The 230,686-nt window shown below is 63.9% G+C and carries 204 protein-coding genes, 3 tRNA genes and 1 other RNA gene (2 of these 208 running past the window's edge); 128 read left to right on the forward strand and 80 right to left on the reverse strand.

The window, feature by feature from the left end:
* The 13 genes from KIO74_RS01190 to KIO74_RS01250 all read left to right on the forward strand — a co-directional run.
* On the forward strand, window positions 1–864 hold the 3' portion of the coding sequence (locus KIO74_RS01190) for an FtsW/RodA/SpoVE family cell cycle protein (protein WP_213329736.1). It extends 318 nt beyond the left edge of the window; the window shows 864 of its 1,182 coding nt (coding positions 319–1,182); its start codon lies beyond the left edge, outside the window; its stop codon occupies window positions 862–864.
* Window positions 857–2,020, forward strand: coding sequence for an undecaprenyldiphospho-muramoylpentapeptide beta-N-acetylglucosaminyltransferase (murG, locus tag KIO74_RS01195; RefSeq protein ID WP_213329738.1), 1,164 nt, complete (start codon window positions 857–859; stop codon window positions 2,018–2,020). Before KIO74_RS01190 ends, murG begins: the two co-directional genes overlap by 8 nt.
* Complete coding sequence (gene murC, locus KIO74_RS01200; protein WP_213329740.1) at window positions 2,017–3,426, forward strand: UDP-N-acetylmuramate--L-alanine ligase; 1,410 nt, start codon at window positions 2,017–2,019, stop codon at window positions 3,424–3,426. The genes murG and murC overlap by 4 nt, the downstream gene beginning before the upstream one ends.
* A 364-nt stretch (window positions 3,427–3,790) precedes the next feature.
* Entirely contained in the window at window positions 3,791–4,726 is a 936-nt protein-coding gene (murB, locus tag KIO74_RS01205; protein WP_213329742.1) for a UDP-N-acetylmuramate dehydrogenase, read from the forward strand.
* 26 nt (window positions 4,727–4,752) lie between these two features.
* Window positions 4,753–5,676, forward strand: coding sequence for a D-alanine--D-alanine ligase (locus KIO74_RS01210; protein WP_213329744.1), 924 nt, complete (start codon window positions 4,753–4,755; stop codon window positions 5,674–5,676).
* Between the two features lie 77 nt (window positions 5,677–5,753).
* Window positions 5,754–6,617, forward strand: coding sequence for a cell division protein FtsQ/DivIB (locus KIO74_RS01215; RefSeq protein ID WP_349629124.1), 864 nt, complete (start codon window positions 5,754–5,756; stop codon window positions 6,615–6,617).
* On the forward strand, window positions 6,614–7,951 hold the full coding sequence (ftsA, locus tag KIO74_RS01220; protein WP_213323439.1) for a cell division protein FtsA: 1,338 nt from the start codon (window positions 6,614–6,616) through the stop codon (window positions 7,949–7,951). Before KIO74_RS01215 ends, ftsA begins: the two co-directional genes overlap by 4 nt.
* Window positions 7,952–8,058: 107 nt before the next feature.
* The gene (ftsZ, locus tag KIO74_RS01225; RefSeq protein WP_213329749.1) at window positions 8,059–9,762 is read left to right on the forward strand and encodes a cell division protein FtsZ; all 1,704 of its coding nucleotides are present in this window, start codon (window positions 8,059–8,061) and stop codon (window positions 9,760–9,762) included.
* A gap of 370 nt (window positions 9,763–10,132) precedes the next feature.
* Entirely contained in the window at window positions 10,133–11,113 is a 981-nt protein-coding gene (gene lpxC, locus KIO74_RS01230; protein ID WP_213329750.1) for a UDP-3-O-acyl-N-acetylglucosamine deacetylase, read from the forward strand.
* 189 nt (window positions 11,114–11,302) lie between these two features.
* On the forward strand, window positions 11,303–12,196 hold the full coding sequence (locus KIO74_RS01235; RefSeq protein WP_213329752.1) for an outer membrane protein assembly factor BamD: 894 nt from the start codon (window positions 11,303–11,305) through the stop codon (window positions 12,194–12,196).
* A 102-nt stretch (window positions 12,197–12,298) separates the two neighbouring features.
* Window positions 12,299–13,972, forward strand: a complete 1,674-nt coding sequence (gene recN / locus KIO74_RS01240; protein ID WP_213329754.1) for a DNA repair protein RecN — start codon at window positions 12,299–12,301, stop codon at window positions 13,970–13,972.
* Window positions 13,973–14,059: 87 nt separating this feature from the next.
* Window positions 14,060–16,183 (forward strand): NAD-dependent DNA ligase LigA, encoded by a 2,124-nt coding sequence (gene ligA / locus KIO74_RS01245; protein WP_213329756.1) that lies wholly within the window; start codon window positions 14,060–14,062, stop codon window positions 16,181–16,183.
* Window positions 16,184–16,462: 279 nt separating this feature from the next.
* Window positions 16,463–17,440: a 50S ribosomal protein L11 methyltransferase gene (locus KIO74_RS01250; protein ID WP_213329758.1), complete on the forward strand. Its 978-nt coding sequence runs from the start codon at window positions 16,463–16,465 to the stop codon at window positions 17,438–17,440.
* A gap of 288 nt (window positions 17,441–17,728) precedes the next feature.
* Here the strand turns inward: KIO74_RS01250 and KIO74_RS01255 are convergent, their stop codons facing one another.
* Window positions 17,729–17,923, reverse strand: a complete 195-nt coding sequence (locus tag KIO74_RS01255) for a hypothetical protein (protein WP_213329760.1) — start codon at window positions 17,921–17,923, stop codon at window positions 17,729–17,731.
* A gap of 280 nt (window positions 17,924–18,203) precedes the next feature.
* Between KIO74_RS01255 and KIO74_RS01260 the strand changes: the two genes are divergently transcribed.
* Window positions 18,204–20,030, forward strand: coding sequence for an aminopeptidase P family protein (locus KIO74_RS01260; RefSeq protein WP_213329763.1), 1,827 nt, complete (start codon window positions 18,204–18,206; stop codon window positions 20,028–20,030).
* 65 nt (window positions 20,031–20,095) lie between these two features.
* Here KIO74_RS01260 and KIO74_RS01265 read toward each other — a convergent pair whose 3' ends face one another.
* The 6 genes from KIO74_RS01265 to KIO74_RS01290 form a co-directional block, all read right to left on the reverse strand.
* Window positions 20,096–20,398: an AzlD family protein gene (locus KIO74_RS01265; RefSeq protein ID WP_213333950.1), complete on the reverse strand. Its 303-nt coding sequence runs from the start codon at window positions 20,396–20,398 to the stop codon at window positions 20,096–20,098.
* Window positions 20,399–20,412: 14 nt separating this feature from the next.
* Window positions 20,413–21,234 carry an AzlC family ABC transporter permease gene (locus KIO74_RS01270; RefSeq protein WP_213329765.1) on the reverse strand — a complete coding sequence of 274 codons (822 nt, stop codon included), beginning with the start codon at window positions 21,232–21,234 and terminating at the stop codon, window positions 20,413–20,415.
* Between the two features lie 259 nt (window positions 21,235–21,493).
* The gene (locus KIO74_RS01275) at window positions 21,494–22,216 is read right to left on the reverse strand and encodes an AzlC family ABC transporter permease (protein WP_291980201.1); all 723 of its coding nucleotides are present in this window, start codon (window positions 22,214–22,216) and stop codon (window positions 21,494–21,496) included.
* A gap of 176 nt (window positions 22,217–22,392) precedes the next feature.
* Window positions 22,393–23,280, reverse strand: a complete 888-nt coding sequence (locus KIO74_RS01280; protein WP_213329769.1) for an AraC family transcriptional regulator — start codon at window positions 23,278–23,280, stop codon at window positions 22,393–22,395.
* A 115-nt stretch (window positions 23,281–23,395) separates the two neighbouring features.
* Entirely contained in the window at window positions 23,396–23,581 is a 186-nt protein-coding gene (locus tag KIO74_RS01285) for a hypothetical protein (protein WP_213329771.1), read from the reverse strand.
* A 352-nt stretch (window positions 23,582–23,933) separates the two neighbouring features.
* Window positions 23,934–26,372 carry an ATP-dependent helicase gene (locus tag KIO74_RS01290; RefSeq protein ID WP_213329773.1) on the reverse strand — a complete coding sequence of 813 codons (2,439 nt, stop codon included), beginning with the start codon at window positions 26,370–26,372 and terminating at the stop codon, window positions 23,934–23,936.
* A 180-nt stretch (window positions 26,373–26,552) separates the two neighbouring features.
* Here KIO74_RS01290 and KIO74_RS01295 point away from each other — a divergent pair, with 180 nt between their 5' ends.
* From KIO74_RS01295 to KIO74_RS01305, 3 genes are all read left to right on the forward strand, one after another.
* Complete coding sequence (locus KIO74_RS01295) at window positions 26,553–26,873, forward strand: hypothetical protein (RefSeq protein ID WP_213329775.1); 321 nt, start codon at window positions 26,553–26,555, stop codon at window positions 26,871–26,873.
* Between the two features lie 159 nt (window positions 26,874–27,032).
* Window positions 27,033–28,445 (forward strand): FAD-binding oxidoreductase, encoded by a 1,413-nt coding sequence (locus tag KIO74_RS01300; RefSeq protein ID WP_213329777.1) that lies wholly within the window; start codon window positions 27,033–27,035, stop codon window positions 28,443–28,445.
* A gap of 289 nt (window positions 28,446–28,734) precedes the next feature.
* The gene (locus tag KIO74_RS01305; protein WP_213329779.1) at window positions 28,735–32,577 is read left to right on the forward strand and encodes an AsmA family protein; all 3,843 of its coding nucleotides are present in this window, start codon (window positions 28,735–28,737) and stop codon (window positions 32,575–32,577) included.
* 9 nt (window positions 32,578–32,586) lie between these two features.
* Here KIO74_RS01305 and KIO74_RS01310 read toward each other — a convergent pair whose 3' ends face one another.
* The 5 genes from KIO74_RS01310 to ssrA form a co-directional block, all read right to left on the reverse strand.
* Window positions 32,587–32,841, reverse strand: coding sequence for a ribbon-helix-helix domain-containing protein (locus tag KIO74_RS01310; protein ID WP_349629125.1), 255 nt, complete (start codon window positions 32,839–32,841; stop codon window positions 32,587–32,589).
* On the reverse strand, window positions 32,838–33,056 hold the full coding sequence (locus KIO74_RS01315) for a DUF4169 family protein (protein WP_213329781.1): 219 nt from the start codon (window positions 33,054–33,056) through the stop codon (window positions 32,838–32,840). Before KIO74_RS01315 ends, KIO74_RS01310 begins: the two co-directional genes overlap by 4 nt.
* A 119-nt stretch (window positions 33,057–33,175) precedes the next feature.
* Window positions 33,176–34,567 carry a class II fumarate hydratase gene (gene fumC, locus KIO74_RS01320; protein ID WP_213329783.1) on the reverse strand — a complete coding sequence of 464 codons (1,392 nt, stop codon included), beginning with the start codon at window positions 34,565–34,567 and terminating at the stop codon, window positions 33,176–33,178.
* A gap of 202 nt (window positions 34,568–34,769) precedes the next feature.
* Complete coding sequence (locus KIO74_RS01325) at window positions 34,770–35,381, reverse strand: SspB family protein (protein ID WP_213329786.1); 612 nt, start codon at window positions 35,379–35,381, stop codon at window positions 34,770–34,772.
* 43 nt (window positions 35,382–35,424) lie between these two features.
* Window positions 35,425–35,797, reverse strand: a transfer-messenger RNA (tmRNA) gene (gene ssrA / locus KIO74_RS01330).
* 392 nt (window positions 35,798–36,189) lie between these two features.
* On the opposite strand from ssrA, the gene KIO74_RS01335 reads away from it, so the two are divergent.
* The 7 genes from KIO74_RS01335 to KIO74_RS01365 all read left to right on the forward strand — a co-directional run bounded on the left by KIO74_RS01335 (window position 36,190) and on the right by KIO74_RS01365 (window position 42,842).
* Window positions 36,190–36,615 (forward strand): hypothetical protein, encoded by a 426-nt coding sequence (locus tag KIO74_RS01335; protein ID WP_213329788.1) that lies wholly within the window; start codon window positions 36,190–36,192, stop codon window positions 36,613–36,615.
* Between the two features lie 356 nt (window positions 36,616–36,971).
* The gene (locus KIO74_RS01340) at window positions 36,972–37,766 is read left to right on the forward strand and encodes a thymidylate synthase (RefSeq protein WP_213329790.1); all 795 of its coding nucleotides are present in this window, start codon (window positions 36,972–36,974) and stop codon (window positions 37,764–37,766) included.
* A gap of 157 nt (window positions 37,767–37,923) precedes the next feature.
* Window positions 37,924–38,439 carry a dihydrofolate reductase gene (locus KIO74_RS01345; protein WP_213329792.1) on the forward strand — a complete coding sequence of 172 codons (516 nt, stop codon included), beginning with the start codon at window positions 37,924–37,926 and terminating at the stop codon, window positions 38,437–38,439.
* A 305-nt stretch (window positions 38,440–38,744) separates the two neighbouring features.
* A complete protein-coding gene (gene hflK / locus KIO74_RS01350) occupies window positions 38,745–39,896 on the forward strand; it encodes an FtsH protease activity modulator HflK (protein ID WP_213329794.1) in 1,152 nt (383 codons plus the stop codon).
* A complete protein-coding gene (gene hflC / locus KIO74_RS01355) occupies window positions 39,893–40,828 on the forward strand; it encodes a protease modulator HflC (RefSeq protein WP_213329796.1) in 936 nt (311 codons plus the stop codon). The genes hflK and hflC overlap by 4 nt, the downstream gene beginning before the upstream one ends.
* A 140-nt stretch (window positions 40,829–40,968) precedes the next feature.
* Window positions 40,969–41,163, forward strand: coding sequence for a DUF2065 domain-containing protein (locus KIO74_RS01360; RefSeq protein ID WP_213329799.1), 195 nt, complete (start codon window positions 40,969–40,971; stop codon window positions 41,161–41,163).
* A 194-nt stretch (window positions 41,164–41,357) separates the two neighbouring features.
* Complete coding sequence (locus tag KIO74_RS01365) at window positions 41,358–42,842, forward strand: DegQ family serine endoprotease (protein ID WP_213329801.1); 1,485 nt, start codon at window positions 41,358–41,360, stop codon at window positions 42,840–42,842.
* 77 nt (window positions 42,843–42,919) lie between these two features.
* On the opposite strand, the gene KIO74_RS01370 is transcribed toward KIO74_RS01365, so the two are convergent.
* Window positions 42,920–43,834, reverse strand: a complete 915-nt coding sequence (locus tag KIO74_RS01370) for a lipid kinase (protein WP_291980192.1) — start codon at window positions 43,832–43,834, stop codon at window positions 42,920–42,922.
* A gap of 259 nt (window positions 43,835–44,093) precedes the next feature.
* Here KIO74_RS01370 and KIO74_RS01375 point away from each other — a divergent pair, with 259 nt between their 5' ends.
* Window positions 44,094–44,843, forward strand: a complete 750-nt coding sequence (locus KIO74_RS01375; RefSeq protein ID WP_249730822.1) for a phosphatase PAP2 family protein — start codon at window positions 44,094–44,096, stop codon at window positions 44,841–44,843.
* Here KIO74_RS01375 and yegS read toward each other — a convergent pair.
* From yegS to serB, 3 genes are all read right to left on the reverse strand, one after another.
* The gene (yegS, locus tag KIO74_RS01380; protein WP_213329806.1) at window positions 44,768–45,727 is read right to left on the reverse strand and encodes a lipid kinase YegS; all 960 of its coding nucleotides are present in this window, start codon (window positions 45,725–45,727) and stop codon (window positions 44,768–44,770) included. The genes KIO74_RS01375 and yegS overlap by 76 nt on opposite strands.
* A gap of 6 nt (window positions 45,728–45,733) precedes the next feature.
* The gene (locus KIO74_RS01385; RefSeq protein WP_249730823.1) at window positions 45,734–46,747 is read right to left on the reverse strand and encodes an Lnb N-terminal periplasmic domain-containing protein; all 1,014 of its coding nucleotides are present in this window, start codon (window positions 46,745–46,747) and stop codon (window positions 45,734–45,736) included.
* A 61-nt stretch (window positions 46,748–46,808) separates the two neighbouring features.
* Entirely contained in the window at window positions 46,809–47,741 is a 933-nt protein-coding gene (gene serB / locus KIO74_RS01390; RefSeq protein ID WP_213329810.1) for a phosphoserine phosphatase SerB, read from the reverse strand.
* A gap of 48 nt (window positions 47,742–47,789) precedes the next feature.
* Between serB and miaA the strand changes: the two genes are divergently transcribed.
* Both miaA and KIO74_RS01400 read left to right on the forward strand, forming a co-directional pair.
* The gene (gene miaA, locus KIO74_RS01395) at window positions 47,790–48,743 is read left to right on the forward strand and encodes a tRNA (adenosine(37)-N6)-dimethylallyltransferase MiaA (RefSeq protein ID WP_502762000.1); all 954 of its coding nucleotides are present in this window, start codon (window positions 47,790–47,792) and stop codon (window positions 48,741–48,743) included.
* 72 nt (window positions 48,744–48,815) lie between these two features.
* Window positions 48,816–49,751 (forward strand): metallophosphoesterase, encoded by a 936-nt coding sequence (locus tag KIO74_RS01400; RefSeq protein ID WP_213329814.1) that lies wholly within the window; start codon window positions 48,816–48,818, stop codon window positions 49,749–49,751.
* 10 nt (window positions 49,752–49,761) lie between these two features.
* Here KIO74_RS01400 and KIO74_RS01405 read toward each other — a convergent pair whose 3' ends face one another.
* Together KIO74_RS01405 and KIO74_RS01410 are read right to left on the reverse strand one after the other, a co-directional pair.
* Window positions 49,762–50,568: a transglutaminase-like domain-containing protein gene (locus KIO74_RS01405; protein ID WP_213329816.1), complete on the reverse strand. Its 807-nt coding sequence runs from the start codon at window positions 50,566–50,568 to the stop codon at window positions 49,762–49,764.
* 128 nt (window positions 50,569–50,696) lie between these two features.
* Window positions 50,697–51,650 (reverse strand): transglutaminase family protein, encoded by a 954-nt coding sequence (locus KIO74_RS01410; RefSeq protein ID WP_213329818.1) that lies wholly within the window; start codon window positions 51,648–51,650, stop codon window positions 50,697–50,699.
* Between the two features lie 679 nt (window positions 51,651–52,329).
* On the opposite strand from KIO74_RS01410, the gene KIO74_RS01415 reads away from it, so the two are divergent.
* The 3 genes from KIO74_RS01415 (at window position 52,330) to ilvN (ending at window position 55,617) form a co-directional block, all read left to right on the forward strand.
* Window positions 52,330–54,126: an acetolactate synthase 3 large subunit gene (locus KIO74_RS01415; protein ID WP_213329820.1), complete on the forward strand. Its 1,797-nt coding sequence runs from the start codon at window positions 52,330–52,332 to the stop codon at window positions 54,124–54,126.
* Window positions 54,127–54,347: 221 nt separating this feature from the next.
* Window positions 54,348–55,043: a glutathione S-transferase family protein gene (locus KIO74_RS01420; RefSeq protein WP_213329823.1), complete on the forward strand. Its 696-nt coding sequence runs from the start codon at window positions 54,348–54,350 to the stop codon at window positions 55,041–55,043.
* A 40-nt stretch (window positions 55,044–55,083) separates the two neighbouring features.
* On the forward strand, window positions 55,084–55,617 hold the full coding sequence (ilvN, locus tag KIO74_RS01425; RefSeq protein ID WP_213323475.1) for an acetolactate synthase small subunit: 534 nt from the start codon (window positions 55,084–55,086) through the stop codon (window positions 55,615–55,617).
* 248 nt (window positions 55,618–55,865) lie between these two features.
* Here ilvN and KIO74_RS01430 read toward each other — a convergent pair whose 3' ends face one another.
* On the reverse strand, window positions 55,866–56,411 hold the full coding sequence (locus KIO74_RS01430; protein ID WP_213329825.1) for a DUF924 family protein: 546 nt from the start codon (window positions 56,409–56,411) through the stop codon (window positions 55,866–55,868).
* Window positions 56,412–56,589: 178 nt separating this feature from the next.
* Here KIO74_RS01430 and ilvC point away from each other — a divergent pair, with 178 nt between their 5' ends.
* A complete protein-coding gene (ilvC, locus tag KIO74_RS01435; protein WP_213329827.1) occupies window positions 56,590–57,609 on the forward strand; it encodes a ketol-acid reductoisomerase in 1,020 nt (339 codons plus the stop codon).
* Window positions 57,610–58,026: 417 nt separating this feature from the next.
* Here ilvC and KIO74_RS01440 read toward each other — a convergent pair whose 3' ends face one another.
* Window positions 58,027–58,725, reverse strand: a complete 699-nt coding sequence (locus tag KIO74_RS01440) for a class I SAM-dependent methyltransferase (protein WP_213329829.1) — start codon at window positions 58,723–58,725, stop codon at window positions 58,027–58,029.
* 160 nt (window positions 58,726–58,885) lie between these two features.
* On the opposite strand from KIO74_RS01440, the gene KIO74_RS01445 reads away from it, so the two are divergent.
* A complete protein-coding gene (locus tag KIO74_RS01445; RefSeq protein WP_213329831.1) occupies window positions 58,886–60,022 on the forward strand; it encodes a DUF3095 domain-containing protein in 1,137 nt (378 codons plus the stop codon).
* Window positions 60,023–60,162: 140 nt separating this feature from the next.
* Here the strand turns inward: KIO74_RS01445 and KIO74_RS01450 are convergent, their stop codons facing one another.
* Window positions 60,163–60,687 (reverse strand): DedA family protein, encoded by a 525-nt coding sequence (locus KIO74_RS01450; RefSeq protein WP_213329834.1) that lies wholly within the window; start codon window positions 60,685–60,687, stop codon window positions 60,163–60,165.
* A gap of 134 nt (window positions 60,688–60,821) precedes the next feature.
* Here KIO74_RS01450 and KIO74_RS01455 point away from each other — a divergent pair, with 134 nt between their 5' ends.
* The 4 genes from KIO74_RS01455 (at window position 60,822) to KIO74_RS01470 (ending at window position 63,843) form a co-directional block, all read left to right on the forward strand.
* Window positions 60,822–61,220 (forward strand): hypothetical protein, encoded by a 399-nt coding sequence (locus KIO74_RS01455; RefSeq protein WP_213329836.1) that lies wholly within the window; start codon window positions 60,822–60,824, stop codon window positions 61,218–61,220.
* A 138-nt stretch (window positions 61,221–61,358) separates the two neighbouring features.
* The gene (pdxY, locus tag KIO74_RS01460) at window positions 61,359–62,207 is read left to right on the forward strand and encodes a pyridoxal kinase PdxY (protein WP_213329838.1); all 849 of its coding nucleotides are present in this window, start codon (window positions 61,359–61,361) and stop codon (window positions 62,205–62,207) included.
* Window positions 62,207–63,124 (forward strand): PhzF family phenazine biosynthesis protein, encoded by a 918-nt coding sequence (locus KIO74_RS01465; RefSeq protein ID WP_213329840.1) that lies wholly within the window; start codon window positions 62,207–62,209, stop codon window positions 63,122–63,124. The genes pdxY and KIO74_RS01465 overlap by 1 nt, the downstream gene beginning before the upstream one ends.
* Window positions 63,121–63,843 (forward strand): NUDIX hydrolase, encoded by a 723-nt coding sequence (locus KIO74_RS01470; protein ID WP_213329842.1) that lies wholly within the window; start codon window positions 63,121–63,123, stop codon window positions 63,841–63,843. Before KIO74_RS01465 ends, KIO74_RS01470 begins: the two co-directional genes overlap by 4 nt.
* A 21-nt stretch (window positions 63,844–63,864) precedes the next feature.
* On the opposite strand, the gene KIO74_RS01475 is transcribed toward KIO74_RS01470, so the two are convergent.
* Entirely contained in the window at window positions 63,865–64,209 is a 345-nt protein-coding gene (locus tag KIO74_RS01475; protein WP_213329844.1) for a hypothetical protein, read from the reverse strand.
* 395 nt (window positions 64,210–64,604) lie between these two features.
* Here KIO74_RS01475 and KIO74_RS01480 point away from each other — a divergent pair, with 395 nt between their 5' ends.
* Both KIO74_RS01480 and KIO74_RS01485 read left to right on the forward strand, forming a co-directional pair.
* The gene (locus KIO74_RS01480) at window positions 64,605–66,164 is read left to right on the forward strand and encodes a 2-isopropylmalate synthase (protein ID WP_213329846.1); all 1,560 of its coding nucleotides are present in this window, start codon (window positions 64,605–64,607) and stop codon (window positions 66,162–66,164) included.
* Between the two features lie 307 nt (window positions 66,165–66,471).
* A tRNA-Lys gene (locus KIO74_RS01485) sits at window positions 66,472–66,547 on the forward strand.
* 88 nt (window positions 66,548–66,635) lie between these two features.
* On the opposite strand, the gene KIO74_RS01490 is transcribed toward KIO74_RS01485, so the two are convergent.
* From KIO74_RS01490 to KIO74_RS01510, 5 genes are all read right to left on the reverse strand, one after another.
* Entirely contained in the window at window positions 66,636–67,694 is a 1,059-nt protein-coding gene (locus KIO74_RS01490) for a tyrosine-type recombinase/integrase (protein WP_213329848.1), read from the reverse strand.
* Window positions 67,657–67,935 carry a helix-turn-helix transcriptional regulator gene (locus KIO74_RS01495; RefSeq protein WP_213329850.1) on the reverse strand — a complete coding sequence of 93 codons (279 nt, stop codon included), beginning with the start codon at window positions 67,933–67,935 and terminating at the stop codon, window positions 67,657–67,659. Before KIO74_RS01495 ends, KIO74_RS01490 begins: the two co-directional genes overlap by 38 nt.
* Window positions 67,936–67,947: 12 nt before the next feature.
* On the reverse strand, window positions 67,948–68,481 hold the full coding sequence (locus tag KIO74_RS01500; protein WP_213329852.1) for a hypothetical protein: 534 nt from the start codon (window positions 68,479–68,481) through the stop codon (window positions 67,948–67,950).
* Window positions 68,482–68,492: 11 nt separating this feature from the next.
* Window positions 68,493–68,900 carry a hypothetical protein gene (locus KIO74_RS01505; RefSeq protein WP_213329854.1) on the reverse strand — a complete coding sequence of 136 codons (408 nt, stop codon included), beginning with the start codon at window positions 68,898–68,900 and terminating at the stop codon, window positions 68,493–68,495.
* A 78-nt stretch (window positions 68,901–68,978) separates the two neighbouring features.
* A complete protein-coding gene (locus KIO74_RS01510; RefSeq protein ID WP_213329855.1) occupies window positions 68,979–69,215 on the reverse strand; it encodes a hypothetical protein in 237 nt (78 codons plus the stop codon).
* Between the two features lie 466 nt (window positions 69,216–69,681).
* Between KIO74_RS01510 and KIO74_RS01515 the strand changes: the two genes are divergently transcribed.
* Entirely contained in the window at window positions 69,682–69,930 is a 249-nt protein-coding gene (locus KIO74_RS01515; protein WP_213329857.1) for a helix-turn-helix domain-containing protein, read from the forward strand.
* Between the two features lie 219 nt (window positions 69,931–70,149).
* Window positions 70,150–70,353: a hypothetical protein gene (locus KIO74_RS01520; protein WP_213329859.1), complete on the forward strand. Its 204-nt coding sequence runs from the start codon at window positions 70,150–70,152 to the stop codon at window positions 70,351–70,353.
* Window positions 70,354–70,667: 314 nt separating this feature from the next.
* Here the strand turns inward: KIO74_RS01520 and KIO74_RS01525 are convergent, their stop codons facing one another.
* Window positions 70,668–71,522 carry an XRE family transcriptional regulator gene (locus KIO74_RS01525; RefSeq protein WP_213329861.1) on the reverse strand — a complete coding sequence of 285 codons (855 nt, stop codon included), beginning with the start codon at window positions 71,520–71,522 and terminating at the stop codon, window positions 70,668–70,670.
* On the opposite strand from KIO74_RS01525, the gene KIO74_RS01530 reads away from it, so the two are divergent.
* The 6 genes from KIO74_RS01530 (at window position 71,499) to KIO74_RS01555 (ending at window position 77,701) form a co-directional block, all read left to right on the forward strand.
* Window positions 71,499–72,026, forward strand: a complete 528-nt coding sequence (locus KIO74_RS01530; RefSeq protein ID WP_213329863.1) for a hypothetical protein — start codon at window positions 71,499–71,501, stop codon at window positions 72,024–72,026. The genes KIO74_RS01525 and KIO74_RS01530 overlap by 24 nt on opposite strands.
* A 294-nt stretch (window positions 72,027–72,320) precedes the next feature.
* A complete protein-coding gene (locus KIO74_RS01535; RefSeq protein WP_213329870.1) occupies window positions 72,321–73,286 on the forward strand; it encodes a hypothetical protein in 966 nt (321 codons plus the stop codon).
* A gap of 416 nt (window positions 73,287–73,702) precedes the next feature.
* Entirely contained in the window at window positions 73,703–76,024 is a 2,322-nt protein-coding gene (locus KIO74_RS01540; RefSeq protein WP_213329872.1) for a bifunctional DNA primase/polymerase, read from the forward strand.
* A gap of 310 nt (window positions 76,025–76,334) precedes the next feature.
* Window positions 76,335–76,688, forward strand: a complete 354-nt coding sequence (locus KIO74_RS01545; protein WP_213329875.1) for a VRR-NUC domain-containing protein — start codon at window positions 76,335–76,337, stop codon at window positions 76,686–76,688.
* Complete coding sequence (locus tag KIO74_RS01550; protein ID WP_213329514.1) at window positions 76,685–77,368, forward strand: hypothetical protein; 684 nt, start codon at window positions 76,685–76,687, stop codon at window positions 77,366–77,368. The genes KIO74_RS01545 and KIO74_RS01550 overlap by 4 nt, the downstream gene beginning before the upstream one ends.
* An 81-nt stretch (window positions 77,369–77,449) precedes the next feature.
* Window positions 77,450–77,701, forward strand: coding sequence for a hypothetical protein (locus KIO74_RS01555; protein ID WP_213329517.1), 252 nt, complete (start codon window positions 77,450–77,452; stop codon window positions 77,699–77,701).
* 202 nt (window positions 77,702–77,903) lie between these two features.
* Here the strand turns inward: KIO74_RS01555 and KIO74_RS01560 are convergent, their stop codons facing one another.
* Complete coding sequence (locus KIO74_RS01560) at window positions 77,904–78,158, reverse strand: hypothetical protein (protein ID WP_213329519.1); 255 nt, start codon at window positions 78,156–78,158, stop codon at window positions 77,904–77,906.
* A gap of 214 nt (window positions 78,159–78,372) precedes the next feature.
* Here KIO74_RS01560 and KIO74_RS01565 point away from each other — a divergent pair.
* From KIO74_RS01565 to KIO74_RS01745, 39 genes are all read left to right on the forward strand, one after another.
* Window positions 78,373–78,460 (forward strand) — tRNA-Tyr (locus KIO74_RS01565).
* Between the two features lie 150 nt (window positions 78,461–78,610).
* Window positions 78,611–78,686, forward strand: a tRNA-Thr gene (locus KIO74_RS01570).
* 14 nt (window positions 78,687–78,700) lie between these two features.
* Window positions 78,701–78,823 (forward strand): hypothetical protein, encoded by a 123-nt coding sequence (locus tag KIO74_RS32120; protein WP_283772104.1) that lies wholly within the window; start codon window positions 78,701–78,703, stop codon window positions 78,821–78,823.
* Between the two features lie 143 nt (window positions 78,824–78,966).
* The gene (locus KIO74_RS01575) at window positions 78,967–79,257 is read left to right on the forward strand and encodes an HNH endonuclease (protein WP_213329877.1); all 291 of its coding nucleotides are present in this window, start codon (window positions 78,967–78,969) and stop codon (window positions 79,255–79,257) included.
* A 218-nt stretch (window positions 79,258–79,475) separates the two neighbouring features.
* The gene (locus KIO74_RS01580; protein ID WP_213329879.1) at window positions 79,476–79,865 is read left to right on the forward strand and encodes a hypothetical protein; all 390 of its coding nucleotides are present in this window, start codon (window positions 79,476–79,478) and stop codon (window positions 79,863–79,865) included.
* Window positions 79,865–81,409: a terminase large subunit gene (locus KIO74_RS01585; protein WP_249730824.1), complete on the forward strand. Its 1,545-nt coding sequence runs from the start codon at window positions 79,865–79,867 to the stop codon at window positions 81,407–81,409. Before KIO74_RS01580 ends, KIO74_RS01585 begins: the two co-directional genes overlap by 1 nt.
* Entirely contained in the window at window positions 81,409–82,659 is a 1,251-nt protein-coding gene (locus tag KIO74_RS01590) for a phage portal protein (RefSeq protein ID WP_213329883.1), read from the forward strand. The genes KIO74_RS01585 and KIO74_RS01590 overlap by 1 nt, the downstream gene beginning before the upstream one ends.
* A complete protein-coding gene (locus KIO74_RS01595) occupies window positions 82,656–83,264 on the forward strand; it encodes an HK97 family phage prohead protease (RefSeq protein WP_213329885.1) in 609 nt (202 codons plus the stop codon). The genes KIO74_RS01590 and KIO74_RS01595 overlap by 4 nt, the downstream gene beginning before the upstream one ends.
* Window positions 83,265–83,347: 83 nt before the next feature.
* Complete coding sequence (locus KIO74_RS01600; protein WP_213329887.1) at window positions 83,348–84,628, forward strand: phage major capsid protein; 1,281 nt, start codon at window positions 83,348–83,350, stop codon at window positions 84,626–84,628.
* 51 nt (window positions 84,629–84,679) lie between these two features.
* Window positions 84,680–84,862 (forward strand): hypothetical protein, encoded by a 183-nt coding sequence (locus KIO74_RS01605; protein WP_213329889.1) that lies wholly within the window; start codon window positions 84,680–84,682, stop codon window positions 84,860–84,862.
* Window position 84,863: 1 nt separating this feature from the next.
* Window positions 84,864–85,490, forward strand: coding sequence for a head-tail connector protein (locus KIO74_RS01610; RefSeq protein WP_213329891.1), 627 nt, complete (start codon window positions 84,864–84,866; stop codon window positions 85,488–85,490).
* Between the two features lie 14 nt (window positions 85,491–85,504).
* Entirely contained in the window at window positions 85,505–85,825 is a 321-nt protein-coding gene (locus KIO74_RS01615) for a hypothetical protein (RefSeq protein ID WP_213329893.1), read from the forward strand.
* Window positions 85,825–86,424, forward strand: a complete 600-nt coding sequence (locus tag KIO74_RS01620) for a hypothetical protein (RefSeq protein WP_213329895.1) — start codon at window positions 85,825–85,827, stop codon at window positions 86,422–86,424. Before KIO74_RS01615 ends, KIO74_RS01620 begins: the two co-directional genes overlap by 1 nt.
* 4 nt (window positions 86,425–86,428) lie before the next feature.
* Window positions 86,429–86,839: a phage tail terminator-like protein gene (locus KIO74_RS01625; RefSeq protein WP_213329897.1), complete on the forward strand. Its 411-nt coding sequence runs from the start codon at window positions 86,429–86,431 to the stop codon at window positions 86,837–86,839.
* An 84-nt stretch (window positions 86,840–86,923) separates the two neighbouring features.
* Window positions 86,924–88,399, forward strand: a complete 1,476-nt coding sequence (locus tag KIO74_RS01630) for a phage tail tube protein (RefSeq protein WP_213329899.1) — start codon at window positions 86,924–86,926, stop codon at window positions 88,397–88,399.
* 105 nt (window positions 88,400–88,504) lie between these two features.
* Window positions 88,505–88,960, forward strand: coding sequence for a phage-derived protein YdaY family protein (locus KIO74_RS01635; protein WP_213329901.1), 456 nt, complete (start codon window positions 88,505–88,507; stop codon window positions 88,958–88,960).
* A gap of 68 nt (window positions 88,961–89,028) precedes the next feature.
* A complete protein-coding gene (locus tag KIO74_RS01640; protein ID WP_213329903.1) occupies window positions 89,029–89,289 on the forward strand; it encodes a phage tail assembly chaperone in 261 nt (86 codons plus the stop codon).
* A 79-nt stretch (window positions 89,290–89,368) separates the two neighbouring features.
* Window positions 89,369–94,303 (forward strand): phage tail length tape measure family protein, encoded by a 4,935-nt coding sequence (locus KIO74_RS01645; protein ID WP_213329905.1) that lies wholly within the window; start codon window positions 89,369–89,371, stop codon window positions 94,301–94,303.
* Window positions 94,304–94,312: 9 nt separating this feature from the next.
* Window positions 94,313–95,848 (forward strand): hypothetical protein, encoded by a 1,536-nt coding sequence (locus KIO74_RS01650; protein WP_213329907.1) that lies wholly within the window; start codon window positions 94,313–94,315, stop codon window positions 95,846–95,848.
* A 5-nt stretch (window positions 95,849–95,853) separates the two neighbouring features.
* Entirely contained in the window at window positions 95,854–97,278 is a 1,425-nt protein-coding gene (locus tag KIO74_RS01655; RefSeq protein ID WP_213329909.1) for a phage tail protein, read from the forward strand.
* Between the two features lie 6 nt (window positions 97,279–97,284).
* A complete protein-coding gene (locus tag KIO74_RS01660; protein WP_213329911.1) occupies window positions 97,285–98,151 on the forward strand; it encodes a hypothetical protein in 867 nt (288 codons plus the stop codon).
* 13 nt (window positions 98,152–98,164) lie between these two features.
* Window positions 98,165–100,927, forward strand: coding sequence for a beta strand repeat-containing protein (locus KIO74_RS01665; RefSeq protein WP_213329913.1), 2,763 nt, complete (start codon window positions 98,165–98,167; stop codon window positions 100,925–100,927).
* Between the two features lie 509 nt (window positions 100,928–101,436).
* On the forward strand, window positions 101,437–101,838 hold the full coding sequence (locus tag KIO74_RS01670; protein WP_213329915.1) for a hypothetical protein: 402 nt from the start codon (window positions 101,437–101,439) through the stop codon (window positions 101,836–101,838).
* A gap of 97 nt (window positions 101,839–101,935) precedes the next feature.
* Window positions 101,936–102,256, forward strand: coding sequence for a hypothetical protein (locus KIO74_RS01675; RefSeq protein ID WP_213329917.1), 321 nt, complete (start codon window positions 101,936–101,938; stop codon window positions 102,254–102,256).
* Complete coding sequence (locus tag KIO74_RS01680; RefSeq protein ID WP_213329919.1) at window positions 102,256–103,080, forward strand: hypothetical protein; 825 nt, start codon at window positions 102,256–102,258, stop codon at window positions 103,078–103,080. Before KIO74_RS01675 ends, KIO74_RS01680 begins: the two co-directional genes overlap by 1 nt.
* Window positions 103,077–103,412 (forward strand): hypothetical protein, encoded by a 336-nt coding sequence (locus tag KIO74_RS01685; protein ID WP_213329921.1) that lies wholly within the window; start codon window positions 103,077–103,079, stop codon window positions 103,410–103,412. Before KIO74_RS01680 ends, KIO74_RS01685 begins: the two co-directional genes overlap by 4 nt.
* A 108-nt stretch (window positions 103,413–103,520) precedes the next feature.
* Window positions 103,521–103,643, forward strand: coding sequence for a hypothetical protein (locus KIO74_RS32125; RefSeq protein ID WP_283772105.1), 123 nt, complete (start codon window positions 103,521–103,523; stop codon window positions 103,641–103,643).
* Window positions 103,640–104,236 (forward strand): hypothetical protein, encoded by a 597-nt coding sequence (locus KIO74_RS01690; RefSeq protein WP_213329923.1) that lies wholly within the window; start codon window positions 103,640–103,642, stop codon window positions 104,234–104,236. The genes KIO74_RS32125 and KIO74_RS01690 overlap by 4 nt, the downstream gene beginning before the upstream one ends.
* Entirely contained in the window at window positions 104,229–104,522 is a 294-nt protein-coding gene (locus tag KIO74_RS01695; RefSeq protein WP_213329926.1) for a hypothetical protein, read from the forward strand. Before KIO74_RS01690 ends, KIO74_RS01695 begins: the two co-directional genes overlap by 8 nt.
* 40 nt (window positions 104,523–104,562) lie before the next feature.
* The gene (locus KIO74_RS32605) at window positions 104,563–104,997 is read left to right on the forward strand and encodes an HNH endonuclease signature motif containing protein (protein ID WP_366520184.1); all 435 of its coding nucleotides are present in this window, start codon (window positions 104,563–104,565) and stop codon (window positions 104,995–104,997) included.
* The gene (locus KIO74_RS01705) at window positions 104,994–105,395 is read left to right on the forward strand and encodes a hypothetical protein (RefSeq protein ID WP_213329630.1); all 402 of its coding nucleotides are present in this window, start codon (window positions 104,994–104,996) and stop codon (window positions 105,393–105,395) included. Before KIO74_RS32605 ends, KIO74_RS01705 begins: the two co-directional genes overlap by 4 nt.
* Before the next feature lie 174 nt (window positions 105,396–105,569).
* The gene (locus KIO74_RS01710; RefSeq protein ID WP_213329928.1) at window positions 105,570–105,881 is read left to right on the forward strand and encodes a hypothetical protein; all 312 of its coding nucleotides are present in this window, start codon (window positions 105,570–105,572) and stop codon (window positions 105,879–105,881) included.
* Between the two features lie 11 nt (window positions 105,882–105,892).
* Complete coding sequence (locus KIO74_RS01715; RefSeq protein WP_213329930.1) at window positions 105,893–106,531, forward strand: S1C family serine protease; 639 nt, start codon at window positions 105,893–105,895, stop codon at window positions 106,529–106,531.
* Window positions 106,531–107,784: a hypothetical protein gene (locus KIO74_RS01720; protein WP_213329932.1), complete on the forward strand. Its 1,254-nt coding sequence runs from the start codon at window positions 106,531–106,533 to the stop codon at window positions 107,782–107,784. Before KIO74_RS01715 ends, KIO74_RS01720 begins: the two co-directional genes overlap by 1 nt.
* Window positions 107,766–108,176, forward strand: a complete 411-nt coding sequence (locus KIO74_RS01725) for a DUF1937 family protein (RefSeq protein WP_213329934.1) — start codon at window positions 107,766–107,768, stop codon at window positions 108,174–108,176. Before KIO74_RS01720 ends, KIO74_RS01725 begins: the two co-directional genes overlap by 19 nt.
* On the forward strand, window positions 108,173–108,484 hold the full coding sequence (locus KIO74_RS01730; protein WP_213329936.1) for a DUF6378 domain-containing protein: 312 nt from the start codon (window positions 108,173–108,175) through the stop codon (window positions 108,482–108,484). The genes KIO74_RS01725 and KIO74_RS01730 overlap by 4 nt, the downstream gene beginning before the upstream one ends.
* An 878-nt stretch (window positions 108,485–109,362) precedes the next feature.
* Window positions 109,363–110,523: a glycoside hydrolase family protein gene (locus tag KIO74_RS01735; protein ID WP_213329938.1), complete on the forward strand. Its 1,161-nt coding sequence runs from the start codon at window positions 109,363–109,365 to the stop codon at window positions 110,521–110,523.
* A gap of 255 nt (window positions 110,524–110,778) precedes the next feature.
* Window positions 110,779–111,996 (forward strand): polysaccharide pyruvyl transferase family protein, encoded by a 1,218-nt coding sequence (locus KIO74_RS01740; RefSeq protein ID WP_213329940.1) that lies wholly within the window; start codon window positions 110,779–110,781, stop codon window positions 111,994–111,996.
* A gap of 102 nt (window positions 111,997–112,098) precedes the next feature.
* Entirely contained in the window at window positions 112,099–113,028 is a 930-nt protein-coding gene (locus KIO74_RS01745) for a hypothetical protein (protein ID WP_213329943.1), read from the forward strand.
* 86 nt (window positions 113,029–113,114) lie between these two features.
* Here the strand turns inward: KIO74_RS01745 and KIO74_RS01750 are convergent, their stop codons facing one another.
* The 3 genes from KIO74_RS01750 to galU all read right to left on the reverse strand — a co-directional run bounded on the left by KIO74_RS01750 (window position 113,115) and on the right by galU (window position 115,323).
* Entirely contained in the window at window positions 113,115–113,399 is a 285-nt protein-coding gene (locus KIO74_RS01750) for a hypothetical protein (protein ID WP_213329945.1), read from the reverse strand.
* Between the two features lie 138 nt (window positions 113,400–113,537).
* Complete coding sequence (locus tag KIO74_RS01755) at window positions 113,538–113,954, reverse strand: GIY-YIG nuclease family protein (RefSeq protein ID WP_213329947.1); 417 nt, start codon at window positions 113,952–113,954, stop codon at window positions 113,538–113,540.
* 448 nt (window positions 113,955–114,402) lie between these two features.
* Window positions 114,403–115,323 carry a UTP--glucose-1-phosphate uridylyltransferase GalU gene (gene galU / locus KIO74_RS01760; RefSeq protein ID WP_213329949.1) on the reverse strand — a complete coding sequence of 307 codons (921 nt, stop codon included), beginning with the start codon at window positions 115,321–115,323 and terminating at the stop codon, window positions 114,403–114,405.
* A gap of 347 nt (window positions 115,324–115,670) precedes the next feature.
* Here galU and kdsA point away from each other — a divergent pair, with 347 nt between their 5' ends.
* From kdsA to KIO74_RS01775, 3 genes are read left to right on the forward strand one after another with little or no spacing between them, the layout of a single operon-like run.
* Window positions 115,671–116,582 (forward strand): 3-deoxy-8-phosphooctulonate synthase, encoded by a 912-nt coding sequence (gene kdsA, locus KIO74_RS01765; RefSeq protein WP_213329951.1) that lies wholly within the window; start codon window positions 115,671–115,673, stop codon window positions 116,580–116,582.
* Complete coding sequence (locus KIO74_RS01770) at window positions 116,579–117,313, forward strand: 3-deoxy-manno-octulosonate cytidylyltransferase (RefSeq protein ID WP_213329952.1); 735 nt, start codon at window positions 116,579–116,581, stop codon at window positions 117,311–117,313. The genes kdsA and KIO74_RS01770 overlap by 4 nt, the downstream gene beginning before the upstream one ends.
* Window positions 117,313–118,320: a KpsF/GutQ family sugar-phosphate isomerase gene (locus KIO74_RS01775; RefSeq protein WP_213329953.1), complete on the forward strand. Its 1,008-nt coding sequence runs from the start codon at window positions 117,313–117,315 to the stop codon at window positions 118,318–118,320. Before KIO74_RS01770 ends, KIO74_RS01775 begins: the two co-directional genes overlap by 1 nt.
* On the opposite strand, the gene KIO74_RS01780 is transcribed toward KIO74_RS01775, so the two are convergent.
* Complete coding sequence (locus KIO74_RS01780) at window positions 118,280–120,850, reverse strand: glycosyltransferase (RefSeq protein ID WP_213329956.1); 2,571 nt, start codon at window positions 120,848–120,850, stop codon at window positions 118,280–118,282. The two genes, KIO74_RS01775 and KIO74_RS01780, sit on opposite strands and share 41 nt — an antisense overlap.
* A gap of 127 nt (window positions 120,851–120,977) precedes the next feature.
* Window positions 120,978–122,729 (reverse strand): tetratricopeptide repeat protein, encoded by a 1,752-nt coding sequence (locus KIO74_RS01785; RefSeq protein WP_213329958.1) that lies wholly within the window; start codon window positions 122,727–122,729, stop codon window positions 120,978–120,980.
* A gap of 290 nt (window positions 122,730–123,019) precedes the next feature.
* Between KIO74_RS01785 and KIO74_RS01790 the strand changes: the two genes are divergently transcribed.
* Together KIO74_RS01790 and KIO74_RS01795 are read left to right on the forward strand one after the other, a co-directional pair.
* A complete protein-coding gene (locus KIO74_RS01790) occupies window positions 123,020–125,353 on the forward strand; it encodes a glycosyltransferase (RefSeq protein WP_213329960.1) in 2,334 nt (777 codons plus the stop codon).
* A complete protein-coding gene (locus KIO74_RS01795) occupies window positions 125,350–129,162 on the forward strand; it encodes a glycosyltransferase family protein (protein ID WP_213329962.1) in 3,813 nt (1,270 codons plus the stop codon). Before KIO74_RS01790 ends, KIO74_RS01795 begins: the two co-directional genes overlap by 4 nt.
* Before the next feature lie 114 nt (window positions 129,163–129,276).
* Here KIO74_RS01795 and KIO74_RS01800 read toward each other — a convergent pair whose 3' ends face one another.
* From KIO74_RS01800 to KIO74_RS01815, 4 genes are all read right to left on the reverse strand, one after another.
* Complete coding sequence (locus KIO74_RS01800) at window positions 129,277–130,287, reverse strand: NAD-dependent epimerase (protein ID WP_213329964.1); 1,011 nt, start codon at window positions 130,285–130,287, stop codon at window positions 129,277–129,279.
* Window positions 130,288–130,304: 17 nt separating this feature from the next.
* Window positions 130,305–131,630, reverse strand: coding sequence for a nucleotide sugar dehydrogenase (locus KIO74_RS01805; protein ID WP_213329966.1), 1,326 nt, complete (start codon window positions 131,628–131,630; stop codon window positions 130,305–130,307).
* Window positions 131,631–131,739: 109 nt separating this feature from the next.
* Window positions 131,740–133,281: an HlyD family type I secretion periplasmic adaptor subunit gene (locus KIO74_RS01810; protein WP_213329968.1), complete on the reverse strand. Its 1,542-nt coding sequence runs from the start codon at window positions 133,279–133,281 to the stop codon at window positions 131,740–131,742.
* Between the two features lie 68 nt (window positions 133,282–133,349).
* Window positions 133,350–135,146 (reverse strand): type I secretion system permease/ATPase, encoded by a 1,797-nt coding sequence (locus KIO74_RS01815; RefSeq protein WP_213329970.1) that lies wholly within the window; start codon window positions 135,144–135,146, stop codon window positions 133,350–133,352.
* Window positions 135,147–136,219: 1,073 nt separating this feature from the next.
* On the opposite strand from KIO74_RS01815, the gene KIO74_RS01820 reads away from it, so the two are divergent.
* Entirely contained in the window at window positions 136,220–137,278 is a 1,059-nt protein-coding gene (locus KIO74_RS01820; RefSeq protein ID WP_213329972.1) for a hypothetical protein, read from the forward strand.
* A 56-nt stretch (window positions 137,279–137,334) separates the two neighbouring features.
* On the opposite strand, the gene KIO74_RS01825 is transcribed toward KIO74_RS01820, so the two are convergent.
* A complete protein-coding gene (locus KIO74_RS01825; protein WP_213329974.1) occupies window positions 137,335–137,784 on the reverse strand; it encodes an RrF2 family transcriptional regulator in 450 nt (149 codons plus the stop codon).
* A gap of 525 nt (window positions 137,785–138,309) precedes the next feature.
* Here KIO74_RS01825 and KIO74_RS01830 point away from each other — a divergent pair.
* A complete protein-coding gene (locus tag KIO74_RS01830; protein ID WP_213329976.1) occupies window positions 138,310–138,684 on the forward strand; it encodes a 4a-hydroxytetrahydrobiopterin dehydratase in 375 nt (124 codons plus the stop codon).
* Between the two features lie 25 nt (window positions 138,685–138,709).
* Here KIO74_RS01830 and KIO74_RS01835 read toward each other — a convergent pair whose 3' ends face one another.
* From KIO74_RS01835 to KIO74_RS01880, 10 genes are all read right to left on the reverse strand, one after another.
* On the reverse strand, window positions 138,710–139,594 hold the full coding sequence (locus KIO74_RS01835) for an aminotransferase class IV (protein WP_249730825.1): 885 nt from the start codon (window positions 139,592–139,594) through the stop codon (window positions 138,710–138,712).
* Window positions 139,595–139,596: 2 nt separating this feature from the next.
* Window positions 139,597–140,211, reverse strand: coding sequence for an anthranilate synthase component II (locus tag KIO74_RS01840; protein WP_213329978.1), 615 nt, complete (start codon window positions 140,209–140,211; stop codon window positions 139,597–139,599).
* Window positions 140,208–141,728, reverse strand: coding sequence for an aminodeoxychorismate synthase component I (gene pabB / locus KIO74_RS01845; RefSeq protein ID WP_291980049.1), 1,521 nt, complete (start codon window positions 141,726–141,728; stop codon window positions 140,208–140,210). The genes KIO74_RS01840 and pabB overlap by 4 nt, the downstream gene beginning before the upstream one ends.
* A gap of 89 nt (window positions 141,729–141,817) precedes the next feature.
* Window positions 141,818–142,225, reverse strand: coding sequence for a c-type cytochrome (locus KIO74_RS01850; RefSeq protein WP_213329980.1), 408 nt, complete (start codon window positions 142,223–142,225; stop codon window positions 141,818–141,820).
* A gap of 40 nt (window positions 142,226–142,265) precedes the next feature.
* Window positions 142,266–142,745, reverse strand: a complete 480-nt coding sequence (gene folK, locus KIO74_RS01855; protein WP_213329983.1) for a 2-amino-4-hydroxy-6-hydroxymethyldihydropteridine diphosphokinase — start codon at window positions 142,743–142,745, stop codon at window positions 142,266–142,268.
* Complete coding sequence (gene folB, locus KIO74_RS01860) at window positions 142,738–143,118, reverse strand: dihydroneopterin aldolase (protein ID WP_213329985.1); 381 nt, start codon at window positions 143,116–143,118, stop codon at window positions 142,738–142,740. Before folB ends, folK begins: the two co-directional genes overlap by 8 nt.
* The gene (gene folP, locus KIO74_RS01865) at window positions 143,115–143,987 is read right to left on the reverse strand and encodes a dihydropteroate synthase (protein ID WP_213329987.1); all 873 of its coding nucleotides are present in this window, start codon (window positions 143,985–143,987) and stop codon (window positions 143,115–143,117) included. Before folP ends, folB begins: the two co-directional genes overlap by 4 nt.
* Window positions 143,987–145,045: an SIS domain-containing protein gene (locus KIO74_RS01870; protein ID WP_213329989.1), complete on the reverse strand. Its 1,059-nt coding sequence runs from the start codon at window positions 145,043–145,045 to the stop codon at window positions 143,987–143,989. Before KIO74_RS01870 ends, folP begins: the two co-directional genes overlap by 1 nt.
* Entirely contained in the window at window positions 145,042–146,052 is a 1,011-nt protein-coding gene (locus tag KIO74_RS01875; protein ID WP_213329991.1) for a glucosamine kinase nucleotide-binding domain-containing protein, read from the reverse strand. Before KIO74_RS01875 ends, KIO74_RS01870 begins: the two co-directional genes overlap by 4 nt.
* Before the next feature lie 150 nt (window positions 146,053–146,202).
* Window positions 146,203–147,234, reverse strand: coding sequence for a cysteine synthase A (locus KIO74_RS01880; protein ID WP_213329993.1), 1,032 nt, complete (start codon window positions 147,232–147,234; stop codon window positions 146,203–146,205).
* Window positions 147,235–147,459: 225 nt separating this feature from the next.
* On the opposite strand from KIO74_RS01880, the gene lysM reads away from it, so the two are divergent.
* Complete coding sequence (gene lysM, locus KIO74_RS01885) at window positions 147,460–147,903, forward strand: peptidoglycan-binding protein LysM (protein WP_213329995.1); 444 nt, start codon at window positions 147,460–147,462, stop codon at window positions 147,901–147,903.
* 299 nt (window positions 147,904–148,202) lie between these two features.
* Here the strand turns inward: lysM and KIO74_RS01890 are convergent, their stop codons facing one another.
* From KIO74_RS01890 to KIO74_RS01905, 4 genes are read right to left on the reverse strand one after another with little or no spacing between them, the layout of a single operon-like run.
* On the reverse strand, window positions 148,203–149,873 hold the full coding sequence (locus tag KIO74_RS01890; protein WP_213329997.1) for an ABC transporter ATP-binding protein: 1,671 nt from the start codon (window positions 149,871–149,873) through the stop codon (window positions 148,203–148,205).
* Window positions 149,873–151,006: an ABC transporter permease gene (locus KIO74_RS01895; protein ID WP_213329999.1), complete on the reverse strand. Its 1,134-nt coding sequence runs from the start codon at window positions 151,004–151,006 to the stop codon at window positions 149,873–149,875. The genes KIO74_RS01890 and KIO74_RS01895 overlap by 1 nt, the downstream gene beginning before the upstream one ends.
* A complete protein-coding gene (locus KIO74_RS01900; protein ID WP_213330002.1) occupies window positions 150,999–151,919 on the reverse strand; it encodes an ABC transporter permease in 921 nt (306 codons plus the stop codon). Before KIO74_RS01900 ends, KIO74_RS01895 begins: the two co-directional genes overlap by 8 nt.
* 58 nt (window positions 151,920–151,977) lie before the next feature.
* Window positions 151,978–153,588, reverse strand: coding sequence for a peptide ABC transporter substrate-binding protein (locus tag KIO74_RS01905; RefSeq protein WP_213330004.1), 1,611 nt, complete (start codon window positions 153,586–153,588; stop codon window positions 151,978–151,980).
* 257 nt (window positions 153,589–153,845) lie between these two features.
* Here KIO74_RS01905 and KIO74_RS01910 point away from each other — a divergent pair, with 257 nt between their 5' ends.
* From KIO74_RS01910 to KIO74_RS01935, 6 genes are all read left to right on the forward strand, one after another.
* Window positions 153,846–154,175: a rhodanese-like domain-containing protein gene (locus KIO74_RS01910; protein WP_213330006.1), complete on the forward strand. Its 330-nt coding sequence runs from the start codon at window positions 153,846–153,848 to the stop codon at window positions 154,173–154,175.
* Window positions 154,176–154,384: 209 nt separating this feature from the next.
* Window positions 154,385–155,512 carry an efflux RND transporter periplasmic adaptor subunit gene (locus KIO74_RS01915; RefSeq protein ID WP_249730826.1) on the forward strand — a complete coding sequence of 376 codons (1,128 nt, stop codon included), beginning with the start codon at window positions 154,385–154,387 and terminating at the stop codon, window positions 155,510–155,512.
* A 142-nt stretch (window positions 155,513–155,654) separates the two neighbouring features.
* Complete coding sequence (locus tag KIO74_RS01920) at window positions 155,655–158,849, forward strand: efflux RND transporter permease subunit (RefSeq protein WP_213330010.1); 3,195 nt, start codon at window positions 155,655–155,657, stop codon at window positions 158,847–158,849.
* Window positions 158,850–158,869: 20 nt separating this feature from the next.
* On the forward strand, window positions 158,870–161,182 hold the full coding sequence (locus KIO74_RS01925) for a xanthine dehydrogenase family protein molybdopterin-binding subunit (RefSeq protein WP_213330012.1): 2,313 nt from the start codon (window positions 158,870–158,872) through the stop codon (window positions 161,180–161,182).
* 105 nt (window positions 161,183–161,287) lie between these two features.
* Window positions 161,288–161,722, forward strand: coding sequence for a c-type cytochrome (locus KIO74_RS01930; RefSeq protein WP_213330014.1), 435 nt, complete (start codon window positions 161,288–161,290; stop codon window positions 161,720–161,722).
* A gap of 127 nt (window positions 161,723–161,849) precedes the next feature.
* Window positions 161,850–162,773, forward strand: a complete 924-nt coding sequence (locus KIO74_RS01935; protein WP_213330015.1) for a c-type cytochrome — start codon at window positions 161,850–161,852, stop codon at window positions 162,771–162,773.
* A 62-nt stretch (window positions 162,774–162,835) separates the two neighbouring features.
* Here KIO74_RS01935 and KIO74_RS01940 read toward each other — a convergent pair whose 3' ends face one another.
* The 4 genes from KIO74_RS01940 to KIO74_RS01955 form a co-directional block, all read right to left on the reverse strand.
* The gene (locus tag KIO74_RS01940; protein WP_213330017.1) at window positions 162,836–163,453 is read right to left on the reverse strand and encodes a helix-turn-helix domain-containing protein; all 618 of its coding nucleotides are present in this window, start codon (window positions 163,451–163,453) and stop codon (window positions 162,836–162,838) included.
* Between the two features lie 78 nt (window positions 163,454–163,531).
* The gene (gene thiD / locus KIO74_RS01945; RefSeq protein ID WP_213330019.1) at window positions 163,532–164,341 is read right to left on the reverse strand and encodes a bifunctional hydroxymethylpyrimidine kinase/phosphomethylpyrimidine kinase; all 810 of its coding nucleotides are present in this window, start codon (window positions 164,339–164,341) and stop codon (window positions 163,532–163,534) included.
* A gap of 138 nt (window positions 164,342–164,479) precedes the next feature.
* Entirely contained in the window at window positions 164,480–165,148 is a 669-nt protein-coding gene (thiE, locus tag KIO74_RS01950) for a thiamine phosphate synthase (protein WP_213330021.1), read from the reverse strand.
* Window positions 165,149–165,409: 261 nt separating this feature from the next.
* Complete coding sequence (locus KIO74_RS01955) at window positions 165,410–166,381, reverse strand: DMT family transporter (protein ID WP_213330023.1); 972 nt, start codon at window positions 166,379–166,381, stop codon at window positions 165,410–165,412.
* Between the two features lie 336 nt (window positions 166,382–166,717).
* Between KIO74_RS01955 and KIO74_RS01960 the strand changes: the two genes are divergently transcribed.
* Complete coding sequence (locus KIO74_RS01960) at window positions 166,718–167,491, forward strand: UDP-2,3-diacylglucosamine diphosphatase (RefSeq protein ID WP_349629130.1); 774 nt, start codon at window positions 166,718–166,720, stop codon at window positions 167,489–167,491.
* On the forward strand, window positions 167,491–168,534 hold the full coding sequence (locus KIO74_RS01965) for a glycosyltransferase family 4 protein (protein WP_283772107.1): 1,044 nt from the start codon (window positions 167,491–167,493) through the stop codon (window positions 168,532–168,534). Before KIO74_RS01960 ends, KIO74_RS01965 begins: the two co-directional genes overlap by 1 nt.
* Window positions 168,535–168,615: 81 nt before the next feature.
* On the opposite strand, the gene KIO74_RS01970 is transcribed toward KIO74_RS01965, so the two are convergent.
* Both KIO74_RS01970 and dgcA read right to left on the reverse strand, forming a co-directional pair.
* The gene (locus KIO74_RS01970; RefSeq protein WP_213330025.1) at window positions 168,616–169,485 is read right to left on the reverse strand and encodes a hypothetical protein; all 870 of its coding nucleotides are present in this window, start codon (window positions 169,483–169,485) and stop codon (window positions 168,616–168,618) included.
* A gap of 108 nt (window positions 169,486–169,593) precedes the next feature.
* Window positions 169,594–170,574, reverse strand: coding sequence for an N-acetyl-D-Glu racemase DgcA (dgcA, locus tag KIO74_RS01975; RefSeq protein ID WP_213330027.1), 981 nt, complete (start codon window positions 170,572–170,574; stop codon window positions 169,594–169,596).
* Between the two features lie 201 nt (window positions 170,575–170,775).
* Here dgcA and KIO74_RS01980 point away from each other — a divergent pair, with 201 nt between their 5' ends.
* From KIO74_RS01980 to KIO74_RS01995, 4 genes are all read left to right on the forward strand, one after another.
* Window positions 170,776–171,909 (forward strand): ABC transporter permease, encoded by a 1,134-nt coding sequence (locus KIO74_RS01980; protein ID WP_213330029.1) that lies wholly within the window; start codon window positions 170,776–170,778, stop codon window positions 171,907–171,909.
* Between the two features lie 151 nt (window positions 171,910–172,060).
* A complete protein-coding gene (locus KIO74_RS01985; RefSeq protein WP_249731120.1) occupies window positions 172,061–172,765 on the forward strand; it encodes an ABC transporter ATP-binding protein in 705 nt (234 codons plus the stop codon).
* A 6-nt stretch (window positions 172,766–172,771) separates the two neighbouring features.
* The gene (locus tag KIO74_RS01990) at window positions 172,772–173,887 is read left to right on the forward strand and encodes an MlaD family protein (RefSeq protein WP_213330033.1); all 1,116 of its coding nucleotides are present in this window, start codon (window positions 172,772–172,774) and stop codon (window positions 173,885–173,887) included.
* A gap of 41 nt (window positions 173,888–173,928) precedes the next feature.
* Window positions 173,929–174,552: an ABC-type transport auxiliary lipoprotein family protein gene (locus tag KIO74_RS01995; RefSeq protein ID WP_249730827.1), complete on the forward strand. Its 624-nt coding sequence runs from the start codon at window positions 173,929–173,931 to the stop codon at window positions 174,550–174,552.
* A 457-nt stretch (window positions 174,553–175,009) separates the two neighbouring features.
* Here KIO74_RS01995 and KIO74_RS02000 read toward each other — a convergent pair whose 3' ends face one another.
* Window positions 175,010–182,023: an apolipoprotein A-IV repeat region-like domain-containing protein gene (locus KIO74_RS02000; protein ID WP_213330035.1), complete on the reverse strand. Its 7,014-nt coding sequence runs from the start codon at window positions 182,021–182,023 to the stop codon at window positions 175,010–175,012.
* Window positions 182,024–182,346: 323 nt separating this feature from the next.
* Here KIO74_RS02000 and KIO74_RS02005 point away from each other — a divergent pair, with 323 nt between their 5' ends.
* The 3 genes from KIO74_RS02005 to KIO74_RS02015 all read left to right on the forward strand — a co-directional run bounded on the left by KIO74_RS02005 (window position 182,347) and on the right by KIO74_RS02015 (window position 183,711).
* Window positions 182,347–182,721 carry an Hpt domain-containing protein gene (locus KIO74_RS02005; RefSeq protein WP_213330038.1) on the forward strand — a complete coding sequence of 125 codons (375 nt, stop codon included), beginning with the start codon at window positions 182,347–182,349 and terminating at the stop codon, window positions 182,719–182,721.
* Window positions 182,722–182,770: 49 nt separating this feature from the next.
* Window positions 182,771–183,091: a 2Fe-2S iron-sulfur cluster-binding protein gene (locus KIO74_RS02010; RefSeq protein ID WP_213330040.1), complete on the forward strand. Its 321-nt coding sequence runs from the start codon at window positions 182,771–182,773 to the stop codon at window positions 183,089–183,091.
* Between the two features lie 194 nt (window positions 183,092–183,285).
* Entirely contained in the window at window positions 183,286–183,711 is a 426-nt protein-coding gene (locus tag KIO74_RS02015; protein ID WP_213330042.1) for a universal stress protein, read from the forward strand.
* A gap of 90 nt (window positions 183,712–183,801) precedes the next feature.
* Here the strand turns inward: KIO74_RS02015 and KIO74_RS02020 are convergent, their stop codons facing one another.
* On the reverse strand, window positions 183,802–184,371 hold the full coding sequence (locus tag KIO74_RS02020) for a Spy/CpxP family protein refolding chaperone (RefSeq protein WP_213330044.1): 570 nt from the start codon (window positions 184,369–184,371) through the stop codon (window positions 183,802–183,804).
* A 428-nt stretch (window positions 184,372–184,799) separates the two neighbouring features.
* Between KIO74_RS02020 and msrQ the strand changes: the two genes are divergently transcribed.
* Window positions 184,800–185,687, forward strand: a complete 888-nt coding sequence (gene msrQ / locus KIO74_RS02025; protein ID WP_213330046.1) for a protein-methionine-sulfoxide reductase heme-binding subunit MsrQ — start codon at window positions 184,800–184,802, stop codon at window positions 185,685–185,687.
* A gap of 132 nt (window positions 185,688–185,819) precedes the next feature.
* Here the strand turns inward: msrQ and KIO74_RS02030 are convergent, their stop codons facing one another.
* Window positions 185,820–186,200, reverse strand: a complete 381-nt coding sequence (locus KIO74_RS02030; RefSeq protein ID WP_213330048.1) for a hypothetical protein — start codon at window positions 186,198–186,200, stop codon at window positions 185,820–185,822.
* Between the two features lie 180 nt (window positions 186,201–186,380).
* A complete protein-coding gene (locus KIO74_RS02035; protein WP_213330050.1) occupies window positions 186,381–187,700 on the reverse strand; it encodes a cystathionine gamma-synthase family protein in 1,320 nt (439 codons plus the stop codon).
* A 173-nt stretch (window positions 187,701–187,873) separates the two neighbouring features.
* Between KIO74_RS02035 and KIO74_RS02040 the strand changes: the two genes are divergently transcribed.
* Genes KIO74_RS02040 through KIO74_RS02050 form a run of 3 tightly spaced genes read left to right on the forward strand, consistent with a single transcriptional unit; the run spans window position 187,874 to window position 190,948 of the window.
* Window positions 187,874–188,410, forward strand: a complete 537-nt coding sequence (locus tag KIO74_RS02040; RefSeq protein ID WP_213330052.1) for a SixA phosphatase family protein — start codon at window positions 187,874–187,876, stop codon at window positions 188,408–188,410.
* A gap of 27 nt (window positions 188,411–188,437) precedes the next feature.
* Window positions 188,438–189,883: a YcjX family GTP-binding protein gene (locus tag KIO74_RS02045; RefSeq protein ID WP_213330054.1), complete on the forward strand. Its 1,446-nt coding sequence runs from the start codon at window positions 188,438–188,440 to the stop codon at window positions 189,881–189,883.
* 18 nt (window positions 189,884–189,901) lie between these two features.
* Complete coding sequence (locus KIO74_RS02050) at window positions 189,902–190,948, forward strand: YcjF family protein (protein WP_213330056.1); 1,047 nt, start codon at window positions 189,902–189,904, stop codon at window positions 190,946–190,948.
* Between the two features lie 24 nt (window positions 190,949–190,972).
* Here the strand turns inward: KIO74_RS02050 and KIO74_RS02055 are convergent, their stop codons facing one another.
* Window positions 190,973–191,845: an SMP-30/gluconolactonase/LRE family protein gene (locus tag KIO74_RS02055; protein WP_213330059.1), complete on the reverse strand. Its 873-nt coding sequence runs from the start codon at window positions 191,843–191,845 to the stop codon at window positions 190,973–190,975.
* Between the two features lie 417 nt (window positions 191,846–192,262).
* Here KIO74_RS02055 and KIO74_RS02060 point away from each other — a divergent pair, with 417 nt between their 5' ends.
* From KIO74_RS02060 to alaS, 9 genes are all read left to right on the forward strand, one after another.
* Window positions 192,263–193,633 carry an MBOAT family O-acyltransferase gene (locus KIO74_RS02060; RefSeq protein WP_213330060.1) on the forward strand — a complete coding sequence of 457 codons (1,371 nt, stop codon included), beginning with the start codon at window positions 192,263–192,265 and terminating at the stop codon, window positions 193,631–193,633.
* Between the two features lie 16 nt (window positions 193,634–193,649).
* Window positions 193,650–194,684: a hypothetical protein gene (locus KIO74_RS02065; RefSeq protein WP_213330062.1), complete on the forward strand. Its 1,035-nt coding sequence runs from the start codon at window positions 193,650–193,652 to the stop codon at window positions 194,682–194,684.
* 46 nt (window positions 194,685–194,730) lie between these two features.
* Window positions 194,731–195,801 (forward strand): hypothetical protein, encoded by a 1,071-nt coding sequence (locus KIO74_RS02070; RefSeq protein ID WP_213330064.1) that lies wholly within the window; start codon window positions 194,731–194,733, stop codon window positions 195,799–195,801.
* Window positions 195,802–196,000: 199 nt separating this feature from the next.
* Window positions 196,001–196,420, forward strand: coding sequence for an RNA polymerase-binding protein DksA (dksA, locus tag KIO74_RS02075; RefSeq protein ID WP_213323548.1), 420 nt, complete (start codon window positions 196,001–196,003; stop codon window positions 196,418–196,420).
* Between the two features lie 1,066 nt (window positions 196,421–197,486).
* Complete coding sequence (locus tag KIO74_RS31560; protein ID WP_249730828.1) at window positions 197,487–197,966, forward strand: hypothetical protein; 480 nt, start codon at window positions 197,487–197,489, stop codon at window positions 197,964–197,966.
* Between the two features lie 529 nt (window positions 197,967–198,495).
* On the forward strand, window positions 198,496–201,024 hold the full coding sequence (gene cckA / locus KIO74_RS02085; protein ID WP_213330068.1) for a cell cycle histidine kinase CckA: 2,529 nt from the start codon (window positions 198,496–198,498) through the stop codon (window positions 201,022–201,024).
* A gap of 35 nt (window positions 201,025–201,059) precedes the next feature.
* Window positions 201,060–202,148: an NAD(P)H-dependent glycerol-3-phosphate dehydrogenase gene (locus KIO74_RS02090; RefSeq protein ID WP_213330069.1), complete on the forward strand. Its 1,089-nt coding sequence runs from the start codon at window positions 201,060–201,062 to the stop codon at window positions 202,146–202,148.
* 332 nt (window positions 202,149–202,480) lie between these two features.
* Window positions 202,481–203,566, forward strand: a complete 1,086-nt coding sequence (gene recA, locus KIO74_RS02095) for a recombinase RecA (RefSeq protein ID WP_213330071.1) — start codon at window positions 202,481–202,483, stop codon at window positions 203,564–203,566.
* A 300-nt stretch (window positions 203,567–203,866) separates the two neighbouring features.
* Window positions 203,867–206,521, forward strand: a complete 2,655-nt coding sequence (gene alaS, locus KIO74_RS02100; RefSeq protein ID WP_213330073.1) for an alanine--tRNA ligase — start codon at window positions 203,867–203,869, stop codon at window positions 206,519–206,521.
* A gap of 267 nt (window positions 206,522–206,788) precedes the next feature.
* On the opposite strand, the gene KIO74_RS32130 is transcribed toward alaS, so the two are convergent.
* The 4 genes from KIO74_RS32130 to KIO74_RS02120 form a co-directional block, all read right to left on the reverse strand.
* Window positions 206,789–208,156 (reverse strand): YadA-like family protein, encoded by a 1,368-nt coding sequence (locus KIO74_RS32130; protein ID WP_213330075.1) that lies wholly within the window; start codon window positions 208,154–208,156, stop codon window positions 206,789–206,791.
* 329 nt (window positions 208,157–208,485) lie between these two features.
* A complete protein-coding gene (locus KIO74_RS02110; protein WP_213330077.1) occupies window positions 208,486–208,887 on the reverse strand; it encodes a response regulator in 402 nt (133 codons plus the stop codon).
* Window positions 208,888–209,384: 497 nt separating this feature from the next.
* On the reverse strand, window positions 209,385–210,599 hold the full coding sequence (locus KIO74_RS02115; RefSeq protein ID WP_213330079.1) for an NADP-dependent isocitrate dehydrogenase: 1,215 nt from the start codon (window positions 210,597–210,599) through the stop codon (window positions 209,385–209,387).
* A gap of 470 nt (window positions 210,600–211,069) precedes the next feature.
* Window positions 211,070–212,305 carry a TadE/TadG family type IV pilus assembly protein gene (locus KIO74_RS02120; RefSeq protein ID WP_213330081.1) on the reverse strand — a complete coding sequence of 412 codons (1,236 nt, stop codon included), beginning with the start codon at window positions 212,303–212,305 and terminating at the stop codon, window positions 211,070–211,072.
* A gap of 344 nt (window positions 212,306–212,649) precedes the next feature.
* Here KIO74_RS02120 and KIO74_RS02125 point away from each other — a divergent pair, with 344 nt between their 5' ends.
* From KIO74_RS02125 to rpsD, 3 genes are all read left to right on the forward strand, one after another.
* Window positions 212,650–213,486: an RNA methyltransferase gene (locus tag KIO74_RS02125; RefSeq protein ID WP_213330083.1), complete on the forward strand. Its 837-nt coding sequence runs from the start codon at window positions 212,650–212,652 to the stop codon at window positions 213,484–213,486.
* A 109-nt stretch (window positions 213,487–213,595) separates the two neighbouring features.
* The gene (gene murI / locus KIO74_RS02130; protein ID WP_213330085.1) at window positions 213,596–214,507 is read left to right on the forward strand and encodes a glutamate racemase; all 912 of its coding nucleotides are present in this window, start codon (window positions 213,596–213,598) and stop codon (window positions 214,505–214,507) included.
* Window positions 214,508–214,696: 189 nt separating this feature from the next.
* Complete coding sequence (gene rpsD, locus KIO74_RS02135) at window positions 214,697–215,314, forward strand: 30S ribosomal protein S4 (protein WP_213330088.1); 618 nt, start codon at window positions 214,697–214,699, stop codon at window positions 215,312–215,314.
* A 153-nt stretch (window positions 215,315–215,467) separates the two neighbouring features.
* On the opposite strand, the gene KIO74_RS02140 is transcribed toward rpsD, so the two are convergent.
* Together KIO74_RS02140 and KIO74_RS02145 are read right to left on the reverse strand one after the other, a co-directional pair.
* Window positions 215,468–216,181 (reverse strand): DNA helicase, encoded by a 714-nt coding sequence (locus KIO74_RS02140; protein ID WP_213330090.1) that lies wholly within the window; start codon window positions 216,179–216,181, stop codon window positions 215,468–215,470.
* Window positions 216,182–216,544: 363 nt separating this feature from the next.
* Window positions 216,545–216,832 carry a hypothetical protein gene (locus KIO74_RS02145; protein WP_249730829.1) on the reverse strand — a complete coding sequence of 96 codons (288 nt, stop codon included), beginning with the start codon at window positions 216,830–216,832 and terminating at the stop codon, window positions 216,545–216,547.
* 556 nt (window positions 216,833–217,388) lie between these two features.
* Between KIO74_RS02145 and KIO74_RS02150 the strand changes: the two genes are divergently transcribed.
* Window positions 217,389–218,096 carry an aquaporin gene (locus KIO74_RS02150; protein ID WP_213330092.1) on the forward strand — a complete coding sequence of 236 codons (708 nt, stop codon included), beginning with the start codon at window positions 217,389–217,391 and terminating at the stop codon, window positions 218,094–218,096.
* Window positions 218,097–218,178: 82 nt separating this feature from the next.
* Here KIO74_RS02150 and KIO74_RS02155 read toward each other — a convergent pair whose 3' ends face one another.
* The 3 genes from KIO74_RS02155 to rpe form a co-directional block, all read right to left on the reverse strand.
* Window positions 218,179–218,733 (reverse strand): RBBP9/YdeN family alpha/beta hydrolase, encoded by a 555-nt coding sequence (locus tag KIO74_RS02155; RefSeq protein WP_213330094.1) that lies wholly within the window; start codon window positions 218,731–218,733, stop codon window positions 218,179–218,181.
* 8 nt (window positions 218,734–218,741) lie between these two features.
* Window positions 218,742–220,049: an adenylosuccinate lyase gene (purB, locus tag KIO74_RS02160; protein ID WP_213330096.1), complete on the reverse strand. Its 1,308-nt coding sequence runs from the start codon at window positions 220,047–220,049 to the stop codon at window positions 218,742–218,744.
* Window positions 220,050–220,157: 108 nt separating this feature from the next.
* The gene (gene rpe, locus KIO74_RS02165; protein ID WP_213330098.1) at window positions 220,158–220,841 is read right to left on the reverse strand and encodes a ribulose-phosphate 3-epimerase; all 684 of its coding nucleotides are present in this window, start codon (window positions 220,839–220,841) and stop codon (window positions 220,158–220,160) included.
* Window positions 220,842–221,018: 177 nt separating this feature from the next.
* Here rpe and KIO74_RS02170 point away from each other — a divergent pair, with 177 nt between their 5' ends.
* Window positions 221,019–222,260, forward strand: a complete 1,242-nt coding sequence (locus KIO74_RS02170; protein WP_213330100.1) for an NAD(P)/FAD-dependent oxidoreductase — start codon at window positions 221,019–221,021, stop codon at window positions 222,258–222,260.
* 426 nt (window positions 222,261–222,686) lie between these two features.
* On the opposite strand, the gene KIO74_RS02175 is transcribed toward KIO74_RS02170, so the two are convergent.
* Window positions 222,687–223,691 (reverse strand): P1 family peptidase, encoded by a 1,005-nt coding sequence (locus tag KIO74_RS02175; protein WP_213330102.1) that lies wholly within the window; start codon window positions 223,689–223,691, stop codon window positions 222,687–222,689.
* Window positions 223,692–223,850: 159 nt separating this feature from the next.
* Between KIO74_RS02175 and KIO74_RS02180 the strand changes: the two genes are divergently transcribed.
* Together KIO74_RS02180 and KIO74_RS02185 are read left to right on the forward strand one after the other, a co-directional pair.
* Window positions 223,851–224,579 carry a cytochrome c biogenesis CcdA family protein gene (locus tag KIO74_RS02180; protein WP_213330104.1) on the forward strand — a complete coding sequence of 243 codons (729 nt, stop codon included), beginning with the start codon at window positions 223,851–223,853 and terminating at the stop codon, window positions 224,577–224,579.
* Between the two features lie 213 nt (window positions 224,580–224,792).
* Complete coding sequence (locus tag KIO74_RS02185; protein ID WP_213330106.1) at window positions 224,793–225,623, forward strand: hypothetical protein; 831 nt, start codon at window positions 224,793–224,795, stop codon at window positions 225,621–225,623.
* 126 nt (window positions 225,624–225,749) lie between these two features.
* Here the strand turns inward: KIO74_RS02185 and KIO74_RS02190 are convergent, their stop codons facing one another.
* The 6 genes from KIO74_RS02190 to KIO74_RS02215 form a co-directional block, all read right to left on the reverse strand.
* Window positions 225,750–226,880, reverse strand: coding sequence for a branched-chain amino acid ABC transporter substrate-binding protein (locus tag KIO74_RS02190; protein WP_213330108.1), 1,131 nt, complete (start codon window positions 226,878–226,880; stop codon window positions 225,750–225,752).
* A gap of 153 nt (window positions 226,881–227,033) precedes the next feature.
* Entirely contained in the window at window positions 227,034–227,408 is a 375-nt protein-coding gene (locus KIO74_RS02195; protein WP_213330111.1) for a DUF6867 family protein, read from the reverse strand.
* Between the two features lies 1 nt (window position 227,409).
* Window positions 227,410–228,180, reverse strand: a complete 771-nt coding sequence (locus KIO74_RS02200; protein ID WP_213330113.1) for an ABC transporter ATP-binding protein — start codon at window positions 228,178–228,180, stop codon at window positions 227,410–227,412.
* Entirely contained in the window at window positions 228,177–229,040 is an 864-nt protein-coding gene (locus KIO74_RS02205; protein WP_283772108.1) for an ABC transporter ATP-binding protein, read from the reverse strand. The genes KIO74_RS02200 and KIO74_RS02205 overlap by 4 nt, the downstream gene beginning before the upstream one ends.
* On the reverse strand, window positions 229,037–230,470 hold the full coding sequence (gene livM / locus KIO74_RS02210; RefSeq protein ID WP_213330115.1) for a high-affinity branched-chain amino acid ABC transporter permease LivM: 1,434 nt from the start codon (window positions 230,468–230,470) through the stop codon (window positions 229,037–229,039). The genes KIO74_RS02205 and livM overlap by 4 nt, the downstream gene beginning before the upstream one ends.
* A gap of 21 nt (window positions 230,471–230,491) precedes the next feature.
* On the reverse strand, window positions 230,492–230,686 hold the 3' portion of the coding sequence (locus tag KIO74_RS02215; protein ID WP_213330117.1) for an ABC transporter permease subunit. 723 nt of this gene lie beyond the right edge of the window; only the last 195 of its 918 coding nucleotides appear in the window; the start codon falls outside the window, past its right edge; the stop codon is at window positions 230,492–230,494.

A 230,686-nucleotide genomic window follows, 5' to 3' on the forward strand; every position in this document is an offset into this window, starting at 1 on the left:
GGCTCGCGTCGCTGGCTCAACCTGGCGGGCATGACCATCCAGCCGTCGGAGTTCGTGAAACCCGCCTTCGTCGTCCTGACGGCCTGGCTGTTCGCGGAGGGAAGCCGCCGGCGCGATGTGCCCGGCACGCTTCTCGCCATGCTGATCCTGCCGGTGACGATCGTCCCGCTGATCCTGCAGCCGGATATCGGCCAGACCATGCTGGTCTCCATCGTCTGGGGCTGCCTGTTCTTCACCGCTGGCCTGCACATCTTCTGGGTCGCGGGCATCGGCGGCATCGGCCTCTTCGGCCTGTTCGTCGCCTATGAGCTGATCCCCCACGTGCGCGATCGCATCTCGCGCTTCATGGACAAGGAAGCCGGCGACACCTTCCAGGTCGATACGGCGCTGGAGGCCTTCGCCCAGGGCGGCTGGCTCGGCAAGGGGCCGGGCGAGGGCACGGTCAAGCGCATCCTGCCCGACGCCCATACCGACTTCATCTTCGCGGTGACGGCCGAGGAATTCGGCATCCTGATCTGTATCGCGCTGGTCTGCCTCTTCGGCTTCATCGTGCTGCGCGGCCTCTATCTTGCCCAACGCAACGAGGAGCCGTTCTGCCGCCTGGCGGTGACCGGGCTCGTCACGCTGTTCGGCATCCAGGCCTCGATCAACATGATGGTGAACGTCCATCTCATTCCCGCCAAGGGCATGACGCTGCCGTTCATTTCCTACGGCGGCTCCTCGCTGCTGTCGCTGGCCATCGGCATGGGTTTCCTCATCGCCTTGACGCGCAAGCGCCCACGCGCCGAAATCCTCGATCGCATCACGCCAAACCACAGGCCGGCCAATCGGTCCTATGGCAGCAGGACGGCGCAAGATGTCTGAGGGAGCGATCTCCGGAGTAAAGAAGACAACCCGTAACGCGCGCCCGCTCGTGTTGCTGGCGGCGGGCGGCACGGGTGGCCACCTGTTTCCGGCGCAGGCGCTGGCGGGTGTTCTTGCGTCACGCGGCATCCGGGTGGAGCTCGCGACCGATGAGCGCGCGGCCGCCTACGCCACTGATTTTCCGGCAGACAAAGTCCACGTCATTCCATCGGCGACACCCTCGCGGCGGTCGATCCCCGTGGCAATCAAGGCGGCGCTCACGCTCGCCCGCGGCATATGGAAGGCGAGGGGGCTCGCCCGCGAGATCCGGCCCGCCGTCGTGGTGGGCTTCGGCGGCTATCCATCCGTGCCCCCCTTGCTCGGCGCATCCTTTGCCGGCACGCCGACGATCATCCACGAGCAGAATGCCGTGTTTGGCCGCGCCAACCGTTTCCTGGCGCCTCGCGCCACGGCGATCGCCACAGGCTTCGCCTCGGTGGGCGGGTTGACCGGCAGTTTGAACAGCAAGGCGACGCAGACAGGCAACCCGATCCGGCCGGCCGTGATCGAGGCGGCGCGGAAGCCGTTCTCGCCCCTCGCCGAAGGCGGCATGCTTCATCTCTTGGTCACCGGTGGCAGCCAGGGCGCCCGCGTGATGAGCGATATTGTCCCGGCGGCGATCGAAAAACTGTCGACGTCGGATCGTAGCCGGCTATCCATCGTCCAGCAGGCGCGCGCCGAAGATGTCGCGCGTGTCGAAGAAACCTATCGCGGGCTCGGCGTCCGCGCCGAGATCGCGCCCTTCTTCAAGGACCTGCCGGCGCGGATCGCGGATGCGCATCTGGTGATCGGGCGGGCGGGAGCCTCCACGGTTGCCGAACTCGCGATCATCGGTCGCCCGTCGATCCTTGTGCCGCTGCCTGGCGCGCTCGACCAGGACCAGGCGGCGAATGCCGCTACCCTCGGAAGCCTAGGCGCGGCAACGGTTATCCCGCAGGACGCCTTCACGCCCGAGCGCCTCGCCGCGGAGATTTCGGAGCGTCTTGTTGCGCCCGGACTCTTGACCCAGGCGGCCGAAGCGGCGAAGAGCGCCGGTATCCCTGATTCGGCCGACCGACTCGCCGACCTCGTTGTCCGCGTTGGCCATATCGATTCCGCACCGGAGACCCGCCCATGAAATTGCCTCGTGAGCTTGGCCCCATTCATTTCATCGGCATCGGCGGCATCGGCATGTCCGGCATCGCGGAGGTGCTCCTCAACCTCGGCTATACCGTCCAGGGATCGGACGCCGGCGACAACGCCAATGTCAAGCGATTGCGTGACAAGGGCGCGAAGACTTTTCTCGGCCACGCGGCCGACAATCTCGGCGACGCCGAGGTGGTCGTGGTGTCCACCGCCATCCAGCGCGATAATCCGGAACTCGCGGCGGCCCGCGAGAAGCGTCTGCCGGTCGTGCGGCGGGCGGAGATGCTGGCGGAGCTGATGCGGCTGAAGACCTGCGTCGCCATCGCCGGCACCCATGGCAAGACGACCACGACGTCGATCGTCGCGACGCTGCTCGACGCCGGCAATTTCGACCCCACGGTCATCAACGGCGGCATCATCAACGCCTACGGCACCAATGCGCGGCTCGGCGCGGGCGACTGGATGGTCGTGGAGGCCGACGAGTCCGACGGCACCTTCCTCAAGCTGCCGGCCGATGTGGCCATTGTCACCAATATCGATGCCGAGCATCTCGATCACTTCAAGACTTTCGATGCCGTGAAGGCGGCATTCCGCTCCTTCGTCGAGAATATCCCGTTCTACGGCTTCGCCGTGATGTGTATTGACCATCCGGTCGTGCAGGATCTCATCGGTCATATTCAGGATCGTCGGGTGATCACCTATGGCGAGAACCCGCAAGCCGACGTGCGCCTCGTCATCGATGACCTGACGGGGGGCAAGAGCCAGTTCATCGTGATCATCCGCGACCGCAAGACGGGCGCGCGGGTCGTCATCGATGACCTTGTCATGCCGATGCCCGGCCATCACAACGCGCTCAACGCCACGGCGGCGATCGCGGTGGCCTATGAGCTCGGGATGGAGCCGGAGGCGATCCGCAAGGCGCTCGCCTCCTTCGGTGGCGTAAAGCGCCGCTTCACGCGCACGGGCGAATGGAACGGCGTCACCATTTTCGATGACTACGGCCACCACCCGGTGGAGATCGCCGCTGTGCTCAAGGCGGCGCGCGCGTCGACCAAGGGGCAGGTGATCGCGGTCATGCAGCCGCATCGCTACAGCCGCCTGGCCTCGCTGTTCGACAGCTTCTGCACCTGCTTCAACGACGCCGACGCGGTCATCGTCGCGCCCGTCTACGCGGCGGGGGAGCAACCGATCCCGGGAGCCGATCGCGACAGCTTGGTGGCCGGCCTGAAGGCGCGTGGGCACCGGGACGTCGTGGCCCTCCCGGAGCCGGCCGCGCTCGCCGGCATGGTGCGTGAGCTCGCCAAGCCCGGCGACTACGTCGTCTGTCTCGGCGCGGGCACCATCACCGCCTGGGCCTATGCCTTGCCGGAAGAACTCGCGGCGGGGGACGCTGCGTGACGCCAGCCTCCCCCCACCCCTTACCCCTCCCCGCAAGGGGGAGGGGCGCGTCGGACGTTGAGGCTTGTCCGGAAAGTCCGGCGCTGATCCCTCCCTCTCAGGGGAGGGTGGCCTCGCGTCAGCGAGGTCGGGTGGGGTCGAGGTTGATTGTAATCAAGGAGGCACCCTCCGTTGCCGCGAGCAGCGTCCACCTCTCCCCAGCGGGGAGAGGTCGCTCGCACAGCGAGCGGGTGAGGGGGATTGCCTCCCGGCGGTTCGGTGCGATGCCCTCACCCTGTCCCTCTCCCCGCCGGGAAGAGGGAACGAAACCTTCATGGGGCCTCGCCCTGCTGCTTTGGAAGGCTGGGGAGAGAGGGGCCATGCCATGACATCGCCTGCCGCTGCGCCTTTCCCTGACATCACGGGGGATCTTCGGGCCATTCCGGGCCTGCGGGGCAGGCTGGAGGCCAATGCGCCGATGGCGCCCCTGTCGTGGTTCCGCACGGGCGGGCCGGCGCAGGTGCTGTTCACCCCGGTCGATGAGGACGATCTGGCGCTGTTCCTGGCGCAGGCGCCGCGCGAGCTGCCGCTCGTCGTCGTCGGGCTGGGATCGAACCTCCTCGTGCGCGATGGCGGCGTGCCCGGCATCGTGGTGCGGCTCGGCAAGGGCTTCGGCGAGATCGTGGTTGAGCCGGGTCACCATGTGCGTGCAGGTTCGGCCGCGCCGGACGTCAAGGTGGCGCGCGTGGCGGCGGAGGCCGGCATCGACGGGCTTGCCTTCCTGCGCGGCATTCCCGGTGCGATAGGCGGCGCGCTGCGCATGAACGGCGGCGCCTATGGCGGCGAGACGTCCGACGCCTTGGTCAGCGCGCGCGCGCTTGACCGGGCGGGGAACCGCCATGAGTTGAGTGCCGCGGACATGGGGTTTTCCTACCGCCACTGCGATGCCCCCGATGATTTCATCTTTGTCGAGGGTCTGTTCGCCGGGCGTCCCGGCGAACCTGCCGAGATCCTCGCGCGCATGAACGCCATCACCGAGGCGCGGGCTTCCTCGCAGCCGGTAAACACGCGCACGGGCGGATCAACCTTCAAGAATCCGGTCGGCGCCAAGGCCTGGGAACTCGTCGACCAAGTCGGCGGGCGTGGCCTCAGGCAGGGCATGGCGCAGGTATCGGAGATGCATTGCAACTTCCTCGTCAATCTCGGCGGCGCGACGGCGGCCGACATCGAGGGGCTCGGCGAAGAACTGCGTCGGCGCGTGCGTGAAACGGCGGGCATCGAGCTCGAATGGGAAATCAAGCGCATCGGGCTGGCGGCTTAGGCCAGACCGGACAGCGGAGGACAGTCATGACGCAACATGTCGCGGTGCTGATGGGCGGATGGTCGGCCGAACGGGACGTTTCGCTGTCATCGGGCAACGCCTGCGCAGATGCTCTCGAAGGCGAGGGCTACAGGGTCACGCGGGTCGATGTCGATCGTGACATCGCAGCCGTGCTGACCAAGCTCAAGCCGGACGTGGCCTTCAACGCGCTGCACGGCAAGGTCGGCGAGGACGGCACCATCCAGGGGATTCTGGAGGTCCTGCGGATACCTTACACGCATTCCGGCGTGCTCTCCTCGGCGCTCGCCATGCAGAAGGACAAGGCCAAGCTGATCCTCGCTGCGGCCGGCGTTCCTGTCGCGCATGGCCTCGTCGTCCACCGCCGCGACGCGGCCAAGGCGCATGTTCTGCCGCCGCCCTATGTGCTGAAGCCCGTCAACGAGGGCTCCTCCTTCGGGGTCATCATCGTGCGGGAGGACCGCACGCACCCGCCGCAGGAATTGTTAAGAGATGACTGGCCCTACAGCGACTATCTCCTGGCCGAGACCTTTGTCGCCGGACGGGAGCTGACCTGCGCCGTGATGGGCGACAAAGCCTTGGATATCATCGATATCCGCCCTGCCACCGGCGAGTTCTATGACTTCGACGCCAAATATACGAAGGGCGGATCAATTCACGTCGTTCCGGCACAAATTAAACCGAATATTTACCAACACGTTCAACAGTTGGCGTTAACGGCGCATCAAGCTCTCGGGTGTCGAGGCGTCAGTCGTGCCGACTTTCGCTATGACGACCGCCCTGAGGGGAGGGGAGAACTGGTGTGCCTGGAAGTGAATACCCAACCGGGAATGACGGCGACAAGCTTGGTGCCGGAAGCAGCGGCCTATGCCGGTTATTCCTTCGGTGAGCTTGTTTCATGGATGGTGAAGGACGCTTCCTGCGACCGTTAGCGGTCGCTGCGGAAAAAGGCGTCGCAGCAGGAAGTGTGGCCGGGAGTAGCAACGTGTCCGCGTCCATCTTTGGAGTGATGAGAGGTAGACGTCGCAGGTCTCGCGCGCGGGATGCCGCCGCGACCTCGCTCGAACAGTACCTGCCCCGTGGCACGGGCAGCGCGTTGACGATCGGCTTCCTGGCGGCCGTCAGCATCTATGGCATCGTGCTCGGGGGCCACATGGAAGACTTCCGCCAGGCCTACGGCGAGCCGCAGCATGCCGTCGCGCGGGCGCTTGGCTTTGGTATCAACCAGATCAATATTTCCGGCCTTGTCGAACTCTCCCCGACGGAGGTTCTTGGCGCGGCCGGCATCTCTCCGAAGATCTCGCTGGCGCTGCTCGATGCGGCGGAGGTGCGTCGTCGCCTCGAGCTCGTGCCCCTTATCAAGGAGGCATCGGTCCGCAAGCTCTATCCAAACGAGCTGTCCATCAGCATCACTGAGCGCCAACCGCATGCCCTTTGGCAGCAGAATGGCGAGCTGTTCGTGATCGCGACGGACGGCACCGTCATCGACATGCTGAATGATGCGCGCTTCGCGAGGCTGCCTCTCGTCGTCGGTGACCAAGCCAATGTGCAGTCGAAGGACTATCTGAAGCTGCGCGAGGAAGCGGGGCCGCTGAAATCTCGCATTCGCGCCGGTATCCTTGTCGCCGGCCGCCGTTGGGATCTCAAGCTCGACAACGGCGTCGACATCCGCCTTCCCGAGGAAGGGGCAGGAGCGGCGCTTAGCCGCCTTGCCGCCATGGAGCGCGACCAGCACATCCTGGACAAGGACATCCTGTCTGTCGACATGCGCATGGGCGACCGCCTCGTCGTGCGCCTGAGCGAAGAGGCAGCACAGATCCGGGCCGACCGGCTCAATAAGAAACCAAACAAGCAGAAGGGGCCGGAGATATGAGCTTCAGCAACGGTCTCACACCTCGGCTGAAGCCGCTTTCGGCTCGCAAGAGCGCCATCCTGTCCGTGCTCGACGTGGGCACGAGCAAGGTGGTTTGCCTGATCGCGCAGCTCAATCCGGTCTCGGAAGGCGAGGCGCTTCGGGGCCGTACGCATCTCGCGCGCGTCCTTGGTATCGGGCACCAGCGTTCGCTGGGGCTGAAGGGCGGCATCATCGTCGACCTCGAGGCCGCGGAACGTTCGATCCGCCAGGCGGTGGATGCCGCCGAACGGATGGCCAAGGTCGAGGTGCGTTCCGTTCTCGTCAACCTGACGGGCGGTCGCACGGGGTCGCAGAGCTACGCCGCGAATGTCGGCGTGCGCTCCGGTTCCGTCTCGAACGGTGACATCCACCGCGTGCTCGACGCGGCGAGCGCCTACAGCGTCCGTCCCGGCCGGGCGGTGCTGCATGCCCTGCCGACGGGGTTTTCCTTGGACGGCCAGACCGGGATCCTCGATCCCGCCGGCATGATCGGCCAGAATCTCGGCGTCGACATGCATGTCGTGACCGCAGACAGCGCTGCCGCGCGTAACCTGATGCTCGCGGTGGAGCGCTGCCATCTTGATGTCGAGGCGATCATCTCGACGCCCTATGCCGCCGGTCTTTCGGCGCTCGTGGACGATGAAGCGGAGATTGGCGCCACGCTCATCGACATGGGCGGGGGCACGACCTCCGTGGGCGTATTCGCGGGCGGACATCTCGTTCATGTGGATGCATTGGCCGTCGGCGGTCATCACGTGACCATGGATATTGCGCGCGGACTGTCTACGCGCGTCGCCGTCGCCGAGCGTCTGAAGACTCTCTACGGCGCGGCGATCTCGTCACCTTCGGATGAGCGGGAAATTATTTCTGTCCCGCAGGTAGACGAAGAAGAGCGCGATGTTGCTAATCATATGCCAAAGTCTAGTCTAGTGCGAATCATCAAGCCACGCGTCGAGGAAATACTTGAGCTGGTGCGTGATCGATTGCGGCGTGCGGGCTTCGCGGCGGGGGCGGGCCGTCGTGTGGTTCTCACGGGCGGGGCGAGCCAGCTCACCGGCATGCCGGAGATGGCGCGCCGTATCCTCGGCAGTGACAAGGGAGCGGCCCAGGTGCGTATCGGCCGGCCGCTCGGTGTGAAGGGGTTGCCCGAAGCGGCGAAGGGGCCGGCCTTCTCCGTGGGGATCGGCCTTCTGGTCTATCCGCAGGTGGCCCATGTGGAACATTTCGAGCCGAACACCGGGGGGGTGTACCTCGGCACAGGCACGGATGGGTATTTGGCGCGTATGGGGCGGTGGATCAAAGATAGTTTTTGACCGCCAACAGATTTGACCGAAGGCGGTGCGGCGGCCGCCAAGAGGTCCGGGACAGGCACGGAGAGGCGCGCAGCCGAGCGCCGTTCAGTACGAGAAGAGGCCACGACATGGCGATCAATCTGCAAGCCCCGGACATCCGGGAACTCAAGCCGCATATCACGGTGCTCGGCGTCGGCGGCGCGGGTGGCAACGCGGTCAACAATATGATCGATTCCGGATTGATGGGAGTCGAGTTCTGCGTTGCGAACACCGACGCTCAGGCGTTGTCGAGCTCGCATTGCGAACGCATCATCCAGATGGGCCTGGAAGTAACGCAGGGCCTCGGCGCCGGCTCGCAGCCGGAAATCGGCCGCGCGGCAGCCGAGGAAGTGATCGACGAGATCCGCGATCAGCTGTCCGGCGCGCATATGGTGTTCATCACCGCCGGCATGGGCGGCGGCACGGGCACGGGTGCGGCCCCGGTCATCGCCCGGGCGGCCCGCGACATGGGCATCCTCACGGTCGGCGTCGTCACGAAGCCGTTCCAGTTCGAAGGCATGCGCCGCATGAAAGTGGCGGAAGCTGGAATCGTCGAGCTGCAGCAGGCCGTCGATACGCTGATCGTCATCCCGAACCAGAACCTCTTCCGGGTCGCCAACGAGCGCACCACCTTCGCCGACGCCTTCGCGATGGCCGACCAGGTGCTCTACTCGGGCGTCGCCTGCATCACCGACCTCATGGTCAAGGAAGGGCTCATCAACCTCGACTTCGCCGACGTGCGCGCCATCATGCGCGGCATGGGCAAGGCGATGATGGGCACGGGTGAGGCTTCCGGCGAGCGCCGCGCCATCACGGCCGCCGAGGCCGCGATCGCCAACCCGCTTCTCGACGATGTCTCGATGCGTGGGGCCCGCGGTCTCCTCATCTCGATCACCGGCGGCAACGACCTCACCCTCTATGAGGTTGATGAAGCCGCGACCCGCATCCGCGAGGAAGTGGACCACGAGGCCAACATCATCCTCGGCGCCACCTTCGACGGCAGCCTCGATGGCGTGATCCGCGTGTCCGTGGTCGCCACGGGCATCGACCATGCGCTGCTCGAAGGCGCGCAGGACCCGTCCATCACGGAGCAGCGCATCGCCGAGGTGGCGGAGCGCCTGCGCACGGAAGCGCGCCAGCGCGTGACCCCCGCGATCCCGGCGGCGCCCCAGGCGGCTGCTCCGCTGCCCGAGCCGGCCTTCGTGCCTCCGGTGGCCGTGGAAGCCGCGCCGCAGGCGCCGGCCGCCGTGGTGCATCGCGATGTGACGATCGAACCGGCTCAGCCACGCCCGGCGATGGCTGCCCAGCCCACCGCCGCTCCCGCTCCGTTGGAAGCCGCGCCGCATCCGCAGCACTTCATTCCGCCGCAGGCCGAGCGGGCGACCATCCGCCCGACCCGCATGCCGCGCGTCGATGAGCTGCCGCTGCCGGCCCAGAACCAGATCCGCGCCACGCGTGGTGAGCCCGACAACCGTGCGGCCGCCGCTGACACGAAGCGCATGACCCTGCTGCAGCGTCTCGCTTCGGTCGGCCTCGGCCGTAAGGAGGAGCCGCAGCCCGAGCCGCGTCAGCAGCGTCAGGCGCCTCCCGCTGGCTACCAGCAGCAGGCTCCCGTGCAGCCGTCGGCCACCCATGCCGAATACGGCCGCCGCCCGGCACCGGCCCAGGCTCCGCAGGGCTACCGCCCGGCCCAGGGCAATCTCGATCAGCATGGCCGCGCTCCCGCGCAGCCGCGCCCGACGGAAGATGATCAGCTGGAGATTCCGGCATTCCTGCGCCGGCAGGCCAATTGATCGCTTCGTCGCTCAAGTTGCGCTGATCGCCAAGGCAATCAGCGCAAGGAACGATTCGTTAATGACGTGCGCCACGACCTGTCAAAGCTGTTGACGGGTTGTGGCGCAATTCATTTGGGGGGTGGATCGAGCGGGTTCGTTCGTAATTTGTAAACCATTGATTAATAGATTGAATTTTGAGAGCCTTATCACCAGCGCGTTGTTACAGAACGTAAGGAAGCGTGATTTGGCCTGCACAGGGGTGACGCGTATGGTGCGCCGGACATTGAAGATCGACGGGTGATTTTCTATCAGTTTGCCTACGATCGACATGTCATTAGTTGCTCATGAAACGAACCCTCGCACCGCGGGGCGCAGCCGGACACGAATGATGCCATCAAGCAAGCAGACGACCCTCGCAGCCGTAGTGACGCTCGATGGAATCGGCGTTCATTCCGGCAAGCCGGTCAGTCTGGTGCTTCACCCCGCCGATATCGGCCATGGTGTCGTGTTTTTGCGTACTGGCCTGCAGGGCAAGGCTGATCGCCTCATCGAGGCGAATCACCTGCATGTTTCCGCGACTGAGCTCTGCACCGTCGTCGGCGATGAGGCCGGCGGCGCGGTGGCGACGATCGAGCACTTGATGTCCGCCCTCTACGGATTGGGTGTTGATAACGTGCTCGTCGAGATCGACGGTGCGGAGGTTCCGATCCTCGATGGCAGCGCGGCGCGCTTCGTCGAGGCTATTCTTCAGGTGGGCCTTGTCCCCCAGAAGGCCCAGCGCCGTTTCGTGAAGGTGCTGCGGCCTGTCCGCATCGATCAGGGACGCGCGTTCGCGGAGCTGCGTCCTTACGACGACGGCTTCCAGCTCGATGTAGAGATCAATTTCGACCATCCCGTGATCGGTCGCCAGCGCAAGATTGTGGACCTTGATGAAGGGATCTTCCGCCGTGAGATCGCGAGCGCGCGCACGTTCGGCTTCATGCGTGACGTCGAGCGGTATTGGAAAGCCGGCTTCGCTCTTGGCTCCTCGCTGGAGAACACTGTCGCGATTGGAGATGATAGCGTCGTGAACGCCGAGGGCCTTCGCTTCCCGGACGAGTTCGTACGCCACAAGCTCCTGGATGCGGTGGGCGATCTCGCTCTGGCCGGCTATCCCATCCTGGGAGCCTATCGCTCTTACTGCGGCGGTCATCGCATGAATTTCGGCATTCTTCGCGAGCTCTTCAGCGATCGCGCCAACTACACCCTGGTCGAGGGGCCGAAGGTGGAGCGTGGCAAGGGCGAGATGGTCAAGGTTCGTCGCGATGGTGGCCACGCCGAGGTGCCGGCGGGGATGGCCGCCGTGGCTTTCGCGCCTGAGGTAAATTGATCCGCGTGGGCGATGAAAGCCGTTTCGCTTTCGTGCCTTGGAAAGGTCGTTTTCCTCCTGAAGTTTCCACAGCGTCACTATCCCGGTGATCCTTCGCGTCGCTTGGCGTATGCCCTTCGTTAGGGTAAACAGCCGAGGGGCGCGATTGATTGTGCTTTTGGATGCACCGACTTGGAGGACCTTCCAGGGATGTATTTCTCATATCTGTCGAAGATCGGGCGGTCTGGCTGCCGCGCCGCTCTCCTGAGGGGAACGGTGCTCGTCGTTGCCAGCATTCCGCTGGCGGGCTGCGATTCGCTGTCTTCGCTGAACCCGTTCGACAAGGCGGAAAAGTACAAGCCCGAGATCATTCCGGAAGTTCCGGGCGATCAGATCTACAATGAAGGGCTGGCGCATCTCGACAAGCGCAACTACAGCGACGCGGCGAAGAAGTTCGATGCGCTCGACAAGCAGTATCCTTATTCGCAATGGTCGCAAAAAGCGCTCATCATGAACACCTACGCCAATTATGAAGGCGGGGCTTATGATGATGCAGCCAACTCGGCGCGGCGCTATCTCGCGTTGCATCCGGCGAGCCAGGATGCGGCCTATGCGCAATACCTTTTGGCCATGTCCTACTATAAGGAAGTGCCGGACGTATCGCGTGATCAGGAGCGCGCGGAGAAGGCGCTCACCGCCTTACAGGAACTCGTCGATCGCTATCCGAAATCGGAATATGTCGCCGACGCCAAGTTCAAGATCCAGGTGCTGCGCGACCAGCTCGCCGGCAAGGAGATGGAAGTCGGACGCTACTATCTCAAGCAGCGCAACTACACGGCGGCGATCAATCGCTTCCGCATCGTGGTCAGCAAGTATCAGACGACCCGCCATGTCGAGGAGGCGCTGGAGCGTCTCGTGGAGGCCTATATGGCACTTGGGATCGTCGCCGAGGCGCAGACGGCGGCGGCCGTGCTCGGCCACAACTTCCCGGACAGCCAGTGGTATAAAGATGCCTATGCGCTTCTCGCCAAGGACGGGATCCAACCGCGTGAAGATACCGGCTCCTGGATCAGCAAGCTCTTCAGTAGCGGCCGGCTCGGCTGATTCGCCTTTCAGGTTGGCGGCCTTCACGAAGCGGGCCGTCAGCGTGACGCACGTGCGTTATTTCGGTTGCATTGATCGCTCCTGTTGCGTTGAGACTGGCTGATGCTGACCCAGCTCACGATTCGCGACATCGTCCTGATAGACCGCCTCGACCTGACGTTCGACGGCGGTCTCAGTGTTTTGACAGGCGAAACCGGGGCCGGAAAGTCGATCCTGCTGGATGCTTTCGCCCTGGCGCTCGGTGGCCGTGGCGATGGCTCGCTGGCGCGGCATGGCCAACCCCAGGGCCAGGTGACGGCTGTCTTCGATCTATCGAGCGACCATCCGGTGCGCCGGTCATTGGCTGGCTATGATATCGAAGCGGATGGCGATCTCATCCTTCGCCGCGTGCAATATGCCGACGGCCGTACCCGCGCCTTCGTCAATGACCAGCCTGTCAGCGTCCAGGTCCTGAAGGCCATCGGCGGCGAGCTCGTCGAGATTCACGGTCAGCATGATGACCGCGCGCTTGTTGATCCCGCACAGCACCGTTCCTTGCTCGACTCCTTCGGCGGTCTGAATGCCGATGCAGCTGCCTTGCGTGAGGCGCATGCCAGGCTCGCGGAGACGCGGAGCACCTTGAAGCGCCATACCGACCGGATGGAAGCTGCCCGCAAGGAGGTCGATTTCCTGCGCCATGCGGTGGAGGAGCTTTCACGCTTGGCGCCGGAAGCCGGCGAGGAAGAGCGGCTCGCCGAGCGCCGCCAGACCATGATGCAGGCCGAGAAGGTTGCGAAGGATATCGCCGAGGCCTTCGACGCTGTCGGCGGTCCCGCGTCGCCGGTTCCCCTGCTGTCGGCGGCGGTGCGGCGTCTCGAGCGGCGGGCGACCCAGGCGCCACAACTGGTCGAGCCCAGCGTGAAGGCGCTCGATGCCGCGCTGGTCGCGCTGGATGATGCCCGCGCGGTGATCGAGACGGCCTTGCGTGACGCTGAATTCGATCCGCGGGATCTGGAGATGGTCGAGGAGCGGCTTTTCGCCCTGCGCGCGGCGGCCCGCAAATATGATGTGCCGGCCGACGACCTCGCCGCCTTGTGTGAGCGCTACACGTCTGACGTAGCCAGCATTGATGCCGGCGAGGCGGAGCTTGCTACGCTTGAGGCCGCGGTCGTCTCCGCGGAAACGCTTTACGTGAAGAAGGCCGACGCGCTCAGCAAGGCGCGCCGCAAGGTCGCGACGAGGCTCGATGCGGCCGTCAATGCCGAGCTGCCGCCGCTCAAGCTTGAGCGGGCACGTTTCATCACGCGGGTCGATGTCGATGAGACGGCGCGCCTCGCGGAGGGTTTCGACCGGGTTGAATTCTGGGTTGAGACCAATCCCGGTACGAGGCCGGGACCGCTGATGAAGGTGGCGTCGGGCGGCGAATTGTCCCGCTTCATGCTGGCGCTGAAGGTGGTGCTCGCCGATCGCGGCTCCGCGCCGACGCTGGTGTTCGACGAGATTGACACGGGCGTCGGCGGAGCGGTGGCCGATGCCATCGGCGCGCGGCTCGGGAGAATGGCGGATCAGGTTCAGGTCATCGCCGTCACCCACGCGCCTCAGGTGGCCGCGCGCGCCGACAGCCATTTCCTGATCGCCAAGGAGGCCGTGTCAGCGAAGGACAAGCGCGTCGCGACGCGGGTGCTGCCGCTTGAGGCGGATACGCGGCGCGAGGAGATCGCCCGCATGCTGGCCGGAGCCACGATCACCGAAGAGGCCCGCGCCGCCGCTGCCCGGCTTCTGGAAGCGGCGGGGTGAAGGCTTTATAAGGCGGGCTTCGGGATTCTCTCCGTCATCGCCGAGCTAGCGCGCTACGCGATTCGGGGCGACAGGAAGAGACGAGCCATGTCACAGGATAATTCCCTCCGTACTGTCGCCGTCGCTGTGCTCACGCCACGAGAGGCCAAGCGCGAGCATGCGGATCTCCAGGAGGAGATCGCCGGCCACGATATCCGCTATCACCAGCAGGATGCCCCGACGATCTCGGACGCGGAGTATGATGCGCTGCGGAGGCGTTATGACGAGATCGAGGCTCGTTTCCCGGCGTTGAAGACGGAAGACAGCCTGTCGGATAAGGTTGGCGCCACCCCCTCGGAGAAATTCGCCAAGATCCGGCACCGCGTGCCGATGCTGTCGCTGGCCAACGGGTTCGCCGACGATGACGTGCGTGATTTTGTGGGCCGTATCCGCCGTTTCCTCGACCTCAAGGCCGATGCGGAAATCGCTCTCACGGCCGAGCCCAAGATCGACGGGCTCTCGTTGAGCCTCCGCTACGAAGCGGGACACCTTGTCAGCGCCGCGACGCGCGGCGACGGCGAGGTGGGAGAGGATGTCACGGCCAACGCGCGCACGGTCGATGACATCCCGCAGACGCTCGATGCAGCCGATGTGCCTGACGTCATCGAGGTGCGCGGTGAGGTCTATATGCGGCATGCCGACTTCGCGGCGCTGAACGAGCGCCAGGCGGCGGCGGGCAAGCCGGTCTTCGCAAATCCGCGCAATGCCGCGGCGGGGTCGCTGCGCCAGCTCGACGCCTCGATCACCAAATCCCGTCCGCTCGCCTTCTTCGCCTATGCCTGGGGCGATCGGACAGCCTTGCCGGCCGAGACCCAGATGGGCGTGATCGAGGCCTTCGGGCGCTGGGGCTTCCGCATCAACCCCTGGATGAAGCGCTGCGAGACGGTCGAGGACCTGATCGCCCATTATCACGCTATCGAGGCCGAGCGCGCCAATCTCGGCTATGACATCGACGGCGTCGTCTACAAGGTGGACAGTCTGGCGCTGCAACAGCGCCTCGGTTTCGTATCCAGAGCGCCGCGGTGGGCGCTGGCACACAAATTTCCGGCCGAGCAGGCGATGACGGAACTTCTCGCGATCGAGATCCAGGTCGGACGCACAGGCGCGCTCACGCCGGTCGCGAAGCTCAAGCCTATCACGGTTGGCGGTGTGGTGGTCTCCAATGCGACCCTGCACAATGAGGACGAGATCGCCCGCAAGGACGTTCGGGTCGGGGACACCGTCGTCGTGCAGCGCGCCGGCGATGTCATTCCGCAAGTGGTCTCCGTGGTCGCCGACAAGCGGCCGGCCGGCGCAGTCCCCTACGTTTTCCCGAAGACCTGCCCGGTCTGCGGCAGCCACGCCGAACGCGAGATCAACCCGCGCACCGGGCGCGAGGACGTGGTGCGGCGCTGCACCGGCGGCCTCACCTGTCCCGCCCAGGCGATGGAGCGCCTCAAGCATTTCGTCTCGCGTGATGCCTTCGATATCGACGGGCTCGGTGACAAGCAGATCGAGCTGTTCTACCGCGAAGGCATGATCCATGCGCCGCAGGACATCTTCGCGCTGGAAGCCCGCGATAAGGCGAACCTGCAAAAGCTGAAGGACCGCGAGGGCTTCGGCGACACGAGCGTGCGCAATCTCTTCGCCTCGATCGAGGCGCGGCGGCATGTACCGGTCAATCGCTTCATCTTCGCGCTCGGCATCCGCCATGTCGGCGAGACGACCGCTCGCCTGCTTGCCCGGCATTTCGGCTCTTTCGATGCGCTCCGCGAGACTGCGACCCGCGCCGCCGACCAGGCGAGCGACGCCTGGGCCGAACTCACCGCCATCGACGGCATCGGCATCATCGTTGCCGAGGCTATCGTGCAGTTCTTCGCCGAGGCGCACAATCAGGCGACGCTCGATGCCATTCTGGCGGAGGTCACGCCGGAGCCCATGGAGGCCGTGCAGACCGACAGCCCGGTCGCCGGCAAGACGGTGGTGTTCACCGGTTCGCTCGAGCGCATGTCCCGCGATGAGGCGAAGGCCATGGCGGAAGGGCTTGGCGCCAAGGTGGCCGGATCCGTCTCCAAGAAGACCGACCTCGTGGTGGCCGGGCCGGGCGCCGGCTCCAAGCTTGCCAAAGCCAAGGAGTTCGACATCGAGGTGATCGATGAGGAGACATGGCTCCGGCGCGTCGGGCGGTTGTGAGCCGCGGCGTCAGGTCCAGCGCTGCAGATAAGAGGGCGGATCGATCCCTCCCCCGAAGGGGAGGGATCAGCGCCGCAGATGAGAAATAGGTAGCTTGGTGCACCGCGCCTGACTCGATAGATCGGTGAATTTGGCTCGCTCCTGCGGGTGCGGCCTGTGGCCGAGCCTTCGGCGTGTTTCGGCCTAGTCAAATCAGCTTCCGGACGTGACATTGCCGCTCCGCTGTGGTCATTGCATCGGAAAGCCGCGTGCGACCCATGTTTCTTGTGATTGGTACCCATGCTTGAAGGTCTTCCTCCCCACGCCCCTACCCATGTGCTGCGCATCGAGACCGACGAGGCGTCCGCCCGGCGGTTGACGGATCTGCTCGGGGAGGTGTTCGACCCTGCGGAGACGGCGGTCGCCGCCTTCGAGATCGAGCCTGAGGACCCCAAGGAAGGGAATGCCACCGCGCAGCCCTGGCTGCTCGAGGCCTATTTCTCGCGTGAGCCCAATGAGGAGGCCATTCGCGATCTCCTGCGCCTGATCGTCGGCGAGAAGGTGGATACGGCCGTGTTCGACGCGGTTGCGGCGAAGGACTGGGTGAAGGCGAGCCTCGATGGGCTCAAGCCGGTGCGTGCCGGGCGCTTCCTTGTGCACGGCGGGCATGACCGCGAGGTCGTGAAGACAAACGATATCGCGCTCGAAATCGAGGCGGCGCTGGCCTTTGGTACCGGTCACCACGGAACGACGCTCGGCTGCCTCATGGCGCTCAAGGATGTTCTCAAGCAGCGCCGGCCCCGTCATGTTCTTGATGTCGGCACCGGCACGGGCATTCTCGGGATAGCGGCGGCCAAGGCCCTCAAGGCGCGGGTGGTGGCGGGCGACATCGATCCCATCGCCGTCGAGGTGGCACGGCGCAACGCGCGGCTCAACGCGGCCGCCGGTCATCTCGATCTCTATGTCGCGCCCGGCGTGCGCCATGCGCTCGCGGCGCGGCCGGAGCGGTTCGACCTTGTCTTCGCCAATATCCTGGCACGGCCGCTCAGGCGGCTCGCGCACTCCATCGCGGCGGTGCTGGCGCCCGGTGGGTTACTTGTGCTTTCTGGATTATTGCCCAGCGACGTGCCCGGTGTTCTCTCGGCCTATGCCGCGCAGGGGCTGCGCCTCATGCAGAAAAGCCAGCGCGACGGCTGGGCGACACTTCGCCTGCGCAAGGGCGGGGCGGCCGCCCGCAAAATGACACGCACACAAGCAAAAGCCCGCCCCTGGCTCTGACCGGGCGGGCTTGCGGACAACAACCACCGGTCCGATCACCCGGAAGGCCAGTGAAAGCTCCGGGCGGGATCGCGGCTGGTGGTCTTTAGATGTGTGGGTAGCGCTTCGCCATCTCGGCGCGCATTTCCATGGCTTCATTGATGACTTCATGGGCTGCGACGAGGAAACGGGCCACGCTGTTGAAGAGGGTCACCAGGATCATCTTGATGTTCCTTGCTGTGCTTCCCTGTGGAACCCCGTCATCGCGGAAGCGTCGACGACGGATAGAGGCCTTCAGGGCCTCGTCAATCAGTTCGCGGATTTATCCGCCTTGTGCATCGCGACCAGCTCGCGCGCCAACGAGGGATAGTGCTGCTCGAAATAGCGCTGGGCCTTCGCCATCTGCGCCGCTTCGATCCGCGCCCACAGCCGTTCAATAAGGCCGACTGCCTTCCGCGGCTTCTTCGCCGCTACGGCATAGCCGGACATTGCTACTTCTGCCATTGCCGCCTCCGTATATGGACGGCCATCGCCGTCCGTTCACGCATTGCAATATAGACAATGTTGCATGTGCGAAGAAGATGGGTCAGTGCATGTGACCTAACTGATATATGCAATGAACGCATGGCTCCTGCGGTGTCTGCCGCTGTCTGCACAGGAAATGCGCGTCGGCTGCATGTTTCGGTGACAAAGCGCGCAAAAACCATCCTCTCGCGTTGCGGCTTCGTTAACCCCTCATTAGTCTTGAACGCATTGGTTCGCGGATGAATGCGGTGGGATCTCAATGGCGTCTTGTGTTTTTCAGAGCTTCGACAAGCCCACGTCGGCATCGACCGGCGGCCCTCGGCTCAAAGCCCTGCGCGAGGAGCTCGTTCGCCGGGGTGTCGATGGCTTCGTGGTGCCGCGCGCCGACCAGCATCAAGGAGAATATGTGCCCCCGAGCGATGACCGTCTTGCATGGCTGACCAGCTTTTCAGGTTCTGCGGGCTATGCGGTCGTGCTGCCCCATGCGGCGGCGGTACTCGTGGATGGTCGTTATACGCTGCAAGTGCGAGATGAAATCGACCTCGATGCCTTCACGCCGGTCGCACTCGCGGACACGAGCCTTGAAGGCTGGATCGAGGCCAACCTGAAAATCGGTGGCCGGCTGGGCTACGATCCCTGGCTGCATACGGTGCAGCAGGCCGAGCGTCTGGCTGCCGCCGTGGATGCGGCGGGCGGGGAACTCGTGGCTCTCTCGTCAAATCCGCTGGACGCGGTGTGGAGCGATCGTCCGGCTCCGCCCGCCTCGCCTGTCGTCGTCCATCCGTTGGAATTCGCGGGCGAGGCCAAGGGCACGAAGGTCGCTGCCGTGCAAGAAGCGCTCGTCAAGGCGCGTGTCGGTGGGCTTGTCATCAGCGATCCGCACAATCTCGCCTGGCTCTTCAATATCCGCGGTGGTGACGTCACGCATACGCCGCTGGTGCTGGCCTATGCGCTCCTTCCCGCGCGGGGACGCGCGACATTCTTCATTGATTCCGCGCGCATTGATGAAGAGGTCAGCGCTCATCTCGCCGGCGTGGCCGATGTCGCAGCGCCGTCTTCCTTCACCGAGGCGCTTGCAACGGTCGCGGCCGGCGGCGCCCCGGTGCGCCTCGACGCGGCCACCGGCGCCATGGCGCTGAAACAGGCGATCGAGCAGGGCGGGGGCAAGGCGGATGTCGGCGCGGATCCGATCACGCGGTTGAAGGCCGTGAAGAACACCGTCGAGCAGCAGGGCAGCCGGAGCGCCCATCGCCGCGACGGCGTCGCCATGGCGCGCTTCCTCGCCTGGCTCGCGCGGGAGGCGCCCGGCGGGGAGCTCACGGAGATCGCCGCGGTCGAGGCGCTCGAGGAGTTCCGCCGCCAGACCAACGCGCTAATGGACGTATCTTTCCCGACGATCGCCGGCGCCGGACCGAATGCCGCGATGCCACATTACCGCGTGACCAAGGCGTCTGACCGGACGATCGGGCAGGGGATCTTCCTCGTCGATTCCGGCGGGCAATATCGCGACGGTACCACCGACATCACCCGCACTGTGAGCGTGGGCGCAGTCACCGAGGAGATGCGCGACCGTTTCACCCGCGTGCTCAAGGGGCATATCGCGATCGCGACGGCGATTTTCCCCCGCGGCACCTCGGGAGCCCAGCTCGACGCGCTGGCGCGGCGTGCGCTCTGGCAGGCGGGTACGGACTTCGACCATGGCACCGGCCATGGCGTCGGCTCCTATCTCTCGGTGCATGAGGGGCCGCAGCGGCTGTCGAAGCTCGGGACGGTGCCGCTCGAGCCCGGCATGATCCTGTCCAACGAGCCCGGCTATTACAAGGAAGGCTCTTACGGCATCCGCATCGAGAACCTTGTTCTCGTGGAGCCGCGGGATGTGACCGGGGGCGAGCGGCCAATGCTCGGTTTCGAGACATTGAGCTTCACGCCGATCGACCGGGCGCTGATCGACCCGTCGCTGATGACCGAGGATGAAATTGCCTGGCTCGACGCCTATCACGCCGACGTGCTCGCCCATATCGGGCCGCTCGTCGACGGAGAGACGCTGCAGTGGCTGCAGGAGGCGACGCGGCCGCTGCAGGCTTGAGCGGGGCGTACCTTCCGGAACGCACACGCAAGACCGCCCGTGGTCTTGCGTGTGGCCGAGGGGCCTCAGCCCGCGATGGCCCGGAGCCCGACAACGGAGAGAACGCCGATTGCGACCGTGGCGAGCAGCGGCAGGCGGGTCGCCGACAGGGCGGCGATCGCCGCCGCGACGGTCTCCGGCCAGCCGGTCGCCAATGCGCTTGGCGCGATCACCGCGACGAGAACCGCTGGCGGAATGGCGTCAAAAGCCGCCTTCGCGCGTCCTGAGAGCGTGAGCCGTCCGGCCAGCGCGATGCCGGCGATGCGTGTGAGATAGGTCACCGCCGCCATCGCGAGGATGGCCATCAGGGCGGAACTGTCAATATTCATGGCGTTTTCGCTATTCATGGGCGGCTTCCTGAAGGGCAGTCGAGCGGAGCGGCGGGATCGAGATTCGACAACGCGTCGCTGATGAGGTTGCGCTCGGCGGCTTCCGCGACACGGTCTCTCGGTGCCGTTACATAGGCGACCGTCAGTCCCACCGTCGCGCCGATGACGATATGCCAGGGTGCGCCAAGGGCCACATAGCTGAGTGTCGCGGTCACACAGCTCGCGAGAACAGCGGAAAGCGCTGTGCGTGTCGTCGTGAACCCGGCGATCAGACTGATCAGGAGGGCGGTAAAGGTGAAGTCGGCCCCGATCGCGCAGGGGTCGCCCAGGCAGTTCCCGAAGCGGGCGCCGATGTAGGTGCCCGCGCTCCAGACGACCGGGATGACGACCGCCAGTGAGAACCAGAACGTTGGCGTCAGCGGGTGGTTCAAAACGCGTCGCTCCGACAGAGCCCAGGCTTCGTCCGTCAGGAAGAAGAAGGCGAAGAACCGCTGCCGGGGGCTAAAGCCGTGGGTTTTCGGCGCGAGCGACAAGCCCATCAGGATATGTCGCGCGTTGATCAGGAAGGTCGAAAGCGCGATCGCCGCCACCGGCATCGGGTCGAGCCACAGGTCCATGGCCGCGATCTGGGCGCCGCCCGCGAATACCAGGATGGACATCAGCCCGGCCTCGAGCAACGTCAGGCCTTTCGCGCTGGAGAGCGCGCCGAAGAGCAGGCCGACGGGCATGACGACGGCGGCGACGGGCGCCACGGCTTTGAGCCCGTCACACCACTCGCACCTGGCTGCTCGATGCGTGACATGGATGGCCGCTGGCCCGTTCGATTCCGCGGTCATGTTAGTATCGCCAATGCGGATAGGCTGGTCCGGCGTAGGGCGTCGCACGCATTGATGGCTCGGACCATTTTGGCTGAATAACGCATCAATTTTCTCCTCACTTCCATTGTGTTGCGAGAAAAAATTGCCCTTCCAAGGGTGCGCGAAAGATAGTGAAACGCGTGTTCGGAACGATTAAAAAAATATCGGTACTTATGCGTCCGATCTATCAATTTATGTATATGATATTTCATCGTGAGGATGGGGAATTAATGCTTGTTTATTTGGAGTTTTGTCGGTCTATATTTTCATTTTCGGGGTTCATCGTTGGCGGGGATCCCGTTGTCGCGCTGAGGTGGGCCTCGCTGTCACTGGACTCCGGTGCGGTCATGTAGGCTGCGGCGATGCCGGCGATGGCGCCCGCGGCCACGTGCCAGGGTGGGCCGAGTGTGACATAAGCGAGCGCGGCTGCGCCTCCGCTCGCGGCGATGGTAACCGCCGTCGTGCGCCCCTTCCAGAAGCCCGCGATCAAGCCGATGAAGAGCGCTGTGAAGGCGAAATCGGCGCCGATACGCCTGGGGTCGCCGAGAAACGAGCCGACTACCGCGCCAGCGAGGGTCGAGCCGATCCACGCCGTGGGCAGCACCGTCGCCAGGGCGAACCAGTAGGCGGGGGTGAGGGGGGCGGCGACAGCCCGTCTCTCGGCAAGCGCCCAGGTCTCGTCCGTCATGAAGTGAAAGCCGAGGTATCGCTGCAGGGGCGAGAACAGCCCCGTCTTGGGGGTGAGCGACGCGCCCATCAGCACATGCCGGGCGTTGATCAGAAGTGTTGAGAAAACCAGTGCGGCGATGGGGACCGGCGTCGTCCACAGCTCCAGTGCGGCGAACTGGGAGCCTCCCGCAAAGATGAGGGCGGACATCAGCCCCGCCTCGGCGATTGTGAGCCCCTTGGCGCTGCAGAGGGCGCCGAACAGAAGACCGATCGGGATGGCGGCGATGGCCACGGGAACGATCGCCGCAATGCCCGCACGCCATTCGCGGCCCCGAGACGCTCGGTGCGATGGCTTTTGGCGCGATGGCTTTCCGTGCGGGGGCTCGTGATCCAGTTTCTGGGGCTGTGCGCGGTCCAGCATGGGTAGCCTCGAGGGTGTGACAGGACGAGGGTGGGTCGATGTCGCCGTCAGGATACCGCGGCGCGAAAGGCTCCCGGCGTAATGCCGATGCGGGCTTTGAAAGCGCGGGTGAGATGGGCCTGATCGCAGAAGCCCGTAGCGGCCGCGGCCTCGGCCGGGGTGGCGCCACGCCGCAGGGCCTGTTGAGCAGCGATGACACGCCGGTCGAGGATGAAGGCATGCGGGGTCATGCCGGTCTCGCGGCGAAAAGCGCTGATGAGACGGTGGCGCGGCAGCCCCGCTTCAGCCGCCAGGCGGCTGAGGGACAGGTCGTCGGCGTAATGTTCCTTGATCATGCGGCCGATCCGGGTGACCTGGTCCGCCTCGCGGCCGGTTGCCGGCTGAGACGTGACACGCGCATGGCGCACCAGGCAATGGGCATAGGCGCGATAGAGCAACTCCTCGCCGGCCCGCGCGTCTCCATGCACATCCATCGCGGCATGCGCGGCGACGAACAGCGCGACTCCCGCCGGATCGTTGACCACGGTTTCCGGAAAATAAGGCGTGGCCGTCACGTCCCTTTCGCGAAGCTCGCTCGCGATCTGGCGGAGCAGCTCTATGGACGGGTAGCTCATCCGATAGCAATAGCCACTGCCATGGGGGGCGCCGTCATGGACTTCCTGGGGATTGACGAAAACGAAGTCGCCGGGCCCGGCATAGCCGCGTATGCCACGCACCGTCCACGTTTCGCAGCCGGCGATGACGGAACCGATGACGAAAGTGTCGTGCGTGTGTGGGACGTAGCGATAGGTGCGGAAGGTCGCAGTCAGGCAATCGAGCGCGGCGAAATTCGGGCAAGCGAAGAAGCGCGTGCGCTCCCCCTTATCCAGGGCGAAGATGCCCATGGCTTCGTTGGTGGCTGGCTTTGGCCCGTTATGCGTCGCGTTTCCTTCCATGCGCGAATTCTAGCGCGGCCAATTCCGCTGTCTTGAAAAAAAGTTATGGCCGGCTCAGGCTCCGCCCGAACCGACCTCAGTTGCGCTGAGTCAACCTCAATGTGACGGTGTCAGCTTACTTCCGGGCGTGTTGGTCTTTGTCCTTACCGGCGCCGGGCGCGGACTGCGGGTTGTGCTGGCCGGGCGAGCCGGACGCGCTCTGCGTTCCGCTGCTCTGCGTATGACCCTTGGAGGGATGCATATCCTTCTGCATGTCCTTCTGGCCGTGCTTACCCGTGTCGTGTCCACCTTGGTTCGGCATGATCATCTCCTTATGACCGTATGCTTGACCGGATATGCCGGCGAGACGTCGACTATCCATGTCGTACCGTCATCGACTGCCGGCGCCATAAAGAATGGCTGGATGGGATCTTTGTTCCGCGTTTTTATGGTAAGCAAGAAAAGTAATCGATCGCGGCATTCAATATGTCGCAAATATGTTTTAATGTTGATTTTTAATCGACCCGATTGGGCAGAAGTAAATGCCAAGATTGCGCTTGTGGCGACCTGCAAAGATCAAGTTCGGTATTGACGTTATTTAAGCTTCGCTGCATGCGGCGGGCCGCCGTATAATGGCCCGTGCATGAAATCAGCGGTTGATGAATGGTCGCCGGTCAGCCCTGCCGCTGCACGAAGCTGTCGAGCACCATCTTGCGGCCGGCCTTGTCGAAGTCGACCGTCAGCTTGTTGCCGTCGACGGCGGCCACCGAGCCTGGTCCGAACTTGATGTGGAACACCCGGTCGGACGGCGCGAAGGCGGAGGCCGGTCCCGAGGACTTGGCGACGAGCTCCCCCTCGATCAGCAGGCCGCCGCGTCCCGGGCCGGAGGAGCCGCCGTAGCCACCACGCCCTTGCGCGAAACCTCCGCGGCTGCCGCCTCCGCCAAAGCCGCCGCTGCCTAGACCACCCTTGTTCTGGGCGCGTTGCCAGCCCGGCGTGGCATAGGATGAGGAAAACGATTCCACATCGTCAAAGCGGCTCTTGCCGTAACCGCCATAGGAGAAGGCGGCGGGCGCTTCCGTCACCTCGACATGGTCCTCCGGCAGCTCGTCGATGAAGCGGCTGGGGATCGTGGCGTTCCAAAGGCCATGGATACGGCGGTTGGAGGCGAAATAGATCTTCGCACGGCGTCGGGCGCGGGTAATGCCAACATGGGCGAGACGGCGTTCTTCCTCCAGCCCCGCGCGACCGCTCTCGTCGAGGGCGCGCTGGTTGGGAAACAGCCCTTCCTCCCAGCCGGGCAGGAACACGGTGTCGAATTCCAGGCCCTTGGCGGCATGCAGCGTCATCAGGCTGACGCGGTCTTCCGTGTCGTTCTCGACCGCGTCCATGACCAGCGAGACATGTTCCAGGAAGCCCCGGAGATCCGGGAATTCCTCGAGGCTTCGGACGAGCTCCTTCAGGTTCTCCAGGCGCCCGGCCGCTTCCGCCGACCGGTCCTTCTGCCACATTTCGGTGTAGCCGGATTCCTCCAGAATCATCTCGGCGAGTTCCGTCTGCGGCGTATTGTCGATCAGCGAGCTCCAGCGAGAGAACGCTGCCAACAGATCGCGCAGGGAACCGCGCGGCTTCGGCTTCAGCTCTTCCGTCTCGACGATGAAGCGCGCCGCTTCCATCAGGGGAATGCGCGCCGCCCGCGCATGGGCATGGAGAACCTGCACGGTCGCGTCGCCGAGGCCGCGCTTTGGCGTATTCAGGATGCGCTCGAAGGCGAGATCGTCGGCGGGCTGGGCGACGCAGCGGAAATAGGCGAGCGCGTCGCGGATCTCCATACGCTCGTAGAAGCGCGGGCCGCCGATGACGCGGTAGGGCAGGCCGAGCTGCACGAAACGGTCTTCGAGCTCCCGCATCTGCGCGGAAATGCGCACGAGGATGGCGATTTCGGAGAGATTGTGCCCCTTGGCCTGCAACGCCTCGATCTCTTCGCCGACGAGGCGGGCCTCTTCCTCCGAGTCCCACGCGCCGGTGATCGTCACCTTCTCGCCCGGTTCATCGTCCGTGCGCAGTGTCTTGCCGAGCCGGCCCTCGTTATGGGCGATGAGGTGGGAGGCAGCCGCGAGGATATGAGCATGGGAGCGGTAGTTGCGCTCCAGTCGCACCACCACGGCACCCGGAAAATCGTGCTCGAAGCGCAGGATGTTGTCCACCTCCGCGCCACGCCAGCCATAGATCGACTGGTCGTCGTCACCGACGCAGGCCAGATTGCGCTGGCCGGGCTCGCGCCCCTGGGCCAGCAGCCGGAGCCACAGATACTGCGCGACGTTGGTGTCTTGGTATTCGTCCACCAGCATATAGCGGAAGCGCTTCTGATACTGGGCGAGGACGTCCGGATGCTCGCGGAAGAGGCGGATGGTCTCGGTCAACAGGTCGCCGAAATCGGCGGCATTCAGGATCTTCAAGCGTTCCTGATAATGGCGGTAAAGTTCTGTGCCCCGGCCATTGGCGAAGGCGGCGCCCTCACCGTGCGGCACTTGGTCGGGGCCGAGTGCCCGGTTCTTCCAGCCGTCGATGATGCTCGCGAGCTGGCGGGCCGGCCAGCGCTTCTCGTCGAGATTAGCGGCCTGGATCACCTGCTTCATGAGGCGGATCTGGTCGTCCACGTCGAGAATGGTGAAATCGCTCTTGAGGCCGACGAGCTCGGCGTGGCGGCGCAGGATCTTGGTGGAAATGGCATGGAACGTGCCGAGCCAGGGCATGCCTTCGGCCGCCGGCCCGACCAGCATGCCGACGCGCGCCTTCATCTCGCGCGCCGCCTTGTTGGTGAAGGTGACGGCGAGAATGTCGGAAGGGCGGGCGCGGCCGATGGCGATCAGATGGGCGATGCGCGTGGTGAGCACCCTGGTCTTGCCCGTGCCGGCACCCGCGAGAACGAGCACCGGCCCCTCGGTGGTCTCCACCGCGAGGCGCTGCTCGTGGTTGAGACCGGCGAGATAGGCAACAGGCGCTGCCTGCGCTCGGGCGCGCTCGCTGAGGCTGCCGCCACGCGGCGCGGCCCGGGTGGCCTCGCCGTCGGCGTCGTGCTTCCGGGATGGGTGGTTCAGACCTTGATTCATGGGACGACCTTGGACCAAAACGCGAACGGCGTCGAGCTTTCCGGCGATGCGGATGGCGTTATGGGCACGCTGCCCACACTAAAGCCATGGCGCGCGACGGCTTCCATCCCATATAAATAGCGCGCTCTGATGTAGGTACGCGGGGCGCGGTATGGGAGGAGCGGTGCGATGTGTACCGAAATGCGTACGCGTGTTTCCTGGGGTCGGGAAAGACCTCAGTCTGGCAAAAGCGAGAAGGGCATTGCGCCGCGCGCCGTGGTCTCATTTGGTGCGATGATCGCGATCCTTGTGGCGACACAGGGGGCACTTGCGCAAACGAACAATCAGTTCCAGCGCGACTACCAGCAGCAGAACCGCGCTATCGAGCGCCAGTTGCAGGACAATAGCCAGCAGCAGCTTCAGCAGCAGCAGATGAATCAGCTGCGCAACCAGCAGATGCGCCAGCAGCTCACGCCGCCAGCCTATGTTCCGCCGCCGCCAGTGCAGAATTTCCGGCGATAGGACGTTGCCGTCAGTGGCTGGCCGATGGGTGAGAGGCTGTTTCCGGGGCTGATGTCCTGTTTTCGTTTCGACACCGGCCGCGCACGCAGCTAAAAGGGCCTTTGATCAGGCTGTGACGGCGCCTCGCGCGCCGTGGCACGAGAAGGGGGGTCGATCGAGATGTTGCAAGCCGCGCCAGCAGGTGTCCGTCCTTCTCCGGATGCGGTCGCAGCGGTCGTCGATGCCCTGGCCGCTAATTTCGGTTCACGGCTCGTGACAAGCCATGCGGTTCGCGAGCAGCACAGCAATACCCTGACCTGGGTGCCGAGCCAGGCGCCCGACGCCGTCGTCTTCCCAAAGACGACCGAGGAGGTGGTCGCCATCGTCAGGCTTTGCGCCGAGCACCGGGTGCCGGTCATTCCCTTCGGCACGGGCACGTCCTTCGAGGGGCATGTGAACGCCCCGCTTGGCGGCATCTCGATCGATACAAGTCTGATGAAACAGATCATCGCGGTGCATGCCGAGGATCTGAGCTGTGTCGTCGAACCGGGAGTGACCCGCAAGGAACTCAACGACTTCCTGCGTGACCAGGGCTTGTTCTTCCCCATCGACCCCGGCGCGGACGCCTCGATCGGCGGCATGGCGGCGACACGCGCCTCCGGCACCAATGCCGTCCGCTACGGCACGATGAAGGACAACGTGCTGTCGCTGACCGTCGTGACGCCCGAGGGCGCCGTGGTGAAGACCGCGAGCCGGGCCAAGAAATCCTCCGCCGGCTATGACCTCACGCGCCTTTTCGTTGGCTCGGAGGGCACGCTCGGCGTCATCACATCCATCACTCTCAAGCTGCACGGCATTCCCGAGGCCGTGTCGGCGGGCATCTGCCCGTTCCCCTCGGTGCATGCGGCGTGTGACGCTACCATCCTGACGATCCAGACCGGCTTGCCCGTGGCCCGGATCGAGCTTCTCGACCAGACCATGGTCAAGGCGGTGAACCTGCACTCGAAACTCGGCCTGCCGGAGAGCCCGCTGCTGTTGCTGGAGTTCCACGGCACGGAGGCGAGCGTGCGCGAGCAAGCCGAGCGCTTTGGCGAAATCGCCAAAGACCTCGGGGGCGGGCCCTTCATCTGGGAGACCAAGGCGGAGGATCGTTCGCGCCTGTGGCAAGCGCGCCATGACGCCTATTGGGCGACGCTCGCGCTTCGGCCCGGCGCGCGGCCAGTGCCGACCGACGTCTGCGTACCGATCTCTCAGCTCGCCGATTGTGTGGAGGAGACACGGGCCGACATCGCCGAGATCGGGTTGATCGCCCCGATCGTCGGGCACGTCGGAGACGGCAATTTCCACGTGCAGCCGCTCGTGAATACGGAAGACCCGGCGGAGATCGAGGTGCTGGAGGCGTTCCTGAAACGCCTGGTGATGCGCGCGCTCGCCATGGGCGGAACCTGCACGGGCGAGCACGGCGTGGGGCAGAAGAAGATGCATTATCTCGAGGCGGAGCACGGTGCCCCGGCTCTCGACCTGATGGCCCGAATCAAACGGGCGATCGATCCGCTGAACATCATGAATCCCGGCAAGATCGTCGACGTTTAATGCGCAGATGCCCTCGAAATGCCAACCGGGGGCGCTATCGTCTGGCATGTCGTGCGGCCAGATGTGTTCACTGCACGGTGTGTCGTCACCCCGCGCGGGCGACAGAACGCGTTTTGAGCAAAATACGTTTTGACCAAAATGCTTGCCACTCCTAGTCATTTTCTGCAGGGAAGTCGCTAGTATAGGTTCGACCCTAGTGGCCGCTTGGCCGCGTTCTCTCGCAACCGACCGCCCACGACAGACTGCCTGACCGACCGCCCATGACCGATCGATCCAAGAGCCCAGAAGCGTGCGCGATATCCTGACGATCATCGCTGGCCTGATTGTCCTCGTGCTCTGCGCGGCGCTCGCAGTGCCTTATTTCGTCGATTGGGACGCGCGGCGGGGGGACGTGGAGCTCGCGCTGTCACGGGCCCTTGGTCTCCCGGTGATCACGCAGGGTGATATCAATCTGCGGCTCCTGCCTTCGCCGCGGGTGATCTTAGGCCGTGTCACGATCGGTACTCCGGCCGCGGGCCGTCCTGGCATCACGGCGAACGAACTCTCGGTGGAGCTTGAAACCACCGCGCTGCTGTCGGGTGCGGTCCGCGTGGTCGAGGCGCGGCTCGTGCGGCCGGTGGTCACAGCTGTTGTGGGCGATGACGGGCGCGTGATGCTTCCCGAGCTCAGCAACTCGATCCCGATGCCGATCACCGCATTCGGCATCGAGAAGCTGGTGGTCGACGCGGGACAACTGCGCCTCATCGAGGCCGAGGGCGGTGTGCGCGACATCGGGCCGATCAGCGGGGAGATCCAGGCGGTGGCTCTGTCCGGGCCGTGGCGCATCGCCGGGCAGGTGGGGAACATACCGCTGCGCCTCTCGACCGGCACGATCGATGCCGAGGGGCGCCTGCGCGTCAAAGGCGGCATCGGCGAGCTCACTTCGCCGCATCTCGATATCGATGGCGATCTTCTGCTGACGACCGCCACGCCCGCCGGCGGCGGCTCGCGCGCCTTCGCCCCCGGCTTCAATGGCCGGCTTGGAGCGGTGATACCGTTGCCGCAGGCCGATACGGCGCGTGCCGACGCGGCTCAGGACGCGGCGCAACCGCCGTCCGCGTTGATGGTGACGGCGACTGTGACGACGGCGGGGCGCCGCCTGAAGGCGGAGACGGTGGAAGTCACGACCGCGAACGGTGGTTCCAGCCTCGCGCTGGCGGGCACCGGTGAGCTCGATTTCGGGCGCAGTGGTCCGGTCTTGTCAATGGCGCTGACATCGCGCCGGCTGGAGATCACGCAGGGTACCGACCTTGCCGGACGCGTCGGGGAGATCGGCGAGAGGCTCGTCACGACCCTGCCTTCGCTGAAGGCATCCATTGGTGTTCAGGCAGCAAGCTTCGCCATAGCCGGTGAGGAGTTTGGGCCGCTTGATCTTGCCGTTGGGCGGGAGAACGGCAAGGCCACGGTTGAGCGTTTCAATCTCGCAGGCGCCGGGGATGCCCGGCTGGAGGCGTCCGGCAGTGTCGACTTCGGAACGGAGACGGCCTTCTCGGGTCGGGTAGCGTTCGGCATCAGGGAGCCGGCGCGCCTCGCGCTGTCGCTTGGCCGCATAGGTCTTTCCCGGCCCCTGATCGAGGCGATCTCCGCCTTGCCGGCATCGCGCGCCGTCGCCGATCTGTCGATGTCATCCGCCGTGCTCGCCGCGCGCAACATCCGTTTCACGGCCGGCGACGCCACGCTGTCGGGCCTTTTCCGCTACACGCCGCCGACGGGGGCGGAGCGTGCCCGCTTTGATGCGCAACTCGCCGGCAAGGGGCTGGATCTCGCGAATATCCCCCTGCTCGATGCTGGCGTCGGTGGTCTGACGGGGGCGGATCTCGGCCTCTCGATCGATCTGGAGGCGCCCCGCTTCGGGACGATCGCCTCGCCGGGCGGGCGGCTGAAGGCCCGAGTTACGCGGGATGCTGAAGCCTTGACGATTGCCAGCGCCGAGATGACGAATGTCGACGGCGCGAATATGAAGCTTGCCGGTCGGATCGGCCGCGATGGTGGCCAGATCGATGGAGGCTTGACGGCTCCGCGCCCAGCGGTGATCGCGGCGCTGGCCGCGCGTTTCCTGCCGCCATCCTTCGCAGAAACGCTCCAGCGGGTTGCGCCGCTCGCTGCTCCGCTGACGCTTGCGCTGAAAGCGGAGCGGCGTGACGCGAGCGCGCCCGTGCTCGCCACCCTGGAGGGGCAGGGCGGCGGTACGGCGTTCCGCACGGCCCTCAGTCTGCCTGCACCCGGAGCGGGGCAGACGGCGCAGGGAAGCGATGCCAGCGTCTGGATGGAGCTCACCGCTCGCGATGGCGTCGATCTGCTGCGGCAGCTCGGCGTCGATGTCGTGCCACTTCCGGGCCTTGGCGAAGGCCGGCTTATCTTCGACGCGAAGGGCCGGACATTGGCCGATCTCGCCGGCACGGCGGAGTTGCGGGTGGCGGGAGCGACCTTGTCGCTCGCCGGACGCTTGGGTGGAACCGGTCAGGCCGGCGATCCGCCACCGCTTGCGCAGGGAAAGGTAAAACTCGCGACGGATGACCTCGCACCTCTGGCGCAGGTCCTCGCGCGATCGTTTCCCGGACTGTTGCCGGGGACGGGCGCGCATCTCGAGGCCGATGGCCAGCTCTCCGCACAGGGTGTGGTGTTTACTGGCCTCAAGGGCGAAGTCGCCGGCGCCCCGGTGGAGGGCCGCCTCGCCATCAATGAAACAGGCCAGATCGACGGCACGCTCAGGGTGCCGCGCCTGCGGCTCACGGATCTCACGGCGCTGGCGCTGGGGCCGGTTTCGCCACCCACAAGGGGACAGATCTGGTCGTCGCAGCGGTTCGTTCCGGCGATGCCGCCTGTCGCTGGCAAGGTTGAGCTCGGCTTTGGCCGGCTCGACGTCATCGAGGGGATAACGCTGGCGGATGGCAAGCTTGGTCTTGATCTCACGTCAGATGCCATCACCCTGCGTGATGTCAGCGGAGGTTTCGGCGGTGGCTCTGTGCTCGCCAATGTAAAGCTCCAGCGGCAGGGCACGCTTGCGGCGGCGACGGGTAACGTGGCGCTCAAGGACGTGGAGGCGTCCGCCCTGTTCGGAAAGGGGCCCGGCGGGCGGTTGTCCGGCCGCATGGAAGCGGGAAGCTCCGGCGAGAGCGTCGCGGCACTTGTCGCCAACATGTCCGGTGGCGGCGAACTGCGTAGCGTCGGCTCATTGATAGCAAGGCTTGATCCGGCGGGGATAGCGCGGGGCCTCGGTAAGCTCATGGCGCAGGACCCCATTCGGGCTGAAGCAACCGTGGTCCGCGACACGATCGCGCGTGAGCTCGATTTGGCGAACTGGCCGCTGACCGAAGTGGTGATGCCCTTGACCCTGTCGGGGGGAACGTTGCGTTTCGGGCCCGTCACGATCGACAGTCGGGATGTGCAGCTGCGGCTCGCGGGCTCAGTGGAACTCGGGTCGCTCACCCTCGACGCACGGGGGCTGATGGTCTCCAGGCAGTTGCCGGTGGGCTGGAGTGGAGCCGCTCCCGAGATTGCCGTGTCGTGGCGTGGGCCGCTGACCGATCCCGGCCGCAGTGTCGAGGCGGCCGCGCTCGCCAATGGTCTCGCGGTGATCGCGCTTGCCCGCGAGCTCGATCGTATCGACAAGCTGGAGGCGGACGCGAAGGAGCGCGCCGAGCGGATCCGTCAGCTGCGTCTTGAGCGTGAACGTCTGGCGGCGGAGAAGCGTGCCGCGGAACAGCGCGACAATCAGGAACGGAACAGTCAGGAACGCAATGGCCTGGACGGGGGCGGCTTGGACCCGGCGACAACCGGTGGCACCAATAATCTTCCGTCGCAGGCGCCACTGCCTCCCGCCGCTCCACCACCGGTCTCGCCGCGTTCGGAGATCCCGACGATCGTTCCGTCCTTCGCCGGCGATGAGAACACAGCGATCGGTGAGGGAGATGGCGCACCACAGGAACGTGCTTCGCTGAGCAGCCATGGCGTCAGGCCCGCCCAGCCAGCCCGCGTTCCGGCGCCGACTGCCATGGGACTATCGATTCCAACCGGCGCGCAACCCTCGCCGCGGGCACGGACAGGTGCGCCGCTCGACCTTACGCCACCGGGCTATGCTCCCCTGCGATAAGGGGAATATTCAGTTCACGGGGCGTTTGCGATAGTGCTCGAGGATCGTGACCCGGATAGCCGAGGATAGATTATTGCCGGCGCGGCCCGCATCGATCGTCGCGATGAATTCCGCGATAGGCTGCTTGTTCTCTGCAGCAATTTCCTTCAGCGCCTCCCAGAAAGGCTCTTCGAGGGAAACGCTGGTGCGGTGGCCTGCGATGACGACTGATCGCTTCGCGACCAGATTCTGCCCCGCGGCGGCTTTCTGATTGGTAGCCATCATGATGTGGGTTCGCCATCGGCGCTCCCTTCAACGCGGCGCGTCGGCTCCAGGCGGTGGCCTTCGAGCTGGCGCTTCTCGCGTTCGTCCTGAACGTCCCGCGCCCGGCGGAAAGCTGCGGGCTCTCCAAACCGGGCGCGGTTGGTGTTTGCTTCCGCCTCGCGCTCAGCGCGAAGCTTAGCTTTGCGTGCCTGCCTCAGGTTGACGATGTCCGCCATGGTAGCCCCGTCCCGTGGTGGCCGGATTTTTGTAGCCGGCTCACACTCTTCTCCGGCCGGCATCATATCGCAACTTGCGGCTTTCTGGAGGCAGCACCGTAAGTGGTAAACCCCCTATACTAATGAGGACTCAGCATATCCTGCGGCCGGACGATGGCATCAAATTCCTCAGCCGTCACAGCACCCGATTTCAAGGCCTCCTCGCGGAGCGTGGTGCCATTGTGATGAGCGGCCTTGGCGATGGACGCCGCCTTGTCGTAGCCGACCTTTGGCGCGAGCGCCGTCACCAGCATGAGCGAACGCTGCATGAGCTCATCGATGCGCGTGGTATTGGCCTCGATGCCGACGACACAATTGTCGGCGAAACTCACCGCCGCGTCAGCGAGCAGGCGGACCGACTGCAGGAACGCGTAGCCGATCACAGGCTTGAACACGTTGAGCTCCAGGTGGCCCTGGGAACCCGCGACGGAAATCGTCGTCTCGTTGCCCAGCACCTGGGCCGCGACCATGGTGATGGCCTCGCACTGGGTAGGATTGACCTTGCCGGGCATGATCGAGGAGCCGGGCTCGTTCTCCGGCAGTGACAGTTCGCCGAGGCCGGAGCGCGGGCCGGATCCGAGCAGGCGGATGTCGTTAGCGATCTTGTTGAGGCCGGCGGCGACGCTCGTCAGGGCGCCATGGGCAAAGACCATCGCGTCGTGGGTGGCGAGAGCCTCGAACTTGTTCGGCGCCGTGACGAAGGGCAGGCCGGTCAGTTCGGCGACCTTGGCCGCGAAGGCATCGGCAAATTTCGGGTGGGCGTTGAGACCCGTACCGACCGCCGTACCACCCTGCGCAAGACGATAGAGATCCTCAAGGGTCTTGTTCACGCGGGCGATGCCGTACTCCACCTGCTGGGCGTAGCCGGAGAATTCCTGTCCGAGCGTGACAGGCGTCGCATCCTGCAGATGCGTGCGACCGATCTTGACGATGTCCTTGAAGGCCTCGGCCTTGTCGTTCAGCGCCTTGTGCAGGTGGGTGAGCGAGGGCAGGAGATGCGCCGTGATCGAACGGACCGCGGCGATGTGCATCGCGGTCGGGAACGAATCGTTCGACGACTGGCCGCGGTTCACATGATCGTTGGGATGCACGGGCTTTTTGGAGCCGAGCTCGCCGCCAAGGATCTCGCTTGCGCGGTTGCCGATCACCTCGTTGGCATTCATGTTCGACTGTGTGCCGGAGCCCGTCTGCCACACGACGAGCGGGAAATGGTCGTCGAACTTGCCGTCCATCACCTCTGTGGCGGCGGTGGCGATCGCATCCGCAAGCTTGGGATCAAGGGCGCCGAGGTCCTTGTTCACCAGCGCGGCGGCGCGCTTTACGAGCGCCAGGGCGTGAACGAGCGGAAGGGGCAGCCGTTCGCCGCCGATGCGGAAATTCTGCAGAGAGCGTTGGGTCTGCGCACCCCAATAGCGGTCCGCATCGACATCGATCGGGCCAAAGGAATCAGTTTCGCTGCGGGTCTTGGACATCAAGCGCTCCCTGTCACGGTTCCGCGCAGGCCATATAAGCCTTGAGCCGGAGAGTCGAGAGGGACGCGCGGGAGAAATGCCGCAGCGGACGGCTTTTTCGCGCGGACATCATAGTCCGAGCGATAGTCCCCGCGCGATGAACGTCGAGACATCGGCGAGCGCGGGGCTTCGCTGCGGCTGAAGCCAGGTCAGCTTTTCTGGATCACGTTTTCTTGCGGAATGCGTCGAGGCTTACGACCTCGGCCCCGGTTTCCGCGCCGACTTCCGCCGGTTCCGAGGTCGCCGGAGCCTTGGCAGCTGGCTTCGCCTTCGCTGGCGTATCGCCAGTCTCCTCTGTCGCATCCGCTAATGCGGCGGGGCGCTTGGCGGGAGCGATGCTTGGCGTTTTCGGCTTGTCCGCTTCCGCCCTGGAGGCCGTGGTGGCGCCCGCGCCCTTGGCGTCGTCGCCCACGGCTTCGCTGTCCGTCTCGAACTTCAGCCCGAAATCAACTGACGGATCAAAAAAGCCTGTGACGGCTTCGAATGGCACGAGCAAGCGTTCGGATACGCCGGAAAAGGACAGCGAAACCTCGAAGGCATAATCCGTGACCGCAAGGTCCCAGAACTGGTGCTGAAGCACGATTGTCATGTCGTCCGGATAACGCTCGCGCATGCGCGCGGACAGCCGGACGCCGGGGAAGCGCGTTCGGAACGAGATGAAGAAATGATGGTCGCCAGGCAGGCCATCACGTGCGACTTCTGAAAGAATCTTGCGCACAGCGCCGCGCAAGGCTTCCTGAACATGGAGATCGTAGCGAATTTGATCCTGGGCCATCAGCTCGGAACGCTTGGGACAAACAACGGACGGACGAAAAGAAAGTGGAGGCTTCTGTTGCCAGGTGCCTCCGAACCCCGCCCGACGGGGCTAACCGCCGGGACTTTAAATCGGGTACCTAAACTGCGTTACGCAGCCTGGGCAACCGGAGCATAGTTGTCGTTGGCAACTATAAGTTCGGCCCGATAACGGCGGAACCATGCCGAGCAAAAGTCCACCCTTTACACCCTCGTCGATCCTATTTCGCCCCCGCCGAAAGACAGCCGCGCGCTCGAAATACGAAGCCGCTGCCCTTTGGTGGAGGCGCCGGGTACCGCCCCCGGGTCCGAAAGGTTTATTGCGATGGCCGTTTATCGCCATATCCGTCTTGCGACGGCACCGATAATATAGGGGCCTTGGACGCCGCTGGGAAGATCGTCTGGCGCCGCGATGCACAATCAGGGGCGCGCTCCCTGCATTTTTTTGACGCAGGCGGTTCCTGTCCGGCCTTGTCCCATGGAAGAGAGATAAGCTCCGTGCCATCCGGCGTCGGGAGCTTGAGCGGGGCGGCAGCGGTCGGGCCTGCCGGTTTTATTGCCAATCGCGACGGACGCCAGGGCGCAGGGGGAAGTGGACTCCCCGTCTTGACTACGAGGTCCCCACTATCGCGGTAACCAATCGGGATTGACGCCGGATGCGCCGTAATATTCGGAAATGCAAAGTATTTCTCGCATATACGCTCGCTATCCACGCATCGTGAAACCAAATGCATTCTCGAAATATTTCATATTCGATCAGCATTTTCTGATCGCGTTTGTGAGGTAGTGACATGTTGAAACGTGCATTGCTTGTAGCAGCGGCCGCAATTGCTGGCGGCATGATGGTCTCGGCTCCGGCCTCGGCGCAGGTTATCTTTGCCGGCGGCTATGTCTCGGGCGGACCGGTCTATTTCAACAGCGGATTCGCAGGTCCTTTCGTACCGGGCTATGCGTTGGCCTCCGGGGTGTTCGGTGAACGTGTCTACGTTCGCACGGCCCCGGTTATAGCCGCTCCGGTTGTCACCCACGTCGTTGCCGCCCCCGTCGTGCGCACCCGGGTCATCACCACCCGTTTGGTTTCGACCCCCGTCGTGACGACCCGCATCGTGCGCCGGCATTATGTCGTCGCGACGCAGCGTCAGGTGGTCCGTCGCGTGGTTCATCGCGCGGCCTACACGACCGTGTCTCCGTGGACGCATGCGGCTTATTGGTATTAATAATCTGAATTCGTTTGTCTTTTTCACACGCGTTCAAACTGGTTGCGGCTTGCGCAATGTGGCGTTTCGGATCGCGCGCAAATCTGGGATCCCAGGTCCGAACGCATCCGGTCGGGTGACGATCCAACCGGAGCATGGCATTGCGCCGGGGTATATGGCGGGGCAGCCGGCTAGCGGGCTGCCCCCCAAACCTTGTTGATGGCCGCAAATCGGCGGACAATCGGGCTCCGCTGACGTGATGCCTTCTGCTATGGGTAGGTTGAAGCTCAGCTCGCCGGACCCATTTCTCAAATGGGCTGGCGTCGATCGCGCCACGGCTGGCCCGGTGGCGCTTCGCCCCATGCGGCAGGTGGACCATGCAGGCCTATCACGATCTTTTGCGCCATATCCTCGACGAGGGACGCTCAAAATCCGATCGGACCGGCACGGGCACCCTGTCTTTGTTCGGTTATCAGATGCGATTCGACCTGACGGAAGGCTTTCCGCTGGTCACGACAAAGCGCGTGCACCTGAAATCCGTGGTGCATGAGCTGCTATGGTTCCTCAAGGGCGATACGAACATTCGCTACCTCAGGGAAAACGGTGTCTCGATCTGGGATGAGTGGGCTGACGAGAACGGTGATCTTGGCCCCGTCTATGGCCGCCAGTGGCGTTCCTGGGCCGCGCCGGACGGCAAGGTCGTCGACCAGATCGCCTGGGTCGTGAACGAGATCAAGCGCAACCCTGATTCGCGGCGCCTCGTTGTCAGTGCCTGGAACCCGGCCGATCTCGACAAGATGGCGCTTGCCCCGTGCCACTGCCTCTTCCAGTTCTACGTGGCCGACGGGCGCCTCTCGTGCCAGCTGTATCAGCGCTCCGCGGATGTGTTTCTGGGCGTTCCCTTCAACATCGCGAGCTATGCGCTGCTCACCCATCTCGTGGCGCATGAATGTGGCCTCGGCGTCGGGGATTTCGTGCACAGCTTCGGGGATGTGCATCTCTACATCAACCATCTCGAACAGGCGCGCCTGCAACTCTCACGGGACATCAGGCCGTTGCCTCATCTGAGGCTGAACCCCGCCGTCCGGTCGCTGTTCGAGATCAGCTTCGATGACGTCGTCTTCGAGGGCTATGATCCGCACCCAGCCATCAAGGCGCCGGTCGCGGTCTAAATGCCTGCGCGTCTTGTCCCGTTGTGGCGAATCAGCTGCATTTGGCATGTCTTAGTCTGGCCTGGCTGAGCTTTTCGATTTGCCACGCCAGAGCGCCTTGTGAAGAGAGTGTGACAATGCCATTCCCCGTCTTTGGGCGCTACCCCCGCGTGTGCCGATGACGAAGCCGCTCGCTCTGATCGCGGCGGTGGCCGACAATGGCATCATCGGCGAAGGCAATCGCCTGCTGTGGCACCTGCGTACGGATCTCCAGCGCTTTCGCCGCCTGACCCAGGGGCGGCCGCTTCTCATGGGCCGCAAGACCTACGATTCGATCGGCCGGCCATTGCCCGGGCGCGCCATCGTCGTGCTCACACGGGATCCCGCCTTTGCGCCGGAGGGCGTGGTGGTGACGCATGATCTGGCCGCGGCGCGGATGCGCGCGGAGGAGGCCGCGGATCGTCTCGGCTCCGATACGGTGATGGTTGCGGGCGGTGGGGAAATCTACGCTTTGACACTGCCGTTGGCGCAGCGGCTCCACCTCACGCGGGTGCATGTCGCGCCGGCGGGCGATACCGTCTTCCCGGCCTTCGACCCGGCGGATTTCAACGTGACCCTCAATGAGGAGCATGCGGCAGGGCCCCAGGATGATCATGCCTTCACGTTCATCGATTATGAGCGGCGGCAGGGGTAGGCGACCACCAAATCCCGCGTGATCGGCAGATTTTCGCGGTGTCGTGCCTTGCCTGATAGGCTCGTGAGTTGACGAACTATGGTTTTAACCCCACTTGCGCTTGACATGGGGGCCTTCGGCAACCCATCAACCTTGAGCAAACCCTTCGCGGGCGCGCCATGCGGATAGGCCGATGACCTGTTACTTGATGACAGGCGCGGCGGCTGTATGGCGCGAAACTTGATGGTTTGGGATCGGGTTTCGTTCGGCCTGGACGCCGGGCGGATCCGGACCCCAAACACGGCGGCAGTGAGGAACGGCTGAGCATGTCTTGGAGCAACCACAGCGGCGGTCCGTGGGGCCAAAAGCCCGGCGGTCCTTGGGGATCAGGCCCTTCGGGAGGCGGCGGCGGTGGCGGTGGTAATCCGCCCGATCTCGAGGACTTCATCCGGCGTGGCCAAGACAAGCTGCGCAACATCATTCCCGGTGGCGGCGGTGGCGCCAGCGGCCGTGGGATAGCGCTGATCGGCCTTGGCGCCGTATTGTTGTGGCTGGCTACGGGCTTCTACACGGTGCGCCCCGACGAGGTCGGCATCAACATGATCTTCGGCCGCTATGTCGGCACGACCGGCGAAGGTCTGCGCTACAATTTCCCCTATCCCATCGGCTCGGTGATCAAGCCGCAGGTCACGACGGTCAACACCATCGAGGTGGGCCAGCGCACGGGCGACACGAGCCGCCGGGTAACGGCGGGACGCGAGGTGCCGGAAGAGAGCCTTATGCTCACCGGCGACGAGAACATCGTCGACATCAACTTCACGGTGCAGTGGCAGGTAAGCCCCTCGCGCCCGCAGGACTACGTGTTCAACCTGCAGAACCCGGACGCGGCGATCAAGGCGGCGGCCGAGAGCACGATGCGCGAGATCGTCGGACGGCGTAATATCCAGTCGGTCCTGACGACGGACCGTGGCGCGATCGAGGCGGAAGTGCGCCAGTCGATGCAGAAGCTGCTCGACGAATACGGCGCGGGTGTTGAGATCCGCCAGGTGCAGCTGCAGAAGGTCGACCCGCCTCAGCAGGTCATCGACGCCTTCCGCGACGTGCAGGCGGCCCGCCAGGACCAGGACCGCATCAGGAACGAGGCTGAGACCTACGCGAGCCGCGTGGTTCCGGAAGCACGCGGTGAGGCGTCTCGTATCATCCAGGCCGCCGAGGGTTACCGCGAACGTGCCGTCGCCGAGGCGCGCGGTGCCGCCTCGCGCTTCACACAGGTCTACGAGGCCTACGCGGCCGCGCCGGACGTGACGCGCGAGCGTATGTTCATCGAGACAATGGAGCGCGTGTTGTCTGGGTCTGACAAGGTGCTCATCGATTCCAAGGAGAGCCAGGGGGTCGTGCCGTATCTGCCATTGGGTGAGTTGCAGCGGTCGGCGCCGCCTGCGCAGGGTTCCACCGTGCGTCAGGGAGCCACGCGATGAGCAGCACCCTCAAGACGGGCGGCATTATTGTCGTCCTCATCCTTCTGGTTGTCCTCTACAGTGCGACATTCGTCGTCAGCCAGACCCAGCAGGCGCTCGTGCTTCGCTTCGGCGGCGTGCGCGAGGTGATTTCGAACCCTGGCCTCTACTTCAAGGTGCCGTTGGTCGAAAACGTGGTCTACCTCGACAAGCGCGTGCTCGACCTCAATCTTCCCGAGCAGGAAGTGATCGCTTCCGATCAGAAGCGCCTCGTGGTCGACGCGTTCACGCGTTATCGCATCTCCGATCCCGTCCGCTTCTACCAAACGGTCAGCAACGTGGCTGGCGCGAACCTGCGCCTCGCCAACATCATCAATTCGACGGTGCGCCAGTACGTGGCTGACGCGAGCTTCACCGACGTGGTGCGGACACGCCGCGAGGAATTGATGCAGCGTATCCGCCAGGAAGTGAACAAGCAGGCCAATGGGCTTGGCATTTCTGTCGTCGATGTGCGCCTGCGCCGCGTGGACCTGCCGCAGCAGAACAGCCAGGCGGTGTTCCAGCGGATGCAGACCGAGCGCCAGCGCGAGGCCGCCGACATCCGTGCCCAGGGTTCCGAACTCGCCCAGGGCATCCGGGCGCGCGCGGATCGCGAGGTCACGGTCATCAAGGCCGACGCGAGCCAGAAGGCTGAGACTCTCCGCGGTGAGGGTGACGCCGAAAGCAACCGCGTCTACGCCGAGGCCTATGGCCGGGATCCCGGGTTCTTCGCCTTTTTCCGCTCGATGCAGGCTTACGAATCAAGCCTTGGCTCGCAGGCGGCGGGCGGCACGCGGCTTGTCCTATCGCCAAACTCGGACTTCTTCCGCTATTTCGTTGATCCGGCGGGGAAATTGCCCGGCCCGACGCCGCCGCCTGCCGCCGCCCAGGGCGCTCCGGCTGCCAATCCCTGATCGAGCATGCGGGTGGATACGGACCGTGACGGCCGTTTTTCCGCTTGCGTCCCCATGCTCGCATACAAGACAAGAAAGAATGCACGTGAAGGAGGGTATCCCTCCTTCACGTGTTTTGTGATGGCGTGCGGGGGCCTGGCATGACCGATTTCTTGGCTGCGTTGGGCCTTCTGCTCGCCATCGAAGGGATCGTGTTCGCCGCTTTTCCCGCCGCGACTCGCAAGGCGCTCGCGGAAGCCGCGGAGGCCCCGATCGAACGGATGCGCGTCGTCGGCGTTATCTCGGCGGTGGCGGGGGTTCTCATCGTCTGGATTGTACGAAGCGGTATTGTTTAGGGCTTGTAACTCCGACGTTTGAGCACGATTTCCCCATGTGGCGGCGTTCCATGTGGCGGCGTGCCGTGCCGCATGGCATTGACGCAAGCACGCGTTGACGGGGAAGTGACAGAGCGGCCGTCGCGGGTCTGCCTTATTCGTGCTTCAATAAGGGCTGCCCAGAGCGGCGTTGATTTCAAGAGATAGAGGGCTCCATGGCCGGTTTTCCGACGTTATCGATGTCCCTGGTGGCGACGCAGACGAGGCGGGTCGCATCTGCGATAGCGATCGTGTCGGCCATCGCGCTGGCACCGTTGCCCGCCCTGGCAAGGGGGCCTGATTCCTTCGCCGATCTCGCCGAACAGGTGACGGATGCCGTGGTCAATATTTCCGCGGCCACGACGGGTGGCGCCACGCGTGAGCGCGCGATGCCGCAGCTGCCGCCGGGCACGCCTTTCGAGGATCTGTTCGAGGAGTTCTTCAAGCGTCGCGGACAGGGCGGGGATGCGCCTCAGGCGCCGCGCCGCGCCAGCTCCCTCGGCTCCGGCTTCGTCATTGATTCGTCCGGCATCATCGTCACGAACAACCACGTCATTGGCGAGGCGAACGAAATCACGGCCATCTTCAACGACGGCACCAAGCTTAAGGCCGAGCTTCTCGGCAAGGATTCCAAGCTCGATCTCGCCGTGCTCAAGGTGAAGCCGGACAAGCCGCTGAAGGCGGTGAAATTTGGTGATTCGGACAAGCTGCGCATCGGCGACTGGGTGATCGCCATCGGCAACCCCTTCGGACTGGGCGGCTCGGTCTCGGCGGGTATCGTATCGGCTCACAACCGCAATATCGACCAGGGCCCCTACGACAACTACATCCAGACCGACGCGGCCATCAACCGCGGCAACTCCGGTGGTCCGCTGTTCAACATGGCCGGTGAGGTCGTCGGCATCAACACGGCCATTCTCTCGCCGACCGGCGGCTCTGTCGGCATCGGCTTCGCCGTGCCGTCATCCATGGCTTCGACAGTCGTCGACCAGTTGCGTGAGTTCGGTGAGACGCGCCGCGGATGGCTCGGCGTTCGCATCCAGGGCGTCGATGATCAGACCGCGGAGGCGCTGGGTCTTGAGAAGGCGCGTGGCGCGCTCGTGGCGGGTGTCGACGAAAAGGGGCCTGCAAAGCCCATCGGCTTGGAGATCGGTGACGTGATCACCAAGTTCGATGGCAAGGAAGTGAAGAGCGCCCGGGATCTGCCGCGGATGGTCGCGGCTACTCCGGTCGGCAAGGATGTCGAGGTTGTCTATCTCCGCAAGGGCAAGGAAACCACGGCGACCGTCAAGCTGGGCCGTCTCGAGGACGGGGAGAAGCAGGCGAATGTGGCCAAGGATGGTGGCGTCGAGAAGCCGGTGGCGCGCAAGGCGCTCGGTCTCGACTTGTCCAGCATCACCGACGACCTGCGTCGCCGCTATTCGATCAAGGACGATCTGAAGGGCGTGGTCGTCACGCGCGTCGATCCCAATTCCTCGGCCGCCGACAAGCGTATCCAGAGCGGCGACATCATCATGGAAGTCGGCCAGGAGTCGGTGTCGTCGCCGGCCGATGTGACCAAGCGTGTCGAGGCCCTGAAGAAGGACGGCAAGAAGTCGGCGCTCCTTCTCGTGGCCAATGCCCAGGGCGAGGTGCGCTTCGTGGCCGTGACCATCGAGTAAAAGGAACGGCGCGGGCACTCCGCGCCCATCGTGACAAAGCAGACGGCCGCTCCGGGTTTCGGGGCGGCCGTTTTTGTTTATGCCAACGGACGTGTGTAGACCTCGACCGCACCGGGTATGACATGGAAGCTTGCCGGGGTCTTGCCCGTGAGCTCCCCGTCGGTGTTGATGCTGCGCGGGCGCCGCGTCTCGACCGTGCAGGCCGTCGTGGTGAAGGTGTAAACTTCGCGCCAGCGACCCTGGGTGCCTTGCTTCAGAGCGGGGAGGAGGGCCAGCAACTGCCACCAGTGCTCGACGCCGAGGCTGTAGACGTGCAGCAACCCGTCATCCGGCCGCGCGTCGAGGTCTACTGTGAGGCCGCCGCCGTAGTGACGACCGTTGCCGACTGACACCTGGACTGTGCGGATGACGTCGCGCTTGCCGTCATGCTCGATCGTCACTGTGAATGGCCTCATCCGCGCCAGGATGCGCAGGCCTGCCAGCGCGTAACCAAGGGTGCCGAAGCGCTTCTTGGCGTCGGCGGTCAATTCCCGCGCGAGGTCGGCGCTGAAGCCGATGCTGGCGACATTGAAGAAAGGGACGCCATTCACTTCGCCGAGGTCAATCGGACGGTGATGGCCATCGACGATGATGGAAGCGGCCTCGACGGGCGAGGGCGGGATCGCGAGACTTCTGGCGAGATCATTGGCGGTGCCGAGCGGCAGGATCCCAAGTGGCAGATCGGTCCGCGAAAGCGCCGGCGCGGCCCTGTTCAGGGTGCCATCGCCGCCTCCGATGATGACGCAGTTGCATCCTGACGCGCGGGCGTTGTCGATGGACACCGCGACATCAAGCGGATCGGCCTCCATCAGCTCAATGCCGCCAGCGCGAAGGCGATCGAGCGCTGCGTCCGGGACAGGATATCCGTTGCGTGCATGCCTATTGATGACGAGCAGTGCCTTGCGGGCGGGTTGTGGCAAGATGGTCTCCACGTGGAGCGGGGGCTGTGTCACGGACACCGCCTGACGGTCTGTTGGTGGGATGAGCTTTTCCTGGAGCGGCGGAATGCAATGGACCGGGATCGCCGCTCCATCCCTAGTTGTAAGCATCACTTTGGTCGAAAGCCGTTTCACTGTAATCCGGCCTGATGCCTTTTTGGACGACGGCACTGCCGCTGTCAGTCGGGGTGGGGTAATGCGAATATCCCACACCTATCTAGGGACAGATCGTGGAGCGTCCATGGCGCCGCAAGGGCATAAGGAGGATTAAAGCTTGGGCTTCGATTTCAAGGCCATGTGGAAAGGGGCGCTGCGCGAAGTCGGCTTGGTATTGGCCCTCCTTGTGATGGCCGGCGGAATTCTCGGCTTTCTGGCGGTTGCCGAGGAAATGCGCGCTGGCGAGCTGGAGGCGTTCGATACCGGCATTCTCCTCGCCCTGCGCAATCCCGCCGATCTTGCCGACCCGATCGGTCCGCGATGGCTGGAAATCGTCATGCGCGATATCACAAGCCTCGGCAGCATCCCGGTGCTGGCGCTCATCATTATGGTCGTGATCGGTTATCTTGTCCTGGTGCACAAGCGTGCCATAGCGGTGCTGCTCACGGTCTCCATGGGGGGCGGACTTCTCCTCGGCCATCTTCTGAAGCTCGGGTTCGACAGGCCAAGGCCCGACCTCGTGGCCCATCTCGTTGATATCCATTCGCTCAGTTTCCCGAGCAGCCATGCCATGCTGTCGGCCATTACCTATCTCACGATCGGCGTGCTCCTGGCGCGGGTGGAGAAAAGGCGCGTCGTGCGCCTGTATATCCTCGCGGTCGCGGTCGGGCTGACGCTTCTGGTTGGCCTCAGCCGGCTCTATCTCGGCGTGCACTGGCCGAGCGACGTGCTGGCGGGCTGGTGCGCCGGGGCGGCCTGGGCGATGGCCTGCTGGCTTGTGCTCGTTCTCGCTCAGGGACGGTGGTCGGCGGGCAGCGATGATGCTCCATTGGAGCCGGGCCCGAGGAGTGCCGTGGAACCGAGGTGAACGGCCAGCGCGCTGCGCTGGCAGGCGGCACGAAAAAGCGTCGTGTGCATGGGTTCTCCGTCGAGGTTGACGTGCAGAACCTCATCTGAGGTGAACTCGATCCACGGGCTCCTGACGCGCACCACGAGTTCCTCGATGCCGGCCGCGCCCTGGCCGAGGAGGCGGGCAAGCGCGTCGAAACGCTCCTCCGCGTCGAGTTCTGGCAGGATCATCAGATCGAGCAGGCCATCGTCGATCAGCGCATCTGGGCAGAGGGGGATGCCGCCACCGGCTTGGCGCCCGTTGCCGATGGCGAGGGCGAGGAAACGTCCCTCCCACGAGAAACCCTCGGCGTGGAAACGTCCGTTGTTGGATGAGAGTTCGCGAAACCGCGTAAGGCCCGTCAGGACATAAGCGAGGCCACCGAGGCGGCGCTTCAGTTCAGGATCGGTCTCGACGGTGACGCGTGAGCCGAAGCCGCCCGTCATCACATTGATGAAGTTGCGCTCATTGATGCGCCCGACATCGATCACGTGAGCCCGACTTTCCGCGGCTATCCGCAGGGCGGCCGTCATGTCAGTGACCGGTATGCCGGCCGAACGCGCGAAATCGTTGGCTGTGCCGAGCGGCAGGATGCCGAAGGAGCAACGCTCCGGCGGGCGCGCTGCCAGACCTGCGGAGAACACCTCGTTGACCGTGCCGTCGCCGCCGCCCGCGACGATGACGTCGACATCGCCTTGGCGCGCGGCTTCCACTGCCTCCTGCGCCATACGGGCCGCGTCACCCGCTTCATAGGTGACACGCACACCCACGCCATGCCCCTCCCGCCGCAGGGTACGAACCGCGTGGCGCACCTCCGCATTTCCCGCCGCCTTGCCGTGAAGGATGATGCGGATGTTGGTCATGATCCGTCACCTGTTGCCGTCAGTGATCGCTGTCGTGGGCACGGGAATACCGGGGACATTGGCCCGGATCGCATTGGAAAAGTCCGGACTTTTATCAGCCGCGATCGCACGCTCCGTGATCCGGCCGCGTTTCCTCAACTCGGCCACGCTGGTGTTGGTGTCGAGGCCGCCGACATCGTGGATGTATTCTGGCAAATAGCCCGACAGCACCAGCCGGTAATCCATGGGAAGGCCCGGCACGATGCGGTTCACCATCTCATAGACGATGGTGGTGCAGTTGGCGGTGATGGTGTTGTAGAAGCGCGGCCGCTGCGTGAGGGCATTCGCCGCCTCGGCATAGGCGAGAAACAGTGATCGAGCCGCCTCCTTGGACATGCGAATCCGGTAGATGTAGGTGTCCTCGCCGCGCACATTCGGCCGCAGCCGGACGATGTCGCGCTCGTCGGCCGCGACGATGCTTGTCTCGAATTCCTTGAAGAAACCGCCTATCTCCGAGAAGCTCTCGGTCTTTTCCTTGCGGATCTCGACCGAGAAAACAACGAACTGGCCGTCGGCGAAGCCAAAGGACACCAGCGTGTGGGCGATGGCCGGCCGCCCCCAGTAGGACAGCACCATATCGACCGACGTCAGCGTGGCGAGGTCGTAGCGGCGCGTCTCCCAGCGGGGCGTGTAGTCCGTCTCGGTGCGCCATTCGAAATTGCGGACGTTATGCAGCGTGACGCTGTTACCGTTGATCTCGGCTGAGAGCATCCGGCCGACGTCATCCGCCCATTCCCTGTCGTTTGAGGGCCTGATGGTGGTCCACCACAGACTGAGCCCGACGAACACCGCAGCATAGAGCAGGAGCGGGCGCCAGTCTCCCCGGAGAAGCACGACGATCGTGCCGAGCGAGAGCAGCAACCAGCCGGCGATCGCGGCGTAGCGCCCATAGGGGCCGACGGGTAACCGGTACCACAGCGCTCCAGACCACCAGATCCCGCAGAAGACCATCGCGATCACGAGCAGGGCGACCACGATCATGCGCAAACCTCGCGGCATCCGAGAGCGATCACGCGCGACGGCGGGTTTCTCCCGTTTCTGTTCAGTCGGTTGGCCTGACGAATTCATCGCTGCGATAGCCCTGGGCAAAGAGGAGGGCGGTGAGATCGGCATGGTCGAGGCGCGCGTGGGCGGCAGCGGCCACGGCTGGTTTGGCACGGAATGCCACACCAAGGCCAGCGTCTCCGAGCATCGCGAGGTCATTGGCGCCGTCGCCGATCGCCACCACCTCGTGCGCGGCGAGGCCGAATTTTTCGCGCAGCTCCTGCAAGGTGGCGAGCTTCGCCTCCCGTCCGAGGATCGGTTCCTCGACCTTGCCGGAAAGCTTGCCGCCTTCCGTGAGAAGCACGTTGGCGCGGTTTTCCTCGAAGCCGAGAACCTTGGCGATCCTCGTGGTGAACAGGGTGAAGCCGCCGGAGACAAGGCAGGTATAGGCCCCCTTGGCGCGCAGCGTCGCGATGAGCGTGCGGCCGCCGGCGGTCAGCGTGATGCGCTCAGTGATAATGCGGTCAACGACATCGACATCGAGGCCGGCGAGAAGGGCGACGCGCTCGCGCAACGCTGGCTCGAAGGCGATCTCGCCTCGCATGGCGCGCTCGGTAATCGTCGCCACCTTGTCCTTCAGGCCCACGAAGTCGGCGAGCTCGTCGATGCACTCCTGACCGATCATGGTGGAATCCATGTCGGCGAGGAACAGTCGCTTGCGGCGCTCGGCCAGCCGCTGGACGAAGACATCGATCGGCAATCCGTCGAGCGCAACATGGACGCGCTTGGCCATGACGCGCGGGTCAGGGTCGGCGGCGCCCTCGATCGCAGGCCGGAAGGGGATGTCGACCGCGAGCGTCGGATCGAGCCGCGCGGGCGTTCCGGCTTCAGGTAGGGCTTGCGCCACGCGGGCGATGAGGGCATCGCTGAGGAGATCGCTTCCCGGGGCCGCGACCAGCGTCGCGACATGCGTCTGGGTGGTGTCGGTCATGCGGATACGGTGGCCATGCAAACGGGGTGAATGGGAAAGGACGTTGAGGTGTCGGACAGACTGCGCACCATTCTCATCGCAGGGCCAACCGCATCAGGCAAGTCCGCGTTGGCGACAAGCCTCGCGCAGCGCTATGGCGGCGTCGTCGTCAACGCCGATTCGATGCAGGTCTATCGCGACCTCAGAATCATTACCGCGCGGCCGAGTGTTGAGGATGAGGAGGCGGCGCCGCACGCGCTCTATGGGCATGTCGACGGCGCCGAGAACTATTCGGTCGGCCGCTATCTCATCGATATCGAACCGGTGCTGGCCTCGGCCAGGAAGGCGGGCCGGCCGGTCATCATCACGGGCGGCACGGGCCTTTACTTCAAGACGCTGATCGAAGGTCTGTCGGATATCCCGCCGGTACCCGAGGAGGTGCGGCGCGACGTGCGCTCGCGCGCCGAGGGCCGTGATACGCCCCTGCTGTATGCGGATCTCGCGGTCCGGGATCCGCAGAGCGCCGCACGGATCGGGCCGACCGATCGCCAGCGCATCTTGCGCGCGATGGAGGTCCTGGCGGCGACGGGCCGTTCACTTACCTTCTTCCGCAGCCACAAGCGACCAGGCCTCTTGTCCCATGCTGATCGACTGGGGCTGTTCCTCATGCCGGACCGTGCGGAGCTCGCCCGCCGCATCGATGCGCGCTTTCTCGTCATGATGGAGGCTGGCGCGCTGGAGGAGGTGAGGGCGCTCGGGGCGCGCGGGCTCGATCCCGACCTTCCCGTCATGCGCGCCCACGGCGTTCCCTGGCTTATCCGTCATCTCAAGGGGGAGATCGGGCGCGACGAGGCCGTCCGCGAAGCGCAGAGCGATACCCGCCGCTATGCCAAGCGGCAGTTCACCTTCTTCCGGCACCAACTGGCCGGCTTTCAATGGGTGACGCCTGAAGACGCCGAGGCGGCGGCCGCGGGGCAGGACTGGCTCGCATCGCCGATCGCGCTTGGAACGGACGGCGGCTGATCGCATTCGCTGTCACATCAGCGCCATCGAGCCTGAGCTAGACGGGGCAATCTCCACCATGGGAGTTCCCCAATGATCACGCGTCGCGACAGTTTGAAAATCGGCGGCATCGCCGCCCTCATGGCCCCCTTCGCGGGCTTCGGCGCCACAAGCGCCAGCGCGCAGGCCAGCCCTGATTTCCGTTTCGGCATCATCGCCGATCCGCAATACGCGCCGGTTCCGCCGAACCCGCAGGGAACCCGCTTCTACGCCAATAGCCTGTGGAAGCTGTCCGAGGCCATCAAGACCCTCAACAAGGAAGACCTGCAGTTCGTCGCGACCCTGGGCGACATCATCGATCGTCATTGGCAGAGCTTCGGCGATATCATGCCGCTCTATGACGCGCTGAAGCACGAGAAGTTCTTTCTGCTCGGCAACCACGACTATGAAGTGGCGGCTGACTATCTGAACGCGGTGGTCCGGACGGCGGGCATGCCGAGCGCCTATTACGACTTCAAGGGCGGCAACTATCGCTTCATCGTGCTCGACGGCAACGATGTGAGCCTGTTCTCGACTGGCCCCAAGCACCCGAAGCAGGAGATCGCCCGCGAGCGCCTGAAGAAGCTGCAGGAGGCCAAGGCCATCAATGCGATGACATGGAACGGCTCGCTCAGCGACGAGCAGTTCTCCTGGCTGCAGGCTTCATTGGACAAGGCCAAGCAGGCGGGTGAGAAGGTCATCGTGCTCTGCCATTATCCGGTCTTTCCCGCCAATGTTCACAACCTGTGGGACAGCGAGCGGATCGTGGATCTTCTGACGAGCTACGACAATTTCGTGGCCTTTTTCAACGGCCATAACCACGCTGGCAACTACGGCGAGGTATCGGGCAAGTATTTCGTCAATTTCAAGGGCATGGTCGACACGCCCGACACGTCGGCGTTCGCGGTGGTCGAGGTCTTCGGCGACAAGATCGCGATCCGCGGCTTCGGCCGTGAGACGAACCGCACCCTCGGCATCCGCGCGGCCTGACGCAAGAGGCTTACGTCACCTCGTCCGTGATCACCGAGAACTGGACGAGGCTGCTGCGGCCGAAGCTGGTCGAGATGGCGACGTCCGTCGCGTCCCGGCCAGTTGCCATGAGGATCCGGCCGATGCGCGGCGTATTATGCCGCGCATCGAAGGTATACCAGCGACCGCCGAGCCAGACTTCAAACCAGGCACTGAAATCCATCGGCAGATCAACGGGCGGGATGCCGATGTCGCCGAGATAGCCGGTGCAATAGCGCGCCGGGATATTCATGCACCGGCAGAATGTGATGGCGAGATGCGCGTAGTCGCGGCAGACGCCGATCCGTTCCGCGAAGCCGTCCGAGGCCGTCCGCGCGGTCGAGGCATGTTCATAGCCGAAGGCGATATGATCGTGCACGAAGTCACAGATCGCCTGCACACGTGCCCACCCGGGCTGGATCTCGCCGAAAAGCGCCCAGGCCCTGTCCGCCAGCTTGTCGGTGTCGCAATAGCGACTGCCAAGAAGATAAACGAGGACGTCGTCTGGCAAATCCTCGATGGCATGCTGCGGCGCGTCGGGGGCGACGGGGTCTGGAAGGCCGCTGTCTCTGATGACAAAATCCGCCGCGAGAGTGAGCCGCCCCTCCGGCGCGGTCAGCCGGCCGCAGTGGTTGCCCATGCTGTCGATGTAAGAGGTGATGGGTGTCGGCGGGTCGGCCGTTATGGCTTGTGGTGTGATGAGATCCTGCTCGCGTGAGGGATGCACGCTCAAGAGGATGAGCATCGGCGTGGGCTGCGGGCAGTCGTACGTGATCTCGTAGCCCGCACGAATTTTCATCGCTGCTCCTCTCCACCTCAAGCTGATCTGCCTCGAGCCAAACCACAACACCTCCCACCCCGCGAACGGCTGTTACGAGGGTGCAAGCAGACCCCCTGCGAAGGCCTTATAGTCTGGCTGATCTCGCGCTAGTTGCGCTGATCGACAACGCGCCGTGGGCCGTCGCGTTCCACAGACGCTCCATCCGTGCCGGCACGGTTGGTGTTGGCGGCTTCCGACGAGACCTGCACCTCGACGACCATGTCGAGGGAATCGCCGGGCAAACCTATCCAGGTCCCGGACAACGGAACGGCCTGGCTCGGGTCCCGCGCCACTGCGACGCGGATAAGATCCCGGTTGCCGATGATCCCATTGGTCGGGTCGAACTCCACCCAGCCCGCGCCGGGCAGATAGACCTGACACCAGGCATGGGTGGCGCCGCCGCCAAGCCGCGTGGGGCCGTCGCGATCGGGAACATAGAGGTAGCCTGTGACGAAACGTGCCGCGAAACCGAGAGAGCGCACGGCCTCCATCATGAGGAGCGCGAAGTCGCGACAGGTCCCCTGACGCAGCCCGAGCGTCATGGCCGGCGGCTGGATGCCCGCCTCCGTCCTCCTGGAATAGCGGAAGCTCTCCTGGATGGCGCATGTCATCGTCATCAGCAGGGTGCCGGTGTCGGTGGGATGGCCGACGCGCAGAAACTGCCGCGCCCAGTTGCGTACAACGTCACCCGGGTCGGGATAATGCGGCTCCATGCACCGCGCGAGATCCGGCAGTTCCTCCGCGCTATAGGCAAAGGGGTAGGTCTTCGCGTCGGCATCCATCTGGAAATCCGGCGCGTTGAACGGCGAGTGCTCAAGCTTGATCTGGCTGTCGAAGGTCAGCTCGCTGGCGCGGCCCGTGAAGCGGGCGAGCGCGACGCAATTGCCAAATACGTCGTGGATCCAGCGGATCGACGCCGGGGTCGGCGTGATCGTCAGGCGGCTGTCGAGGAAGCGCTGGTCATAGCTGTCGCGCGGACGGAACATCAACCGATGCTCGCCGAAGGCGACCGGCTGCTTGTAGCGATAGGTCGTGACATGCCTGACGGTCAGAATGCTCATCGCCGCGTCGTCACACAGAAAACCGTCCAGCCGACGGGCTGGGCCGAGCTCATGATACACGCGTCTGGCGAGAGAATCGTGGTCGTGCCTGCGTTCAGGTCTTGGCATGGCCAATGGCCCGTCACCTTCTTCATCATCCGGTCCCGTCGCAGCGTTTCACGATTCGCAGATCCGGGATCTGCGAAAATCGTACCAGCCACAACATTCGCTGGCGGCGAGCATTTTGCGGCCCATCATCTGCGGGGCCTGTCACCGCGAGCGGGCTTCTGGCGGCAGACTGTGGCGGTTTCGCGGAAGGACCGAACTTGCCATCTTGGGCGCATGATCGGCCTGACGCTTGGGCGCATGGCCGCGCAAGAGGCGCTCTCTGCCCATCGGATGGGCAAAGTGGCCATTTGGCCAGGCAATATAATTACGCCATTGCTGCTTTTTTGGCGTAGTTCTGTCTTGACCGGTTCGAGGGTCTCAACTAACGTCCAGCCAATTCAGGATAGGGATGACGGGCGCATGCGCGCGAAGCTTATTGTATCGGGGGCGCCATCGACGGAGCGGGACTGACCCGCAGGTCCGTTTGGTGGCGCATGCAAGGCTCCTTCGGGGGCCTTTTTTGTTGCCCGATCCGGATCCGGCCCCTCCAACGCGACGCACCACGGAGCGATTTCCACTCGGAGCGAATTCCATGAGCAAGACCAAGAGCGAAACGGTGAGCGAAACAGCAAACGAGATCATGAGCGGCGCCGAGATGGTCGTGCGGGCGCTCCAGGACCAGGGCGTCGAGCACCTCTTCGGCTATCCCGGCGGCGCCGTGCTGCCAATCTATGACGCGCTCTTCCATCAGGACACCATTCGCCACATTCTCGTTCGGCATGAACAGGCCGCGGTGCATGCCGCAGAGGGCTATGCCCGTTCCTCGGGCAAGGTCGGCTGCGTGCTCGTGACCTCAGGCCCCGGCGCGACCAATGCCGTGACGGGCCTGACCGACGCGCTCATGGACTCCATCCCGGTCGTCTGCATCACCGGCCAGGTGCCGACGCAGCTCATCGGATCCGATGCCTTCCAGGAAGCGGACACCGTCGGCATCACCCGCCATTGCACCAAGCACAACTATCTCGTGAAGCGCATCGAGGACCTGCCGCGCATCCTGCACGAGGCCTTCTACGTGGCCTCGCATGGCCGGCCGGGCCCCGTCGTCATCGACATCCCGAAAGATATCCAGTTCGCCAAGGGCGGCTATGCGCGCCCGACCGACAACCAGCACAAGACCTATCGTCCTGTGGTGTCCGGCGACATCGAGAAGATCCGCGCCGCGGTTGCGCTGATGGCTACCGCCAAGCGCCCGATCTTCTATACGGGCGGCGGCGTCATCAACTCCGGTCCGGAAGCGGCCTCGCTGCTGCGCGAACTCGTGCGCCTGACGGGCTTCCCGATCACCTCGACCCTGATGGGGCTCGGCGCTTATCCCGCGTCCGACCAACAGTTCCTCGGGATGCTGGGGATGCATGGCACCTACGAGGCCAACCACGCCATGCATGACTGCGATGTCATGATCAACATCGGCGCGCGCTTCGACGACCGCATCACTGGCCGCATCGATGCCTTCTCGCCCGGCTCGCGGAAGATCCACATCGATATCGACCCCTCGTCGATCAACAAGAACGTCAAGGCCGATATCGGGATCGTGGGCGACTGCGCCAATGTCCTCGAGGACATGCTGCGGATCTGGAAGAACTTGCCATCGGATGTCGAGAAGCCGAGCCTGAAGAGCTGGTGGGGGAAGATCGCGGGCTGGCGCGCGCGCAACTGTCTCGCCTACCGCCGTTCGGACACGGTCATCAAGCCGCAGTATGCGCTGGAGCGGCTGCAGGCCCTGACGGCCGACCGCGAAACCTACATCACGACGGAAGTCGGCCAGCACCAGATGTGGGCGGCGCAGTTCCTGAAGTTCGACAAGCCGAACCGCTGGATGACCTCCGGCGGCCTCGGCACCATGGGCTACGGCCTGCCGGCCGCGATCGGCGCGCAGATCGCCCATCCGGAGGCGCTCGTCATCGACGTGGCGGGCGAGGCCTCCATCCTCATGAACATGCAGGAAATGTCGACCGCCCTGCAGCACCGCCTGCCGATCAAGGTCTTCATCCTCAACAACGAATACATGGGCATGGTGCGCCAGTGGCAGGAACTGCTGCATGGTGGGCGTTATTCGGAGAGCTATTCGCACTCGCTCCCTGATTTTGTGAAGCTGGCGGAGGCTTATGGCGGCGTCGGCATCCGCTGCGAGAACCCCGCCGACCTAGATGGCGCGATCCTCGAGATGATCAATTCGCCGCGCCCGGTGATCTTCGACTGCATCGTCGACAAGATGGAGAACTGCTTCCCGATGATCCCGTCGGGCAAGGCCCATAACGAGATGATCCTCGGCGACGCCGCCGAAGACATCGGCGCGATCATCGACGAGAAGGGCAAGATGCTGGTGTGAGGCGAGGGCGCGGATGAAGGGCTTCCCCTCTCCCCGGCGGGGAGAGGGTGGGGTGAGGGGCGGCTCCCTGCTCGGGGTTCCCTCACCCGGCCCTGCGGGCCGACCTCTCCCCGCCGGGGAGAGGTGAGGCGCGGTGATCGCCGTCTTCACAATTTTTCATTGGAACGGATGAACGTCCAGCGCCACGCTCAATAATCACCATTTCCAGCACGGAACGTCCCATGCCGACCCTCGTCATCGCCAACAAGCTCTATTCCTCATGGTCCATGCGGCCGTGGCTTCTCCTGCGCCAGCTTGGCATTCCCTTCGAGGAGGTGCTCATTCCGCTCGCGCAGCCGGACACCAAGGAGCGGATCCTTGCGTTGTCGCCCGGCGGCACGGTGCCAATCCTGATCGACGACGGCGCCACCGTCTGGGAATCCTCGGCGATCATGGATTATGCGCATGAGCGTTGGCCCGACGCCGGCGTATGGCCGGCGGACCGGGTCGCGCGCGCGGTCGCGCGCTCCATTTGCGGCGAGATGCATGCGGGGTTCCGTGGCCTGCGGTCCGCCTGCCCGATGAATCTCGGCAAGATCTACCAGCCCCGGGATCGCGGCCCGGATGTGCAGCGCGACGTCGATCGCATCACGACGATCTGGCGCGATGCCCGCAAGCGTTTCGGGGCGGGCGGCGCCTTCCTGTTCGGCGCGTTTTCAGCGGCGGATGCGATGTATGCGCCGGTGGTCACGCGCCTCAACTCCTATTCCATCCCGGTGGATGCGGATATCCGCGAATACATGGATGCCGTCACCGGCACGGCTGCCTTCCAGGAATGGAAGACTGCAGCCCTCAAGGAAACATGGGTCGTCGCCCATGACGAGCCGGATGAGCCCGTCCTGACCGATCTCAGACCCAATTCGTCTGGAAAGCCCTGATATCATGCGCCATTTTCCACCACCTTCACGAGGGAACCCCATGTCGTCCGTCTATTCGGATCCGCCGCCCGCCGCTCCCGTGTCACGCCATACCCTCGCGGTCATCGTTGACAACGAGCCAGGGGTTCTCGCCCGCATCGCGGGCCTGTTCTCGGGGCGCGGCTACAATATCGAGAGCCTGACGGTCTCAGAGACGGAACACGAGAAGCACCTGTCGCGCATCACCATCGTGACGACGGGCACGGAAGCCGAAATCGAGCAGATCAAGGCCCAGCTCGCGCGGCTCGTGCCGGTGCACCGGGTGCGCGACCTCTCTGACGAAGGGCCGACGATCGAGCGCGAACTCGTGCTCCTGAAGGTGGTGGGGCAGGGGGACCAGCGCGTCGAGGCCCTGCGGCTGGCGCAGGCCTTCGGCGCCCGTACGCTCGACGCGACGCTGTCTTCTTTCGTCTTCGAATTCACCGGTGCCCTCGATGATGTCGAGCGCTTCATCGGCATCATGGCCGATTGCGGCCTCGTCGAGGTCTCCCGCACCGGCGTCGCGGCCATGAGCCGCGGCGCGGAGGCGATGTGACGCCAGATGCTGAACGGGGGCGGCCGTGATCGGATCATTGCGTGTCCGATCTTCGACCGCGTTACCAGTCCATGCCATCCCCGGCGGGCTGCGCAGCAGTCCGGGAAGGGGATCCAGAGACCAAGTCTCCGCGTTCATGGATCCCCTTCCCGTCGCTACGCGACGCCGGGGATGACACGGAGACTTTTGTGCAGACTTTGCGACGTCATGATCGGGCTTGTCCCGACCATCCTTGAATGTTGATGGCCCTAGCCTGCAAAGCCGCCCTCGTCGAGAAACCGCCGCTCTTCCTCCGTGGTGTCGCGGCCGAGCAGCGGGTTGCGATGGGGGAAGCGTCCGAAGCGGATGATGATAGCGCGATGTTCCTCAGCGAAAGGCAGACCCTCGGCCGGACCGTTGGCCCTGTACAGGGCGAGGCAATGGTCCTGGTCGGCGAGCTCCTCGGAATGCATGAGTGGCAGATAGAAGAACTGCCGCTCTATGGGTTCGACCTCGCGGTCGAAACCGCGCAGGATGGCGCGTCCGGCCACTTCGCGGGCGAGAGGGTCCGTGGCGAAGCTGCGGGCGGTGCCGCGGAACATGTTGCGCGGGAACTGGTCGAGCAGGATAAGAAGGGCAAGCGCTGCCTTGGGGACGCCCTCCCAGGCAGCGAGCGCGCCTTCGGCGGCCTGCTCGTGCAGCGCGAGGAAGCGGTCGCGGATATCCTGATCGAAGTTCGGGTCCTTGACATACCAACGCTCCGGCCCAGCTTCGAACCAGAATGTCAGAACATCCCTTATGCCGGCGTGCGTCATGGGTAGCCTTCTCCAATTGATAGAAACGTGAGAGTGGCGTGCCGTGCAGACCTCAAATTCACGAATGCCACTTGACCGAACGCGCCGCTCACGCTTTACCGCCGCCAACGCGATGGCGGTATGACATGAGCCGGAACGAGCCAACAGCGTAACAAACTTGCCAAGGAAAGGGCATCTCATGCGCGTTTATTACGACCGTGACGCCGACATCAACCTCATCAAGGGGAAGAAAGTCGCGATCATCGGCTATGGTAGCCAGGGCCATGCCCATACGCTGAACCTCCGGGATTCCGGCGTGAAGGACATCGCGGTCGGCCTTCGCAAGGGCTCGGCCAGCGCGAAGAAGGCCGAGGCCGAGGGCCTCAAGGTCCTCGAGGTCGCCGAGGCGGCGAAATGGGCCGACGTCGTCATGATGCTGACGCCGGACGAGTTGCAGGCCGACATCTATCGCGAGCACCTGCACGACAACATGAAGCAGGGCGCGGCGCTGCTTTTCGCGCACGGCCTCAATGTCCATTTCAACCTGATCGAGCCGCGCGCCGATCTGGACGTGCTGATGGTCGCGCCCAAGGGCCCCGGCCACACCGTACGCTCCGAATATCTGCGCGGCGGCGGTGTCCCGACCCTGATCGCCATCCATCAGGACGCGACCGGCAACGCCCATGACCTTGGCCTCTCCTATGCTTCCGCCAATGGCGGCGGCCGCGCCGGCATCATCGAGACGACCTTCAAGGAAGAGTGCGAGACCGATCTGTTCGGCGAGCAGGCCGTTCTCTGCGGCGGCACGGTCGAACTCATCCGCGCTGGCTTCGAGACGCTGGTCGAGGCGGGCTATGCCCCCGAGATGGCCTATTTCGAGTGCCTCCATGAGCTCAAGCTGATCGTCGACCTCATCTACGAGGGCGGCATCGCCAACATGAACTACTCGATCTCCAACACGGCCGAGTACGGTGAATATGTCACCGGCCCGCGCATCATCAATGCGGACACCAAGGCCGAGATGAAGCGTGTGCTCAACGACATCCAGTCCGGCAAGTTCACGCGCGACTGGATGCTTGAGAACAAGGTCAACCAGGCTTCGTTCAAGGCCACCCGCTCTCGCAACAACGCCCACCAGATCGAGGAAGTCGGCGAGAAGCTGCGCGCCATGATGCCCTGGATCAAGGAAAAGGCGCTGGTCGACAAGTCCAAGAACTGATGGGTTCAAGAACCAGTCGGTTTCCGGACTGGCACAGACCACAAGGGCGGCTTCGGCCGCCCTTTTTTGTTGGCGACGCGGCCGGGCTGCGCCGATCCCTCCCCTCAGGGGAGGGTGGCGCCGCAGGCGCCGGGTGGGGTCCACCGGAGGCTGACCCAACGGCAATATTGGCCGGTCTGGTATCGTCTAGAGCACTTCCGGTGAACTCCGGTTCACCGGAAATGCTCTAAATATTTGTTTCCACGCATTTTCTTCACGCGAACCGGTTTCCACTTCGTTCGAAAATGCTCTAGTGCGGCGTGCTCCCCACCCGACCTCGCTGGCGCGAGGCCACCCTCCCCTGAGGGGAGGGATCAGCGCGGGCTGCACCCCTTTTCATCTCCCTCGCGCGAGGACCTGAATGACCCAGCGCCTGCCTTACGCCGGCTTCTCCCATTCCATGACATGGCAATAAGGAATGCTGCGATAGCGCGCGCGCCGGTCGGCCGGGCCGCCGTTGGTGTCGGGCTCGTCGAAATGGCGCAGGATGAGGCCTGCCGCGATGAGCGGCTTCATGTAGCTCGACAACGGCCGGTGCCAGTTCTGGATGCGGATGCCACGCCATTCCACCCATTCGGCGCGCTCGTCGAGATAGTCGCGGATCACGAAGCGGCTTTTCAGCGGTGGGTCGTCCCAGGCCCCAGCGGTCGTGAAGCTGTTGAGATTGACGATGACGAGGCTGCCGCCGGGGCGGAGAACCCGCGCCATCTCGTGGATGGCCGCTGTCGCATCCGTGATGTCGATCAGAGAGAGATAGCTGACGACGAGGTCGAACATATCGTCGGCGAAGGGGAGCGCCTCAGCCCGTCCCTGCCGGTAATCGCCCTCGGGATCGCGGCGCCTTGCCTCGGCGAGCATGTCTTCGGTCGGGTCAAGGCCGATGGCGTCGATGCCGCGTTCGCGCAGCATGCGGCAGAAGCGCCCCTCGCCGCAGCCGACATCGAGGCCGTTGCGGTGGCCACGCCCCTCGATCCGCTGAAGGACAGGCCGATCGGTCACAAACTCCCGGGTAAAGTCACCGTGCTCTCCCATATCGGCGATCCAGGCAGCAGCCGATTCATTCCATCCGTTGGACATGGGAATACCTCGCTGATGAAAAAGGGCGGCGTCCCTCGCATGAACCCGTGGATGCGTCAACTGTTCAGAACATTCACCGTGCCCTTCCGACATGGAAAGTTGGTTGCAAAGCCCATATGTAAGGCGCGGGCGCGGGTTGACTATCGTTGAGGCAAGCACGATGAGCGCAAGCGATTTCTACGATGGCGTGCCAGTCTTCACCCGGTTCGCGGATCTGCTCGACGAAGGCCTGTATCGCCCGTTGCCGGATGATTGGGTGATCGGGCTCTCGGATGTTGTATCGTCAACGGCGGCGATCGCGGCGGGACGATACAAGGCGGTCAATATCGCGGGCGCCGCCGTGATAGCCGCCGTGACGAACGCCCTTGGCAGCATGGATTTCCCGTATGTGTTCGGGGGCGATGGCGCGAGCTTCGCGGTGCCGTCGGCGCAGGCGGAGGCCGCGCGCTCGGCGCTCGCCACGACGGCGGGCTGGGTCGGCGTCGATTTGCAGCTCGACCTGCGTGTCGCACTGGTGCCAGTCGCGACTGTCCGCGCGGCTGGCCTTGATTTACGCGTGGCAAGATTTGCGGCGTCGCCGCATGTCAACTACGCGATGTTCTCCGGCGGAGGCTTGGCCTGGGCTGTCGCCGCGATGAAGGCCGGCGAGTTCGCCATCGCCCCACGCAGCGACGCGCCGCCGGATCTGACGGGTCTCTCCTGCCGCTGGGCGGAGATACCGGCCGAGCGCGGCACCATTCTTTCGGTCATCGTGACGCCCGTCGCGGATATCCCAACCGAGGGCTTCCGAAAGGTCGTCGAGGATGTATTGCGTCTCGCCAGTTCCGCCGGCCGGCCGACGCCGGCGCCCGCGCGCGGCTGGTCGCGCCCCGGCGCCGAACTCGAGGCGCTTGCCATGAAGCACGACGGCAGGCCGCTTGTTCTCAGGCGCGTGCTTGCCCGGCTGAAAGCCATGGGCAGCGCGATCGCCATGAATCGCGAGCGCGTCGGCCGCTTCGATTCCGCGCGCTATCTGCTTGAAATCGGAGAGAATACGGACTTTCGCAAGTATGACGATGGGCTGCGCATGACCATCGATTGCACCCTCGACGAGGCGGCGGCCATCGAGCATTACCTTGCCGATGCCGCCGCTCGCGGGATCGCACTCGTCGGCACTCACCGTCAGGATGCGGCCCTGATGACCTGCCTCGTTCCTTCGGCGATGAGCAACAATCACGTCCATTTCGTCGATGGGGCGGACGGCGGTTATGCGACGGCGGCGACCAAGCTCAAGGTGCTGCCGCGTTCATTGTCCTGAAGCACGCAGATTTTATTCCGCACCACCGCGTCATTCCGCGGCGGGCCGAAGGGCCCGAGCCCGGAATCCATGAACGCGACAGTGAGCCAGCAGGGCGCGCAGGCTCCAGCCGGCTCTGCCAAGCTCACGCCGGCCGGCGTTCAAGCTGGCAGAAAAGCTCGCAGCGTGGCCGCCGCCGGCGCCAGCACCAGGAAGGCCCACACCATGGCCGATGCCACGTTGGCCGTGTGGAACAGCAGAGCCGGCGTGCCGAACATGCCCGCGACCAATGCACCGACGCCATGCAGAGGGCCTGAGAAGCGGGTAAGAAACACCGTCCATGAGCCCCAGCGTTCAAAGAAGTGCTGACCGGCAGCCATGGTCTCCGGGTAACGATTGAAGGGCCACATCGTCAGGGCGCGCTCGCCGTAGTGACGGCCGAACCAGAAGGAAATGAGATTGCCGAGCGTGCCTCCGGCGACCGCCGCGAGCCAGGACGGCCAGAGCTCGATGCCGCCGGCGCCGATGAGCGCGCCGATGGCGAGAAGCACCACGGAGCCCGGGACGAACAAGGAGACGATGACGATGGATTCGCCGAAGGCGAGGCCGAAAGCCAGCGCCGGCGCCCAGGTGGAATGCGTCTGAACGAAGCTGGTGATGTCGGCGACGATAGTGGCGAAGGTCATCGCCCAGCTATGGCGGTCAGACGTGTTGGTGGTCAAGTGCCCGGCTGTGGTGCGAGGCGGAAGCAATTCGCAAGGGATCTGTGCTACGGGCGACCCCGTCCGCCCTGGAGGGCGTTTTTTGCGGAAGGTGCTCTATGCGTCCAGTTGTGTTGACCGGCCTTGTGCTGGGATCTCTCATGCTTGTCGGATGCGTCTCGACGACGTCCAACCCGGAGGCGCTCAAGGAGCGGCACCGCCAGCAATGCAGCGAATTCGGCTTCGATCCCGAGACCGACGGCTTCGCCAACTGCATGATGGAGCAGTGGGAACGCGCCGAGGACCGCGAGGCGGAGGAGCGGCGCAGGACGAATGAAATGATCCGCGAGAACAACCGGCGCGCGGCCCAGACCGAAGCGCTCAAGGCCCAGAACAAGCAGATGAGCTTCATGCGTGCCGGGAACACAAGCTTCCCCGTCTGCAATGCGGCGAGCCCGGGCGCTGGGCTCGATGTCACATCGGGCAAGTGGTACGGAAATTCGTGCCGGGCCTACTGACGCCCGCATGTGCAGCCCGTGCGAGTGCAACCTATGCGAGGGCGGATCAGCGCGTGTGCTTAAGCCACGCTCTCGCTTTCCGGTATCCGAGAGGACATGATTGGAGTACACCGATCACCTGATCGGATGGACGTCCTCATGAATATTCTCTCGATCCAGTCCCATGTCGCCTATGGCCATGTTGGCAACGCCGCAGCCGTCTTCCCCATGCAGCGGCTCGGCGTCGAGGTCTGGCCCATCCATACGGTGCAGTTTTCCAATCACACGGGTTACGGCGCCTGGAAGGGCCGGGTCTTCGACGGCCCGGCGATCGAGGAACTGGTCGAGGGCATAGCCGAGCGCGGCGCGCTGCCGCGCTGCGATGGCGTGCTCTCGGGCTACATGGGCGCTGTCGATATCGGCAACGCCATCCTGTCGACGGTGGCGAAGGTGCGCGCGGCCAACAGCCGCGCTCTCTACTGCTGCGACCCGGTCATCGGGGATGTCGGGCGCGGCATCTTCGTGCGGCCGGGTATCGCCGAATTCATGCGCGATCAGGCCGTCCCCGCCGCTGACGTGGTGACACCGAACCAGTTCGAGCTTGCGCTTCTGGCGGGGCATGAGGTGGTCGATCTCGCGGACGTCAGGCGCGCCGTTGCCGCCGTGCATGCGCTGGGGCCACGCGTCATCATGGTGACATCGCTCGACATCGCGGACATGCCAGCGGACGCGCTGGATCTTCTCGCATCGGATGGCACCTCCCTGTGGCGCGTGCGCACGCCGCGCCTTGATCTCCGCATCAACGGCGCGGGCGACGCGATCGCGGCCCTGTTCTTCGTCCACTACCTCCGGACGGGCAGTGCGGCACAAGCGTTGACCGACGCCGCCTCGTCGATCCACGGATTGTTGAAGCGCACCGCCGAGGCGGGCGCGCGCGAGATCCTGCTCGTCGCGGCTCAGGACGAATTCGTTAGCCCCAGCCAGCGTTTCGCAGCGGAGTTGGTATGATGACGTTGCTTTCAAACCGCCCCAGTCGCCGTTTCCTTACGCTCGACGTGTTCACGGACAGCGCGCTCGCAGGCAACCCGCTTGCCGTCGTGCTCGACGCGGACCGGCTGGATGACGTCGCGATGCAGAAGATCGCCGCCGAGTTCAACCTGTCGGAAACCGTCTTCGTCCTGCCGCCGGAGGATATCGCGCATCGCGCGCGGCTGCGTATTTTCACGCCGACCCAGGAACTGCCCTTCGCCGGGCATCCGACCGTCGGCGCCGCGGTTCTCCTTGGCCTGCTCGACGGTGCGCCGACGGGGTCCTTCACCGTCGAGGAGCGGGTAGGGCTGGTGCCCTGCGAAGTCGCGATCGCCGGCGATGGGGTGGGGGAGGCGACCTTCTCCCTGCCGCGACTCCCGGAACGCGTGGGGGCGCTGCCGGAGGCGTCGATCATCGCCGCGGCGCTGGGGTTGGTGGACAGCGATATCGGCTTCGCGCGCCACGTGCCCGCCCAATATTCCGCCGGTTCACCCTTCGCGCTGGTCCCGGTCGCGAGCCGTGCCGCTGTCGATCGCGCCGCCAACATGAAGGTTGGCTGGGACGCCGCCTTCGGGCAGGTGAAACGTGGCAGCGCCTTCATTTATTGCAGTGAGCCGGTCGATCCCGCGCATCGCTTCTATGCGCGCATGTTCGCGCCGAGCCTTGGCATCGGCGAGGACCCCGCGACGGGTTCGGCGGTGGCGGCCTTTGCCGGAGCGGTCATGGACCATGAGACGCTCGGCAACGGCGAACACAGGATCGTCGTGGAGCAGGGCTATGCGATGGGACGGCCGTCGCAGATCGTGCTGACGCTCACCGTCGCGGACGGAGCTCTCGCGAAGGCGACGATCGGCGGCAAGGCGGTGCTCGTCAGCGAAGGTAGGCTGTTTGCGTGACGGCGACCCTGCCCCGCCCCGCTGCGAGGATCGTTCAGCTCGATGACGTCGACATGCATCTGGCGGCCGGCGCATGGCCTTGGGCGGTCGCGAACCGCGCGCGGATCGACGCCAACTGGCTGCGCCTGAAGGCCGAGAAGCCGGCGCTCTACAACGGGCAGGTGCTCGTGATGAGCGAGAGCCGGATCGCCGACCGCAAGTTGACCGGCCGCTACATCGCGACCGATTACGCGAGCTTCCTCGCCATGCGGGATTTTGGTGTGCCCGCGCCGGGCACCGGCAATTGCTTCGCCATGGCGGCGCTGCGCTCAGCCGATGGCGCCTACGTCCTCGGAGTCATGGGCGAGCACACCGCCAACGCCGGGAAGGCCTATTTTCCCGCCGGCACGCCCGATCTGGCTGACGTGCTGCCGGACGGCCGTGTCGACCTCCTAGGGAGTGTCGGGCGGGAGCTGGCCGAGGAAACGGGGCTCGGTGCCGACGACGTGACGGTCGGCGAAGGGTGGACGGCCATTCTTGATGGGCCACGGCTGGCCCTGATGCGCCCTGTCCAGTCTGAGCTTCCGGCCGACAGGCTCGTCGGCCGGATCGAAGATTTTCTCGCCACGGAGGCCGAGCCAGAACTTGCCGGCATCAGGCTCGTGCGCACGGCTGGGGATATCGATCCCACGGCCATGCCGTTCTTCCTGCAGTGCTACCTCAGGCATGTCCTGGCGTGAGGCGGGCCGTCGCGCCAGGGCCTAGGGATAACCGTTCCGCGACTTGACGGCGGCGAGGATGGCGAGCGCCTGGCCGTCGTTGCCCTGGGCACAGGCGCTGGCGGCACGGCCGACGTCCGGAACCATGGTTTTGTAAACGGACGGGCTGAGATGGCCGACCTGAACGTCGCTGTCGATGATGCGACGGAAGCCGAGGATCGGCGCGCCACAGCTGCGGCCGGCGAGGCTCGCGCCATCAAGCGGCGCGGCGACCACGCCGTTCGAGGTGTCCGCGTAGGCCTGAGCAGCGGGAGGGTTCTGCGCTGTCGTGTTGCAGGCGGCCAAGCCCAACAGGAGTGGCACGGCGAAGGTCAAGCGGCTCAACATCAGCATCCCCGGAGTCTGATTCCATCGTGCCGCCAGCTTTTTCATTTGTCATGGCCGGGTCAACCGCATGATTGATGACTTGTCAGCGCCTATTCGTCTCGGTTACAACCATTTGAGCGATCGTCGTTGACGCGGGTGTCCGCGGCTGCGTTGAAAAGGGATTGAGGTTCGGTGACTGCGATAGCTTCAGAGATTGCGCAGGGGACCGCGGACTTGTCCGCCGTCACTCTTGACGCGCGTCTTGAGCTGTCTTCGCGCCTGAGCCTTATTGGCCTTCTCCTTAGCCGCCCCTGAGGGCCGGCCGGGCTTTGCCTGGGCCTTCAGGGGATGTGACGGCTACCGCGATCGAGCGCCGCCCCTGCGAGAAGCGCTCCTCAAGCTCAAGGACGAACACAATGAATTCTCCGGTATCCGCGTCCGACAAGGACCGCGTCGTTATCTTCGATACCACCCTGCGCGACGGTGAACAGTGCCCCGGCGCGTCGATGACGCCTGAGGAAAAGCTCGAGGTCGCCGAGATCCTCGACACGATGGGCGTCGACATCATCGAGGCGGGCTTCCCCATCGCCTCGATCGGCGATTTCGAGTCCGTCGTGGAAGTGGCAAAGCGCACGAAGAACGCGGTTGTCGCGGGCCTGGCACGCGCTATTCCGGGTGATATCGCGAGGGCCGGGGAGGCCGTGCGCCACGCGCGGCGGCCACGCATCCACACCTTCGTGTCGACCTCGCCGATCCATCTGGCGCATCAGATGCGCAAGAGCGAGGAGGAGGTGCTCGAGATCATCACCGCGACGGTGACCCAGGCGCGCAACCTTGTCGACAACGTCGAATGGTCGGCCATGGACGCGACGCGCACGCCGATCGCCTATCTCCTGCGCTGCGTGGACGCGGCCATCAAGGCCGGCGCCACCACCATCAACCTGCCGGACACGGTGGGTTACGCGACGCCGGATGAATACCGCGCCATGTTCCGCACTGTCCGCGAGACGGTGGCCAATGCCGACAAGGTGGTGTTCTCCGTGCACTGCCATGACGACCTGGGGCTCGCCGTCGCCAATTCGCTGGCGGGTGTCGAGGGGGGCGCGCGCCAGGTGGAATGCACCATCAACGGGCTCGGCGAGCGCGCCGGCAATGCCGCGCTGGAAGAGATCGTGATGGCGATCAAGACACGCGGCGACGTGCTGCCCTATACGGTCGGTGTGGATACCACCATGCTGACGCGGGCCTCGAAGCTCGTATCGGCCGTGACTTCCTTCCCGGTGCAATACAACAAGGCCATCGTCGGCCGGAACGCCTTCGCCCATGAGAGCGGCATTCATCAGGACGGTATGCTCAAGGAATCCTCAACCTACGAGATCATGACGCCCGAGTCGGTCGGTGTGTCGAAGACCTCGCTGGTCATGGGCAAGCATTCCGGCCGCCATGCCTTCCGTGACAAGCTGAAGGCGCTCGGCTACGAGCTGGGCGACAATGCCCTGGAGGACGCGTTCCGTCGCTTCAAGGACCTCGCCGACCGCAAGAAGGACGTCTATGACGAGGATATCGAGGCCCTCGTCGATCAGGGCATCCTGACGGCGCATGATCGCGTCAAGCTCGTCTCGCTCTCGATCATCGCCGGGACGCGCGGGCCGCAGCGGGCCACCATGAAGCTCGACATCGGCGGAGAGGTGCGTACCGAGGAGGCGGAGGGCAACGGGCCCGTCGATGCCACCTTCAATGCCATCAAGGCTTTGGTGCCGCATGATGCCAAGCTCGAGCTCTACCAGGTGCATGCCGTGACCGAAGGCACCGACGCGCAGGCGGAAGTCTCGGTGCGTCTCGATGCCAAGGGCAGCCCGGTGACGGGCCGCGGCTCCGATCCCGATACGCTCGTCGCCTCCGCGCGGGCCTATCTATCGGCCCTGAACAAGCTTCTAGCGCGCGGCGAGCGTCTGCACGCGCAGGCCGCCGAGTAGCCGGACCGCATAGCGCGACGCAGCTCGCGCATAACGCCGCGAGCCACTTTCTTCGCTGACATCTCAAGCCGCCCCGGCGCAGAAGCCCCGGGGCGGCTTTTCAACAGGTACCGCTCCCGCCAAAGAGCGGAGGGTGCATTGTTGTGTGTCGAAATTTCCTTTATTTTATAACGCATTGATATGATCTCGTCGCCCGCGGAGCGTCATCTCACCGCGAAAAGCTGGCAAAATGTGTTTGTGGTGCTGGACATGGGCAAAGCTCTTTGGTAACAACCCCGAGTTCTCGGCGCTCAGTGAGTGTCGCGGCGGGCGCATAGCTCAGTTGGTAGAGCAGCTGACTCTTAATCAGCGGGTCCAAGGTTCGAGCCCTTGTGCGCCCACCAAATTACCGCTTATTTATCAAGCGGTTAGGTGGATACCCCCTCAAAAATCGCTATAGCGGAACGCCTAGTTTGCAGGTTAGTTTGCAACCTATGTTCCCGTTGCGTACCTCGCTCCCAGCTTCGCAATTGCTATTTCTGCAAGCTCGAGACGGCCGCCCAGATAGTGCGCATCGAGGATCGCTTCCACGTCTTTCAAGCTATGGCCGGTGATCGAAGCGATCTCCGGCACGGTGCATCCGGACAGCGCCAAGCGCGTCACGGCAGTGCCTCGCAGATCGTGGAAATGCAGGTCGCCAAGGCCCGCACTTTCATGCGCCTTGTTCCACGAGGACCGGAATCCGCTTTCCGTCCATGGATGGCCGTGGCGGGAGTTCACCAGAATATGCGTCGATGCACGCTTGCCGCGATCGATCGCGTCCAGAGACACGCGCAGCGGCTCGCCTACAGGAATCGTGACGCGCTTCCGCGTCTTGCCCTGACGCAGCCGAATCGTCTTGCCGTCATAGGCCGACCACGTGAGCGCGAGCAGATCCCCCTGCCGCTGCCCGGTCCATAGTGCCAAGAGTAGAGCGAACTGAAGCTCCTCGGAGGCCGCGGCACAGAACGCCGTGATGTCCTCGGCACTCCAAATTTTCTCCGCCCGTTCCGACTCATAAAGCCGGCCACCGCGTTCGCACACGTTGACCGCGATCCGTCCGTTGTCTTTCGCCACCGAAAGGACTCGCGCCAGCGTCGTCCAAGCATAGTCCGCCTTGCGTGGCTTTGCTGCGAAGCTGTCGCGCCATGCCTTGAATTCGCCGCGGCTCTTCGGGTGCTCGACCACGCTAACCGGCATGGTCCCGAACTCGTCTTCGATCAGCCTCAGATAGCGCTCGTAGTCCCGCTGCGTCTTCTGCGCGAGCGTGGTGAACTCCGATGACTTCCGGTACTCGTCGACCAGCTTGAACAGCGTGCCCTCAGTGGGCCGCCTCCTTGCCCTCTGAGCGTCGGTATAGGCCACGAAGAACCTCGGATCCTCCGGCTGCAGGGGAGTGCCGTCGGGAGCCTTGAGAAGTGGCCCACCGCGCCACGCATAAAAGTAGGTCCGCCGCGTCCCATCTGCGAGGATCTTAGTGGCCCGTGCCACGCCTGGCAGCTTTTGCCGCATCGCGCTCTCGCTTCCACTTGTCGAACTCGTCTTCGGGCTCAGCCTCCGCGCCGATCCCACTCGCCTTGTTGAGGTGGGCGTCGATTGCCAGACGGTCCCACCTCTTCAGCCCGACCAGCGCCGGAGGCAGCAGGCCAGCCTCCACCCACTTGGTGAACGTCGCCACACCAGCCCCACAATAAGCGGCCGCCTCCGGGCGCGTCATTAGCCGCTTGGGGCTGTTGTCGTTGGCTGCTGCCACTGGCGCCTCCTGTTACGCGTACTCGATGCGGACGCCCATCTCGATCAAGGCGCGGTCTCGCCTGCGCACCCCGCCAAGGGTTTTCCTTTGCCACGCTTCGCGCCGCCAGAACGGCGTGCCGGGGAGGCTCTCATGCTCCGGGATGTAATCGCCCCAGTCAGGAACCTCGCACCCCGTGGACAGGTCGTGAACCGCCACGATGCAGGATGCAGGGATATGGCCGAACACAACGTGCCAAGTGTCCTCACACCGGCCGTTGTTCGCACGCAGGTTCGAGATCGTCACCGGCGTGACGTGTCCCGGCGCCCACTCGGTCCACTTCACGAGCGGCACATTCGGAGGTGGCTCGACCGTCAGGCGGAACCGCCGCTTGTTGACGGCCCTCGTGCCCTCGAGGCCATGACCGTTCGGCTGGTCCGACGTGGTCAGCCAGACGCCGACGCGCCCTTTGTACTTCGCCAAATCAGTTGGGACATCGCCGACCGTCAGGCCATATTTCGCGATCGGGCGGAGGTACTCAGCGGCGGTGTAGTGATAGAATGTCATTGTCATCCTCCTCACTGCCCTGATGCACGCGCAATTGCGGCGCTCGCGATCTCGCTCGGCGTCTGCGTCTTCGTCTCTATTTTCTCTACCGCCTTGCGGATCGCCTCGGCCCTGCGCTTCCGGTAGTCGGCCATGGCGAACAGGTAATCCTGCATGTAGATCTCATCCGAAGCAGTTGCTTCCTCGCCTTCGGGAAAATGCAAGTCGATCTGCTTACCAGTGTGCATCTCGACACTATAGGCGTAGCTGGGCAGCGTCTCGGGTGGCACAAGTGCGCGCAGGATCCTGCACATATCAACCATGTCGGAGTATTCCTGCCTCTGTCGGGGCAAGGACTGGATCTGCGTTATTCCATAAAGCAGCGCCTGAGCCTGAATATACCCGTCGCGACCCGTCACGTCTTTTGCTACCTTCGTCATGGCTCTCTCCTCAAGGCAAAGCTTCGCCGTCTGCTGTCAATGCAGTGTGCGGAAGATGAATTGTTGGGGTAGGGTGGGTTAAGCCGCTAGGACGGACTCAACCGCCGGCAGATCTACGCCGGCCAGCCTCAGAACGGATTCCGCTCGGGTTGACGGCGGCGCCGCATCCATGTGGGCTGTGCACGCGATCGTGCCGCAGGGGACGCAGCCAGCAAGCCCCGCCTCAGCGCGGGCGTGGAGCATCTCCTCATGCAGCCACTCGACGTAACCGAGCATGATCTGGCGCTGTCTGTCGCCAGGATGGGTGTAGTCCATGGCCGCCTCCGTCAGGACACCAGCACTGGTGGATAGCGGCGTTCACACACTCGGCCCCACCAATCCGACAGCCGATCGTGAAGCTCAAATGGCATGGCCACCTCGGCATGAACGTGCTCGCCATCGTGGCCAATTATCAGCATCGCGTCGCAGATGTCGGTCAGAAGGGCCGCGATTAGGAGGGCCGCTTCGTCAGCGGCCCTAGCGCCCTCCGAGGGCGGGCGGCTTGATCTTCTTCTTCTGGATGGCAAGGGGTCAGTGGCAGCGACAGCAATGGACGTCATCTGGGTAGTCTCCTCGATTTTAAGAAAAAGCCCCCTGGCCGTCTCGCAGGCACATGAAGACAGCAGCCTTTCGGCCAGGGGGAGGTTGTGTTTGCCCAAGTCAGGCAAATCAGCTAACACCATGATTAAAGCCTGATCTTGCGTGGGAGTCAATGCATTTTACATGACCTTAGGAAAAAAACATGATTGATCCAGCTCGTTGCAGGGCGGCGCGGGCAATTTTGGGTTGGTCGCAAGCCGACTTATGCGCTGCAGCTAAGATTGGGCGCGCTACGCTCACTGATTTTGAGGCTGGCAGGAGGACGCCTTATGAGAGGACGCTCCGCGATATCCAGACCGCTCTCGAAGCGGCCGGCATCATCTTCATCGACGAGGATGCGACCTCCGCAGCAGGCGGGCCGGGCGTCCGGCTACGGAAGGACACACCATGACCCCGCACCCGAGCCCTCACGTCCCCATCATTCCGATTCGTTTAGACAGATGACCTTGCCGCTCTGCACGGGCGCATCTGCGCGACCTACGCGCTTTTGGACTTCCTGCTATCCGCAGTCACAGCCCGCGCCGGCCCCGCCACACACTCCTACAAGATCTCCCGCAGGATAGCGGCCGCACGGCGCGCGGAGCCTCGCCTGGCGCCTTTGCTGGTCCGCATGAGGGCATACACGCGCATCCGCAGGCTGGCGGCCCACGGCGTGCTGGTCGGCGCGGGCGAGGTGCTGTCGTATGCCTTCTACAGGCCGGACGGCACGAGGCGGCTTGTGATGGAGGTGGTAACGATCCCCAGACAGGAGCTCGAGCGGCTCGCCGCGGAGTTTGATGGTTATGTCGCGGAGGTCTTGGCGGTGGTGGGGTGAAATCCGACAGGCTGTCGGATTTGCTGCAGACCGGTTCATGAGCGTGGCGGAGACGTTCCATGGCAAATGTAACACCGTGTTACATTTGCCACCCACCGCCCTCTATGCCCTCGCCAGCCACGCTTGTCCCCAACCTCAGCTCGCCTGAGGGTATTCCCCCCAATCTGGCTGGGGGGATGTGTCGCCCAGCGGCGGAATGTTTTTGTAGCCTGTTCCCCATTGTGCCCTCGTTGTCAGATATCCGGCGCACGCGGCGCTTCGATGACAACCAAGGTGGCATAACAAATGGTATTGGTCAATTAGTATTTGTGAGATTAGTACGGCCGGCCGCTGAAAACAATTTTATGCATATGCCGTACACGCTCGATCGGGATGGCCAGGTCTTGCTCCGGGTTAAACTGGTGCAGGATTAGTGATTCGTCGTCCTGTGAAACAAACTGCTTCACGATCCCCTCCGTGGGTTCCGTCTCGCCGCTTTCAGCCAACTGCACGACCACGAAATCGCCCCTCGCGACAGGAAGGCGAGGGTGCACGTAGACCCTCTCCCCGGCGTAAAATCGCGGAACCATCGATTCACCGTAGCAGTACACCACATAGCTGCCAGCAACGTTTGCCAGCTCAGGCGGAGCGGGGACCGTATCGTATGTCGTGTCGGAAATATGGAATGCGCCAGCGTTGCCGCCCGCAGCCACGCCCAGAACAGGGAGCTCCTTCGCAAGTGGCGGACCCGCCGGAATCATGGGGACGACTGTTGTCACGCCACTCGGGCTACGATGCTGCCCTTTGACTCGGAAAGGCGTTCGGACTTCCCGCGGAGACATCTTGTTTGGCGATAGGCCGTGAATTTCTAGGGAAAGCCCCAAAACGTCGACGAGCGCCTTTAGATTCCTAGGCTCGGCGACGTCCCCGCGCTCGATGGCTGCAATTGCCTGCTGGGACAGGCCGACTTTCTCACCAAGGGCAGCCTGGCTGAGTCCCATTGCAGTGCGCGTTTCGCGTACCAGTTCGCCAAGCGTCACCGTCGCCTCCTTCAAAAAATAATTGTCGTTGTGCCACAACGGGTTGGCGAGCGCAACTAATTTCCCGTTTGACAATTTGGTGATTCTTATGCAAATTGTTTGTACAAATTGATGAGGGCCAACCACATGTCCGCACAGTTCGATGTCCACACGCCACCAGATTCCCCCGCAGAGATCGCTGCGCAACTCATTGCCGAGTCCGGTGGCGACCGTGACGCCGCGACGGACCGTTTAGCTGCCATCGCCCGCCGAAGGCCGGAATGGCACCATGAAATCATAAGAAGATGGGCCACAGCTTTGGTCGGCGAGGCCGCCCGCTCGCGCAACATGACAATTCGCGCCAGTAGTGTCCCCAACACCGCCGCGACCGAGCGGGCGAACGAAAGGGCACGCGCCTATGGCGGAGCGGCTGCGGAGTCTTTGCTTTGCTACGAGCTGCGCGTGAACGGCAAGTCGGTTCATCTCGGCGATGCGACCGCGGCGCAGGTCGCGGAAGTGGCACGCCGATACATGTCGCAGGGAAGCGCGATGGTCCGTACGGGACAGTGGTTGCAAAGAATTGCTGCCGCGGTGCCTGATGGCAAGCTCGTGCGCCAAGTATTTAGCGCCAGAGAATTGGGGCGACATCAGTCGTCCCGAAGGAAAGCCGCGTGAGCGGCGGGGCGGGCCAACAAGAGCGCGCAACCCATTGGTGCATCGCCCGCCCCAAATTTTTTGAACTCGTGGGCCAGGACTTCGACGAAACCCATTGCTCTGTCGCCCACGTACCCAATCGGCTGGCCATTCCCTATTCGCAACCCAGAACAGGTACGCCAGCCACCCTCATCGATGGGGCCACCCAGATCGCACAACCCATTGTATTCGCGCCCCATCCCACCCCTTGCTGCGGGCCACTGCACGAGCGCAACCCATCGAGCCTCCGCCCTCAGCACCCCAAGGAGAACACCCATGCTATCCGTCGCCGAGATCGCCGAATCGACTACCCGAAATTCACGAATTGCTGCTGGCCACAGCGGACGCGGAACCCAGGCCACGCGCGCCAGCAGCAACACTAACCGAAGCGAGGGGGCCACCCCAGGCGCGCCACCCACAATAGAGCCGCTCCCTCGCTTCGCCACCCCAGACGCCGTCCCGCTTGCGCCCTACGAGCCGACGGCCGAGATCACGCAGACCACCGACCAAATCATCGAAATTTGGCGGCTAAGGCAGGACATGGTCTCGGCGCAGACCAAATTGACTCTGCAAGCGCTCGCGCTTCTCCGCCGCGCCGTGGGCGGCGATAAGAAAGAGGCCGCCGCTATATTCGCCGCCGTCAAAAATGGCGAGCCGCACCGCCTGGCCGCGCACGTCCTGCCGCACCTTGCCGCGCTGGAGCCCATCGAAAGGCAACGCGCGGCCTATGAGAAATCCCTCGTAAAGCTCGTCAGGACGTTGCCGATCCATGCGTGGGCCAAGTCCGTTAAAGGGCTCGGCGACCTCTCCCTTGCCGGCATCGTAGGGGAATGCGGAGACGTGGGCACTTACAAGAGCGTCTCGGCGGTTTGGAAGCGCATGGGCCTTGCGGTGATCGACGGCAAAGCCCAGGGCCGGCCGGGGCAGGGCGCAACGCCCGATGATTGGGTGACGCACGGCTATAACAAGCGCCGCCGCTCAGTGTCCCGCGTCGGGCTCCAGTACGTGATTGGCAGCATGGGGCTCTATAGGGCGCCGTTCGGCGCGGATGACCCCGGAGCTACCGAGTACCAGAAGGTCTTTACCGACCGCGCTCGATACGAGGCGCAGGCGCTCGGCTTGCCAGTCAAAGAGTCCAAGACAGGGAAGGATTCCTATGACGCGCACGTCGCAAACCGCGCGCTGCGGTATGTCGAGAAACGCGTTCTAAAACATCTCTATCTTGAATGGCGGCGCTCCTAGCGCTGCCTGGGGCGGGCCAATGGAGGTGCGTAACCCGGCAGCCAGTCGCCCGACCCACACGCCGATCGGAACGTTGCGGCGATACGGCCAGCGAAACCCACGTACCATTCGCCTCGCGTTCCGACCAGCGGCTGGCCAAGAAGCCCTCGCAACCCACCACTGGTACGCCAGCCGTCCCCCTTTTCGCACACAGGTGCCATGCCCCACATCCCGCGAATAACGCCCCTTGAGCTGATGTGCCCAGGATTCGAGTCCGACACGGGAATCTGTCTCTCGATCGCCAGGGGTGCCGTTCGGCTGACCCTGAACGACAACGAAGCGCGTGAGCTCATGGATTTCCTGAAGGAGAATCCGAGGCTGAAAGATCGCGCGAAAGGCGGAAGGAACGTCAAGGCCAAATATAACAGGCGCTCACCATGACCCTCCTAACACCCACCACGCCCACGGCGCTGACGCCGTATAACCAGACCGGCAGTACCCTCGTCGACCAGGGCTTTAGCGCGATCCCATGTCGGCCTGGATCCAAGAGGCCAGGCTCCTACAGTTATGGGCAATGGTACGGCCGGAACGATTGGCAACAATACTGTTCTCGCCTTCCGACCGACTATGAAACCCGCGCTTGGGAGCGTTGGCCGGACGCTGGTGTCTGCGTGGCCCTGGGCTATGCGGGCCTCATAGCGGTCGACATCGATACGGACGACCCGGAGCTGTGTGCAGCGCTGGCTGCGGTCATCCCCGAATCCCCGATAATGAAAAGAGGGCAAAAGGGTTTTACGGCTTTCTATACCGGGCCTGACAGCATCAAGTCGGCCGCCTTCAATGTGAACAACGAGCGCGTCGTGGACCTCCTGGCTCACGGCAAGCAGACGGTCGTCCCGCCAACGATTCACCCGGAGACGCAACGGCCTTATCAATGGATAGGCGAGGCGCTCGAAACCACGACGCCCGATCGCCTGCCCACACTCCCCGCTGACATCGCCGAGCGCATCGCGGAAGCTTTGTCCCCGTTTGGATACGCCCCGACGCATACCCCCAGGCCGCAAGGCGATGGCTATGGCCACTCAATTTGGCGCGACCTCAACGCCAAGGCGCTCGAAGACCTCGACGCGTGGGTGCCTGCGCTCGATCTCCCCAAATGCAAAAAGACGCCACGCGGCTACGTGGCTGTGCCGTTCTGGCGACCGTCAAATCGCGGCCGGCCCACCCACCAGCGCAACCCGAATCTGAAAATCACCCGCGACGGTATCAAGGACTTCCATGACGGGGATCGCGGTTACACCGCCCTCGACGTCGTCATGGAGGCGCTCGGTTGCGGGCTCGACTTCGCGGACCAGTGGTTGCGTGAAAAGCTCGGCTACCAGGAGCCGGACCTTTACGGGCTCGAAGCCTGGTTCCCGAAGGTCGCTGCCACGGAATCCGCGCCCGAGCCATCCGAGCCCCAGCCTGTCGCGGCACCACGTGCCAACGTCAACCCGTTCACGCCGTCTGCTGCCGGCGGGCTCCTGCAGGCCATCTCCCAGTGGGTCTTGGACAATGGACGGCGTCCCGTGCCTGAGTATGCCGTCATGGCCGCCACGACGTTCCTGGCGGGTCTGTACGGCCGTCGCTGCGTCGGACCTACCGGCGCGGGGCTGAACGTCTACTTCGTGGGCTTGGGCTCCTCTGCCCACGGAAAGGGGCATCCGTTGAAGGCACTCAAGACCCTGGCCGTCGACACCGGCTTGCAGCAGCTCGTCGTTGCCGGCGACTTCACGGCCGACAGCGCCATCGAGCGCGCCCTGCGACGCTCCCCGTCCATGGTCGTGGCGTGGGACGAGTTCGGGCTGGTCCTCCAGGGTGTGAACGGCAAGAACGCATCCTCCTGGACGCGCACGGTTCGGCGCGCGCTCCTGGAGGTCTACAGTCTGTCGGCGGACATGTGGACCGGCAAGCAGTATGCGGATCCGAAGCGCGACGATCCCGAGCCGATCTTCTGCCCCACGCTGTCGATCCTGGGCATGACCACGCCTTCAACGTTCTATGACGGTCTGGCGGACGGCAACCTATCGGACGGCTTCCTGAACCGCATGACGGTCATCCACGCCACCGAGACGCCCGAGCGCCGTAAGGCGCCTCCGGTGATGATCACGCCGCCTTCGTTGCAAGCGGCCATCAAGGATGCGGCAAATACCCAGTTCGGCCGGGGCAACCTCGCAGGCGCAAACCACCGTGATTCCCGCGCCAGGCCCCCCCTCCACGTCGTCGAATGGGACAGCCCCGCTGTCGAAGCCCGCTGGCTTGAAATCGAGGATTGGCAGATCGCCGAGATCGAGGAGCGCAACGGCGTCGAGGGCATCATCGGGCGCACCGCCGAGCAGACGATCAAGCTCGCCACCATCCGCGCGCTGTCCCGTGACGGCGCCCGAGCGCGCGTCACACTCGACGATGTTGAGTGGGGTTACGCCGTCGTGCAGCGCTCTCTTGATTGCCTCGATCGCGGCGTGCGTGAGCACATGGCGTCAAGCGAGTTCGAGTCCCTCTGCAAGGCGATCGTCGCCGCCCTGCGGAAGGCAAAGGACGGGTCGATGGGCATGGCGTCACTGTTGCGCGTCAAGGGCATCTCACGATCCGAGGACCGGCACGTCAACGCCGCCATCGACAGGCTGGTGCGGATCGGGGAGGTGACCAAGGTCCACAACCCGAGGCGCGCCGGATTCAGCCTCAAACTGACGGAGGGCTATGATGTAAAACCGGTGTAGCCAATGATGCAAACGGCCGATTCTTGCATTCTTAATGATGTAAGGATGCAAAAATTTCGGTCGCTCTTACATCATTGGATTCCCTTACCCCATAAGGCTTTCATATATTAATAATGTAAATATAGGGGGGGTACACATCTACTCTAAAAAGAAGGGTAGATTCTGAGAAAAGGGTATTAATTACATTATAGGCAAGCCCCGTCCCGAGAAGCGGGGGAAGCTGCGCCGCTGGCGCTGCCCATAACACACCCTACCGATAGCCATCACCACCAGGATCCAGATGGCCCCCAGACGAATTCCGGAATGGCGCTTGCAGCACGCTGCTGTTCGCGCCCTGTTTCAAGCAAAGAAATCCGGCCAACCGCTCCGCTATGCCGGCAGCATGAGCGCCGGCAAACGCAGCCCCCGAGATCGAGCGATAGCAAAAGCAACCGGGCTGGAACCCGGCGAACCCGATCTGTCGATCTATCTCCCCGGCGGGCGATTATTGCAGATCGAGATCAAAACCACGGACGGCGAGCTGTCCTCAGAGCAAATCGACGCCCACGCCGAAATTCTCGAGCTGGGCTTCCCTCCCGTGGCCGTCGTCATCGCCAAGGACGAAGACGACGCAGCCAGCCAGACCATGGCGCTCGTGCGCCAGCGCATTCAGGACAGCCAATGACCATAGCAGCCAATGACAACGCCCCTTCGGCCCGAAAGCTCGCGATGGACGCGGAGCGGAAGAGAGACGACCGAGCGGCTGAAAAATTGAAGCGCTCGATCAGGGCTCGACAGGCGATCGGGGAGGGATGGGACGGCAGGGCCGACAACGACAACATCGCATGGCCCCTGGCCAAGGCGCTACTGGCCGAAAAGAACGGCGACCTGCTCAAATACGCCATCCGATATCGGCAGATCGAAGCCAGCGCGACGAGCGGCGCGCTGCTGGGAGGGACATCGCAGGGCATGGAGTTCATGCCGCTCGATCAGCGAACCTGGCTCAATGCGAAGGGCGAGGTTGTTAACAAGGGGGCCCGGAAGCTAACCGCCGTGGAGGTGACCGGCGACATCGGCACGCAGAACGGCGCGAAGGTCGCAAAGAAGTGGAACGGCGACGCCAAGGTCAATGCGATGATCGACGACAAGGCCTTGCTGGCACAGTTGCGCAGCCGGCTGGGCCTCATCCTTGAGCCCTTCGAGGATCTTGTGCTGCACGGCGCTACGCTGGAGAGGGTTGGGCGCGCACTCGGTTCGGGAAACATCAATGCAGCAACTGGAGCGGCTAAGGCTGTCGCCCACATGGGCCTCATCGCTATCCGCGACGCACTTGGCGAAATCAGGCGAGAAGACATAGCAGCGTAGCTGCTCATGACCAGATCACCCTCCCGTGCGGGTTAATGGGAAGCCAATCAACTTCCACCGAATTTCAGGAGCGCGTCCTCGATGACGAAGCGTCCAAGCCTCGACCACTATGACAATCGCGACTACGACAACGCCACGCTTTTGACGGGCGACGCATGGGCCAACGATGCCCTGTACATCTCCATGACCGAGGGCAGAACGCATGCCCGCGACAAAGCGCTGCTGAAGCAGTTCGGCGTGGATGGAAGCGTCCCGCTCCATCAGGCGATGATCAACGCTGGCCTGGCAGCCAATGACAACAACCCACCTGTCGCCATGGCCGTTGCCGCATAGCAGAATTTGGGCAGGCTAACAGTTTGCCGATGCGCTCAGCGATCGGACTGCCCACGTAACGACGCCGCCTTGGCTGTGTGCCGGGGCGGCTCACCAATTCACACGGGAGAGCCACGAGGGTGGATGCCTGCGGTTCGTTCGCGGACATGAAAGCCCGAAGCCAAAGCGGACGTCGTATGGCTCCGCAGACAGTGGCGCAAAGTCATTGCGATGTGCCGACCACTTCGAATTCAAAGTCCTGCTGATTGCATTGCTCGCAGACGATGTTGAGCGCCTGGGGGATATTGGCGGCCTGTAGTTGTTCCTGTGAGGGCAGGAGGTCGTCGTAGGGCTCAATAGCGATCCCGCGCTCGTTGATGATATGGCAGTGCTTGCAGACGGCATAGTACCGAACTGACGTTGCACTCAGCTGGTCCGCGGTTAACGGCGGGATGTTTGAGATCTCGATATGGGCCATCGTTTCTCTCCATAAATGTTCCCTATTTGTTCACGTTGAGATTGCTGAGTCAACCCACGGTCATTCCCGGACTGCCTCTGGCGCTCGCCGCTATGCCGCCGGCCCAGGTGACGTGCCGCACGATGCGCGGCCGCCGTCGCCGACCCTCGGAGACAAATCCGACCGGATCGGGTTCCTAGGCCGATCACGACGGGACAAAGGCCGGGGATTATTCGGGAAGGCGCCAAAGCCGGAGAGTTGGGGCGGGCTGTAAACCCGCTGCCTTTGTTGCTGAGTAGGTTCGACTCCTACCCTTCCCACCAGTTCAGCGCGGCAGTAACCGGGGCGGATTGCCCACACGGCGAGCCCGCGCCTGGTGCGGTGACACGGTGATCAGCATGCCGTGGGTGCCCGCCTGATCAGGGCATTTCACTTTGCGAGGGGTTGCTGGCCTCGCCCGCACCACCTCATCAGCCGCCGTAGCTCAGCTGGAAGAGCAGTCCCTTTGTACGGCACAGGTCGCGGGTTCGATTCCTGCCGGCGGCTCCAATCATAGGAATATCATGGGCAAAAAGATGCTTGCCGCTGGCGCCATCATCGGGCTGGCGCTGATCGCTGTCGGCGAAATCCTATGGCGCATCATCCTCCCGACCATCGGGCTTCTCTGGTGGTTCGGGGTGCTGTGATGCACGCCGTCACGATCGCCTTTTGGGTGCACGCCATTCATTGCATGTGGGTTAGCGTGTTCGGTACCTGATCGCCGCAAGGCGACCCTCGGCCGGGTCGAGCGCCTCGTTGCGCTCCCCGGCCGTTTTTGTGAGGGCGATCAATGGCGGACGATCGACGGCCATGGCGCGGCCTCTACAAGACGGCCGCATGGCGCCAGCTGCGTCTCTCCTGCCTCGCTGCCCACCCGCTGTGCGTGATGTGCGAGGAGGTTGGCGACGTCACTCCGGCTGACACTGTGGATCACAAGATCCCCCATCGCGGCGACACCGCGCTGTTCTTCGATCCGGGCAACCTGCAGAGCCTCTGCAAGCGGTGTCACGACAGCCACAAGAAGCGAATCGAGAACGGTCAGATCGTCACCGCGACCGGCCTCGACGGCTGGCCGATATAGTTTCAAACGAAACCAGTCCCCAGTTGGCACGCCAGATAGTTTCACGCGCAACTATCGACCGTGTCCCATTTTGGGACGGGGAGGGGTGTGTCATATTTCACACACATTTAGGGGCGGGTACCGACTGGGGTGACGACTTCTGAATAACCGCAACAAAAAAGGCATTTGAGGACGCCATGGCAACCCGAGGTAGAAAATCGGCCGCCAGCAAGGAAGCTGTGCCGGCGATGCTGCCTGGGCAGAGGCCGAGGCCTCCAGCGGGCCTCACCGCCAAGCAAAAACGAGAGTGGGGCGCGGTGGTCAACAGGCTGCCGGCGGATTGGTTTACTCGGGAGACACATGCGCTGCTGGTCCAATATGTCCGGCACGTTGAGCGCGCCGACATCCTTGCGAAGGCGATCGACAAATTCCCGCCGGCTGATCTCGAAACCGAAGACGGCGTCGAGCGCTACGATAAGCTCACCAAGATGGCCGAACGAGAGGGACGGGCGCTTTCATCGCTCGCCACCCGCATGAGACTGACGCAGCAGTCCAGATACAACGCGAAGAACGCGAACACCGGCGCCGAAAAGGCAGGCACGGCATCAACGAAGCCTTGGGAGAGCTGATGACGCGCGGTGAACGCAATTGTCGATGGATTGAGAAGCACTGTTACATCCCAGAGGGCGCCCACATCGGGCGCCCTGTTCGTTTGAGGCCTTGGCAGAAAGACATCATTCGCGGCATCTATGACAATCCGAGCAACACGCGCCGCGCGATTGTCAGCCTCGGTCGCAAGAACGCCAAGACGGCCCTTTCCGCCTTCCTCCTGCTACTCCACCTTTGCGGCCCGGAAGCCCGGCCAAACAGCCAGCTCTATAGCGCGGCCCAGTCGCGAGAGCAGGCATCCGTCATTTTCAACCTGGCGGCCAAGTGCGTCCGGATCTCCGCGAGTCTGCGGGACTATGTGACAATCAAGGACTCCGGCAAGGAGCTTGTTTGCGGCGAACTGGGCACAAAGTATCGGGCGCTTTCTGCCGATGCCGGTACAGCCTACGGCTTGTCGCCGATCTTTATCGTGCATGACGAGCTTGGCCAGGTAAAAGGCCCGCGGTCGGAGCTCTATGAAGCCCTGGAAACCGCCACCGGCGCGCAGGAAAATCCTCTATCGATCGTGATCTCGACGCAGGCGGCGACCGATGCGGACCTGCTGTCCGTCCTGATTGACGACGCGATCAAGTCGAACGATCCAAAGATCCGCGTCTTTCTGTACACGGCGCCGATGAGCATAGACCCGTTTACGGAAGAGGCGGTGAAGATCGCCAACCCCGCCTTCGGCGACTTCCAGAATCCAGCCGAGACGCTGCAGATGATGGAAGAAGCGCGGCGCCTTCCGTCTCGCGAGGCAGCATACCGCAATTTGGTCCTCAACCAGAGGGTCGAGTTAAACAGCCCCTTCATGCCGCGTGCTGTTTGGGAGGCGTGCTCCGCAAAGCCGGACCATGATTTCACCGGTCGCCTGGTGTACGGCGGTCTCGACCTGTCTGAAACGACTGACCTGACAGCGTTGGTGCTCGTGGCGCCGGCTGGGGGTGGAGCATGGGACGTGGTACCCACGTTCTGGCTGCCGGGCGATGGACTTGCCGAGCGGGCTCGTGCGGATCGGGTTCCCTATGATGTTTGGGCCGATAGCGGTGCCTTGAACGCTATTCCGGACGCTCGGAGTATCGAATACGACTATATCGCGCGGTATCTGCGAGGTGTATTCGACCGCTACAACGTTCAGAAGATCGCATTCGACCGCTACAACTTCCGTCACTTCCGCCCTTGCTTGATCCGGGCTGGCTTCTCTGAAGATGAGATCGAGCAACGCTTCGCCGAGTTCGGCCAAGGCTTCGTCTCCATGTCTCCAGCGTTGCGGGCGCTCGAGACGTTGGCGGTCAATCAGAAGCTGAGGCACGGCGGGCACCCCGTGCTCAACATGTGCGCGGCGAACGCTATCGCGAAGCCGGATGATGCCGGTAACCGCAAACTGACTAAGGCGCAGAGCCGCGGTCGTATCGACGGAATGGTTAGTCTGGCCATGGCGGTCGGAGTGGCTAGCGAGTTCGTCGAAGAATCTGCGCCAGCGACATCTCCCTGGGACGATCCCAGCTACTCTTTGGTGGCCTGATGAAGATATTTGGATATGAGCTTCGTCGGGTGAGCTCCAACGAGCAGCGGTCGACGGTGACGGTGAGCGCCCCTTATGGGGAGTTCATAGAATTCTTCGGCGTCAGGCCCGTGGACATGCCGAATGTGACCACGGACAGCGCCCTCACTGTTCCGGCCGTTCTTGCAGCGGTCACCTTCCTGTCGCGGACGTTGGCAGCTTTGCCGCTACATGCCTACCGCTCCACCAAAGACGGCGCTGAGCGTCTTTCCGGCAAGATCCACACTGTCGTTCATGACGCGCCGAACGACAACATGGATAGCTTCAAATTCCGCCAGTACCTCTGGCAACAGGTTTTTACCGGTGGCCGGGGGCTTGCATGGATAGAGCGGACCCCGCAGGGCATCGAGGCCCTTTGGCCCCTCGATCCTGTGGCGACGACTATCAGTCGGGCGGCTGGGGTGACGACTTATACCTGTGACGGCAAGCAGTACCCGTCTGCTGACGTGATCGATGTCCCATTCATGTTGAAGCACGACGGGCTGTCGCATTACGGCCCGATCGACCGGGCGAGTAGCGCAATCCAGCAAGCCCTGGCAATGGCTGACTACGGCAAGAACTTCTTTGCTGGGGGAGGCGTACCGCCGCTGGCGCTTACCGGCCCGGTGCCTGCTGGCGACGAGGCCATGCAACGAGCGCGGCGGGACATCAAGCGCGTGATAGATGCCGCCAAGGAAAAGCGCGAACCGGTCTTTCCTATCCCGCCAGGGTACGAACTCAAGCCAGTCGGAATTGACCCTGAAAAAGGGCAGATGACCGATGCGAGGCGCTTCCAGGTCGAGGAGATCGCCAGAGGCTGGCAATTGCCGCCTGTGTTTCTGCAGGATCTAACTCGGGCCACCTTCACTAACGCTGAGCAGCAGGATCTTCATCTCGTCAAGCATTTGATCGGCCAATGGGCCGGCGCCTTGGAAGGCGAGATGAACCTGAAGATGTTCGGCCGCGGTCGTGGAAATCGGTATGTCGAGCACAACCTGGACGGATTGATGCGCGGTGATTTCACGTCGCGAATGACCGGGTACGCCACTGCCGTACAGAACGGAATCCGATCCCCTGACGAAGTAAGGGCGCTGGAAAACCTGCCAGCACATGGCGGCTGGGCTGCAAAGCTGCACATTCAGGGCGCCACGGTGCCACTGGGTGAGCAAGTAACGGGTGGCGAGGATCCGCCCGCAAACGATAACAGCGGCTCTGAGGCGGAAGCGGCATGACAGAATTCGAGAAGAGAGGCGGCACGCTCGGTGTCGAGGCGCGGGATGATGACAGCAAGCGGACCCTGATTGGATACGCCGCGGTTTTCAACAGCGACACAACGATCGGGGATTACTTCGTGGAGCGCATTGCGCCCGGAGCATTCGACGCCGCCTTGAACGCTGATGTGCGCGCCCTTGTGAACCATGACACGGGGCGGGTGGTTGGCCGGACGAAATCAGGTACGCTTCGGTTGTCGGCGGATAGCCGCGGCCTGCGGGTCGAGATCGACGTTCCGGACACGGTCGATGGTCGCGATCTTTGGACCCTGGTCCAGCGTGGCGATATCTCGGGCATGTCGTTTGGATTCAGCGTGACCAAACAAGAGTGGGACGAATCCGGCGACAGGCCGGTCCGCACCATTTTGGGCGTCGACCTGTTTGAGGTCAGCGCCGTCGCTTTTCCGGCGTACGACGACACAAGCTTGGCGATGCGATCGCTTGAAGCGATCCGAACAGACGGCGAGCGCCGGCGTAGCAACGCGACCGCAGCGCGTAGACGCATCGCAGAGCGCAAAGCTCACATGGAACAGTCAATTCGGGGCATCCGGCAGGAAGCGCCCTAATCACCCGGCGACGCCGGAGGGCGGGAGCCTCCTGCCAGAAACCACAGCAGCCCGCTTAGCGGGCTTTTTTATTGGGTATGTCAATGTCCCTTACTGAAATGCAGCAGAAGCGCGGCGAACTGGTTACTCAGGCCCGTGAAGCTCTCGATGCGATCAAGACGAACACCGACGAGGCTCGAGCCAATGAGCTTGAGGGCCGCCATGACAGGATCATGGCGGATCTTGACAGGCTCGATCGCAATATCGAGCGCGAAATGCGGGTAGCTGAGGCTGAACAACGTCAGTCGGATGCAGCCGAGGCCGAGCGGCGCGCCCGTCGCCCGACTGGCCGTGACGTTGAGGCTCCCGGCCGCTCTGACGCTGCTCCACTGGAGTATCGTCAGGTCTTTCACAAGTTCCTCGCCGTTGGCGGTGATCCGTCCGAACTGACGTCGGAAGAGCGCGCCGTTCTTCGCCGTGGCGCTGAGGCAAAGGCTGAGTTCCGCGCTCAGACTGCCGGCGCGACGACTGCCGGCGGCTTCACGGTCCCGACCGAGCTTGCCGGCTTCATAATCAAGACGATGAAGGCCTGGGGGCCGATGTACGATGAGGACATCTGCACCGTCCTCAACACGGCAAGCGGCAACCCGATCAAGATCCCGACCGTCGATGACACCGCCGTCACTGCTGAGAAGCATACGGAAGCGACGGCCCTCACTGACGACGGCGGCAAGGACGTCACCTTCGGGCAGAAGTCGCTTGATGCCTACGTCTACGATACCGAGTTCATTCGCTTCTCCATGGAGCTGGCACAGGATTCGATCTTCAACGTCGAATCCCTGCTGGGTGACCTGCTCGGTGAGCGCCTTGGCCGCCTGGCTAACAGGGAGTTGACTGTCGGCGACGGCGCTGGCGATCCCAACGGCATCGTCACGGCGTCGAGCCTCGGCAAGACTGCCACCGCAACCGCAGCGATCGCCAGCGACGAGATCATCGATCTTCTTCACTCGGTGAATTCGGCCTATCGCCGCTCCCCGAAGTCCCGCTTCATGTTCGCGGATACGACCCTGGCGGCGATCCGTAAGCTGAAGGACGGCCAGGGCAATTACCTTTGGGCCATGGGCGATATCACCACGGGCGAGCCCAGCACGCTGCTCGGCTACCGCTACAGCATCAATGACGACATGGATGCGCTCGCGGCGGCCAAAAAGGTCATGCTTTTCGGCGATTTCAGCAAGTATTTTGTACGAAAGGTCGGATCTCCCGTCATTGGCGTCCTTCGTGAGCGCTTCTGGCCGGATCTCGGCATCGCTGGCCTCATCCGCTTCGACGGTGAGCTTGGCGACACTGCTGCGGTGAAGCACCTCATCACCGCCGCTTCGTAACCAACGTTGGCGCCGTACATCGCGGCGCCAACCCCTACCGAGGTGATCCCCATGAAGATCAAGATGCTCGTCGGCATCGCCGGCACTGACTTCGCTTTGTCTCCCGATGAGGAGACGGATCGCTTCTCGACCAAAGAGGCGACGCGCATGATTGAGGCCGGATTTGCCGTCCCGGTCGCTGACGAGAAGGTCGAGCGCGCCACAAAGAAGCCAGCGCCCGAAAAGCGAGGCTAGTATGTGGTATCCCGCGACTGTCATAGAAGCCCCGGAAGGCACGGCCCCGCTCACGCTCGATCAGGCCAAGCGTCAGTGTGGCATTCCGCTGAGCCGAACGGACCTGGATGACACGCTCACGTTGCTGATCATGGCCGCGCGGGATCATGTCGAGCGCTATTGCGCCGTCAGAGTGCCATCCCAGAGGCTGAGAGTGAAGTGCGATAGGTTCGGCGATTTCGAACGTGTTCCTGTCGCGCCGGTGCAGTCTGTGGCCTCGATCAGCTATAGGGACGCTGATGGAGTTGTGCAGACGCTGGATCCGACACGGTACGAGCTCCGCAACGACGATCTCACGGTCTCGATTGTCCCGGCTTTCGGTGTGCGTTGGCCGGTAATCCAATCCGGCTCGCGCATCACCGTTGATGCTGTTGCAGGCTACGTCACGGCGCCGCCGGCACTGTCCTCTGCAATGCTTCTACTAGTTCGATCGCAGTATGGCCTGACCGGCTCCGATGTGAATCTGAAGAAGAAGGTCGTCGAGGGCATTGGCTCCCGCGAATGGGACATGACTGGATCGGTTGACGCGATCACGCGCCAAGCTGTTGCCAATTTTCTCGAGCCCTTTCGCTGTTGGCCACTGCTGTGATGACCCCCGATGAAATGATCGCCGATCTGGATGCCGCTTTGGCTGCGGATGGCACCGACATCGTCTTCCGGCAGACGCGCAAGGCGCCGACGCCAGATGAAGACACGCCAATTAAGGGCCATGTCAGAGACACGGGCGCGGTGGAGAGCGGCAACGGCGTGGCCGCGGTTCGCTCGGTCGTGATCATCTCGCCAACCGGCCTGCCTGCTATCCCGAAGCGCCTCGATCAGATCCTCATTGATGGCAAGGTCCGCACTGTCCAACTGCCGCGCGTCAAGCGGGTAGAGGGTCAGGTGGTACGCATCGAACTCGACTGCGAAGGCGTGCCAGGCTGATGGCTGTCAAGGTGAAGGTCGATCCGATCGACCGCGACATTGCTCTTGCACTGTCATCGAGCGTTGGCCCTGAAGCCCGTAGCAAGATCATCGCCGATTTCGCCCGAGAGGAACTTGCTAAAGCGCAAGTGCAGAATAAGCAGGCCCTCGGTCACGAGACGCCTCACACCGCCTTCGTCGACGGCCAGGAAGGCGCCCCCCTCGATAGCGTGAAGCCGGACGGCCGGATCGTCTTCGAATTCGACCTGGTCAACGAGATCTTCGCTTGGATTGGCGAGCAGCTTGTCCTGCACTCCCCCGTCCTCACGGGCCGCTATCGCGGCTCTCACAAGTTTTATGCGGACGGTGTCGAGATCGAGCCCGGTCTGAACGTGCCGGATGCTCAGGAATATGCCTTCGTCAACATCCAGCCCTATGCCCGTAAGATCGAGCGCGGCTTCTCTGAGAAGGCTCCGGACGGCGTCTTTGAGGCTGTCGCCGCGCTCGCCAATGCCCGCTTCGGCAACATGGCCCGCATCCGCTTCTCATACCGGACTGTTGCCGGATCCACGAAGGATCCGGACACCAGGCAGCCGGCTGTCATCATCACACTGAGGTAGCCGGATGCCCAGCAAAGCAGTCGCCGACGCCGTCGAGGCGCGGCTTTCCGCTCTGTGGACGCGGTGCCCCGTGTTCGACATCAACGAAGAGCCAACCGGCCCGGAAGATGGATCCGCCTTCCTGGAGGTCCAGTACCCCGTCGCGAACCGGGGACAGATCACCATCGGAGCGCCGGGCAACAACGTCTTTCGCGAGGAAGGCGCCATCCGCTTTGTCCTGCGCACCGATCGTGGCCAAGGGCGCGATACGGCTCTCGCATGGGCTGATGAGCTGGCGATGATCTTCCAGGCGAAGCAGTTCGACGGTGTCACCACCTGGGCGCCGTCAGCCCCTACGCTCGATGGCCGGAACTATTCTGACAACTATTTCACCGTGACCTTCGCGGTTCCCTACTACGCCGACACGCTCGGCTGACCCCTTCAACAATTCACCGGCGGGCCGATCGCTCGCTTTTCTCGGGTCGCCTGCGGAACCCGCACGACCATTTTGGAGGCCCGCATGGCCGATCTGCAGTCAACCAACCGCGTCAAGCTTGCCAAAGTCCGCGAGGTCACCGCCGGCACCACGCCGCCCAACCCCGCCTTCAAGGAGATCCGGCAGACGTCGAGCGGCCTCAATGCCGCCCCACAGACCGTCACATCGAATGAGATCCGCGCCGACCGCCAGGTCGCTGACCTCATCCTCGTCGGCCTCCAGGTCGCTGGCGATGTCGGCGGTGAACTGTCGTTTGGCGCGGCGGACGATGATTTCGAGGAAGCGCTCCAGGGTACGTGGGCCAGCAAACCCGCGATCGTCGTCGCGACCGTTGACACCGAGATCTCGGATGTCACCGCCACCACGGTCACCGTGGCGTCGGGTGGCGCAGCCTTCAAGGCTGGCCATCTTGTCGCGCTGAGCGGCCTTCCCACACCGGCCAACAACAAGCTGGCACGGGTCACCTCGTCCACTGCGACGACCATCGTGTTTCCGGCTGCCACCTTCGCGATCGAGGCGGACCCTATCCCTGTCGGTGCGGCAGCCCGCGTCGTCGGTTTCGAGGCGGCTTCCGCTGACGTCGCGGCCGTCACCGCCGGCGGCAATGGTCTCACTGCGACGGCTCTAGATTTCACCACGCTCGGGCTCAACGTCGGGGAATGGGTGAAGATCGGCGGATCTGCCACGGGTACCCAGTTCGGGACCGCCGCGAACAATGGATGGGCTCGTGTGTCGGCCATCGCCGCGGGCAAGCTCTCGTTCGATCAGGTACCGGCCGGCTGGAATGCCGACACTGGCACTGGCAAGACGATCCAGATCTTCACGGGCGATTTCCTCAAAAACGGCACAACGAAGCGTTCCTCCACCTTCGAGCGCCAGTATCTCGATCACTCCCCGGTTAGTTACGAGTATTTCCGTGGTCTGGAGCTGAACACGCTCAGCATCAGCGCTCCGGCGCAGCAGATCGCGACCTACACCAAGGGCTACATCGGCCGTGAGGCTGAGATCCTGTCAGCCCGTGTCTCTGGTGCGACCGATATCGCGGCGACCACGGGCGATGTGCTCAACACCTCGTCCAACGTCGGACGGATCGGCATCGGCGGTGTCGCGGTCACCGGCCCGAACTTCGTGATGTCGGCGACGGTCGAGATCAATAACAACCTTCGGGCGCAGAACGCGGTCGGCTCGATCGGTGCTGTTGGCATTGGCAACGGCGAATTCGCGGTGACGGGCACGCAGGAACTCTATTTCGGCGACAAGTCCATTTACGAGGCCGTCCTCGGCAACACGCCGTCGAACTTCAGCATCCTGTTCGGTCGTCAGGACGGTGCGCGGCCCTCGATCCTGATCGACATGCCGTACACGAAATACTCGTCCGGCGCGCCGGGCGTCAGCGGCAAGAATGCCGACGTGATGCTGTCGGCCAACTTCCAGGCGATCCGTCACCCGACGCTGGGCTACACCATGGCGGTCCAACGCTTCCACTATCTGCCGGCGTAACGCCGCAGAACGACAGCCGCACGGCGCCCAACGCGCCGGGGGCGGCCGGCGGGCGGTGTGTCATGGCGCTGCCCGCCATCCTTTCCATGACAAGGAGTGTTTCTTATGGATATCAATAGCATCAAGGTCGATAGCGCCGTAATCGAGGTGGGCGAGTGGGTGCGGAAGATCCCAGAAATGGGAGACCTCGGCCTCAAAGTCCGCGGCGAGGGCAATGAGGATTTCAAGCGGTTCCTCAATCGCAAGCTTCGCAATGTGCCGAAAGGTGCACGTCATCGTGACGGCACCGTTCCGCCCGCACTCATGGAAAGCATTATCGGCGAGGCGCTGCTCGAGACAGTCCTTATCGACTGGGCAAATCTCAAGAATGGGGACGAAGACGTGCCCTACAGCAAGGAACTTGCCCGCACGTTCCTCACCGACAAGGATTATCGCCATTTCCGCACGGCGGTTCAGTGGGCTGCGTCGTTCGTTGCGGGCGGCCAGGAATTCGCTGACGAGGATGAGGGGGGTGCTCAGGGGGAGGCTGAGTACCCTTTTCCAACCTCCAGTCCGCAGTAGAGTGGCAGCAGGGTTGGAGCCGGCATAGCGCAGCCCTGATCGCCAATTTCGAGGATCGGGGGTTACCCGTGCCGGAGCATTTGCTCCCGCCGGATCTCGATCCTCTTGAGAGCGATCTTTTGGCCGCTTTCAATGAGCTCGCAACGGATAGATCCATCAGCTTCGGCGTCGGGCCTATCCCGTTCTCGTCGATTGACAGATACGCGGTTCGATATGGTTACGATGGCGCCGAAGATTTCGAACTCCTTCGACGCGCCATTCGCGTGATGGACGCGGTGTATCTCGAGTCGGTTAACAAGCAAAAAAGCGGCCCAGCCAAAACAGCTTAGCCCATCGACCGATACACTGCCCACCTCATTAAACTTTCCACAATCACGCTCGGGAGATCTCTCGACTGCGGAGTGCGTCATGCAATTGAACGCGATCAAGCGCATCGATATCCAGGCCACGACGTCGGGTGTCGAGCAGGCAACTGCCGGCTTGAACAAGATGGCCGACGCGCAGGGACGCGTTGCTGCCACTGGCGACACCATGGCGACCGCCACCGAGAATACGTCTCGTACGGCGCTGTCGGCCGAGAAGTCTCTGGAGCGCCTGGCTCGTCGCCTCGATACCGAATACCGGATGACCAAGCAGGTTGCCGAGGCGCAGGCCCTACTCGATCGCGGGCGCGGGACAGCCGCGGAAAAGACCGAGCAATATGCTCGTGTGCAGGACTATGTCATTCGGCAGTCGAAATCTCTGGAAGCGGCAAACAGCAATGCTGCGACTGGTATCGTCAAAGTTGGCGACACGAGCAAGGTCGCCGGTCACCACATCCAAAATCTCGGCTACCAGCTCAACGACGTCGCCACCATGTTGGCGATGGGTGCCAGCCCCTTCCAGGTTCTGGCGAGCCAGGGTGGCCAGATTGCGCAGATTCTTGGCCAGACCGGCGTTTCGGGCGCCGTCAAGGGCATCGGAAGCGCAATTGGTGGCTTGATTACCCCGGTCACCGCAGCCGGCACCGCCTTCGTTGCCCTCGGGGCAACTGCCCTTCTTGCCTACAAGGCGTTTAATGACGGTCAATCCGAACTTCAGCAGTCGCTGAAGGGCGTTGGCGCCGCCACTGGCGCGACGGTCGACGATCTCAATCGGATGGCTGAGGCTGGTGCAAAATCGGGAAACGTGACCGTCTCTGCTGCCCGTTCAATGGCCGCTGAATTCGCGAAGACCGGAAAGATCGGCCTGAGTAATTTCGAAGACCTGATCGGTATCACCGAGCGGTTTGGCAAGACGGTGGGCCTGGCGGCCGGCGACGCAGCATCTGAGCTATCCCGCGCTTTTTCGGATCCGCTCGCCGGCGCAGACAAGCTCAACGAGACGTTGGGCTTCCTCGACGGCAAGACCCGCGATCATATCCGCTCCCTGGTCGACCAGAACGACCAGATCGGAGCCCAGAAAGTTCTCATTGATGCGTTGCGCCCGGCGATCGACGGGGCGGCGGTGTCGACGACCGGTCTCGCTGGAGCGTGGGACACCGTCGCGAAGGCCGCGAGCAATGCGTTCGCGTGGATCGGTCAGGCCATCTCGGCTGCACCGAAGGCTCAGCAGTTGGCGGTGCTTCTTGAGCGCCGGCAGAAGATCGGCTCCTACGATTCCTTCTGGGACAACCTCAGTGGTGGAAAATTCTCTAACGAGTTGAAGCAGTTAGACGGTCAGATCCTGGACCTTCAGAAATCCATCGCCGGCGACAATTTCAAAGCTGCGTTCGGCCAGGCGGCACAGGGCGCCGCGAAGCTGTCCCTGGAGGTCGACAAGATCAATGACGGCCTAGACCCGATGGGAGCGAAGTATCGTACGCTCAAGGCCCAGGCAGCTGATCTGCAAAAGCAGGTCGATACGGCCAACGGTCAGTTCGATCGCTTCGACACAACGGTGAATGGTCTCGGCGCCAACCGCGTGACTGACCTGGAGAAGACGAAGCGGTCTCTCGATATGGTCACGCAGGCCTACAAGTCCATGGAGATGGCAAACGGCAAGATCATCACGCAAGAGGATCTGCTGCGCCAAAAGGACGAGGCGAGGCTGAAGGCCCTTCAGGCGAAAACCCCTGCGGAAAAAGCTGCTGCCGCACAAGAGCAGGCACGCCTTGATTTGATCGGCGAAACTGTCGGGGCGCTGGACAAGCAGGCGCGGATTGATCGCGCGGGGGCTATCGCGCGTCAGCAGGCTGCCAACGCCGCAGCGAAGGCGAACAAGGACGAGATGAGCGCCATCGACGGTCTCATTCAGTCCACTGATCAGCGCATCGAGCAGCTCAAGCTAGAGGCTCAAGGCTATGGAAAGAGCAGCGAAGAGGTGATGCGCCTTCGCGCGGCTCAGCAGATGCTTAAGGCTGAGCAGCGTGACGGAAAGGAAGCGACCGAAGCTCAGAAGAAGGCCTTTGAACAACAAACTGAAGAGCTAATTCGGTGGGTAAAGACCGTTGAGGATTCGCAGCGGGCGACGCGTGCTTTGAACGATGCTCAGCAGTTCCTGGGCGATAACTTATCCGGGTTCGTCGAGGACCTTATCTCGGGCACTGGCTCTTTAAAGGAGGCGCTCCAAAGCCTGGCGGACGTATTCCTTCGCTCCGGTCTTCAGGCTCTCCTGACTGGAGAGGGCCCGCTGGCCGGCATTCTCGGGCTACAAGCCTCCGAGAAGGGCCAGCAAGGCGGTCTTTTCGGGATGCTGATGGGTAACGACATCAAGCTTTTCCGAGAGACTGTGGCCAAAGGCACAACGGATGGCGTCACGAAGGCCATCGGTTCGGGCGGCGAATCCGGCAGCTCGGCTGTCGGGAGCATATTTGGCGTTGACGGTAAGGCGTTGATGGGGGGCATAACAGCCCTGGCAAGTTTAGGCGCCGCCTACGGAGGTGGCATGGCTGCAGGCTCACCCGGTATGGGTGCGGCTACTGGCGCTCTTTCTGGCGGAATTGGTGGCGGCGCACTTGCAGCGTCACTGTTGGGTACCGCGGCCTTCACCGGCCCGGTCGGCTGGGCGATCGCAGGTGTGGGGGCTTTGCTCGGTGGCGGCCTCGGCTTTCTTGGAGCGTCACAGTCTCAGAAGCAGCGCAAGGAAGAGCTGCGTCGCCAGGCTGAAGAGAACTATCAGGCTGCCAAGCCGCAGGTCGCGCAACTAGGTCAGATGTTCCGTGGTGACGAGCTGGGCAACATTCAGCAGCAGATCCAGGCCGGCATCGACAAGCTGAATGAGCTTGGCCCGGTGCTCGTGAATGCTGGTCATGTGGATGAGCTGATCGCACTTCAGAACGATTACAACACCTTCGTCAACCGACTGAAAGACGAATTCCGCGCCGACTTCTCCGGCACGATCGACGAGCTGCGCGCCGGGCTCGGTGCTCAGGGTCCGTTCAAGCAGGCATCCGACGCGGTGAAGCAGTTCGGGGACAGCGCCAAGTCCTTCGTTGCTGACACGGCGACCGCCTTTGGTGAAGGCGCATGGCAGATCCAGAACGCGCGTGATGCCTCGATCGATTACGCCCTGTCGATGCTCGACCAGGCCAAGACGCTTACCCAAGTGCAGCAGCAAATCCAGTCGATCAACGGCACGGCTGCCGGCCTGTCGAAGGTGCTTCAGGATCTCGGGATGTCGGCGGAAGATGCCGCCAACGCCATCAACCAGCGCGTCGGCGCGGCAATGGATCGGCTGCGGTCGGCCTTCACCGATGGCCTTGAGCGGCGCCTCAATGAGGCGAGTGATCGCGGTTATATCAATGAGATCAGCGATCAGATCGCGCAGTACCGCAAGGATTTGTCGGATGCGGCGGCGCTCGGGCTCGATGGCGCGCTCGCGGCCAAGGTTTTCGCGGCCGAAGCCCAGCAGATCGTCAATGGCGCCGAACTCGCGGGCGACGCCTTCAACGCCCTCGTGCAGCAGTTCCCGGAGCTGGCCGGCGTCGTGAAGGAGTTCTCGCAGGCGCTCGCCGACATGGGCAACGACCTCGCTGCCATCGCCCAGCGCCAGCAAGGCTACTACGATCGCATCTTCAACGCGGCCAACGACAACAGCACGCTGGAAGGCGCCTTGAAGGCCTTCGACCGCCAGGCGCAGCGCGAGCGTGAAGCGGAAGTGAAGGCCGGCGGGCAGGCTATCACCGATCTCGAGCTTGCCCTTGCCGCCGAGCGCGTGAAGATCGTCAATGACTTCGCGGCCAAGGCCAAAGCGGCTGAGCAGCAGGCGGCCGAACAGGCGGCGCGCGCGGCACAGCAGAAGGTCGACGAAGCGCAGCGCGCGGTCGATGACGCTCGCTCGGATCTTCAGCGGGCCTATGAGCAGCAGGCTTCCACCATCAACGCCACGATCTCGCGGCTGGAAGCCTTCACCTCATCCATCCGCAAGCTGCGCACGGACCTTCGCTTCGACGACAGCCTGTCGCCCTACAACGATCGGCAGCAGCAGCAGGAAGCCCAGGCCACCTTTCAGGATCTGGCGGCGAAGGCGATGGCCGGCGATCAGACGGCCATGGACCAGCTCGCCGACGCGGCGCGCCGGTATCTGGAGGAATCCAAGGCCTATTACGGCTTCAATGAGGTCTATGCCCGGATCTTCGAGGAGGTGCAGTCCACCCTTGAGGCGGTCGGCAGCAAGTCGCAATCGGAGCTCGACATCGCCCGCGCGCAGCTCTCCGCGCTCGACGCGCAGGTCAGTGGGCTGCTTACGGTCAACGACAGCGTGCTGACGGTGGCGGCCGGCATCGAAAAGCTGAATGCGGCGGTTGCCGCCTTGGCCGCGGCACAGGCCGCCCAGATCGGCAACGGCACGGGCACGCCCGACCAGCGCACGGCCTATGTCACGTCCCTCTATCAGAAATACTTCGGCCGCCAGCCCGATCAGGCCGGCCTTGATTTCTGGGTGAAGTCGGATCTGTCGACGTCGCAGCTCGACCAGGCTTTCGCCGATGCGAAGGCGGCCGGCGCCATGCGGCTCGGCGGCATCGTTGGGGCTTACGCCCGTGGTGGCCTTGTCGGCAATGGTGTCTGGGATGTCGATAGCGTCATGGCCCGCTATGCCGGCGGGGGCAATATCGCCCTGGCAGGCGGGGAGCATGTGACCCGTGCGCCTTCCGTCAATCCGGCGACCTATCCCGTGCTCGATTACATCAACCGTACCGGCCGCGCGCCGGCCAATGACGACGGCGCCAAGGAGGAAATCCGGGCGCTGCGGAATGACGTCGCCAACCTCACGGGTGTCGTCGAGCGGCTCCTTGGCCAGAACGTCGAGGCGTCGCGCGCGACGTCGTCGGCGGTGAACAAGCAGACCGTGGCGATCGAGCGCCAGGCCATCGGGCGCCGGTAAGGAACATTCATGATCTATCTCGTCGAGATCGACGCCCATAACGGGGCGGCGCTGCTGACGTTTCGCTTCGCGACAGAGGCGTATATCACCAGCCCGTCAGACAGCCCGGCCAACACCATCTATGAGCCGCGCATTGAAGACTCCGGTTCGTTTTCGGCCAATCTGTACAATGCCGGGCAGACCGGCGGCAGCGCCTCCATCGGCTTCGGCGATCTCATCCTCGCCAATGCCGATGGAGGGCTCGATGCCTGGTTTGACTATGGCTTCGACGGCCGCCGCATCGAGATCAAGCAGCTGGCCGGCGTGGCCTCGTCCTTTTCCTCCGCCGTCACCGTCTTCAAGGGCACGATCGAGACCATCGACACGACCGATGCCTGGCAGACCCTGCGCGTGCGGATCTTCGATAACCGGCTGACGCTCGACCGGCCCTTGCAGGTCAACCGCTATGCCGGGACGACGCTTGGCGCCGGGAATACGGCCGAGGGCACGGAAGACCTGCGCGATCAGCCGAAGCCGCTTGCCTTCGGCAGCGTGTTCGGCGTTCGCCCCTATGCGGCCAATCCCTTCGACGGCGTGTTTCAGGTAGCGGACAACGCGGTCTATGGCATCCAGGTCTATGATGGGGGCTCGCCGCTGACCGGCGTCGGGAACTATGGATCGCTCGCGGCCTTGATCGCCGCGACCGTGCTACCGGGACGCTACGCGACCTGTCTCAACCTCGGGCTCTTCCGCATCACGCGGTCCGCGTTCCAGCTCACCGCCGACGTGCAGGAGGGCGTGCAATGGTACGAGCGTAATGCCGCCGCCATCGTCCGTAAGATGCTTCAGCGCGCTGGCCTCACCACGGCGGATTATTCCGAGGCGAGCCTTGCGGCGCTGAGCAGTCTCAGCCTGTCCGAATGCGGCGTCTGGATCGACAGTGATCAGCATATCCTGGACGCCGTACAGCAAGTGCTGAACTCGGTCGGCGCCTGGATCGCGCCGAATGCCAATGGCGTGCTGGAGGTCGGTCGCTTCGAGGCGCCGGGAACGCCGGTCACCACCATCACGATGGATGACATCATCCGGCCGGAGAATATGACCTTCGAGGTCACGAATGATGCGGGCCGGGGCGTGCCCGTCTGGCGCGTCGTCGCTCGCTACAAGCGGAATTACACGCCGTTGTCGGGCTCCGAGGTCGCGAAGTGCACGCAGCAGAATGAAGACTACAAGGCCTATCTCGCCACGGAATGGCGGGAGCGGAAGGCGGAAGATGCCGCGATCAAGACCAAGTACAAGAACGCGGGCGAGCTGACGATCGAGACATGCTTCACGCAGCCGACCGACGCGCTTGTCGAGGCGACGCGGCTGCTCTCGCTCTACAAGGTCAGGCGTGACCGGGTGAAGGTCGTGCTGTGGGCTGAGCGGGCCGCCGGCATCAAGCTCAACGACACCGTCACCGTGCAGGTGCCGCGCTTCGGCTATGCGGCCGGGCGCCCCATGCGCGTGATCGGACGCGATGAGAGCCGCGCCGAGAACATCGTCACCCTCGATCTGTTCGGCTGACCCTCATGGCAGATAGCGCAATCACCATCGCGTCGGTCGTCAAGTCCGGCGGGGCTGGCCAGATCCTACTGATCGTCACCACGAGCGGTGGCGGTGGGAATGAGTGCTTGCCTTACATGGCCTTGCAGAAGGTGGAAATTTACGCCTCCAAGACCAACAACCGCGCCACCGCGACCAAGGTCGGCGACACGATCGGCACCTTCGTGCATGGCAATCTCGGCGTGTCCGAGACCTGGTATTACTGGTTCCGGGCGATCGACAACAACAGCCCGCCGCTGGTCGGTGAATGGTATCCGTTTTCGCCCACTGACGGCGTCGTGGCGACGACCAGCAATCAGGTGCCGCCGCCGAATTCGGTCGGTACGCCGCAGCTGCAGGATGGCGCGGCGACCGCGCAGAAGATCGCGAATCTCGCCGTTGGCTCGGCCCATATCCAGGCGCTCGCCGTCAAAACCGGCAATATCGACAACCTTCAGGTGACCGACGCCAAGGTGGTCACCATGTCGGCGACCAAGCTGACGGCCGGCGTTGTTACCGCCACGCTGACGATCAACACGCCGCTGATCAACGGCGGCAGCATCAACGGCGCCCGCATTCGCATCCAGGCGACCGATGGCACGCTCGTCGAGCCTGGCATTATCTTCAATTCGACAGTCGCGCCCAACGTGTCGTCGGTGCGCATCAACCAGACCGGCGCGAATGGCGAGGCGGCTGTCTATGGCACCAATCTCGGAACGGGGCCGCAGTCGCACGGCGCGCGCTTCAACAGCGTTCCTATTACCGGTCCGGCGGGCGGGTCAGCTCTGCTTGGCCTGCCGCCCGCATCCGGCGGCTATGCCGTGTTCTGTGAGAACGGGGGCGTAGGGCCATTCACCGGCTCGCACCCCGGCTTCATCGACAAGAATGCCCCTGAGATCCCGTTGGGTTCAATCCTGGTCGATGTCGATGTCATTGACCGCCGTGGCATCGATGACACCGTGACCTCGCTGGCTGTGGCGTCGAGGGCCATGGATCCGGCAGCGATCGGCGTGCTGACCCGGCGCTACGCGCTGCAAGCCGATTCCGTGCACAGCGTCTGCGAGCGCCCGCCGGATTACAATTACGGGCTGATGTCATCCACGCCGCAAGAGCGTCTTCAGGGCGGCATGCTGAAGCGCCGACGCTGGGCGAAGAAATGGGACGGCGTCGTGATCAACGGCCTCGGCGAAGGCCAGGTCCTCGTTTGCGGCCGGGGCGGCGATCTCAAGAAAGGCGACCTGGCCTGCACGTCGGATCTGCCGGGCATCGGCATGCGCCAGCCTGATTTCGATCTCGGTGGCCAGCCCGCCCAGCTCGTCACGCACTACACCGTGGCCCGCATCCGCGAGGCCGTGACGTTCTCCGATCCTGACGAGGTCAAGCTCGTCGCCTGCATCTATCTCTGCGGTTGAGGCACCATGGCCGACAACAGAATCATGCTGCTCTACAACGCCCTGTCCGATGGCGGCGCCCTCGCGGCCGGCTATGGCTCATGGACCGCCGGCCTGCCGCTTGCCAATCTCCAGAACAACCAGCTGTTCAAGCGCGCCCGTTCCACCAATCTCACTCTGACGAGCACGCGCTTTCGCATCGGTTTCTCAGCCCCCATCGCGCAACGGGTGTTTCTGCTCGGGCCGCATAACGGCTCCGGCGGCATGCAGTACCGCATCCGGGGCTATTCGAATTCCGGCTATTCAACGCTCGTCTTCGACACCGGGTGGATAGGCCGCTCGGTCTCATCGCTCACCCTGCCGTGGGAGACCTTCAACTGGTGGCTTGGCGGCGCCGGCACCGAGAACGACGACCCGGAGATACGGCCCTGGATTATCCACGTCTTCGACGACCAGGTCACCGCGCAATACTGGCAAGTGGAGATTGACGACACCGGCAACGCGGCGGGCTACTTCGAGGCGGGCCGGCTGTTCATGGCCGATTGGTGGGAGCCGTCCATCAATTATCAGTACGGCAACAACGGCCTCACCTTCGAGCCCAATGTCATCCGGGAGACGTCGGCATCGGGCGTCGAGTATTCAGACAGGCGCGGCCCGGCGGCGCGCGTCTTCTCCTTCACCCTCGATCATCTGCCGGAATCCGAGATCTATTCCTCGGGCTATCGCATGATGCGTTTGGCGGGTGACGACCGTGAGGTCTTCGTAATCCCCGACCCGGCCGACGCCTTCATTCAGCGCCGCGCCTTCCTGGGCCGGCTGCGTTCCATCGGCGCCCTCTCGCAAAATACCTACCAGCGCGGCGGGACCTCCTTCGAACTCAAAGAACTCATCTAGACCGGAGGCCATCATGGCTTTTGACCCGACCGCACTCGCTGCGGTGGCGCGGCTCATCGCGCTCATTCCGGCGAATTTCAACGGCTTCAACCATCAAACCGTCTTTCCCCAAACGGGGAATGACATGGGCGTCGTCGCCAACGCGATCGCGGCCGAAGCTCAGCTCGCCATCAATGCCGCAGCCAATCTTGCCGGCACCTCGACGACCTCGACCGCGATCGGCACCGGCTCCAAGTCGTTTGTCACCCAGGCCGGCAAGTCGTTCAATGTCGGGCGCTATGTGCAAATCGTCTCGGCGGCGAACCCGACGACGCGGCAGATGTCGGGGCAGATCACGGCCTATTCGGGCACGTCGCTGACGGTCGAGGTCACCACCGCGCTCGGCAGCGGGTCGGCTGATGACTGGACGATCTATCTGTCCGGCCCGGCGGGCAAGGGCGAGAAAGGCGACAACGGTGCGGACGGCGCCAATGGGTCGAACGGCGCCAACGGCAGCACTATTCTCAGCGGCACGGGGGCGCCTTCGTCGGGAGCGGGTGTCGCGGGGGATTTCTACCTCGACACAGGCACCATGCTTTTTTACGGTCCCAAGGTCGGCTCGGCCTGGGGATCGGGTGTCAGCTTGAAGGGCGCCAACGGCACCAACGGGTCTGACGGCGCCTCGGCGACGATCGCAGTCGGCGACGTCACGTCCGTTGCGGCGGGGCAGCCGGCGACGGTCACCAATGTAGGTACCCCCCTTGCCGCCGTGCTGGATTTCGAGATCCCGGCGGGGCCGGCTGGCGTGGATGGCGATGACGGGGCCGCCGCGACTATCTCCGTTGGAACCGTTTCCACCCTGACGCCCGGCGCTTCGGCCACCGTGGCGAATGCCGGTTCACCCTCTGCCGCCGTGCTCAACTTCGGCATTCCGGCGGGAGTTCAAGGCCCGGCTGGTCCCGTTATCGCGGCGTCCTGGAATTTTTCCACCACGACGACCGACGCCGACCCCGGCAACGGCAACGCGCGGCTCAACCACGCGACCCCGGCAAGCGCTACCGTCATTTATTTCGACAACCTCGACGCCGGCGGCGCCACCGTCACCGCCTGGCTCGATGCCCTCGACGATTCCACGACCACGGGCAACAAGGGCCGCCTTCGTCTCGTGGCGGTCGATACCCCGACGATCTTCGCCGATTATCGCGTGACCGGCTCCGTCGTCGATGGCACAGGCTACCGCAAGGTGCCGGTCGCCTATGTCGCCGGAAACGGCACGCCTTCCAACGCCGCGAGGCTTGCCTTCAGCTTCGCGCCGACGGGGGATGCAGGCGCGGCCGGTGCGGGCTCTGGCGACGTGACGACGGCTGGCGCTGTGTCTGCCGGCAATATCGCGGTCTTCGCCGACAACACCGGCGATGTCCTTGAGGATGGCGGCGCATTCAGCTCCTATTCCGCCTCGCTCCTTGGTGGAGCCAATGAGGCGGCGTGGAAAGCGGCGCTCAACCTGGAGATCGGCACCGACGTCCAGGCCTATTCCGCAACGCTGGGTTCGTTCGCCTCACTGGCGACGGCGGCCAACAAGGGCTTTTACGCGACTGGCGCGGGCGTCGTTGCCGAATACAACCTGACGTCCTTCGGCCGGACGCTCGGTGGCCTTGCCGATTATTCCGCATTGAAAACTGGCCTCGCCCTGGTCAAGGGTGACGTTGGCCTCGGCAATGTCGACAATACGTCCGACAGCACGAAATGGTCGGCCACTGCCACGCTGACGAACAAGGTCATCAATTTCGCCAACAACACGATCAGCGGCATCGCGACCTCGCATTTTGCATCCGGCGTCATCGACGCTGACAACACGCTGGCGGCCGACAGCGATACCCGCCTTGCCACACAGAAGGCCATCAAGGCCTATATCAATAACCTCCTGGCCGGCGCGGACTTCGCGTCGATGAAGGGCGGCATCAACGCCTCAACGAACCCGAACTACCCCGCCGCCAATGCGGGCGATACCTACCGTATCACGACGGCAGGCCGGATCGGCGGCGCTTCCGGCCCTGTCGTCGAAGTCGGCGACATGGTGTTCTGCTTCGTGGATGGATCGAGCACCGGCACTCATGCCGCTGTCGGCGCGAATTGGAATGTCGTTCAGACCAACATCGACGGCGCAGTGATAGGCCCGGCGTCATCGACCTCCGGCAACGCGGCATCCTTTTCGAACAGCTCCGGCAAGAGCATCCAGGACAGCGGCAAGGCTCTTCCTTCTGGCGCGATCGTTGGCAGCACCGACATTCAGACGCTGACCAACAAGACGTTGACCTCCCCGGTGATCAGTTCACCAATGGGCATCGTCAAGGCCGATGTTGGTCTCAGTAGCGTCGATAACACCTCAGACGCCAGTAAGCCGGTATCCTCACAGCAAGCCGACGCGATCAAGGCCAAGCCTGAGGCCTTCATCCTCGCCTGCAGCGACCTTACCACGGCGCTCGCAGCCGGCACGGGAAAGGCCTATTTCCGGCTGCCCTATGCCTTCACTCTTACTGCCGTCAAAGCCTCGCTTCTCACCGCGCAGGCATCCGGCAGCATCTTCACCGTCGACATCAACAAGAACGGCACCTCCGTCATTTCGACGAAGCTCACCATCGACAACACCGAGAAGACGTCTGCCACGGCCGCGACGCCCGCCGTCATATCCTCCGCCGCCTTCCTCGCTGACGACGAGGTAACGATCGACATCGACCAGATTGGCAACGGCACGGCGGCCGGCCTCATCGTCGAACTGATCGGTAACCAATCATGAGCCTGATCATCAACCCATACGTTTTCGCATCCGCAAAAAAGCCCCTCCTAATGATAAGCGGGTTCGTCGGCGGCGTTTATCGCATGATCTATTCGCGCGACGGCATCACCTGGACGACGAATACCGGATTTACAGTCCCGAGCAACTATTCGTGGTATGCGGTTGGCTCGCTGTCCGGAACTCCCTGTTTCCTGGCGGGCGAGAATTCTAACGTCAATTCGTATCTCTACACGAACGACCCAATGGCCGGGTGGACTGGGGGCACGGTTCCTGGCACGGCAGCAGGTAGTGGCGCATTCTCAGCGACTGAGAACGTCATTTTTTCTCAAGCAGGTAGCGGTTCTCAGAGGGCTACCGCTCTGTCAGGACCGTGGACAGCAATATCAACCGTCAATGCCCGAAAGGTTATTCATGATGGAACCGTTTTTATAGCGGCTGGTCAGAACGCGATATACACGGCCTCGACGGCTTCAGGGACGTGGACAAATCGGCTATCTGGAACATACACGATGAATGACGTCGCGAAAGGTGACGATGGGCTCTATGTCGCGGCCGGTGTCTCGGGCGACATGCGCACCGCGACGTCGCCGACTGGCGCGTGGACTTCCCGCACATCGTCATTCGGATCGGACAACATCAACGGCATTTGCAAGGGCGCATCCTATTGGGTTGCGGTCGGCAATGCCGGGAAAATTGCGACCGCTACGGATCCAACCGGAACCTGGACGCAGCGAACTAGCGGGACATCGGATGCCATCAATAAGGTAGTCTACAATGCCGCGCTGGGGCTGTATGTCGCTTCCACGACGAGTGGAATACTCACCGCCACAGACCCAACCGGCCCATGGACCGCAAGGACAACACCGTCTTCGACAGCGGTTCGCGGTATACTAAGCTTGGAAGAGTGGTGATCCACCGACCGCTGCTTCGCACCCCGGCCTGATTTCTCCCTCAAGAACCGCTCACCCGCCGCCCTCCGAGGCGGCTTTTTCAATTCAGGAGGGCCGCATGGCCACGGTTTATGTCGAATTCGGTTCGGCCGCGTCGCCGGCTATCTCGCAGGGGCTGCACCATGCGGCCCCTGTTGCCTCGGAGAAGCTTGCGGTCTCGGGAACGGCGGCCGTCTCCGCTGCCGCGCCGGGTGGCATGACCGTCAACGGGCAAGACCAGAATATCGCCCGCGTCACCACCGACGTGGACGTGTGGCTGACGAGCGGCACAGGCACGCCGAACCCGTCGAATGCGCCGCGCCGCGTGCTGCTGGCTGGAAGCTCGATCGACCTCCTGGTGCCGGCTGGGCACAAGATCGCGGTCAAGGCGCTCGACTGATGGCCGGCCTCGCGCTCTCAACCGGGCTCGGGCTGGCGCGGCGCCCCCGTCTCTGGACGCCGCCGAGCTATGACGCGCGAGCCAAAGCGGTCTTTGACTTTTGGGACGGCGTCGGGGCTGCTCCATCCGCTGCCGTGAAGTCTCTCCTCAACGAGACGATCGTTGCCTTCCAGGATTTTGGCATTTGGCCGGACGCGGATCTGATCGCCCCGACGGGCGCCACCAACATGATCCATGGCGTCACGGACCTGAAGAACCCCGAAGCGTCGAAGATCTTCGCCTTGTCGAACTCTCCGACGTGGACTGACCGATACGGGTGGACCGGCAACGGCACGTCCAGTTACGTGGGCACAGGCCGCCGGCCGTCTGTTGACGGCGTCAAATGGACCGTCAACGACGCCAGTATCTGGTCCTATACAGACACAGACGTAGCCGCGTCCGTGCCGGATGTCGGGGCCGGTGAGACTTTTTCCGCCTTCTGCATTCCGCGTGGCGCCACGGGCTCCATGGGCGGGCAGCTCAACCGGGTCAGCGGCGCGACCACGCTCGCTGTTGTCGCGTCATCGGCCGGACTTTCGGGGATCTCCCGCATCGACGCCACGACCGAACGGATCTGGCGCGATGGCGTCCAGATGGCGGAAGCCACCGTCTCGGCTGCCGGCCGCCCCACCGGAGAGTTTCGCATCGGCGGCAGATCGCCTTCGACCTTCAGCACGCGCCGCGTGGCCTTCGCAATGTTCGGGGCTTCGATGGTCGGCAAGGAAGCCAATCTGAACACCGTCATCCAGAACTACATCACAAAGATAAAGGCTGTCGCAGCATGAGCGTCGAGAACAAATTCATCATCACCGCCGCGCAGAAGGTCGCCCTCGAAGCGCTGAGTAACCCGACCAGCATTCCCCCGGTCTATATCGCCCCGCGTGCGATCGACACGGCATCGCCGGGCGTCGGGATCAACCTGAACCCGGATGCGGTCGAATTCGAGGCGGGCGCGGTCGTTGAACTCGTCGGCAAGTTCGTGGCGCCGAAGCGCATCATCGACGATCCGGCCTACATCGCCAATGCGGCGGCAATGGTCGCCTATCTGCGTGATCTGCCGTTCGCCCTCCTGGAAGACGAGACGGTGCACGCGCCCGAGCCTCCCATCGATATCTAAAGCCCCCGGCCGCCTCGCTTGGGGGCGATGACGACCGGAGGCTTCGGCTTTCGGACGAAAGCAAGGAATGACGCCGCCGCGAGGCGGCTTTTTGTGTCCGGAGACATCATGAAATCCCTCCTGCTCGTGGTGGCGCTTGCCACCGCGCTGGGCGCCTGCGCGCTCGGCCGACATGACGATTGGGGCGCCATTACCGACGGCACGCGGTACATCGTCGAGCGCAGCCAATGAGTCGCGCTGCATTCTACAGCGCCGTGCGCAAGAGGCCCTTCGGCGGCGCTCTCGTACAGAGCCAGGTCGACGGGATGGAAGCCATTCTGGACGCCTGGAACGGCTTGGCTATCAGCGACGACCGCCGCTGGCTGGCGTACATGCTGGCAACGACCTACCACGAGACGGCCGCGACGATGCAGCCGATCCGGGAAAGGGGCGGAACCGCCTATTTTACGCGTATGTACGACATCCGTGGCGAGCGGCCGCATGTGGCCCGTGCCCTGGGCAATACCCAGCCCGGTGACGGTGCCCTCTACCATGGACGCGGGTATCCTCAGCTGACGGGGCGCGCCAACTATGCCAAGGCGTCGATCGTCGTTCAGTACGATCTGATCGCCGACCCGGACGCCGCGATGCGGCCCGACTTTGCGACCGCCATCATGTTCGCCGGCATGCGCGACGGATGGTTCACCGGCAAGCGGCTCGCCGATTATTTCAGCCGGGCCAAGGACGATCCGGTCAACGCGCGCCGGATCATCAACGGCACGGACAAGGCGCAACTGATCGCCGGCTATCACCGTGACTTCCTGGCGGCGCTCGGCAATGGCTGATGATATCGCCCGCGTTGCCAAGGACAACTGGAAGATCCGGCGGCGCGTCGTATTCGGCGCGCTCGGCTACATCGCCATCATGCTCGCCTACATCGTCTTTGTGGGCACAGACAGCGCTCTGTTTGGTCAGGTCGCCGTGGGCCTGATCGGCGCGGCCGTCGCCATCATCGGCTCGTACGTTTTTGGAGCAGTATTCGATGACAACGGGAAACGCCGCCTCATGGCCGAGCGCGGAGAAGTCGACGACGACGGGCCACGGGGGCGATGGTCTAAGTTCAAAATCTGAGGCGGCCTTCGATCGGGAAGTCAAACTTCTCCATCGACTTATGTCATTCACAAAAATCGATGAGCAAAGTGGATGCTGGCTGTGGACCGGATCCAAGACCCATAATGGGTATGGAGAGCTCAACGTCGACCGTCGAGCGCGTAGGGTGCATAGGCTATCCTACGAACTACTTCATGGCTCAATCCCCACCGGGGAGTTTGTTTGCCATTCTTGCGATGTCCGCGCTTGCTGGAACCCGGCACACTTGTTCTGCGGCACCGCTCAAGACAACTCCAGCGACATGAAGGCCAAGGGGCGCCATCGACCCGCGCCTCAACGTGGCGGCGCAAACGGCAACGCACTCGTCGACGAAGAGGCGGTTCGGCGGATCCGGCTGGACCAAAGGCCCTTGAAAACGATCGCCGCCGAACTCGGACTCCACTTCACGACAGTCAGTGATATCCGGCGCCGAAAGTCTTGGAGGCACGTCGAATGAAATGGATAGCCGCACTGCTGGGCGTGAGCCCGGCAGTGATCTATGTGGCGCTTGCTCTGGCCGCCACCGTGCCCGCCGCGTTCTGGGGCTACGGCGCCTGGCAATATCGCTCTGGCCGCTCGGTGGGCAAGGCGGAGGTGACACTTGCCGTTGAGCGCGCCACCGCCGCGGAACGCGAGCGCCAGTGGATCGCCAATGAGGCGGCCCAAGCCGTGGCCCGCGAACAGGTCGAGCGCCTCACCAAGAGCCGCGACCGACTCCAATCCCTCCTGAAGGAAATCGCCGATGCGGCAGATCAAGATCCTCTGCGCGATGCTTGCGGTGTTGGCGCTGACAGCAGCATGCGGCTCGACAAAATTCGTCGCCCAGCCGCCGGTTCTAAGTCCTCCTCCCGCTGAACTGGAGAAGGACTGCGCCGATACCGTCCCTTTGCCCAAGCGTAGGCTCGCACAGCATGAAGTCGAGCGTCTCTGGGGGCAGGATCGCGCCAACCTTGTCGAGTGCGGGGAGGGCAAGGCCGCCCTGCGCGACTTCTACCGGGACAGGGATTCGCGCCTCTCCCCGAAAGCTTCATGATGGAAATCTCATTCCTTTTCACTGCCATCTCGGCATGTGTCGCTGTTGTTGGCGCCATCGCCGCTGCGTTGCGCCATCAGCACAACCAGATCCGAGCGGTGCAACAGGACGCGGCGCACGAAATCGACGCCATTCGTGAGCAGGTGACCGCCACGCGCCGGCACCTCACTGAATTTCAGGTCGAAGTCGCCACCAACTACACGACCAACAGAGCCATCCAGCAGGTCGAGGACCGGCTGGTGTCCGCCATCAATCGTATTGGCGATCGGCTCGACCAAGCCTTCGACAAGTTCGCTTCTCGACAGTAACGGAGGGCCTTATGCGCCAGCTCCTATATCGTGCGGCCCAGATTTTCGGCGCCGCGTGCGCTGCCGTGCTCATACTCTTCCTGGTGTCCGCTCAGACACCTGCGCCCACTCCCACGGCCGGATCCGTCGTCTTCCTCGGTGACGCGCGCGGCCACGGGTCGGGTGTTCACATTGGCGACGGCTACATCCTCACGGCCGCGCATGTCGTGCGCTCCGAAAAGACTATGCCGGTCGTCATGGATGATGGGGTCACCGTCGAGGGCGCCATCCTCTGGGCGAGCCCGGAATATGATGTGGCTCTGATTCGTGCGCCAGTGAATGCAAAGGCGGCCCCGCTGGCCTGTCGCGAGGCGAAGGTTGGCGAAGAGATCCGCGCCTCCGGCAACCCCTATGACCAGAAGTTCGTTACGGCTCGAGGTCACGTGAGCGGAGCCGCTCGCGAATACGAGCCGTGGAAGCGCGTGCTCGTTCTCGACACGACGATGGTTCACGGCATGAGCGGTGGCCCGACATTCGACATGCAGGGCAACGTCATCGGGATCAACGTCGGTGTGATGGTCGTGAGCCAGGGCGTGGCGTCGTACGTCGCCAGCTTCGGCTACATCGTGCCCGGATCGACCGTCTGCATGCTTATGGGCCGGGAGGGTTGATGCAAGCGCCGGTGACTGACGAACAGGCCAGAGAGGCGGCAGCCGCTCTCGCCAAGCATGGAAACCAGACCGCCGCTGCACTCGCTCTCGGCATCGCTCGCTCCACATTCCAGAACAGATTGCGCGGTGGGGCCGGCGGCGCTGCCCCCGAGCCCATCCCCCATCCCGCCACGCCAGCCGAGCTCGTGGCGGCCGATCGAAAGATCGTCCGCCTGCAGGACGAAGTGAATGATCTCCGCGCCAAGCTGCGTGAAGCACAGCGTGGCCATCTCGCCGACGAGGTCGTGCTCGAGGCGCTTGGCGTCATGGGTGCCGCGCCAGAGAGCCCGCCCGATTGGTTGACGCGGATCCCAGCAGCTTCAGCAACCAAGACGCCGGAAGTGCCCGTGACCATTTGGTCGGACTGGCACATGGGCGAAGTCGTGAGTCGCGACGAAGTGGGCGGCTGCAACGCCTACAGCATCGAGATCGCCGAGCGCCGGGTCCGGCGTCTTCTGGACGCCACAATAGACATCTGCGCCAACCACGGGCCGAAGAGCTATCCAGGGATCGTGGTCAATCTGCTCGGCGATTTCGTCTCCGGTGGGTTGCATCCCGAACTTGCAAAGACTGATGACGAGGAGGTCATCCCGGCCGCGCTTCGTTGCCGGGATCTTCTCATCGCCGGCCTGGAGCGTATGGCCGCCATCTTCGGCAAGGTCTACGTGCCCTGCACGGCGGGCAACCACGGCAGGGGCACGCCGAAGCCGGAATTCAAGCGCTACGTCTACAAAAACTTTGATTGGCTGATTTATCAGCTCCTGCAAAGGCACTTCGCGGATGACCCGCGAGTGCAGATTGACATCCGCGCCTCCAACGAGGTGCACTATCGGGTCTATGGCCAGCGGTATCTGGCCATGCATGGCGACATGCTGGGCGTGAAGGGTGGCGACGGGATCATCGGTTCGATCGGGCCGATTATGCGTGGCGAGGTGAAGACCAGAGGCCAGGCGACGTCCCTCGGCAATGACTATGACATCCTGCTCATGGGCCATTGGCACCAGGAGCTTTGGTTGCCGCGTGCGATCGTCGCCAACACCCTCAAGGGGTTTGACGAGTATGCGAAGAACGCGCTTAGGGCGCCGCCAAGCGAGCCCTCGCAGCCGCTTTGGTTCGTCCACCCGACCCGCGGCATTACCAGTCGCTGGGCCGTGAAGGTCGAGGAGCGGAAGGCCACACCGGCGGACTGGGTGTCATGGCGGGAGGCAGCATGATGTGCGAGGCCTGCCAGGGCGCGGGCTTGGCGCTTGAAGACCTTCGCCACCTTCCTGGCTTCATCTATCTCGCCACACCCTACAGCAAGTATGCGGCCGGCCTCGAGGCCGCCGCGACGGAAGCAAGCCGGATTGCTGCGCGCCTGATGGCGCGTGGCTTCCACGTGCTGTCGCCGATCGCGCACAGCCATGCCGTTGCCGAGGCGGGCGGTCTGGACAAGATGGACCAGGAACTATGGGCCTATCAGGATGGCCCGCTGCTGGATGCTGCTGCTGCCGTTGTGGTCGCGCTGATGCCGGGTTGGGCGGAGAGCGCCGGCGTCCGCGCGGAGATCGATATCGCGCGGCAACAGCGCAAGCCCATCGTCTTTCTTCATCCGGAGCATGCATGACCGAGCCAATGAGGGCGCAGATTCTTCGCCAGGGGATCGCGCTGACGTGCGGATCGCGGGATGAGGAATACGGCCCGCCCGCGATAAACCTGGCCTGCGCTGGAGAGCTCAAGCGCGTGATCCGCAGATTCATGGGGCGCGAGATCGGACCGGCTGAGCAGGAGGCGCTCGACATGGTGTTGACCAAAGTTGCTCGGCTTGTCACGGGGCAGCCCAAGCCAGACACATATGTCGACGGCGCGACCTACTTCGCAATCGCGGGCGAGGTGGCGCTGGCCGCTATAGACCTCTGCCCCGTCGACCAATAAGCGACTCGCTCACCCCGTAGAATCCAACTCACCCCGCGCCCATCGAAATGCTTCGGCTTGGCTGTAGGGAATGAATTTCTCCACAGCCACACTGCCGCAGCTGCGGCACCGAAATCTGAACCGGTCGATCTCTTCCATCTGATGACGCTTCGCCGCACGCTTCAGGAGCGTTGCCGGTTCGACAAGCCCGCGGTGCCCGCAATCTAGGCACGCCACGCACAGCGGCATGCCGTCCAGGGTGTGGACGTTGTCTATCAAGGCGGATCTTCTCATCATTAGAACATAGCATGAACATGACGGCGCATCAAAGCGAGGCTTGCATTCCGCACCCAGCAAGGTAAGATTGCATCGATGCAATGAAGTCCCTGCGCAGATGGTTTGCAAATGTGTCATAAGTATCTGATGTTTCGTTGAGGATATGTAGCACGGTTTGCAAATTTCGCTCGAAATCTCAAAGTGAGATCCTGACTCTTAATCAGCGGGTCCAAGGTTCGAGCCCTTGTGCGCCCACCAATCGAACACAAGCCCCATAAGGGTTTCAGCGTTCGGTGGTGTTTCCAGACCGCAAGGCGGTTTCCAATCTCACGATTTGGTTTCCAATTCCCGTTCTGTTCCTGTTCTCGGAAGGGCGGCAGGGCGAAGCTCTGCCCAGCGGCTTTCGAGCAGCTTCATGCCGTCGCGCGCGGCATGACTTGTCGCGTCTCATTCCAGGCACCATGACCTGCGCTATCCAGAGGTGATTGGCGGGTCATCGGCTATCCGGGGTTGCCGGATGCGAAAAAAAATGGCCCGATAGTCCATCTGACATGTTTTCAACATCGAAGCTGTGGATAGATAGCATCTCGCCCGTTATCCCCATCCCGTCTGCGGAATGAGTAATGACATTTGTGCGAATGACGTTGTGTTGCGCGCTCTTCTTGGGGGGAAGTGCCGCAGCAAAGGCTGAGGATACTATCCGTCTTGAACTCTCGCCGCAGGCAGAGACCGTCTACGACTATGCCACGGAGAGATGCCGCCCGAACAGCATTCCGGACAGTCCGGCCCGCGCGCTGCGGCGTTCGGATGGTTCCGTGGCCCTCATCGGTGGTCACCTGACCAACTGGTTCATGGAAGGGCCGCGCCTCGACGACGTGAAGCCTAATTGTGCCATTTCATCCCGCGCCGCCGAATCACCCAACCCGGCTGATTTCGACGATCGCTACTGGATCCAGGCGCTGCTCCCGGTGGGCGAGGGCAGGGTTATCGGGCTTGGCAGCCAGGAATTCATGGGCAAGCGGCACAAGGGGGTCTGCGACGGTCCTGGCGCCCAGTCGCCCTGCTGGTACTCCTCGATCGTGACGGTCAGCGCGGACGCGAAGAACCTCGATTTCTCGCTGTTGCCCCAGGCCGAGCGGCTCGTGGCGTCATCAAGCGCCCCCTTCGACCCGAAGGTGAGAATGACGGGCTTCTTCACGGCCTCGAACATCGTGCGTGATGGCCAATATCTTTATTTCGTGGGGTGGACCGCCGGTGAGGCCAAGCCCGGGCCGAACGGCAATTGCCTGTTTCGCTCCACCCTCGCGGAAGCGGCCAAGGGGGAGTGGAAAGTCCTGAGCGACGGACAGTTCACGCGGCCGCCACAGGCCTACCGCGGCGCTGACGCGACAACCCGCTGTGACAATATTGGCGGGGACAGGCGGGGCAAGCCGCCATTCGGCCGCTTTCGTTCCATCGTTCGCCTGAAAAGCCACGACCTTTGGCTCGCCACCTATAACACGGGCATCCCCAATCCCGGCGTTTTCTACACCACGTCCAAGGATCTGGTGAATTGGAGCGAGCCGAGAATGCTGGCCGACTTCAAGCCGTTCTGGCAATCAAAAGGCGTCTGCGCGGATTTCTATGAATATCCGTCCTTCATCGATCCCGCGAGCGATTCGGACATATTCGATACGGCCGGCGATGCCTTCTACGTCTATTTCACGCGGCTGAACTGGACGAACTGCAAGCGCGGTATGGATAGGGATATCGTGCGCTTTCCGGTGCGGGTTGTTTCCGGTTGAGACGATGACGGATAGACTGCATGGCCGCGGATAACGCAGGGAAAGTTGCCGGTGCGTGGTTGTCATTCTGGCATGATGGCTGCATGGACTATCCCGGCGTGAAATACCGCGCGTCGGGCTAAGCGATTGTTGCAATCGCTCCTTACGTTCGGCAGCAATTCCTTTGGGCAGTTCCCGCCCATCTGCAGGATTGAGAACCTCGGCCCGCTATGCTTCTGCGCATGGGCGACTACTGGTTAAAGGCGGATGATGACCATGCTCTATCGTGAACAGCCCACGCGCACGGTGCCCTATCGCTACTATAACGTGATCCGGAACTGTGGAGACGCAATCTCCGCCTATATCCTCAAGAACCAATTTGCTGCGACGGGCGTTTTCACCGAGTCCTCTCAGCCCCATCTGCTGCCGATCGGCAGCATCTTCTTCATGGCGAATGCGAACTCCTATATCTGGGGTTCGGGCGTGCTCAGCCCCTCGGTTGCACTCGGCGCCATCGATGTGACCAAAATCAGGGCACTGCGCGGCGAGTTGACCCGCAATCACTTGCGCTCCGCGGGCCTTCAGGTGCCAGATGTGCCGCTGGGAGACCCCGGCATTCTGGTCAAACGTCTCGTCAGCCCGGACCAGATGCGCGCGCGGTATCGCGCTGCGATCGTGCCGCATCATTCCTCGCTGCACAGCAAGGCTTTTGACGCGTTTCGCGCGAGCGATGAATTCTGTGTCGTCGACATGATGGACGACTCGCTCCTGCCGCTTGAGCAGATCGCGCAGTCGGAAGTGGTGATCTCGCAAAGTCTGCATGGCCTGGTCTTCGCCGAAGCCTTGGGGCGGCCCAGCCTGTGGATCTCCAATCGCAACGAGCCTGTCTGGAACTTCAAGTTCAACGACTGGTTCTCGATGATGAAAAACCCGCAGCGTGAGCCGGTGGCGATCGCGGGCAAGCCCGAAGACCTGATCTCGCAGGCCGAGCATCGTGTTTCGAAGATCAACGAGGCAGAGTTGGTCGGCGCTTTCCCGTCAGAACTGCTTGAGGATCAAACCTCGGCGCTTCTGACGGATTTCGATGTATGCCGTGGCTTGTCGCCCTGGCAGATCTTCGTCGAGCAGCCGTTGGCGCTCAAGGCGGAGCCATCGCAACAAGAACTGGCGGCCTTTGCCAAGCGTATGCGCCAGCTTCGTGCCGCAGCCTTTACCGGTTTTGCTGAGCCGGCTTATCTCGCCGTCTATCCGTTGTCGCAGAAAAATACCCCCAGCCGCGTCGATCTCCAGGCTATACAGCGTTTCATGGATGAGCGCCGCAATTTCGATTTTGTCTGGATACCGGAGCGAGCTGAGCCGACCGGTCCCTCGGGCATTACAATCACCCCCGTCGAAACGAAGCTGGGGGCCGGCGGGCTCCCGCCTGGAGGTTTCATGATCCGGCCGTCCGGGTTCTTGTCCGCTAATTCCTCTTATGCGGTCGTTGGAGCATAGGGTATATCATGCGTGGTCGCTGACTTGGCCTAGCCTTGAGGATAACACAAGAACGAATTGGTTCTGGACGTAGTCATCAATATTTCTGCGCGAGAAAGAGATATGAGTGAAGTTATTCTGATACGGACTCATTATTTTGATGAGACCCTCGAAGGCTTTTGCTCTCGTCTCCAAAACGAATCGGGTCGCGAGGTCGTGGCGCTCGTTGATGAAAGCAAAGGACAGGTTTCTGTCCCCAACACTTTCGGTAAGGTTGTCCTTGATTTCGAGAGTCTAAAAGAGCGAGGGATTTATATTCCCCGCGATGCCGCATGGCGTTGTGGGGATTATTGCTACTATGCTGCGCGTCTCGCGCGCCCAGATGTGGCCGCGTTCTGGCTTGTTGAGGGGGATGTCAGATTCAAGCTCGATCATCTGTCGGATTTTTTCAACGCATTTCCCAGCGCAGATGAAGTTGACTTCATCACAACAGGATATCACAAATCGAGCAACAAGTGGTGGTGGTACAATGCCATGCATGCCTTTTCCGAACAGGTCTACGGCTGCATGTATCCTCTCACAAGGCTGTCCTCCAGAGCCATTGATCATCTTATGGCACGTCGTGCTGAGCATTCGGTCCTGTTTCAGGAGCGTCTGTCAAATGGAGAGGCGGCCCAGTCTTGGCCAAATGATGAGTCCTTCACGTCAACAACACTCTCTTGTGACGGCTTCGTATGCCGCGATGTCAACGGATTTGGTCGCGTCTTTCATTCCAAGAAAACTTTCCGTGTTGGGCGTCCTGTATCGTTGAGAGAGCTCGAGATGCAGCCCAATGATGGTCAGATCCATCATCCGGTTGTATCCGGCGTATCCTTTCTACGGAAAATGAAAAACTCATTCGGCGCTTGTCTCAAAAAGAATATGCCAGCGGAAGAAATACGCGCGATTTTCAATACGCGCCTGTTTTTGCTTGTCGCCCTGGAAACGGACCCGGAGATGGCCTTGAAGTTTCATGAGGACTGTGAAGCTGCGTTGGCGCAATACGCATTCTGACGTTTATAGCTTGTGCTAAACAAACTATTGATCGGATGATCTGCGTTTGGATGTTTCATCCAAACGCAGTGAGATGCAGACTGATTTCAAGCCGTCCGGTTCTTGAGGGCGCCGATGATCGCTGTCAGCAAGGCGCCGCCGGCGCCGCCGCTGATGATGTTGGTGATGATCCCGCCGATGCTGAAATTGCCCGTCTGTGCCGCGGCAACGACGCTTGGCCAGATCAATGTGACGATCTGGCCGAGGACCCCGCCGCCGACGAGGCCGGCAATGGTATTGCCCATGGTGCCGAGATCGAACTGTGGTGATGCCTTGCCCGCAGCGTTGCCGCCGAGGGCGCCCGCGATCAGATTGATGATGATTTGTTCCAAGGTCTCCTCCTCTGAGGGAGCGCTCTACTTCTATACCGAATCTACTTGAGATGGCTAAGTAGGCGGCGCGAGCATGGCGGCTTTTGCCTACACTTGCAATATCTTCATGGTGCGCTCAGCTGCTAGGCCTTGCCCGGCCTACTGGCAGAGAGCCGTTTCCGGCGGTATCGCGCGCCTGCGTCGTTCCCGGATCTTGCCGGCGCCGCGGATATTCCAGGGCAGATCGTAGTGGGCGATGAGACCCACTTCAAGACCGGCGCTGGCGTTGACCGGCCAGCCGTTCCAACTGCTGTTCGGTGGCGCGATCGTCAGAATGTCAAGGAAGGCGGAGCTTTCCAACGCCTCGACAAGCAGAGCCTGCATGCGCAGATGTGTCGGATCGCTGGCGCCGGAGCTGACATAGGCCGAAAAACGGCTGTTGAGGCCCGATGCCGCGATGCCGACATAGAGCGCCCGCTCACCCTGGACGAAGGCGTAGACGCCGGGTTCCCTGGGCAGGGGGCGCTCCAGCGCGAGCCGCCCGTTGTGCGGCCGGATCCAGCGGCTGGCGGGCACGAAACCACCGCTGAGGAGAGCCGCGATAGTCAGATGAGGTTTTCGTAGTGTAGATCTTGGCGACTTATAGCAAGAGGCATATGATTTTAAATCGACACGTGAAGAATTATCGCCGCTTTCGACGATTTCTGAAAATATCATTGGTCATCCCCCAGACCTGCACGTCATGGGCACGGCTGAAAAGCGCTGCAGGGGCCGTCAATAAAATCGGTGCGATGAAAATATCGAAAAACGACTGATGCCCGGACACAGATTAACCATCGTTATCTGTGTCGTCTATACGTAATCAAAGAAATTTTGAATCAAGGTGTTTTCGATCATCAGGAATGATCCAGAGCGCGGCTCCGGTGGTTGCGTCGCGCACAAAAAAAGCCCGGCGACATCAGGTCGTCGGGCTTGCCATGCCGTCCACATGACGGACGTGGATTGCGCTTGCGGTCCCGGCCGTTCAGCGGCTCAAGATCGCCTTGATATCCTGCCTGAGGATAGGCGCGATGTCTGGTCTGTCCATGGCATAGGCGACATTGGCGGCGAGGAAGCCGGTCTTGGAGCCGCAGTCATAGATGGCGCCGTCGAAGCGGGTGGCGTGGAAGGGGCGGGTCTTGGCGAGGGTCAGCATGGCGTCGGTGAGCTGGATCTCGCCGCCGGCGCCGCGCTCCTGGGTGGCGATGAGGTCGAAGATCGCCGGCTCCAGGATATAGCGGCCGGTGATGTGCAGGTTCGAGGGGGCCGTGCCCTTGGGCGGCTTCTCGACCATGCTGGTGATCTTCGACACCTTGGCCGCGGCATCCTCGACGCCGACGATGCCGTACTGGTGGGTCTGGTCCTCCGGCACCGGCGCCACCGCGATATGGTTGCCGCCATGGGCCTCATAGGCGGCGATCATGTCGGCGAGGCACGGCGTCGCGCCGTGGTGGAGCATGTCCGGCAGGAGCAGCGCGAAGGGCTCGTCGCCGACGATCTCGCGGGCGCACCACACCGCATGGCCGAGGCCGAGCGGCGCCTGCTGGCGGGTGAAGCTGGTCTGGCCGGGGCCGGGCAGGTCCTCGAGCAGCGCCTTCAGCTCCTTGGTCTTGCCGCGGGCCTCGAGGGTGCGCTCCAGTTCGAACTGGCTGTCGAAATGGTCCTCGATGACGCTCTTGTTGCGGCCGGTGACGAAGACGAAATGCTCGATGCCGGCGGCGCGGGCCTCATCGACCACATGCTGGATCACCGGCCGGTCGACGACGGTCAGCATCTCCTTCGGCATCGCCTTCGTCGCCGGCAGAAACCGCGTGCCAAGCCCCGCCACCGGAAACACCGCCTTCCGGATACGGCGGGGGGTGGTGGTCTTGGCGCTGGTATGGGCAGAAACTGTAGTTGCGGTCATGATGCTTGCGTCGAACTCCGGCTGAGACGGGGATGTTGCTCCCGCCTGTTCAATGGCATGCAAATTGGGCGAAATCTGAGCCGCCTGCGCGGCCGCCCGGCTCCTCGCCGCGCGATTCCAGGCTGTCGGCCAGCCGTGACAATCCGCGACCGGGCCTGATCCTAGAACGCCTTCATTAATCTTATGCTTATGGCGACCGGGAACAATTCGCGGGGGTGGGCGATGGCCTCATGGTTGCCGCGTGGAACCCGTGGAGCTATGCAGGGGACGATGAGTTGTCCCGGGTGACAAGTGAGCGCCCGGTGACATGTGGTTGGAAGGGGCCGACATGCCCCGGAATGAGGCCCATGACCCAATCTCCTCTTGACGTGGTTGAAATTGGCCGGAGACCTTCGGGACAGATCTCGACCGCGCCGGTCAGGATCGGCAATGCGCTGCCGCTTGCCGTCATCGCGGGTCCCTGCCAGATGGAAAGCCGCCAGCACGCGCTGGAAACGGCCCATGCCTTGAAGGAGATCGCCACGCGGCTTGGTATCGGGCTCGTCTACAAGACGTCCTTCGACAAGGCCAACCGCACCAGCGCCAGGGCGGCGCGCGGCATTGGCCTTGCCGATGCCCTGCCGATTTTCGCCGAAATTCGCAGCGCGGTCGGCCTGCCGGTGCTGACCGACGTGCACGATGCGCACCAATGCGCCGATGTGGCCGAGGTTGTCGATGTGCTGCAGATTCCGGCCTTCCTCTGCCGACAGACGGATCTGCTGTTGGCCGCCGCCACGACCGGGCGGGTGGTGAACGTCAAGAAGGGGCAGTTCCTCGCGCCCTGGGATATGAAGAACGTCGTGGCGAAGTTGACCGGCGCGGGCAATCCCCAGGTGCTTCTGACGGAGCGGGGCGTATCCTTCGGCTACAACACGCTTGTCTCTGACATGCGCTCCCTTCCCATCATGGCGCGCACCGGTGCGCCTGTCATTTTCGATGCGACCCATTCGGTGCAGCAACCTGGCGGCCAAGGCGACAGCTCTGGCGGTGAGCGGGAATTCGTGCCGGTGCTCGCCCGCGCCGCCGTTGCCGTGGGCGTGGCGGCTGTTTTCATCGAGACGCATCAGGACCCGGACCATGCGCCATCGGATGGCCCCAATATGGTTCCACTCAGCCAGTTCGAGGCGCTGCTCGGCTCGCTCATGGCCTTCGACCGCCTGGCAAAGGCTCAGGTGACCAGGGACGGCATCGAGGCTGTCACGAAAGGACAACAGGCGTGAAACCGATCGTCGTCATTCCCGCGCGCCGCGCCGCGACCCGGCTGCCGGGGAAGCCCCTGGCGGATATCGCCGGCGAGCCCATGATCGTTCATGTCTGGCGCCGCGCGATGGAGGCTGATGTCGGGTCCGTGCTGGTCGCGACCGACGACGACGAGATCGCGGACGCGATCCGCAGCGTCGGCGGCGACGCGGTTCTGACGCGCTCCGACCACCCCTCCGGCTCAGACCGTGTCTTCGAGGCGATCTCGCTGCGTGATCCGGATCAGCACTACGACGTCATCGTCAATATTCAGGGTGATTTGCCGACGATCGCCCGCGACACGATCCGCGACGCGATGGCGCCGCTCGCCGATGCGGATGTCGCGATCGGCACGCCTGTGGTGGAGATCACTGTCGAGGAAGAGAAGACCGCGCCGAGCGTCGTCAAGATGATCGGTTCGCCGATCGGCCCGCGCCGCTTCCGCGCGCTCTATTTCACGCGTGCCACGGCGCCGTCGGGCGAGGGTCCCCTGTATCATCACATCGGTCTTTACGTATGGCGCCGGTCCGCGCTGGCGCGATTTATCGCGCTGCCGCCGTCCCCCCTCGAATTGCGTGAGAAGCTGGAGCAGCTGCGGGCGATCGAAGCCGGCATGCGCATCGATGCCGTCGAGGTCGACGCGGTGCCATTGGGCGTCGACACCCAAGCCGACCTCGAACGCGCGCGCCGCATCTTCGCGGGAGCGCGGTGATGGCGGAGCTGTCGGTCGTCTCCTCCACGAGTTCCCGGGGCGCGGATGATGCGCTGGACGTGGCGCGCCGCACCCTTCGCCTCGAGATGGACGGGCTAGCGGCCATCGACAATGCCTTGGCGGGAGAAACCGGCGAGCGTCTGCGCGAGGCGATCTCACTCATCCACAGGAGTGCTGGCCGGGTCATCGTGACCGGTATCGGCAAGTCCGGGCACATCGGCCGCAAGATCGCGGCGACGCTCGCTTCGACCGGCACCGCCGCCCATTTCGTTCATGCGGCGGAGGCGAGCCACGGCGATCTCGGCATGATTCAGGACACCGATGTGGTGTTGGTGCTGTCGTGGTCCGGCGAGACGGCGGAGCTGTCCGACATCATCGACTACACGCATCGCTTCAAGGTGCCGCTGATCGCCATAACCTCGCGCGAGAGCAGCACCTTGGCGCGTGCGGCTGACATCGCGCTGGTGCTGCCGGCTATGCCGGAAGCCTGCCCCAATGGCCAGGCGCCCACCACCTCCACCCTCATGCAGCTCGCCGTCGGCGACATGCTGGCCACATGCCTCCTGTCCAATCGCGGCTTCTCGGCTGATGATTTTCGCCGCTACCACCCCGGCGGCAAGCTTGGCGCGCGCCTGAAGCGCGCTCGGGACGTCATGGTGCAGGGGGAGGCGATGCCTCTCGTCGCCGAGGACGCGAGCCTGTCGCAGGCGGTCCTTACCATGTCGTCGAAGCGTCTGGGCGTCACGGGCGTCATTAACGCGGATGGCGAGCTCGCCGGGCTCATCACGGACGGCGACTTGCGCCGCACGTTCAAGAACGGCTTCAGCGACTGTCCGGTGGCCGACGTCATGACACGCCGGCCCATCACGGTGACCGAGGACACGCTCGTGCAGGAGGTGCTCGCCCTCATGAACTCCGCGAGCATCACCGTCCTGTTCGTGATGGACGGCAAGCGGCCGGTCGGCGTCATCCACATTCACGAACTGCTGCGCATCGGCGTCGTCTGACGGCAGGGCGCTCTCCGGGCAGGCCGTAAAGCCCGAGCAATTGCGCGACGACAGCGTCCAGGCTGAATGTGTCATGGACATGCTCTGGCGCGCATTGCCGTGCTCTCGCCTGCCAGGCGGGATCGTGCAGGATGCGGATGACGGCCTCCGCGTAGTCTGCGGGCGACTGTGCGGCGACGACAAAGCCGCTTTCACCGCTGGCGATGGCCTCCGCGACGCCGCCGACGTCGGTCGCGACGACCGGCACGCCGAAATGCTGCGCTTCGATGATGGCATTGGGTATGCCCTCGCGCTCTGATGTGAGCAGCTTGACGTCCATGGCGCGATACCAGTCGCCGACATTCGAGACCCGGCCGGGCAGGTGCAAGCGTGCGCCAAAGCCATGGTCGGCCGCGAAGGTGGTGACGGTTTCCGTCATGTCGCCATCGCCGATGATGAGAAAATGCGCCTTCGGCACGGCCTTGAGGATGAGGCGCGCGGCTTCCGCCCACCACAGCGGGCGCTTCACCGGCTGCAGGCGGAACGAGCCGCCGATGACGGGCGTGGCCGGATCGGCAATGCCGAGTGTTTCGCGAAGGGCAAAATTCCGGCTCACGTCCGTACCCAGCGCGGCGAAGTCGACCGCGTTGTAGATGACCTGGAAGCGGCTCGCGTCAGGCCAGCCAAGCCAGTGCTGGTCGGTGCCGCAGCCGGCCCGCGAATTGTTCAGGATCACGAAATCAGGCCTCTCCAGAAGCCGGCGATAGCAATGGCGCATCGGGCGGAAATGCGTGGCTGTCTGGTGGCCGTTCTGCGCCCAGTAGTCCGGCGAGAGCGAGCCGCGATGGATGAAGAAATGGGGCACGCCCGCGACATGGCAAGCCAATGCCGCCGCATGCATGTCCTGCCAAATATGGACCGCTTGCGGCCGGTGGTCCCACAAGGCCCGGCATAGCCTGATGATATCCTCGCGCATGTTGTGGGGCAGAAGCCCGATGGCCCTGGCGAGGCGAGGGCGGTTGACGAGTTCGGGCAGCGCCGTGGCGACGTCACTTCGGCGTGTCCAATCGCGGCCATAGACGTGATGCGTGACGGGCAGGGCTTTTACAGTGTCGAAAAAGAAATCGTCGCCGGCCTTGAGATGGACGGAGCGTATGAGCAAGGTCAGCTGGGCGACGCGGGGTTCGTTGATGAGACGCCGCACCATTGTCTGAGTCTGACGCTCGCCGCCACCTTGCCCGAGGGAGCCGGACACCATCGCGACATGGCGTGACTTCGGCGCGTAGGTGATGGGGCGGGCGGCAACCTCGGCCATGATCACGTCGACGAGGCATTCGGGATAGCGCAAGGGCTCGGCGGCGGTGTCGCAGAAGGCCGCGACATCCTCCAGCTGCCGGCGTCGGCTGACATAGAGCGCATTGGTCCCGATCGACCCGGCGAGGCCGAAAGCCTCTAGCGCTTCGCCATAGAGATGGTCCCGCATCAGGACAAGCGCGCGCTCGGCCTGCAGATCGAGCAGGACGCCGGGAGCGGGGCTGGCCTCCCGCGCCGCGCTATCGAGGTGGCGCAGGGCGTTGCGACAGTCGCTCCGCGCGAGCGCGCAGCTCGCCGCGACAAAGGACACAAGCATTCCGGGCCGCTGATCGACAAGGCGACGCTCGATCGCCGCGATAGCTGTGGCGTCGCCATGCCGCTGGGCCTGTTGAACGAGATGGCGCACGGCCGTAATGATCGCGTTCTGTTCGCCTGCCGGCTTTTTCTCGGGCGCGGCCTCGTCCGTCAGCCACGCCCCAACCTCCCGCGCCAGGGCTGGCTCATCGCCGGCGGCGCGCAGGGCCGCGAGGAGGCCACGCAGGCTCGCTGCTTCGGGGCGCAGGGAGAGGGCCTTCCGCCACCAGCCGACGGCGTCGTCGTGACGTCCGCCTGCGGCGAGGAGGAGCGCGGCGAGTGCCGCGCCATCCGCTTCTCCCCCATAGCCAGGCGCGACTGCCGCGATGAGGGCGAGTGGGACTGCCGCCTCCTCCAGGGGGGAGACGGGCGCGGATTGAAGGTCAGCCAGAATGGCGAGGGCCGTCGCGTAGCGCTTGTTGTCAGCGATCTGCCGCAACATCGCCAGTATGAGGCTGTCATGGCCGTCGACTAAACGGGCGAGACGCAGCTCCAGGTTTTCAAGCGGGTCTTCACGCATGTCTTCGCTGTGGTCGAGCCGGCTGAGCCATTGCAGCAGCGAAGGACCGTGGAGCCGGACAAGATCTCCCATCTCAGCAGTGGGAAGGGCTGGCCGCGCGGCTTCCAGCGCTGTGATGAGCGCCAGGCCATCCCTGGAGGCGGCGGCGGTGTGAATGCCACGCAGTACCTCTTCCGCCCGGAGTTCTGAGGGGTCAACCGATGATGGGTCGCTCACTCTCGTATGCGGCTTATGCGTTGCCGTGGCTTCCGCTTCCAGCGCGCGGATCCATTCCAGGCAGTGGCGCGCTTCCGCGTCTCCAGGCAGGCTGCGCCGCAGGCTTTCCCACACGAGCCCCGCCGCCTTGTACGCGCCGCGATCCATCAGCTGACGGCCCTGTTTGCGCAGGGTCAGTACGTGCCCTGGCCATCGGGACATCAGGGCGGGCGCTGTTGGCGCACCGGATGGGGAGGGGACGCGCATGGCGGGAAGTCCGGCTCGGTCTGAACAGTTATAGGGACAAGTTCTGATCCGTTCCGAGGGTGCGGCTCTTCCGACTGCCTGGCTCAGGCCGCGCGCCCAATCCAAAGCCGGCGCTTTCCTGCGCCTGGATGCGGGGAACCCGTGCCGCAAGCTGTGCGGCCATGGCGTGGGCTTCCACATGATCCGGCTTTTCAGCGAGGATGGCGGCGACGATAGGCTGCGCTTCCGCGAGGCGGCCGGAGCGCATGTGGCATCGCGCGAGCTGAAGCCGGCACATGGAGGCCATCTCCGGATCGAGTTCACCGAGACGGCTCCAGGCCGCGATCGCGAGGTCGTACTGACGTCGCGCCATGGCGGCCCGGCCGGTCAGCAGGTGAACATCGGCGTCGTCAGGTCGCAGCGATCGTGTCGCGGCCTGGATCGCCAGGATCGCCTCCCAATCCGCGGACCTGAAGGCAGCGCGCATCGCCTGCAACAACCGGCGGCCGACATGATCGGTGCGGCGGGCGAGATCGGGATCGTCAGGTGAGAGCGATCGTGCAAGCATGAGGGCTTCGACCGCCTTGGTGAGGTCCCCGGCATCGACGAGCCTGCGCACATGTTCAAGCATGCGCCTCGGCATCTGCCCAAGCATCTCCCGCGCCTCCGCGTTGTCGGGCGCCAATTCGAGAACCTCGCGCCATTGGGACAGGGCGGCGGCGTGGTCGTCGTTGCGGTCGAGGGCGCGGGCGAGTTGAAGTTGGGCTTCCACCAGCCGGGGGCTTGACGCGATAACGCTCCGCCACAGCTGCGCGGCGCTCGTCCAATCGCGCTGGCGCATCATGAGCCTGCCAAGCTGGACCCGGCTGTCCAGATCGCCGTCGTCCAGCCGCACCACCCGCTGAAAAGCCTCGCGGGCGGCCTCCCAGTCCTCCTCATGCAAGTTCTGCGTCCGCAAGGCATCATGGGCGGCGAGAAGAAGGGTGCGCTTGATGCGAGCACGGCCGCGACTGGCCGGACCATCGCCGGGATCGGCCAGGAGAATGGCCGTGTGGTCCTGAAAGGCTTCCTCGAGATGACCTGCCCGTTCCTGCGCCATGGCGCGCGCAGCGAGATTGCGTAGCGCTTCCTCGGCAGCCTGCTGGATTGCCGGGGCCCGACTCGCATCGGCCCCCGGCTCTCCCTCCAGCAAGGCGCGCGCCATGACCGCGATACCACGATAATGGCGGGCCTGGCGCAGCGCCTCGAACCGGCGCCAGGCGGCTGCCGGATCCTCTTGCACCAGATTTGCGAAAAAAGTGGCGGCGGCCTCGCATCGTCCCCGTTCGAGCGCGAGCTGGCCAAGGAGATCGGTGCAGAGGGCCGTGCGCGGCGCCATCGCGGCGAGCCGCTCGCCTGCCGCATCGGCGCCGGCGGGATCCCCGCTGCGATGGAGGGCACGCGCGAGCTGGAACTGTGCTTCCGGCCAGTCCGGGCGCTCTCGCGCCACAATGGCCCAGGCCGCCGCCGCGGGCGCCCATTGCCGTTCGGCGTTGCAGGCACGGGCCCGGAGCAGCTGTCCTTCCGCATGGGCCGGCGCCACCGCCAGCAGGCGGCGTGTCCAGCGGTCCAGATCGCGCCAGTTGCGGGTGGCGTAGCTCACGCGGCAAAGACCGAGCAGAGGCGCCTCCGCACGAGGCTCGGCGGTATGGGCGAGCACGAAGGCTGCTTCCGCCTCGCGATAGGATTGTTCTTGAAGCAAACGCTGGCCGGCGCAAAGCGCGCCCTCGGCCTTGGCCGGGAACAGGTCCATGATGCCCATAAAAATTCTCCAGAATATAGTATTCTTCTATAAGAAAATCTGATTTTCCAAGTATGATGCGATTTATAGCGAGCGTCGCGGGCGTTTCACCCCGCGCTTAAATGTATAAGAATGAATCTTTTTTATTATGCGATTGATGTGAAGGCTATAGTGATGCATATTGCAAGGATTGCAGCAACTGATTTCTGAAGAATATTTTCTGTAAGAATAATCCTGAAATAAGGTTGTATAAGTTGACATATACAATCATTGATTGTGTCCCTGTTTGCGCTGGTGCAGGACGGGGTACGATGGGGGACGTTGTTCCCTCGGTCTCCACACGAGCTGCAAGTGCTGGAGCTGCGGCGCTGGCAACGCAGGGGTATGGCAGCGCTGCGGATTTGCTGGCCGCGGGCATCGCCAGCTTCCAAGCGGGTGACGTTGCGGGAGCCTGTTCTCCTTTGCGCAGGGCGCAGGCGCGTCGGCCGTATGATCCCGAGGCTTTGCGATGGCTGGCCCGCGCGTTGCGCGGGCTGGGCCGGGAGCATGAGGCCGCCGCGTCATGGAGACGGTTGCTCTTTTTGTTGCCTGAGGACTTCGAGGCCCTTCTTCGCTTCGGGGAAGCGGGCCTGCGGGAACGAGCCGAAGACAAACGTGAAGTCGCCTCTCACCCGGAACTGCCAGAAAACACGGCGAGCGAAGGCCTTCGCGGCGACGCTGCGAGCAAGGGGCCTTGTCTATCGGCACGGATGGAATCTCGATCCGATATCATAAGTCCTGCTGATGCCGAAGACTGTCTCCTGCGCGCTGTCGCCCTTCAACCTGGGGATACCCGGCCGCTGCGTCTCCTCGCGCTGCATTATATCTGGTCCGGGCGACTGGCCGAGGCGCGCGCGCTCCTGCACAACGCCCTGCGCAAGGCCCCACGGGTCGCCGCTTCCTGGCTGCTCGCTCTTGAACTTGTCGGCGCTTGTGGTCGACGGGGGCTGAAGGCGCGTATCCTGCGTCGCTTGCGTCACCATGTCTTGGCATCCCCGGAGCTCGCGGACCACCTGTTCCTCTCTGACGTACTCATGGGGGTGGGCGCGGCACGATCGGCCCGTGACCTGCTCGAGGCGCTGTCGTCTCAGGGCGCGGCGCGTGGTGAAGCGCTTCGACGCCTCGGACTGCTCGCCTTGGCTGAAGGGCATATCGCGCGCGCCTCAGCCTATGCGCGTGGAGAGGGGGCGCCCGCCGCCCTGAGCGAAACCGTTGCGGCCTGTCTGGCGCATCAGCGTCGCCTTCAAGCGCGCGGCGTGCCAGCGCCGCCGACCAGCGACTGGGTTGGCGAGTGGCTTGCGAGCTTCGCGCGGATGCGGCGGGCGCGGCGCCCGCTCGCTTACGACACTCGTCCTGGCGCGGTCGTCCATGTTCTCAATTCGCTCGCCGCGGGCGGCACCGAGCGCCAATGCACGCTGCTCGCGCAGGCGCAGGCGCGGCAAGGTCGCGACGTCCTGGTGCTCTGCGCGGATCCGGGGCGTGGCGGACGCGGAGCCTTTTTTCGCGATAGGCTTCTACGGGCCGGGGTGCGGCTTGCGACGCTTGCCGACTTTGCGGCCGATGCGGAGGCGATCGCACGCACGGTGCCCTTGCTGGCCGTGTCGCCGGAGCCTCTCCGCGCCCTTATCAATCTGCGCGAAATCGCCCATGTCGCTGCCGCCATCGCCCAGCTGCGGCCGGAGGTCGTGCAGGCCTGGACGCCGCAAACCGCCGCGCATGCAGCCATCGCCGGGATTCTCGCAGGCGTGCCGCGCATCGTTCTGCGCGGAGGCAGTGTCGCTCCCGTCAGCCGCTGGGGCGGAGAGGGGGCGGAACAAGAGGGGGCGGAAGGGGCCCGCGACGGGGTGCTGCGCCGCCTGCTGCGGGCCGCCCTTGAGGACCGCAGCGTCCGGCTCGCCAACAACAGCCAAAGGAATCTCGACGACTGGCTCGCCTGGCTCGGTCTCGATGCCATGGGCCTCGGCGAGCGGGCGGCTGTGGTGCCGAACGCCATCGACTCCACGTGGCTGCGGGGCGGCCGGCGCGGACGTGGGACGGCTCTGCGTCGTCGATATGGGCTCGCCCCGGATGCCACCGTGGTCGGTGGTGTCATGCGGCTGGAACGGGAGAAGGACCCCCTGCTGTGGCTCGACGTCCTGGCGCGTCTGTGTGACCGGCATCCCACCGTCCACGGGCTCCTGATCGGCGACGGCCGGCTGCGGCCGCTCGTCGCGGCGGAGGTGACGAGGCGGGGGCTCGGCGGGCGCATCACGTTGACGGGTCTCGTGGCCGACGATCTCGCCGCTCACTACGACATGCTGGACCTCCTGCTCTTGACGTCGCATTTCGAGGGGCTGCCGAATGTTCTCATCGAGGCGCAGGCGCGCGGCGTGCCGGTGGTGGCGCCGGATGTGGGCGGTGTCGCGGCCGCGATGCTGCCGGACGAAACGGGGCTGCTCGTTTCCAGTCGTGATCGCCAAGAACTCACCGCCGCCGTTCTCGCCATCCTGGCGGATGACAGGCGCAGACGGCGCATGGGCAAGGCGGGGCAGGGCTTCGCTTCCCGCTTTTCGCCTGAGACCATTGCCGCGCGATGGGAGGCGGTCTACGGCCGGCTGCCGGAATGACCGGCGTGATCGACATCCTGGCCGAGGATGATCTTGGCTCTCCGGTGCGCGCCGTCGGCAGAACGGCGGGGCCCTGGCTCAATGTGCGATGGGGGCTCGATGGCGCCTGCGTCACCGGCACAGTCGCGGGCACTCCGGGAACGCGCGTCATCCTTACGATCCATGACGGCCAAACCCCGCTCGGCCGTTTGCGCGTCGCGACGCCGGAGGGAGGCCCGACGCCGTGGCAGTTCATCCTTCCCATGCCTCTGGTCGACGGCCATGATCATGCCATCCACATAAGGCTGCCTGATGGACGGCCCGTTCCCGATCGAGATGGCGCGGTCGTTTCCACCTTCAGGCAAACGGTCCGTAGCACCATCGATACCTGCGAAGATGGCGTCATCACCGGCTGGGCCTATGATGTGGCTCGTCCCGGCGAAACCGTGGAGATCGCTCTCCATGATGGCGACGATCTCATCGCGACCGCGCCCGCCGCATTGGCACGACCGGACGTGAACACGCATTTCGGCATCGCGGGCCACCATGGCTTTGCGATTGTCCTACCGCGACGGTTGTTCGATGGGCGCGAGCACGCGCTACGGCTCACGGCCGATGGCACGACTGTGCCGAACGTCGGACATGCGGTGCTGCCGACGCGGTTGTCTCCACCGCACGCGGCCGTCACGGGCCGGACCGCGCCAGCCTTGATGGGCAGGGTGGAGGCCGTGGATTGCCATCGCGTTCGCGGCTGGGCGGCCAATCCTCGCGAGCCCGATCGTCCTGTCGAGATCGGTATCGTGGTTGATGGCCTCGTGGCCATGGTGGTGACGGCGGATGCGTATCGATCCGACCTCGTTGCCACAACGGGTTCAGGCTTCCACGGTTTCACAGCGTCTCTGCCGGCGCGTCTCATGAACGGCGCGATGCGCGAGATAGAGGTGCGCTGTATCGCCGATGGCACGTCGTTGCCAAGAGGCGACGGCGCGAAGGTGATGCGCGTGGACTTTCCGCTAGTCGATCTTCTCGACCAGGCCGAACCTTTCCGCCTTCAGGCGGATGGCCCGCCGCTGGACTGTCCCGCGCGCGTCGCTCCCGCGATCCGGCCCTGGCGAAAGCGCAGGCGGCCGCGCGTCAGCATGATCGTGCTCAATCGCGACGGCGCCGCTTGGCTCGCAGACCTGCTGGCGTCAATCGTCGCCACTGGGCCAGGAAACGGGGAGGGGCAAAGGAACGGGGAAGGGGAGGCGGTGGAAGTGATCGTGGTCGATCATGCCTCCAATGATGAGAGCCGCCTTGTCGCGGCCGGCTTTGCCGGCGCGCTCGCGCTGTCGGTCATCGCCCGCGATGCCAACCACTCCTTTGCCGCCTCCAATAATCTGGCGGCGAAGCAGGCGCGCGGTGATTTTCTGTTCTTCGTCAACAACGACATCACCTTTCTCGAACCCTGTGTCCGCCGGCTGGCGGCGTGGCTGGAGACGGATGCCGCGATCGGCGCGGTCGGCATGCGGTTGTGGGAGCCGCGCCCGGCGGGGGACAGATGGCGCCCTCAGGTGCACCACGACGGCATTCATGTCGCTGTTGCGCAGGCTGATGGCGAGCCGCCCCTTTACCGGCCGGTCGAGGTCTCGCGCGAGGCCGTGCCAGCGGTCGGCGCCCGTGACGTGCCGGCGGTGACGGCGGCGGCCATGATGGTGCGGCGCGCGGATTTCCTCGCGCTCGGCGGTTTCGATGAAGGCTATGTCTACGGCCAGGAGGACGTTGATCTCTGCCTGCGGCTGCGTGCCGAGCTGGGCCGTATCATCGTCTGCGATTCCGGTTTGTCGGCCATGCACAGGCGTGCCGCGACGCGCGATATCGCGCGGCAGCACGCGCCGGAGCCGATGATGCCTGTGCTGGCGGCGCAAGCGGCCAATCGCAGGCTGCTCGCCTCGCGCTTCGCGCCACGCCTGCGGCGCGCGGCGCTTGAATCCATCATATCAGGTGGATTGCCATGGCGGCAGGAGCCGCTGCGGGTCGTTTTCATGGTGACCGAAGCGAGCGACGCCGCGATCGCGGGCGATGTCTTCACGGCTCGGGAGCTTGGCGAGGCGCTGCGCGCGAGCTTCGGCTGGGACATTCTCTTCGCCGACTACCGTACTCAGGCGTTGGCCCGCGCGGATGTCGTGGTCGTCATGCGGCACGATGTGGACCTGCGTGGATTGAGCGGGGGCAATCCCGGCCTGATCATCGTGGCCTGGATACGCAACCGGGTCGATGAATGGCTGGCGAGCCCTTCCTTCCCGGCCTATCATGTTCTGCTGGCTTCCTCGCGCAAGGCTTGCCGGACGATTGCCTCCCAAACCGGCCGCGAGGCTTTTCTGCTGCCGATCGCGGCCAATGCCACCCGCTTCCATCCCAACCAAAAGTCTCCGGACAGATGCCACGCTATCGTTTTTACGGGCAACAACTGGGGCGCGCCGCGTTCGGCGCTTGATCAGATCGACCTCGGCCGCTTCGGCGCGGCGCTCGCCCTCTTCGGCCATGGCTGGAAGGGGCATCCGCGCTGGGGCGCCTACTGGCAGGGGGCGCTGGCCTATGATGAGGTGGCCCAAGTCTATGCCGGGGCCCGCCTCGTTATCGATGACGGCCATCCTGTCACCCGCGATTGGGCGTCGCTGAATTCCCGTGTCTTCGACGCGCTCGCCGCCGGTGCCTTGGTAATCACCAACTGCGTCGAGGGCGCGGCGGAGATGTTCGACGGGTTGCTGCCCAGTTTCGCCACGCGGCGGGAGCTCAATGACCTCATTGCGCGCTATCTCTACGATGAGGATGAGCGCCTCGGGCTGGTGGCCCGCTTGCGCGCCCATGTGATGCGCGCGCATCGCTATGAGCACCGCGTGCCTGTCCTGCGCGGGGCTCTGGCGGGGGTAGCGCGACGCTATCGCGTCGCCATCAAGATCGCGGTGCCGGATGGAGCGCAACGCGAGCGCTGGGGAGACTGGCATTTCGCGAAAGGCCTGAGTAAGGCGCTGGAACGCTGCGGATGCCAGGTGCGGATCGATTGCCTCACCGATTGGTCCACTGGCGTCGCGGCGGGTGATGATGTCAACATCGTGCTGCGTGGACTGTCACGCTTCCAGCCGGCGCCGGGAGCGGTCAATCTGATGTGGCTCATCAGCCATCCTGATCGGGTGGATGATGATGAACTCGCCGCGTTCGACCATGTGTTCGTCGCCTCCTCATCCTATGCCGAGAAGCTGGCGACCCGGCATGGCGACCGCGTTTCCGCCCTGCTGCAATGCACGGATCCCGAGGTTTTCCGGCCAGCGCTCGCGCCGGTCGCGGATCTGCCCGAGGCGTTGTTCGTTGGCAATTCGCGCGGTGTGGAGCGGCCCATGCTGCGCGACGCGCTGGCGGCCGGCATCAATTGCGCCGTGATCGGTGATGGCTGGGAAGGCGTTCTGCCAGCCGGACGGGTGCTGACGCCCCATGTCCCGAACCGCGCCTTGTTCCGCTACTACGGGGCGGGCAGCATCGTCATCGCCGACCACTGGCCCGACATGGCGCGTGAGGGTTTCATCGCGAACCGGCTCTTCGACGCCGCGGCCTGTGGCGCGACTATCGTCAGCGATGCGGTTGTCGGATTGGAGGCGGTCTTCGGCGACGTCATCCCGGTTTGTTCAGGACCCGGTCATCTCGCCGCGACCATCGCGGCCCTGCGCGCCGACCCTGAGGCGCGACAGGCCAGGACCGAGCAGCTTCGCGAGACAATTCGCAACGAACACAGCTTCGATAGGCGTGCGCGACGTATCATGGACGTTATCCGTGATCGGCTGGCACCGTTGTGAGAAGCAGCGCCTGGCCACGCGCATAGAGGCAGGCACATGTGCGGAGAGGTCAGCGGATAGGGCATTCCGCGCGAACGGTCCGGCTGAGGCTCTCAAGAGCCGCGTCGGACGCCCTCACTGATTGAAATAGTCGCGATACCAGGCCACGAAGCGCCGGACCCCCTCGGCCACGGGTGTCGCCGGGCGGAAGCCGGTCAGGCGCTCGAGAAGGCTCGCGTCCGCGAAGGTCGCCGGCACATCGCCGGGTTGCATCGGCATATAATTGCGAATGGCGGCGCGACCAACGGCCTGTTCGATCGCTTCGATGAAGGCGATGAGACGCACCGGCTCCCCGTTGCCGATATTGACGACGCGATAGGGCGCGACGGGGCTCAGTCCGAGATGCGCCGGCGCTTCGTCAAGCGCGCGCGGATCCGGCGGCACTGTATCCGCGAGGAGAACGATGGCACGTGCGAGATCATCGATATAGGTGAAGTCGCGCGCCATATCACCGTTGTTGTAGATGTCGATGGGGGTGCCTTCGATGATGCCCTTCGTGAATTTGAACAGCGCCATGTCCGGCCGGCCCCAGGGGCCATAGACCGTGAAGAAGCGGAATACGGTGGTTGGAACGCCCCAGAGATGCGCATAGGAATGCGTCATCACTTCGGTCGCCTTCTTGCTGGCCGCGTAGAGCGTCAACGGATGATCCGTCGGATCGCTCTCGACAAAGGGCATCTTCGTATTGCCGCCATAGACCGAGCTCGTCGACGCCAGTAGAAAATGGAGCGGCGGAGCGCGACGCACGCATTCCATCAGGTTGAAGGTGCCGACCACATTGGTGTCGACATAGGCGCGTGGGTTCTCCAGGCTGTAGCGCACGCCTGCCTGGGCCGCGAGATGGATAACGATCTCAGGCTTGGCCGCGTCATAGGCGGCGGCCAGCCGCTCCTCGTCTTCCAGCATGAACTCATGGACGGTGAAATGGGGCGACTGCAGCAGCATGGCGTGCCGACGCTGCTTCAAGGCCACGTCGTAATAGGCCGTCATGCCGTCCACACCGACAACGTCGTGCCCGGCCTCGATGAGCATCCTTGCCACGTGAAAGCCGATGAAGCCGGCCGTTCCTGTCACCAGAACACGCATGCGACGATCTCCGGGCGTCAGGCCTTCACAATGTGGGGGGCGGTGATGCCGGCGCGCGCGCAGGCGTTGCGTGTGTCGATGACGAGCCGGGCATTGTTCGCGACGAGCCTGTAGTCCACGTCGTCATGATCCGTGGCGATGAGCACGACGTCAAACGCGGCGATCGCCGGGCCATTCAAGGTGATACGCGGCCGGCCCTGGTACTGGGGGTACTCGCGCATGGGCGGGATGGCGGCGACATGGGGGTCGTAATAATCCACCATAGCGCCCCGGTGCTCCAGAAGCTCGATGAGTTTGAAGGCAGGGCTTTCGCGCACGTCGTCGACGTTTTTCTTGTAGGCAAGGCCGAGCAGGAGAACCCTGGCGCCCTTGAGGCCCCGGCCGGTCGCCTCATCGAAAGCGCGCGCCAGCCGCTCCACCACGTAATGCGGCATCGCCGTGTTGATCTCGCCCGCCAGCTCGATGAAGCGCGTCGACGTCTCGTATTCGCGAGCCTTCCAGGTGAGGTAAAAGGGATCGATCGGAATGCAATGGCCACCGAGGCCCGGGCCGGGGTAGAAGGGCATGTAGCCGAAAGGTTTGGTCTTGGCCGCTTCGATGACCTCCCAGACATCCACGCCCATGCGCTCGTAGACGACCTTGAGTTCGTTGACGAGCGCGATGTTCACGGCGCGGAAGATGTTTTCCGTGAGCTTCACCGCCTCGGCCGTGCGTGTCGACGACACGGTCACCGTGCCGGCGACGATGGCGCCGTAGAGCGCATCGGCGAGGCGAAGGGCGACCGGCCCGTCGCCCCCGACAACCTTTGGAATGGCGCGGGTGGTGAAGGCGGGATTGCCGGGATCCTCGCGCTCCGGGGAATAGGCCAGGAAGAAATCCTCGCCACTTCTCAAACCCGAGCGTTCCAGGATGGGCTTCATCACCTCATCCGTCGTGCCCGGCCAGGTCGTCGATTCCAGCACGACGAGGTGGCCACGGCGGAGATGGGGGGTAATCGCCTCCGTCGTGCGGATGACATAGCTCAGGTCGGGGTCGCGATGCGCGGTGAGAGGGGTCGGGACACAGACGATGATGGCATCCACGGCGCGAAGGCGTGCGAAGTCCGTCGTCGCCCCGAAACGACCGGCAGCGATGGCCGCGTCGAGCTCGTCCTCACCGATGTGCTTGATGTAGCTGCGGCCGGCTTCCAGGCTCTCCACCTTCGCCTGGTCGATGTCGAAGCCCACGACCCGGTATCCGGCGGCCGCGGCGGCGAGCGCGAGCGGCAGGCCGACATAGCCGAGGCCGATGATGCCGATGACCTTGTCCAGAGACCAGTCGTTCTCGATCGTGCCGTCGTTCATCACGCGTTTTACCTCTGCGCTGCGGGGCAACCCGCGCGGCGAGCCGTCGCTCCACCTGCGCTTGTATCGACATGGATGAGCGCCGCCAAGCTCCGCGTTTGGCAAGGGCTCACTGCTCGCGCATCGTCATGGCGAGCCGGCGGGTCAGCGGCTCCAGGAGATAGGACAGTGGTGTCCGCTCGCCGGTGATGATGAGCACGTCGGCCGGTAATCCAGCCCGGAGTTTCCCGGATAGCGCCGGTGGGATATCACGTGGATTGGCGACGATCTCCGCCGCGAAATAGCTGCGGCCGCTCGTCTCGTCGACGAGGCTGTCATGGGAGAGCTTGCGCAATGCGCCGAAGATCGGCGCGCCACCGGTCTTAAAGGTTGGAAACTGGATCTCCGCCTTCAGCCCCACCATCACAGCGCCCATGTCGCGTGGATCAATCCGCGCCTGGATGACGAGGGGTTCATCAACGGGCGCGATATCGAGCAGCGCCTCGCCCGGTTTGATGACGGCGCCCGGTGTAACCACCTTGAGCCCCTGGACGACCCCGGCCTGGGGCGCGCGGATCAACAGGCGCGCCGCCACATCCTCCCCCACGGCCATTTTCTCGCGAAGGTCGGCCAACAGCTTGCGGACTTCGATCAGGCGATCGGTGAGCTGCTGCTGCCGCTGCTGTTCGGCCTGCGCCAGCTCCAGCTCAGCCTGCCGGATGGACTGTGCATTCTGTGCCATGGCGGCCGCTGCCTGGCCGATGGTGCCTTCGGTTTCCGCGCGCTGGCGCTCCAGCGTCGTTATGCGCGGCCATTGCACCAGGCCGCGACTGTACAGGCGACGCAACGCCGGCAGTTCCCGGTCAAGCCAATGCAATTGTTTGAGCGCGGCGCGGTGGGCCTGTTCGGAGCCCGCGCGCTGCTCTTCCGCCTGCCGGAGACGGGCGTGCAGGGATGCGATGTGATTGGCAAAGCGCCCCGTCGCCTCGGTCAGCGCGTGGCGCTGATCCTCGATGGCCTGGCGAACGGTCGGCACCGCGCCTCGGTCGAGGACCTCCGCGGGAAAAGCAATCGGGGCGCCGTCACGTTCCGCGACGAGGCGGGCCTCCTCCGCGAGGGCGGCCGCGCGCTGGTTGCGGATGGTATCGAGCAAGGCGCCCGCCTGGGTCGCGTCGAGGCCGAGCAGCACTTGTCCGTGTGCGACCCTGTCGCCGTCGCGGACGTGGATGGAGGTGACGATGCCGCCCTCCAGGTGCTGCACGGTCTTGCGTCGTGTTTCGACCGCCACGGTTCCGGGCGCGATCGCTGCACCGTCGAGACGGGCCAGCGCCGCCCAGGCGCATCCGCCGCCCAGGGCGACCGCGAGGATCGTGAAGCCAATCCTCGCCGGACGGCGCCAATCGAGTTCGGCCCTTGGGCCGGAGCTTGTCCGCGGGAAGGGGCTGGCTTGTTGGGATGGGCTGGCTTGATGAGGGCGGGACGAGGGGTTCGGCCCATCGTCGGGCTCAACGCCAGCGGGCCGAGGGCGTTCTGTCCGGACGCGGCCTTGCCTTGGTGCGATATAGCGGGCGAGTTCCGAGACGTCAGTAACGCCCTGCAGTCGCGCGAGGTCGCGAAGAAGCTGCAAATCATCGCGGACCTGGCTTTCACCGGCGCGCGCCATCGGCGGCATAGAGGGCAAAACCGGCGCGGGTGACGAGACCCGGTGTAGGTGGGACGCAGTTGGGGCCCGAGCTGTCTTCATGAGCGGGCGACCATGCGCATTGGCTTGCCGTCTGGCGCGTCCCGGCGGGCGATGCGCCGCAGAACGTCATCCCGGGTGCCGAACTGCGTCAGCTTCCCCTGACCGAGCACGGCAATCGTGGTTGCCGCGGCCAGGAGCTGGGCCTTGTGCGTGATGAGCACAACCGTCGTCCCTTGCGCCTTGAGGGAAGCGACGGTCCGCGTCAGGCTAGCCTCGCCGGCGCTGTCGAGATGAGCATTGGGCTCGTCGAGCACGACGAGGGCCGGCTGTCCGTAGAGCGCGCGGGCCAGCGCGATCAACTGGCGCTGGCCGCTCGAAAGGTGGGCGCCCCGGTCGCCAACGGCCGTCGCATAGCCTTCGGAGAGCGACTGGATCATGTCATGCGCGCCGGCCAGCCGGGCCGCGGCGAGCACGGCGTCGTCGTCATGGCGGGGAGCGAACCGTCTGATGTTCTCGGCGACGGTCCCGGGCATCAAGGCGCTGTCCTGCGCCAGGTAGCCGATGTGAGCGCCGAGGGCATCGCCGCGCCAGTGGGCGTAGTCGGCGCCGTCGATCCGGACCTGACCGAGCGTCGGCTGAGCAATGTTCACTAGCACGCGCGCCAGCGCGGATTTGCCCGCACCGCTTGGACCGACGACGGCCAGCACTGTGCCGGCGTCGACGGTGAACGAGATGTTGCGCAGGATGACGCGACGCGAATGAGGCGCGGACAAGGTGAGACCCTCAACCTGCAAGCGCCCACTGGGCCGCGGCAGAGCCACATCGGCAGGAGCGCCTTTCGTCGCAGCGAAAAAAGCATCGAGCCGCGCGCGAGCAAGCCTGGCGGCCTGATAGCTCCGCCACTGGTGAATGACCTTGCGGGCCGGATCCGTCGCATGGCGGCCGATCAGCATGGCGGCATAGATCACTGCCGGGGAAATCCTGCCCTGCAGGGCAAGCGCGGCGGCTGTGGCAGGCACCGCAAGGAATGCCGCCGAATGCGTGAAATGCGACAGAAGCAACAGGGGTGCGGCCCGTTCGCCGGCCCCAAGGCGATGGATCAAGGCCGTCTCATGCTGGACGAGCCAGGATCGCGCGGCATTGCCGCCCATGCCCATTGCCTTCACGACGTCGCGGGCACCGAGACACCGCTGTTCAATGGCCGCGGCAGCCGCGTCGGCGTCGCGGGCCAGCGCGAAGTCCGCGGCCGTTGCTTTCTGGGTGGCGACCGCCAGGAGAAGCACGAGCGCGAGCGTGGCCACGGCCATGCCACCGAGCACCGGGTGCAGAATGAAAAGGGCGAGTAGGAACAGCGGCGACCAGACAAGAGCAAAGAGGGCTGTCAGCCCTCCATTCACCCAGAATGCGCGGAGCGTCTCGAGATCACGCAGGGCGCCGGCATGGTGCTCGTCGACTGCGCCCGTGCCCGCGCTGTGCAGGCGCGCGAAGAGATCGGGAGCTATGGCGCGACTGAAAGCAAGCCCCAGCCGTTCCAACAGGCTCTGCCGTGCACGCCCGACAGCCGCCTCGACGAGAAGCAGGAACAGGGCGATGGCCGTAAGCGCCATGAGCGTGTCCATGTTACGGCTCGGCAGCACCCTCTCGTAAATATTCATCATGTAGAGGGGGACGGTCAGCGCGATGAGGCTGATGGCGCTCGTCAGGAGGCCGACCGAGATGATGCCGGGCCGAAGCTCAGCCAGGACGGCGGTCAGCCGCATGGCGCTGTCCTCGGCATAATACTTTGCAGCCTTCGCTGTTGCCCGCCCGGCGACGGAAATGCGTGCGGTTGCGGCACCATCGGCGCGTGGCATTGTGCCAGCTCCTGAGATCTTGATGGAATGATGCAAAGGGCGCGCGTGGAATGGCAATGATATCTCACAACGATTCTATATAATTGCCGAATACGCTATAATCGAATGAAAATAGTAAGATGATGAATGATGTATAATTTAATTTATTGAAAATTTTTACTTTTTCGCAAGCGAAAAAGGTGGCTGCAAGCGGAAATATTGGGTGCAACCAGGATCGTAAAATAAGACGTTGATCCGGCTGACGTTGGAAAGCCAGAGGCTACGCACGAAAGCCGTGCGATGAAGATTTGACGTAATTTCGCGTGACGCAGCGCGGGAACAACGGGAAGCTGTGAAAATGCACGTATCTGAAACTGCCGCAGGTCAGCATTCCCGCTAACCGTCGACCTTCGCAATGAGTAGCCAACACTAAACTACATCAATAGAAGCTTACTTCTTGCCGTGAGTCGAGCACTTTTTAAGTGGCCGTTCTCAGTGCCGGAGCTGTGGTGGCGACGGCCGCCGTCCCGGGTGTCGACTAGGGTTTCGTCTTGAGCGTCGTCTTGAGCATCGTTTTGGGCAAGCGCATGAGAGGCAAATGCATGAGATCGCCAAAAAGGCAGTTGACAGGAGGCCGGTTTGTGCTCTTATTTTAACGAAATTTGATAGATGCTGAATATTTGTTTCATTTTTCGCCCGTCGATCCTTGAGGTGATACTAGAAATCTCATCGTGAAAGGTATTGCCGCGCCTGAGAGTAGGCCGTTTTCTGTTGTCTAAGCTGGATTGTTGGAGGTTTCCGCGCGGCACGGAAGCTGTTCTGGATTCTTGAAAGTGCATTCCATGTCCTGCCATTTCAAATCTCAGAGACCTCGGATTTGGACGCTTTTCCCAAAAGCTGTCGGGTTCGATTCCTTCGGAAATATTCGGAGAGCCCTATACGTTTTTCAAGAGCCTTATACGTGTTTTTCTGAATATCGCGCATATCAATCATAATATATACTGATAATTTCTTCCGATATCCGCTTGATGGCGGAATTTCGCCGTCATTGAGGAACTCATAAACACAGATATTCTATCCGTCAGGGGAACGGAATGGCTATTGACTTGAAGGAGGCGCTTCCAAGCGTTGCCGAGGGACCGGCGCGGGTTTTCTCGCGCATGATCAAGTTGTCTCGCGGCTTGTTCGCCTTGCGCTACCTCGCGGCTGATGACGATCGGCAGCCTCCTGCCATCGGCGTTCAGACGGGGCCCCGCAGCAGAGAGGCGCTGACGATCGTCGGAGGCCCCGATTCAGAGGAGGGCTTCCTGTGCAAGCCGGGCGACGCGGCGGTATTGGTTTCGCAAGGCGATGCCATCATCGTGGTCACCACCTATGTGGGCAGACACGCGCTGTCCGATGGCGTGAAGCTGAAGCTCGATCAGATCGATCGCCTCAGTGCGCGCGACAGTGAATTGGTGCGGGCGGCGAGGCCTCAACGCGCCAAAGCCGTTCCCCGCGACCGACGCGCGCCTGTTTTTCTCTCGGGGCATGTTGAAGGGATTGGCGCGCTGTCCCTTAAGGCCGGAGAACGGCTAGGCGAGGCAGGGTCAAGCCATGTGATCGAAGGATTTGCGATCCATTGGCCGCGCAGACCCGTCGGCGTCGATATCGCCTATGGCTGCGCCGATGTCGGCGGGAGCCAGGCTGTCGAGACACTGACGGGGGATTTTGTCGGCACACGCGGTAAAGGTGGGGCAATCGGTGGCCTCTTCGTCCGACTTGTCGGGGAGAGAGCAGGGCAGTTTGCGCTTGATGCCGAGGCGGTGTTCGCTGGCGGACGCCGCGTTGTCTCATCGTCTCAGGCGCTGGAGGCGCTCGTGGAGGAAGAGGCCGCGCCTCTCGTCGCGCTATCCGTTGCTGTCCTCGGGACGCTGCAGCGCGAGACCAGTAGTGCGTTGGGAGCGAGGCTCGATGTGAGCTCGTCTCAGGATACCGGCTTGATCCAAGCGGCGAGCTTGGATCAAGAGGCAACGGCGCTGACCGCGAATTCCATCATGGGCACTTCGCAGACAGGTGACCAGCGCGGGCGTCGCAATGTGGGGATCCGGCCCGGGCGAATTCGCCTTTTCCGTGGCATGCAGCGCTTGCCGGCTCCAGAAGCTGCTGAGTGAACGCGTGTGGGGACGTTCATGGGTTTTACGAGACGGGGCGAGCGGCCCGCGGCCCGTCATATGTGGTAGACGAAGGCGTCCATCTCGTCCTGTGAGAGACTTTGCATCTGGTCGAGCGTGTAATTGTCGAGCACGCCAGAGATCGCCTCACGCACGTCGAGCATGATGATCCTGACAGCGCAACGCCTCTCATCAGGGCAATCATCGCAGGGACGATAGGCCGTGCGGCTGGCGCATTGGATGGGCGCAAGCGGTCCATCGAGCACGCGGATGACGTCGCCTATGTAGATATCCTCCGCTGGCTTGGCGAGCATATAACCGCCGCCCTTGCCCTTCTTGCTATGCAGATAGCCAGCATTACGCAATTCACCGAGAATGGCGTCGAGGAACTTCTTCGGGATGTTATTGGCTTCGGCGATATCCGCGACCAGAGCGGATTGTCCACGCTGTAGTTTGGCCAGGTGGACGATCGCTTTCAGTCCGTATTTTCCTTTTTTGGTCAGCATTCCCTGTCAATCCCGAACAGCATAGAGCGCAATCGAGGCTCTGCCTTGATATCGCTGCGCCAGCGCGATACGCGCAGATAGTGATGGAATGCTCAAGATCAATGGCATGTCGACTGGCGAGAATAGGGGCGCCGCGATGGCATTGTCAGATCTTCATCGGTGCCAGCGTCCCTCTGGCCGTTTTGGGTCGATGGTGCAATGTCATAGCGGAAAATCAAGGTTCGCCCAGCCATCAATTATAGAACTCGGGCAGCCCAAGCTTGGCAGGCTGGCTAAAGTCCATCATTTGAATCGTTCCATAGCACGGACAAGGCCTGTTCGCCTATCGGCGCGGCGTGAGCCAGTGCATGGGCCGAGGTTCGCCCGCATATTTCTTCCACGGGTGATCACCGCGCGCGCAAGGCCATTGCATGCTCGGCTGCTGCCCTTAGATGTCCTAACATGTGTCCTCAACCGTCACATCGGCCATATCCAACGATCGGCGTGCCGTTCTTACGGCGAGCTCTGAGGACAAGGAGGAAGCCCATGACCGAGATCGCGATCAAGCCATTGCCGCCGCAGGAGGTCGAGCAGCGCCTCTCGCGGGAATTGCCGGGCTGGCGTCTGGTCGATGGCGAGATCCGGCGGCGCTTCGCCACCCACGGCTGGAAAGGCTCGCTGATGGTGGCCAATGTTATCGGTCATCTGGCGGAGGTCGCCTGGCACCACCCGGACCTCGTGGTGTCCTACGGCGGTGTCGAGGTGCGCCTGTCGACACATTCGCCGAAGGGCATCACGGATCGGGATTTCGCACTCGCCGCGCAGATTGATGCGGTCGTGCTCTGGCGGCCAGCCCATGCGGGCATTCTCGAGGGTACACCGGCTGATCCTGGAGCCGCTTATCTCAAAGACAAGGCTTGAGCGTCACCTCGGGGAAGGCGCCGCCCTAAAGGAACTGGCTCGCCCTGGACGGCTCCGCGAAGGGGTCGGCGCCGCAATCGGCGTGTATCTCGGCTCGCAGCGCCTCCATCAACGTGACAAGTCGGGTATCGCGCGAGATCTCCTCGCCATCGAGCGAGGCGATCGGGCAGATGAGCCGGAGGCTGTTGGTCGCGAAGGCCGCGTCAGCCGCTTTCAACTCAGCGATGGTAAGGCTTTGCTCGCGCACGGACAGACCGATCCCCGCAGCAGCGGCAAGGACTACCTGACGCGTTATGCCGGGAAGCACCCCGTCTTCGATCGGCGGTGTGACAAGCAGGTCGGCGCGCAGCGCAAAGACGTTGCCGGCGCTCGTGGCCGCGACCGTACCACGCGTGTTCAGGAGGAGGGCATCGTCGCAGCCCTGGCGCACCGCGTCTTCGAGCGCCAGGATGTTGTCGAGATAGGACAGCGACTTCATCCGTGAGAGCGGTGAGAATTCGTTACGGCGGATGGCCGCCAGCTGGAGCCTGAGTGGTCGGAAGGCCATGACCGGCTGCCAGGGTGCGATCGTCGCGAAGACGCAGGGCGACGGATTAGGGGGCAATCTCAGGCCACGGGGGCCCGCGCCACGGGTGATCGTGACCCTGACGGCGCCAAGCCCGCCGAGATCCGCGTTGGCCGCCGCATGCGCGGCCAAGGCGAGGATGGCTTCCTCAGGCCGCGTGTCGATCGGCATGCCGATCGCGTCAGCACTATTTCTCAGCCGTGTGAGATGCTCCATGAGACGCCAGGGCCGGCCACCCACGATGAGCACGGTTTCGAACAGCCCGTCAGCCAGAAGGAGGCCACGGTCCCCGGCCGCCAGCGTAAGCATGCCGCCTTCGTGAAGCGCGCCGTCGTGCCACAACATCGTCAATGGCTCCGGTTTTCATGCGTGTTTTCATGCGCGCTCTCCCGCGCGCGGTGCGCCAGACCGAGGAAGTTCCTGAGTATGGCATGGCCGTGGGGGGTCAGGATCGATTCCGGGTGGAACTGGATTCCATAGGTCGGTGCTGCCCTGTGGGCCACCGCCATGATCTCACCCTCGGGCGAGCGCGCGCTGACGAGGAGCGGCCCCGGCTCGTCGAGTTCCACGACAAGGGAATGGTAGCGTCCGGCCTGGAACGGTGTCGGGAGGCCCGCGAACAAGCCGCGCCGATCATGCAGGATGTCGGACGCACGGCCGTGCATCGGGTGGCGCGCGCGCGTCACCTGGCCGCCCAACGCGGCGCCGATGCATTGGTGGCCAAGGCAGATGCCGAGGATCGCCACGCGGCCATTGAGTTCGCGCACGAGATCGAGAGATACGCCCGCCTCCGCCGGTGTGCAGGGGCCCGGCGAGAGGACGATGGCCTTGGGATTGAGCGCCACGACGTCATCGATGGTGACGGCATCATTGCGCAGGACCGTTGTCTCCGCTCCCAGTTCCTGCAGATAGCGCGCCACGTTGAACACGAAGGAATCGTAGTTGTCGATCACGACGATCATGGCGAGGCCTCATCCGGTTCCGCGAAGGCGGCCGGTTCTGCGAAAGCGGCGAAGATCCGCTCGGCCTTGGCGAGGCTTTCGGCATATTCGGCGGCGGGGTCGGACAGCGCGGTGATGCCGCCTCCGGCATGGACCAGCGCCTCGCCCTCGGCCAGGAGCACCGTGCGGATGAGGATGTTGAGATCGGCTTCCCCGTTGAAGCCGAGAAAGCCGATGGATCCGCAATAGGCCTCGCGGGCTTCGCGTTCTATCTCCGCGATAATCTCCATGGCGCGGATTTTCGGTGCGCCGGTCACAGATCCGCCCGGGAACGTGGCGGCCAGAAGATCGACGAGGCCGCGATCCGCCATGAGCTGGCCTTTCACCACGGAAACGAGGTGATGGACGGAGGCATAGGTCTCAAGGCCGCAGACGACGGGTGTCGCCACGCTATGCGGTCGGCAGACACGGGAGAGATCGTTGCGCAGGAGATCGACGATCATGATGTTCTCGGCGCGATCCTTCTCGGAGGCTTCCAGCATGGCGCGCGCCCGCGCATCCTCTGCCGGATCGTCGCTGCGCGCGGTCGTGCCCTTGATGGGGCGAGCCTCGACATGCTCGCCGCTGACCTTCACGAGCCGCTCCGGTGAGCTGGACGCGAGCGTGAAGCCGTCACCGGCGATATAGGCGCTGAAAGGCGCCGGATTGGCAGCGCGCAGGCGGCGGTAGAAGGACCATGCCGCGAAGTCGTCCGGCAGAGCCGCCCGGAACCGCTGCGCGATATTCGCCTGAAAGATGTCGCCGGCAAGGATCAGATCGATGACGGCGGCGATAGCCATCTCGTAGTCGGCTTGCGTGAAATTGGAGCGCCATGCGTCCCGCGTGATCGCGGCATCGGCCGTTGGCGCGGATGGAGCGCTGTTGGTGATCAGCGCGTTGACGGCTTCCGCCCGAGCTTTGGCGCGCCTGGCGCGGGCGTCAGGGTCGGTTTCGGGCCATCCGGTCGAGATGATCGAGGCCTTCTCCGTCAGATGGTCGAAGGCGACGACCACGTCATAGGCATTGAGCGAGGCCGCCGGCATCGGCTTTGCCCAGGGCGGCGGCACGGCGGCCTTGGGCCGGTATTCGAGAACCTGTCCGAAGGTGTAGGCGAAGAAGCCCGCGAAGCCGCCCTGAAAAGGCGGTAGGTCCGGGCGGTTCGGTGTCGCGAAACGCTTGAGGAGGTTGCCCAGCAGGCCAAGAGCCATGGGGGCCGGAACGTCCGTCGCCTCGCCTATGTCGGGGGCCGACCAACTGGCCTCGCCATTTTCGACGATGAAACGCCCGAAGGGGTCGGCAGCCACATAGGAATAGCGGCCGAGCGTCTCATGGCGCATGGCGCTGTCCAGAAAGGTGAGATGCCTGAGATGGCCGAGCGTCTCCGCTACCGCGACAGCCTTCGTCCCGGGCGGGAGCGGCACGACATAGGGGAGGGACGCGTCGTCGCGTGGCGGTTTTCGCGCTCCGCTCTTTGCGTCAGAACCCCTGGCTTGCTTCACGACACGCTTGCCTCTTTTTGAAGACCGCCTGCCGTATCGCCGGGACAAGCCCGGCCATGACAGTTGGGAATGCTGAATGTCGATCGAAGCTAGGGTACGCGTTTGCCGTCACGATCGAAACTCTTGAGATAGGTGAGGAGATTGTCGACATCCTCATCCTTCGGCAGGCCGGAGAAGATCATCTTGGTGCCGCGCAGGAAATCGCGAGGGTTCTGCAGCCAATGCTTGAGATTGGCATCGTCCCAGGTGATCCCCGCCTCTTTGAGGGCCGGCGAATAAGTGTAGCCCGGAACGGTCGCGGCGGGCCGCCCGATGATGCCGTTCAACTGCGGCCCCACGAGATTGCGCGCGCCTTCTCCAACCTGGTGGCAGGCGCGGCATTTGTTGAACACGGTCGCGCCGGCGGCGGCATCCTGCGCATAAGCAGACGGCGCGCTCCCGAGCGCTGCAACACCAGCCGCGCATGCCAGCACGATGGCCGGAAAGGCCCATCTCATAAGGGACAATCTCCCCAAATCAGCCCGCCGCCGGCATGTCTCATGGCGCCATCCTCTCGATCCCGGCGAAATCCAACGCCGCGAGCCAATCCGCCACGGACCTGCCGTCGATCACGAGCGTGGGCGCGATCTCGGCCAGGGGCACGAGCACGAATGCGCGCTGCGTGAGGTGGGGATGCGGCAGGGTGAGGCTTTCGGTTGCCATCGCGCGGTCGTCATAGGTCAGGAGGTCGATGTCGATGACACGCGGACCCCACCGTTCGCGCCGTTCGCGGCCCAGTTGCCGCTCGACATCAAGACATTGCGCGAGAAGGGCCTCGGGCGTGAGTGGCGTCTCGATACAAGCGCAGGCGTTGACAAACCAGTCCTGATCCAGCTTGCCCCACGGGGGCGTGCGATAGTCACCGGAGCGCGCCTTCACCACGATGTCCGCCGCCCGTGCCAGCCTGTCGAGAGCCTGCGCGATCGTCGCGCGCTTGTCGCCGAGATTGCTGCCGAGGCAGATATAGGCCTCAGCCACCGCGCACCCGCGTGATCCGGACAGCGACGCTGTCGATGATGGCCGGCACGGGCGCGGACGGCTTCTCGACCTCGACGCTGATGCGTTCAACGCGCGGGAATTCCGCCAATGCTTCGTCGGCTACCGTTTGCGCCAGCGCCTCGATGAGTCGGAAGCGCCGGCTGGTCGCAACGCGCGTAACGAGCGCGGTCATCTGTCCGTAGCAGACCGTCTCGTTCCAGTCGTCGCTGTGACCCGCGGGCTCCGCGTCAAAGCCGATGTCGAGCGACACGTAGAAGCGCTGGCCGAGTTTCTTCTCCTCGTCGTTGTTGCCGTGATAGGCGAAGATGGCGATGCGCCGGATGAGGATGTGGTCGAGGGGCCGTGTCGTCATGGCGCACTCCTTGGGGCGTGTTCCCCGGTCAGGACATCGAGGCGCGCGGGGTCCTGCACCGCCTCGAAGATCCGGCAGGCGTCGCGGTGGGGGGCGACGTCGTGGACGCGAATGATATCGGCTCCATGGGCGAGCGCCAGGACATGGGCCGCGATCGAGCCGGCAAGGCGTTCGTCGGCCGGCCGGCTAGTCACGAGGCCGATCGTGGATTTGCGTGAGGCGCCGACAAGAAGAGGACAGCCGAGCGTTCGAAGCTCCCCGAGCCGCTGCAGGGCGATGAGGTTCTGCGCCGGCGTCTTGCCGAAGCCGATGCCGGGATCGAGAATGATGTCGCCCTGTCGCACACCGGCGCGGTCGGCCAGCTCTAAGGTTCGCGCGAAGAAAGCCTTCATGTCCGCGATGATGTCGAGCGCGGGATCGATTGTTTCGCGATTGTGCATGGCGACCACGGGTACACCGTGCGCGCCCGCCACCCCGGCCATGGCCGGGTCGCGCTGGAGGCCCCAGATATCATTGATGATGGACGCCCCCGCCGCGATGGCCGCCTCCGCCGTCCTGGCCTTGTAGGTGTCGATCGAGATCGGCATGTCATGGAGCGCTGCAATCGCCGCGATGACCGGACCGACACGGGCGATTTCCTCCTCCGCGGAAATTTCCGTGTAGCCCGGCCGCGTCGATTCCCCACCGATGTCGATGATGTCGGCGCCTTCGCTCACCAGGCGGGTGGCCTGCGCGACCGCCGCCTCATGGGTCGCGAAGCGACCGCCGTCGGAAAAGGAATCCGGCGTCACGTTCAGAATACCCATGATCAGTGGGCGCCGGCCGAGATCCGGAAAAACAGCGCGCTTCGGGGCTGTCGCATGCACCATCAAACGGTCTCGGTCACCTTGTTGAGATGGGGCGGGCGGTCGGGATCGAAGCCACGCTCGCGCGCCACCGAATCGGCCAGCGGATAAAAGCTCTGGATCAGGGCGATGGGGGCGGCGAGCGGATCTGTCCCGGCCGCGAGCGGCAGGGTCACCACGCCGCGCTCGCTCAGTCCGTCGCCGGCCGGACCGGCGATGATGACCGGCACACCACGATCCCGCAGACGACCGATGAGCTCGCGTGTCCCCTTCAAGGTTTCATCGGGCTGGCTCAGCACGAGGACGGGAAACTCTGGGCCGGCAAGCGCCTGCGGCCCATGCATCACTTCGGCCGCGCTGACGGCTTCCGCATGCAGGCCAGCCGTCTCCTTCAGTTTGAGCGCTGCTTCCTGCGCCACCGCGAAGCCCGTTCCGCGTCCGACCACATAGAGATTCCGGGCCGCGACGAGGGGGGCGACGGCGGCGTCCCAATCCTGTTCCAGCGCGGTCGCAAGTGTCTCCGGCAGGGCGGCGACCGCCTTTTTGAGCGCCGGGTCGTCACTCCAGTCCGCGGTGATCATGAGGCCGGCGGCGAGCGACGTGATGAACGACTTGGTGGCGGCGACACTGCGCTCCGGCCCTGCCTGCAGTGGCAGGACCACCTCGGACAGCGCCGCCAGCGGCGAGGTGGCGTCGTTGACGACAGCGACCGTCGTCGCGCCTTCATCGCGCGCGCTTTCGGCGAGATGCAGGAGGTCTGGACTGCGGCCGGACTGGGAGATGGCGAGGAACAGCGCGTCCGCGACGCGCAGCCTCGCCTGGTAGACGGAGCTGATCGACGGCCCGACCGAGGCGGTGACGACGCCGAGACGGATCTCGAAGAGATATTTGGCGAAGGTCGCGGCATTGTCGGAGCTGCCGCGCGCGCAGGTGACGGCGAAACGGGGCGGTTTGGCGCGCAGCCGTTGTCCGAGGGCTGTTGTCAACGCGCCGTTCTCGGTGATCAGGCGCGCGACGGCTCCCGGCGCCTCGCGGCTCTCGCGCAGCATGGCGGTGTCACGGTTGGCGGCATCGGAAATCATGGTCGGGTCCCTGGTGATAGATCGTCCTGCAGTGGCGCGAGATCTCCCAACGGCTGTGCATGCTGCCGTGCCATCAGGATAGCGCCGTCGATGGCGTCGGTGATCGGTGCGACGATGTGATGACGGGATAGGGGGGACAGCCAGGGCATCATTGGGCCGGCGAGCCCTCCCAGCAAGGCCACCGTCGGCGCACCAAGCGCCACGAGCCGTGTGATCAGAGCATCCGCGTCGTGGGCCGCGGCCGTGACGATGGCCGTTGCAACCGGATCCCCGGACAAGGCATGCGCCAGGATCGTCGGCGTGTGAGCGGCAAAGTCTCCGGGCGTCGCCGCGTCCGCCCAGTCCACGACCGCCTCGGCGCTGTTGCCGTAGGCGCCGAGCAACGCATCGGTCAGGGCTGAACGCGGCCCGAGTTCGTCAAAGGCCAGCACAGCGCGGCGGATACCTTCGCGGCCAATCACCGCGCCGCTGCCGCCATCCGAGACGATGGAGCCGTAGCCGCCGACGGAATGACGGACGCCTCGAACGACGGTAAAACCACAGGAGCCGGTGCCGAGGATGAGGATGGCACCTTCCGCGCCCTGGGTCGCGCCGAGCCAGGCGGCGTAGGCATCGGTGTCGACGCTGACGCTTGCGAAGGGATGCGGTCGTGCCTTGAGCTCCGCGAGAGGCTTGGACTGGGCCGCTCCCGCGAGGCCCAATCCAGCGTGCATGTGCGGTAACGCGTCTTCCGAGAGATTTCCGGCCTTCGCCGCGTCTCGAGCGGCGGCGAGGATGGAAGCCATCACTCTCTCCGGCCCAAGGCGGACATTGGCCGGGCCACCCCGGCCCTCGCCAATCAGCCGCCCGTCTCTATCACGGATCCGCGCCCGGCAATGGGTACCGCCGCCATCGATGCCGATGAAAAGCGCGTCCATCATGACGTCCACCGACCTCCCGCCAAAGACCTCCGCCACCGAATCCACGCCGCCGCGCGCCAGCGGATGGCCGGCACAACACGGCGTCATGGCCTCGATGTCAAATGGTCATTCCGCCGCCCCGGTGGCAAGGTCCAGGTCCGACTTCTCGCTCCAACTTCTCCGTAGACCCTCGCTTGCCGACTTCCCTCCGACTTCCGGGATTAGAATCGCAATTCCGTGCGGACAGGCGGGCGGTTCTCACGCAAGCGGCGGCTTGATCGTTGTCGGGCTCTCCAGCCAGGGTGGGGTGGGCAAGCCCTTTTCGCGAAGGAAGGTGGGATTGAACAGCTTGGACTGGTAGCGGTTGCCGTAGTCGCAGAGCACCGTCACGATGGTGTGGCCCGGACCAAGATGGCGCGCGAGGCGTATGGCGCCAGCCACATTGATGCCGGTCGAGCCGCCAAGACACAGGCCTTCATGCTGCAGCAGGTCGAAGATGACGGGCAAGGCCTCGGCGTCCGGGATCTGGAATGAGAGATCGACCGGCGCGCCTTCCAGGTTCCTCGTGATGCGTCCCTGGCCGATGCCCTCGGTGATCGAGGAGCCTTCGGACTTCAGTTCACCATGGGTGTAATAGTTGTGCAGCGCGGCGCCCATGGGGTCGGCGAGCGCGACGACGACCTTCGGATTGCGTTCCTTGAGGGCGACGCCCACACCTGCCAGCGTGCCGCCGCTGCCGACAGAGGCGATGAAGCCGTCGACCTTGCCATCGGTCTGGGCCCAGATTTCCGGACCCGTGGTCTCAAGATGCGCCTGGCGGTTGGCGACATTGTCGAACTGGTTCGCCCAGACGGCGCCTTCCGGCGTCTCCGCTGCGAGCTGTTCCGCCAGCCGGCCGGCGACTTTCACGTAGTTGTTCGGGTTGGCATAGGGCACCGCCGGCACTTCGATGAGTTCCGCGCCGAGCAGGCGCAACGCATCCTTCTTCTCCTGCGACTGGGTCTCCGGGATGACGATGACGGTCCGGAAGCCAAGTGCATTCGCGACGACGGCGAGACCGATGCCGGTATTTCCCGCCGTGCCTTCGACGATGGTCCCGCCGGGACGCAGCTGGCCTCTCGCCACAGCATCCTTGATCAGGTACAGCCCGGCACGATCCTTCACCGATTGACCGGGATTGAGGAACTCGGCCTTGCCGAGAATCGTGCAGCCCGTCAGCTCCGATGCGTGCTTGAGGCGGATCAACGGCGTGTTGCCGATGAGTTCGAGCACGCTGGGAGCAAAGGACATGGCAAGGGCCTCAAGGTGCAGTGCGATGGGATCTCCATCCAGATAGGATAGCACCGGTCCATTGTCCATGGAGGTGCGGGAAAGTCGATTAAAAACGGATTTTATATGTAGTTTTCCCATCCTTTGGCGCGACTGTCACGGGACAGATGGAACAAGTGTGGATAAGGTGCGCTATTGTAGGCGGGCGGCATCCACGCCGCGCTGGAAAGTGCAGGGAGAAATACTATGGGTCTGTTCAGCTTCATCAAGGAAGCGGGCGAAAAGCTCTTCGGCGCCAGCGAGGCGAAGGCCGCGACGCCGGACGAGTTGAAGAAAGAGATCGAGAAGAACGGTCTCAAGGCCGATGGTCTCGAAATCGCGGTCGATGGCGACAAGGTCTCGGTCAAGGGCAAGACCGTATCGACCGAAGAGGCGGAGAAGATCATCCTTGCGCTCGGCAATACGATCGGTGTCGCGAGCGTCGACAACGGCCTCGCCGTCGAGAAGGAAGCGGTTGCGGCTGTCATGTACACGGTGAAGAAGGGCGATACGCTCTGGAAGATCGCCGAGGCCAACTACGGCAAGGCCAATGGCGCCAAATACACCGTCATCTTCGAAGCCAACAAGCCGATGCTGAGCCATCCCGACAAGATCTACCCCGGACAGGTCCTGCGCATCCCCGCGCTCTGATCGCCGACAGGTGATATGACAGACGGCCTCCCCCGGCGAGGGGGAGGCGCGTCATGTGTGGACAGCACGCTCAGACATCGTGCGTTCCCATGGAAAGTCCTTGTCATTCCGGGGCCGCGCGTCAGCGGGGAGCCCGAAGCCCTGAGCACTGGTGGCTGGCAAGAGGAACGACGGACGGGCACTCTGTTGGCCGCCGTGTTCATGGATTCCGGGCTCGGACCTGTCGGCCCGCCCCGGAATGACGCGGTGGTTCAAGAGGCGATCAGCAACCCGTTGCCATACGTGCAAGCCGCCACGCTTTACGTGAAGGTGCGTCCGTCGGGATTGTCCAGGAAAGCGGCCGCGATCAATTCCCGAGTGTAGCTTTCCCGCGCGGCTTTGAAAATCGCGTCGACGGATCCGCGTTCGACCACCGCGCCCTGTTTCATCACGAGAATTTCGTCCGACAAGGCGCGCACGACGGCGAGATCGTGGCTGATGAACAGATAGGCGAGGCCGTATTTCGTCTGGAGATGCCGCAGCAGCTCGACGATCGATTTCTGCACGGACCTGTCGAGCGCTGACGTCGGCTCGTCCAGCACCACGACAGTCGGCTTGAGGATCATGGTGCGGGCGATCGCGATGCGCTGCCGCTGGCCGCCGGAAAACTCGTGCGGGAACCGGTGACGCGTGGCGGGATCAAGCCAGACTTCCTCGAAGGCCTCCGCGGCGCGGCGATCGCGTTCCGCGCGGCTGAGCCCGGGCTCGTGCACCATGAGGCCTTCCGTCACGACTTCACCGGCGGTCAGCCGCGGTGACAGCGAGCCGTAGGGGTCCTGGAAGACGAGCTGGAGATGGCGCCGCAGGGGCCGCATGGCGCGCCGATCGGTGGGGTGGATGAGGGCGCCGTCGTAGCGCACGCTCCCCTCGGCGGGCACGAGCCCGAGGATAGCCCGTCCGAGCGTCGACTTGCCCGATCCGGACTCGCCGACGATACCGATCGTCTCACCCCGGCGAACGGACAGATCAATGCCCTTCACCGCCTCGACGGTACGCACGTCGGTACCGAACAGACCGCGGCGCTGGCGGAAGGTGACGCGCATGTTTTGCGCAGACAGGACAACCGGACTCTCCGGCGGCACCGGTGTCTTGCGGCCTGTGGGCTCGGCCTCGATGAGCATCTTGGTATAGGCGTCGCGCGGTTTTGCAAACAGTTCGCCTGTAAGGCCCTGTTCGACCACGGCGCCATGGCGCATGACATAGGTGCGGTCCGCGAAGCGCCGGACAATGCCCAGATCGTGGGTGATGAAGACGATCGCCATGCCGAATTCGTGCTGGAGATCGCGCAGGAGGTCCAGGATATGGGCCTGGACGGTGACGTCGAGCGCTGTTGTCGGCTCGTCGGCGATGAGCACGTCCGGCTTGTTGGCGAGCGCCATGGCGATCATGACGCGCTGCCGCTGGCCGCCCGAGAGCTCATGCGGGTAGGAATCGATCCGCTCGGCCGGGTTCGGAATCTGGACTTTGGTCAATAACTCGACGGCGCGCGCGCGGGCGGCGCTCCGGCTCAGGCCGGAGTGGGCCATCAGGGGCTCGATGAGCTGCCGCTCGATCTTGAACAGGGGATCGAGCGAGGTCATCGGCTCCTGGAAGATCATCGCGATCGTCTTGCCGCGATAGCGGTTGAGCGCCTTCGGCGTCAGCCCGAGCAATTCCTCGCCGCGATAGCGGATCGAGCCCTGGGCGTTGCCGTTGGATGCCAGCAAGCCCATGGTCGCCATCATCGTCTGGCTCTTGCCCGAGCCGGACTCGCCGACGATCGCGACGGTCTCGCCCGCGCCTATGTCGATATCGATGCCCTTCACCGCCTCCACGACACCGTCATGGGTGGCGAAGGCGACCCTCAAGCCGCGGATCGCAAGGATGGGCTCCTTGACGGCTCCGTTCAGTGTGTCGCCGCTCTGCGCTGGGAATATGGTCTCGGCAACCATCAGCGATCTCGCGGGTCGAGGGCGTCGCGCAAGCCATCCCCGATGAAATTCAGCGCGAAGAGCGTGGACACGAAGAAGATCGCGGGGAAGATGATGAGATAGGGCGCGTTCTGGATATTGTTGGCGCCCTCGGCGATGAGCACGCCCCAGCTGGTCAGGGGCGCCTGCACGCCGAGGCCGAGGAAGGACAGGAAGCTCTCCAGGAGAATGATCTTCGGGACCATCAGGGTCATGAAGACAACCACCGGCCCGAGCAGGTTGGGGATGATATGACGGCGCAGGATCGCCGGTTCGGAGACACCGAGCGCATGGGCGGCCTCCACGAATTCGCGGCGTTTCAGCGCGAGCGTCTGCCCACGGGTGATGCGCGCCATGTCGAGCCATTCGACCGCGCCGATGGCGACGAAGATCAGCACGAAATCCCGGCCGAAATAGACGACGAGCAGAATGACGAAGAAGACGAAGGGCAGGGAATAGAGCACGTCGACGATGCGCATCATCACCATGTCGATGCGTCCGCCGAAGAAGCCGGCTGCGGCGCCGTAGCTGACGCCGATCACCAGGCTGACGAAAGTGGCGAGCAGGCCGACAAGGAGCGAGACGCGCCCGCCGACCATGATGCGGGTCATCAGGTCCCGCCCGGCGAGATCCGTGCCCATCAGGAAGAGCTGGCGCTGCACCGTGCCTTCGACGACGAGGCTCCTGCCGCCGTCCTCCGTTGCCACGACCCTGGCATCCCGGAACTGGTCGACACGGTCGATATAGCGCGTGTTGCGGGGATCAATCGGATTGGGCGCGGTCAGGGTGACCCTGAAGGTGGACCCGGTGATCGAGAAATCGCGCATGCCGATGCGCGCCCTGTCCAGCGCGCCTCTCATCGCTTCTTCCAGCGTGTCCTCAGCCGGATGGGCGCTGAGGCTCGGCGGCACGCCCACATAGGAGCGATAGACCTGATCGTAGGCATGGGGCGAGAGCCAGGGGCCGACGATGCAGAACAGCGTGATTGCGACGAGCACGATGAAGCTGACAACCGCGGCGCGGTTACGCCGAAGGCGCAGCAGCGCCAGCGCCGCGAGGCTGCGGCCAGGTTTGACAGCAGGTGCGCCAGCTGGCGTGAGCGCGGCGTCACTCATAGCGTACCCGTGGATCAAGGGCGGCGTAAAGCAGGTCGACGATGAGATTAAAGGCCACAACGAAGCCCGCGAGCATCACCACCGTCCCCATGACGAGCGTGTAGTCGCGGTTCAGCGCGCCATCCACGAAATAGGCACCGACGCCTGGAATGGCGAAGATCTTCTCGATGACAACCGAGCCGGTGACGAGAGCGGCGGCTGCCGGGCCGAGATAGGAGATGACGGGCAAGAGCGCTCCGCGCAGCGCGTGCGTGACGATGGTGCGGTTGGAGAGCCCGTTGGCGCGGAGCGTGCGGATATGGTCGGCGCGCAGAGCCTCGATCATCGCGCCGCGCGTCAGGCGGGCGATGACGGCCATCTGGGGAAGGGCCAGGGCGATTGTCGGGAGAATGCGGTGGCTGAGGTCGCCGCCGCCCCAGCCGCCGAGCGGCAGAAGGCCGAGCGCCAGACCGAAAACGAGCTGCAGCAACGGCCCGACGACGAAATTGGGGACGGTGACGCCGACCGTCGCGACCGTCATGACGGAGTAGTCGCTGGCGCTGTTCTGGTGCAGGGCGGCGAGAACGCCGGCGCTCACGCCGCCGATGACGGCGAGGATCAGGGCGCCGAAGCCGAGCGAGATGGAATAGGGGAGGCCGCGCATGAGCATTTCACCGACAGTGAAGTCGAGCGCGGAGTAGCTGGGGCCGAGATCGCCCCGGACGAGCTTTCCGAGATAGTCCAGATACTGGAAGAACAGGGGCTGATCGAGGCGGTAGGCGCGCTTCAGGTTTTCCAGAACCTGGGGAGCGACAGGCTGTTCCATATCGAACGGGCCGCCCGGCGCGAAGCGCACCAGGAAAAAGGCCACCGTGACGATGATGAACAGCGTGGGGATGGCGCTGGCCAGCCGTCGTAAGGTGTAGAAGAGCATGGCCACCAGCTCCGTGAACAGGATATCCCCCGCCGTGTGGCGGGGGATAAAGTCCAGGTCAAGGTACTATGCTGATGTAGCGGCTGCGATGCACGTTCTGCACGTTATCCTCGTAACCGCTCACCTTTGGCGAGACGAGGTGAAGCGAGGAGCGATAGATCAGCGGAATGATCGGCTCGTCCTTCATGATCATGGCTTCCGCGTCCGAAAGCATCTTCATCCGCTGAGCTTGATCGCCGGTCTCGTCGGTCTTTTTCAGGAGCGCGTCATAATCCGCGTTCTTGTAGCGCGAATAGTTGCTGACCGCGTTGTCGGACAGGCCGAGGAACAGGAAGTTCTGCGGATCAGCGTAGTCGCCCACCCACCCGGCGCGGGCGATGTCGAAATCACCCTTATTCTGCAAATAAGCGTAATGGCTCTTGATGTCGCTGTTCAGGAGGGTGACCTCGGCGCCAAGCACCGACTTCCACATATCGGCGACGGCGGTCGCCGTATTCTTGTTGCTGTCGTTGGTGTTGTAGCGGATCTCCACCTTCAGGGGCTTCAGTCCTGGGCCATAGCCCGCCTCCTTGAGGAGCTCCTTGGCCTTGTCCTCGCGATCGAGCTGGGTCTCGCCCGCGCTCGCGATCTCCGGCGGCGTGTAGTTCTGCAGGCCGGGCGGGGTGAGGCGATAGGCCGGCACGGCCGCGCCGCCCCAGGTCTTTTCCGCGAGGAAGTCGCGGTCGATGGCGAGCGACAGGGCGTGGCGCACGCGCGGGTCGTTGAACGGCGGCTTCTGGAAGTTGGTGGCGTAGTATTCGATCGAGAGATACGGTGCGGTCCGCACCTGAGCGCCGAGCTTCTCCTTGAGGAAGGTCAGCTGGTCGATCGGGAACTGGTAGTTGGTGTCGAGTTCGCCCGCCATGAAACGGCGTACCGCGGCGGCATTGTCCTCGGTCGGATAGAAGATGACAGTGTCGACCTTCACATCCTTCGCGTCAAAATAGTTCGGGTTCTTGACGACCTTGATGTGGTCGCTGGGCACGAACTCGGTCAGCTGGAAGGCGCCGTTCGAGACGAGGTTGCCGGGCCTGACGAAGTCCTTCCCGAATTTCTCGACGCTGGCCTGATGCAGCGGCAGCGCGGTCTGATGCGTCAGGAGTTCAAGGAAGTAGGGTGTCGGCTGCTCCAGCGTGATCTCGAGCGTCGCATCGTCGATCGCCTTGACGCCGAGCTCTGCCGGCGGCTTTTCGCCGCGATTGACCGCGCGCGCGTTCTGGATCGGATAGTGCAGGGCGGCGTAGCGGGCAGCCGTCTGCGGATCGAGCATGCGGCGGAACGAAAATACGAAGTCCGATGCCTTGACCGGATCGCCGTTCGACCACTTGCCGTTCTCACGCAGCTTGAAGGTGTAAACCTTGCCATCGGGCGAGATTGTCCAGCTCGCGGCTGCCGCAGGCGTCACCTTGCCCTTGGAATCATAGGCGAGAAGGCCATCATAAAGATCGCGCAGGATGTTGGCTTCGACGTCGATCGACGTCTGATGCTGGTCCAGCGTCTTCGGGTCGCCCGCATTGCCACGCCTATAGACAACCTCAGCCGACGCGCCCACAGCGAACGAGCCCGTCGCCAAAGCTGCGATCAGGCCGATGCGCAGGTATCTCGCTAATGTTTGCCAACTCTTGTCCATGATGCCGCCCACCGTCTCCGAATGGCGGGAATCTGCGCCAGCTCAGCGCCTTTGGCAACGGCTTTCAGCAGACATTATCGTGATGATGCCCATGTGTTAGTCACATTTATAGTTAACGCCGGTGATTTTGATTTGGCGAGACTTATAGGTTCGCGATATGGCTTCGGCGAAGGCGCGGCGAGACTTGCTCGCCTATCCGACCGTAGTTCGAGAACGCGGCGTGGTGCGTCTGCGTGCGCCCCGCGATGGGGGATGGAATGAATCCATTGATCGATCTGGACTACGAGGACGTGAGGCGTGGCCTCGACGATGGCTCGATCCTGCTGATCGACGTGCGGGAAGCTTATGAATATGAGGCGGGCCATATTCCCGGCTCCATTTCATTTCCCCTGTCGACTTTCATCCCGGCGGCGCTGCCGGAGGCGGGCAGCCAGCGGGTCGTCTTTTCCTGCAAGGCGGGTGTCCGGTCAGCGCAGGCTGTCGCGCTGATGCAGCAGGCGGGCTATCCGTTTCGGGAACACTATCGCGGCAGTTTTGCGGATTGGCTGGCGCGAGGCGGGGCCGTCGCTTTCGGCCCCGGCGATTGACCGTGGCCGCTCGGGCCGGCGCACCGATGCACATAATAGTAATATGTCCAGCATTGTGCACTGCAGCGCCAATCGGTATTCATGTGCGCTCACGCACTTGTAATTTGGCTGAAGTGCGGCACGTATATGACGCAAATTTTTCGGGCGTGTCGTTTGCTTGGCTCTGAGTCACCGACCGTCAAGACAGGGCAGAAGTCATGCAAACCAGAATGTTTGCTCGTTCTTTCTTCGCGGCGGCACTCTTCCTGGCCGGCGCAGTATCGGTGTCGGCGCAACAGCCCGGTGGGGCTCCGCCGCCGGTCACGGTCGCCAAGCCGCTCGTCAAGAAGATCATCGACTATGACGAGTTCACGGGGCGTTTCGAGCCGATCGATGCCGTCGAGGTCCGTTCTCGCGTGGGCGGCTATCTCGAATCCGTCGATTTCGAGGACGGCGCCTATGTCAACAAGGGCGATCTTCTTTTCGTCATCGACCGCCGACCCTTCAAGGCGACGCTGGATCAGGCGGAAGCAACGCTGGTCTCGGCCCAAGCCAGATTGAAGTTCGCCCAGGCGGATCTGGACCGCGCTCAGTCGCTCTCGCGCTCCGGGAATATTTCCGATCAGCTCCTTGATCAGCGCCAGCAGAACTTCCTGACTGCGAAGGCCGATATTGATGGGGCCGAGGCAGCTGTGCGCCAGGCACGGCTTGATTATGAGTTCACAGAGATCCGCGCTCCCATTTCCGGCCGCATCGGTCGGAAGCTGGTCAGTGTCGGCAACCTGGTGACCGCCAACACCACGCTGCTCACCACGATCGTTTCCCGCGATCCCATCTATTTCTACTTCGATCTCGATGAGCGGTCATTCCTCGCCTACAACAAGGTGTTCAACCTCGTTGACGACAGCATGACCAAGACACGGCCTGTCGAGGTGAAGATCGCGCTGACCGACGACCGCGAGCCTAGCCATACGGGTACGCTCGACTTCGTGGACAACCGGATGGACCAGTCGACTGGCACGATGCGCGCGCGCGCCATTGTCAAGAATCCGGACCTCAAGATTTCCCCCGGCCTGTTCGGTCGCGTCCTGTTTCCGGGGTCGCCGGAATATGAGGCCGTGCTGATCCCGGATGAGGCAGTGGCCACCGACCAGGACCGCCGCCTCGTCTGGGTTGTGGCTGACGACGGCACGGTCTCGCCGCGCATCGTGCGGCTGGGGCCGAAGTCGGACGGCTATCGCGTCATTCGCGACGGATTGAAGGGTGATGAGACGATCGTCGTCGTCGGCCTGCAGCGCGTGCGGCCGGGCGGCAAGGTCACCCCGCAGATGAGTACTTTGCCGCCGCAGCGACAATAGCAAGGTCGTCGCCCTGCTTCCCGGCGGGGCGGGCGCCAGGATTGACAGTCAAATCGTGCCTTTCCCGACGGGGCTGGCATGACGGCACGGCGGGCCTTTTGCCCGGCCGTTGGGCCGTCCGTACGCTAGGAAAGTTTTTCCGATGAAGTTCACGCATTTCTTCGTCGATCGTCCGATCTTTGCGTCGGTCCTGTCCATTATCTTGGTCATCGTCGGCTATATCTCCTACATCGCCTTGCCGGTCGCGCAGTATCCGGAAATCGCGCCGCCGACGATCACGGTGCGCGCAACCTATCCGGGCGCGAATGCCGAGACAGTCGCGGCAACGGTCGCGACGCCGATCGAGCAGGAGATCAACGGTGTCGAGGACATGCTTTACATGTCCTCCTATTCCGCGTCCGACGGTTCGATGACCCTGACGATCACCTTCAAGATCGGCACCGACCTCGACCAGGCGAACGTCCTCGTGCAGAATCGCGTGGCCGTTGCCGAGCCCCGCCTGCCCCAGGAGGTTCGCCAGCTCGGCGTGGTCACCCGCAAGGCCTCGTCCGACTTTCTTATGATCGTCAATATCCAGTCTCCGGATAATACGTTCGATCAGCTCTACCTCTCGAACTACGCCTTGATGCGCGTTCGCGATTCGCTCCTGCGTCTCGATGGCGTCGGCGATATTCAGGTCTTCGGTGCGCGCGAATATTCGTTGCGCGTGTGGCTTGATCCGAACCGTCTCGCTTCCTACGGGCTCACCGCGGGCGATGTTGTCGCGGCCCTCCAGGAGCAGAACGTCCAGGTGTCGGGCGGCGCGCTGGGCGCTCCCCCGCTGACGGCGGATGCCAAAGCTGCGTTCCAGCTGACCGTGCAGACGCAGGGACGCTTCAGCAACGTCTCCCAGTTCAACAATATCATCGTGAAGGCGGGTGAGGCCGGGCGTCTGGTCCGGCTTTCCGACGTCGCGCGCACCGAACTGGCGGCCCGCGACTACACCACCAGCTCCTATCTCAACGGCAAGGAAACGGTCGCCATCGGCGTGTTCCAGCGGCCGGGGACGAACGCCCTGCAGGCGTCGAACGACGTCATCGCCAGGATGGAGGAGTTGAAGAAGGACTTCCCCAAGGGGATGGACTACGCCATCGTCTACAATCCGACGAATTACATCCAGGCGAGCGTCAACGAGGTCTACAAGACGCTGTTCGAGGCGGTCGTTCTCGTCGTCATCGTGGTGCTCGTCTTCCTGCAATCCTGGCGAACGGCGATCATTCCCATCATCGCCATTCCGGTGTCGCTGATCGGCACCTTCGCGATGATGGCCGCCTTCGGCTTCTCCCTGAACACGCTCACCTTGTTCGGCTTGGTCCTCGCGATCGGCATCGTGGTCGACGACGCAATCGTGGTGGTGGAGAACGTCGAACGCAACATTTCATTGGGATTGTCACCACGAGACGCGGCGCATCGCACCATGGACGAGGTCGGCAGTGCGCTTATTGCCATCGCGCTGGTGCTCTCGGCCGTGTTCATCCCCACCGCCTTCATTCCAGGCATTTCGGGCCGGTTCTACCAGCAGTTCGCGCTGACGATCGCGGCATCGACGATCATCTCGGCGTTCAATTCGCTGACACTGTCACCCGCGCTCTGCGCTCTTCTTCTGAAGGCGCATGATCCTCACCACAGATCGCGCAACCCGCTCGTGCGGGTCGGCAGCTGGCTCGGCAACAAGTTCAACCGCGGCTTTGACCGCACGTCGAACGGCTATGCCCGCACCGTGAAAGGCATCGTCGGCCACAAGCTCGTGCTTCTTGTCGCTCTCTGCGTCTACGGCGGCCTCATCGCCGCGACGGTGCACGCAAGCCGTATCGTCCCGACCGGCTTCATCCCGGCGCAGGACCAGGGCTATCTGATCATGGTCATCCAGCTGCCGCCGGGCGCATCGCTCGACCGCACGGATGCCGTGGTGCAGAAGGCAACGCAGATCGCGCTCGATGTGCCAGGCGTGGCCAACGTGATCGGTGTTCCGGGTATCGATGGGTCGACCTTCACGGTGTCATCGAATTCCGCCGTCGTGTTCACGCCGCTCGATCCCTTCGAGGAGCGATTGGCGAAGGGCCAGACGGCCAACAGCATCGCGGGCATCCTCGTCGGCCGGTTGCAGGCCATTCAGGAGGCCTTCACCATCGCGGTGCCGCCGCCGCCTGTGCAGGGCCTCGGCAATGCGGGCGGCTTCAAGATGCAGCTTGAGGATCGCAATGGCGTCGGCGTGCGCCAGGTTCTGGCGGCTGCTGGCGACATCATCGCGCGGGCCAACCAGGACCCGAACCTCGTGCGCGTGTTCACGACCTTCGGCGCCAACACCCCGCAGGTCTATATCGACATCGACCGCACCAAGGCGCGCATGCTCGATGTGCCGGTGTCCAATATCTTTGAGGCGCTACAGGTCAATCTGGGCTCGGTTTACGTGAACGACTTCAATGCCTTCGGCCGCATCTACCAGGTGCGCGCCCAGGCCGACGCGCGTTTCCGTATCGAGACAGACCAGATTTCTCGCCTCCAGGTCCGTAACGGTTCGGGTGGTCTCGTCCCGCTTGGCTCGCTGGTCGAGGTCAGCAATGTGGCCGGCCCGAACCTGATCCAGCGCTACAATATGTACACAAGCGTGCCGATCCAGGGTGACACGGCGCCGGCCGTGTCCTCGGGCGCCGGCATCGCCGCCATGGAGCGCATCGCGGGCGAGCTCCTGCCACCCGGCATCAGCTACGAGTGGACCGACATCGCGTTCCAGGAGCAGCAGGCGGGTAACACGGCCATCTTCATCTTCGCGCTCGCCGTGCTGTTCGTGTTCCTGGTGCTGGCTGCGCAGTATGAAAGCTGGACATTGCCGCTGGCCATTGTGCTCATCGTGCCACTGGCGGTGCTGTCGGCGCTCGTGGGTGTGATGCTGCGCGGCATGGACAATAATATTCTGACGCAGATCGGTTTCGTGGTCCTGGTCGGCCTGGCGGCCAAGAACGCGATTCTGATCGTCGAGTTCGCGCGGCAGTCGGAGAATCACGGCAATGGACCGGTGGCCGCGGTCGTCGAGGCCTGCCGCCTGCGCTTGCGGCCGATCCTGATGACGGCTTTCGCCTTCATCCTCGGCGTGATTCCGCTGGCGATCGCGCAAGGTCCGGGTGCAGAAATGCGCCAGGCGCTCGGCACGGCGGTTGTGTTCGGCATGACCGGTGTGACATTCTTTGGTTTGTTCCTCACCCCGGTCTTCTACGTCGTCCTAAGGTCGCTCAGCTTGTGGCTGCGGCCGGCGAGAAATACGGTCTCCGAGGAACCAACCGCATCGACGCACGCATGAAGCGATAGGAGGAAGAGGCTATGACGGCACGAAAGTTCGGTATTGGACAACCTGCCCGACGCCTCGAAGACCTCCGCTTCATTACGGGCGTGGGAACCTATACGTCGGATATCCTGCCGGCGGAGACGGCGCACGCGGTGGTTCTGCGCAGCCCCCATGCCCATGCGCGGTTCAGCTTCGACGATCTCGAAACTGCGCGCGCCATGCCTGGTGTGCTCGCCATCCTGACCGCGGCGGACATCGCCGATATTGGCGAGTTGCAATGCCTCGCCAGCGTCACGAACTACGATGGCTCGCCGCTTAACCGCACCTCCTATCCAGTGCTCGCACGGAACGTGGCGTTGCATGTGGGCGACGCGATCGCCTTCGTCGTGGCCGAGACCGAGCTTCATGCGCAGGAAGCGGCCGAGGCGATCGCCGTCGATTGGGAGCCGCTGCCCGCTGCTGTCGATATCGACGCCTCGTTGGCGGAGGGCGCCGCTCTCGTCAGGACGGAGCTCGGCAGCAATGTCGCTTTCGAGACGAAGATCGGCGATGAAGCGGCGGTCGACGCGATCTTCGCCAAGGCGGATCGGGTCGTCAGCCTGGACATCGTCAACAACCGCCTCGTTTCCAACTATCTGGAGACGCGCGCGTGCCTTGCCGAATACGACAGGGCGGATGGCCGCTGGACGATCACACTTGGCAGCCAGGGCAGCCATGATATTCGCGACAATCTCGCGAAAAATCTGCTGAAGGTCGATCCGGCGCGCATCCGCGTGATAACGCCTGATGTGGGCGGTGGCTTCGGCACTAAGATCTTCATGTATCGCGAATATCCCCTGTGCGCCGTGGCGGCGCAGCGGCTCGGGCGTCCCGTGCGTTGGGTCGCCGGCCGAGGGGAGCATTTCCTGGCTGATACCCATGGGCGGGCGAATGCGACGCGGGCCGAGATGGCGCTGGACAAGAAGGGTCGTTTCCTTGCCCTCAAGGTCGATCTGCGCGCCGATATCGGCGCCTATCTCTCCCAATATGCGCCCTATATCCCCACGGAAGGCGTCCGCATGTCACCGGGATGCTACGATATTCCGGCCTTTTTCAGCCGCGTGCGCGGTGTCTATACCAACACCACGCCGGTCGATGCCTATCGCGGCGCTGGAAGGCCCGAAGCGGCCTATATGATAGAGCGCCTCGTCGATCATATCGCGCGCAGCATCGGGTCGACGCCGGACAAGATCAGAGCGCTCAACTTCATCAAGCCTTCGGCCATGCCGCATCGGACGCAGACGGGACGTCTCTATGACACCGGTGAGTTCGAGGGGCATATGCGTCAGGCGATGGAGAATGCCGACTGGGCCGGCTTCAAGGACAGGGTGAAGGCCTCCCGGCGCGCGGGGCTCCTGCGCGGGATCGGGCTCGCCACTTACATCGAGGCCTGCTCAGGTGGCGGCGCCGAATCGTCGACCGTGAGCCTCAACAAGGACGGTTCCTTCACGGTGAAGATCGGCACGCAATCGAATGGCCAGGGCCACGCCACGGCCTATGCGCAGATCGTTTCCGAGCATTTCGACGTCCCCCTGGAACAGGTGTCGGTGCTTCAGGGAGATACCGACGCCATCGCCACAGGCAGCGGCACGGGCGGCTCGCGTTCAATCCCGGTGGGCGGCGCGGCGCTCGCGCAAGCCGGCGGCGATCTCGCGGACAAGCTCAAGCGTCTGGCCGCTGAGGCCTTGGAGGCGGGCGTCGCGGATCTCGAGATCGAGGATGGACGGATCCATATCGCCGGCACGGATCGCGCGATGACCTTGAGCGAGGTCGCGGCACTTCCCTCCGCCACGCCGGCCGCTGTTACATCGGCGGAGGCATGGACGCCGCCTGAACCGACCTATCCCAACGGCAGCCATATCTGTGAGGTGGAAATCGATCCCGACACCGGTGTCGTCGCCATCCAGCGCTACACCGTGGTCGACGACTTCGGCCGGGCGATGAACCCTCTTCTCCTCGCCGGGCAGGTTCATGGTGGCGCGGCGCAGGGGATCGGGCAGGCGCTCCTGGAGCGCACGCTATTCGATGCGGACGGCCAGCTCATCACCGCGTCACTGATGGATTACGGCGTCCCACGCGCGGATCTCATTCCATCATTCTCCTTTACGACACGGAATGTGCCGTCGACTACCAACGCACTGGGCATGAAGGGAGCGGGCGAAGCCGGCGCCATCGGCGCCTGCCCGGCGGTTATCAACGCGGTCGTGGATGCGTTGCACCGGGCCACAGGCATCATGCATATCGACATGCCGGCGACGCCGGATCGGATCTACGCGGCCCTGGCGGAGGCCGACGCCGCTGCGGCTTAAATGCCGCACCTTGCGGCTGTGACGTATTCTCACAAGGTCGTCATTAGAATACGTCCAATTCAATGTTAATCATGAGCGGTGGTCCGTATCGTACGGGAAAAGCTCATGATTCGAAGTGTTTTGGTTGCTATGGGTCTGGTGCTCGGAGTGACTGCCGGGATTGCACAGACGGATCCGATCGCCGAGCGGCAGCAGGAGATGAAGGACAACGGGCAAGCCTCGCGTATCGGCGCCGGCATGGTCCGAGGGCAGGAGCCTTTCGATCTCGCAAAGGCCCAGCAGGTCTTCAACACCTATATCCATACGGCCGATAATTTCGGCAAGCTGTTCCCCGATAGCTCGAAGACGGGCAAGACCGCGGCCTCGCCGAAGATTTGGGAGGACCGCGCCGGCTTCGACGCCGCGCTCGCCAAATTCGGCGACGAGGCCCGCAAAGGTTTGGCCGAGACAAAGGACCTGGAGACCTTCAAGGTCGCCTTTTCCGCGATCGGGCGCAGCTGTGGCGCCTGTCACGAAGGCTTCCGCGTCAAGCAGAACTGACGCGGAGCCGCCGTCCTGGCTGGGCATTGCCGCCATCAGGTCGCGCGGGCGAGGGCGGCAGCCTATCTCGACTGTCGACGGGCTCGGGGGGTAATCTCCCGGGCGCCACACCTGTTGGGGATTGCCCATGAAGCGGCTTCTGAGCGGTCTGATCCTGCTTGCGATCATCGGTGCGGCCGGTTTCTGGGGCCTGACGAGTCCGCGCTGGCAATCCCAGGATATAGGCCCCATCCCGACGGATGCGCCAAACCTCGACAATGGCCGCGCGCTATTCATGGCTGGCGATTGCATGGGCTGCCATGCGACGCCCGGGCAGGATGACAAGCTGCGGCTCGGCGGCGGGCTCGCGTTGACGTCTGACTTCGGCACGTTTCATGTGCCCAATATCTCGCCCGATACCCGGGATGGCATCGGCAACTGGACGGTCGAGCAGTTCGCCCGGGCGATGCACGCGGGGGAGGGGCCCGATGGCCAGCACCTCTATCCCGCGTTTCCCTATGCCTCATTTCAGCGGATGACGGCGCGCGATCTGCGCGATCTCTTCGCCTTCATCAAGAGCCTGCCGGCGGTTGAAGGACGGGCTCCCGGCCACGAGCTCAAGTTCCCGTTCGCCATCAGGCGCGGCATCGGCCTCTGGAAAGTCCTCTATCTCGACGGAGAGGTGTTCAAGCCCGATCCGGCGCAAAGCGCCTCCTGGAACAGAGGGGCCTATCTCGTGGAAGGCGTCGCGCATTGCGCCGAGTGCCACAGCCCGAGGGACGCGCTCGGCGGCATCATCCCCGATCGCCGCTTCGCGGGCGGGCCCAATCCGGAGGGGCGTGGCTATGTCCCCAATATTACATCGGATGAGGCGACGGGCATCGGGAAATGGTCGAAGGAGGAACTGGTCGAGCTTCTGACCACGGGCTTCACCCCGACCTTCGATTCGGTCGGCGGCAGTATGGCGGCCGTCGTTGCCGGAACTTCACAGCTCAGCCCTGAGGATCGCGAAGCGATGGCGGAGTACATCCTGTCGTTGCCGCCACGGACGGCGACCCCAAGGGCGAACTGACTTTTTGCGCACTGACTTTTTGCGAACGTGGCGTTCCCAGACCAAGGCGTCGCTTCGTCGGCCTAGTCCATCACCGCCGCTTTGAGGATGCAGACCATGACCGCGCGGGCCGGGCCGTCGCTCGTGCAGCGCACTGTATGCGGGCGATCGCAACGGTAGCGCAGGCTCTCGCCGGCACGGGCAGACTGGAGGATGCCCGCGACTTCGACCGTGAATTCACCGTCGAGAACGGACAGGCATTCGATCGATCCCCGTTGATGGGCATCCGAGTCGAGCACCGCGCCCGGCTCCGCCTGGATGTCGTACCATTGGAGCCATTCGACGGTCTTGATCCAGCCGATGATCGCGAGGCGCATGCGGCCGTCGTCGGAGACGAGGATAGGGGTATCGGCCCGTGATGATTTCTCGATGAAGGGCTCGTCGTCGCCGGACGCGAGGACTCGCTCGATCGAGACATCAAGCGCCTGGCTCAGGCGCCAGATCGTCGCGAGCGTCGGATTGGTCTCATTGCGTTCGATCTGGCTGATGATTGATTTCGCGACGCCTGATTGCTCCGCAAGTTCCGACAGCGACAGATTATAGGCCTTGCGGAGCCGCTGCACCGTCTTGCCGAGTTGGCCGGACAAGAGCTGCGCGCCAGCTTCCATTTCTCGCGTGCGATCCTTGCCCTCGACGGCCATCAACCTGCCTCATGATTTCGGAATAGCGAACAAGCGTTTGCTATGACGGACGCAATGTGACCGTGTCGTGCTGATCAATCAAGCCTTGTTCGTCCACCACCGGTGAAAGTGATGGACAGGGCCGTGACCGGAGCCGATGGTGAGCTGGTCGGCGGCCGCGAGTGCCGCCGTGACATAGGCTTTGGCCGCGCTGACGGCGGTCTTGAGATCGAGCCCCTTGGCTATTCCCGCCGCGACGGCTGACGACAGGGTGCAGCCGGTGCCGTGGGTGTTGCGGCTTGCGATGCGCGGCGCGCTGAAGCGATGCACCTCCTTGCCGTCGAGCAGGAGATCGGTGCTTTCGGGGCCATCGCCATGGCCGCCCTTGATCAGGACGGCTTCGGTGCCGAGCGCGAGAATGAGCCGGCCTTGCTCGATAATCTCGTCCTCGTCGCGCGCGATCGGCCTGTCCACGAGGGCTGCCGCTTCGGGCAGGTTCGGCGTGATGATCCGAGCGCGCGGGATAAGGCTCCGGCGCAGTGCCGTAATGGCGTCTGCCGCCAGCAGCCGGTCGCCGCTGGTCGCCACCATGACCGGATCCAGCACCACCTGCCGCTGGCCATGTCGCACCAGCCCGTCCGCGACGGCCTCGATGACGCTGGCTTGCGACAGCATGCCGATCTTCACCGCGGCGACGGCGAGATCCGAAAAAACGGCATCCATCTGCGCGGTCACGAACTCTGGTGGGATGTCGTGGATGCCGCTCACGCCATGGGTATTCTGGGCCGTAAGTGCGGCAATGACGCTGGCGCCATAGACACCGAGCGCCGAGAAGGTCTTGAGGTCGGCCTGGATACCCGCGCCGCCGCCGGAATCGGAGCCGGCAATCGTGACCGCGATCGGTGTCATCAAATCAACTCCCATTAGGTCACTTCGCCGGTTGTACCGGAATTGCGGCGCTGGAGCTCAGCACCAGGGCTCCTCTTCGCCGCGCCAAGCCCTTTCGCCATGCAGGCCCCTTCGCCATGCAGGCCTCTTGGCCAACCCTCAGGCCGGACGCCCACGCGCGGCGAGCGCCTCATCGACGATGGCGCGCAGCCGGGCCGTGGCGGCTGCGATATCCTCTTGCATGAACAGCGCGGATATCATCGCGACGCCGTCAGCGCCAGCGGCGATGACCGCGGCGGCGTTGGACACGTCGATGCCGGCGATGGCGCCGACCGGCTTGTCCGGAGCCGCGGCGCGAGCGACCGCCGCGACTTTCGCGAAGCCGCGCGCGCCAAGCGGCAATTCAGGATTGGCCTTGCTGAAGGTCTCGAATACGCCGCCGATACAGCCGTAGTCGAGTGGCTGCCCCTCCATCCCGCGCGCATCCGCTTCGGTCTTGAGCGTCAGACCGATGATCGCTTCGGGGCCGAGGAGGCGTCGCGCATCCGCAACCGCCATATCGGTCTGGCCGACATGAACACCCTCGGCCTCCGCCGCGAGCGCGACATCGATACGGTCGTTGATCAGAAGCGGTACGCCGGAACCCGCAACCGCGGCGCGGATGGCGCGGGCGGTCTCCACGAGACGGCGGGTTTCACCGTCCTTGTCCCGGTACTGCAGCAGGGTGGCGCCACCATTCACGGCCGCTCGGGCGAGTTCCGGCAAGGAGCGATCCTTCGTGCGCTTGGGATCGAGGATCGCGTAAACGCGAAGGTCAACTTGTGGCATCACTACCCTCATTGCTGCCGGTGCCCACGTCGTTCCTGCGAGGTAATCCCCGACGGGGAGGATCGCAATGGGCGGTCATGGCAAGAAGATGGCGCCTTGGCAAGAAGATGGCACTTCGGCAAGCCGTCGCGGGTGGTGCGGGGGCTCGTCGCGCCCGATTCCGGTCGGCGGTGGACCGTGGACGGATCGATGGCGGGCATGAAAAAAGGCCGCGATGGATGCCCCGTCGCGGCCTCAAGTCGGTTGAGCGAGGAGGTCAGCTCAAACGGTATGGGTGGGGCCGGCCTTGCGCGCCGCGCGCTCGGCGTAGCTGTGATGATGCTGACGCCACACCAGGAACACGCCAGAGGCGATGATGATGCCCGATCCAAAGACGACCGCGGGAACGGGCAATTCCTCGAAGAGGAACCAGCCGATAAGGCAGGCCCAGATCATCGTGGTGTATTCGAAGGGCGCGATCAGCGACGTATCGGCATGCTTGTAGCTCATGGTGAGCAGGATCTGGCCAATGCCCCCCATGACGCCGATGCCGACGAACAGGGCGAATTCACGCGGCGAAGGCATGACCCAGTTGCCGAGCACGATCGTGGCTAGTCCGAGCGTGCTCATCAGAACCACAAAATAGAACACGATGGAGCCGGTGCGCTCGGTGTTGACGAGCTTGCGCACCTCGATGGTCGTGCTGGCGTTGCAGAGCGCGGCGAAGAGGGCGAACATAAGGCCGATGGTAATGGCCGGGGAAGCCGCTCCGGACATCAGCGCGCTCGAAGCGACATGCGGGGTCAACATCACCAGAACGCCGATGAAGCCGATGAAGACCGCGAGCCAGCGATAAGCCTGCACCTTCTCCCTGAGGAAGATCGCCGCCAGGACGACCACCAGCAGGGGTGCGATATAGCCGATGGCGATTGCATCAGAAAGCGGCAGCTTGGCGAGAGCCGCAAAGCCCAAAAACATGCCGCAACCGCCGATCAGCCCGCGCTTGACGTGACCGCCAATGTTCTTCGTTCGCATCGATGCCACGATCTCGCGGCGGAAGCCGAGCCACACCAGAAGCGGCAGGATCGTGAAGAACGAACGGAAAAAGACGATCTGGCCGGTCGGGAAATCCTGACCGACAGTTTTGATGCCCGCGGCCATCAGCGTGAAAAACAGAGCTGATACGACCTTGAGCGATATACCTAGGAGGGGGTTCACGGCGGGGGACCAGATTAGTGCAGCTGCTGCCTTCATACTGGGCAACCCATTTCGAGCCAATATCGAAAGCAGCAGGTCAGCTATGCGTCCGGCGCGACGGTGTGTATTTCCTCAAGTTACTTTTAAGAGGAAATTAATCGATCTACTGTGATTGCAAGAAGAAATATGGTTTATCCTTGTTAACATTGCCAATATTAAGTCATAATCTTGCCATCATCTGGACGAGGCGGGATTTCCCGTGTCTAGGCCCCAACGCGAGCCTGCGTCACGAAACTGCAATCGGAATCAGGTTTTTGATAGCCCGCACGGCCGGATGTGCGCCGTGCTCCGAGCAAGCTGACGCGGAAGGCCGGAGCCTTGCGGAACGACGTGGTGCGAACGAAAGCCCTGTTCATTTCTGATGTGCATCTCGGTACCAAGGGATGCCAGGCGGATCTTTTGCTTGATTTCCTGCGGTTCCACGACGCCGATACGATCTACCTGGTCGGCGACATGGTCGACGGCTGGCGGCTGAGGCAGAAGTGGTACTGGCCGCAGGCGCACAACGACGTTGTCCAAAAGATGCTTCGCAAGGCACGCAAGGGCTGCCAGATCATTTATATTCCAGGTAATCATGACGAATTTCTTCGTGATTACGTTGGATCTAACTTCGGCGGCGTGTTGATCATGGAATATGCGATCCATGAGGCCGCCGATGGCAGCCGATATCTTGTGACGCATGGCGATCAATTTGACATGGTGGTGCGCCACGCCCGCTGGCTCGCTTTCTTTGGCGACCGCGCCTATGGCTTCGCTCTCTTCGTGAACACCTATCTCAACGTCGCGCGCCGCCGCCTCGGCCTGACCTACTGGTCGCTGTCCTCCTGGGCAAAGCTCAAGGTGAAGAACGCGGTGAACTACATCGGTCGCTTCGAGGAGTTGCTCGCCTCGGAGGCGCGCCGCCATGAGGCCGACGGCGTTATCTGCGGCCATATACACCACGCCACGATGCACGACGACTACGGCGTCCGCTACATCAATACCGGTGACTGGGTGGAATCCTGCACGGCGCTGGTCGAGCACTACGATGGCCGTTTCGAGATCGTGCACTGGGGACGCTCGCGGGAGCCGAACGCTGTCGTTCCCCTCCAGGAGGTGGCTGCCTGATGCGCGTGCTCGTCGCCACGGATGCCTGGCACCCGCAAATCAACGGCGTCGTGCGCTCGTTGGAGAATGTGGCGCGGGAGGCGCCTGAACTCGGCGCGGAGATCGTGTTCCTCACGCCCGACATGTTTCGGACCTGGCCGATGCCGAGCTATCCGGAGATCAGGCTGGCGATCACCTTTGCCTCTTCGGTCAGGCGCAAGATGGCCGCGTTCAAGCCTGACTTCGTGCATATCGCGACAGAGGGGCCAATCGGGCTCGCCGCGCGACGCGCCTGTCTGAGAGAAGGCCAGTCCTTCACGACGAGCTATCACACACGCTTCCCCGAATATCTCGCGGCGCGCCTGCCGGTGCCGACGGATTGGAGCTATGCCGCGCTCCGGCGTTTTCACAACGCCGGCGCCGGCATCATGGTCAGCACGGGTACGATCGAGCGGGAACTCGCCGCCAGGGGCTTTGGCCCGCTGATGCGTTGGTCGCGTGGTGTCGACGCATCGCTGTTCCGGCCCCGTCCCGATGCTCCACGGCCTTTCGCGGGGCCGGTCTTCTTGTATGTCGGCCGCGTTGCCGTCGACAAGAACATCGAGGCCTTTCTGAAGCTCGACCTGCCAGGAACAAAGGTGGTGGTCGGGGATGGCCCGGCCCGGCCCGCCTTGCAGGCGACCTATCCTGAAACACGCTTCCTCGGAAGCCTCACGGGCAAGGCGCTCGCGGAGGTCTATTCGGTCGCGGATGTCTTCGTGTTCCCCAGCGCGACGGATACCTTCGGCATCGTGCTTCTGGAGGCGCTGGCGAGCGGACTGCCGGTGGCGGCCCTTCCGGTCGCGGGGCCGATCGATGTCATCGGCCCATCGCAATGCGGCGTGCTGGACCATGATCTCGGAAAGGCTGCCCTCGCGGCGCTGGAGATCCCCGGCGCGCGCTGCCGGGCCTATGGTCTCACCTTCACCTGGCAGGCCAGCGCGCGCCAATTCCTTGACAACATCCGCCTGGCGCATGGCGCCGCAACAGGCGGCGGTGACGGGGCCTTCGCCATCGCGTCCTGAAGCGGCCCGGCGCCTGGTTCCAGGTCCTTCATTTCCGAGCATCGTCTTCGCGAGCGGCTGCCCGCTCCGCTCGGAAATGCTTTAAGTGAACCGGCGAAGCTTTTCCGAGGCGCTCATGGTCGTGAGGCCGGCCAGAATATCACCGGGAGAGCGAATGGGCTTGCGAGATCCCCTCTGCAGTGCGGACGCCTGCCGCGCCACAAGCGCTTCCAATTGTTCGCGAATGCTGGCGGTGTTGTGCATGACTGTCTGCTGGCTGGCGGCCTGTTCCGCGTTATTGACGACGAGCCGCACCGTCTGTGGCAGGTCCGGCGCGATGGCTGGCTCTCGGAGTGCGGCAGCCTCGGGCACCGGCCCGGCGTCACAGGCCTCGACGGCTTTCGACAGCCGCTGCTCGATCTGGTCCATCAGACGCGCCAGCAGGCGGAAGCGTTCGCTGATCGCCATGCTGTTCGCGGCGACGGCGTAGAGGCTCGTCAGGCGATCCCGCACCGCGCTATTGGCGATATCGTCGTGCGACTTTCCGGCCGACGTCTTGCTCCAGGCCATTTCCTGAATCAGCTCGGCGGCATCGATGACGGCGGCCGTGGTCTTGTCCTGCGCGCGCGCCAAAGCCGTGAACGGGTCTTCGCTAGCCTCCCGGTCGAGCGCGGGCTGGCTTCCCGGCGCAAGCGCGATCTCGATACGCGTGCGCTCGATCAGACGCTGGATCTGAACGAGGCGGAAGCGCTGCCGGTCACGATCGTCGTCCCTTGTATCCGCATGGTCAGCGCGGCGACTGCTGCCCTGAAGGCGGCTCAACGCGTCGATCAGGGACTGGAGATCGGCATGGCGCTGGCGGCGCACATACTCCGCCAGAAACCAGCGTCCACGCTCGGTCTCGGTGAGCGCCCGGGCGATTGCATCGTAGGTCGGCGACGACTCGATGGGACTGGCTTCGGATGTCAGCATATGGTGCTCAGGTCGTTGGGCCAGCAGGCATGCAGGCTCATTCGACCCGACGATACGGGCGTCAGCGTAAAGGATCCTTTTACGGTGAGGGCGGAACCGGATTTTTCCTCACCCCCAGAGTTCCCGCGTCGGAGGGCTGACGACGCTGCCTTCATAGAGAAGGCCGCACGCCCGATCCTCGGCGAGGAGGAGCGGGCCGTCGAGATCGACGAAACGTGCCTTTGGCGTGAGGAGCATGGCGGGGGCCATGGCAAGGGAGGTGCCGACCATGCAGCCCACCATGATTCCGAAGCCCCTGGCCTCGGCCTCGGCGACGAGGGCCAGCGCCTCTGTCAGCCCCCCTGTCTTGTCGAGCTTGACGTTGAGGACGTCATAGAACCCCGCCAGTCGTGCGAGGTCGTCCCGCGTGTGCAGGCTTTCGTCGGCGCCGAGCGGGATGATGCCGCGATGGGCGGCGAGATGGTGATCCTCGCCCGCCGGCAGGGGCTGCTCGACCAGCGCGACGTCAGCACGCCGGCAAGCCGCGAGGTTCTCGGCCAGCGTCTCGGGTGTCCAAGCCTCATTGGCATCGGCGATGACGACCGCGTCAGGCGCCGCCGTCCGGACGGCAGCGATGCGCGCGGGGTCTCCGACGCCGCCAAGCTTGATCTTGAGGATAGGCCGCCCGCTGCGCGCGGCGGCTTCGCCCATGGCCTGCGGTGTGTCCAGGCTGATGGTGTAGGCCGTCGTGGCGCGAGGAACGCGCGTGATCCCCGCGAGCACATGGGCCGGAACCCCGGTCATCTTGGCCTCGAGGTCCCACAGGGCGCAGTCCAGCGCATTGCGCGCGGCGCCTGCCGGCAGCGTTTCGCCAAGGCCTTGACGGTCGAGGCCGTTCTCAATGGCGGCGCGCTGGCTTTCGATGGTGGCCGCGACGCCGTCGACGCTCTCTCCGTAGCGGGCGTAGGGCACGCATTCTCCACGTCCGCTATGGTCCCCGTCGCTGATTGTCGCCGTCACGACGACCGCTTCCGTGCGGGCGCCGCGTGAGATGACAAATTTCCCCGCAATGGGGAAGCGTTCGATGGCGACGGTAAGACGGCGCGACATGACAGGCCTTCTGGTGGATCCGGATATGACAGGCGCGGCTTTCGCCGTGATGTTGCAACGATGCAGCTTTATCACTTATTCCAACGGTACGGCATGGGTTTGCTCGACATCGACGGGTATCGCCGGTATCGGTGATTGCAGTGCCGTATACGGGAATCGCGACGTCCGCCGGGTGTGGACGTCAGCTGGCAAGACAGGTGCATGAACGCAGGACCCACCGCCGCGACCGAAGAGGCTGGTAGCGAAATTAGGGCGACCCTCTCCGGGCTTTGGACGGCACCTTACGCGGCCGCTGTCGAGAAAGAGGCGCAGACCCTGCTTGACGCAAGTCAGGGTGCGGGGCGCGTCATCCTCGACATTTCAGGGATCCAGCGCCTCGATACGCTCGGTGCCTGGGTGCTCGATCGCACGCGCCATGAGCTAGGCGATCGCGGCTTGCACGCCGATTTCGTAGGCGCGCGTCCTGAGCAGAGCATTCTCCTCAATGAGATCGCCTACCGTAGCGGCAATGAATTAACAAAACGTCGGAAGTCCAGGCTCGTCGACTTTCTGGCGGAAGTCGGCGAGGCTGTCGTCAATGCCGGGCGGGACATGGCGCGCGGCATCAGTTTTCTTGGCGAAACGACGGCCGGGCTCGCGCGGGTTTTCGCGAACCCGAAGCGCTTCCGCTTGACGTCCCTTGTCAATCAGCTCGAGCAGGTGGCCTTCAGGGGCGTGCCGATCATCGCGCTTATTTCCTTTCTTGTGGGTTGCATCATTGCCCAGCAGGGCATTTTCCAGCTGCAACGCTTCGGCGCAGTCACCTTCGTGGTGGACCTGGTCGGCATTCTGGTGCTGCGCGAACTCGGCGTGCTGCTCACGTCGATCATGGTGGCCGGCCGCTCGGGCAGCGCCTTCACGGCGGAAATCGGCTCGATGAAAATGCGCGAGGAGGTGGATGCCTTGCGCGTGATGGGCCTCGATCCCATCGAGGTTTTGATCATCCCGCGGGTTCTCGCCTTGATCATCGGGCTGCCGCTGCTCACCTTCATCTCGGAGATGGCGGCGCTGTTCGGTGGCGGATTGGTGGCGTGGATCTACGGTGGCATCAGCCCCGAGATCTATCTGGCCCGCCTGCAGTCGGCCATCGATTTCAACACTTTCCTCGTCGGCATGATCAAGGCGCCGTTCATGGCGCTTGTCATCGGCCTGATCGCTTCCCTTGAAGGGCTGGCCGTCGCGGGATCGGCTGAATCTCTCGGCCGGCAGGTCACGGCCGCGGTCGTGAAGTCAATTTTCATGGTGATCGTCGTGGACGGCCTGTTCGCGATGTTCTTCGCCGCGATCCGCTTCTGAGGCGCACATGGACCAGCAGCTCGCACCAGCCAACGGCGGATCGCCTGAGCCGGGCTATGCCGACGCGGCGGATGGCCATGCCACAGAGCCCAATCGCGAGGTTGTTATCCGGGTCCGCGACCTGGAGGTCGGCTTTGGCGAGAAGACCATCATGAAGGGCCTGGACCTCGATGTGTATCGCGGCGAGATTCTTGGGTTCGTTGGCGCCTCGGGTATGGGCAAGTCCGTGTTGACCCGCACCATCCTCGGGTTGGTTCGCAAGCGCCACGGGACCATCGAGGTTTTCGGCGAGAATCTCGATGAACTCAGCGATGATTCACGTCGCGCTGTGGAGAGGCGATGGGGGGTTCTCTTCCAGCAAGGGGCCCTCTTCTCGGCTCTGACCGTCAAGCAGAACATCCAGGTGCCGATGCGGGAATATCTCAACATGTCGGAACGCTTGCTGGATGAGCTGGCCATGCTGAAGATCGAGATGGTCGGCCTGAAGCCTGATGCCGCGGATAAATACCCGTCCGACCTTTCCGGCGGCATGATCAAACGTGCAGCCTTGGCGCGCGCTCTGGCGCTCGATCCAGAGATCGTCTTCCTCGACGAACCGACCTCCGGTCTCGATCCGATCGGCGCGGGCGAGTTCGATGATTTGATCGCGACCTTGCAGAAGACGCTGGGCTTGACCGTCTTCATGGTAACCCACGACCTCGACAGTCTTCATTCGGTATGCGACAGGATTGCAGCACTGGGCGAAGGACGTATCATCGCTCAAGGGTCAATCGAGGCTATGCTGGCATCTGACAATGCCTGGGTGAAGGCATATTTCCATGGCAAGAGAGCGCGCGCAGTGATGGGTGATAGTTAGCAAGCCATGGAAACACGTGCCAACTACGCTCTGATCGGTCTCTTTACGCTTGCTGTCGTCACAGGCGCGTTCCTGTTCGTTTACTGGTTCGCGGCGTTGGGCAGCGGCGGTACGCGGGAATCCTATCGGGTGGTCTTCACAGGTTCCGTGTCCGGCCTTTCTCGTGGCGCCTCGGTGCTTTTCAACGGCCTCAGGGTTGGTGAAGTGCGCAGCATCAGCCTGCTGCCGGAAGATCCACGCCATGTGGTCGCCATCGTCGACGTCGATTCCGGCATCCCGATCAATTCCGATACCAAGGCACGCCTTGAATACCAGGGTTTGACGGGGGTTGCCTCCATCCAGATGACGGGTGGAGATCCCAAGGCGCCGCCGTTGGTGGCGTCCGCCGGCCAGCCCATGCCGACGATCTACGCCGACCGGTCGGACTTCCAGGATCTCCTGGAAACCGCCCAGCGGCTGGCTCGGCGCGCTGATGACGTGCTGAACAAGATCGACAGCGTCGTGGGCGATGCGCAAACGCCAATCGCCAACACGGTCCGCAATGTCGAGAAGTTCTCCCAGGCCCTTGGCGACAATTCCGACAGCGTCAACCAGCTTCTGTCGAGCGCCGGAGAAACGGCGAAGAGCCTGTCGGGACTGTCGACCAGTCTCGAGGCGGCGATCAAGGCTGTCGATACGAGGAAGATCTCCGATATCGTCAACAACGTCGACCGGTTCACCGCCGCTCTAGGCGACAACGCCGGCGATGTACAGACGATCCTGCGCAACGTAAATTCGCTGACTGCCAAGCTGGACCGCGCGGCCGACCAGGTCGAAGGCGTGCTGAAATCGGCGCAGGGACTGCTGAGTTCTCCCGACGGCAAGGGCGCGTTTGACCAGGTCGCCGAGGCCGCGCGGGCCATCCGCACACTCGCCACCAACCTCGACGCGCGAACAGCCGAGATCACCGCGGGCATCAAGCGCTTTACCGGCCCTGGCCTCGGTAACGTCGAGGCTTTGACGGGCGATGCGCGCCGCACGCTCAACGACCTCAATCGCACCCTGCAGAGTGTGCAGCGGAATCCCCAGCAGTTCATCTTCGGCGCCAAGCCGAATTTGCCAGCCTATAGCGGCCCGCGCTGATGGGCCGCTTCCCTTCACTACACCAGCGCTCTGGAGACGTTATGATGGGTTCTGCGAGCGAGCCGCGCGGCGGCAGTACCCGGGGTCGGTCCGTGGACAGGCGCGGCTGGTCCTTCCGAGCCTTGTCGTTGATGGTGACCCTCGGTTTGAGCGCCTGCGCCTCGCCGCCGCCGCCAACCTTTGATCTCACCGCGCCGAGCAGTGGTTTGAGCGCGCGTGGTGGACGCCAGCTCGCCGTGACCGAGCCGGTCGCGCTCGAGACGCTCAACAGTCAGCAGATCGTCGTCCACGACAAGGCGGGGGCCGTCTCAAGCCTGACCGGTGCCCAGTGGAGCGACAGGTTGCCGGCCCTCGTGCAGACCCGGCTGATCGAGACCTTCGCGAATGCCGGACAGTTACGCCGGGTGGGGCGGCCGGGAGATGGCACCATCGCCGCCTTCCAGCTGGCGACGGAGTTGCGCCAGTTCTACATCACGGCTGGCACTGGCGAGGCTGTCGTACAGATCGCCGCGCGCGTCATCGATGCCGCGACAGGGCAGGTGATATCCGCCCGGATCTTCACCGCCAAGGTACCGACCACTGGCACCTTGTCCGGCCCGGCGGGCGCGGCGGCGCTGAACGAGGCGCTGGGTGTCGTCCTCAGGGATATCGTGCGCTGGGCCTGATCCGGCCCGCGCGCTCTTCGCGCTCCTGAAATCTCGCGGCCTGAGGGCTCATCGGTAAGCAGGCGTGCGCGCGCCTTCCGGACGCGCCTCTCGATCGGGCGCGCGATCCGTCAGCGTGCGTCCCATAACGCCCCTCGCGGCGTACCCGGTCCCGCTCCGGGCCTCCTATTCTGATTCCGGAAATACGGGTATCCCGCTGATCGCGGATTCTTTTTCGGATCGGTCGCGCGGCCTTGGGCCTTCGCCGAAGGCGGTTTGGGGCCTTCGCCGGAGAGGATGCCCGCCTGCGTGAAACGGGATCGGAGGAAGGCCCGGCTCCAAGGTCTTCAGAAATTGATTCAACGAAAGCCGCGAAATCCCGAGGTACAGCGTGCTCGTGGGCGGCGCTGCGCAGCATCTGAATCAAAAGCGGGCCCGATCCTGTTGATCGGGCCCGCTTTTTTACGTCGTCATCGTATCAGTCGAAACGTCCGGTGGCATGGGCGAGCATCGTATAGACCTTGCCGGTCTCCGAGGTCAGGTAGGTCTTGGTCATGACCGAATCCCTGTCCTTGCGTGACACCTCGGCGAGCAGCCTCTCGAATTCCTCGATATAGCGGTTCACCGTATCCCTGAACTCCGGGTCACGACGATATTTCCGCCGGATCTCCTCGAAGGTCTGCTGGCCCTGTAGCGTGTACAACCGGCGGGTGAACACGTTGCGTTCGCCACGCTTGTACCGTTCCCAGAGCTCGAGTGCCGCGTCGTGGTCGATCATCCGCGCGATATCGACCGAGATCGAGTCCAGAAGCTCGATTGTATGCCGGGGGGAGCGCTCACCCCGTTCCTGTGGCGCAGGAGGCGGGGCTTCCACGAGCTTGGCGGCGAGGTCCGTGCCCTTGGAGGCATCCTTCGGCGTGGCGTCATCGCGTGAGGCCCGCACAAGGAGATCGGACAGCCAGCCCCGGGCGCCCGTCTGGTTGGTATCGCGCCCCGGGGCAGGCGCCGGTGTCGGAGCGGGAACGTCTTCCCGACGGCTCGGAACGAGGCGCGCGGCCGCGTCCGTGAAGCTATCGGCAACGGCTGCCGCCGGGGAACGTGTCTGTGCGGACGGCGGCCCGCTCGGGCGTGGCGTCGGGCCTTCGGCCGAAGGGGGAGGGCTGCGGCGGGCGGGCGCTTCCATGCGTGGGCTGACGTCCCCGCGCTGGCTCGTCCGCGGCTCGGCGACGTCAAGGGACCGGCCCTGACGGGACACAATATCGGTCAATTCGTTGAGCGCCTTGATCTGATCGGCCACCACGCGTCGCATCGCGGTGGCGCTTTCCTGCGTCTCTCGCGGAAGCTCGACCATGCCGCGCTGAAGCTCCCGGCGCGTTGCCTCGAGCTCCTGGCGGATCTCGCCGGACACGGACCGCATGTCATCCGCGATGCCGTGGAAGCGCTCGGTCGCCTTGCCGAGGCCTTCGCCCATCTCCTTCAGAACCTGCTCGTAGGCCTTGCGCAGCGCCGCGGCGGTCTGCTCCCGCTCGTGATCGGTCGTTGCACGGATCTGGTTGAACTGCTCGGTGATCGCTTGCGTCGTCGACTCGGCGTTGCTGGACAGGAGCGTGCCGATCTGGCGCGCCTTCTTCTGCGCGTCTTCCAGGGAATCGGCCAGCAGAGCATTGAAGGAGCCGGTGATCTGCTCGATATCGCCAGTGCGTTCCGCCACGGCGCCGAGCAGGTTCTCCAGCGTCGCGCGGCGCTTTTCGAGGGCGGCGCCGAGGCGCGTTTCTACGCTGTCCAATGTCGAGGCTGCGGTCGCCAGCGCCTGGACGTGGTCCGTCGTGAGCTGGGCGACGGATTGGCCCTGGCTGGCGAGCTGCTGGGCGAGCGTGTTGGCGGTCTGGACAGATCCGCTCGACACTTCGCGCAAAGCCTCCACCTGCGCGCCCACCTCGCTTGAGGCACGCTGCGCCTCCTGGGTCACGGTGTTGAGCACGGTCTCAAGCTCGCGCACGCGGTGGCCGAGGCCTTCCTCGACGCTTGTGAGATTGGTGCTGGCACCGGCGGTGAGCTGCTGCAGCAGCTGGTTGGCCTCCGACAAGCGGCCGAGCACGCCGGACAGCTCGCCGCGCAGGCGGTCGTTGGTCGCGACCAGCGCCTCGATGGACTGGCTCGTACCCGCGTCGATCGCTTGGCGCAGGCCTTCGCTCGACGCGGCGAAGAGTTCGGTCATGTGTTCGCTGCGCTCGCGAACGGCATCGGCCACGGACAGGCCTCGCGCCTCGAGCGTGCGGACAACGGCCTCGCCGATGGAGGCCAGCTCGCGGGCGATCGCCTCGCCCTGGTCGCCAAGGCTGGCAACGAGGTTGGTGCCCCTCTCGCCGAACAGCGATGACAGTTCCGCCATGCGATTGCCGAGGCTCGAGTCGATGGCCTCGGACCGCAGCGTCAGCTCTTCGCTGAGGCGGCGACCCCGCTCGTCCAGGGTGGTCGAGACAGAATCCAGGCGATCGACGACACGTTCCTCGAAGCGCGCGACGCGCTGGTCGAGCGTGGAGGCGATCTCCAGGGCACGGCCGCCGAGCGTCTGGTTGATCTCCTCCGCCTTGCGCGAGAGGATTTCGGTGAGGGCTTCGCTCTTGCCGGAGACCATGCTGCCGATCTCGTCGGCCTTGACCTGCAAGGCATGAGTCACGTCGCGTCCGCCCTCGGCGAGGACGCGGGCGATGCCGCTGGTATGGCGGATCAGCGCCTCGCTCAGGGCATTGGCGCGCGCTCCGAGACCCTCGTCGATGCCGGTGATGAGCGTGTCGAGGTTCTTCGCGATCTCGCCGCTCTTCGCGGCTGAACGCTGCTCGATCGCCGCGATCTGCTGCTCCATGACCTCGGCTGCGGTGCGGCTGCGCTCGACAAGCGCATTTCCGAGTTCCTCGCCATGGGTCGCGAACAGGTCGCGCACGGCGGTGAGCTGCGCTTCCACCACCTCGGTGAAGCGGCCGGTGTCGTTCGCGATGCGGTCCACGAGCGTGCTGCCGTGGATGACGACGGTCTCCTGCAGCGTGCCGATGTGGTTGGTCAGCGTCGTGTCGAGCTTCTGGCCCTGTGTCTCCATGAGCTCCTGCAGGCTGCCGATACGCATCCCTAAGGTCGCGATGAGCTCCTGCCCACCGGTATTGACGAGGTTCTCGAAGCTCGCGAGGCGTGAGGCAAGGGCAAAGTCGAGCGAGCGCGAGCGCGTGTCGACCACGTCCTCGAAACCCGCAATGCGCTCGCCAATGACCGTGTCGAGCTGTCGCCCGCCCGAAACCACGCTGTCGGTAAAGGCCGCGAGCCTGTTCTCGAGCGTCGAATTGAGACGATTGTTGCCGCTTTCCAGGCTGGTTTCCAGCACGGTCAGCCGGTCGTCGAGCGCGGCGGTCAGGCGGCCGGCGCCACTCTCGACCGTCGTCTCGAGGGCCGACAGACGCGCGTCGAGCGCCGTCGTGATGCGTCCCGTGCCGCTCTCCACCGTGGTCTCGAAGGCGGAAAGGCGCTGCTGGAGCTGCTGGAGCAGCTGGCCGCCACCGTTCTTGACGCTGCTGTCGAACGCCGCAAGCCGCGCCTCGACCGTTGTCGCGAGGTGTTCGCCGCCATCCGCCAGGGTCTTGGCGAAAGCCGCGATGCGCTCGTCGAGTGCGGTCGCGAGCCCGCTGCTTCCGTCCTTGATGCTCCCGTCGAAAGCCGAGAGACGCTCGTCCAGCGTGGACGCAAGGTGGGAGCTGCCTGCCTCGATCCCCTCGATGAAGGTCGAGATCCGTTCGTCGATGGTGCTGGTAAGTGCGCCGCTGCCGTCCTTGATGTGGCTGCTCAGCACAGCCAGGCGCTCGTCAAACGTGTTGGCGAGCTTTTCGCTGCCGTCGCTGAGTGTGGCGCCAAAGCCGGCCAGCCTTGTATCGAGCGTCGTCGCGAGCTGGTTGTTCCCGGTCTCGACGAGGTCGCCGAAGGCTTGCAGCCGGCCGTCCAGCGCCGCGGCTAGCTTGTCGCCGCCGCCGTGGATGGTGGTGCTGAACGCCGCGAGGCGTCCGTCAAGCGCTTCCGCCAAGCGGCCGGTGCCATCCTCGATGCGGGTGTTGAAGGTCGCGAGCCGGTCGTCGAGCGTGGTCGTGAGCTTTTCGCTGCCTTCCTCAACCCGATTGCCGAACGCCGCCAGCCGGCTGTCGAGAGCGGCGGCAAGCTTTTCGCTGCCCTGATCGACCGAGCTGTCCAGCGCGGCGAGCCTCTCGTCCAGGGTCAAGGCGAGCTTGCTGCTGCCGCCCTCGATTCGGTTGCTGAAAACCGTCAACCTGTCGTCGAGCGTTGCAACGAGGCGCGTGCTGCCCTTGCCGATGGTGTCGCCGAAGACAGCGAGGCGCATATCGAGGGTGTCGGCGAGGCGGGTTGCGCCGTCCTCGACATGGCTGTTGAACGTGGCAAGCCTGCCATCGAGGGTCTCGACCAGGCGAGTGCTGCCATCGCCGATCGCATTTCCGAAGACGGACAGACGCGTGTCGAGGGTGTCTGCGAGGCGGGTTGCGCCGTCCTCGATATGGCTGTTGAACGTTGCCAGCCTGCCATCGAGGGCCTCGACCAGACGGGTACTGCCATCGCCGATCGCGTTCCCGAAGACGGCCAAGCGCGTGTCGAGCGCGTCCGCGAGGCGGTTTGCCCCGTCGTCGATACGGCTGTTGAAGGTGCTGAGCCGTGTGTCGATGGCTGTCGCAAGCTGGTGGCTGCCAGTGTCGATGGCCGCGTTGAACGACGCGAGACGTCCATCGAGCGTCGCGGCGAGCTGTTCGCTCGTCCCGTTGATGCGGTCGCCAAATGTCGACAGATGGTCGTGCAGGGTGGCGGCGAGCTGTCCGCTTCCCGAGCTTATGCCGGCATTGAGCGCGGCAAGGCGCTCATCGAGGGTTGCGGCAAGCTGGCTCCCGCCCTCGTTGACGCTGGCGTTGAGCGCAGCCAGGCGTCCGTCGAGGGTCGCGGCGAGGCGCGCGCCACCTTCGTTGATGCCGCCGTTGAGGGCTGCCAGGCGTTCGTCCAGGGCGTTGGCGAGCTGCTTGCTGCCTTCGTCGAGGCGCAGGCCAAAGGCGGATAGCCGCTCGTCCAGCGAGGCCGTGATCTGCTGGCCGCCGGTGTTGACGCTCGTGTTGAAGGCGTTCAGGCGGCCGTCGAGCGTCGCGGACAGGTGTTGCGTGCCGGCCTGAACGCTCTTGATGAAGGTGGTGATGCGTCCGTCCAGAGTGGTGGAGAGATGCTGTCCACCTTCCGCGATGCTGGCCTTCAGCGTGTCGATGCGGCCCGCCAGTGTCTGGGCCAGCTGCTCGCCGCCGCTGTGCAGGGCGTTCGACAGGGCCGTCAGCTGTTCTTCGATTGTGGACGCCAACTGGCCGCTGCCGTCCTGAATGCCGGACTGGAACGCCGCGAGCCGCCCGTCGAGAGCCGCGGTGAGGTTGCCGCCTCCGGTCGCGATGCTGGCCTCGAAGGCCGCGAGCCTGCCCTCCAGGGAAGACGCGAGCTTGCCGCCGCCGGCCTCGATGCTTTCCTCGAAGGCCGCGAGGCGCTGCAGCAGGGTCTCGTCCAGGTTACGGCTGCGCTCGTTGATCGTGCGTGCCAAAGTCTCCGCATTGCGGGCAAGAGTGTCGTTGACACGCGAGCCCTGCGCCGCCACGGCCAGCACGATTTCATTGCCGGTGCCGCTGAGCAGTTCCTGCGCTTCCGTCGTCTGGTTGGTGATGGCGGTTTTGAATTCGGCCGTCCGGTTCTGGAAATCGTCCGCGAAACGCTTTGCGCTGGCTTCGAAGGCACCCTGGGCGCCGTTTGCCTGCTCGCCGATCAGTTTGGCGACCCGGTCGCCCGTGACCGACAGTGTCTCTTCAAGCGTGCGGCCGTTCGTCTCGATGGTTTCGTGGATACGATCGCCGGTGGAGGCGAGGCGATCGGCGAGAGTGCCGCCGCGCTCGACGATGGTTTCGGTGACGCCGCGACCGACCTCCTCGATGCGCTCCGTCACCTCCGTGCCGCGGAGCACGATAGTGCTCGCGACCTTCTGGCCGGCGACCGAGATGGTCTCGTTGAGCTCGCTGCCCTGCTGGGAAATGGTCGTCGCGACGCCCGCGCCGACTTCCTCGATACGGCGGCTGACTTCCGCGCCCCGCTCGCCGAGGGTCGTGCCGAGCGCCTCGCCCGTGGTCCGCAGTGTCTCGTTCACCTCGCCCGCCTTGCGGGCGATGCTGTCGGCGATCTCGGATCCGGTCGCGGCGATCTTGCGCGTCACCTCGACGGAGCTCTCCTGGAGGCCGGCGTTGAGCTTGTGCCCGGTCTGCTCGATGGTCTGCGAGATCTCCAGGCCCTTCTTGTCGAGAAGCGCGGTGACCTCGTTGCTCGCGGTGGCGAGGCGCACGTTGACGCTCTCCGCCGTGGCGCTGAGGCGATCGACAAGGCCCGTCCCACGGCTTTGCATCTCGTTCAGCATGCGGTCGCTGATCTGGTCCAGCGTCTGGGCCATCTGCTCGCCCTTGAAGCCGAGTGATTCGGCTGCCTTCGTGCCCGCCGAGGTCACGGCCTCCACGAGATTGCGGCCGGCCACCTCGAGTTCCTGGGTGAGGTTTTCATGGGCACCCGTGATCGAACCCCGCACGCGGTCGGCATTCGCGACGATGGCCTCACGCTGGGCGACCAACTCGTCGATCAGGGTGCGGATCCGGATCTCATTGCCCTGGTAGGCGCGCTCGAGAGTCGAAATCTCGCTGCGGACGAGCGTCTCCAGCTCGCCGGCACGGGCGAGTGCACGCTCGACGCCGTCGCCGATGGCGGCGACCTCACGGCGAACCGCCTGCGACAAATTGACCACTGCCTCCGAGGCCAAGGTTTCCGGCTGGGCGAGACGGACGGCGACCCCTGTCATGGCACGCGCTACATGGCGCATTTCCTGCGTGCGCAGGCTCAGGATGGCCAGCACGAAGAATAGAAGCACCGGGCCTATCAGCAACACGCCCATCAGACCCCAGTCAGTCGGGGCGAGGGTTGTGAGAACGCTCTGCACACCATTGGCGGTGATGCCATAGCGTGCGTTGAGGAACGCGCCCATGGCAATGAGCCAGCACAGCGATGCCAGGGCCGCGAACCAGAGGGGTTCCCGTGAAGGCTTCTGCTGCAAGGTCTGGAGCAAGGCGCCGACGGACTGGCGGTCATCGTTGGCGACGCGGGAGGGATCCGGCGCGATAACGGCTGCGGGGCGGGGGGGATCAATATGGTTCGGCCCGGGGCGTGCCGGTTCGGCGGGCGCGGCGTCCCGGCGCTTGCTCGCGAACATGTCGTCATCCCGCGTGTCGGGTAGCCGCGTGTCCTTCGGATCCTTGAGGTCCTTGGAATCGGCGGTTTTCGCCTGGGAGCTCGGCGCCTGCATGTCCGCTACGTTCAGCGTCAACGCCTGTTCAAGCGCCGACAAAGCTTCCTGCGTCGGATCAACGAGTTTATTTTCTTTGGCCATGTCGCCGCCTCGCATCGCCCCCAATCTCACGCGGCGATCAGGGTGCCTCCTCCCCGATCTTACTGACTGTCGCCGCCGCTATCGGCAAACATTCAGCAAATACCGCTGTTTACCATGAGAGCTTAACCCCCCGACGCCGCAATTGAAACCCGAGGCAAGAGGCAATTGAGAGTTTCGTTAACGGCTTTTTTACCCTTTTTGGCGCTCTCGATCCATGCCGCTGTCGGTCGTCGTCGAGCTTGCGAAGAATGTTGATGGAGCGGCGATAGCGCTGCATGGTGCCCCAGTCCGTGTGCAATATCTGCATGAACAATGAGCGTGTTATGAGTGAGCGATTCGGAGAGGGCCCCCCGGCCAAAGATGCTGTGGATATTGACGAGGCCTACCTGGATCAACAGACAGGGGGCGATCGCGAGCTCGCGTGCGAGATCATCGGCCTCTATCGCGATCAACTCCGCCAGCAGTATGCCGTCATCACAGGGCAGGGCGAGCTGCGCGCACGCTCCGACGCCGCCCACACCCTCAAAGGCTCTTCGCGCGCCATCGGAGCGTGGAAGGTGGCGGCCATCGTCCAGGATATAGAAGGCGCTCTGACCGAGCCCGCGACGCTGGAGCTCGAGATGCTCTTCCGGCGGTTCGATGCGGCCATCACCGCCGCGGACGCCGTGATGCAAGATATCCTGGCCCGCCCGACATGATCTGGCGGTCGTCGATTGCTCGTTGTCTTCAAGTGCCGAAGGACAGATTATGACAGCCGTGACTTTCGTGGATGCCGCCGGAACGGCGAGGACCGTCGAGGCCAATGTTGGCTCCACGGTGATGGAGACGGCCATCCACAACGGGGTGCCCGGCATCGATGCCGAATGCGGTGGAGCCTGCGCCTGCGCGACATGCCACGTCTATGTCGAGGACGCCTGGTGGGATCGGGTCGGCCCTCCCGAAGGCATGGAGGAGGACATGCTCGACTTCGCGTCCGATGTGCAGCCAACGTCGCGCCTGTCGTGTCAGATCAGGATCACGCCCGATCTCGACGGCCTCGTCGTCCACACGCCTCCCCGCCAGGGATGAAGAGCGCTTACCACGATCCGGCTTCCATGTTGCCGATCGCGTGCGTCTGTCGGATATCTTCAGCCATCGGGTCGCGGTGCTGATATCGGTTTTTGCAAAGACAATTTCGTGCCCTGGTGTTCCCAGGGAAAGGGGTGACGGTCAATAGTCCAGGCCATGGAGCCGCGGCCGGGTCACAGTGACGGAGGCAATGGATGTACAAGAATATTCTGGTGCCGATCGACATTTCCGATGCCGGTTTCTCGCGCCATTCCATCGACAAGGCGGTGGCCTTCGCCAGTGCGACGGCGGGCTCGATACGCCTTGTCTATGTCAGGTCGATCCTGCCCGTGACCTTCATGGAATTCGTTCCGCCGGACTTCGACACGGAACAGCAGGAGACCGCTGAGACTGATCTTGCGGCGCTCGCAAAGTCGATCGTGGCGCCGGAAATATCGGTTAGCCACGTGGTGCGCCTCGGCTCGATCTACAATGAAGTCCTCCAGGAGGCCGAGGACATGAAGGCGGACCTCATCATTGTGGGCTCACACAAGCCGGCGATGTCGACCTATTTGCTCGGATCAAACGCCGCGACCATCGTTCGCCACGCCACGTGTTCGGTGCTGGTGGTGCGGGAGTAAGCACCTGCTCAACCAAGCATGGTCCGCGGCCAGCGGGCGCGGAGAATGGATCGAAGCGCCGAGGCGCTTCGATCCCTTTTGATCGCCGCGTCAGCCGCGATGATGAGGACCACGCTCGGGGCCGCCTCGACGGGGCCCGCCGTGCTGATCCATCATATCGCGCGCCATCACGTCGAAGCGCCGCTTCTGTCCGGCATCCAGGCTCTCGTAGAGCGGCGCGGCCGCGTCGGCCAGGGTCTGCATCGTCTTGGCGCGCTCTTCCATCATCGTGGCCCCGCGGCGGAGGCGCTCGATCATGTCCGGGCGCTCCTTCTTGCCGCGCTCCTCGCGCGCTTCGCGCCATTTGGCCATCCGCTCGCCGCGCTGCTTGGCGACATCCCGCACCGCGGTCTCCAGCGCTGGCCAGGATTTTTCCTGATCAGCCGTCAGCTTCAACCCGGCCTTGAAGCCCGCGAGGCGTGCATCGAGCAACGCTCCGCGATCTTCCGCCGATAGCCGCATGGGGCTGCGCGTGTGGTCCCGTGTCTGGCGGGTTTCCTGCTGAGGGGCTGCCCCCTGGGAGGCGCCTGGCGCGTTGGCGGACTGCGCATAGCTTGCCGAGAGGGCGCCAGAACCGGCGACGGTCAGTGCGGCAAGGGCGGCGATCATTGTCTTCTTCATATCAATGTCTCCTTCGAGCGAAGGAAAGATTGTGATGTAATCTGCTGATTTTCAAATTAAATTTCGGTAAGTCAACGTCACAATGCTGCCACGAAAATTAAAAATTTGTATATTTCCCCTTTTTTACTTTAATAAAATTATGTATATCGAAGTAATATTTGTTGCAAATTGCGTATTTTATGTTTCATTGTGTTTCGTGGTGTTTCAAATGTCGTTATGCGCGTAAATTTCAGTTCGAGAATTCTCGTCACGGTGATGTGTCTGCTTTCCTTGCTTGAGGCACTTGAACTCCAAATGCAGATATTGCCAATCTCATCCCATCCGCGGGGTGGTTTGTCCCCTCGTGGGCTTGGCAAGATCTGTCGCGGCCATTCGCGCGCCAGAGGATCGACGAGGATAACGCCATTCGCTCGTCCAACGCCCTGTTGATGCCGCGTGCGGCAAAGCTGCCCTGGTGCGACCGCGCGGGCCGGCTTTCGCCGCTCAAGCTCGTCACCTTCCTTTGTGTGCTCGCGCCCGGGATATGGATTGCCTGGTCGTGGGCGATGGGGTGGTATGCTCCCAAGCCTGTAACCGAGGCCATTCATCAGACCGGCTTGTGGGCGGTCCGCCTGATCCTCGCATCGCTCGCCGTGACGCCGCTGCGCCGGATCGGCAATTGGCCGAAGCTCATTCTTGTAAGGCGCATGCTGGGCGTAGCCGCCTTCGCCTATGTGGCGATCCATTTCGCGCTCTATTGCCTGGATCAGGGTTTCGATCTCGGCCGGGTGGCAAGTGAGATCGTCCTACGAATCTATCTCACCATTGGTTTTGTCGCTCTCTTCGGGTTGGCGGTTCTCGCCGCCACCTCGACCGACGCGATGATCCGGAGACTGGGGCGCCGTTGGCAGACGCTGCATCGTGCCGTCTATGTGATAACGCCGCTTGCGCTCGTCCATTTCTATCTGCAGTCCAAGATCGATGTCACGGAGGCCGTGCTGATGACCGGCCTGTTCGGATTGGCTTTCGCCTATCGGCTGATGCATCGCTTCGCCATACCCCTCAAGGCGCTGCAGCTGGTGGGGGCAGCCATCGTAACGGGCGGGCTCACCGCGATCGTCGAGACCATCTGGTATGCGGCGACGACCGGGGCGCCCTGGCAGTTCGTGCTGGAAGCCAATCTTGATGTGGAGACAACGATCCGTCCCGCGTGGTGGGTGATGGCGGTGGGCCTCGGCATCGCGCTGATCGCCGTCGTGCGCCTGCCGCAGGGGGGCAAGCCCAGAAGAGCCGCACCTCTTCCCGTCAGGGCTGAGGAGGGAGCGACCTCGTCCTGATCAAGAACAGTCTCCAGCCTGTTGCGCCATGACGGTCGGACGATAAAAAAAGCAGGCACGAAGCCTGCTTTTCCTTGATGCGCAAGAGCGGAGATGCGCAAGAGCGGACTCGGCCAGAGGCCGGCGGTGCCCTCAGTACCAGAAGGGATCGCCCCAGGGGCCGAAGTCGAAGGCCGTCTGCTGGTTGATCTCGGCCGTCATCTGTTGCTGGTCGGCGAGGTTCTGCTGGAAGGCCATCTGGCGATAGGCCTGGTAGTTGGCCTGGGTTCCGTAATAGAGGCAGCGGCAGATCGTCGGGTCGGCGTAGAAATAGACGACCTGGTTGTTCTTGTTCTGCGCGAAGAACTTATGCGGTGGGAATTTCTTGAGAGCCGCAATCTTGTCGGGAGTGTCCGCCAGCCGTACGTTGAAGCCGGCAGCGGTCATCATGTTTTCCTTGTCCTGCACGGCAGTCACGCAGGCGCCCAGCATCAGGGCAATGCCCGTCAACACCGCAATCGAAGCTCGTTTCACGGTTACGTCTCCCTCGTTACGCATTGCTTCGCGGCCAAGCTCGACGGCTAGCGCCTGCAGAGGCTCGTCCCCGATCGGCGAGCATCCTGCCAGCCGCGTGCAACTTATGGCGTAATTCCGCTGCGAATGCAGCAAAGAATAGTCGCTATCTGGCCATTATTTGCGAGGCCTTCGCGGTTTCTATCCTTGTTCTAATGTGGCGAGCGCCTGGGCAATATCCGTGACGAGATCATCGGCGTGCTCGATACCGATCGACATGCGAATGGTCGCGTCAGAGATGCCGATACGTTCCCGAAGCTCCCGTGGCACACCCGAATGCACGGTCGTTGCCGGGTGGCAGACGAGCGACTCCGTGCCACCGAGGCTGACCGCGAGCTTGACGATCCGGAGCGCGTTGAGGAAGCGGAAGGCTTCATCCTGGCCGCCGGCGATGTCGAAAGCGAAGGTCGTCCCCGCCGCCGAGCATTGCCTGAGATAGACGTCGCGCTCCGGGCTGCCTTCGGCGAAAAAGGCAGGATAGTAGACGCGGCTGATCCGGGGGTGATCGGCCAGAAAACGGGTCACGGCTTCCGCGTTGCGGCAGGCGGCGGTCATGCGCAGCGACAGCGTCTCCAGGGACCGGCCGATCATCCAGGCGGAATGGGGATCAAGCTGGTTGCCGATCGCTCCACGCAAGAGCTTGATGGGCTTCACGGTTTCGCGCCCGCTGACGACCGCGCCGGCGACGAGGTCGGAATGGCCGCCCACATATTTCGTCAGCGAATAGATCACCAGATCCACGCCATGGGCGAGCGGCTTCTGGAACAGGGGGCCGAGCAGGGTGTTGTCGCAGACGATAAGAGGGCGGGAGCCCTGTCTCTCGGCGATCGTGTCGGCGGCACGGGTAATGAGTTTGAAATCGACCAGGGTATTGAGCGGGTTGGAAGGGGTTTCGACGAAGATCACGCTGATCTTGCCGCCCACCTCCGTTTCCGCTTGTTCGCAGGCAGCCAGGGCGTCCACTGTCGCCGCCGCGACGGCATCAGGCGAGACCCCGTCATTAAAGCCGACCGCGCCAATCCCGAAGGTGCTCAGAGTGCGGGCGATCAGCGTCTCGGTGCCGCCGTAAAGCGGCTGCGAATGCAGGATGACATCGCCTGGGCGCATCACCGCAAGAAGGGTGGTAGCGATGGCGGCCATGCCACTGGAAAAAATGGCGCAGCTTTCCGCCTCCTCGAAGATCGCCAGGCGGTCCTCGACGATTTCACTGTTGGGATGGTTGAAGCGGGAATAGACGAGGCCGCCTGTCGCGCCCTCCGGCGGCATCCGGCGTCCGGCCGTGTAGTCGAAGAAGTCGCGACCGTCCTCGGCGGTTTTGAAGACGAAGGTCGAGGTCAGGAAAACCGGCGGCTTCACCGCCCCTTCCGAAAGGGAGGGATCATAGCCGTAGCCGAGCATCAGTGTTTCGGGATGGAGCTTCTGGTTGCCGAGGCGGTCCTTGTGATAGTCCGACGCGCTCATGAGCTGATCCTCCAATCATCGGCATCTCCATGCCGACACCCGTTCAATGTATGACGTAACAAAGGGTTGCGCATGGCAGTTCCTGCCCGTTCGCGCGGCGACACGCTCACCGGTCTGGTCCGGCGTGCCGCGAGGATCTTTTCGCGCGCAGCAATCCGCCGTAACGTGCCGCGATGCGCCGGCTCATCCTCCTGCGCCACGCCAAGTCCGACTGGCCTGATGGCGTGGCTGATCACGACCGACCCCTCGCTACGCGGGGCCGCAAGGCCGCGCCGCTGATGGCCGACTACATGGCCGCGGAGAAGCTTATTCCGGACCTCGCCCTCGTGTCCTCCGCCAGGCGGACACAGGGCACCTGGGCCTTGGTGGCGCCGGTTCTCGCCAGCGGCGCGCACATCAGCGCCATCCCCATGAAGACCGAGCCGCGAATCTACGAGGCGCGGGTCGAGATCCTGCTGACGGTCTTGCGCGGGATAACGGATGACGTGAAGACGCTTCTCGTCGTCGGCCACAACCCCGGGATGGCGGAGCTCACGCTGCTGTTGTCCGGCGGCGGCGACAGCCAGCAGATCACCGAGCTGCAGCGCAAATTCCCGACAGCCGCGCTGTCGGTCATCGATTTTCCCGGGCGCTGGGCGGAGCTTGCGCCGTTCAAGGGGCGCCTCGATCGTTTTGTCACGCCTAAAAGCCTTGGCGGTGAGGATGACTGATCGTTCCGCATTACCTATCTCTATGCCGTGAGCACACCATCCTTCCTCGACGGCACCGTCGACGCCATTCGCAACCTTGGCCATTACGCCGCCGCCACCGTTTCTCCACGGCTGCGGCTGGGTGTGACGGGCCTGTCACGCTCGGGCAAGACGGTCTTCACGACGGCCCTTGTCCATCATCTCCTGGCCTCCGTCGCCATGCCGGTCTTTCGCGCCTCCGCCGAGGGCCGCATCCGCAAGGCGCGGCTTGACGACCAGCCCGACGACACGGTGCCGCGCTTTCCCTTCGAGGAACACATGGCCTCGCTCGCCGAGCCGGAACGGCGCTGGCCGGAATCGACGCGAAGGATCGCCGAGCTGCGCGTCAGCATCGATTATGAGCGGGCCGCCGGATGGCGCAGCGGCCCCGCGACGCTCGCCCTCGACATCGTCGACTATCCCGGCGAATGGCTGCTCGATCTCGCGCTCCTCGACAAGAGCTTCGCCGAATGGTCGCGCGAGACGGTGGCCGGAAGCCGCAGGCCCGAGCGCGCCGGTATCGCCGGCGCCTGGCATCAGGCGCTCAAGCGCGATCCGGCGGGCGCGGTCGGCGAAGCCGACATTGCCCTTATCGCGGGGACATTCACAGATTATCTGAAGGCGCTGCGTGCAGGCCCCGAGGCCGTCGCGACGACGCCGCCGGGCCGCTTCCTGATGCCGGGCGATCTCGCCGGCTCGCCGGCCCTGACCTTCGCGCCGCTCGATCTGCCGCCTGGCTTCGTCACGCCGCCGCGCAGCCTCGCGAGCCAGATGGAACGCCGCTACGAGGCCTACAAGGCGCAGGTCGTGCGGCCGTTCTTCCGCGAGCATTTCGCCCGGCTCGACCGTCAGATCGTGCTCGTCGACGTGCTCGCCTCGCTCGATGCGGGCCCCGCCGCGCTCGCCGAACTGGAGACCGCGCTCGATCAGGTGCTGCTCGCATTTCGCGCGGGCCGTAACAGCTTTTTGTCGAGCATCTTTTCGCCACGCATCGACAAGGTGCTGTTCGCCGCCACCAAGGCGGACCATCTGCACCGGGCCGATCACCAGCGGCTGGAAGCCATTCTCAAGTTGCTCGTCGACCGTTCGATGCGCCGCACACAAGGCGCGGGGGGGACGGTCGGCACGGTGGCACTCGCCGCGATCCGCGCGACGCGGGAGGCGACCGTCCGCGAGGATGGGGAGAACCTGGCGGCCATCGTCGGCACGCCGGCAGCCGGAGAGGAGATCGACGGCCAGATTTTCGACGGTGAGACAGAGGCCGCGATCTTTCCCGGCGAGCTTCCCGATAATCCCGAGACGGTTTTTTCAGGCGGCTTTCCGCCTGGCGCCCTGCGCTTCCCGCGCTTCCGGCCGCCGCGCCGGGCGCGCGATCATGGCGGGCGCCTCGCGCCGCTGCCCCATATCCGGCTTGATCGTGCGCTGGAATTCCTGCTGGGCGACAGGCTGGCCTGATGGAAAGGACCCGATTCGATGTCCGATAGCCGCCCGCGCGGGCCACGGGCTTTCCGTCTTGACGACCCGGCTGTCGCCTCCTACGGCCCCGGCGCTGATGCTGTGGATGAGGCCGCGCGGCGTGGCACCCGCATCGTCGTGGCGGAGGAAGACGCGCCATTCGACGAGGCGGACGAGATCATTGCTCCGCGGCGGCGGCGCAAAATCGCGTGGGGCGCCTGGCTTGCCTCCGCCCTTGGCGGGCTCGCCGTCCTCGGGCTCGGGCTCGCGCTCGAGCGTCTGATCCGCGACCTGCTCAACGCCTATCCGGCGCTTGGGTTCGTCGCCATCGCGCTGGCGGCCGTGGCTGGCATCGCCTTTCTGGGTATCGTCCTGCGCGAGGCGCTCGGCATCTTTCGCGAACGGCGGATCGAGACGCTCCGGGCGCGTACCGAAAAGGCGATCCTCGCTAAGGACGACCGCGAGGCCAGCGCCATCGTGACCGCCTTGTGCGGGCTCTACGCCCATCGTCCGGAGACGGCGCGCGGTCGCGCCGTGCTGACCGGCATGGCCGACGAGATCGTCGATGCAGGCGACCGGCTTGCCGTCGCCGAGCGCGAGCTTCTCGAGCCCTTGGACCGGCAGGCCCGGCGGATCGTGGCTAACGGGGCCAAGCAGGTGTCGCTGGTGACGGCGGTGAGCCCGCGCGCCATCGTCGATATCGGCTTCGTGCTGTTCGCCTGTGTCCGCTTGGTGAGGCGTGTCGCTGCCGTCTATGGCGGCCGGCCGGGACTGTTCGGCTTCCTTCGGCTCTCCGGGAATGTGCTGTCGCATCTGGCCGTCACGGGCGGCGTCGCGGTTGGCGATGACATCGTCCAGCAGGTACTGGGTCTCGGTTTGGCGGCGCGCATTTCCGCCAAGCTCGGGGAGGGGGCGCTGAATGGCCTTTTGACCGCGCGCGTCGGCATCGCCGCCATTGCGGTCTGCCGTCCGATGCCCTTCATCGGTGTCGAGGAGCCGCGCCTGCAGGACGTGGCAGCGGGGCTCTTCGATCGCGCCGCCGATGCGCCGGCCCCGCAATCCTGACAGCCGGCGCTGAAGCGGGACGGATCAGTCGGCGAAGCGCGGCACGGGCGCGCCGGCAACCTCGGCGGGCATGCTGAAGACGCTGCCCGACAGCGGATATTGCGCCTTCACCGCGTCGCTCAGATTGGAGCTCAGGCTGGTGAAATAGAGCGTCTTGAGATCCGGCCCGCCGAAGCAGGGCATGGTCGGCCGCGGTACCGGCACGGGAATGCGCGCCAGCAGGCCGCCGTTCGGGGCGAAGCAGTTCAGGCATCCGGCAGAGACGCCGCAGCTCCAGTAGTTGCCGGCGCTGTCGGTGGCGGCGCCATCGGGCCGTCCCTCCTGTTCGCTCAGCGTCCTGAAACGCTGGCGATTTGAGATCTTTCCGGTCGCGGCGTCGAAGTCCCAACTGTCGACCCAGGCAGCGCGTGAATCCGAATGATACATGATGCGCCCGTCCGGCGACCAGGCGAGGCCATTTGAGGTCGCGAGGCCTTCGATCTTGCGTTCGACCCTGCCATCGGCGGTCACGCGATAAAGCGCGGCGACGGAGGGGCTGTCCGGTGGGGTCATGCTTCCCACCCAGAAGGCGCCGTCCGGGCCGACTTTGCCGTCGTTGAGGCGCGCGGTGCCGGGATTGGTTTCCACCTCAGCCAAATGCGTCAAAGTCTCGCTGTCGCGATCGAAGAGATGGACGTCGCGGCCGAGAGCCACCACGAGCTTGCCGCTACGCGTCAGCCCGAAGCTGCCCACCGGATCGGAGAAGCCCCAGCGCCGGCGCTCGCCGCTCTTTATGTCGAGCGCGTAGATCGCCGGTTCCATGATGTCACACCAGAGAAGATGTCCGCGCTCCTCGTCCCAGACGATGGATTCGCCCACTTGGTGCGACATCCGGGCAATGCAGGTGATCTCGGTCATAGAATTGGTTTCCTTCCCCGCGAGCCCGTCGCCACCCCATGCACCGTCGGAACTCACACATCCGTTACCGCTTGCCCAAAAGAGAGACGGGATGAGCATGAGGGTCAAGTCATCGCGCGAAGCTTCCACATCCGTGCGCAGTCCTTCTCCTGTCGCCATGGAAACACAGCCTGGGATAATCGACAGCTTGACCCCCGGCGGGATTTGTTAGCGGCCTAAAATGGGTTGACGGTACCGCTGTGCTTCATGCCATAGACACTTTATCCATTCGATCCGATTGAGGGTCAGAATCAAAGGCGGGTTGGCGTTCGCGGCTCGGTTCAGCACCTGTTGCTGCCGGATTTGAAGTCATGACAGCCGCGCGCCGTTGTTTCCCGCCACACCATGTGCCGGGGAGCGGGGGGATGCAGCCGGTCCATGCTTTTTAACTCTTACGCGTTCTTGCTCGTGTTTCTGCCTGCCGCGCTTGCCTTGCATGCGCTGGTTGAACGCTTCCAGCCTTCCTGGCGCCTGCCGCTGCTGCTCGTTCTTTCGATCCTATTCTACGGCTACTGGGATTGGCGTTTCATTCCGCTGATCATTCTGTCGATCGTGATCAACTGGGCTATCGCGACGCTCTTTGCCTCCACGCGGCGCGAGAGCCTGATCGTCATTGCCATCACCGCGAACCTCTTCGTCCTGGCACTTTTCAAATACGCGGATTTCTTCGCGGGTCTCGCCAATATGCTGCCGGGGGTGTCGATCCCGATGCTGTCGCTGGCGCTGCCGCTCGGCATCTCGTTCTTCACCTTCCACCACGTGATGTATCTCACCGATCTGAGAGCGGGAAAGACCAAGCCGTTCGATCTGGTGCGCTACGGGCTTTACATCGCCTTTTTCCCGCAGGTTCTCGCCGGCCCACTGGTGCGCTGGAGCGAGATCATGCACCAGTTCGACGAACGGCCCTACCAGCGCAGCGACGCGGCTGAGCGTTTCGCGCGCGGGATCATGCTGCTGATCGTCGGCCTGGCCAAGAAAGTGCTGATCGGTGACCAGCTGGCGGTGAACGTCAATCCGGTGTTCGCGGCAGCGGAGCTCGGATCGGTGACGGTTGCGCAGGCGTGGCAGGGCACACTTTCCTTCACCTTCCAGATCTATTTCGACTTCTCTGGCTACACCGACATGGCGCTCGGCATCGCGCTGATGTTCGGCGTCGTGCTGCCGCAGAATTTCGACACGCCCTATCGCGCGCTGTCACTGCAGGACTTCTGGCGGCGCTGGCACATGACCCTGTCGCGCTTTCTCCGCGACTACCTCTATATCGCTCTCGGCGGCAACAGGCATGGCCTCGCCTTGCAACTGCTCGCCCTGTTCGCGACGATGACGCTGGGCGGCCTATGGCATGGCGCCGGGATGACCTTCGTCGCCTGGGGCGTGGCCCACGGCGTCGGCCTTGGTGTTTGTGTCCTTTGGCGCCGGGCGGGATTGTCCATGCACCCGATTATCGGGTGGTTCCTGACCTTCCTGTTCGTCGTGCTGACCTGGGTGTTGTTCCGCGCCGAGAGCTTCCAGGGTGCGCTCAACATCTATGAAGGGTTGCTCGGCCTGGCGCCGCTCGGTTCCGGCTTCAAATGGCGCGCGATCGCCTGGGCCGCCGTTTTCGCCATGATCGGCCCGACGGCTTGGGCACTGGTGCATAAGCCGCAGCCGCATCCGCTGCTGGCGGTGGCGCTCGCGGTCATGTTCATCGTGCTGCTGTTGAAGATCGGGGACAGTGAGTCCTATGAGTTCATCTACTTCCAGTTCTGAGCGCGGGGAGCATGGCATGGCGCCCTCCGGTGTCGCCGGCTGGAGCGGGCCGTGGCGGCGTTTCGCGGTGACTTTCATGGCCACCTCAGCGGCCGGCCTCGTGGGCGTCGCGGCGCTCCTCTTTCTGATCGATCCGTTCGATAGCGGCCGTTCGCCAGTCGCCCGCCCGCCCGGCGTTCCGGCTCCCGACGTTGAGACCTCGGCGACAAGCCGCCTCGAGAACGCCAGCCGTGGGCGCGATCATGCCTTCCAGGCCGCGATCATCGGCAATTCCCGGATTCAGGCGCTTGAGCCGGAGAATCTCAGTGACGCGACTGGAATCCCCTTCGTCTCGCTTGTGATCCAGGCCAGCCGCTCCCGTGAGCAACTTGCGGTGCTGGACTGGTTCATCCGGCATCGCGAGGCGCCCCCGAAAGCGATCATCATCGGGCTCGACATGCCGTGGTGCGACGACCGCGTCTCGATGAGCCCGACCGATCCCTTTCCATTCTGGCTCTATGACCGGTCCCGCGTGGCCTATCTCGAAGGTCTTCTGCGCTATAGCGTGCTGGCGGAGTATGTTCCGCGCTATCTCGGCTATCTATTCGGCCTCAGGGATCGCGCACGTCCGGACGGCTATTGGGATTATGAACCGGTCTACAAGAAACTAGGCTATGACAGCCCCGAGCGGCGGCAGAAACTGCAGGGGCCCGACGCGGAAGTCGAGGTCAATCTCACGGGCCGGTTCGGGGCTGCGGAGGCCCTCGCGGAGCGCCTCGCCAATCTGCCGCCGGAGACCACCGTCTTTCTCGTCCGTCCGCCCGTCTACGTCACCGGACTTGGTGCGGCAGGGAGCGACCAGGCGAAGACCGACGCGGCTTGCCGGGCGGTCCACGCGGCGTTGGCCGCGGGGCGGGCGAATACCTATCTGATCGACTGGCGCGTGGACCGGCCCGAGACCCGTAGTCCCGATGGCTTCATCGACCACACGCACTATCGAAAGAGCGTCGCCCGGATGATCGAGGCAGAGATTGCCGCGATCCTGAAAAAGGTGCAGGCGCCGGGCTCCTGACCGCATAGCGGTCAGGCGGTGCCGCCTTTCCTGGAAAGTAGAAGGCATGCAGTTGACGGGTACAGAAGCGCAGAAGGAGAGAGTGGCCGGCATTGGGCGTCGCCTCGGGCTGCCGATGCGCGACGTCACGCCGGCGACCTGGCGGCGGTTCGTCGCCATATTCGCTGTTGGCGCCTTTGGGTTTTTGTTCGGCCTTCTTTCGCTGATGCTGCTGATTGATCCGTTCGACACCGGACGCTCGCCTATCCGCCTCAAGGAAGGCGTGCCGCAACAGGGACCGCGAACGGCCAATGTGAGCCGTGGCCGCGATCCGGCCTTCGACTCGGCGATCATCGGCAATTCCCGCGTGCAGATGATCGACCCGGCCGTTCTGACCGCGGGGACCGGAATTCCCTTCGTTGCGCTTGTCGTCCAGGGCGGCCTGCCAAAGGAATTGCTGACGACATGGGACTGGTTCATGGCGCACCGCCAGAAACCACCGAAGGCCATGGTTCTCGGTATCGACGGCGTGTGGTGCTCGGATGATCTGTCGAAACAGGCCAATCCGTTTCCTTACTGGCTCTACAGCCTCTCGACCCTGGATTATCTGCAGGGCCTCTTCCGATCCTCCTCGTTGAGTGGCCTGCGCAACTATTTCTCCTATGTGATCGGACAGCGACCGCAAGCGCCCCGCAACGGTTTCTGGAATTACGAGAGCGTCTATGGCGTCGGTACGCCGGAGCAACTGGCGCATATGCGAGGGGAACTCGACAAGCCGCAGGGCACGGCCGATGTCAATCTCGGCACCGATTTTCCGGCCGCCAGGGCGATCGCGGAGCGTCTCGCGGCGTTGCCGGCCGATACCACGGTCGTTCTCGTCCGCCCTCCCGTTTACATCACGGGGATGCCCGAGCAGGGGACGCCCGCGGCGGCGGCGGAGCCGGTTTGCCGAGACATCTTCGCCAAGCTCGCGGAGGAGCGTCCCAACACCCATATCGTCGATTGGCGCCTCGACCGTCCGGAGAATCGGGATCCCGGCAATTTCTTCGATCACACCCACTATCGCAGGAGCCTGGCCGAGCGTCTGGAGGCAGAAATCGTCGCAATCATTGACGGAAAACGCGCCGCGCAGCCTTGAGCAGGGCCTGCGACAAGTTTTTAGAATCCGTTGATTTTCAAGGCCTTGATCGGGCTTCTGCCCAAAACGCGTCCAGCCGCTTAAAGTTTTTGCCACGCTGCACCAAAAGGTGACTGTAATCCGCGTTGTCGCCGGGGCCTTCGGCCGCTATATAGGCGGCGCCTCACGAGGGGCTCAGGGGATAAGAGCAAAGCCACGCATGTCGGATATCGTAATCGACGAGAGCTACCGCCCGTCAGAAGACGAGCCGTTCATGAGCGAGCGTCAGCGAGAGTACTTTCGGCGCAAGCTCCTGAACTGGAAAGAGGACATCCTGCGGGAAAGCCGCGAGACGTTGGTCGCGCTGCAAAGCGAGAGTGAGAACCATCCGGACCTGGCCGATCGTGCCTCTTCGGAAACCGATCGGGCGATCGAACTCAGGGCCCGGGATCGACAGCGCAAGCTAATCGCCAAGATTGAGGCGGCGTTGTTGCGTATCGAAGACCTGTCCTATGGCTATTGCGAGGAGACCGGCGAGCCGATTTCCTTGAAGCGGCTGGAGGCGCGTCCCATAGCTACGCTTTCGCTGGAAGCACAGGAGCGCCACGAGCGCAACGAGCGCGTTTATCGCGACGACTGATTGTTGGGTGTTGCGCAGTGATCGGCCCTCACCCGCAGGGCTGGCGCTGTTTGCCGACAAAAAAGAGGCGCCTCCGATGTCATCGGAAGCGCCTCTTTCTTTTTCAATCGCTGGTGCGGCGCGCGCGGACGCGGACTGGCCAACCGCGTTCAGTGCTGTTCTGATGACGTTACCTGTTAGGCGGCGTGCGGCCCAGCAGGCGGGCGAATTCAGCCTCGATATCATCGACGGAAAATGGATCGACGGCAGGTTTCTGCGAGGCCGGCGCGGGGGCCTCACTTCCAACGGACGCGGGCTCGCTCCTGGTGGGGGCTGGTTCCCTTGCCGGCGAGGGCGTGACCGGGAACGGCGGGGATGCTGGGGCCGGCTGCTGTGGCGCGGCAGGCTTTTCGGGAGACGTCGTTGTCGCGCCTGGCTCCGCGGCAGGTGGCCGCTTCATCATCGCGGACAACTGATCCCAGGGCGCGTTTGGGGCCGTGGAACGGGGGCGTGTCGGCGCGGCCGGGGGGGGCAGCGGGGACGGGGATACGGGCTCGCCTGGGCCGGCGGCCGCAGTGCCGGATGGCATACCGCCCGAACGTGACGGTGGCGGCGGAACCGGAGGAATGGCGGAAGGGCCAGTGGGGGCTTGCGGCGTGGATGCTTGTGGCGCGGGGGCTTGTGGCGTGGATGCCGCGGGCGTGGCCGGCCGTGCTGCGGAGAACGGGCGTTGGAGTGCCTGCTCCAGTTCGCGGGCCATGGCCGAAATCGGCTCGGAATCAGACGTCGCAGGCTCTGCCTTGGCGGGCGTAGCCTTCACGGCCTCGGGCCGAGGAGACAGCGGCTTCTCCGCAAGCGGCGTCGTGACCGGGCGAGGCGGCGTCGCGGGATCCATCGGCCGCGTGGCTGCCACGGGCCGCGGCGGCGGAACAGGCCTGGCGGTCAGATTCCCGATGTCGGTCTGAGGCGGTCGCTCTCCAGAGGCCTTCTCGGCCGCTGGGGCCGCTTCACGCCTGAACATTCCCAGAGGATCGCGCGACTGAGGATCCCGTGATTCGGGATCACGCGGCGGCGGCATGGGTGCGAGTTGGGCAGGCTTGCGCCGGTCAGCCACGCCGGCCTGGCGTGGGTCCGGCGGAGGAGGAAGCCGCGCTTCGCTCCGGCGCTGCTGGACGGCCACCTCGGCGGGTGCCTCGGCGCCCGGGAGGGCAGCCGCCAGGGCAACATCCAGCGGAAGCTGGGTCGCCTCGTCAATGGCTTGCTGCAGGTTGCCGACAGGCGAGAGCGCGCGCTGCCCACCGCGCAGGATTCCGCTTTCGACGACGATATCGGTTGGCCCGCCGACCATGACGAGATGCTCGACATTGTCGCGCCGCAGCAAAATCAATTGTCGCCGCTGATCGAGATCGAAGGTGTCGACCACAGCAAGACGGGGCTGTCTGCTCCTGGAAGACGCATGATTCGCGCCTCCGGCGCGGGGCGCGGTAATGCGACGCAGGACGACAGCAAAGGCGACCAGAAGCGCGAAAATAATGATCAGCGCGATAAGGTATTGAACCGCCGCTGAAATCTCTAAGCCGAAAAAGGACTGCACCTCACGTCTCCCGTTGGTCCCACCACCGACATGCGGGGATACTTCGAGACGTTGTCACAGTACGGTTTTTGCGGCGCAAGGTTAACCCGCGGTTAATGCAAACCACATAGATTTTTGCCACGTCATCACCGCGCGCTGGCGCTTATGGGCGCAAACGGGCACAAAGCGGACGGACGCGCCAGAGCATGATCGGGAACGGGTCGCGATCAGGATGGAGGGACCAGCCTCGCCTCGTGACTGGATCACGGTCCTGGTCGAGCGCGGCTTGCGCGGCCTGGGCGTTGCCGTGTCCGGCAGGCCGCCGGGCCGGACGGGGCAGCGAGTGATGGGGTGCCGGAGCTCTTTCGTGCGGCTTCCTGTCCAGCGGCGGGGCTTGGCTTTGGGGGCTAGACACGATGATCCTGCCCATTCATTGGAATAGGGTCCTCATGGGCAGGCGCCTCGAGGGCAGGGGAAGGGCTGGTGTGTCCAGCGCGCGCGATTGCGTACGAAAGGTCCGGGAATGAGCGATACGAGCGTGAACAGGTCGATCGACCGATCTGATCGCCCGGGCCATGCCGGCTTCGTCCTCCTGCTCGCTGTCGTCCTGATTGGCGCGGTAGTCGCCTTGAGCTTCGTCGCCAGTGACGCGGCGCAGCCGCTCATCGTGGGCTTCCTCGCGATTCTCGCCATGGTCGGCGTGTTCAGCCTGTTCGGCCTCGCCATCGGCTTCGTGCAGCTCACCGGTCGGGGCGCACGCAACGACTTGACCAAGCACCTCGTCGACACCGCGCCCGAGGGGATCATCGTCGTTGGTCCCGACAGCCGCGTGACCTATGCGAACGAGGCTTACCTGATGCTGTCCGGCACCGCCAAGGGTGGGGATGTGCGCATCGTCGAGCGGCTCTTCTCGGGCAGCGCCGAGGTATCGGAGGCCATCTATCGCCTGGCCCAGGCGGCTCGCGAATCCCGCGCCGCCACGGAAGAAATCCGGCTCCAGCCCGGCCTGACGGGCAACGACGCGGGCTGGTACCGGGTACGCGTGCGCCCGCTGCCGCGCCCCGGCAGCCGCGCGGCGACGGTCTGGAGCGTCGTGGACGTGACCCGGGACCGCGAGCGCCAGGAGAACGTGTTCCAGGAGCTGCAGCACGCCATCGATTATCTCGACCATGCGCCGGCGGGCTTCCTCTCCGTCGATGCAGCGGGTGACATCGTTTATATGAATGCGACGCTCGCGACCTGGCTGGAGCATGATCTCGCGCAGGTCGGATCGGGCGGGCTGAAGCTGGGAGATGTCGCTCCGGCCAATGCGGCGGCGCTGATTACCGCCGTCAAGGGCGCGCCGGGCGACGTCCATACCGAGATCCTCGACGTCGATCTGCGGCGGCGGGGCGGGAAGTCCCTGCCGGTGCGGCTTTTCCATCGTGTCGCCATCGGCGCCGACGGCGCCATCGGACCATCGCGCACGCTCGTGCTCAACCGATCACCGGGTGAGGACGTCGCCGAGGGGCTGCGCGCCGCGGAGGTCCGTTTCGCGCGCTTCTTCAACAATACACCCGTCGCCATCGCCACCGTAAGCCGGCATGGCGCGATCACCGGCTCGAATGGCTCATTCGCGCGCCTGTTCGGCTCGGCGCTCGCCAGGAGCGAGGGGGGCGGGGAGCGCTCGCTGTTCGAGATGGTCGTGGAGCGCGATCGCGAAGCGCTCGGCAATGCGCTGTCCGCCGCCGCCGCCGGCCGCGACGAGATCGCGCCGATTGAGGCGACCGTCGATGGCGAAGGCGGGCGCTCGGCCCGGCTCTACATCACCGGGGTCGAGGATACGGAGGGGGATGGCGCCGGCGAAGTCGCCATCATCTACGCGCTGGAGACCACCGAGCAGCGGGTGCTGGAAGCCCAGTTCGCCCAGGCGCAGAAGATGCAGGCGGTGGGCCAGCTCGCCGGCGGCGTGGCGCATGATTTCAACAACGTGCTGCAGGCGATCATCGGTTATTCCGACCTCCTCCTCGCCAACCATCGCCCGACCGATCCCTCGTTCCAGGACATCATGCAGATTAAGCAGAACGCCAACCGGGCCGCGAGCCTGGTGCGGCAGCTGCTGGCCTTTTCCCGTCGCCAGACCTTGCGACCACAGGTGATCCAGCTTGGCGACAGTCTGTCGGATCTGTCGCTCCTCCTGAAACGGCTCCTCGGCGAGCATGTGACGCTCGATCTGCACCATGGTCGCGACCTCTGGCTGGTCAAGGCCGATGTCAACCAGTTCGAGCAGGTGGTGGTCAATCTTGCGGTCAATGCCCGCGACGCCATGACCGATGGCGGAACCCTCACCATCCGCACCGCGAACGTCTCGGCGGCCGACAGCGAAAAGCTCGGCGAAAAATCCATGCCCGTGGCGGATTACGTGCTGATCGAGGTGGCCGACACCGGCACGGGCATTCCGGCCGATGTGATCGACAAGATTTTCGAGCCGTTCTTCACCACCAAGGAGATCGGCAAGGGAACCGGGCTTGGGCTCTCGACGGTCTATGGCATCGTCAAGCAGACCGGGGGTTACATCTTCTGCCACAGCGAACCGGGCGTCGGCACGACATTCTCGATCTTCCTGCCGCGCCATCAGCCGGTTGTCGTGGAAGAGCCCGTCAAGATCCAGCCCGGCAAGGCGCAGATGCCGGACCTCACCGGGCGCGGCACGATCCTTCTGGTCGAGGACGAGGAGGCGGTGCGCGCTTTTGCGGCGCGCGCTCTCGCCACACGCGGCTATACTGTGCTGGAGGCCGCATCCGGTCGCGAGGCGCTGGCCGTCATCGACGAGCGCGCGGCGCCCATCGATCTCGTGGTCTCCGACGTGGTGATGCCGGAAATGGATGGCCCGACCCTTCTCGGCGAGCTGCGCGGACGGCAATCCGATCTGAAGGTCATCTTCGTGTCCGGCTATGCCGAAGATGCCTTCAAGAAGCACCTGCCGGAGGGCGAGGACTTCACCTTCCTGCCGAAGCCCTTCAGCCTCAAGCAGCTCATCGAGGCTGTGAAGGGCGCGATGGTCGGCCGCTGATCGGGCCATGTGGAGCGAGAAAGGTTGCCGAAGCCATGACCTCGGAGCGTAGCACCGCGCGGAAACTCGACACGATCGCCGTGGTCGGGGCAGGGGCATGGGGTACCGCGCTCGCCATGACCGCGCTCCGCGCCGGACGATCCGTGCGCCTCTGGGCGCGTGAGGCGGAGGTCGTCGCGAGCATTCGCGAGAACCGTGAGAACACGCTCTTCCTGCCGGGCCATCACATCCCTGAGGCGGTTTCCGTGGACAGCGATCTCGCGGCCGTCGTTGTCGGCGCCGACGTCGTGCTCATCGTCGTGCCCTCGCAGTTTCTGCGCAAGACGGCCGAGGCGCTGCGTCCGCATCTTACGCCGGGGACGCCGGTCGTCATCTGCGCGAAGGGGATCGAGCGCGGCAGCGGGCTCCTGCTCGCCACAGTCGTCGAGGAAGCCTTGCCCGGCCATGCGCTCGCCGTGCTGTCGGGGCCAACCTTCGCGGGAGAAGTGGCGGCCGGCATGCCGACCGCGATAACGGTTGCCTCCACCGACGCGGCCGCTGATCCCAAGGCATCGCTCGCGGCGGCGGTCGCGGTCGCCCTCGGGACCCAGGCCTTCCGTCCCTATGTGTCCGACGATGTCGTGGGGGTGGAGGTCGGCGGCGCGGTGAAGAACGTGCTGGCGATAGCCTGCGGCATCGCCACCGGGCTCGGCTTTGGCGCGAATACGCGGGCGGCGCTGATCACGCGCGGGCTGGACGAGATCAAGGGACTGGCGGAAGCATTGGGGGGGCGCCGGGACACGGTGACGGGTCTGTCCGGCATCGGCGATCTCACCCTGACCTGTTCCAGCGAACAATCCCGCAACATGCGCTATGGCATGGGTCTCGCGACCGGGCGGTCGGCGAGCGAGATATTCGGCGGACGGCCGGTGGTGGTGGAGGGCGTCGAGAACGCCCAGTCCGTGACGGATCTGGCGCGCAGCCTGAATGTCGACATGCCCATCTGCGAGGCGGTGCGGGCCGTGGTGCTGGACGGGCAGCCCATTGCCGATGTCATGGCCGCCCTGCTGACACGTCCGTTCCGGGCCGAGCCCCATGGCATGGATCTCAGCCTCACGCATAGGCCACCCGACCGGAACGGCTGAGTTCGTTCAACAGCCAGACTTGCTGTCTCGGCGGATCAGCCGGTTGGAAACCAGCTGCCGCCTTAATTTGCCGCCCTTGGCGCCTTTTTCCTCGCAATCTCAACGGCACCGACCATGCTGCCACAATGGTGCTCGCCAGTTGCGCCCGCGCGGATCCAGCATGAATCCTCTTGAATCTCGCGCCCGCGCGATGAGAACAAAAAAAGAACTTGCCGCTGAGAACAAAAAGAGTACATTTTGGGGGCGCGTTGGATTGCCCACAAGCTCTCGTCAAGCGCTGACCGCCTAAGCGTTGAGTTTCAATCTCGCCTCATGCCATAAGGACGACAGTGATGTCCCAGTCCAGCCTGCGACTCGTGGAAGGCAGCTCCATGGATAAATCGAAAGCCCTTGACGCCGCGCTCTCGCAGATCGAGCGCGCTTTCGGCAAAGGCTCGATCATGCGTCTCGGCAAGAGCGACAAGCCGATTGAAATCGAGACGGTTTCGACGGGCTCGCTCGGTCTCGACATCGCCTTGGGCGTCGGCGGTCTGCCACGCGGGCGTATCGTCGAGATCTACGGGCCGGAATCATCGGGCAAGACGACGCTCGCGCTTCACACCATCGCCGAGGCGCAGAAGAAGGGCGGCGTTTGCGGCTTCATCGACGCCGAGCATGCGCTTGACCCCGTCTATGCCCGCAAGCTTGGCGTGAAGCTGGACGATCTGTTGATTTCCCAGCCCGATACCGGTGAGCAGGCGCTTGAGATCGCCGACACGCTGGTGCGTTCCGGAGCCATCGACGTTCTGGTGGTCGATTCGGTCGCGGCCCTGACGCCGCGCGCGGAGATCGAAGGCGAGATGGGCGATATGCAGCCCGGCATGCAGGCGCGCCTGATGAGCCAGGCGCTGCGCAAGCTGACGGCTTCCATATCGCGCTCCAACACCATGGTCATCTTCATCAACCAGATTCGTATGAAGATCGGCGTGATGTATGGCTCCCCGGAAACGACAAGCGGTGGCAACGCCCTGAAGTTCTATGCATCCGTCCGCCTTGATATTCGCCGGGTCGGCGCGATCAAGGATCGCGATGAGACGATCGGCAACACGACTCGCGTCAAGGTGGTGAAGAACAAGGTCGCGCCCCCCTTCAAGCAGGTCGAGTTCGACATCATGTATGGCGAAGGCGTGTCGAAGGTCGGCGAGCTGATCGACCTTGGCGTCAAGGGTGGCATCGTCGAGAAATCAGGCGCGTGGTTCTCCTATGACAGCCAGCGCCTCGGCCAGGGGCGCGAAAACGCCAAGCAGTTCCTGCGCAGCAATCCCGATGTGGCGGACCGCATCGAGCTCGCCATCCGGCAGAATTCCGGCGTGCTCGCCGATCGCATTCTTGAGAATGCCGACCCGACGGCTGAGGATCTGGACGAGGGGGCAGCCTGATCGGCTGCCCGACCTGTGCGCGGGGCTACGCGACTGAGAAAGGCCCTTGTTAGCGGGGCGCATCTTTGTCGCGGTGTTGCGCGATGGTCGCGTTTTCAGCGGTTCGCAGATCACAATGCGAAGTAGACTATCGAGCCTATCGACAGGTTGACGCTGGCGCTCTAGAAACACCGGCTGTTGCCAAGCTCATCGCTTTCCCCGTAAGTCCGCTTTTCGGGCGGGGCCTTGCCCTCGAAAGAATGCCTGGCAGTGAGAAGGCGGCGCGAGGCGTGCCGTCGCTGGTGTGCGGATGTGGACCGAATGAGCGGCGTTAACGAGATCAGATCGAGCTTCCTCGACTATTTTGCCAAGAGCGGCCACGAGGTTGTGCCTTCGAGCCCGCTCGTGCCGCGGAATGACCCGACATTGATGTTCACCAACGCGGGCATGGTGCAGTTCAAGAACGTGTTCACGGGTGTGGAGACGCGGCCCTACAAGCGCGCGACCACATCGCAGAAATGCGTGCGCGCCGGCGGCAAGCACAACGATCTCGACAATGTCGGCTATACCGCGCGCCACCATACGTTCTTCGAGATGCTGGGGAATTTCTCCTTTGGCGATTACTTCAAGGCCGATGCCATCGAGCTCGCCTGGAAGCTCGTGACCCGGGAGTTCGGGCTGCCCGAGAAGAAGCTCCTGGTAACTGTCTTCTCCGAAGACGACGAGGCCCATGGGCTGTGGAAGAAGATCGCGGGTCTTTCGGACGACAAGATCATTCGCATCGCGACCTCTGACAATTTCTGGCAGATGGGCGATACCGGCCCCTGTGGCCCCTGTTCGGAGATCTTCTACGATCACGGGGACCATATCCCGGGTGGGCCTCCCGGCAGCCCCGATGAAGACGGCGATCGTTTCATCGAGATCTGGAATCTCGTCTTCATGCAGTATGAGCAGCTGGCGCCGGGCAATCGCGTCGTGCTGCCGCGGCCCTCTATCGACACGGGCATGGGCCTTGAGCGTGTCGCGGCCGTGCTGCAGGGCACCCATGACAACTACGCGACCGACCTCATGCGGGCGCTGGTGGTGGCCGTCGCCAATCTGACCGGCGTCGATCCAGACGGGCCGCAGAAGGCGAGCCATCGCGTCATCGCCGATCATCTCAGGGCCTCGGCCTTCCTCGTCGCCGACGGCGTGCTGCCCTCGAACGAGGGCCGGGGCTATGTGCTGCGGCGCATCATGCGCCGCGCCATGCGCCACGCCGAGCTGCTCGGCGCGCGCGAGCCGATCCTCTGGCGCCTCGTCCCGGCGCTCGTCCGCGAGATGGGACAGGCCTATGGCGAGCTGGTGCGGGCAGAGGCCCTCGTCACGGAGACCTTGCGGCTCGAGGAGACCCGCTTCCGGAAGACCCTGGAACGCGGTCTATCGATCCTTGAGGACGAGGCGCGGGCGCTGAAGTCCGGCGACAAGCTTTCAGGTGAGGTCGCCTTCACGCTTTACGACACCTACGGTTTTCCGCTGGATCTCACGCAGGATGCGCTGCGCGCGCGCGATATCGGCGTGGACGTCGATCGCTTCAACGCCGCTATGGAACGCCAGCGCGAGAAGGCGCGCGCGGGGTGGTCCGGGTCGGGTGAGGCCGCGACCGAGACGGTCTGGTTCGGCTTGCGTGACAGGCTCGGGGCGAGCGAATTCCTCGGCTATGACACGGAGAGCGCCGAAGGGGTGATTACCGCGCTTCTGCGCGATGGCGCCGAGGTCTCGCAGCTGGAGGCGGGGCAGGAGGGTTATGTCGTTCTGAACCAGACCCCGTTCTATGGCGAATCGGGCGGTCAGGTCGGCGATACCGGCTCGATCGCGGGCGTGGGTCTTCAGGCCGATGTGCTCGATACGCAGAAGAAGCTGGGCGATCTGTTCGTTCATCGCGTTGCGGTGAAGACCGGTGCGTTGAAGGTTGGGCTCCCGGTCGAGCTGACGGTCGATCATCGGCGCCGCCTGGCGATCCGCTCGAATCACAGCGCGACCCATCTCCTGCATGAGGCGCTGCGCCGGGTGCTGGGCGATCACATTGCCCAGAAGGGCTCGCTCGTTGCGCCAGACAGGCTGCGCTTCGACTTCAGCCATCCGAAGCCGATCTCCGAGGAGGAGTTGTCGGCCGTCGAGACCATGGCGAACGAGATCCTCCTCGGCAACAGCGAGGTGGTGACGCGCCTGATGGGTGTCGATGACGCGATCGCGTCCGGTGCGCGCGCGCTGTTCGGCGAGAAATACGGCGACGAGGTCCGCGTCGTTTCGATGGGCCGCGCGTCCGGTGACGGTCAGGCATCCCAGCAGGCTTTCTCGATCGAGCTCTGCGGCGGCACGCATGTCGGGCGCACAGGCGACATCGGGCTCATCACCGTGCTGTCCGAAGGGGCGGTCGCCGCGGGCGTGCGCCGTCTCGAGGCGGTGACCGGTGAAGCGGCGCGACGTTACCTCAACGACGAGGCCCAGCAGCTGAAGGCTCTGGCGGGCTTGCTCAAGGTGCCGTCGGCGGATGCGTTCGGACGGCTCGAGGCCCTGATGGAGGAGCGCCGCAAGCTGGAACGTGAGCTTGCCGAGGCCCGCAAGCAGCTGGCGACAGGCGGTGGCGGCGACGAAGCGACCAAGACGGTCGCGGGTGTCACCTATATGGGCCGTGTTCTCGCCAACACGCCCGCCAAGGAGCTGAAGGGCATCGTCGATGATGCCAAGAAGCGGATCGGCAGCGGTGTCGTGGCCTTTGTCAGCGTGGCTGAGGACGGCCGCGCCAGCCTGATCGTGGGCGTGACGGCGGACAAGGTCGATACCGTCAACGCGGTAACCCTGGTCAAGGCGGGCTCTGCCGTTCTCGGTGGCGCCGGCGGTGGCGGCCGACCAGACCTCGCCCAGGCCGGTGGTCCGGATGGCGCGCGTGCGGCTGAGGCCCTCGCCGCGATCGAGGCCGCGATAGCTGGCTAGGCATTTTCGCGCGAAGTGGAAACCGGTTCGCGCGAGGGCAATGCGTGGAAACGAAAAGCCAGGGCATTTTCGATGAACCGGATTTACCGGAAGTGATCTTGTCCGGGCGCTGCGCCTCAAGTTGCGACTGAGCGCGGGGCAGGCGCATGCTTCGCGAGATCATCACGAAGTATGAGGCCCCACGCATGCGCGCTACGTTTCTCGCGGCGCGACGGTGCCCCTTGGGCTTCGGCCGGTCCCTTGAAAGACAGAAGCGGGCATTGCCGATCAGTTCCAGGTATAGGTGGCGCTGGCGCCGACCGTCGCCTCTGCCTTCCAATTGGTCGGGGAGAACGCGCCCGCCGCCGAGAAGCGCCAGTTGCCGCTTTCCGAGGTGTAGCCTGCGCCAACCGAGATCGCGGCCTGGCGGCGATGACTTGTGATGGCCGAGCCCGTCGAGAACTTGCCCGGCCTGTCGTCGTAGCGGATCATGCCGATCGCTGCCGCTGAGGCAATGCCGGCATTCGCGAGCTTTTCCTTTTTGGTCATCTCGCTTCGCAACGTTGCGAAACCCGTATTCATATCGGTGGTTATCCGGTCCATCCGACCCTGGAGACCCGCGATATCGGCTGTGTTCTGACCGACCTGCTGTGACAGGCCAGGGTCGCCGCCGCTACCACCGCCACTGCTGCCACCGCCGGTATTGGTCAGATTGTTGATCTGCACCTGCAGGTTGCTGATGCCGGCGTAGAGTTGCGAGCCGTTGATCGCGTCGGTTGACGTTGCTGTCACGAGGCCCGCCGCCACGTTCTGGATGCGCCGCTCGGCGCCGGCGCTGCCGACGCTGACGACGCCAACCGCCGCGCCGGCGGCATAGCCGTAGGTTTGTCCGGCGATGGTGGCGGAGGCGTAGGTTGTCGTGCCCGCGCTTGTCGCGGTTTGCGTCCCATTCGTAATTGACGCCGCGCCAAGCGCGACGGAGTTGTCGATACTCGCATTGGCATCTGTACCAAGGGCCAAGGCCCCGGCTCCGCTCGCTTCGCTGAACGTGCCAACGGCGTTGGCGCGAAAGCCTGTGGCTTTCGCCATGAAACCGACGGAGGTTGCCGCCTCTCCGGCTGCGCTGCTGTTAGCCCCGACCGCGGTTGCGGCAAGCCCGGTAGCTTCGGTCAAAGCGCCTAACGCTGTCGCCGACGCAGCAAATGCTTTCGACTTATAGCCGAAGGCCGCTGTCTCCGCGCCATCGGCTGTACTATTGGCGCCAAAGGCACTTGCTTTGGCTCCATTGACCGTTACTGAATAACCCAAGGCTGATGAAAGCTCACTTGTGGCCACCGTGCCAGCGCCAGCAGCGATTGAGAACTTGCCAATCGCGCCTTTGCCGTCTGAATTTGTCTGCGGCGTTCCACCATCATTAGCGCTGTAGTAGGGCGTCGCCCCCGACTGCGCGTGAGCCGGGTTCAGCGCGCTGACTATGCCGATGACGGCTACCGGAATTCCTATCCCGAGAAATCCCAGCGTGGTCTGGCTATTCGTGCGCTGGTTTGCGATGTGATATTCGTCGCTGTGCCGCTGTGCAGGGCCAGCTAAAGCGCCGGCGCTCGATGTGTGAGCGGTAATTCCCCTGAGATGGCAATTAATATCAATTACTCTCATGCGCCGCTACTCCAAGAATAAAAAACGCTTAAGTGTGAATATTTTAAGTGCATCGCTATTGTTTTTATGAATATTTTATGAATAAGAAGATTATATACCTTGGTGGTTAATAACTGGTGGTGGCGCGCGGATTTTATCTCTGCTGAGCAACTTCCGAGTGAGCGCTGCCCGCAGTGCTGCGGCTTTTCCATGCTACAAACATGGGATCACGCAGATCGGTTTGATGACGGTCAAAGTCCGTCCAGTGGTGGGGTGCGAGAATTTCTGGCGGCTGCTTTTTCCGAAACAGGAATGGGTCGCAGAGCAGATCCTACGGGTAGACGCTTGGCCTATGAGCTGGCGATCTCGACCAGCATGCGTTCGAGATCGCGGGTCCGGAATGGCTTTTCGAGAAAGCGATATTGCCGGTCTTCGAGGATGGCGTCCAAACGTCCAGCATCAGTGCCACTCACGAAGATGACGCTAAGACCGGGCAGGTGCCGTCGGCATTCTTCAGCGAGTGTCGTGCCGCTGATATCCGGCAGGCCAATGTCAGTGATCAAGACGTCGATAGGCGCGCCGGTTTCAACATAGGCGATCGCAGATTGCGCGTCGGCCGCCTCCTCGACGATATGGCCGAGGTCGCTGAGCATGTCGCTCGTCGTGAGGCGAACCACAGGCTGATCCTCCACGAGGAGGATGCGGAGGGCTTCTGCGTCGTGCTGGGGCGCATCCTTGCCCGTCTGAAGCATAGAGCGTCGTCCTCCCTTGAGCTTCTTTCCCGCCACGTGAAGTGCCCGGGGGGGGGGATGTCCCTCTTGCGGCCTGCCTTCTGGGTAAAGGCGCTTCAGGCTTCCACCGGAACGACAGAATTCAAAAAGTTACCGCGGCTCAAATCGATCATATAAAACTTGGCGTTATCCAGGACGTCTATGCCCTTTACCCAGGTGCTCCTCGTCGCCCGGCCGGATGCTCCGCTCCGGATTGCGCCGGCCGCAAGCTCGATGCCGAGCAGGATCACCGCTTTGCGTTTCCGCTGCTCCAGGCGCGCTTGAATTCATCCTCCGATTGATCGCGACGCCACATTATACAGCCATATTACCGCTACGCCTATGTTTCGCGTGTCGCGGCAGACGTAGCAAGCGTGGCCTCCTGGGCTCCCGGCGTTGTCGCGGCAAAAGAGAAGCCGCCGGGCATGGACCCGGCGGCTCCTGTCATTCGATGAGCCTGTCGCGATGGAAGGGCTGGCTCAGGCCTTCATGGCCTTCTGCAGGTTCTCGTCGATCTTGTCGAGGAAGCCGGTGGTGGAGAGCCACTTCTGGTCGGCGCCGACGAGGAGGGCGAGATCCTTGGTCATGTGGCCCGCCTCGACCGTGTCGACGCAGACCTTCTCAAGCGTTTCCGCGAAGCGCTTGAGATCGGCATTGTCGTCGAGCTTGGCGCGATGGAGCAGGCCGCGGGTCCAGGCGAAGATCGAGGCCATGGAGTTCGTCGAGGTCTCCTTGCCCTTCTGATGCTCGCGGTAATGGCGGGTCACGGTGCCGTGGGCGGCTTCGGCCTCCACGGTCTGGCCATCCGGCGTCATCAGGACTGATGTCATCAGGCCGAGCGAACCGAAGCCCTGGGCGGCGGTGTCGGACTGCACATCGCCGTCATAGTTCTTGCAGGCCCAGACATAGCCGCCGGACCACTTGAGGCAGGAGGCCACCATGTCGTCGATGAGGCGGTGTTCGTAGGTGAGGCCGAGCGTGTCGAACTGCGCCTTGAACTCGGTGTCGAACACCTCCTGGAAGAGGTCCTTGAAGCGGCCGTCATAGGCCTTCAGGATGGTGTTCTTGGTGGACAGATAGACCGGGTACTTGCGCGCCAGGCCGTAGTTGAACGATGCGCGGGCGAAATCGCGGATCGACTCGTCGAGATTGTACATCGACATGGCGACGCCGGCGCCGGGGAACTTGAAGACTTCCTTCTCGATGACCGTGCCGTCCTCGCCCTCGAACTTGATGGTCAGGCGGCCCTTGCCGGGCACCTTGAAGTCCGTGGCGCGGTACTGGTCGCCGTAGGCGTGGCGGCCGATGACGAAGGGCTGCGTCCAGCCGGGGACCAGGCGAGGCACGTTCTTGCAGATGATCGGCTCACGGAAGATGACGCCGCCAAGGATATTGCGGATGGTGCCGTTCGGCGACTTCCACATGTCCTTGAGGTTGAACTCCTTCACGCGGGCTTCATCAGGCGTGATCGTGGCGCATTTCACGCCGACGCCGTAGCGCTTGATGGCCTCAGCCGCATCCACCGTGACCTGATCGTTGGTGGCATCGCGATGCTCGACACCGAGGTCGTAGTATTTCAGATCAATGTCGAGATAGGGGTGGATCAGCTTGTCCTTGATAAGCTGCCAGATGATCCGGGTCATCTCGTCGCCGTCGAGCTCGACGACCGGGTTCGCCACCTTGATCTTAGCCATTGATTGTCCCCTGCACGCTGGGAAAAGGAAAATGGGTCTCGGTGCACGCGGGCGTACGCCGATGTCCCGCTGCTTCTACAGCGCGATTTGCGATGAGGGAAGCAGCGATGGGCCACTGGCAGCATTGTGACACCATCATCGCTGCTTTCCGCGCAGGGCCGCACGACCCGGGGCGGCCTGAGGCTCACAGCCGGTGCCGTTGGGGTGGGAGCCGCGTGGAGCGGACGCTTATATTCCCGGCGCGGGAAAGCGGAAAGCTCGCGCATGTCTGTCATTCGCAATCCATAACCAAGTGGATATGAAATGACGTAGGACCAGGCAGTTATGGGTCGTCAAGCGAGCGCGTGGGGCGGGTGGAAACACGCGGTGGCGGGGACTTTGCACGTTAGATATCGATCGCGGCATCCTTACCGGGCTGCGGCGGAGGAAGGTTGGTCCAAAGGCTGTAAAACCGCGCGGCTCAAGGCGAATCAATCGACCAGATAAGCGCTGTGCTGGCCGGAGGCCCCGGTCATGACCTTTCTGCCGCCATCCAGCTTCCAGGTGCCTTGATTCAGGGTCAGCGTGTTCGCGACGAGTGCAGTTGCATCGGTCGTTCCCGTCATCGCATTCACCGTGATGTCGCGGCTCGGCAGGTATATGAGTCCGCGGAAAGCCTGCCCGAGCCCGGCATTGATAACGAAACTCGATCGCGGCAGGCCCGGGGGCTCCGATATGAGAATGTCGGAGAAGAGGCCTGAGGTTGGCGCCGTGAGCTCGAGCCGCACTGCATTGTTTGCCTGCATCGTCGAGGTACTGTCAGGAAAATAGAGGGAGACGCCCTCGCCACGTAGAACCGTGCCGGCGTTCAGCATCATGCGACCGCGAATGACATAGACGCCGGGCAAGAGGTCGATGGTCGGACCTCCGTGGAAAATCAGGTCGCCGCAGTATGTGCCGGGGCTGAGCGTGACGGACGCGGCCGTGTAAGGCGGGGGATAGGAGACGGTGCACGTGAGAGAAGGGGTGGGTAGGGTGCCACGGAAGGGATCGTCGATCGCCTCACAGCCGGTCTCGGGTCGCTTCGCGCTGCCATTCACCAGTACGTCGTGCCCGCGAACGCAGACGCGCTGAACGTCAAGCGTCGTGAGCGCATTGATGGTGGCAGCTGGAAACCCTGTGGCGCGCACGTGAATTTCGCACTCGCTCGCGATCACTTCAGCGCCGCTGTTGACGAGCAGACCGGGCGCCCCACTTTGATCCAGTGTCAGGATACAGACGCGGTTCTGGGTTCGCTTGAGAGACGCCGTCGCGAGCGTGCTCACCGGCAGGCTGTCGACGCCGATGAGGGCGGACACAGTAGTGGCGACATCAGTGGAAACCTGGCCCGTCAGGCTTCCATCCGGATTTTCGCGAAAGTTCAGATTGAGGGCGAGCGAGGGCTCCAGGAAATTGAGACCGAACACGGCCTGCGCCCGGGCGATCTGCTGGCCGGCCTCCTGGTTGACGCCGGCCAGCACGGCGGCGTCCAGCGCGGTCTGCAGGCGCGTTTGCATGGATTGCGCCTTGGCAAAGTCGATCGCGGCGCCGATCGCGCCGAGCATCGGTATGCTCAAGAGGGCAAAGAGGACCGCGACATTGCCCGCGCGATTGTGGGCCAGCGCGTGCAACGCATGACGCAGCGCGGGGCGTCGGCCGGTCCCGTCAAGACAATCCCGCAGCGCCATGGAAGATAACTCTCTAAAATTGTATAAATCAAAATACACACCTACAGGATGCATGGTGTTCTTTGCGAATTGGTGAAGAGAGAGGACAAATAAGGGTCCCGAAATGGAGCAAGCAGGGGCAGGGCTTGCTGGCGCCGTGTCGTGGTCGCGGCCGATCTGTCGAAAAGTGCCGCGCCATCGGTTTCCTCGAAAGGCCGACTTGCTCTATATCCCTCCGTATCGAAGCCGTCCGATGCAAGCGGCTTGAAATCTGTGCCCAGGGATTTGGCACGTCGGGCTCGGCTCCCTTTGCCTGACACCCTCGGCCTGACCCCTGGCGAGGCATTGGCACCCCCGGAGAGAGAATGGCAGGCACGGATCGCTCGAAGGCAATGATCAGCGGGGGACCCGCGATTATTCTCGTCGCGCCGCAGCTCGGCGAGAACATCGGCATGGCGGCCCGCGCGATGGCGAATTTCGGTCTCTCCGATCTCCGGCTTGTCGCGCCGCGTGACGCCTTTCCGAACGCGCAGGCGGAGGCGGCGGCGGCCGGCGCCGTCCACGTCATCAACGCCGCCCGGGTCTATCCCGACGTCGAGGCCGCTATCGCCGACCTTCATTATGTGTTGGCGACGACGGCGCGCGAGCGCGGACAGATGAAGCGCATTCTCGGTGCGGACGAAGCCATGGCGGACGTCGCCCAGCGCGACGCGAACGGGGAGGGCACGGGCATCCTCTTCGGCCGCGAGCGCTCCGGCCTCGACAACGACGCCATCGCGCTCGCGGACGCGGTCGTCACCTTCCCCGTCAACCCGGCCTTCGCGTCGCTCAATCTCGCCCAGGCCGTCCTGCTGATCGGGTACGAATGGATGAAGGTGAACGGCGCGTCCCTGCTTTTCTCGACGCCCGAGCGTTCACCACCCCCGACCCGCGAGGGGGTGCTGTCGTTCTTCGACTATTTCGAGGGTGAGCTCGATCGCTGCGGGTTCTTCGTCCCCGCCGACAAGAAGCCGGTGATGATCCGCAATATGCGGAATATCTTTCACCGCATGGGCATGACAGAGCAGGATCTGCGCACCTTGCGCGGGGCTGTGGTGTCGCTGGTCAAAGGGCGGCGTGGCGGCATCAATGGTCCACGTCCCGGCCGCACCAAGGCGTCGCATGCCGGCGATACCAGCCCGGATGATGACGACAATTCGTAATCCGCGAGCCCTCGTGCGGAATTCCGACGCAATTGGAAGGCTTCGGTAACGACATCTCGCGATATGTTGGAAGTTGGTGATCTTTGGGCGTGATCGAGGATAGGCCCTGATGCGTATCGATCTTCCCGCGGAGGCGGCATTAGGGGCGACCGACGCCCTGGTGCGACGCCCGAGAGTGCTTGTTTTCGATTCGGGCCTTGGCGGGCTCACGGTTCTCGCCGAACTACGGAAAGCGAGGCCGGATGCGCATTTCGTCTATGCGGCGGATGACGCGGGCTTCCCTTACGGGCGTCTGAGCGAGGGCAATCTCATCGCGCGTGTCGACCGGGTGCTGGATCGGCTGATCGCACAAAACCAGCCGGACATCGTGGTCATCGCCTGCAATACGGCGTCGACGCTGGTTCTGCCGGGCTTGCGGGCCCGCTACAGCCTGCCTTTCGTCGGCACGGTGCCGGCCATCAAGCCCGCGGCGGCGGCCAGCCAGAGCAAGCTGCTCAGCGTCCTCGCCACCGCCGGTACCGTGAAGCGCGACTATACGCAGGGGCTTATCACCAGCTTCGCGGCTGACTGCTCGGTCGCCCTGGTCGGCGCGCCGCGCCTGGCCGGGCTCGCCGAAGACGCGCTGTCCGGCAAAAGCGTCGACGATGCCGATATCGCGGCGGAAATTGCGCCGGCCTTCGTCGAGGCTGACGGCCGCCGCACCGATGTGGTCGTCCTTGCCTGCACGCATTATCCCCTGCTGGGGGCCGAGCTCGAACGGCTGGCGCCGTGGCCCGTCACATGGATCGATTCGGCGCCGGCGATCGCGCGCCGCGCCGTCCATCTTCTCGGGGAGCAGGGCTTCGCGCCGCATCTCGGCGAGACAGGGGCCACCCGGCCCGCCAAGGCCGTCTTCACCGGTGGGGCATCGCTCACCGACAAGCTTGGGCGTGCGCTTGCCGCGCGTGGACTGCGCGAGATCGTCGTCGATGCGATGCCGCTCGCCGATGGCGAGCATGCCACGGCGGCGTCACAAGCCTGACGTCCGCGTGTGCTTGACTTCGCCAGCCGCTCGACATAGAGAACCTGAGCTCGCGCGGGCTACCCAGCCCGCGTGTTGCTTTTTGCGCACCCGTGATCCGGCTTGCCGGATCTGTCGTTGTTCATCCCGGTCGGATGGGCGAAGAGGAGGGCGCGTTCCTCAACCAGCTCGTTGTCGAGAGGACACGCGATGTCGAAGAGAATTGCGGCGAAACACAAGATTGATCGCCGTCTGGGCCAGAATATCTGGGGTCGCCCGAAGAGCCCCGTCAACCGCCGCGAATACGGCCCGGGTCAGCACGGCCAGCGTCGCAAGGGCAAGCTGTCGGATTACGGCACGCAGCTCCGCGCCAAGCAGAAGCTGAAGGGCTACTACGGCTCGATCTCCGAGAAGCAGTTCCGTCGTTACTACCAGGAAGCCATCCGCCTCAAGGGTGATTCCGGTGAGAACCTCGTTGGCCTGCTCGAGCGCCGCCTCGACGCTGTCGTGTACCGCGCCAAGTTCGTGCCGACGGTCTTCGCCGCCCGCCAGTTCGTCAACCACGGTCACGTGAAGGTCAACGGACGCCGTGTCAACATCCCGAGCTACCTCGTGAAGGCCGGCGATGTGATCGAGGTCAAGGAAGCCTCCAAGCAGCTCGTCATCGTTCTGGAGAGCGTGGCTCTCGCCGAGCGTGATGTGCCGGATTATGTCGAGGCCGATCACGCCAAGATGGTGGCCAAGTTCGTGCGCGTGCCGACCTTGAGCGATGTGCCGTATCCGGTGCAGATGGAACCGAACCTGATCATCGAATTTTATTCGCGCTGATCAACGGTCCAGCCGTTTCAGAAAAGCCGCCTTCGGGCGGCTTTTTTTGTTGGATCGAGGGGGCGCGGTTTGCGCTGGCCGGACCATCGACCAGCCAGCGCTTGTGTGAGGCTCGCGCCATAAGGCCCAATGCCGAGGGCGATTGTCAGCCCGTCAGGCTATTAGCTGGAACTGCATTGTCCCGTCATGCAGGAAGCAGGCCTTAGAGAAGAGGCTCATGTCCAGGCGGTTGGGCAGGCGTATGTCCCGCATGTCCGGCAATGGTCTGATACGCGGATCAAAGGAACGGTCGATCTGCGAGATGAAGGCCAGAATAACCCCGGTTTTGCCCGCGAAACCTTGAAGGGTGCCGACCTGCTCCGACAGGACGGGCTTGTTTCTCCGTTGATCGAGGATCTGCAGATAGTCAATTACGGCAACCGTGCCGGGAGCGGCGTCCGCCAGATGGTTTGTGATGAGATCCGCGGAGATGTCATCCGAGGCAACGATTTCCAGGGCATCGCCGATTCCGGACATGGTGTCGTCCAGTAACCGGATACGCTCTCTTGCCTCTCGCTCCGTGTATTCGAGCGTGAAGAATACGCCTCTTCGGCCCTGGTGGACTGCTTCAAGTAAAAGTTGAAGTCCCAGACGTGTCTTTCCATGTCCGGGGCGCGCCCCCACCAACAACAGATCACCGTCGGCGAGACGGTGAAGCATCTCCGGGGGCGTCGGGCGCCGCGCCGCCTGCGCGGAGAGCAGGCTCCAGCTCGCAAAGCCTTCTTCACTCGCTACAAGGTCCAATGCCTTGTGAAGCGCAATGTCTTGATTGCGCGCCATGAGCTTGGCGCGGCGTTTCAGCTGATAGATCGGGGCGGATAGTCTCATCGAAGAACCTCCATTCCGAGCAGAAAACGCAATCCCTCCTTATGCGGCGCTCGAACAGATGGTTCGACGGTCTATCACCCCGTATGAGCAATACTTCCCCGATGGGAGGGAGGAGGCGCGGGCCAAGCCTATCCTCGCTCTATAGCGTGAGGGTAGGGGCGTAACAAGGGCCTCGAGGCGCGCGAACGCCGGCCGCTACGCGCTAACGCCGGCCGCTACGCGCTGACGCAGTCTCCGGGAATGTCAGCAAAGCAGGCCCAGCTCGGTGGAGTGAAAGAAGGTGATTAATCTTCTTACGGCGCGGGATGTTTGGCCGCCGTGAGAAATTGCTGCGGGGCCCTGGGCTGCCACATAGCAGATATTTCATCGCACTCGCTGCAGATGGCACACCTTGACCTTGCCGCCGCGACCATCTGCTTTCCAGACGCAGCCGGGATTACGCGGCTTGCCTTCGTAGAGATTGATGACGCCCCGCCGCTTGCTGTTATAGGTCTGGTTGGAGAAATCGTGGCCGCCGATGCGTACGTTCTTCCCCAGACGGACCTCCGCCTGGGCGGGGACAATGCTTGTCAGCAACAGGGCACCCCATGCGAGGACGGCCGCGATGACGGCGCGCCGCGCCCCGAAGCTTCGCACATTCAGTGTCATCATAGCCCTTATCTCCGTCTCCAGTGCCCTTCGATCGCTTTGGGCGCTCTTGGCGACCGCCGTGTCGCATTCCTGAGGCGCGGTCTCAACGGACACCGCGATAACTTCCGCTCAGGGCCCACCGGCTCAACCGCATAAGGACGCTGCCAGCGCTTCCGGCGGGAAAACTCCAACGTTTCGCGTCCGGTGCTTCCGCGCGGCGAACAATGAGAATGCGTTGATCGTGAACAACCAGAGCCATCACGCCGGAGGTCTCCATCCCTGGCATGCCTTCATCCTGTCGCCGATCACCCGACACCACGTCATAGGGTGCCATAATACCTCCAACTATGGTGATTCGCCCCGCGCAACTCACAATTCGTCGATATCAGCCGATAATTACACAACTTACACATGTATAATATACGTGTTGCATCTTATGCGAATGAAAATCGTGACCTTTATGAATCCCTGCACAACTTTTACGCGTTCGTTCCCATGTGGAGATGGACAGAATGTCGCGCCCATCGCTTAGCTTCTGCTTGCCGGGGCTGGTCCGGCTGGTTGTGAGGAGCTACTCATGAAGAAGGCAGCAGCTGAGTTCGTTGGAACATTCGCTCTCGTTTTCTTTGGTTGCGGCGCGGCGGTTGTGGCCGGCATGGGCACGGGGCCCACGGCGATTGATGTGCTGGGCATCGCGACCGCGTTCGGTCTGGCGATTGTCGCGATGGCCTATGGCATCGGTCCGGTCTCGGGTTGCCATGTCAATCCGGCTGTCAGCTTCGGTGTCTTCGTCGCGGGTCGCATGTCGGCCGGCGATCTGATCACCTACTGGATAGCGCAGGTGCTCGGGGGACTTGCCGGCGCCGTCGTGCTCTACCTCATCCTGTCCGGAAAGGCGTCCGGCTGGAATGGCGGCCTTGGCCAGAATGGCTGGGGCGCGGGACATTTCGGCGAGTATAACCTCGCCTCGGCCTTGATCTTCGAGATCGTGGCGACCTTCCTGTTCCTCGTTTGCATTCTCGGCGTGACCCAGTCCGGCGCGCCTTCGCAGTTCGCCGGACTCGCCATCGGCTTCACCCTGGTCGCGGTCCACCTCGTCGGCATCAACATCACCGGTACTTCGGTCAATCCAGCACGTTCGCTCGGCCCGGCAATCGTCGGCGCGGGAACAAATCCGGCAGCGCTTGGACAGGTCTGGCTGTTCATCGTGGCGCCGCTGATCGGCGCGGCCATTGCCGGCGTGCTCTTCAAGGTCGGCAGCCTCTTGTCCGCCGACAACAGATAGGCGTCTTGCACGTCACCGGGCTGTCCCGCCGGGAGGCCCGCCACAAGTCCGTGTCCAGGCGACACGGACTTTGTGTCTCGCATCAGCCGAGCTGCTTCAGGAAGCCGGCAAAACGCATCAGTCCCTCAGGCCAGGGGCCGTGGCCAGAGGCGGCGTTGATGTGGCCGCTATCGCCCGCATCCGCGAGTTCAGCCCCCCAGGCTGTCGCAAACGCCTCAGCCTCGGTGAAGCTGCTATAGGGGTCGGTCTGGCTCGCCACCAGCAGCGCCGGAAAGGGCAGGCGCGCGTCCGGCACGTCGGCGAAATCCGCGTCGCAGTCCGCGAGCTCCTGCATGGCGCGCCGGCTTGGCGGGGCGACGAGGAAAGCGCCTTTGACCACACCGGCGGGCAGGTGGGGAGCGGCATGCGCCACCGCCGCGACGCCGGCGCTATGGGCGACGAGGACGACAGGCCGCCCGGCCTCAGCCACGCGCTGCACGAGCCGCTGCCGCCAAGGCTCCACGGCGAGCCGCGACCAGTCGTCCTGTTCGACCCGTGCGCCGGTCGAGAGCTTCTCCTCCCACCGGGTCTGCCAGTGGTCGGGCCCGGAGCCGCCGAGGCCCGGCACGAACAGGATATCGAGGTCGGCGGCGCGCATGGGTTTCCTCAGCTTCGGCCGAAGACGCGGTTGAAGATCGTGTCGACGTGCTTCAAGTGATAGCTGAGGTCGAAGCAGGCTTCGAGCTCGGATTCCGGAATCCGCTGAATCACTTCCGGGTCGTTCTTCAACAAGGTCAGGAAGTCGCCCTCGCCGCGCCAGACAGGCATGGCGTTGCGCTGCACGAGGCGATAGGCGTCCTCGCGGCTCACGCCCTTCTGGGTCAGCGCCAGCATGACGCGCTGAGAATGCACGAGGCCGCCGAGCCGGTCGAGGTTCTTCTGCATGTTCTCGGGATAAACCACGAGCTTGTCGATGACGCCGGCAAGGCGTGCTAGCGCGAAGTCGAGCGTGACGGTCGCGTCGGGCCCGATCATGCGCTCCACGGAGGAGTGCGAGATGTCGCGCTCATGCCAGAGCGCCACGTTCTCCATCGCCGGCAGCGCGTAGCTGCGCACCATGCGCGCGAGGCCCGTGAGGTTTTCCGTCAGCACCGGGTTGCGCTTGTGCGGCATCGCGGAAGAGCCCTTCTGGCCTTCCGAGAAGAACTCCTCGGCCTCGTAGACTTCCGAGCGCTGGAGGTGGCGGATCTCGGTGGCGAGGCGCTCGATCGACGAGGCGATAACCCCGAGCGTCGCGAAGAACATGGCGTGCCGGTCGCGCGGGATGACCTGCGTGGAGACCGGCTCGACGGCAAGCCCCATCTTGTCGGCCACATAGGTCTCGATGCGTGGGTCGATGTTGGCGAAGGTGCCGACGGCGCCGGAGATCGCGCAGGTCGCGACCTCCTCGCGCGCGGCCACGAGGCGGTCGCGGTTGCGCTTGAACTCGGCATAGGCCTGCGCGAGCTTGAGGCCGAAGGTGACCGGCTCGGCGTGGATGCCATGCGAGCGGCCGATGGTCGGCGTCATCTTGTATTCGAAGGCGCGCCGCTCGATCGCCGCGAGCAGGATGTCGATATCCTTGAGGAGGATGTCGCTCGCCTTGACGAGTTGCACGTTGAAGCAGGTGTCGAGCACGTCTGACGATGTCATGCCCTGGTGCACGAAGCGCGCTTCCGGCCCGACGATCTCGGAGAGATGGGTCAGGAAGGCGATGACGTCGTGCTTCACCTCGCGCTCGATGGCGTCGATGCGCTCGACGTCGAAGGTGGCAGCGGAGCCCTTCTCCCAGACCTTGTCGGCAGCTTCCTTCGGCACCACCCCAAGGTCCGCCAGCGCCGTCGTGGCATGGGCCTCGATCTCGAACCAGATGCGAAACTTCGTTTCCGGCGACCAGATAGCAACCATCTCGGGGCGAGAGTAGCGGGGGATCATCACCTATTCCTCGGTTGAGCGGGGCGGCCGTGTCTTGTTCTTGGCGGCCTCACCTATAATGCTGACAAAACCTGTTGGCTTCATCCAGTCTCTTGAAGTCTTTTGGCCTCAGGCCCATTCGCCGCGAGCGGTCTCGGCGGCCTTGCGAATAGTGTCGATATGGCCGGCATAATGTGCGGCGCCGTCCTTGAACACCGCCGAGCCGGCCACCAGAACGTCGGCACCTGCGGCGATAACAAGCGGGGCGGTCTTTGCCGTGATACCGCCGTCAACCTCGATATGGATATGGCGCCCGGCGACCATGGCGCGGATCGTGGCGACCTTCTCCACGGCCGACGGAATGAAGCTCTGCCCGCCGAAGCCAGGATTGACGCTCATCACCAGCACGAGATCGACGAGATCGAGCACATGGGCGACGGCTGACGGGGGTGTTGCCGGATTGAGCGCGACGCCCGCCTTCTTGCCGAGCGCCCGGATGGTCTGCAGCGAGCGGTGCAGGTGCGGGCCGGCCTCGGCATGGACCGTGATGAGATCGGCGCCGGCCTTGGCGAAGGCCTCGAGATAGGGATCGACCGGGGCAATCATGAGATGCACATCGAGCATCTTCGATGTCATCGGGCGGATGGCGCGCACGACCTCGGGCCCGAAGCTGATATTCGGCACGAAATGGCCGTCCATCACATCCACATGGATCCAGTCGGCGCCGGCCGCGTCGATAGCACGCACTTCCTCGCCGAAACGGGCGAAATCGGCGGCGAGGATCGAGGGGGCGATGAGAATGGGGCTACTCATGGATGTGGTTGCCATTGCTGCCAAGGTGAGCGGTCAGGATGTGCGAGACCGGCAGGTAGCACGCCCGTCGCGGTGCGGCAAATCACAGGAGCCAATAAAGCCTTATGAAGATGGTGTTGCACCGCCAGAAAAGCTATGCAAGCTCGTCATTTCACAGCGCGGTCATCGAGGGATTCCATGCAATCTGACGTCGTGGTGCTCGGCGCGGGCATCGTTGGTATTTCCGTTGCACTTCATCTGCAGAAACGTGGTCGCTCCGTCGTGCTCCTCGATCGCCGTGGTCCGGCGCAGGAAACCTCCTTTGGCAATGCCGGGCTGGTGCAGAGCGAAGGCGTCTACCCCTATGGCTTCCCACATGATTTCGGCGCGCTGCTCCGCTACGGCCTCAACCGCACCATCGATGCGCATTATCACCCCTCGGCGCTGCTCGATCTCGCGCCCTTCCTGTGGAAATACTGGCACCATTCCCGTCCGGCCCGTCATGCGGAGATCGCCAAGAAATACGCGACCTTGATCGCGCATTGCGTTCAGGAGCACGACGCCCTGGCGCGCGAGGCGGACGCCACGCAGTTCTTCAAGCGCGACGGCTGGTTCAAGGTCTTCCGCACGCCCCAGCAGCGCGACTTGCGGCTGGCTGAGGCCGAGCGCTGGCATCGGGAGTTCGGGCTCCGCTATCGGGCCCTCGACTTGCCGACGCTTGAGGCGGAAGAGCCGCATCTCGCTCCCGTCCTCATCGGCGGGCTGCACTGGACCGAGCCGACGACGATCAATGACCCGCATGGGCTGGCCGTTGCCTATTTCAAGCATTTCGAGGCTCTCGGCGGCCGTTATGTCCAGGGCAATGCCGCAACCCTCGAGAATGTCGGGCAAGGCTGGCGCCTCGTCACGCCGCACGGGCCGCTGACGGCCGGCACGGCCGTCGTGGCGCTGGGGCCATGGGCGGACATGGTAACGAAGCCGCTCGGCTACCGGCTGCCGCTCGCGGTGAAGCGTGGTTATCACATGCACTACCGGCCGGCGGGTGATGCGAAGCTGAACCATCCCGTGCTCGACACGGAGCGCGGCTATTTCCTGGTGCCGATGGCACGTGGCATCCGCCTGACCACGGGTGCCGAATTCGCGCGGCGCGACGGCATGAAGACGCCGGTGCAGCTCGCGCGGGCCGAGCCCATCGCGCGGGAGTTCTTCCCGCTCGCCGAGCGGCTCGACAACGAGCCCTGGATGGGCGCGCGGCCCTGCACGCCGGACATGATGCCCATCATCGGCAAGGCGCCGCGCCATCCCAATCTCTGGTTCTCGTTCGGCCACGCTCACCATGGCCTCACACTCGGCCCGGTGACCGGCCGCTTGATCGCCGAGATGGTTACTGGCGAGACACCGTTCGTCGATCCGACGCCCTTCCGGGTTGACCGGTTCTGACGGCGGGTGGCGCGCGCAGCGCGCTGATCGGCTTTAATCCCTCACCCTGTCCCTCTCCCGAACGGGAGAGGGGACGCAACCGATCGGCCGTTGCGTCTTCGGCTGGGGATCGGGCTCCCACCTCTCCCCGGCGGGGAGAGGTCGGCTCGAAGAGCCGGGTGAGGGGGCATCGCGCCGGATGCGGGTGCGGCAGGCTCAGTCGCGCCGTCTGAACTTTTCCCGTCAGGCCGGGGGGAGATTGCGGGACGTGCAGGCGGTTGCCTTATAGAGCCCTCACCCTGTCCCTCTCCCGGACGGGAGAGGGGACGCAACCGATCGGCCGTTGCGTCTTCGGCTGGGGATCGGGCTCTCACCTCTCCCCGGCGGGGAGAGGTCGCGCCGCAGGCGCGGGTGAGGGGGGCACGCCGGATGCGGGCGCGCGCAGGTTCAGTCGCTCCGCCCGAATTTGTCCCGCCAGGCCGGAGGTGATTCCGGGAAGGGCAGGGTGGTTGCCTCATAGACGCCACGGGCGATAGCGCGCGCCAGGCAGTCGGCGGCGGTGGCACCGATGTCGATGATGTCGTTGTAACGGTCGACCAAAGGCTTGCGGCCGGTGGCCGCGGCGAAGACGGTGTCGCCATCGAACAGCGCGTGCGACAGCCTGAGTGCCTTGGCGAGCCCGGTCTGGGCCGCCATGGCGAGGCGCTTGGCCATGGCCTTGTCGAGCACGGCGTCGGTCGCCACCATGGCGATGGTGGTCGCCGGTTGCGGGCCGCCCTTCCAGTGCATGGGCCGCATCTCCGGGCGCACATGGGCCGGCAGGCCGAGCCCGCCGAACTCCGTCCCCACCTCATAGGCGCCGGCCCAGAAATGCGGGCCGCCGTCGATGACCGCCGAGCCGATGGCGTTGACGACGACCATCGCGCCCACGGTGAAGCCATTGGCCGTCACGGCGCTCGCCGAACCGAGGCCGCCCTTGAGGTTGACCGTTGTGGCGCCATAGCCGCCGCCAACGGTTCCCAGCGCGAAATCTTCGGACACGGTCTCGCAGGCGGCGTAGCCCAACTCGCGATAGGGCGGGAAGCGGCCCCAGTCCTTGTCGCCGCCGTTGAGGAGATCGAAGCAGATGGCCTGCGGAACAAGGGGCACGCGCACGGAGCCGACAAGGAAGCCGCGCTCGTGCTCGCGCAGCCAGGCCTGAACGCCACCGGCCGCATCGAGGCCGAAGCCGGATCCACCGGACAGCACAATGGCGTCGACGCCTTCGGCGACCGTGTCGGGTTCAAGACAGCCGGTGTCGCGACTCGCCGGACCGCCGCCGACCGCGACCCAGGAGGCGGTCGTCGGCGCGTCGAACAGCGCGACCGTGACGCCTGAGGCAAGCCTCTCGTCATGAGCATTGCCGACGCGGATTCCCGCGACGTCGGTGATGAGGTTGCGGCCTTCGCCCATGCGTTTCCCCCGGTACTGAAGCTGACCTGATGGGCACACTGCCCGATATGTCGCTGTGATTTCAATAGCCGCAGGCGGGCTCATTCCTTCGCTCACATTCATGCAATGTGGCGCTATGCGCCCTTCCGTCGCCCCAAGGCGCCCGCTAGAACAGCCGGCATGACGCATGTGTCCTTTTCCGCCGCCGCTCTGGCCGGGCTGCTGAGCTTTCTCAGTCCCTGTGTCCTGCCGCTCGTGCCGCCGTATCTTACCTATCTCGCCGGCACGACGATCGACGAGCTTGGCACGCGCGCCGCGCCGAAGGTCAATCGGCGCGTGATCGCGACGGCACTACTGTTCGTGCTGGGCTTCTCCACGGTTTTCGTGCTGCTCGGCGCGACCGCCTCGGCTCTCGGACAGGTCTTTCGTCAATATGTGCATATCCTCGGCACGCTCGCTGGCGTGGCGATCATCATCATGGGCCTGCATTTCCTGGGCGTCTTTCGCCTCGCTTTCCTCTATCGCGAGGCGCGGGTCACCGTGCGCAAGCCCGCGGGCCTTGGCGGCGCCTATGTGATGGGTCTCGCGTTCGCGCTTGGCTGGACGCCCTGCATCGGTCCAATCCTGGCGGCGATCCTGGCCGTGGCCGGCTCGGAAGACTCAGCGGGGCAAGGCGCGCTGCTCCTCGCAATCTACTCCGCGGGGCTCGGCATCCCTTTTCTCATCGCCGCTTTCGCAATGCCGCCGTTCATCACCTTCCTGAAGCGCATGCGCACGCGCCTTGCGCTCATTGAAAAGGCGATGGGCGCTCTCCTTGTGCTCACCGGCATTGCCTTCCTGACGGGTAGCATCACCAACATGTCCTTCTGGCTGCTGGAGACATTTCCGGCGCTCGGGCAACTCGGCTGACGCGTGATCGCGTGGGCGCAAGGCCCCTGCGAACAAGGTCCCTGCGAACAGGGCAATCACGGGTTCGGCGGACGGAGGTGTGAGACCGGCCATCCTGATGCCGGCGCTCGATCACCGCGCGATTGCCCTGTACAATGACCCATCCTGTTTGGGGCCTTGCTCCAGAGGCTCAGCGAAGCCATGCGGCCTTACCAACGGGGAGGGACCGGAGCGATGAACAATGCCACAGCGATCACGACGATAACGCGCGCGCTCGAGGACAAGCCGGATATTCGGGCGCTGTTTCTCGGTGGAAGCTATGGCGTTGGCCTTGAGGATGCCTACAGCGATCTCGATTTCATCGCCGTGACGACGAGCGGACCGACTGACGCCTTCGCCAGCCTTTGGCACGAAGCCGTGAGCCAAACCGGGGAGATCGTTCTCTGGTGGGACCGACAGGTCAAGCCGATGCTCATCAACGCCGTCACGGCCGACTGGCTGCGCGTCGATGTGCAGATCGTGACGCCCGCGCAAACGGCACAGCTAACCCGGAGCGGCCTGAAGGCGCTCTTCGATCATGATCGCATCTACGATGATCTCGCGCCCACGCTTGCGGTGAGCGAACCGAACCTGCGACGCCTGCAATGGCAGTTCGAGGAATTCATCCGAATTCTTGGGCTCCTGCCCCTCGCCATGGGACGGCATGAATATATCAACGCCGTGACCGGCACTTTCCACTTGCGCAATCTGCTCATTGATCTTCTCATCGAGGAGACTGCGGCTCCGAACAGGGGCGGCGCACTGCATTTAAACAGGCTTATTACCCGCGAACAGAGAGATCTGCTTGAGGCGCTGCCCGCGCTGACGCCGAGCCGTGAGGCCGTCGTGCCGGCCTATCTTGCCTATGCGACGGCCTATCTGCCCCGAGCCCGCAGATTCGCGCAAAGCCTCGGGATCGAATGGCCGGGGCGTCTTGAAGAGGCGATGTGGGCCCGTCTCAAGAATGAACTGGCAAGTGAGCGGCCGCGCGTGGCCCATTCAACCGCGCGTGTCATGCCGAAGTAAAGACGTTCCCAGGAGGCGAAAATCGCCTCGGGATCCGTGGCGGCGCCATCGCGCGCAGGTCCGGCAAGAAAAAGCCCGCCCCAGTCACCTGAGGCGGGCCGCCCTACCGGGCGAGGCTCTGGACGATCAGTTGGTCAGCTCATTGCCGGCATAGTTGATCTTGCCGTCGGCATCCTTCTTCCAGACATACATGACATAGTCAGGACGGGTGATGTCACCCTTCTTATCGAAGGAGAGATCGCCGAGCACCGTCTTGAACACCTTGCCGGAGTGGATGACTTCAGCAACCTTCTTGGGGTCGAGGGATTTCGCTTCCTCAGCCGCCTGCTTGATGATCTCGACGCCCGCGTAGGAGTAGAGCGTATAGGCTTCGGGATCGTAGTTCTTCGCCTTGAAGGCTTCGACGACCGACTTTGCCGCCGGGTTCTTGCGCGGATCTGGCGAGAACGTCATCAACGTGCCTTCGGCGCCGGGGCCGGCGATCGAGACGAACTCGCTGGAGACGATACCGTCACCGGACATCAGCGGCGCCTTGAGGCCCTGATCGCGCATCTGGCGGATGATCAGGCCGGCTTCCGTATGCAGGCCGCCATAGTAGACGACGTCCACATTGGCCGCTTTCAGCTTCGATACCAGGGCGGAATAGTCCTTCTCGCCTGTGTTGATGCCCTCATAGAGGACGGCCTTGACGCCCTTGCCTTCCATTGCCTTCTGCGTCTCATCGGCAAGACCCTTGCCATAAGGCGTCTTGTCATGAACGACGGCAACGTTCTTGCCCTTGAACTTGTCAGCGAGATAAGCGCCGGCGACCGCGCCCTGCTGATCATCGCGGCCGCAGGTGCGGAACACGTTCCACAGCTTGCGCTCGGTCAGGGTGGGGTTCGTGGAGGCGGGTGAAATCGCCAGTATTCCAGCTTCGTTGTAGACCTCTGACGCCGGGATCGACACACCGGAATTGAAGTGGCCGATGACGAACTTCACGCCCTCGCCGGCGAACTTGTTGGCAACAGATACGCCTTGCTTGGGATCGGACACGTCATCGCCGACCGACAGCACGATCTTCTCACCAAGAATGCCACCGGCCTTGTTGATGTCGGCCACGGCCTGCTCGGCGCCGTTCTTGAGCTGGGCACCGAAAGCAGCATTCGCGCCGGTGATGGGACCTGCCACGCCCATTTTCACATCGGCCAGCGCTATGCCGCTGAAAGCCAAGCCAAAACCCAGCGCCACGCTTGCCAATAGAAAATTCTTATTCATACGGCAACTCCTCTGGATTTCCCCCGAAGCCTGGGGACTTCGCATAACGGGCTTGAGCCCGTCCTGAATACGACTGTCGCGCCTTTTCTTCGCGAAGTCATCTGGATTCCGACAGGCCGTTGTTCACCTTTCGGCCAGTATTCCCTCCGAATTTTAAGCGCTGCTATGATCCGTGCCGTCCAGGGGACGTTCCCTCCAGCTGAACGCGCCGGTCCGCTCATAGAGCCAGCGATATTGTGTCGTCATCTGTCTTGTGCGCGTATAGCGATAGCCGGCCAAGCCGATGAGGCATACGACGATGGTATCGACGATGTAATAATGTATTGAAAGAAGGGTTCCATCAAATAACGCGAAGTGAATGAACCTCACCCCGAGGCCGAGAATCATCAGATAGCCTACGCACTTGGCGACATTGCCCCAAGTCTTCGCGATGGCGCGACCTGTCATCCAGGCGGTCCAGCCCCCCATGATGCAGGTGACGAGTACGAAGAGCCAGAATGAAGGTTCTTCATAGAGGATGCCCTGCATGTCAGTGCCTCCCGCCTTCGAGATAGGCCGCCCGCACTTGGGGATCGGCGAGAAGCTCTTTCCCGCTGCCTGACATGGTAATGGAACCCGTCACCATGACATAGGCGCGGTGCGCCAGCTTGAGAGCGTGATAGGCATTCTGCTCGACGAGGAAAATTGTCATCCCCTCGCGGTTCAACTCGCGGATGACATCGAAAATCTGTCGCACGACGAGTGGGGCGAGCCCCAGGGAAGGCTCGTCGAGCAGCAGAAGTTTCGGCCGGCTCATCAGCGCCCGGGCGATCGCCAGCATCTGCTGCTCACCGCCCGAAAGCGTGCCGCCGCGTTGATACAGCCGCTCCTTCAACCGCGGGAAAATTCCGCAAACACGTTCGAGATCCTGCTCGAAATGCGCGAAGGCGTTGATCGAGGCGCCCATCTGCAGGTTTTCAAACACGGTCATGCGCGGGAAGATCCGCCGTCCCTCGGGGGACTGAGCGATATTCAGCTTGGCGATGTCATGGGTCGCCATGCGCGTGATGTCTTGGCCGGCATAAGTGATCGTGCCTTCCCGCGCCCGCGGGTTGCCGAAGATCGTCATCATCAGGGTCGATTTGCCCGCGCCATTGGCGCCGATGAGCGTGACGATCTCGCCTTCGTTGACGTCAATATCGACTCCCTTGAGCGCGATGATATTGCCGTAGAACGTCTTGACGCCGCGAATGGTGAGGAGCGCGTTGGGGGCCGGGGCATGTTGCAAGGCGGCTCCGGCCGTGTTGCTCGCGTCGCTCATAGGCCTACCTGTGCTTCGACTTTTTCCACGTCGTCGTCCTCGACGCCGAGATAAGCGGCGATGACCTTCGGGTCGTTGCGCACGGCCTCAGGCAGGCCATCGGCGATCTTGGTGCCGTAGTCGAGCACAACGACGTGGTCGGAAATCTGCATCACCACCGACATATCGTGTTCAATGAGGAGCAAGGAGGTCTGGTCCGTGCTGCGGATCGACAGGAGAAGCTCGTTCAGCTCCAGGCTTTCCCTTGGGTTGAGGCCGGCGGCGGGCTCGTCCAGGCACAGGAGTACGGGCTCGGTGCACATGGCGCGGGCGATTTCAAGCCGGCGCTGGGCGCCATAAGGCAGGTCACCGGCGGGATCGTCGGCGCGCTCGGTAAGCCCGACCTTGTTCAGCCAGTATTTCGCCTTCTCGATGGCCTGGGCTTCCGCGTTTCGGAAGCTGGGCAGGCCAATGAGCCCGCCGATCGTGAAACCGGAGGCGATCATCAGCGAATTGTGCTGGGCGACCAGCAGGTTCTCGAGGATCGTCATGCCCGAGAACAGGCGAATGTTCTGGAAGGTGCGGGCGACCCTGGCCTTCCACGACACGCTGTGGCCGGGAAGGCGTTCCAGAAGATACCGCGAGCCGTCCGTATGGGTGAGGGTGATCATCCCCTCGGTCGGCTTGTAGAAGCCGGTGATGCAGTTGAACACCGTGGTCTTGCCGGCCCCGTTCGGGCCGATCAAGGCGGTGATCTCACCACGCCCCACCTTGAAGGACAGGTCGTTGATCGCGACCAGGCCACCAAAACGCATGGTCAAATGGTCCACGGTCAGGATGGTGTCGGTGCCGCCGGATGCGGACAGGGCAGGCGCCATCATCCGTGACCTTCTTTCACCAGAGCGCCGGAAATCGCCTTGCGCTCGCCAAGGACGACCGACGGATCACGATGGGAGACGAGCCCGCGCGGGCGCCACACCATCATCGCCACCATCGCCGCGCCGAACAGCAGGAGGCGGTATTCATTGGGGTCGAAACCGTCACCGAACACGGCGCGCAGGAAGCCGAGGTTACGGAGCATCTCCGGGCCGGCCACCATGACGGTGGCGGCGATGGCGACGCCGATCTGGCTGCCCATGCCGCCGAGCACCACGATCGACAGGATGATTGCCGATTCCAGGAAGTTGAAGCTCTCCGGCGATATGAACCCCTGGCGCACCGCGAAGAATGCCCCGGCGAAGCCGCCGAACATGGCACCGATCGCGAAGGCGGTGAGCTTGGTATTGGTCGTGTTGATGCCGAGCGACCGGCAGGCGATCTCGTCCTCGCGCAGGGCCTCCCAGGCGCGCCCCACCGGAAGGCGACGCAGGCGCATGGTGACGATATTGGTGATCAAGGCGAGGACGAGGATCAGGTAATAGAGGAAGACCATGCGGTGCATGGTGCTGAATTCAAGCCCGAAAGTGGCCGCGAAGCCGTCGTCGTCGGCCGTGAAGGGGATGCCGAAGAAGGAGACCCGCGGGATCGAGGCGATGCCGGCGCCGCCATTCGTCAGATCGACCCAGTTGATCAGCACGAGACGGATGATCTCGCCGAACGCCAGCGTCACGATGGCGAGATAGTCGCCCCTGAGCCGTAGCACCGGGAAGCCGAGCAGGATGCCCCAGAATGCCGCGAGGATGCCGGCGACCGGGAGGCAGATCCAGAACGACAGGCCGAAGGTGGTCGCCAGAAGCGCGTAGGAATAGGCGCCGACCGCGTAGAACGCGACATAGCCGAGGTCGAGAAGCCCCGCGAGCCCCACGACGATATTGAGGCCCCAGCCCAGCATCACATAGGTCAGAACCAGGATCCCGAGGTCGACCCAGTAGCGGGATTCGTTGAGCCCGCCGTTGAGGAGATAGGCGATCAGGGGATAGCCGAAGGCGATGCCGAGCAGCACCGGGGCCGCATAGAAGAAGATCTTCTGGCCGAGCGTCGACGGCGTCTCAACGCGCGTGACCAGGATTTCCCGGCGCTTGGCGGAGCGCCTGCGCGCTATGTGGATGCCGCCGAGGTTGAGGGCCAGCCTCACGGCGAAGACGATCAGGCAGAGAACGGCGACAACACGCCAGCGTGGCAGCAGCATGAGCTCGTTGGCCATGCTGTTTTCGGTGCGAAGGGCGATGATCGGGATCGACAGGCCGAGCATCACCAGGGCGGCAAGAGCGGCATTCTTGACCGCGGGGAGGAATTCGCTGCCGCCGGAGGCCGGCCCGGCTGCAGACGGCGGCGAAGACCCCGTCGTCTGCGCAGCGGAGGGGGCGTTCATCCGTTAGTCTCCTCGCGCATCTCAGACTTTCTCGACTTCCGGTCGCCCGAGAATGCCGGACGGCATGAAGATGAGAACGATTGCCAGGATGGAGAACGCCGCGACGTCCTTGTATTCGATCGAGAAATAGGCGGACCACAAGGTCTCCACGAGCCCGATGATCAGACCGCCGAGGACGGCACCCGGTAGCGAGCCGATGCCGCCGAGGACGGCCGC

The organism is Chelatococcus sp. HY11 (genome assembly GCF_018398335.1).
Lineage (GTDB): Bacteria > Pseudomonadota > Alphaproteobacteria > Rhizobiales > Beijerinckiaceae > Chelatococcus.

Coding starts and splice junctions, on each gene's coding strand:
- murG (WP_213329738.1), top strand. CDS start 857: ATGTCTGAGGGAGCGATCTCCGGAGTAAAGAAGACAACCCGTAACGCG.
- murC (WP_213329740.1), top strand. CDS start 2,017: ATGAAATTGCCTCGTGAGCTTGGCCCCATTCATTTCATCGGCATCGGC.
- murB (WP_213329742.1), top strand. CDS start 3,791: ATGACATCGCCTGCCGCTGCGCCTTTCCCTGACATCACGGGGGATCTT.
- KIO74_RS01210 (WP_213329744.1), top strand. CDS start 4,753: ATGACGCAACATGTCGCGGTGCTGATGGGCGGATGGTCGGCCGAACGG.
- KIO74_RS01215 (WP_349629124.1), top strand. CDS start 5,754: ATGAGAGGTAGACGTCGCAGGTCTCGCGCGCGGGATGCCGCCGCGACC.
- ftsA (WP_213323439.1), top strand. CDS start 6,614: ATGAGCTTCAGCAACGGTCTCACACCTCGGCTGAAGCCGCTTTCGGCT.
- ftsZ (WP_213329749.1), top strand. CDS start 8,059: ATGGCGATCAATCTGCAAGCCCCGGACATCCGGGAACTCAAGCCGCAT.
- lpxC (WP_213329750.1), top strand. CDS start 10,133: ATGCCATCAAGCAAGCAGACGACCCTCGCAGCCGTAGTGACGCTCGAT.
- KIO74_RS01235 (WP_213329752.1), top strand. CDS start 11,303: ATGTATTTCTCATATCTGTCGAAGATCGGGCGGTCTGGCTGCCGCGCC.
- recN (WP_213329754.1), top strand. CDS start 12,299: ATGCTGACCCAGCTCACGATTCGCGACATCGTCCTGATAGACCGCCTC.
- ligA (WP_213329756.1), top strand. CDS start 14,060: ATGTCACAGGATAATTCCCTCCGTACTGTCGCCGTCGCTGTGCTCACG.
- KIO74_RS01250 (WP_213329758.1), top strand. CDS start 16,463: ATGCTTGAAGGTCTTCCTCCCCACGCCCCTACCCATGTGCTGCGCATC.
- KIO74_RS01255 (WP_213329760.1), bottom strand. CDS start 17,923: ATGGCAGAAGTAGCAATGTCCGGCTATGCCGTAGCGGCGAAGAAGCCG.
- KIO74_RS01260 (WP_213329763.1), top strand. CDS start 18,204: ATGGCGTCTTGTGTTTTTCAGAGCTTCGACAAGCCCACGTCGGCATCG.
- KIO74_RS01265 (WP_213333950.1), bottom strand. CDS start 20,398: ATGAATATTGACAGTTCCGCCCTGATGGCCATCCTCGCGATGGCGGCG.
- KIO74_RS01270 (WP_213329765.1), bottom strand. CDS start 21,234: ATGACCGCGGAATCGAACGGGCCAGCGGCCATCCATGTCACGCATCGA.
- KIO74_RS01280 (WP_213329769.1), bottom strand. CDS start 23,280: ATGGAAGGAAACGCGACGCATAACGGGCCAAAGCCAGCCACCAACGAA.
- KIO74_RS01285 (WP_213329771.1), bottom strand. CDS start 23,581: ATGCCGAACCAAGGTGGACACGACACGGGTAAGCACGGCCAGAAGGAC.
- KIO74_RS01290 (WP_213329773.1), bottom strand. CDS start 26,372: ATGAATCAAGGTCTGAACCACCCATCCCGGAAGCACGACGCCGACGGC.
- KIO74_RS01295 (WP_213329775.1), top strand. CDS start 26,553: ATGCGTACGCGTGTTTCCTGGGGTCGGGAAAGACCTCAGTCTGGCAAA.
- KIO74_RS01300 (WP_213329777.1), top strand. CDS start 27,033: ATGTTGCAAGCCGCGCCAGCAGGTGTCCGTCCTTCTCCGGATGCGGTC.
- KIO74_RS01310 (WP_349629125.1), bottom strand. CDS start 32,841: ATGATGGCTACCAATCAGAAAGCCGCCGCGGGGCAGAATCTGGTCGCG.
- KIO74_RS01315 (WP_213329781.1), bottom strand. CDS start 33,056: ATGGCGGACATCGTCAACCTGAGGCAGGCACGCAAAGCTAAGCTTCGC.
- fumC (WP_213329783.1), bottom strand. CDS start 34,567: ATGTCCAAGACCCGCAGCGAAACTGATTCCTTTGGCCCGATCGATGTC.
- KIO74_RS01325 (WP_213329786.1), bottom strand. CDS start 35,381: ATGGCCCAGGATCAAATTCGCTACGATCTCCATGTTCAGGAAGCCTTG.
- KIO74_RS01335 (WP_213329788.1), top strand. CDS start 36,190: ATGTTGAAACGTGCATTGCTTGTAGCAGCGGCCGCAATTGCTGGCGGC.
- KIO74_RS01340 (WP_213329790.1), top strand. CDS start 36,972: ATGCAGGCCTATCACGATCTTTTGCGCCATATCCTCGACGAGGGACGC.
- KIO74_RS01345 (WP_213329792.1), top strand. CDS start 37,924: ATGACGAAGCCGCTCGCTCTGATCGCGGCGGTGGCCGACAATGGCATC.
- hflK (WP_213329794.1), top strand. CDS start 38,745: ATGTCTTGGAGCAACCACAGCGGCGGTCCGTGGGGCCAAAAGCCCGGC.
- hflC (WP_213329796.1), top strand. CDS start 39,893: ATGAGCAGCACCCTCAAGACGGGCGGCATTATTGTCGTCCTCATCCTT.
- KIO74_RS01360 (WP_213329799.1), top strand. CDS start 40,969: ATGACCGATTTCTTGGCTGCGTTGGGCCTTCTGCTCGCCATCGAAGGG.
- KIO74_RS01365 (WP_213329801.1), top strand. CDS start 41,358: ATGGCCGGTTTTCCGACGTTATCGATGTCCCTGGTGGCGACGCAGACG.
- yegS (WP_213329806.1), bottom strand. CDS start 45,727: ATGACCAACATCCGCATCATCCTTCACGGCAAGGCGGCGGGAAATGCG.
- KIO74_RS01385 (WP_249730823.1), bottom strand. CDS start 46,747: ATGATCGTGGTCGCCCTGCTCGTGATCGCGATGGTCTTCTGCGGGATC.
- serB (WP_213329810.1), bottom strand. CDS start 47,741: ATGACCGACACCACCCAGACGCATGTCGCGACGCTGGTCGCGGCCCCG.
- KIO74_RS01400 (WP_213329814.1), top strand. CDS start 48,816: ATGATCACGCGTCGCGACAGTTTGAAAATCGGCGGCATCGCCGCCCTC.
- KIO74_RS01405 (WP_213329816.1), bottom strand. CDS start 50,568: ATGAAAATTCGTGCGGGCTACGAGATCACGTACGACTGCCCGCAGCCC.
- KIO74_RS01410 (WP_213329818.1), bottom strand. CDS start 51,650: ATGAGCATTCTGACCGTCAGGCATGTCACGACCTATCGCTACAAGCAG.
- KIO74_RS01415 (WP_213329820.1), top strand. CDS start 52,330: ATGAGCAAGACCAAGAGCGAAACGGTGAGCGAAACAGCAAACGAGATC.
- KIO74_RS01420 (WP_213329823.1), top strand. CDS start 54,348: ATGCCGACCCTCGTCATCGCCAACAAGCTCTATTCCTCATGGTCCATG.
- ilvN (WP_213323475.1), top strand. CDS start 55,084: ATGTCGTCCGTCTATTCGGATCCGCCGCCCGCCGCTCCCGTGTCACGC.
- KIO74_RS01430 (WP_213329825.1), bottom strand. CDS start 56,411: ATGACGCACGCCGGCATAAGGGATGTTCTGACATTCTGGTTCGAAGCT.
- ilvC (WP_213329827.1), top strand. CDS start 56,590: ATGCGCGTTTATTACGACCGTGACGCCGACATCAACCTCATCAAGGGG.
- KIO74_RS01440 (WP_213329829.1), bottom strand. CDS start 58,725: ATGTCCAACGGATGGAATGAATCGGCTGCTGCCTGGATCGCCGATATG.
- KIO74_RS01445 (WP_213329831.1), top strand. CDS start 58,886: ATGAGCGCAAGCGATTTCTACGATGGCGTGCCAGTCTTCACCCGGTTC.
- KIO74_RS01450 (WP_213329834.1), bottom strand. CDS start 60,687: ATGACCTTCGCCACTATCGTCGCCGACATCACCAGCTTCGTTCAGACG.
- KIO74_RS01455 (WP_213329836.1), top strand. CDS start 60,822: ATGCGTCCAGTTGTGTTGACCGGCCTTGTGCTGGGATCTCTCATGCTT.
- pdxY (WP_213329838.1), top strand. CDS start 61,359: ATGAATATTCTCTCGATCCAGTCCCATGTCGCCTATGGCCATGTTGGC.
- KIO74_RS01465 (WP_213329840.1), top strand. CDS start 62,207: ATGACGTTGCTTTCAAACCGCCCCAGTCGCCGTTTCCTTACGCTCGAC.
- KIO74_RS01475 (WP_213329844.1), bottom strand. CDS start 64,209: ATGTTGAGCCGCTTGACCTTCGCCGTGCCACTCCTGTTGGGCTTGGCC.
- KIO74_RS01480 (WP_213329846.1), top strand. CDS start 64,605: ATGAATTCTCCGGTATCCGCGTCCGACAAGGACCGCGTCGTTATCTTC.
- KIO74_RS01490 (WP_213329848.1), bottom strand. CDS start 67,694: ATGCGGCAAAAGCTGCCAGGCGTGGCACGGGCCACTAAGATCCTCGCA.
- KIO74_RS01500 (WP_213329852.1), bottom strand. CDS start 68,481: ATGACATTCTATCACTACACCGCCGCTGAGTACCTCCGCCCGATCGCG.
- KIO74_RS01505 (WP_213329854.1), bottom strand. CDS start 68,900: ATGACGAAGGTAGCAAAAGACGTGACGGGTCGCGACGGGTATATTCAG.
- KIO74_RS01510 (WP_213329855.1), bottom strand. CDS start 69,215: ATGGACTACACCCATCCTGGCGACAGACAGCGCCAGATCATGCTCGGT.
- KIO74_RS01515 (WP_213329857.1), top strand. CDS start 69,682: ATGATTGATCCAGCTCGTTGCAGGGCGGCGCGGGCAATTTTGGGTTGG.
- KIO74_RS01520 (WP_213329859.1), top strand. CDS start 70,150: ATGAGGGCATACACGCGCATCCGCAGGCTGGCGGCCCACGGCGTGCTG.
- KIO74_RS01530 (WP_213329863.1), top strand. CDS start 71,499: ATGTCCGCACAGTTCGATGTCCACACGCCACCAGATTCCCCCGCAGAG.
- KIO74_RS01535 (WP_213329870.1), top strand. CDS start 72,321: ATGCTATCCGTCGCCGAGATCGCCGAATCGACTACCCGAAATTCACGA.
- KIO74_RS01540 (WP_213329872.1), top strand. CDS start 73,703: ATGACCCTCCTAACACCCACCACGCCCACGGCGCTGACGCCGTATAAC.
- KIO74_RS01550 (WP_213329514.1), top strand. CDS start 76,685: ATGACCATAGCAGCCAATGACAACGCCCCTTCGGCCCGAAAGCTCGCG.
- KIO74_RS01555 (WP_213329517.1), top strand. CDS start 77,450: ATGACGAAGCGTCCAAGCCTCGACCACTATGACAATCGCGACTACGAC.
- KIO74_RS01560 (WP_213329519.1), bottom strand. CDS start 78,158: ATGGCCCATATCGAGATCTCAAACATCCCGCCGTTAACCGCGGACCAG.
- KIO74_RS32120 (WP_283772104.1), top strand. CDS start 78,701: ATGGGCAAAAAGATGCTTGCCGCTGGCGCCATCATCGGGCTGGCGCTG.
- KIO74_RS01575 (WP_213329877.1), top strand. CDS start 78,967: ATGGCGGACGATCGACGGCCATGGCGCGGCCTCTACAAGACGGCCGCA.
- KIO74_RS01585 (WP_249730824.1), top strand. CDS start 79,865: ATGACGCGCGGTGAACGCAATTGTCGATGGATTGAGAAGCACTGTTAC.
- KIO74_RS01590 (WP_213329883.1), top strand. CDS start 81,409: ATGAAGATATTTGGATATGAGCTTCGTCGGGTGAGCTCCAACGAGCAG.
- KIO74_RS01595 (WP_213329885.1), top strand. CDS start 82,656: ATGACAGAATTCGAGAAGAGAGGCGGCACGCTCGGTGTCGAGGCGCGG.
- KIO74_RS01600 (WP_213329887.1), top strand. CDS start 83,348: ATGTCCCTTACTGAAATGCAGCAGAAGCGCGGCGAACTGGTTACTCAG.
- KIO74_RS01605 (WP_213329889.1), top strand. CDS start 84,680: ATGAAGATCAAGATGCTCGTCGGCATCGCCGGCACTGACTTCGCTTTG.
- KIO74_RS01610 (WP_213329891.1), top strand. CDS start 84,864: ATGTGGTATCCCGCGACTGTCATAGAAGCCCCGGAAGGCACGGCCCCG.
- KIO74_RS01615 (WP_213329893.1), top strand. CDS start 85,505: ATGATCGCCGATCTGGATGCCGCTTTGGCTGCGGATGGCACCGACATC.
- KIO74_RS01620 (WP_213329895.1), top strand. CDS start 85,825: ATGGCTGTCAAGGTGAAGGTCGATCCGATCGACCGCGACATTGCTCTT.
- KIO74_RS01625 (WP_213329897.1), top strand. CDS start 86,429: ATGCCCAGCAAAGCAGTCGCCGACGCCGTCGAGGCGCGGCTTTCCGCT.
- KIO74_RS01630 (WP_213329899.1), top strand. CDS start 86,924: ATGGCCGATCTGCAGTCAACCAACCGCGTCAAGCTTGCCAAAGTCCGC.
- KIO74_RS01635 (WP_213329901.1), top strand. CDS start 88,505: ATGGATATCAATAGCATCAAGGTCGATAGCGCCGTAATCGAGGTGGGC.
- KIO74_RS01645 (WP_213329905.1), top strand. CDS start 89,369: ATGCAATTGAACGCGATCAAGCGCATCGATATCCAGGCCACGACGTCG.
- KIO74_RS01650 (WP_213329907.1), top strand. CDS start 94,313: ATGATCTATCTCGTCGAGATCGACGCCCATAACGGGGCGGCGCTGCTG.
- KIO74_RS01655 (WP_213329909.1), top strand. CDS start 95,854: ATGGCAGATAGCGCAATCACCATCGCGTCGGTCGTCAAGTCCGGCGGG.
- KIO74_RS01660 (WP_213329911.1), top strand. CDS start 97,285: ATGGCCGACAACAGAATCATGCTGCTCTACAACGCCCTGTCCGATGGC.
- KIO74_RS01665 (WP_213329913.1), top strand. CDS start 98,165: ATGGCTTTTGACCCGACCGCACTCGCTGCGGTGGCGCGGCTCATCGCG.
- KIO74_RS01670 (WP_213329915.1), top strand. CDS start 101,437: ATGAATGACGTCGCGAAAGGTGACGATGGGCTCTATGTCGCGGCCGGT.
- KIO74_RS01675 (WP_213329917.1), top strand. CDS start 101,936: ATGGCCACGGTTTATGTCGAATTCGGTTCGGCCGCGTCGCCGGCTATC.
- KIO74_RS01680 (WP_213329919.1), top strand. CDS start 102,256: ATGGCCGGCCTCGCGCTCTCAACCGGGCTCGGGCTGGCGCGGCGCCCC.
- KIO74_RS01685 (WP_213329921.1), top strand. CDS start 103,077: ATGAGCGTCGAGAACAAATTCATCATCACCGCCGCGCAGAAGGTCGCC.
- KIO74_RS32125 (WP_283772105.1), top strand. CDS start 103,521: ATGAAATCCCTCCTGCTCGTGGTGGCGCTTGCCACCGCGCTGGGCGCC.
- KIO74_RS01690 (WP_213329923.1), top strand. CDS start 103,640: ATGAGTCGCGCTGCATTCTACAGCGCCGTGCGCAAGAGGCCCTTCGGC.
- KIO74_RS01695 (WP_213329926.1), top strand. CDS start 104,229: ATGGCTGATGATATCGCCCGCGTTGCCAAGGACAACTGGAAGATCCGG.
- KIO74_RS32605 (WP_366520184.1), top strand. CDS start 104,563: ATGTCATTCACAAAAATCGATGAGCAAAGTGGATGCTGGCTGTGGACC.
- KIO74_RS01705 (WP_213329630.1), top strand. CDS start 104,994: ATGAAATGGATAGCCGCACTGCTGGGCGTGAGCCCGGCAGTGATCTAT.
- KIO74_RS01710 (WP_213329928.1), top strand. CDS start 105,570: ATGATGGAAATCTCATTCCTTTTCACTGCCATCTCGGCATGTGTCGCT.
- KIO74_RS01715 (WP_213329930.1), top strand. CDS start 105,893: ATGCGCCAGCTCCTATATCGTGCGGCCCAGATTTTCGGCGCCGCGTGC.
- KIO74_RS01720 (WP_213329932.1), top strand. CDS start 106,531: ATGCAAGCGCCGGTGACTGACGAACAGGCCAGAGAGGCGGCAGCCGCT.
- KIO74_RS01725 (WP_213329934.1), top strand. CDS start 107,766: ATGGCGGGAGGCAGCATGATGTGCGAGGCCTGCCAGGGCGCGGGCTTG.
- KIO74_RS01730 (WP_213329936.1), top strand. CDS start 108,173: ATGACCGAGCCAATGAGGGCGCAGATTCTTCGCCAGGGGATCGCGCTG.
- KIO74_RS01735 (WP_213329938.1), top strand. CDS start 109,363: ATGACATTTGTGCGAATGACGTTGTGTTGCGCGCTCTTCTTGGGGGGA.
- KIO74_RS01740 (WP_213329940.1), top strand. CDS start 110,779: ATGCTCTATCGTGAACAGCCCACGCGCACGGTGCCCTATCGCTACTAT.
- KIO74_RS01745 (WP_213329943.1), top strand. CDS start 112,099: ATGAGTGAAGTTATTCTGATACGGACTCATTATTTTGATGAGACCCTC.
- galU (WP_213329949.1), bottom strand. CDS start 115,323: ATGACCGCAACTACAGTTTCTGCCCATACCAGCGCCAAGACCACCACC.
- kdsA (WP_213329951.1), top strand. CDS start 115,671: ATGACCCAATCTCCTCTTGACGTGGTTGAAATTGGCCGGAGACCTTCG.
- KIO74_RS01775 (WP_213329953.1), top strand. CDS start 117,313: ATGGCGGAGCTGTCGGTCGTCTCCTCCACGAGTTCCCGGGGCGCGGAT.
- KIO74_RS01780 (WP_213329956.1), bottom strand. CDS start 120,850: ATGGATCGCGGCGCGTACAAGGCGGCGGGGCTCGTGTGGGAAAGCCTG.
- KIO74_RS01785 (WP_213329958.1), bottom strand. CDS start 122,729: ATGGGCATCATGGACCTGTTCCCGGCCAAGGCCGAGGGCGCGCTTTGC.
- KIO74_RS01790 (WP_213329960.1), top strand. CDS start 123,020: ATGGGGGACGTTGTTCCCTCGGTCTCCACACGAGCTGCAAGTGCTGGA.
- KIO74_RS01795 (WP_213329962.1), top strand. CDS start 125,350: ATGACCGGCGTGATCGACATCCTGGCCGAGGATGATCTTGGCTCTCCG.
- KIO74_RS01800 (WP_213329964.1), bottom strand. CDS start 130,287: ATGCGTGTTCTGGTGACAGGAACGGCCGGCTTCATCGGCTTTCACGTG.
- KIO74_RS01805 (WP_213329966.1), bottom strand. CDS start 131,630: ATGAACGACGGCACGATCGAGAACGACTGGTCTCTGGACAAGGTCATC.
- KIO74_RS01810 (WP_213329968.1), bottom strand. CDS start 133,281: ATGCCGCCGATGGCGCGCGCCGGTGAAAGCCAGGTCCGCGATGATTTG.
- KIO74_RS01815 (WP_213329970.1), bottom strand. CDS start 135,146: ATGCCACGCGCCGATGGTGCCGCAACCGCACGCATTTCCGTCGCCGGG.
- KIO74_RS01820 (WP_213329972.1), top strand. CDS start 136,220: ATGGCTATTGACTTGAAGGAGGCGCTTCCAAGCGTTGCCGAGGGACCG.
- KIO74_RS01825 (WP_213329974.1), bottom strand. CDS start 137,784: ATGCTGACCAAAAAAGGAAAATACGGACTGAAAGCGATCGTCCACCTG.
- KIO74_RS01830 (WP_213329976.1), top strand. CDS start 138,310: ATGACCGAGATCGCGATCAAGCCATTGCCGCCGCAGGAGGTCGAGCAG.
- KIO74_RS01835 (WP_249730825.1), bottom strand. CDS start 139,594: ATGTTGTGGCACGACGGCGCGCTTCACGAAGGCGGCATGCTTACGCTG.
- KIO74_RS01840 (WP_213329978.1), bottom strand. CDS start 140,211: ATGATCGTCGTGATCGACAACTACGATTCCTTCGTGTTCAACGTGGCG.
- KIO74_RS01850 (WP_213329980.1), bottom strand. CDS start 142,225: ATGAGATGGGCCTTTCCGGCCATCGTGCTGGCATGCGCGGCTGGTGTT.
- folB (WP_213329985.1), bottom strand. CDS start 143,118: ATGACGACACGGCCCCTCGACCACATCCTCATCCGGCGCATCGCCATC.
- folP (WP_213329987.1), bottom strand. CDS start 143,987: ATGGTGCATGCGACAGCCCCGAAGCGCGCTGTTTTTCCGGATCTCGGC.
- KIO74_RS01870 (WP_213329989.1), bottom strand. CDS start 145,045: ATGATTTCCGATGCCGCCAACCGTGACACCGCCATGCTGCGCGAGAGC.
- KIO74_RS01875 (WP_213329991.1), bottom strand. CDS start 146,052: ATGACGCCGTGTTGTGCCGGCCATCCGCTGGCGCGCGGCGGCGTGGAT.
- KIO74_RS01880 (WP_213329993.1), bottom strand. CDS start 147,234: ATGTCCTTTGCTCCCAGCGTGCTCGAACTCATCGGCAACACGCCGTTG.
- lysM (WP_213329995.1), top strand. CDS start 147,460: ATGGGTCTGTTCAGCTTCATCAAGGAAGCGGGCGAAAAGCTCTTCGGC.
- KIO74_RS01890 (WP_213329997.1), bottom strand. CDS start 149,873: ATGGTTGCCGAGACCATATTCCCAGCGCAGAGCGGCGACACACTGAAC.
- KIO74_RS01895 (WP_213329999.1), bottom strand. CDS start 151,006: ATGAGTGACGCCGCGCTCACGCCAGCTGGCGCACCTGCTGTCAAACCT.
- KIO74_RS01900 (WP_213330002.1), bottom strand. CDS start 151,919: ATGCTCTTCTACACCTTACGACGGCTGGCCAGCGCCATCCCCACGCTG.
- KIO74_RS01905 (WP_213330004.1), bottom strand. CDS start 153,588: ATGGACAAGAGTTGGCAAACATTAGCGAGATACCTGCGCATCGGCCTG.
- KIO74_RS01910 (WP_213330006.1), top strand. CDS start 153,846: ATGAATCCATTGATCGATCTGGACTACGAGGACGTGAGGCGTGGCCTC.
- KIO74_RS01915 (WP_249730826.1), top strand. CDS start 154,385: ATGTTTGCTCGTTCTTTCTTCGCGGCGGCACTCTTCCTGGCCGGCGCA.
- KIO74_RS01920 (WP_213330010.1), top strand. CDS start 155,655: ATGAAGTTCACGCATTTCTTCGTCGATCGTCCGATCTTTGCGTCGGTC.
- KIO74_RS01925 (WP_213330012.1), top strand. CDS start 158,870: ATGACGGCACGAAAGTTCGGTATTGGACAACCTGCCCGACGCCTCGAA.
- KIO74_RS01930 (WP_213330014.1), top strand. CDS start 161,288: ATGATTCGAAGTGTTTTGGTTGCTATGGGTCTGGTGCTCGGAGTGACT.
- KIO74_RS01935 (WP_213330015.1), top strand. CDS start 161,850: ATGAAGCGGCTTCTGAGCGGTCTGATCCTGCTTGCGATCATCGGTGCG.
- KIO74_RS01940 (WP_213330017.1), bottom strand. CDS start 163,453: ATGGCCGTCGAGGGCAAGGATCGCACGCGAGAAATGGAAGCTGGCGCG.
- thiD (WP_213330019.1), bottom strand. CDS start 164,341: ATGACACCGATCGCGGTCACGATTGCCGGCTCCGATTCCGGCGGCGGC.
- thiE (WP_213330021.1), bottom strand. CDS start 165,148: ATGCCACAAGTTGACCTTCGCGTTTACGCGATCCTCGATCCCAAGCGC.
- KIO74_RS01955 (WP_213330023.1), bottom strand. CDS start 166,381: ATGAAGGCAGCAGCTGCACTAATCTGGTCCCCCGCCGTGAACCCCCTC.
- KIO74_RS01965 (WP_283772107.1), top strand. CDS start 167,491: ATGCGCGTGCTCGTCGCCACGGATGCCTGGCACCCGCAAATCAACGGC.
- KIO74_RS01970 (WP_213330025.1), bottom strand. CDS start 169,485: ATGCTGACATCCGAAGCCAGTCCCATCGAGTCGTCGCCGACCTACGAT.
- dgcA (WP_213330027.1), bottom strand. CDS start 170,574: ATGTCGCGCCGTCTTACCGTCGCCATCGAACGCTTCCCCATTGCGGGG.
- KIO74_RS01980 (WP_213330029.1), top strand. CDS start 170,776: ATGAACGCAGGACCCACCGCCGCGACCGAAGAGGCTGGTAGCGAAATT.
- KIO74_RS01985 (WP_249731120.1), top strand. CDS start 172,061: ATGAAGGGCCTGGACCTCGATGTGTATCGCGGCGAGATTCTTGGGTTC.
- KIO74_RS01990 (WP_213330033.1), top strand. CDS start 172,772: ATGGAAACACGTGCCAACTACGCTCTGATCGGTCTCTTTACGCTTGCT.
- KIO74_RS01995 (WP_249730827.1), top strand. CDS start 173,929: ATGATGGGTTCTGCGAGCGAGCCGCGCGGCGGCAGTACCCGGGGTCGG.
- KIO74_RS02000 (WP_213330035.1), bottom strand. CDS start 182,023: ATGGCCAAAGAAAATAAACTCGTTGATCCGACGCAGGAAGCTTTGTCG.
- KIO74_RS02005 (WP_213330038.1), top strand. CDS start 182,347: ATGAGTGAGCGATTCGGAGAGGGCCCCCCGGCCAAAGATGCTGTGGAT.
- KIO74_RS02010 (WP_213330040.1), top strand. CDS start 182,771: ATGACAGCCGTGACTTTCGTGGATGCCGCCGGAACGGCGAGGACCGTC.
- KIO74_RS02015 (WP_213330042.1), top strand. CDS start 183,286: ATGTACAAGAATATTCTGGTGCCGATCGACATTTCCGATGCCGGTTTC.
- KIO74_RS02020 (WP_213330044.1), bottom strand. CDS start 184,371: ATGAAGAAGACAATGATCGCCGCCCTTGCCGCACTGACCGTCGCCGGT.
- msrQ (WP_213330046.1), top strand. CDS start 184,800: ATGCCGCGTGCGGCAAAGCTGCCCTGGTGCGACCGCGCGGGCCGGCTT.
- KIO74_RS02035 (WP_213330050.1), bottom strand. CDS start 187,700: ATGAGCGCGTCGGACTATCACAAGGACCGCCTCGGCAACCAGAAGCTC.
- KIO74_RS02040 (WP_213330052.1), top strand. CDS start 187,874: ATGCGCCGGCTCATCCTCCTGCGCCACGCCAAGTCCGACTGGCCTGAT.
- KIO74_RS02050 (WP_213330056.1), top strand. CDS start 189,902: ATGTCCGATAGCCGCCCGCGCGGGCCACGGGCTTTCCGTCTTGACGAC.
- KIO74_RS02055 (WP_213330059.1), bottom strand. CDS start 191,845: ATGACCGAGATCACCTGCATTGCCCGGATGTCGCACCAAGTGGGCGAA.
- KIO74_RS02060 (WP_213330060.1), top strand. CDS start 192,263: ATGCTTTTTAACTCTTACGCGTTCTTGCTCGTGTTTCTGCCTGCCGCG.
- KIO74_RS02065 (WP_213330062.1), top strand. CDS start 193,650: ATGGCGCCCTCCGGTGTCGCCGGCTGGAGCGGGCCGTGGCGGCGTTTC.
- KIO74_RS02070 (WP_213330064.1), top strand. CDS start 194,731: ATGCAGTTGACGGGTACAGAAGCGCAGAAGGAGAGAGTGGCCGGCATT.
- dksA (WP_213323548.1), top strand. CDS start 196,001: ATGTCGGATATCGTAATCGACGAGAGCTACCGCCCGTCAGAAGACGAG.
- cckA (WP_213330068.1), top strand. CDS start 198,496: ATGAGCGATACGAGCGTGAACAGGTCGATCGACCGATCTGATCGCCCG.
- KIO74_RS02090 (WP_213330069.1), top strand. CDS start 201,060: ATGACCTCGGAGCGTAGCACCGCGCGGAAACTCGACACGATCGCCGTG.
- recA (WP_213330071.1), top strand. CDS start 202,481: ATGTCCCAGTCCAGCCTGCGACTCGTGGAAGGCAGCTCCATGGATAAA.
- alaS (WP_213330073.1), top strand. CDS start 203,867: ATGAGCGGCGTTAACGAGATCAGATCGAGCTTCCTCGACTATTTTGCC.
- KIO74_RS32130 (WP_213330075.1), bottom strand. CDS start 208,156: ATGAGAGTAATTGATATTAATTGCCATCTCAGGGGAATTACCGCTCAC.
- KIO74_RS02110 (WP_213330077.1), bottom strand. CDS start 208,887: ATGCTTCAGACGGGCAAGGATGCGCCCCAGCACGACGCAGAAGCCCTC.
- KIO74_RS02115 (WP_213330079.1), bottom strand. CDS start 210,599: ATGGCTAAGATCAAGGTGGCGAACCCGGTCGTCGAGCTCGACGGCGAC.
- KIO74_RS02120 (WP_213330081.1), bottom strand. CDS start 212,305: ATGGCGCTGCGGGATTGTCTTGACGGGACCGGCCGACGCCCCGCGCTG.
- KIO74_RS02125 (WP_213330083.1), top strand. CDS start 212,650: ATGGCAGGCACGGATCGCTCGAAGGCAATGATCAGCGGGGGACCCGCG.
- murI (WP_213330085.1), top strand. CDS start 213,596: ATGCGTATCGATCTTCCCGCGGAGGCGGCATTAGGGGCGACCGACGCC.
- rpsD (WP_213330088.1), top strand. CDS start 214,697: ATGTCGAAGAGAATTGCGGCGAAACACAAGATTGATCGCCGTCTGGGC.
- KIO74_RS02140 (WP_213330090.1), bottom strand. CDS start 216,181: ATGAGACTATCCGCCCCGATCTATCAGCTGAAACGCCGCGCCAAGCTC.
- KIO74_RS02145 (WP_249730829.1), bottom strand. CDS start 216,832: ATGATGACACTGAATGTGCGAAGCTTCGGGGCGCGGCGCGCCGTCATC.
- KIO74_RS02150 (WP_213330092.1), top strand. CDS start 217,389: ATGAAGAAGGCAGCAGCTGAGTTCGTTGGAACATTCGCTCTCGTTTTC.
- KIO74_RS02155 (WP_213330094.1), bottom strand. CDS start 218,733: ATGCGCGCCGCCGACCTCGATATCCTGTTCGTGCCGGGCCTCGGCGGC.
- purB (WP_213330096.1), bottom strand. CDS start 220,049: ATGATCCCCCGCTACTCTCGCCCCGAGATGGTTGCTATCTGGTCGCCG.
- rpe (WP_213330098.1), bottom strand. CDS start 220,841: ATGAGTAGCCCCATTCTCATCGCCCCCTCGATCCTCGCCGCCGATTTC.
- KIO74_RS02170 (WP_213330100.1), top strand. CDS start 221,019: ATGCAATCTGACGTCGTGGTGCTCGGCGCGGGCATCGTTGGTATTTCC.
- KIO74_RS02175 (WP_213330102.1), bottom strand. CDS start 223,691: ATGGGCGAAGGCCGCAACCTCATCACCGACGTCGCGGGAATCCGCGTC.
- KIO74_RS02180 (WP_213330104.1), top strand. CDS start 223,851: ATGACGCATGTGTCCTTTTCCGCCGCCGCTCTGGCCGGGCTGCTGAGC.
- KIO74_RS02185 (WP_213330106.1), top strand. CDS start 224,793: ATGAACAATGCCACAGCGATCACGACGATAACGCGCGCGCTCGAGGAC.
- KIO74_RS02190 (WP_213330108.1), bottom strand. CDS start 226,880: ATGAATAAGAATTTTCTATTGGCAAGCGTGGCGCTGGGTTTTGGCTTG.
- KIO74_RS02195 (WP_213330111.1), bottom strand. CDS start 227,408: ATGCAGGGCATCCTCTATGAAGAACCTTCATTCTGGCTCTTCGTACTC.
- KIO74_RS02200 (WP_213330113.1), bottom strand. CDS start 228,180: ATGAGCGACGCGAGCAACACGGCCGGAGCCGCCTTGCAACATGCCCCG.
- KIO74_RS02205 (WP_283772108.1), bottom strand. CDS start 229,040: ATGATGGCGCCTGCCCTGTCCGCATCCGGCGGCACCGACACCATCCTG.
- livM (WP_213330115.1), bottom strand. CDS start 230,470: ATGAACGCCCCCTCCGCTGCGCAGACGACGGGGTCTTCGCCGCCGTCT.